The sequence below is a fragment of the Vibrio kanaloae genome (assembly GCF_024347535.1).
Taxonomy (GTDB): domain Bacteria; phylum Pseudomonadota; class Gammaproteobacteria; order Enterobacterales; family Vibrionaceae; genus Vibrio; species Vibrio kanaloae.
This window is the reverse complement of the sequence record NZ_AP025497.1, coordinates 2476176-2706861: the sequence shown is the minus strand read 5'-3', so window position 1 is coordinate 2706861 and position 230686 is coordinate 2476176. Positions and strand designations below refer to the sequence as shown.

Genomic DNA, 230686 nt, shown 5'->3' with positions numbered 1-230686 from the left:
CATAACTTGATCCTTAACTGAATAAGGATTGTTAAGGAGATCGTATGCGTACAATCGAACCTATTGTCCGCTGGGATGTGGCATTTTCTATTTTCTGTTTAAAGAGTCGTTATAGCGGACAACATGCAGCACTCAGTAAAGCAGTGTCTCATACTGGAGATGGACACCTTTACGTTTTCATCGCTCTGATTGCATTACTGGCTGATGGCTATACGGGGCGACAGTTTTTAATGGTTGGCTTGGCGGCCTTTGCTATTGAACTGCCTATCTATTGGTTAGCAAAAAATACTCTGAAACGACGCCGACCAGCGGAATTCTCCTCGTTACTTCATTCTCACATTGTGCCGTCAGACAAGTACAGCCTGCCATCAGGGCATGCCGCAGCTGCTTTTGTGATGGCGACCTTAATTGGGCACTTTTATCCAAGTCTATACTTATTTAGCTTGAGCTGGGCTGTCGTGATTGCTGGTTCTCGAGTCTTACTTGGTGTGCACTTTTTAACGGATATATTAATTGGCGCAGCCTTAGGTATTGCTTGTACCAGTCTCGCCATTAACTTCATTTTGTAAGTATTTCGTTGGTAACAACGATGAGTTTGAGTGACCAAGTTAAAGGAAGATTCATGAAAATCTTATATGGCGTACAAGGCACAGGCAATGGTCATATTGCGCGCGCACGAGCAATGGCAGTGGCTTTTCGTCAACATAATATCGATGTTGATTTTCTCTTTTCAGGGCGTGAAGAGAGTCAGTACTTCTCAATGGAAGCGTTTGGAAACTATCAAACTCGACATGGTTTAACTTTTTACAGTGAGCAGGGGAAGGTTAAATACGGCAAGACATTGATGAAAAATAATATCTGGCGATTTCTCAGTGAGACTAACCAGCTCGATCTGACACCGTATGATTTAGTGCTTAACGATTTTGAGCCTGTGACCGCTTGGGCCGCAAAAAGGCAGCGTGTGCCTTGCATAGGAATAAGTCACCAGAATGCGTTCCGTTATGATGTCCCAAAAGAAGGAGGAAACTGGATAGAACACTCCGTGATCCGACATTTCGCACCAACAGAGCACAGCATTGGGCTGCATTGGTATCACTTTGAACAGCCAATATTACCCCCTATCGTTCACACGTTAGCTCGTCATGAAAAAACGATAGATCGACAACACTTCACTTTGGTCTACTTGCCATTTGAGAATCTGGATGCGATCTCTGAATTACTAATGAAATTCATTTCTCACAATTTTGTCTGTTACCACCCGAGCGTAATTGAGCCTAACCGAATCGAAAATATTGAGTTCAAACCACTCAGTCATACAGGCTTCCAACTCGACCTAAATCGCTGTTCTGGTGTGGTAGCCAATGGTGGGTTTGAATTGCCATCTGAGGCTTTAACGTTAGGCAAGAAATTACTCCTTAAACCGCTCGAAGGGCAGTTCGAACAACAGAGCAATGTGGCGACGCTAGAGGCGCTTGGATTGGCTCAAACAATGAGCTTTTTAGACGCCGCTATCTTACGTGGATGGCTCAGCGAAAAGCAGGCTGAAGTGGTTACTTATCCAGATGTCGCAAATGCGCTCGTTGAATGGATATTGGCGGGAGATTGGTCCCATCAAGATGACTTAAGAAAACAACTTTGGGACAAGGTGGACTTCCCTAGTTATGTCTCGCTCACCTAACTCATAAGTGGTGTTTTTGATTGTACTGGTTAAATAATTCATGACTTCAATGTGTGGTGGAAAATGTAGCCAAACGATAGAACAGCTAAATAAGTAGCAATGATACTCATAAACACAGTATTTTATGTTTTTTTATAATTATTCAATTATTTGATTTTTAAGCACTATTTAATTGTGGAGGTAAAATAAAATTATTCTTTATCAATCTTGTTGTTAGCTCGATATGTATTGGTTAATAGTAGTGGTAATTCGAAAAATATCGATATGATAAATATAAGAACTGGTGGTTATCTATTCCCACACTATTACCAATTTAACGCTGTCGAACTGACCAGAGGCAATTTGAATGTTAGAGAAAAAAGACGCAATGAGTGCAATTGCAAGCTACAGAATGGAAAGCACACTTCGTGGAGTAGATTTAAACCTTTTGACTGTATTTGATGCCGTAATGCAAGAGCAAAACATTACGCGTGCAGCTCATAATCTAGGAATGTCTCAGCCTGCTGTAAGTAATGCGGTTGCTCGCCTAAAAGTGATGTTTAACGACGAACTATTCATGCGCCAAGGTCGTGGTATTCAACCGACTCAACGTGCTCGTCAATTGTTTGGCCCAATCCGTCAAGCGCTGCAGTTAGTGCGCAATGAATTACCAAGCTCGGTATTCACTCCAGAATCGTCTTCTCGTTTGTTTAAACTGGCAATTTGTAGCCCTTGTGATATGCGTTTTGCTCCTAAGATCATGTCGAGAATCCATGGACAAGCGCCTAGCGTTAAATTGCACATGGATGCCGAATTTGATCGTCAGCTCTCTGAGCGTATGCGTTACCAAGAAATCGACTTCGTGATTGATTACGCTCGTTTTGATGAGCAGGGCTTCTCAAGTACTGAAATCTTCCAGGATGAGTTGGTTGTTGTTGCATCTGTTTCTCACCCTCGTATTAAAGGTGAAGTAACAGCGGCTGAGTTACTTAATGAAAAGCACGCTAAACTGTCTCGTATTCATGGTCAACGTAGCTTCTCAGAGCAAGCGTACCGTGACCTAAATTGTATGCCTTTTTACGAAGGTACGAGCTTGAGTAACGTTCTATATGTTGTTGGTCAATCGGAACTTGTCACGATTGCTCCACGCTGGATGGTTGAACATGCAGCGAATAAAGAGCAGCTGCAGATCCTAGACTTCCCATTCAATAATGCAGCGATTTCTGGCTTCCTTAGCTGGCATGAGTCAAGTGAGAAAGACAAAGGACACATTTGGTTACGAGATCAGTTAATGATGATCTGTGGCGAAGTCGTGGCACTTAACTAGCATTAATGCCTATGATTTATCAGCCCTAAGCTAGGAGTCTGGCTTGGGGCTTTTTTGTACCTACTATTTTTTGTTGATAGGGCTTATGTTAACAGTGAGCTTATGTTGATAGAAAACTTAGCGTGAGACGTACTATTACTGATAACTTTGAGCTTCATCAGTTGCCTTTTCCATGATCAGAGGTACACTTGTGCGCTCAAAAAAGCTTACAGGTGTAAGCCAAAGGTAAAGAGATGGCCAATTTAGATTTTCATATCGTAAAAAGACTGCGTGACCAAGTAGCCCAAGGCGGCAACCGTATAGCTTTGAAGCATAAAGTAGACAATGTATGGCAAGGTATTAGCTGGGAACTGTTTGGACAACAAATCGATACGCTTTCATTAGCACTATTGGCTCAAGGACTGAGAGTTCAAGATAAGATCGGTATCTATTCAAACAATATGCCTCAGTGGACAGTGGCAGATTTTGCCTCTTTACAAGCCCGTCTTGTGACCGTTCCGATTTATCCAACCAACACCGCGGCGCAATCTTCTTACATTATCCAAAATGCGGATGTGAAGATCTTATTTGTTGGCGAACAAGTTCAGTTTGATGCGGCAGTGAAGCTCTTTGATGAATGTGAACAACTTGAAGTCGTTGTTGCTATGTCTGACAATATCGACCTTCAAAACCACAGCTTTGCTGTCTCTTGGAAAGAGTTCATGGCTCGCGGTGTTGAATCACAGCAAGCTGAACTTGATACTCGTCTTGCCGATGCAAGCATGGACGACTTACTGACCCTTATTTATACCTCTGGCACCACTGGCCAACCAAAAGGCGTAATGCTTGATTACACCAATATTGGCTACCAACTAGAAGGCCACGATGAGCGTCTTAGTTTAACGAAAGACGATGTCTCATTGTGTTTCTTACCTTTATCACACGTATTTGAGCGCGCTTGGACTTTTTATGTCCTTTATAAAGGCGCAACCAACTGTTACCTGCAAGACACCATGCAAGTTCGTGATGCGTTGAGCGACGTTAAACCAACGGTTATGTCTGCGGTTCCTCGCTTCTACGAGAAGATCTTTTCAGCGATTCACGAGAAGGTATCCAAAGCACCGTTTATCCGTAAAGTGCTCTTTACTTGGGCGGTGAACATGGGGGCTAAACTCTCTGTTTGTCACCAAGAAGGTCGCACGCCATCGTTGCTTCTTAAGAAGAGTCATGCGCTAGCCGATAAGCTTGTACTATCTAAACTACGTGCATTGTTAGGTGGCAACATCAATTTCATGCCATGTGGCGGTGCGAAGCTGGATGAAACCATTGGTCGTTTCTTCCATGCTATCGGTATCAACGTAAAACTTGGCTACGGCATGACAGAAACCACGGCTACAGTATCGTGTTGGGATGATCGTTGCTTTAACCCTGACTCTATTGGTATGTCTATGCCGGGCGCAGAAGTAAAAATTGGTGCTAAGAACGAGATTTTAGTGCGTGGACCAATGGTGATGCGCGGTTACTATAAAATGCCAGAAGAAACGGCAAATACTTTTGACGAGCACGGCTTCCTGAAAACGGGTGATGCGGGCCATTTTGATGAAAACGGTAACCTGTTCATTACCGATCGTATCAAAGAGTTGATGAAGACCTCTGGCGGTAAGTATATTGCCCCACAAGTGGTTGAAGGCGCGATTGGTAAAGATCACTTTATCGAACAGATTGCTGTTATTGCTGATACACGCAAATTTGTTTCTGCATTGATTGTGCCTTGTTATGACTCGCTAGAAGAGTATGCCAAAGAGCTTAATATCAAATATCACGACCGCGTTGAGCTGGTTAAGCATCACCAAATCGTCGAGATGCTAGAGAAGCGTGTGAATGACCTGCAACAAGAACTGGCTAAGTTTGAGCAAGTGAAGAAATTCAAACTACTGCCAAAAGCGTTTTCTATGGATGATGGCGAGCTGACCCCAACTCAGAAATTGCGTCGTAAGGTTATCAATGATAAGTATCAAGACGAAATCGAAGAAATGTACACTGAAAAGCCGAAAGATAAGTAGTTTTCTACTTAGATAAATTTTCAGTTGTTTAAAAATCCCCCTACGAATTTGATTGCATTTTTAGGGGGATTTTTGGATCTATAGACTCTGTATAATGTGCGAAAGCGCACATCAATAAGGCTGTTATTTATCGATAAATAGCGATCTTTTTAAATATTAAGTGCTTTTTTTTTATTACCCATAAGTGTTTTAAACTGGTTGTTGAGCTTGGTTTGGATTTTATTTGTTGTTTTCAGCTAATAGTTGGTTGTTTGGCACAGTTGACGAATAATAGTGGTTAGACCCGATGATAATAAAGCGTTAAAGTTGTTTCGTATTACTGTTTGTTGTTATCACGATAGACAGACATAGCCGAAAAAGTGGAAGTATTTCGAATTAGGCTACGAATAAGCCCTAGACTATGAAAAACCAGACCAACATGTTAACCAAATGTGATTGGAAACTGGTGAGGAGAGCAATATGACAACAAAACCTGAAACAGCCATGTTATCCGGAGCTGAGATGGTGGTGCAGTCTCTAATTGAAGAGGGTGTAGAACAAATCTTTGGTTACCCAGGTGGTTCTGTACTTGATATCTATGATGCCCTGCATGCTAAAACTGCTGAAATTAAACACGTATTAGTACGACACGAACAAGCCGCGACCCATATGGCCGATGGTTATACTCGTTCTACCGGTAAACCCGGTGTAGTACTTGTATGTTCTGGTCCTGGCGCAACCAATACCGTTACTGGTATTGCTACGGCCTACATGGACTCAATCCCAATGATCGTTATTTCTGGTAACGTACCAAATAACCTTATTGGTAACGACGCCTTCCAAGAGTGTGACATCGTGGGTGTATCCCGTCCGATTGTTAAACACAGCTTTTTAGTAAAGAAAGCGGAAGACATTCCAGACGTCGTTAAAAAAGCATTCTATATTTCAACGACAGGACGTCCTGGTCCTGTGGTTATCGATTTGCCAAAAGATATCCTAAATCCACAAATCAAACTTCCTTATGAATACCCAGAAACCATCAAAATGCGTTCGTACAATCCAACGCTTACTGGGCACAAAGGGCAGATCAAGAAGGCATTAAAGGCACTTCTTGAAGCGAAAAAACCGGTACTTTACGTCGGTGGTGGTGCTGTTATTTCTGAGGCAGATAAGCCGCTGTTAAAATTAGCAGAGGCACTGAATTTACCTGTGGTAAGCACCCTAATGGGGCTTGGCGCTTTCCCTGGCACTCATAAGAACTCTTTGGGTATGTTGGGCATGCATGGTTTGTATGAAGCCAATATGGCGATGCACAATGCCGACTTGATCTTTGGTATTGGCGTACGTTTCGATGATCGAACGACCAATAACCTAGATAAGTACTGCCCTGATGCGAAGATCATGCACATTGATATCGACCCATCTTCTATCTCTAAGAACGTAAAAGTGGATCTGCCGATTGTAGGTTCAGCAGAGAAAGTATTAGAGAGCATGGTTAATCTGCTTGTTGAGCAAGGCGGAACCAACGACGCGCAAGCGATGGAAAGCTGGTGGAGCGAAATCAAGCAGTGGCAAGATCGTGATTGCTTAGCGTATAACAAATCTTCTGAGCGCATTAAGCCACAACAAGTTATTGAAACACTGCATAAAGTAACTAATGGCGATGCGTATGTTGCTTCTGATGTAGGCCAACACCAAATGTTTGCTGCATTGTATTATCCATTCAATAAGCCACGCCGTTGGATTAACTCGGGTGGCCTAGGCACGATGGGCTTTGGTCTACCTGCTGGAATGGGTGTTAAGTTTGCGAAGCCAGATGAAGAAGTGGTTGTAGTAACCGGTGACGGTAGTATTCAAATGAACATCCAAGAGCTGTCGACTGCGCTGCAATACAATATCCCGGTTAAGATTATTAATCTTAATAACCGTTTCTTAGGCATGGTAAAACAGTGGCAAGACATTGTTTATCAAGGTCGTCACTCTAACTCATATATGGACTCTGTTCCTGATTTTGCTGCTATCGCTGAGGCTTATGGCCACGTTGGTATGCGCATTTCATCTCCGGATGAACTGGAATCAGGTTTGGAAAAAGCACTGGCGATGAAAGACCGTTTGGTATTTGTCGATATCAGTGTCGATGACACCGAGCACGTATACCCAATGCAGATCAAAGGCGAGGGTATGGATAATATGTGGCTAAGCAAAACGGAGAGAACATAATATGAGACACATCCTTTCACTATTAATGGAAAACCAACCCGGTGCACTTTCTCGTGTGGTTGGCTTGTTTTCTCAGCGTGGCTACAACATCGAGTCTTTGAACGTATCTCCAACCGATGATCCGACGCTGTCTCGTTTGAACGTAACCACTAACTCGAGCGAAATGCAGCTTGAGCAGATTCAGAAACAGCTGCATAAGCTAATCGACGTACTTAAAGTACAAGAAGTGTCTGAACTTGAGCACATTGAACGTGAACTGTTGATGGTAAAAGTACGTGCGAGCGGCTTTGCTCGTGCAGAAGTGAAGCGTACCGCTGATATTTTCCGTGGCCAGATTGTGGATGTGACGGCTTCGCAGTATACGGTGCAAATGGCCGGTACCAGTGAGAAGCTGGATGCTTTCATTCAGGCGTTGTCTGAAGTAACGGAAGTACTTGAAGTGGCTCGCAGTGGGGTTGTTGGCATCGCACGTGGTGAACGAGCGTTAAAAGCATAAACAAGAATTATTTAAGAGATAATGTTAAAGCCGCTTTTTTAAGCGGCTTTTATTTTGTCAACTTTGTCACTTTTCTATCTGAACAAAGCAAGATACTGCTGTTATTCCATGTACCTTGCCCCTTTCTAAGCAGCTCTAAAGTAAGAGCAAGAGCCAGTTGCGCCTCCTAATATTTTATTAGGAAGGGTTTTTATCCATATGCTACGGTTTTTGTAGGATTAGACTAAAGTCTAATGCTGATGATAATTTGAGCTAAACTGAAAAATAAGGAAACGAGCTTGCTTCACATTGCACCGTATTAAATGGTGCAACAAATTAGAGTGTTTATTAGATGTAAGAGGACGACACCGGTAACTTAGTTTAACTAGTTAGCTATATTTATCAACAGCTTGAAAGGTAGCTTTCGAATTAGGTGAGTTGGAGCAAGAGTTTGAGGATCATACTGTCTGGTTAAAAGAGGCGTGGTATGTTTGTCGATTTTTTAGTGAGGTTAACCATAGGCACATTAGTCATTCTTGGCTTTCAACTAAGTGCACTGTACTTTTTACCTATGGTTGTGCTGCTCAATACACATCATAAAGAGTTTTTTGGGTGGTAGTTCAGTCGTCATGCTGGATGCAAAAAAAACGGAGCTATCAGGCTCCGTTTTTATATTTTATGCGAATCGGTTCATTCTTATAGAACGTGAACAGATGCTGTGTTTGTAGTGCCAGAAGCGACTAGAGCACCAGAAACCATCACTACGATGTCGCCTTTGTTACCTAGGCCAGATTGTAGAGCGATTTCTTTACCGTTGATGTAAAACGCGTCTGTGTTCTCGATAGAGTCAACAAGAACTGGCTTAACACCTTTAGTAAGAACTAGCTGTGCAGCTGTCTTTTCGTTAGTTGTTAGAGCAAGGATGTTTGCAGTTGGGAAGTACTTACGTACTGAACGTGCAGACTTACCGCCTTCAGTTGCAACAACGATTAGAGGAGCAGCTAGCTTCTCTGCTGTGTCTACAGCGCCTTTACATACTGCTTCAGTGATGCGTAGACGTGGGCTGTCTAGACGAGAACCTAGCTCAGCTTTAAGAGCTGAATCAGTACGGTTCGCGATTTGAGCCATGATAGTAACAGCTTCAACTGGGTACTTACCTTTAGCAGTTTCACCAGAAAGCATTACTGCATCAGTACCATCCATGATTGCGTTCGCAACGTCACCCGCTTCAGCACGAGTTGGACGTGGGTTGCTGATCATAGAGTCAAGCATTTGAGTTGCAGTGATAACCATCTTACGTGCACGGTTACACTTCTCGATCATCATCTTCTGAGCGAAGATTACTTCTTCAGCTGGGATTTCAACACCTAGGTCACCACGAGCAACCATGATGCCGTCAGAAGCTTCAAGGATTGAATCGAAGTTATCTACACCTTCTTGGTTTTCAATCTTAGAAATGATGTGGATGTTCTCGCCGCCGTTAGCGTTTAGAAGCTCACGGATTTCTTTAACGTCTTCTTCTTTACGGATGAAAGAAGCAGCAACGAAATCTACGCCTTGCTCACAACCAAACTTAAGGTCAGCTTTGTCTTTCTCAGAAAGAGCTGGAAGTTGAACAGAAACGCCAGGAAGGTTAACACCTTTGTTTTCGCCTAGAGCACCGTTGTTAAGAACTTTACACTTAACTTCAGTTTCTGTTGTTGCGATAACTTCCATTTCGATTAGGCCGTCATCAACAAGGATAGTGTTACCCGCTGTTAGGTCCTTAGCGAAACCTAGGTAAGTTACTGCTACTACGTCTTTGTTACCAACAACTGTTGCGTCAGTTGTGAAAGTGAACTCTTGACCAGCTACTAGATCTACGTCGTTACCATCTTCAAGTTTGATAGTACGGATTTCTGGACCTTTAGTATCTAGAAGGATAGCAAGTTGCTCACCTTTGTTTTCCATTACTTTGCGGAAGTTCGCGATACGAGTGCCGTGCTCTGCGAAATCACCGTGAGAGAAGTTAAGACGCATAACGTTCATGCCAGCATCTACTAGTTCAGTTAGCTTCTCTACAGATTCAGTTTTAGGGCCAATCGTACATACGATTTTGGTCTTTTTCATGGAAGGTACTCTCCGGTAAGTATTGTTACAATTTGAAATTTATTTAAGTTCTGAAGATTGGTCCGCTACATCAACATTTTGTGCCTGTTGAGTAAAAGCGCGGGACTTTCAATATGTCCTTCAGAGTTGTAAGTCTTTCATCAATTTTAGTCATTTTATGACCAAAAGATTTTGATTCAACATCGGGTTTCTGTGACTTACGCCAATATATCAGGGGTAAGTTGCAAAAAAATAACGGTCAGTTCTGTAATTTTTTTTCTTTTAGGGTGCGGATTCTACCACCTAATGAGTTCAATATCACTGCTTAACAATTGTCTTAGGACAAGGTTTTATCTCTATTTATTAATTTTTTAGATCAAAATAAATGGACTAAATGGTTTCGTTGTAATTATAATATGTTTCATATCGAAACTTTGTGGCTTTTATTTAATGTCGAAACGAAACACTCAGCTCAGAAGGCATGCGATTTCTAACCTAGTGAATGAAAAAGGGGAGGTTAGTGTTGATGAATTATCCGCTAAGTTTGAAACCTCAGAAGTCACGATTAGAAAGGACCTTGCGTCTTTAGAGAAAAACGGTCAGCTTTTACGCCGTTATGGTGGTGCGATTTCTCTTCCGAAAGAAGTTGTGAACGAAGAGCTAGGTCAACAAGTTTCGACTCGAAAGGTTTTATTAGCAAAAGCCGCTGCAGATTTAATTCGCGACCATAACCGTATTGTTATCGATAGCGGAAGCACTACTGGCGCCCTAATTCAGCAACTCAATAGCAAGCGTGGTTTAGTGGTGATGACCAACTCATTGCACGTTGCTAATGCGCTTAATGAACTTGAAAGTGAACCGACATTATTAATGACGGGTGGTACTTGGGATACCCATTCGGACTCTTTCCAAGGAAAAGTCGCGGAGTCTGTACTTCGAGCTTACGATTTTGACCAGCTGTTTATCGGGGCTGATGGTATCGACCTAGATAGAGGCACAACTACGTTCAATGAATTGGTTGGCCTGAGTAAAGTTATGGCTGAAGTGTCACGAGAAGTTATTGTGATGGTTGAGTCGGAAAAAGTGGGGCGAAAGATCCCTAACTTAGAACTGGCATGGGAACACATCGACATTCTGATTACCGATACAGACTTAGGCGAAGAATCCCAAGCATGTATTGAATCACATGACGTTCGAGTGATCTTAACCGATCCAGCTTAAAAACAAATTTTAAGTATTTACCTTCCTATTATTGATCTTAATAAAGATATGGCCTTTGCTTGCTGCCAATAGGAATAAAACAAAATTGATGGAGTAAAAATATGTGTGGAATTGTTGGTGCAGTAGCACAGCGTGATGTAGCTGAGATTTTAGTAGAAGGCTTACGTCGCCTAGAATACCGAGGTTATGACTCCGCGGGTGTGGCTGTGGTTGATAATGAATCCAACTTAACTCGTGTACGCCGCCTTGGTAAAGTACAAGAGTTAGCCGATGCAGTAGAAGAGCAACACGTGACGGGTGGTACGGGGATCGCTCATACACGTTGGGCGACACATGGTGAACCATCTGAAGCGAATGCTCACCCACATATGTCTGGTGATATTGCTGTTGTGCACAATGGCATTATTGAAAACCATCAAGCACTACGCGCTATGCTACAAGAACGTGGTTACGAATTTACTTCACAAACCGATACTGAAGTTATCGCTCACCTAGTTGAGTGGGAACTTCGTACATCGGCTTCTCTCGTTGAAGCGTTGCAAAAAACAGCAAAGCAGTTAGAGGGGGCATACGGCACGGTAGCGGTTGATCGTAAAGATCCTAGCCGTATCGTTGTTGCTCGTTCTGGTAGCCCTATTGTCATCGGTTTTGGTGTGGGTGAGAACTTCCTAGCATCAGACCAACTTGCACTGCTAAGCGTCACTCGCCGTTTCATGTACCTAGAAGAAGGTGATGTTGCTGAGGTTACTCGTCGTGATGTCACGGTATTTGATGTTGCGGGCGAGCGTGTTGAGCGTGAAATCGTAGAATCAAACGCTGAACATGACGCTGGTGATAAAGGTCAATACCGCCACTTCATGCAAAAAGAGATCTTCGAACAGCCAACCGCGCTGATCAACACAATGGAAGGTCGTATCTCTGAAACTTCGGTTACCACTAACGCAATTGGTGTTAAAGCTGAAGAGATCCTAAGCAAAGTTGAACATGTTCAGATCATCGCATGTGGTACGTCTTATAACTCAGGCATGGCTGCGCGTTACTGGTTTGAATCTCTAGCGGGCGTAAGCTGTGATGTAGAGATTGCTTCTGAATTCCGTTACCGTGATTTCGTTGTTCGTCCGAACAGCCTATTGGTGACTCTGTCTCAGTCTGGTGAAACGGCGGATACGCTTGCTGCACTTCGTCTTGCAAAAGAGAAGGGTTACATGTCAGCAATGACCATCTGTAACGTTGCAGGTTCTTCGCTGGTTCGTGAGTCTGATTTTGCCTTCATGACTCGCGCAGGAACGGAAATCGGTGTTGCTTCTACTAAAGCTTTCACAACTCAACTAGCAGCGATGCTGATGATGGTAACGTCAATTGGTCGTCTACAAGGTCGTATCAATGAAGAGAAAGAAGCGGAAATCGTTCAAGCACTTCACCAACTGCCTGCTGATATCGAGAAAGCATTAGCGTTTGATAAAGAAATTGAAGCGCTAGCCCCTGACTTTGCCGATAAGCACCACACATTGTTCCTAGGTCGTGGCGAGTTCTACCCAATCGCAATGGAAGCGTCTCTTAAGTTGAAAGAGATCTCTTACATTCACGCAGAAGCATACGCTGCTGGTGAGCTTAAGCACGGTCCTTTGGCTCTTATCGATGCAGATATGCCTGTAGTCGTTATTGCACCAAGCAACGACTTGCTAGAGAAGCTGAAATCGAACGTTGAAGAAGTACGTGCTCGTGGCGGTCTACTTTATGTATTCGCAGACCAAGACGCTGGCTTTGAAAGCGATGAGAACATGAAGATCATCAAGATGCCTCACGTAAATGAAGTAACAGCACCTATCTACTACACAGTACCGATGCAGTTGTTGTCTTACCACGTGGCACTAATCAAGGGTACCGACGTTGACCAACCTCGTAACCTTGCGAAAGCGGTAACGGTTGAGTAATCGTTAGCCTATCTAAGAAAATTAGATAATAAGAAGCCCATCCTGTGATGGGCTTTTTTGTGCCTGTTAGCTAACGATCGGCGTTAGATCTAGCTTTAACGGCGTTAAGCATTAAGTGCTTGCTCTAGGTCAGCCAAGATATCGTCAATGTGTTCAATACCTACTGAGAGGCGAATCATCTCTGGTGATACACCAGCTTGCTTTTGTTCCGCTTCGCTTAATTGACGGTGTGTCGTCGAAGCAGGGTGGCAAGCAAGAGACTTGGCATCGCCAATGTTTACTAGGCGCTTGAAGATTTGCAGCGCATCATAGAAGCGAACACCGGCTTCATAACCGTCTTTTAAACCAAAAGATAGAATGGCCGATGGCTTACCTTGCATGTACTTTTCAGCAAGTGGATAGAATTCTGAATCAGGCAGGCCAGCGTAACTTACCCAACTGACTTTCTCGTGTTGCTTGAGATATTCCGCCACTTTCAATGCGTTCTCTGTGTGTCGCTCCATACGTAACGACAACGTTTCCAAGCCTTGCATTAACATGAAAGCATTCATTGGTGACAGTGCTGCACCTGTATTACGCAGGGGAACCGTTCTAGCTCGACCAATAAACGCAGCCTCACCAAACGCCTCAGTATAAACCACACCATGGTAAGAAGGCTCAGGCTGGTTAAACACAGGGAAACGATCTTTGTGATCTGCCCATGGGAATTTGCCTGAGTCGACAATAACACCACCCAACGTTGTGCCATGGCCACCAACGTACTTTGTTAGTGAGTGCACCACGATGTCAGCACCAAAATCGATAGGTTTACACAACACAGGCGTCGCCACCGTATTATCAACAATCACAGGTACACCTTGTGCGTGAGCAAGCTCTGCCACACGTTCTAAGTCGATGATATTACCTGCTGGGTTACCGATACTTTCACAATAAACCGCCTTGGTTTTTTCATCGATTAATGCCGCTAAGCTTTCTGGTTTGTCGTCCTTGGCAAAGCGAACTTCTATCCCTTGGTTTGGCAACATATGAGCAAATAGGGTGTAAGTACCACCGTAAAGCTGAGGCGTTGAAACAATGTTGTCACCGATTTGCGCCAAGGTCTGAATCGCGTAGTTGATCGCCGCGCTGCCTGCACTCACGACTAAGCCTGCAATCCCACCTTCTAAGGCCGCCATGCGTTTTTCCAGCACATCATTGGTCGGGTTCATTATACGAGTGTAGATATTACCTGGCACTGCAAGGTTGAATAGGTCGGCACCGTGTTGTGCATCATCGAACTCATACGCGACGGTTTGATAAATAGGTGTCGCAACTGATTTAGTTGTTGGATCGGTTTCGTAGCCGAAGTGAATCGAGAGTGTTTCGTCTTTCATGAGTCTTCCCTGAACTATTGAACGATTTGTGTACGCTCATATTGCCGATTTTTTTATAAAAGAAAAGTAAGCTTAGTCACAGAGAGACAATTGGAATTGTGTGCGGGACGATTCGTTTGTGGTTAGGAAGTGCAGGGCGCGATTGGTACTGAACCAGAAAAGCAAAAAGCCAGAGCAGTGTGAACTGTTCTGGCTTTTCTAATTTGGTGGCCCCTCCCAGATTTGAACTGGGGACCGAACGATTATGAGTCGTGCGCTCTAACCACTGAGCTAAGGGGCCGTATAGGGCATAGATTATAGGGGAACCGTTCAATGGTGTCTAGACTCTATCGGGGCCAATTCCGCTTACATCTTAGCCACTTAAATCATACAGGCACAAAAAAGGTGAGCCAACGCTCACCTTTTCTATTTTAAGCTTAAAAGCTAACCACATTAAAGCGTGTGATTATTCGTCTAGGAAGCTACGCAGAGTTTCTGAGCGGCTTGGGTGGCGAAGTTTACGTAGTGCTTTTGCTTCGATCTGACGGATACGTTCACGAGTAACATCGAACTGTTTACCCACTTCTTCTAGAGTGTGGTCAGTGTTCATGTCGATACCGAAACGCATACGCAGTACTTTAGCTTCACGAGGTGTTAGGCCCGCAAGAACGTCTTTCGTTGCACCGCGTAGGCTTGTTGCCGTTGCAGAGTCTAAAGGTAGCTCAAGAGTCGTATCCTCGATGAAATCACCTAGGTGCGAATCTTCGTCGTCACCGATTGGTGTCTCCATTGAGATTGGCTCTTTAGCGATTTTCAGTACTTTACGGATCTTATCTTCAGGCATTTGCATGCGCTCAGCCAGTTCTTCCGGTAGTGGTTCACGACCCATCTCTTGTAGCATTTGACGAGAGATACGGTTTAGTTTGTTGATCGTTTCGATCATGTGAACCGGAATACGGATAGTACGAGCTTGGTCAGCAATCGAACGAGTGATTGCTTGACGGATCCACCACGTAGCGTAAGTAGAGAATTTGTAACCACGACGGTATTCAAACTTATCTACGGCTTTCATTAGGCCGATGTTACCTTCTTGGATTAGATCCAAGAATTGTAGGCCACGGTTTGTGTACTTCTTAGCAATCGAGATTACTAGACGTAAGTTCGCTTCAACCATCTCTTTCTTCGCACGACGAGCTTTCGCTTCACCGATAGACATACGACGGCTGATATCTTTAATGCTTTGAACCGTTAGAGACGTTTCACGCTCGATCATATCCAGTTTTTGGATAGAACGACGGATGTCGTGCTCGTTACGTTTGATCTTTTCAGCGTATGGCTTGTCTGAAGCAAGAACTTCATCCAACCATGCTTCGCTAGATTCATTACCAGTAAATAGAGCAATGAAAGATTTCTTCGGCATTTTGCCGTACTCAACGGTTTGACGCATGATTAGGCGTTCTTGAGTACGTACTCGATCCATTGACGTACGAAGCTCATTTACTAGGTAGTCAAACTGTTTTGGCGTCAGACGGAATTCTTTGAATACGTCTTGCATCATTGTTGTTGCAAGTGTTGCTTTCGGGCTCTCGTGGCCGTATTCATTGATTGCTAGCTGACGGTTTTGATAGCTAGTACGAAGTGCTGTAAACTTCTCAAGAGCAAGTTCAGGATCGATACCTGTATCTTCTTCCTCTTCCTCGTCGTCTTCAGCGTCTTCTTTGTCTTCGTCTTCCAGATCTGTTTTAGCTAGCTCTGAACCGATGTGTGTTGCCGTTGGCGCTGCAGTGCCATCGTCATCAGGGTCAACAAAGCCATTGATCAGGTCTGTTAAGCGAATCTCTTCTGCTTGTACGCGGTCAAACTGTTCCAAAATGTATGGAATGGTGCCTGGGTACTCAGCAACAGATAGTTGAACCGTATTGATACCATCTTCAATACGTTTCGCAATGTCGATTTCGCCTTCACGAGTCAGTAGTTCAACGGTACCCATTTCACGCATGTACATACGAACTGGGTCTGTAGTACGGCCAATCTCGCTTTCTACGCTTGAAAGCGCAGCAGCAGCAGCTTCAGCTGCATCTTCATCTATATTGGCATCGTCATCATTCAATGCTAGATCATCAGCATCAGGTGCAGTTTCTACTACCTTAATACCCATGTCGTTAATCATTTGAATGATGTCTTCTACCTGCTCAGAATCCACGATTTCTGCAGGTAGGTGGTCGTTTACTTCGGCGTAGGTCAGATAGCCTTGTTCCTTGCCTTTAATAACAAGTAATTTAAGCTGTGACTGCGGATTTTGATCCATAGATGATATCCAACTTCAGGTCTGGTGAAGGACGTTGCATTCTCAAATGCAAACCAATTATGTTAACAAATTTATTAAATGCTGACTAATCAAACAGGGTTACGCTTTTAGATCTAGCATTAAAGCTAGCAGCTCCCTTTTTTCTTCGGCTGATAAACCGACACTTCTTGCTTTGGCCTGCAGGTTTTCAATTTGTTTTTCAACGCACTGGGCAAGGATGTTGTCCAATGAATCTAAAAATATGTCTTCTTGGTTGTCTTCAACGAGGGGGATTTCCCAACTCGCGAGACGAGACAGAAGAGCCTCATGTTTGCTTTCTCGCCAATTTTCTAATAATTGGCCTGTGCTGATATGGGGGTTCACTTGGCAGATATCAAGTACTTCGACGAATAAACTTAGTCCCGGCAGTTGTAAGCCTTTGACACTTGATAAATCCGGCACCATATCAGCATAGCTCGGATTTTGGATAAGCAAAGCGATAACTTCACGCATCGGAGTGCGCTTGAGCTCTTTATGCGGTTGAGGTGTCGTGTTCTGTGTATGAACACGCGCACGTCTCAATTGGTTATCAAATCCAGTTCGCTCATCGAGCAGTTTTTCGAGCAGTTCTTGGAAGTAACTGTCAGGAATTTTGTTAATCAAGGCGCTGGCGTGTGCACGCAGTGCTGATTTCCCTTCGGTTGTTCCCAAGTTCAACTTGTGTATTTCAATCAGGTTATCGAACAAATAGGCCGAAAGCGGCGTCGCATTGTGGACCAGTTGTTCAAAAGCGGATTTACCATGCTCTCTAATATAGCTGTCTGGGTCTTCACCGTCGGGCAAGAACAGAAACTTAAGCGTGTTGCCGGTTTTTAGGTACTCAAGGGCATTTTCTAGTGCGCGCCATGCCGCTTCTTTGCCTGCTCGGTCACCATCGTAACAACAAACCACAGTACTGGTTTGGCGGAACAACATTTGAACATGGTCACCAGTTGTCGAGGTGCCCAGTGATGCCACTGAGTAATCGACACCATATTGCGCGAGTGCCACGACATCCATGTAACCTTCAACCACAAGTATTTGCGGCGGTTCACGGTAGGCTTGCAGCACTTCGTAAAGGCCGTAAAGCTCTTTACCTTTATGGAAGATCGGCGTTTCTGGTGAGTTTAGGTATTTCGGTGTGCCATCTTCTAAAACACGACCACCAAACCCGATTACTCGGCCGCGACGATCGCGAATCGGGAACATCACGCGTCCACGGAATCGGTCGTATCGGTTGCCTTTATCGTTCTCTATTAACATGCCGCCAGTGACAAGCATGTCTTGGGCTTCTTTTTGCTGCCCAAAATTTTTACGAACCAAGTCCCACTCGTCGGCAACGTAACCAATACCAAACTTCTGGACGATTTCGCCAGACAGACCACGATTTTTTAGGTATTCAATCGCAGGTTTGTTGGCTGATATTTTGAGTTGTGAGCGATAGAACTGGCTGATGCCGCCCATCAAATCATAGAGGTTACGTTTTTGTTCGCTGTTGGCTCTTGGTGTTGTTGATATTTCGCCGCTGCGTTGCTCTCTTGGCACATCTAAGCCTAGAAATGAAGCAAGTTCTTCAATCGCCTCTACAAAGTCGAGGCGTTCGAACTCCATCATGAAGTCGATGGCATTACCATGCACGCCACAACCAAAGCAGTGATAAAACTGTTTTTCTTGGCTTACGCTGAAAGAGGGAGTTTTTTCGTTGTGAAATGGGCAACAAGCACCATAGTTTTTGCCTTTTTTCTTAAGTTTCACGCGTGCGTCCACAATATCGACAATGTCGAGACGCGCTAGGAGATCATCGATGAAACTACGCGGGATGTGTCCTGCCATAAAACCTTAGAAAAATGCACTAACTGAGAGTGTGGATCATAATAGTGTGAATAGGTTATAGATACAAACAAGCCGTGCGTTCCGAAGGATTGCACGGCTTGTTGCAATTTGATTTGGGATTAAGCGAGTTTAGAGCGAACTAAACCACTAACTTTACCCATATCTGCACGCCCTTGAATTTGTGGTTTCAAGATAGCCATTACTTTACCCATGTCTTGCATGCCCGCTGGTTGAGCTTCAGCGATTGCGCTATCAAGTAGTGCAATAACTTCTTCTTCTGTTAACGGTTGAGGCATAAAGCCTTCAAGTACAGCAATTTCTGCTTGTTCCACATCAGCAAGATCTTGACGATTTGCTAATTCATATTGAGCAACAGAATCGCGACGTTGCTTAACCATTTTAACTAATACAGCAAGGATGTCGTCGTCGTTCAGAGTGATCCGTTCGTCAACTTCACGTTGCTTGATTGCTGAAAGAGCTAAGCGGATAGTACCAAGGCGCGGTTTGTCCTTGGCTTTCATCGCTAATTTTTGCTCTTCTTTGAGTTGTTCAATAAGAGCCATAACTCAGTCCTTATGGATTAAGTTATTAGTACAGGCGAACGCGACGTGCGTTTTCGCGAGCTAGCTTCTTAGCGTGACGCTTTTGAGCTGCTGCTTTAGCGCGTTTGCGAACTGTAGTTGGCTTTTCGTAATGCTCGCGACGGCGAACTTCAGAAAGGATACCTGCTTTTTCACAAGAGCGCTTGAAACGACGTAGTGCAACGTCGAACGGTTCGTTTTCACGTACTTTAACTATTGGCATATGCCTTTCACCTCAGGGGTTATTCATTATCGCTGGCCACTCAGTACCAAATCAGAGAAGTTACCCATCGAGCTAACTCTCTATTCGCGTTTGGCCATTAACCAGCTTGATCAAAAATGGTGCGGAATTTTAATCCGATCACAGTGGCTTTGTAAAGCACTTTGTCGATTATAGTCTGTACAATATTTGTTTGAAGCGCTTAGGCAGGGTAATATTGCGCTAATTTCCCATTTTAGACGAAAGCGTGCCGAGAAAATTATGCGCATTATTGGTATTGAAACCTCTTGTGATGAGACAGGAATCGCGATTTATGATGATGAGCAAGGGCTACTTTCTCATCAATTATACAGCCAAGTAAAACTGCACGCCGATTACGGTGGTGTAGTACCTGAGCTTGCTTCACGTGACCACGTGAAGAAAACAATTCCTCTTATTAAAGCGGCATTAGCAGAAGCAAACCTAACGTCGAAAGACATTGACGGTGTGGCTTACACGGCTGGCCCAGGTTTAGTGGGCGCACTGCTTGTAGGTGCAACCATTGGCCGCAGTATTGCTTACGCTTGGGGTGTGCCTGCGGTGCCTGTTCACCACATGGAAGGTCACCTTCTTGCGCCTATGCTAGAAGATAACCCGCCACCATTCCCATTTGTAGCGTTGCTGGTTTCTGGCGGTCATACGATGATGGTTGAAGTGAAAGGTATTGGCGAGTATCGAATTCTTGGTGAATCGATTGATGATGCGGCGGGTGAAGCGTTTGATAAAACGGCGAAGTTGATGGGCTTAGATTACCCAGGTGGTCCGTTGCTATCTCGACTCGCAGAAAAAGGCACACCAGGTCGCTTTAAGTTCCCTCGTCCAATGACAGACCGCCCGGGCCTAGACATGAGTTTTTCTGGTCTGAAAACCTTTGCAGCGAATACGATTCGTGACAACGACAATGATGATCAGACTCGTGCGGATATTGCGTACGCGTTCCAAGAAGCGGTTTGTGCCACCTTGGTCATCAAATGTAAGCGTGCCTTGGTAGAGACGGGCATGAAACGTATAGTGATTGCCGGTGGTGTAAGTGCCAACAAACAACTGCGTGTTGAGCTTGAAGCACTGGCCAAAAAAGTTGGTGGTGAGGTGTACTACCCACGTACAGAGTTCTGCACTGATAACGGCGCCATGATTGCTTACGCAGGTATGCAGCGCCTGAAAAATGGTGAAACAGCCGATTTATCCGTTCACGCTACACCGCGTTGGCCGATTGATCAACTTGAGCCAATTGCTGAATAAAGCAGAGTGTTTAACATGCGGTCGCCTTGTGCGGCCGTTTTTATGTATCGTCGATTTATATACTTGAACGATATGCGTAGTAGAGATTAGGGAAGAAAATGAAACAGTTCATTGTAGACAATCAATCGATGGCGTACCTAGATGAAGGTGAGGGCCCGGTTGTTGTATTGGGTCACAGCTACCTTTGGGATAGCGCGATGTGGAAGCCACAGATTGAGGCGTTGAAAACTCAGTACCGTTGTATTGTGCCAGAGTTTTGGTCTCATGGTGAGTCTCAAGCTGCACCGAACTCGATGCGTAACTTGAAGGACTACGCTCAGCACGTGTTGTCATTGCTGGATCATTTGGACATCGAAGAGTTCTCTGTTGTTGGCTTATCGGTTGGCGGCATGTGGGGAGCCGAGTTAGCGGAGCTAGCACCTGCGCGAATCAAGTCTTTGGTTCTAATGGATACTTTCGTTGGTCTAGAGCCAGAAGTCGCTCACACGAAATATTTCCACATGTTAGATACCATCACCCAAACAAAGATGGTCCCTCAACCGATTGTAGAAGCGGTTGTGCCATTGTTTTTTGCTAACGATGCTCAAACAAACACACCCGATTTGGTTGCAGGCTTTACTCAGCAGCTATCGGCTCTTGAAGGTGAGCAAGCTGAAGAAGTGGCACGAATTGGTCGAATGGTGTTTGGTCGCCGAGATATGATTGAAGCTGTAGAGAATTTTGCTCTGCCGGTTTTGATTGCCGTTGGACAAGAAGATAAACCGCGTCCGGTACTTGAGTCTTACTTAATGCACGATTGCATTACTGGCAGTGAGCTGGTGGTGATTCCTGATGCTGGCCATATTAGCTCGCTAGAGCAACCAGAGTTTGTGAATAAGATGTTGAAAGGCTTTTTAGACAAGCACCTACTTTAATCTATTCAGAGTCGAGTATCATTACTTGGCTGTAACTTTGTTCGACTTACACTTGTTTCTTCTGCTTGCTTCGGCTAGACATATAGAACGGTTTAAGTCGATTTTTTTTGTCCAATTTTTGGTTCACTGCCATCAAGTAGGCGACGGATATTCTGGTGATGACGCAGTACGATCAAGCAACATAGCATGGCAACTGGCAGCGTATATTGAGGTTTGACTAACCAAGCGTAAAATGGGGCAAGTAGCACAGTGACTATTGCTGCTAAAGAAGAATAGCGAAACAAAAACGCCATCACTAACCAAGTCGCCATGATCATTCCCGTTAGATCGAATCCAATTGGGGCGATGGCTCCGAGTGCCGTTGCGACGCCTTTACCACCTTTAAAGTGGAAGAATATTGGGTACATATGACCAAGGCATGCCGCAATAGCCACAACTCCTAAAATGATCGGATCGATCTTGAGATAGTAACCAAGCCAGACGGGGATAGTGCCTTTAAGCATGTCACAGAGTAGTACTGATGCCGCGGCACCTTTGCCTCCTACACGTAACACATTGGTTGCTCCGGGGTTATTCGATCCCACAGTTCTTGGATCTGGGAGCCTTAAGACTCGGCATATCAAGACCGCACTAGAGATTGAGCCTAGCAAATAGGCTGCAATGATCATGATTAGTGCCAATGGGGTCATGTCTTTCCTTAAACGGTTATAAGCTTAACGGTGGGAAAATAATGCTCAATCTAAGAGTAATTGGTATCATATCTGGAATTACGCTAATAATACGTTTTTTTCCCCAATATGGGTATCCGACCTCTAAAAGGACAAGTCATGGCACTGGATAAAGTTTTCATTGAACAGCTAGAAGTAATTACAACGATCGGTGTTTACGATTGGGAGCAAGAGATTAAACAAAAACTTGTGCTCGATATTGAAATGGCTCATGACAACCGCCCAGCTGGCAAGAGTGATGATGTGGTTGATGCTTTGGACTACTCGACAGTGAGCACGGCCGTACTTGAACATATTGCTAATGGCCGATTCCTATTGGTTGAACGTGTAGCAGAAGAAGTCGCTGAATTAATTATGACTCAATTTTCAGTGCCTTGGATTAAGATTCGTTTAGCGAAGCCTGGCGCGGTACCACAAGCAAAAGCCGTTGGCGTGATCATCGAAAGAGGTCAGGCATGACAATAGCCTATGTTGGTGTTGGCACGAACATAGACCGCGACAAGCATGCAAGGGTGGCATGGACAGAGCTTCAATCGTTAGGGACTAACCTTAAATGCTCTAAAATCTATCACTGCGAGCCTGTCGGTTTTAATAGCCACTCGTTTTATAACTTTGTGATAGAACTCGACACATCACTCTCATTGACTGAATTTTCACAGCAACTGCGTAAAATTGAGTTTAAATGGGGTCGTTCTCAAGATGCGCATAAACTTCAAGATCGAAAGCTCGACCTTGATATTGTGCTGTTTGGAGAGGTGGTTTCTGAGAGTGATCCAGAATTACCACGCAGTGATATCTATAAATACCCTTTTGTAACACAACCACTTTATGATCTCTGTCCTGCGAGAGTGATCCCGCAAGACGGAAGAACTGTCCGTGAAATATGGCAGAAGATGCAGCAATTAGACTCGCTCTCTGTCGTAAATATAAAATTATAATTTTAAGGTAAGTAATGAGTTATTTTGAAGCGTTTATGTTGGCGTTGGTACAAGGCTTTACTGAATTTCTACCTATTTCCAGTTCCGCACACTTAATCCTTCCTTCGGCTGTATTAGGCTGGGAAGATCAAGGCTTGGCTTTTGATGTCGCTGTCCATGTCGGTACTTTGGCGGCTGTGGTGATCTATTTCCGCAAAGAAGTTGTGTCTCTTTTGAGTGCTTTCTTTGGCTCGGTATTTAAGGGGGATCGCAGTAAGGAAGCAAAATTGGCGTGGATGATCATTCTCGCGACGATTCCAGCCTGTATCTTTGGCCTGCTGATGAAAGATATTGTCGAGCTTTATTTACGCAGTGCGTGGGTCATTGCCACGACCACAATTGTCTTTGGTCTGTTGCTATGGTGGGTCGATAAAAACTCAAGTCTGCGTGATGACGAATATCAAGCCGGTTGGAAAAAAGCGTTGTTTATTGGCCTCGCTCAGGCAATGGCGATCATTCCGGGGACATCGCGTTCTGGTGCGACAATTACCGCGGCACTTTATCTTGGTTTTACTCGTGAAGCCGCGGCTCGATTCTCATTCTTAATGTCTATTCCAATCATCACTTTGGCTGGTGGTTACTTAGGTCTAAAGCTGGTGACGAGTGGTGATCCAATCCATGTAGGTACTTTGCTTACGGGTATCGCGGTTTCTTTTATTAGTGCTTATATCTGCATTTACTTTTTCTTGAAGCTTATTTCGCGGATGGGCATGACACCGTTTGTTATCTACCGCTTGATTCTCGGTTTTGGTCTGTTTGCTTTCTTAATGATGCAGTAGCACTCGACTTACGTAGGCAAATGTTGCGTCCTAAAGATTGAAACGAAAAAACCCGCTTAGTCGCGGGTTTTTTAATGCATGGTAATCAGCGTTATGAAGTTCAATGATATGCAAGTTCTGATAGGGCGTTTTCAATCGCGGCAGCTCTGCGCTTCTCTTGCTCTTCTCGAATATCTTTACCTTGAAAACCATCGGCAATAATCGCTTTAACTTGGACTTGTAACGCGGCTTGATAAGCTGCCTCAAAACGCGCTTTCTGAGGATAAGGCTGATCTTCTAATCCTTTACGACCAGCATGGTCGGCTTGGCAGCAAAGCAATATGTCGTTGAGCCTCTCAGGCTTGCGCCAAACATCAAACTTGTTGAGAACCTTGAGAAAGGTCGTCGGTTTGAGTTCACCCGCACGGTGAATATTAGAGTGTTGCTCACAGACTAACAGTGCGAGATCTCTAAATTCATTAGGCACTCTTACTCTGTCACATAGCTTCTTAATGATCTTCAAGCCAGTATGACAGTGCATTTTGTGGCTTGGCCACTCGCTTTCTGGCGTAATACCTTTACCTAAATCATGCACTTGAGCGGCAAAACGCACGGGTAACGATGGGCTTAATAGCGCAGCTTGCTGAGCCACCATCAGAGTGTGAATCCCCGTGTCGATTTCTGGGTGCCACTTTTCAGGTTGAGGTACACCAAACAAGGCATCAATTTCTGGAAGAACGACCGCTAATGCACCGCACTCTCTTAAAACCGAGAGGAACACTTCAGGGTGTGGTGTACTGAGTGATTTGTGCCACTCTTGCCAAACTCGCTCTGCGGTAAGGTGTGCCAGTTCACCAGATTGCACGATCTCACTCATCATCACCATGGTTTCAGGTGCGACTGTAAAGTTGAGGTGGTGAAGTTTGGCAGCGAAACGCGCAACACGCAGCACACGAAGCGGGTCTTCAACAAAAGCATCGGAAACATGTCTTAAAATGCGATTTGAGAGATCTTGTTGGCCGTGGTAAGGATCGTAAAGCTGGCCTTTGTCATCTTGAGCGATGGCGTTGATCGTCAGATCTCGACGCATCAGATCTTCTTCTAGGCTTACGTCTGGGGCAAAGTAACATTCGAAGCCGGTGTAACCAGAGCCTGACTTTCTTTCGGTACGAGCCAGTGCGTGTTCTTCTTTAGTTTTTGGATGCAGGAATACGGGGAAGTCTTTACCTACAGCCGAGAAACCAAGGCTTTTCATCTCTTGAGGGGTACTTCCTACCACGACCCAATCTCTATCATAACTGTCAATATTAAGCAGTTTATCGCGCACTGCTCCACCGACAAGATAGCGTTGTAGGCCATTACCTTTTGGTAGGCTATCGTATATTTGCAACTTATCACCTCGAAATGTTTTATCACTGCTGGACTTTACGGCAAGCAATGGTACTTTCCATTAATCGTAATTATAGGGCAGCACATGTATAAGGAATATTTTGGCTTCGTTGAGATGCCATTTTCGATTGTACCAAATTCTCGCTATTTGTTTTTGAGTCAGCGCCACCAAGAGGCGATGCAGAACCTACAAGCCGGTTTAGGCGAGGGGGGGGGCTTTGCAATGCTTACTGGTGAAGTTGGTACTGGTAAAACAACGGTCGCTAAAGCGATGTTGTCTTCACTCGATAATCAGACTCAAGCAGGCCTTATACTCAACCCTACGTTTTCGAATACCGATTTGCTTGAAGCTATCTGTGATGAGTTTGAGGTGGAATACCCTGAACAAGCATCGCTCAAGCAACTGAGTCAGGCGATTCATCATTTTCTGCTTGATAGCCATGCAGACGGTATTCAAACCTTATTGGTCATTGATGAAGCTCAGCACCTCGCTGCCGATGTGTTGGAGCAGTTACGCCTTCTAACCAATTTGGAAACCGACAGTCGCAAGTTGTTAAAAGTGCTGTTGGTTGGCCAACCGGAATTGCAGCAACATCTACAGACCACGCAATTGCGTCAGCTTGCTCAGCGCATTACTGGTCGTTATCACTTACTGCCTCTTAATACTGAAGAAACGGGTAAGTACATCGCGTTTCGTTTGGAAACCGCGGGTGGTGAGCAGATGTTGTTTTCCAACCGTTCTATCAAGCTGATCGCCCAATATACTCATGGTATTCCAAGGTTGATTAACTTGGTGTGTGATAAAGCACTGCAGTTAGCTTTCCATGATGGTGAGCAAACGCCCTCAAATGAGACGGTTAACCGAGCTTGTCAGCAGATTATGGCTTTTCAAGCTGAGGTGTATCATGTTGAAAGCCCTCGAGTCACCCACGTAGCAGCTAAATTATTTCAATACGTAGGAATTGCCACGTTAAGTGTTGGCCTCGCGGTAGCGACGTTTAACTTTGCCCCAGCATACATAGATTCATGGTTACCGCCTAAAAGTTCCAACGAAGCACAACTTCCAGTATCTGTAGAAGCTCAGCGCTCTTTGTTAGCAGAGGCTCCTAAATTAGTCGTTGAGCCTGAACCTTCTAAGTTTGAATTACCCAAACACATTCAGCAGCACTTGATGCTGGGAACTAACCGATCTCTTGCTATTCAGGATCTTTATACCCTGTGGGGGTATCAATCTTCCCTGCGAGATGGTTTGTGCTTAAGTGAGCCACAAAGTGTCTTTGTGTGCGAGCAGCAGCAGGCCAATTTAGATACATTGTTAGAACTTAGTGTACCTGTGGTACTTAATCTCGACATAGACCAAAAGCCAGTGTTTGCTGTGCTGTATGGTGTGTCTGAGGATTCTGTCGAGTTACTGGTGAATGAAAAGCTCTTGGTGATGCCGAAGCAATCCTTAGAGAAAATTTGGCAAGGCGATTATGTCGCGATTTGGAAACAGCCGCTAAGAGAGATGCTTAAACAAGGCCATCGAGGTGAGGCGATTGCGTTGCTTGATCTGTTACTGTCTGAAGTATTGGGTGAAGGTGTCTCTGGCAGTGATGTGTTCGACGATGAGTTAAAAATGAAAGTTGAAGCTTTTCAGACTTGGCAGGGGATATCTGTAGACGGCATCGCTGGAAAACAGACGTTAACAAGATTACAAAGATTAGCTCAACTTGACTCTCCCAAGTTGATGTCACTAGAAGGGGGCGAAAGCTAATGTCACGTATTATGCACGAACTTAAACCGTCGTCTCACAAACAATCTTCTATTAATAAACCCGCCTTCAAAGGCTACCAGAATCATCATGTTCCTAATTCTGCAAAAGGGGTTAGCAACAAACGAGGTTCATCGTTAGCGATGGGGTTGCTCTTAACCTTGGTTCCTTCTTTGTTGGTGGGTGGCGTTCTGGCTTATCAATCGTATAGCCAACAACAGGTGTTGGCCAATCAACCCGTCAGTCTCGTGCAACCAGAGTCAAAGACTCAGCCTGAGCTTGAAACTCAAAGGATTGAAACCAGAACACAGACTGAAGCTACAGCGGTGGAAGCTGATGAAGCGTTGTTTGCTGTTCGTGTAGCGCCGACAAGTAAAACGTTAAAAGTATTACCTCGCCAAGAAGTGTATGCGCAGATTGAGCTTGAAAGTACCAATGTCGCAGCTGACACAGCAGTAGTGATGGCCAATACTAATAGCACAACGCAAACAACAGCCAGTGCTGAGTCAGGTCGTGCTCAACCAACGGTTCAGTCAAGTATGACCGGTGAGAGTAACGAGTTGCAATCGGATAGTGACTTGCTGAAAGGGTTAGACTTCAGTGAGTTACCTCCTGAATTGGCATTGAAGCTTGAATCCATCATGGGCGAGCAACAAAGCGCGCCTGAGCCGATGGATTCTAGACCCGCAGGGAAAACGGGGTCTCAGGTCATTGAGTTGGAAACGCATACCAATAGCTTATCTGGAGTGTTGCCTAAGTTAGACCTACAAACTCATATGTACTCGAGTAGTGAAACCAAACGCTGGGTCAAAGTGAATGGCCAAGAAGTGGCTCAAGGGGAGTGGATAGGACAAGAGATTCAGTTGTTAGAGGTTAAGCCCCAATCGGTGATTATTGAGTTCAACCAGCAGAAGATAGAGATCCCAGCCCTGTACGAATGGCAAGGCTAGTGGAAAAGCGAGATTGTTTGAGTTGATGACCAAAGTTACAGGCAAATAAAAAGGAGCCCCGCGGTGCTCCTTTTTGATATTTGATACTGAGTTCACTGTACTTGACACAAAACGATAAGCTTACGCCCAACCGTTTGGCGACTTTCTGCGACGAGGCATAATGTGTGGCAGGATAAGGCCAAGAAGTAAACCAACACCAGCAACACCACCACCGTACATGAAGTACTTCAACAATAGGTCATCTTTCTGAGTATCTAGTTTAGCACGCAGTTCACGGTTTTCTGTTTGAGAGCTCGTGAGCTGTTGGCTAATCTCGCTGTAGTTTTGCTCAAGTTCAGCAATTTGCTTGTTACGAGACTCTAGAGAGCTGGCTAGACCTGCTTTTTCACTGTCAGCACTTTGGCGTGCATTGGCTAGTTTGCCCTTTACCTCTGTTAACTCTTTCTCTAGTTTCGGCATGCGCAGTGCCATACTTTCTTGAGTGCTTACAAACTTACTCTCAACCCAACCTTTACGGCCACGGTTATCTTGGATCTGAGTGTAACCCGTGCTCTTGTTTGTTTGTAGATATGTAATCTTTTCACCAGCATCAACACTACCGATAATACGGTAAGTATTGTTTGGGCCAGAATGCATATAAGTAAACAGTTTGTCAGCAATATAACGGTCTTGTGCAAAGGCAGCTGGAGCCGCAAGCATTGCGAACAAAACTAAGCTAATCAGTTTTTTCACAGTAAATCCCTTAACGATTCAAATTGGGTAGGCGTATGAGTCTGCCTCAATCAGCAAATGATATTTAGTTTTTTTATGTGGTGCAACAAAGAAGGGAGGCAAAGCCTCCCTTTCTGTGCGTTTGAGTCAATAATGACATGACATTTACATATCATTACTGAAACTTACCGTTTTCTGACGCTAGTGCTTACTAGCGCAAGGGCTATTACATGGTAAACATAGCCTGAATTGCATAAAAGAATACAACAGCAAGTAGAGCACCTGCAGGTAGCGTTACAATCCACGAAGCAACGATGTTACGCACAACGCCTAGGTTGAGTGCTGCGATACCACGAGCAAAACCTACACCTAAAACCGCACCAACCAATGTTTGCGTGGTTGAAATTGGAAGGCCAGTACCAGAAGCCAGTACAACCGTACATGCCGTTGCTAGTTGAGCGGCAAAGCCACGGCTAGGTGTTAGTTCTGTAATACCGGTACCAACCGTTGCCATTACTTTATGACCCATGGTAGCAAGACCAACAACGATACCAATACCACCGAGTGGAAGAATCCACCATGCGATAGTGCTCTTACCTGAGATTTCACCCATGTGCTCAACGGTTGAAACAACCGCAGATAGAGGACCAATCGCGTTAGCTACGTCGTTTGAACCGTGTGCGAATGCCATGGCACAAGCTGTGATAACCATTAGTACGCTGAAGATACCTTCAACGCCAGCAAAGCCATGGTCTTCTTCACGGTTAGCAAATTTCTTTTGAATGTATAAGTAACCGCCAACCATGACGACAGCAGAAACACCTGCCGCCCATAACCATGCTTCAGTACCGCTTAGGTGAAGGCCAACGTGTTTAAGACCTTTCTTGATCGTTACAAGTGCAATAACCATTGTCGTAATGAACATGTACACAGGTACAAAACGTTTAGCGTTAAACAGCGGGTTTTCTGTATCGAATATCAGTCGCTGAGCACTTACAAAAATGAGATAGGCAAAGATACCGGAAATCAACGGTGTGACAATCCAACTCCCCACAATACCTTGAACGCTGTTCCAGTCTACAGCTTCAGTACCTACAGACACACAAGCAAAACCGATGATTGCACCGATGATAGAGTGAGTCGTTGATACTGGCCAGCCCATGTATGATGCTAGAAGCAACCATGTACCAGCAGCCAGTAGCGCAGACATCATACCGTACACAAGTACATCCGGTTGATGAGCGAAGAGAGATGTTTCGATAACACCTTTACGGATAGTGTCAGTTACTTCGCCACCCGCAAGGTAAGCACCTGCGAACTCAAAGATCATTGCGATAATGATCGCTTGTTTTACAGTTAGAGCTTTAGAGCCTACTGAGGTGCCCATTGCGTTCGCAACGTCATTTGCACCAATACCAATAGCCATCAAGAAACCGAAAGCTGCTGCAACAATAATCAGGACAGTGCCGTAGTTAGCAAGGATATCCATCGTAATACCTAGTTGTTTGATAACAAGCGGAGCAAATTTAGACGCAAAAAACCGCTCAGCGAGAGAAATACTCAGCGCATAAGTGGTTTGGTTGAAAAAGTGCTCTTCGTTATATGGTTAACGTATGATTTAAGATCGAGAAAGCATTACTTCAAGACGAGCGCCAACACGCTGTGCTTGATCTGCAATACCACCAACCCATTCAAGAATCTTGTATAAGAACATGATGTCAACTGGATTCAGATCGCCTTCAATCGCCATTAGCTGCTGGCGTAGTTCGATCTGCATCGCGTCGGTATCATCTTCAATAACATCTAATTGATGAATCATTTCAGCAACGAGTGTTACTTCACGGCCTTTAAAGCCAGTTTCAAGTAATTCGTCTAGTTCGTTGATTACTTTTTGTGCTTGGTTCGCTGCGTCTAGGCAACGTTTAACGTAAGCGATGAAGTTCTGTTGCATTGGCGCTGGAATGACAAGTTGGCGACCATATACACGGCCAGCAATGTCTTTCGCTAGGTTTGCAAGTTTGTCTTGTTGAGTTAATAGCTCCAACATATCGGTGCGATCAACTGGCATAAACAAACCGCGAGGAAGTTTCAGGCGAATTTCACGTTTTAGTACGTCAGCTTCTTTCTCAAGGTGAGAAATTTGAGCTCGAATTTCTGATGCTTTTTCCCAATCACCTTTTGAAGATACTTCAAAGAAATTAATCAGGTGAGAACAACATTCGTTCACGCATACCACGTGACGCTGCAAAGGTTTAATTGGGGACTTTGCAAATAACCCCATAATTGTATTTACTGGCATGGTCATCCAACCTAATAAATAATAACCTTAAAACAACATACACCATATTCACGGTGAAATGTTAAGCGATGGCTACAAAGTCGCGCATGTTAACCTAATCAATCTCTCATTAAAACTGTTTTAGATCATCATAAGGGCGATATTTCTGACTTGCCGAGTGTTCAAATTGGCAATATCCTGTCCCTATCTTCACAGAAAGGTATAACTATGGAAACCGAGATAGAACTGAAGTTTTTTGTTTCGCCTGATTTTTCAGAGACTTTACGCAATAAAATTTCTGAAACTAAAGTACTTCAGCACAGTTGTCGTGAGCTAGGTAACATCTACTTTGACACCCCTGACAACTGGTTACGTAAGCACGATATCGGCTTGCGCATTCGACGCTTTGATGACGTATTTGTACAAACCGTAAAGACTGCAGGACGTGTTGTTGCTGGCTTGCATCAAAGGCCTGAATACAATGCCGAACACGACAATAACGAACCTAAGTTATCTTTGCACCCTGAGGACATTTGGCCAGAGGGGAAAGATATCGACGCGCTTCAAGCTGAGCTTACGCCTCTTTTCTCTACTAACTTCACTCGTGAACAATGGTTGATTGGCATGCCTGATGGTAGCCAGGTTGAGGTTGCGTTCGACCAAGGCTTTGTTGAGTCTGGTGAACTGCAAGAGCCTATTTGTGAAGTTGAGTTAGAACTTAAATCAGGCCAAACGGACGCTCTGTTTACTCTATCTCGCCAATTTTCTGAGCATGGTGGCATGCGCCTCGGTAACCTCAGTAAGGCAGCCAAAGGGTATCGTCTTGCCCAAGGTTATCAAGGAGATGAAGTGACTCCTTTAACCTTAGTTGATACCGACAAAAGTGACACCGTTGAATCGTGTTTTATTCAATCGTTAGAGCATGCTCTCGCTCATTGGCATTATCATGAGCAGATTTTCACAGAACGCCAATCAATAGAAGCACTGCATGAGATCAGTCATTCGCTGAGCTTTATTCGTCAAACCTTCACCATTTATGGCGGTATTGTACCAAGACGTGCAAGTGCTATTTTACGCCAAGAGTTGAAGTGGCTTGAGCAAGAACTCGATTGGCTAAAAACCTATGACCACTTTGAAGATTTGCTGGAAGATAAAGGCCATGTCCTGCGTAAGTTAGATGCCCGTAAGTTTTTAGTGACTGAGCTGAAAGAGATGCAAGATCAACTTCCAGACCGCGAAGAGCTTCTTACCTTACTGAGTTCTTCTCGCTACACAGGGCTATTATTAGACCTAAGCCGTTGGATTTTATCTCGTGGTTGGCAGCCGTTTTTAGACGATAAAGCTCGTGAGCAAATGGCTCGTGGTATTGAATGGTTTTCGGTGCAACAGCTTGATCGTACGTGGGCAGATCTCATGGAAGTTTTTCCACCAGAACGAGTGATGACGAGCCAAGCGTATATTGACCAACAATACCGTTTGATGCGCAGTCTATATACCGGCGTCGGTTTTGCGAGTTTATACGACGATGTTGAACGCAACAGTTTCCGCTTACCGTGGGCCGACATGGTACAAGGGATTGATGATTTGCTGATGCTAAGAACGCTAGAGCCGCTGACTGAAAAGTTGGAAGGTGATGAGAAAGTTCAATTGGAACGTTGGTTAGCTCGCCAAGAAGTGTCCATTTTGCATGCAATGGAGCAGACGCGCCAAATCAGTGTAGAAGTTGAGCCGTACTGGCAAGACTAAACCCCACACCAATATGAATGATAAAATAGGGCTTCGGTCCTATTTTTTTGTTTGTTGCTCAAGCCTTTCTAGCCGTTCGAGTATCAATTGTTGCTGCTCTAGAATCTTATCCAGTTTACGTTCTTTATTCTCCAATTGCTGATTTTGTAAATCGGTTGGAGAAGTGATGAGTGAGGTTATCAAACCTGAAATCATACCAAAAACACCTACCCCACAAACGATAACTAGAGAAGCAACCAGTTTTCCTGAATTGGTCACTGGAAAGTGATCACCGTAACCAACGGTACTGATTGTTACGAAAGCCCACCACAAAGCATCATAGCCGGTAGTAATGTTTGCGTTAGGAGCTTTGTGTTCTAACAACAGAATGGTACCGGCGCCGATAGTAAGCAAAATTACCAATAACAGAATGATTGAGGCGAGAGTGGTCTCTCTGCGGTTGCGAAACAGTTCTCTGAAAATGCGCTTGCTGGAGCGTAATACCAAGATGACACGCAATATCTGAAATATACGAGCAAAACGAAGCGGTTCGATCATTGGAATGCTCGCCAAAAAGTCGATCCAATGAACTTTTAAGAATTCGGTTTTGTTTTGTGATCTGAGTAGGTCTATTGTGAGCTGAAAAAGAAAAACACTACAGATTATAAAATCGAGGCCGATAAGGACTTGTTTCGATTCTTTATCAATTGGTGCAAACAATAAGCCTGAGATCACAAATAACGCTAGGAAAGAGAGAATCAGTGATAATAAGCTCATCGGCTTGGCTGTGTCTTTGATACTATTTAACATTCATACGAGGCTCAAAATAAATTGCGAATTTTGACTGACATAGCCATGTCGCGGATATAGAAGCCATCAATATATAAGAGTTAATGGAGAACTGACAATGACTAAAGTGTCATTCAAGCCGTGGGAAAGGGTAATCTCTGACGTTCGTCTCGTTCCGAAAATGATCATGCTGATGGTATTCAGCACGATTTTGATCATTTCAAAGCAGCTATGGGACGCAAGTACGTTTTACGATTCATTGCTTGCAGCAACAAACAATACCCAAGTTGCCCAGCAGCATTATGAAACTTACCTCGTTCAAGTAGCTTGGCAAACCGCCTTGATGATCATTGTATTTGTGGTTCTTCTATTAGCAGCAGCTCGCGTTATGCTCCGTCAAACGCAATACTTGAATGATGCAATCAAAACGATGGCAGACAAGAATCTGTCAGTGCCAATTCATATGGATTGTAAGGATGAATACGGCGATGTGGCACGCGAACTCGAAAAAACGCGAGTTCAATTGAACGACATGATCAAAACTCAGGTAGCCTCTTCAGATGAGTTATTTGCTTTGACAGAAGTGATGACCATCAGCATGTCGGAAACCAAAGATTCGGCTCAAGAAGAGTTCAATGAGATCGATCAGCTTGCGACAGCAATGAGTGAGATGACGTCAACGGTACAAACCGTAGCCGAACATGCACAAAGTGCCTCTTCTCTAACAGAGCAGGCATCAGGCCAAGCATTGACAGGTCAGAAGTTCGTGCAGGGATCGGTTTCTAAGATGAGTGAACTGTCTTCCGACATCGCAGCTTCAGCTGCGGCGGTAAACCAAGTTGAAGAGCGCGTTGATTCAATCGGCAGCGTGGTTGGTACTATCCAAGGTATTTCAGAACAAACCAACTTACTGGCGTTAAACGCAGCGATTGAAGCGGCGCGTGCAGGTGAGGCGGGTCGCGGTTTTGCTGTTGTTGCCGATGAGGTTCGTAATCTTGCACAGCGTACTCAGCAAGCGACAGTAGAAATCCAAGACATGATCAGCCACCTACAAAGCAGTGCTAACTCCGCGGTTGGGCTGATGGAGAAAAGTGTTGTGGAAGCAGCAGAAGGCGTTGATCTGGTGACTAATGCAGGCTCTGAGCTTGATGGTATCGTCAGCCAAGTCAACCAAATCAATGATATGAACTTCCAGATCGCAACCGCTGCGGGCCAACAAAGCAGTGTTGCTGAAGAGATGAGCGTTAACCTGACCAATGTTCGTGAACTTGTTGAAGCATCTGTAGTGGTGGTTGGCGAGCTTCTTGAGACTTCCCAGCTTATGGAAAGCAACGCGCAAGAGCTCGACGGTAAGATTAAGCAGTTTAAGGTTTAGCCTTTAAAGCCTAATCTTTACCTCTAAGAGTTATGTCTTAGAGACAAAGGCTTAACTCGATAAGTTCACCGATAAAACGCCCACATTACTCATGTGGGCGTTTTTTATTGGCGTAACTTTGGTATAACTTATCTTTAGTTATTAATACTCTGCTGTTAATACTATTTATTTAAGAGCAGAACTGACTGTTCAGCGCGCAGCTAATACAAGGAAGAAACATGCTATTGCCTTCTCAACTCGTCACTCATTCGCAGTCTGCTTTTGAGCAATTGTTAGAACATCAAAGTGAAGCCATTAGTCATTGGCCCGAGCCATTGATTGACGACCTTAAGTATGTATTGGGTTTGAGCTGTTTTATTGGTGATAGCTTACAACGTGATACGATTTTATCTAACACCTTACCAGCCATGTTGTCATGTGAAGAGCGAGCTGAAGGCTATCGTGAGCGATTGGCCGAATTGTTGTCTGGTTGCGCAGATGAAATGAGTGGTCAACATGTGTTGCGTCAGTTCCGTAATCGAGAAATGACTTATATCGCCTGGCGTGACTTCATGGGGTCTTGGGAGTTAGAGCAGAGCTTAAATCATTTATCGATGTTGGCTGAGGCGATGATCTTCGAAACCTATCAATGGCAGTACGATATTTGCTGTAAGGAGTGGGGGACGCCTTGCAACGAACAAGGTGAAGCGCAGCCGATGCTGATCATTGGTATGGGCAAGCTAGGTGGCGGTGAGCTCAACTTCTCTTCTGATATCGACCTGATTTTTACTTACCCTGAAAATGGTGAAACGCAAGGCGCAAGACGTAGTATCGCCAATGCGCAGTTTTTTACTCGTTTAGGCCAGCGTATTATCAAGGCGCTTGATCAGCAAACATTTGATGGATTCTGTTATCGAGTTGACATGCGTTTGCGTCCGTTTGGTGAGAGTGGCCCATTGGTGATGAGCTATGCCGCACTTGAGGATTATTATCAGGAACAAGGCCGTGATTGGGAACGTTATGCGATGGTTAAGTCGCGAGTGATGGGTAGTGAAATGTACCCCGAATACCAAGAACTACGCCAGATGATGCGGCCATTTGTGTTCCGTCGTTATATTGACTTTAGTGCGATTCAGTCTCTTCGCCGGATGAAGTCGATGATCAGCAGTGAAGTACGTCGTCGTGGTTTATCAAACAATATTAAACTTGGTTCTGGTGGTATTCGTGAAGTTGAGTTCATTGCTCAGGTCTTTCAGTTAATTCGTGGTGGGCGCGAACCGAGTCTTCGTAGTCGAGGCTTGTTGAAAACGTTAAGTGCTATTGAATCTCTCCAGTTATTAGAGGCCGAAGAGGTTGACCATTTACGCAATGCTTATATGTTCTTGCGTCGACTTGAAAACCTATTACAAGCGATGGCTGACAAGCAAACTCAAACCTTACCAGATAGTGAGCACGAACAACTGCAGCTTGCTGTTGCGATGCAATTTTCTGATTGGGATAGCTTGATTACTGCAACTCGTGCACATATGGCGAATGTACATACCGTATTTGAAGATCTTATTGGGATGGAAGAAGAGGATGCGAATCCCGTCGCGAGTTACTTTAATGAGTTGTGGGATATGGCTCATAAACCCGATGTGATTGAGCATGTCTTAGAACACGACATCGCAGTAGTTAGCCCGCCAGAAGCGGCGAAAACGATCATTCAGTTTAAAGCTGACCTTGCTAAGAAAACTCTTGGTCCACGTGGGAGGGAGGTCTTAAATCGTTTAATGCCTAAAGTCTTTCAAGCTCTGTATACCAATAAGTATGCGGAGTTTGGTTTGTCTCGGGTATTGCATTTATTGCACAAAATAGTCACGCGTACCACCTATCTCGAGCTATTAGATGAACACCCTGCTGCACTGACTCAGTTAGTTCGATTATGTACCGCCAGCCCAATGATCTCTGAGCAGCTTGGACGTTACCCAATCCTGCTTGATGAACTTATCGACCCTCAGCAGCTCTATAACCCAGTGCCGCTTGAGTCTTACAAGACAGAATTACGTGATTATCTTGCTCGTATTCCTGAAGATGATATGGAGCAGCAGATGGAAGGCCTGCGTCAGTTTAAGCAGACCTGTATATTGAGAATTGCAGCCGCGGATATTGCGGGTGCTCTACCTGTCATGAAGGTGAGTGACCACTTGACGTATTTAGCAGAAGCGATTGTCGAAGCGGGTGTTAATCAAGCTTGGTTACAGGTGTCGGCGAAGTTTGGTGAACCAACTCATGTGAAAGACCGCGAAGGTCGTGGGTTTGCAGTTATTGGCTATGGCAAAGTGGGAGGCTGGGAACTTGGCTATAATTCCGATCTCGATATCGTATTCATGCACGACTGTCCTGTTGATATCTATACTGATGGTAAGAAAGAGATCGATGGACGTCAGTTTTACCTTAGGTTGGCACAGCGTATTATTCATATTTTCTCAACCAGAACCGCTTCTGGAATTTTATACGAAGTGGATACTCGCCTGCGTCCTTCGGGTGCCTCTGGTCTAATGGTTAGCCCAACAGATGCCTTTGATGAGTACCAACACAAGGACGCTTGGACCTGGGAGCATCAAGCTTTGACTCGCGCCCGTATGATTTTCGGAGATGAACGGTTGGCTACAGCGTTCAATAAAACGCGTCATGAGGTGTTGTGTCTTCCACGTGACGAAGCCACTTTAAAAAAGTCGGTTGTTGATATGCGTGAAAAAATGCGTGGTCATCTAGGTGGTAAAAAATCCGGTCGTTTCATGCTTAAGCAAGATGCGGGTGGGATTACTGATGTTGAGTTTTTAGCGCAATACTTAGTGCTGCGATACAGTAATGAAAAGCCGAAACTCACTCGCTGGTGCGACAATGTGAGAATCTTTGAAAGTTTGCTGTCGCAAGGGATTATGGACGAGCAACAAGGTATGGCACTGATCAATGCCTATACAACGTTGCGTGATGAAATTCACCATCGAAACTTACTTAACCTGGATGCAGACGTAGCGATTGATAAGTTCGAAATGGAAAGAGAACATGTGGTTCAAGCTTGGAAGCAATGGATGGAAGTATAAGTTGTCTTTTGCTTATCTTTCGCAGTGCCTATAGAGATAGGCTTTACTCATTTTTATATGTTTTAGCCACTGTAATCGGTGTGCTAGACTCTAGCCAGATTCGATTTTTGGAGTTCAACAATGAAACCAATTCTACCTGACTACAGCCAATCAGGTGTTCTTATTGTCGGTGACGTAATGCTTGATCGTTACTGGTATGGCCCAACTGGCCGTATTTCACCAGAAGCACCTGTCCCTGTTGTAAAAGTAGAAAATAACGAAGAGCGTCCAGGTGGTGCTGCCAACGTTGCAATGAATATTGCTTCTCTTGGTGGCCATGCTCATGTTGTTGGCTTAACTGGTAAAGATGAACCAGCCGAGGTGTTAAAAGATACCTTGGCTGCTTTAAAGGTTAAGTGTGATTTTGTTGAGTTGAAAGATTACCCAACGATTACCAAACTGCGCGTGATGAGCCGTGGTCAGCAGTTGATTCGTCTTGATTTTGAAGAGAAATTTGAGAACACGGATCCTGAACTTATTTTGTCTCGCATGGAACAAGCACTTCCTAATGTACGTTCGGTAATCCTATCTGACTACGCAAAAGGCGCTTTGGAGCATGTGCAGAGCTTTATTCAAAAAGCACGTGCTGCGAACGTTCCGGTTTTTATCGATCCCAAAGGTGCCGATTTAGAACGCTACCGTGGTGCGACTCTGCTTACGCCAAATATGTCGGAATTCGAGCTGGTGGCAGGAAAGGTTAAGTCAGAAGAAGATCTCATCGAGAAGGGTATAGCCTTGATTGAGAAGTATGACTTTGAAGCCTTGTTGGTGACTCGTAGTGAGCATGGTATGACACTGCTGCGTAAAGGTCAGGCACCATTCCACTTGCCGACTCAAGCGAAAGAAGTGTATGACGTGACGGGTGCTGGTGATACCGTTATCTCGGTATTGGCGGCTTCAGTTGCTGCGGGCAAACCACTGGATGAGGCGTGTGCGTTAGCAAATGCGGCAGCTGGAGTGGTAGTCGGTAAGTTAGGTACATCGACGCTGTCGACGATTGAGTTAGCGGAAGCGATTCACGGTAGCCAAGATACAGACTACGGCGTGATCTCTGAAGCTGCATTGGTTGAAGCGGTGAAACGTGCTCGTGCGAAAGGCGAGAAAGTGGTTATGACCAATGGTTGCTTTGATATTCTGCATGCCGGCCATGTTTCTTACATGAACCATGCTGCTGAATTGGGTGATCGTTTGATCGTTGCAGTAAATACTGATGAGTCAGTGAAACGCTTAAAAGGGCCAGGTCGCCCTGTCAATCCAACTGATCGTCGTATGGCGGTATTGGCTGGCTTAGGCGCGGTTGATTGGGTGGTTCCGTTTTCTGAAGATACACCGCAACGTTTGATCTCTGAGGTACTACCAAGCATTCTAGTGAAAGGTGGCGATTACAAACCTGAAGAGATCGCGGGTGGTGCGGAAGTGATTGCGGCTGGTGGTGAAGTGAAAGTGCTTAACTTTGAAGATGGTTGCTCTACGACTGAAATCATCAAAGCGATCAAAGGTGGTCGAGGCTAACGTTCTGTCTTTTAGCTTCTAAGCTATAGCTTTTTATCAATAAAAAAAATGCCGCTCAATGAGCGGCATTTTTGTAACTGTAATCTAATCACTTTATTAAAGACTCTCATTAGAGTCTTTAATTAGGGTTTTATAATTACTTGCTTGCTACTTTTAGACCTGCATTTACATCAACAATGTCTTGTTCGCTTAGCGTACCAACCGCTTGGCGAAGCTGAAGTACACTTAGGATGTAGTTGTAACGAGCATCTGAAAGGTTTTTGTTCGCATCGTATAGACGACGAGTCGAATCCAGTACGTCAACGATAGTACGAGTACCAACATCAAAACCGGCTTCTGTTGCTTCTAGAGCAGATTGAGCTGAAACCACAGATTGTTCGTAAGCGCGCAGAGCACCAATTGAAGCACTGATGTTGTTGTTGAATGCACGTACGTCTTTTACAACGCTACGGTAAGTTGCTTCTAGATCTTCACTTGCTGCAACGTAGTTGTATTCAGCCTGTTTAGTCAAAGAAGTTGTGTTACCACCCGTGTATAGAGGCACAACTAAGTTTAAGCCTAGATTTAGGTTGTCTTGATCATAATTTTGAGAGCTGTTTGATTGATCTGACAGGGAGTAGCTACCATCTAACGTTAAGCTTGGTAAGTGACCTGAGCTTGCTAGAGAAATGTTATCTTTTGCTACGTCTTGAGATATACGTGCAGCGAGTAGGCTAAGGTTCTTTTGTTCAGCTTGTTCTACAAGTGCCACTGCAGAGTCAGAAGATTTGCTTGCTGAGAAGCGATCCGTATCTAGGATGCTTAGGTTAGCGTGTTCCTGACCTGTAATCTCACGTAGACCTTCGTAACTATTCGTTAAGTCGTTTTCTGCAAGAACTTCATCAGCTAAAACGCCATCGTATTGAGCTTGCGCATCATGTACATCGGTAATTGCTGAAAGACCCACTTCAAAACGCTGCTTAGTTTGTTCTAGTTGACGAGCAACTGCTGCTTTTTCTGCACGAACAAACTCTAGGTTATCTTGAGCTCGAAGTACTTCGAAGTATGCTGTCGAAACACGAAGGATCAAAGCTTGTTGTTCGGCCGCGTAAGCTGAATCAAATTGACGAGCCGTTTTTTCTGCTGTATCTAGCGTGATCCATGAAGAGCGTTGATAAAGCTCTTGAGTGAAGCCGATCGCTGCTCCCCAAGTGTTGTTATCAATACTTGAGCTACCTGTACCAGAGGTATCTCTATCACCACGGTTAATGTCGTAGTTCGCTGTTAGATTAATTTGTGGTAACAAATCACTACGGCTTGACGTTACTGCTTCAAAAGCGGCATCGCGCTGCGCTGCTGAACGAAGAAGTTGTGGATCGTTCTGTTTTGCTTGGTCGTAAACTTCAGCTAGCGTATCAGCGAAAGCTGACGAACTCAGGCTGCCAATTGCTGCACTGATAAATAGTGGAAGCAGTTTTTTCATTTTCCCATTCCTGCCTTTCATAGAATTTTCTTTAAAAGAGTTTAACCCAGTTTGGTGGTGATTTACTCGAAACTTTGCACATTTTTACAATTAACTGTCCACTTGTGCAATATTTATTTTTTTAAACTTAACTTTAATTATAAATTTTATACAAAAAGTTGAACCTTATCCTTGGTAGTTAACTCGGACAATGAGTAAACTGTAAAGATCACTTAGCGAGGTACCAAATGCAACAGTATGACAAGCAACGACATGAGTTTACTCCGCAAGATGTGGAAATAGTCTCAAAAGAGACGCTGTTTCGTGGTTTTTTCAAAATGGTTAAATATACATTTAGACATAGACTGTTTGAGGGAGGCTGGAGCCAACCAATAGAACGTGAGATGTTTGAGCGTGGTCATGCTGCCGCTTTGCTACCTTACGATCCTGTGCGCGATGAAGTCGTGATCGTTGAACAGATTCGCGTTGGTGCTTTAGAGCATGAGACCCCATGGCAATACGAAATCGTTGCTGGAATTATTGATACGGATGAGCCTCCGCAAGACGTTGCTCGTCGAGAAGCGATGGAAGAGGCGGGAGTCGAAGTCGGATCTGTACTACCTATTACTTCGTATTACCCTTCATCTGGTGGCTGCTCAGAAAAGCTCGATGTTTTTGTTGGCTGTGTTGATGCAACCACAGCCAAAGGGGTACACGGGTTGGATTACGAAGGTGAAGACATTCGTGTACAAGTGATGAGTCGCGAAGCCGCTTATCAGTTAGTAAAAGACGGTGTGTTTGAAAATGGAGCCACGATCATTGCGCTACAGTGGCTGCAATTGAACTACCAAGAATTACAGTCAGAGTGGGTAGATTAACGTCATGCCAAATATAGCGGTCAAAAAGCCGTATCATGTTGATCTTGCTGAGTTGATGCGAGTTTATGAGACGAACTACGCCAAGCTCAATGCTCTGTTACCGGTTGGGCATGAGGTTGGTGACGTTCGCTGCTATCAAGCCGTTAATATGGTTTATCAGTTGACAGTGAATGAGGTCACAAAATACACCACATTAATAGACATATGTCAGAGTGACGCGATGCCAGTGTTTCCTTTGCCAAAAATGTCTGTCAGGCTATATCACGACGCTCGAGTTGCAGAAGTGTGCGCTAGTGGAGACTTTTCACGAGTCAAAGCGAAGTATGACTACCCCAACGCTAAGCTTCTGCAAAAGGATGAGAAGTTCCAATTGAATAAATTTCTTGGGGAATGGTTAACGTTTTGTTTAAAAACCGGTATCAGTCGAGCCCCAATTACTTTTTAATTGAGCCTATTTAAAGCACACTTTAAAGTCTAAACAGTAACGTATCTGGATTTGTTATTTTGGAATTATCACACACTTCAAAATTTGATGAGAGCAGTATTAAGCTTGTTCAGCTAACGGACACGCATTTGTTTGCGCCGAGCAACGGCAGCTTATTAAGCATCAACACTCAAGATAGCTTTCGTGCTGTAGTCGATGGCATTGTTAGTCAAGGCTTTGACTATCAAGCGATTCTGGCAACCGGTGATATCTCTCAAGATCACAGTGCTGAATCGTACCAGAAATTTGAGTCAGGAATTCAGCCTTTGGAAAAGCCATGTTACTGGCTGCCAGGAAACCATGACTTCAAGCCTAATATGGGCAGTGTTTTACCATCACCACAAATACAGTGTGTTGAGCACGTCTTGCTAGGCGATAACTGGCAGATGGTGATGCTAGACTCACAAGTGGTTGGTGTACCGCACGGGCGCCTCAGTGATCAGCAACTTGATCTGCTAGAGCAAAAATTGTCGGAATTCCCTGAACGTAATACCTTGGTTCTTTTACACCACCATCCGCTATTGGTTGGCAGTGCATGGCTGGATCAACATAACCTGAAAGATGCAGAGCAATTTTGGGATGTGGTCCAACAGCATACCAATGTGAAAGCCGTACTTTGTGGACACGTTCATCAGGACATGAATCGAGATCATCACGGTGTACAAGTTATGGCAACCCCGTCGACTTGTGTGCAATTCAAACCCAACTCGAATGACTTTGCGGTGGATACTTTGTCTCCAGGCTGGAGAGAGATTGAATTACATCAAGACGGCACGGTAAGCACGCAAGTTCGTCGCCTGCCTCATGGACAATTTTTACCTGATTTCGATGCGGCTGGTTATTGATGCCAGTGACTAACGATGTAGGAGGCTATTAATGTCTGATTCTAATCAGCAAACTGCTAAGCCACCGCTGCTTCTCTATATTCACGGATTTAACAGCTCATCACGTTCTCACAAGGCGACAGTGATGGCTGACTACTGTGCAAAGCATCGTGCTGATATTAAGGTGATTGCACCTCAGCTGCCGAGTTTCCCTCAGCAAGCAGCACTTCATTTGCAGCAGTTGGTGGAACAGTATAAAGATCAATACCAGATAGCATTAGTCGGCAGTTCGTTGGGGGGCTACCTTTCAACATGGCTTAATAGTCACTATGGTTTTAAAGCGGTGGTTGTTAACCCTGCGGTGAGACCTTATGAGCTTCTTGCTGATTATTTGGGTGAGCAAGTAAATCCTTACACAGATGAACGATATGTACTGGAAGCAAAACATATCGAGGAATTGAAGGCGTTAGAGGTTCCGGCTCTCGAAAAACCGAGAGACTTCTGGTTACTTCAACAAACGGAAGACGAAGTTCTGGATTACCGACAAGCGATAGAGAAGTACCAAGGTGCAACACAAACAGTAGAAAAGGGTGGGGATCATAGCTTTGTTGATTTTGAGCGCTACCCACAACAAATCATCACCTTTCTAAAGCTATAATCTGCTTCACTGGCTGATCGATTTTCTCTTGTTTGCCTGTTATTTCATCTATCAATGGTGAAATATCATAGTTTGATGTCTTAGTTTTTGAACTAGCTTGACATCATTACTCAGCTTCCAGACTATATTCCCCAATACTTCGCTCGTTCGCTCTACTATGACGGTTCATAGTAATGATTCTGCTTTAGTGAAACTAGAGCCAGTGAACTGACGCAAACTTTTTGAGTAAACTCCGTATTATGACTGAACAATATAATGCAAAAGACCTCGAGGTACTTGAAGGTCTCGATCCTGTGCGACACCGCCCGGGAATGTATACCGAGACAGAAAGACCGAACCACCTTGCCCAAGAAGTCATTGATAACTCGGTCGATGAAGCATTAGCAGGACACGCTAAGAAAATTAAAGTTGTGCTTCATGCAGACCAATCGCTAGAAGTTACTGATGATGGCCGTGGTATGCCCGTTGATATTCACCCTGAAAAAGGGATTTCTGGTGTTGAGTTGATCCTAACTAAGCTCCACTCCGGCGGTAAATTCTCAAACAATAACTACAAGTTTTCTGGTGGTTTACACGGTGTTGGTATCTCGGTTGTAAACGCACTTTCAAAACGCGTTGAAGTGACTGTGCGCCGAGAAGGCCAGGTTCACGAGATCGCACTTGAAGGTGGTCATGCCGTAACAGAACTGACCGTAACAGGTACTTGCGGCAATCGTAACAGTGGTACATCCGTACATTTCTGGCCTGATCCTAAGTACTTTGATAGTCCTAAATTTTCGACACTTCGCCTTATCAACAACCTACGAGCGAAAGCAGTACTTTGCCCTGGTTTAGAAATCACCTTTGTCGACAAAGTGGGTGGTGAAGAACACAAATGGTTCTATGAAGATGGTTTAAAAGATTATCTTGCAGAGGGAGTGAAAGGTTACACCTTACTGCCTGAAGACCCGTATGTCGGTGAGTTTGTTGCTGAAACGGAAATGGCGAATTGGGCGATCATCTGGCAGCCAGAAGGCGGTGAAATGATCACCGAGAGTTACGTGAACTTAGTACCGACCAAACAAGGTGGTACACACGTAAACGGTCTCCGCCAAGGCCTGCTTGATGCAATGCGTGAGTTCTGTGAATTCCGCAACCTTCTGCCTCGTGGCGTGAAGTTAACCGGTGACGATATCTTCGACCGTTGTTCGTACGTACTATCGGTGAAGATGCAAGATCCGCAGTTTGCTGGTCAAACAAAAGAGCGTCTATCTTCTCGTCAAACTGCAGCTTTTGTTTCTGGTGTCGTAAAAGACGCGTTTAGCCTCTGGTTGAATGAAAAGCCACAATTAGCAGAACAACTAGCTGAAGCTTGCATTGCGAATGCGCACCGCCGTATGCGCGCGAGCAAAAAGGTTGTGCGTAAGAAGATCGCGTCAGGCCCAGCACTGCCGGGTAAGCTTACCGACTGTTCGGTTCAGGATTTAAGCCGCACTGAGATCTTCTTCGTGGAAGGGGACTCTGCGGGTGGCTCTGCGAAACAAGCGCGTGACCGTGAGTTCCAAGCAGTGATGCCACTTCGCGGTAAGATCTTAAATACATGGGAAGTATCTGCTGACCAAGTATTGGCTTCACAAGAAGTACACGACATCTCGGTTGCTTTGGGTATTGATCCTGACAATGATGATTTGTCAGGCCTGCGTTACGGTAAAATCTGTATCCTTGCCGATGCAGACTCGGATGGTCTTCATATCGCGACACTGCTCTGTGCACTGTTTACTCGCCATTTCCCTGCTTTGGTTGCAGAAGGGCACATCTATGTGGCAATGCCTCCTCTGTATCGTATCGATTGCGGTAAAGAAGTGTTCTACGCACTCGATGATGCAGAGAAAGATGGTGTGCTTGAGCGACTATCGCAGAAGAAAGCCAAAATTAACGTGCAACGATTCAAAGGTCTGGGTGAAATGAATCCACTTCAATTGCGCGAAACCACCATGGATCCAAATACTCGTCGCCTTGTTCAATTAACGATTGATGACAGCGAAGCGACCAATGAGATGATGGACATGCTGCTTGGTAAGAAACGTGCAGATGATCGCCGTACATGGCTACAGACTAACGGTGATATGGCCGAGGTATAATGGATGTCTAACGAAATTACATTTGATGGCGTTGAACAATTGCCTATGCGCAAGTTCACCGAAGACGCTTACTTAAACTACTCAATGTACGTGATCATGGATCGTGCATTGCCTTATATCGGCGATGGCTTGAAGCCCGTTCAGCGCCGTATTATCTACGCGATGTCTGAGCTTGGTCTATCGGCCGCATCGAAATATAAGAAATCGGCACGTACCGTTGGTGATGTACTAGGTAAGTATCACCCACACGGTGACTCTGCTTGTTACGAAGCGATGGTATTGATGGCACAGCCGTTCTCTTACCGCTACCCATTGGTAGACGGTCAAGGTAACTGGGGTGCTCCGGATGATCCGAAATCATTTGCCGCAATGCGTTATACCGAAGCGAAACTGTCTAAGTTTGCTGAAGTTTTGCTGAGTGAGTTAGGCCAAGGTACGGTTGAATGGCAACCTAACTTTGATGGCACGATGAAAGAGCCACAAATGCTGCCAGCTCGTCTGCCTCATATCTTACTAAACGGTATCACGGGTATCGCGGTAGGTATGGCAACCGACATTCCACCACACAATGTGCGTGAGATTGCCGAGGCAACCATTAAGTTGATCGATAGCCCTAAATCTGAGCTATTGGACATCATGGAAAGCGTGCAGGGTCCTGACTATCCAACGGAAGCAGAGATCATCTCGCCGAAATCGGATATTGAAAAGATCTACCGTACTGGCCGAGGCAGCATCAAGATGCGCGCTGTTTGGCACAAAGAAGGCTCTGATATTGTTATCACCGCTCTGCCTCATCAAGTGTCAGGCGCTAAGCTACTTGAGCAAATCGCTAACCAGATGCGCGCTAAAAAGCTACCAATGGTTGACGATCTGCGTGATGAGTCGGATCACGAGAACCCAACGCGTATCGTCGTGGTTCCTCGTTCGAACCGTATCGACTGTGATCAACTGATGAGTCACTTGTTCGCTTCGACGGATCTAGAGAAGAACTTCCGCGTTAACTTGAACATGATTGGTTTAGACAGTCGCCCTCAAGTTAAAGGTCTGGTTCAAATCCTAAAAGAGTGGATTGAATTCCGTCGTACAACGGTTCGCCGTCGTTTGCAATACAGACTCGATAAGGTACTCGCTCGCCTGCACATCTTAGAAGGCTTGCTGGTGGCTTACCTGAATATTGATGAAGTGATTGAGATCATTCGTACAGAAGACGAACCATGTCCTGTATTGATGAGCCGCTTCAATATTACGGAAACACAAGCGAATGCTATCCTAGATATAAAACTTCGTAACTTAGCCAAATTAGAAGAGTTTAAGATTCGTGCCGAGCAAGAAGAGCTAGAAGCAGAGCGTGATAAGCTTGAAAAGCTATTGGGTTCTGAGCGTCGTTTAAACACGCTGATCAAGAAAGAAATTCAAGCGGATGCTGAAAAGTATGGCGATGACCGTCGCTCACCATTGATTGAGCGTGCAGAAGCCAAAGCACTAACAGAGCGTGATTTAGTTCCGAGTGAACCGATCACAGTTGTGCTTTCTGAGAAAGGCTGGATTCGTCATGCTAAAGGGCATGAGGTTGATGCTGAAGGCTTAAACTATAAGTCTGGTGACAAATTCTTAGCAAGTGCTAAGGGTAAGAGTAACCAACAAGCGGTGTTCTTGGGTAGTGACGGCCGAAGTTACTCCCTTGAGTCACACTCATTACCGTCGGCACGAAGCCAAGGTGAGCCTATTACTGGTCGCTTGAACGTTAGCCCTGGTACCTCTATCCGTCAAGTGGTGATGGGTGAGGATGAGCAGCTCTGGTTAGTCGGTTCCGATGCCGGATACGGTTTTGTTTGTAAGGGGGGCGATCTGCTTTCTAAGAACAAGAGCGGTAAAGCGTTGGTGAACTTGCCACAAGCTTCTGAAGTGATGATGCCAAGTCCGATTGCTGACTTGGACAGTAACCAGATCTTAGCGATTACGAACCAAGGGCGTATGTTGTTGTTCCCGATTAAAGACTTACCTCAACTAACTAAAGGTAAGGGTAATAAGATCATCAATATTCCTTCTGCGAAAGCAAAAGAGCGCGAAGAGTTTGTATCGCATTTGATGGCTATCCCAGAGAATGCAACGCTGACAATCTACGCGGGTAAACGTAAGCTTGGCTTAAAACCTGCGGATCTTGAAAACTTCCGAGGTGAGCGTGGTCGTCGTGGCGGCTTATTGCCGAGAGGATTGCAGAGAGTGACTCGCATCGATATCGATGACCCAAGCGAGTCATAAAAAAAATGGCCGTGTGATGTCATGATTGATAAAAGAAAACCCAGCTTGAAAGCTGGGTTTTTTGTCTATGTGTTCTAGCTCATTAAGCTGTGTAGATAAAACAAACTGTATAGATAAGACAAACCGTGTAGATAGCGGCTAAGTGTGATACTTGATTTACAGGCGCGTGTCTTCGGCTATGGTGACCTTAAGTGTCTTGCTTTCACCTTGTCGTAATACGCCGACATCGATGACTGTGCCCGGTCGCAGATCAGTCACGATGTCCATAACACTCTGACGGCCATTAACTTGAGTATTGTTGATACTGACAATAATATCTTGTGCTTCAAACCCAGCATCGGCCGCTGGGCCGTTCGGATCTATGCCTAATACAACAATCCCGCCAATGTTCTTAGTTCCAAGCAAACGTGATGTGACTGAATTGATGTCTTGCCCATCGATGCCGATATAGCCACGAATGACACGACCATCAGCGATGATCTTCTCCATGATTTTATTAGCAAGTGGATAGGGGATCGCAAAAGAGATTCCGTAGGTTTCCATATCGGTGGCTTGTTGGAAGGAAGCTGTATTAATGCCGACTAGTTCACCTTGTGAGTTCACCAATGCCCCACCTGAGTTACCTTCGTTAATTGCCGCATCGGTTTGAATAAAGGCTTGGTGACCGTCTGCACTGATTGACGATCGGCCTGTTGCCGAGATGATACCAAAGGTTGTCGTTTGACCTAGGTTGTACGGATTGCCGATAGCCAGTACCACATCCCCGACATTCGCGTTGTAATTGGGGTTAAGTGGAATCACCGGTAGGTTATCACCGCTGACTCTAAGTATCGCGATATCGGTACGTTTGTCTGAACCGACAAGTTGCGCGGCGGCTACGCGTCCATCTTGAAGTGCTACTACAATTTGGTCAGCCTGAGCAACAACGTGGAAGTTGGTAATGATGTAACCTTTTTCGCTGACAATAACTCCAGAACCTAAACCTTGAGTGAGCAGCTTACTGCGATCGCTTTCTGCATACTTACGGCTATAAATATTTACTACCGCAGGTGCTGCGCGGCGTACAGCTTGGTTAAACGAAATCTGAAGCGAGGTAATATTATCGACTTTAGGGCTTGTAACATCAGAAACAATCGCTGGCCTTAAGCTTGGAAATACGAGAAGAATAAGCACCGCTGAAACGAGTCCAAGGGAAATAGAACGAAATAGAAAGGACAGCATGTTTCCCTCTTCGACAAGTAAGGTATGAAGCATCCGTAGATGGATGACTGACTTGATTACTAGGGCGTGTCGGTCTTTCGCTGTCAAAATCAGCTAGAAAGATCACACATCCTAATCAAGCATAGCATTTTGATTCATCTAAAGAAAAGGGAGACTGAGTAAGTTTAAAGCAAACTTACTGAGCCTCCCTGTTATTACGCTGACGTATAACTATCGAATAACGAGGTAAATAGTCCTATCGCCTCGCTGGATATTAAGCGCCAATATGCCTGGTTGTTTCTCAAGGAGCTCTCTAAATTCAGCAAGATTCTTAATTGGTTGACGGTTTACGCCAATGATGATGTCGCCTTTGAGCAGTTGGTACGCTTCTGCTGGTGAGCCCTGAGCTACACTCGATATTTTAACGCCCGTTGCTGAGTCACTTTCTGTTGTGTTAGTAAGCTCTGCACCGGCAAGTCCTTCATGGAGCTTTTCTGCTTGTGTTTTACTATTGCTCGATTCACCAAGGGTTACATCAAAGCTCTTACGCTTTCCGTCACGAACTACACCAAGTTCAATCTGCTTGCCTGCACCTAAGGTTGCCACTTTAGCTCTTAACTCACTAAAGGTATCAATACGCTTGCCATTGATAGAAACAATAATATCGCCCGCTTTGAGACCTGCTTTGTCTGCGGCGCTGTCGGGGATAATTTGGCTGACAAAGGCACCTTTACTGGATTCATACCCTAGCGCTTCTGCTAACTCAGAGGTGATTTCTCCGCCTTGAACACCAAGCATGCCGCGTTTTACTTCACCGAAATTGAGGATCTGTTCTGTTAGATTTTTCATCATATTGGATGGAATAGCAAAACCGATACCGACATTACCTCCATTCGGACCAAGGATGGCGGTGTTAATACCAATCAGTTCACCGTTAAGATTCACCAGTGCACCACCAGAATTACCACTGTTTATCGCGGCATCCGTTTGGATGAAGTTTTCAAAGTTTTCTAGGTTTAGACCGCTACGACCTAGTGCAGAAACAATACCTGATGTCACCGTTTGCCCAAGTCCAAATGGGTTACCGATCGCCACACTAAAGTCACCGACTCTCAACTTGTCTGAGTCTGCGACTGTTATTTGGGTGAGATTCTTGGCTTTTTCCAATTTGAGTAATGCTATATCAGACATTTGGTCGCCACCGATGAGCTCGGCATCGTACTCTCGGCCATCATGAAGTTTTACTTTGATATCGTCGGCACCATTAATTACATGGTAATTGGTCACGATATGGCCTTTCTTAGCATCAATGATGACACCAGAACCTAACCCACGGAACGGCCGCTCTCGTGTTTGTTCTGGACCAAAAAAGAATTGAAATTGTTCAGGGATTCGCTGACGTTGTACCTGTTTGCCTTTGACGGCAATACTCACTACAGCGGGGGTAACTTGCTCAAGCATAGGGGCCAAACTCGGTAACTGTTCATTACCGACATTTAGGGGAAGTGCAGCTGTCGCTTGAATTGGGGTGATGATTGAACTTAAGCTTAAGGTCAGTACTGATAAAGCAAGCAAAGGTTTTTTCATCATAAACTCCTCTCTAGTTAAGGTCTTACATCTCTCATATTTGGTATAAGTATGAGAAGTTTCAAGTGACCTGAGTGAAAGTTATGACTCAAAAACCTTTGTAAAGTTCACTGAAGTGTTAAATGTTTACGATGCTTTTGCAGTAACAACATCTGGAGTATCAATGATCTCTTTCTTTTGTTCTTTAAATAAACCCGTTGCACCATTGGCGTAATCTTTAGGTTGTTCCTCAAGTGTCGCTTCCTTAATTGAAGGCTTATCTTGTGGTTTATCCGAATGAGCTGCGGCTGTTTTTACAAATGGGTTGTCTTGTTCGGGCATGTTTGGGATTAGCTCTGAGCTTGTTTTCTCCATGTGTTGATACAGTTTCGTGTAGTCCTTACCTAAGGTATCTAACATTTCTGCTGATTTCGCAAAGTGATCAGCAAGCTCTTGTCGTTGCTGTTCAAGGGCAAACTTTGCGCTATCTAATTCTTTCTGTACGTTCTTTTGCTTTTTGTATTCCGGTGTCATAAAACGAGAAATAGCGACTCCTAAAATAACTCCTACTAGTAAACCGGCAACGGCATACATCCAAGACATAACAGCTCCTTATTATTGTTTTTTAACATGTTTATTACTGCTTGGTTACACGTGATACTGCTCCATGGTACTATGAGAAAGCCGCAGTATAAAGAGAAATGCGTGTGCGCTACCTAGCAGTTTGATGCTGATTTATTCGCCGCATATCATGGTCTCTCATACTGTTTAGGTGCATTTTTCTTCGCTGTCTGATGTCGCTTTCATTGTGGAAATATCGTCATGAATCCCGTTAAAAAATACGAACAAGATATAAAAGAACATGGATTTCAAAGAGATCCAGCACAAGAGCAAGCTGTTAAATCTTTAGATGAACTTTTTCATCAATTCCAAAATTACATGAATACGCCCATTCCTCAACTGACTCGATTTCAAAAATTACTGGGCAAAAAAACAGAATTACCACAGCCACCTAAAGGTCTCTATTTTTGGGGCGGTGTCGGGCGTGGGAAAACTTATCTAATGGATACGTTTTACGACGCACTACCAACCACTAAAAAAATGCGAATTCACTTCCACCGTTTTATGTATCGCGTACATGACGAGTTAAAAGCGCTCGGGAATGTCAGTGATCCATTGCCTTTAGTTGCGGATAAGTTTAAGCAAGAAGCGGATATTGTCTGTTTCGATGAATTCTTCGTTTCAGATATTACGGATGCCATGATCCTAGGCACCTTGTTCCAAGAGTTATTTGCTCGAAATGTTATTTTGGTTGCTACCTCAAACATTCCGCCTGCGGATTTGTATCGTAATGGCTTGCAGCGAGCACGTTTCCTACCTGCTATCAAACTTATTCAAGATAACTGCCACATTCTTAATGTTGATAGCGGCATTGATTATCGTCTACGTACTTTAGAGCAGGCTGAAATTTATCATTACCCGCTGGATAGCCAAGCGAATATCAATCTCGAAAAATATTACGCCCAGTTAGTTGGCGACGATAAAGAAAAGTTCACACAGATTGAGGTCAATCACCGTCAACTGGATGTCATTAAAGTGAGTGATGGCGTTTTACACGGCACTTTCGCTCAGCTTTGTCAGTCGGCTCGTAGCCAAAATGACTATATAGAACTATCTCGGGTTTATCACACCGTTCTGTTGGCGGATGTTGTGCAAATGGGCGCGACTTCAGATGATGCAGCAAGACGCTTTATTGCGTTAGTGGATGAGTTCTATGAGCGCAACGTGAAATTGATTATTTCAGCGGAAGTGGAGCTAGAAAAATTGTATACCCATGGCCAGCTAGAGTTTGAATTTAAACGTTGTCAGTCGCGTTTAATCGAAATGCAGAGCCATGAATATTTGGCAAAAGAACACTTAAGTTAGCTCTGATTATCTCGAATAAGAAATAGAATTAAAAAAATCGTGATTTTGTTCAAAAAGAGGTGATTTTTTCTTCGCTCTTCTCTATAATCCTGCGACCTACCGTTACTGCGGGCCTCTAGCGATGAGTAAAATCACGTTATGCCAAGAGTTTTCCAACACTCGAAGGGGTGATGAATGGTAACTCTTAGACAGTGGGAATACGCGAGTATTCCTTAAGTGTAAATTTTTTAAATAGGTAATTATTAGCATGAAAACTTTCGTTGCTAAACCAGAAACTGTAAAACGCGACTGGTATGTTGTAGACGCTGAAGGCAAAACTCTTGGCCGTCTAGCAAGTGAAATCGCTTCTCGCCTTCGTGGTAAGCATAAAGCAGAATACACTCCTCACGTAGACACTGGTGATTACATCATCGTTGTTAACGCTGAGAAAGTTGCTGTAACTGGTAACAAAGCTAAGGGTAAGGTTTACTACCGTCACTCTGAGTTCCCAGGTGGTCTTAAGTCTATCACTTTTGAAAAGCTGATCGACAAGAAGCCAGAGATGGTTATCGAACTAGCTGTTAAAGGTATGTTACCACGTGGTCCTCTAGGCCGCGCAATGTACCGTAAGCTAAAAGTATACGCTGGTGCTGAGCACAACCATGTTGCTCAACAGCCACAAGTACTAGACATCTAAGGGGATTAAGACAATGGCAGAGAATCAATACTACGGCACTGGTCGTCGCAAAAGCTCAGCAGCTCGTGTTTTCATCAAACCAGGCTCTGGTGAGATCGTAATCAACAAGCGTAGCCTTGATGTTTACTTCGGTCGTCCAACTTCTCGTATGGTTGTTAAACAACCTCTTGAGCTAGTTAAACTAACTGAGAAACTTGACCTTTACATCACCGTTTCTGGTGGTGGTATTTCTGGTCAAGCTGGCGCAATCCGCCACGGTATCACTCGCGCTCTTATGGAGTACGATGAAACTCTACGTCCTGCTCTACGTGCAGCTGGCTATGTTACGCGTGACGCTCGTTGCGTTGAACGTAAGAAAGTTGGTCTACGTAAAGCACGTCGTAAACCTCAATTCTCTAAGCGTTAATTTTTCTTTACGAAAAAGCACACGCTCTCAGTTTTATTACTGGAATTGTGGTTCAAAGCTCGGCTATATGCCGGGCTTTTTGTTTTTATACCCCCCTCTAAATGCTTTCCATCCCTCGTTTTATTTCCAAATTCTTATATTTTGAAAGCTTTTGTAACCCAATGTGCGCTTTGCCTCATGATTGTTACAAAAAGGTAGCTTTATCTTGTCAAAAAGTAGGGTTTTATTTATCATTTGCCGTCAATAAATAGAACTAAATACATATTTTGTTAGCCATGCTCTTTAATCGGAATGATTTCAATCCATAAAGAGCAAATGGGAGAATGTTTGGATGAGCAACGCGCCTTTAAATAACGGTCGCAGGCGTTTCTTAACCGCAACAACAGCCGTTGTTGGTGGTTTAGGAGCAGCTGCTGTAGCCGTGCCTTTTATAAAATCATGGAACCCGAGTGCCAAGGCGAAAGCTGCAGGTGCACCGGTGGAAGTGGAAGTCAGTAAGTTAGAACCGGGACAAATGGTTCGTGTCGAGTGGCAAGGTAAGCCTGTATGGGTTGTACGCCGAGCTGAATCGGTACTTGAGAACCTAAAGTCGATCGGTGGTCAACTTCGTGATCCTCAATCTGAAACTGAACAACAACCAGAATACGCACAGAACGAGTTCCGTTCGATTAAGCCGGAATTCTTCGTTGCTGTTGGTTTCTGTACACACTTAGGTTGTTCTCCTACTTATTTGCCTGATTCTTTCGCAGAGCAAGTTCAGGGTGTTAAGTCTGGTTTCTTTTGTCCTTGTCATGGTTCAAAGTTTGATATGGCAGGCCGAGTATTCCAAGGTGTACCGGCACCGTTGAACCTTGTGGTGCCAAAGCATATGTATTTGAGTGACACTAAGATCATGATCGGTGTGGACGAGGGAGACGCATAATGCAAGGACTTCTTGATTGGGTAGAGAAACGTCTACCCGCGATGAATGCTTATAAAAAGCACTTATCTGAATACCCAATGCCTAAGAACTTTAACTTTTGGTACCTTTTTGGTTCTTTAGCAATGTTGGTACTGGTTAACCAAATCCTTACCGGTATTTGGCTAACAATGAACTACGTACCATCTGGCGATGGCGCATTTGCATCTGTTGAATACATCATGCGTGATGTGGAATACGGTTGGTTACTGCGTTACATGCACTCGACGGGCGCTTCGGCATTCTTCGTCGTTATCTACCTGCATATGTTCCGTGGTCTAATCTACGGTTCTTATCAAAAACCTCGTGAGTTACTTTGGATCTTCGGTATGTTGATCTTCTTAGTACTTATGGCTGAAGCTTTCATGGGTTACTTACTACCATGGGGTCAAATGTCTTACTGGGGTGCTCAGGTAATCATATCTCTATTTGGTGCAATCCCTGTTATTGGTGATGACCTAACGCTGTGGATCCGTGGTGACTACATCATCTCTGGTGCAACGCTGAACCGTTTCTTCGCACTGCACGTTATCGCTCTACCAATCGTACTATTGCTGCTTATCGTACTTCACGTACTAGCGCTGCACGAAGTTGGTTCGAATAACCCTGACGGTATCGAAACTAAGCTTCCTAAAGGTACAATGGGCGACGACTATAAAACTCAGTTCCCATTCCACAAGGATTACACGAAGAAATACGACATCATCGACTCTATCCCTTTCCACCCATACGGGACTGTGAAAGATATGGTTGGTGTTGCCGGCTTCCTATTCTTGTTCTGTTATGTACTGTTCTTTAACCCAGAGATGGGTGGGTACTTCCTTGAGCCGCCTAACTTTGAAGCTGCAAACCCACTGAAAACACCAGAGCATATTGCTCCAGTTTGGTACTTCACACCGTTCTATGCTGTACTTCGTGCTGTTCCTGATAAGCTGATAGGTGTCTTAGCAATGGGGGCATCTATTGTGGTGCTATTCCTACTGCCATGGTTCGACCGTTGTAAAGTGCGTTCTTACCGTTACCGTAGCAAACTGCATTTGATTAATATCATCCAATTCACAATAAGCTTTATTGCCCTTGGTATACTTGGTGCGCTTCCAGCAACGCCAACGTATACGCTACTGGCTCAAATATTTAGCTTAGGTTACTTCATGTTCTTCGTTCTACTGTGGTTCTACAGTAAAAATGAAGTGACGAAACCATTACCAGAAAGGGTGACATTCAAATGAAAAAGTGGATTGTAATTTTATTTGCTATGTTGCCGTCACTGGCGATGGCAGCGGGTGCAAACGTACCATTAGACAAAGCGAACAATGATTTAACTGACAAAGCTTCATTGCAAAACGGCGCTAAGCTGTTCATGAATTACTGTTTCGCTTGTCACTCAACGCAGTACCAACGCTATGAGCGTGTTGCGAATGATTTAGAGATCCCTGTCGATCTAATGAAGGAAAACCTGATTTTCGATCCGGAAGCGAAAGTCGGTAGCTTAATGATTAACGCTATGCCATCAGAACAAGCGGCAAGTTGGTTTGGTGCTCCGCCACCTGACCTAACCTTAGTGGCTCGTGTGCGTGGTGCTGACTGGCTATACACATACCTTCGCACTTTCTATGAAGATCCGTCTCGTCCATTTGGTGTGAACAACATTGTTTTCCCAAGTGTTGGTATGCCGCATGTTCTTGAAGAGCTGCAAGGTATTCCAACGCCAATCTACGATACTCATATGGTAGATGGCGAAGAGGTAACAGTGGTTGTTGGTACTGAAACTGACGGCTCTGGCGAACTCAGTACTGGTGAATACGACGAAGCAGTTCGTGACCTTGTTAACTTCTTGGTTTACTCAGGTGACCCTGTTCAACTTGAGCGTCACGCTATGGGTTGGTGGGTAATGGCCTTCTTAGTAATCTTCACTATCATCGTGATTTTGCTGAAGAAAGAGTATTGGCGTGATGTGCACTAATTGTGCTATAATGCCTCGCTAATTTCCAAATTATGTTAATGTTCAATGGAGGCTTTAGGCCTCCATTGTTTTTATTTAAAGTGTACTGGAGGGCTCCATGGCTGTAGCTGCCAATAAACGTTCTGTGATGACTCTTTTCTCAAGTGCCTCTGATATGTATAGCCATCAGGTGCGCATTGTTCTTGCTGAAAAAGGCGTAAGTGTTGAAGTTGAGTTGGTTGATGAGAAAAATCTCCCAGCAGAGCTTGTTGAATTGAACCCGTACAAATCAGTACCTACTCTTATTGATCGTGAGCTTGCTCTATATGACTCAAAGATCATTATGGAATATCTTGATGAGCGTTTTCCTCATCCACCATTGATGCCTGTATACCCGGTTGCTCGTGGTAATAGCCGTCTAATGATGTACCGAATTGAGCGTAACTGGTATTCAGTTGCAGAGAAGGTAGTTAAAGGCAATGCTGAAGAATCTGAAGCAGCTCGCGTTAAACTGCGCAACGACCTACTGACTCTTGCTCCTATCTTTGCTGAATATGAGTATTTCATGAGCGAAGAGTTTAGCTTAATTGATTGTTACCTAGCTCCGCTACTATGGCGTTTACCCGAGCTTGGTATCGAACTGATTGGCCCAGGTTCTAAAGAGCTTAAAGTGTACATGAACCGCGTCTTTGAACGTGATTCATTCCTAGCTTCTTTAACTGAAGCTGAGCGTGAGATGCGACTGGTTCGCTAAGCGTTATGGATATTTCAAATATGACACCACGCCGACCATATATGCTTCGTGCATTTTACGACTGGCTGGTTGATAACGAACTGACTCCACACCTTGTTGTTGAAGCAACCTTGCCGGGTGTACGAGTTCCAGAAGAGTTTGTTCAAGATGGTCAGATCATTCTGAACATTGCGCCTCGTGCGGTTGGACAACTCGAACTGGGTAACGAAGCTGTGACATTTAGTGCTCGCTTTAGCGGTCGTCCACACTCTGTGATTGTGCCACTTTACGCAGTACAAGCAATTTATGCTCGCGAGAATGGTGCTGGTACCATGTTTGAACCTGAAGAGGCCTACATGGAAACGTTTGAAGAAGGGATTGAAGAAGCTCCTTTTGAAGATGCAGAAAAAGGACCATCTTTGAGCGTAGCGACGGCAGACGTCGATGCTGAAGAGCTTGACTCAGATTCTGAGCCACCTCGCCCAGCAAAAGGCCGTCCAAGCCTTCGTGTTATCAAATAGCGTTAGTTAAATAGCGACCAAATAAAAAAGCAGCGACTCGTCGCTGCTTTTTCTTTTCTGCTATATAGCATTCAATTGACTGGCTTAAGGCTAGTTAACGGCCGTCTCTTCGTCACCATATTCAAAGGCGCGTATTACCTGTTTTACCCCTGAGATATTGCGTGCGACTTCTGTCGCGATATCTGCATGTTCTCGGGAAACCAATCCAAGCAGAAATACTTCTGAATCTTCAGTAATTACCTTCACTTTTATACCGTTTAGCTCTGATTTAGCCAACAATGCTGATTTCACCTTAGTGGTAATCCAGCTGTCGTTACTGATGGCACTGATAGACAATGGCTGCTTAACGCGAACCTGATTATGGATGCTCTCTACACCAGACACATCTTTAGCTTGGTTTTCAAAAGCACGACGCTCAGCGTCTGTGGTCGCTTGTCCCATTAATACCACTGAACCTCGGTAAGAGCTAGCGGTGATGCGAACATTGCCACGGTAGGGTTGTTTGTTGGTAATAGCTGCTACTTCAAATTCGATATTGTTGTCGTTCCAAATCTCTTTGGTTGTTCGAGTGTCAGTGACTAAGTTCGCAGTGGTTGCTGCACCAGCAATGAAAAGGCCAGCACAACCAGATAGGGATAGTGTAAGTAGCGAAACACTAATCAGCTTAAATAGCTTCATAGAGGTTAATGATTTCATTGTGATGCTCCGTATATCACTCTTCGTGGGCTGGGAAGAGTACTTGATCGATTAGGTCACATAGGCAGTGTAGTGTCACCATGTGTACTTCATGAATGCGCGCGGTACGGTGTGAAGGGATACGAATCTCGACATCGTGCTCACCAAGTAGACCAGCCATCTCGCCACCATCTTTACCCGTAAAGGCGATGATTGTCATGTCACGAGTAACCGCCGCTTCCATTGCCTTAATGATGTTCTTGCTGTTACCGCTGGTCGAGATAGCCAGTAAAATATCCCCGGTTTGACCAAACGCTCGTACCTGCTTAGAGAAGATCTCTTCATAGTGGTAGTCGTTGGCCACTGCTGTTAGCGTAGTGTTGTCTGCCATTAGTGCCATAGCTGGAAGGCTAGGGCGCTCGGTTTCAAAGCGATTGAGTAGGCACGATACAAATTGCTGAGCATTCGACGCCGAACCACCATTACCACAACAAAGAATTTTGTTCCCGTTCAGCAAGGTCGCAACCATGGCTTGAGCGGCATGCGTGATTGCGTCTGGCAATGCTTCTGCAGCCGCAATTTGGATTTGAATACTTTCTGTAAAACTTTCTTTAATGCTGTCTAGCATGTTTATCCTTGGGTAATCGCGTTTTGAATCCAGTTGATATTGTCATTCGGCCCTTCAATGGCAACGATATCAAACCTGAAATCTGTAGAGTGCACCGACAGGCCTTGCTTCATCAGCCAGATATTAGCTGTTTTGAGCAGCTTCTGTGACTTTTTGGCTGTCACCATTTCAGCGGCATGTCCGTAGCGGGTCTGCTTGCGGTATTTTACCTCAGCAAACACAACCGTGTTGTTATGGCGCATTATAAGATCAATCTCACCACATTTTGCTATGAAGTTTTCTTGAACTAACGATAAACCGTGGTTTATCAGATAAGATTTTGCCATAGCCTCGTATTTATCACCCACTTGTTTGTGGGTGATTGTTGGTTTAGTTAAACATTTTCGGCTAAAAAGCCCCATGTTCTGCCCAACTGATTTCACGTTGTACAACGCAGTTGTTATCGATGGTCAACACACCGGTTTCACCTGGAATACTGTGCCCCTGAACAGCTTTCATCAATGGCAGAGCACCCATCAGGTAGTAAGCATCCATCCCTAGCGCTTGTAGACGCTTTTGGCCGTTTGAGTTGGTTGGCCATAGGTCATTTAGCTCTTTGTTCAGTTCGTTTTTGTTGTCAACTAACAGAGGAATGTCGCTGTAAAAAACACCTGTTAGATCTTCATACTGCCTATCACCGCTATTACTACGTGAGTTTGAGAACAATGCGGGTTGGTCTGCATCAGGATTAATTGCAACCTCGATGAAAGGTTTGATCAGCGTGAGTTCTGAGTTTTTAGCCACAATGTAGACTGAATCTATATCGCGACGACTGCGAGGCTCGGTTTCTAGGTCTAGGTTCAGTAGCCCATCCATTTGGGCGATACGCTGCTGGCTTTCTTGTAATCCGAATACCTGATTCACATTGCGTTGTAATTGGCGTTTGTCAGAGAAAAAGCTCATGGCGACATCGTTGTTGCTGTATTTTTTCCACTCTTTCTTAAACGCTTGTTCAACTCTGTTACCTAGGCGCCCTTTCGGAGCTAGGATTAGCGGATACTTATAGCCTCGAGAAAAAAGGTGTTTCGCGGCTTGAGCGACTTCTTGCTCTGGCGACAAGGCGAGATAGCAAATATTGCTATTCGGTTCTAGTTGAGTTGGGATGTTTAGCGCAAGTGCTGGAATTGCCTTTTCATGATCTTGTTGTGCTTCTTGAAGCTTGACTATGTTGTTCTTAATTAGCGGGCCAACAATAAAATCCACGTTGTTTTCTTCCAACGTTGCTTTTATTTCAACGATGCTTTGGATGTTGGTGTCCAACACAGTCAGCGTTGCGTCTTCTTCACGTTCTTTGTCATTCATCATAGCGAAAATGAAGCCATCACGGACGAGTTGTGCTTGCTTACCGTACTTGCCAGTTAATGGTAGTAACAGAGCTGTGCTGGTTGGTTTACTGATCTCTAAAGCTACAATGTCATTGATTGCTTGGGGTGTGTAGGTCGCGGCAGGATGACGCGGGTTCTCTGCCAACCAATCAGACAGTGTTTTCTGTAGTTCAGGAAGGTTAGCATTCAGTGTTTTAGTATAAATAGACAGTTGCAACCAACCTGCAAGAACGTCTTCTGTAGGCGACGTTTTGAGTTCAAGAATCTCGTATTGAGAGTAGCTATTCAGGTTTTGCCAAATACGGTCGGCGGTTTGTTGTTGGCTTTCGTCGTCGCTGTCAGCGTATTCAGAGTAAAGGACTAGCTCACGAGCCGCTTCGAAATATTCGCTTTTCATCTCTAAAAGATCCGCGCGTAGCTCGTGATAATCTTTCCATTGCTCGTTGGGAAGCTTCCACCAAGGCTGAAAGTTCAATTGTTTATAGGCTTGACCTGGTTGCGAGTTATTAACCAACAGCTGCGCTCGAGCTAGCTGCCATTCGGCTTGCTGGATTTCACTCAGCTCTTGTCTCGCTAAGCGTTTGATAAGTAGAGTCGCTTGATCGGTTTTTCCTGCTTGCACAGAAGCTTTAAGCGCCATGATTAACCAGTCGTTTTGTAGACTACCTTTGCTACTATCTGCCTGGATCATGTAACTTTCAGTTGATTGCGCTGGATCGAGTGTGATATCAACACGCGTTGGTGCTTGAGGACCTGAAGAACAAGCCGCCAATGTAATTGCTAATGCAATTGGAGTGAGTAAGCGTGGTACACTGAGTCTCTTATGGTTCATCGTTGCCATGAGTTCTTTAAATTCCGTATAAATTTGTATCTATATTAATCGTTGAAGTGATGGTAAACAAATGACAGATAACAAAACCTTGCTCACAGAGAGCCCAACTCTCTATATTGTGCCAACCCCCATCGGAAATTTGGGAGATATCACTCAAAGAGCAATTGAAATTTTATCAAGTGTCGATGTTATTGCAGCCGAAGATACACGTCACACGGGTAAGCTTCTCGCTCACTTCAATATACCGACCAGAACGTTTGCTCTACATGATCATAATGAACAAACCAAAGCGCAAGTTCTAGTTGAAAAGTTATTAGAAGGTCAGTCTATCGCATTAGTCTCTGATGCGGGAACCCCTTTAATCAGTGACCCAGGTTACCATCTTGTATCGCAATGTCGTCAAGCGGGTGTGAGAGTTGTGCCACTTCCTGGTGCTTGTGCTGTGATTACGGCGCTCAGTGCTTCTGGTTTGCCATCTGATCGTTTCAGCTTTGAAGGCTTCTTACCGCCAAAGAGCAAGGGTCGTAAAGACAAGTTCTTAGAGATTTCAAAGGCCGAGCGCACGTGTATCTTCTATGAATCACCGCATCGTATTTCCGACTCTCTGCAAGACATGCTAGAGATTTTAGGCCCCGACCGTGAGGTTGTGTTGGCGCGTGAGTTGACTAAGACCTTTGAAACGATTCAAGGTCTGCCATTAGGTGAGTTGATTGAGTGGATTGAAGAAGATTCGAACCGTAAGCGCGGTGAAATGGTGCTACTGATTCATGGTCACCGTGAAGCAGCAACCACAGAGCTGCCTGATGAAGCGACTCGCACATTGGGCATTCTAACCAAAGAACTGCCCCTTAAAAAAGCAGCGGCGATGACGGCCGAGATCTATAACCTGAAAAAGAACGCTTTATACAAATGGGGCTTAGAGCATCTAGACAACTAGAGTGCGCTTTATATTTTATAGAGTAGCTAACTTGTATTGAAAAGGTTCTAAGGAGTGAAGGTGATACCGTCGCTCCTTTTTTTGTGCCTAAATTGTGTGAAATTCGTGCACTTGCTTAACGGTTTGCAGCATATTTGTGATCTCGCTAGACACTGCACATTAATCTCTATACAATCCGCCCTCGGAGTTGAACGGGTAATCGCTGCTTTATTGATGTCCTTCGGGAGACTGACATTGAGGTCCTTCGGGAAACTGATGTTGAAGTCCTTCGGGAGACTGGTAAAGGGGAGGAACGTCCGGGCTCCATAGAGCAGGGTGCCAGATAACGTCTGGGGGGCGCGAGCCCACGACAAGTGCAGCAGAGAGAAGACCGCCGATGGCCTCATTTCTTCGGAAGAGGCACAGGTAAGGCTGAAAGGGTGCGGTAAGAGCGCACCGTGCGACTGGCAACAGTTCGTAGCAAGGTAAACTCCACCCGGAGCAAGATCAAATAGGCCCTCACATAGCATTGCTCGTGTTTGGGGGCGGGTAGATTGCTTGAGCCTGTGAGCGATTGCAGGCCTAGACGAATGGTTACCACCGCGCAAGCGGAACAGAACCCGGCGTATGTGTCAACTCCACCTATATAAAGAACCCATCATTACTTAACGGTAGTGATGGGTTTTTTGCTTTATATTGACGTAAATGATTTAGATTTCCTTAAAATCTTTCATCCTGATATAAATTTGGGGCAAAAATTCCAAAGCCTGTACACAATATGGTGGAGATACAGTGTGAAATCAGTACACTAAAACGTTAATAGAACCAATTATTGCCGAACTAATGGCTCAATCCACTCACTGAGAAGACTATGACAGAAGCATTCAAACATATTTCAGTATTGCTTAACGAATCTATTGACGGACTTGCGATAAAACCTGACGGTACCTACATTGATGGTACTTTTGGACGCGGTGGTCATAGCCGTACAATCCTGTCTAAACTGGGCGAGAATGGGCGACTCTTTAGTATCGACCGCGATCCACAAGCGATTGCAGAAGCACAAAAAATTGATGACCCTCGTTTTACGATTATTCATGGCCCATTTTCAGGTATTGCTGAATACGCAGAGCGTTATGATTTAGTCGGTCAAGTGGATGGTGTTTTATTGGATTTGGGTGTCTCTTCACCGCAGTTGGATGATGCTGAGCGTGGGTTTAGTTTTATGAAAGACGGCCCATTGGATATGCGTATGGATCCAACTACGGGTATTCCGGTATCGCAATGGTTAGTTGAAGCGGATCTTGATGACATCACATGGGTTATCCGTGAATTCGGTGAAGATAAACACGCTCGTCGTATCGCGAAAGGCATCATTGCTTATCAAGAGAACGAAGAGAACGAACCGTTAACGCGTACTGGCCAATTGGCTAAGCTTATCTCTGATGTAGCGCCAAAAAACTTCAAAGAGAAAAAGCATCCAGCCACCCGTGCTTTCCAAGCATTCCGTATCTACATCAACAGTGAGCTTGAAGAAATTGATACGGCACTAAAAGGTGCGGCAAGCATCCTTGCTCCAGAAGGTCGATTGTCGGTGATCAGCTTCCACTCACTTGAAGACCGCATGGTGAAACGCTTTATTCGCAAAGAGAGCCAAGGCCCTCAAGTACCTCATGGCCTGCCACTAACAGAAGAGCAGATCAAAGCGCTAGGTAGTGCTGACCTTAAGCCTGTTGGTAAAGCGATTAAACCATCGAAAGATGAAGTGGATGAGAATACTCGTTCACGTAGTTCAGTGCTACGAATTGCAGAAAAACTTTAGCCAATGAAGACCTCTAAGCCTAATTTAGCCAAGATAATATTTTTTGATTTGATCTCTGTGGGCAAGGTCCCATTGGTGCTTCTTATCTGTATCTTTGCGAGTGCGATGGGGGTCGTTCTCACAACACATATGTCACGTCAGGCGATCACGCAAAAAGACACGGCATTGGTAGAGCGAGAGCAACTTGATGATGAGTGGCGTAATTTAATGCTTGAAGAGACAGCACTGGCAGAACATAGTCGTGTTCAAGCATCGGCAAAAAGAGAGCTAGACATGAAACGTCCAGACTCTGACAAAGAAGTTGTGATCACACTAAAATGACCGCTAAAAAGGAAAAAGCACGCACGAGAGCTGTTAATAAATCAACGAAAGAGCGCGTGAAGAGCGAAAAGGATTCTAATCCAACTCTAATAAAATGGCGTTTTAACGTCGTTATTGCTTTCGTGTTCCTTGCCTTTGCGACATTGGTTGCCCGTGTGGCCTATATCCAAATCATTGAACCAGATAACTTGATTCGCCAGGGCGACCTTCGTTCTGTACGTGTGAAGGCAATTCCTTCTGCTCGCGGTATTATCTCAGACCGCAATGGCGAACCGCTTGCGGTTAGTGTTCCGGTTGAAGCGGTATGGGCTGACCCAAAAACTATTTTCGATAAAAATGGCATGGCCCAAATCGATCGTTGGTATGCGTTAGCGGATGTACTTGGTTTAGAACGACAATCGATGATCGATAAAATCTCTAGTAACAAGTCCCGTCGATTTATTTATCTGCAAAGGCAAGTTAGCCCAGCAATGGCTAAGTATATCCGTGATCTAAAGCTGGTCGGCGTTGGCCTTAAAGCTGAATCTCGTCGTTATTACCCTGCGGGGGAGATCAGTGCACACTTGATTGGTGTGACGGGTATCGATGGTCATGGGCTTGAAGGCGTAGAGCGCAGCTATGATCAATGGCTCACTGGTGAAGCGGGTAAGCGAACAATACGTAAAGACCGTTATGGCCGTGTGGTAGAGAATATTGCATTAGAGGAGCGCGAACAAGGTAAGCAATTAGAGCTCACCATTGATCAGCGTTTACAAGCAATAGCCTATCGAGAAATTAAGCAGGCAGTCGCTGATCATAAAGCGACTTCGGGTTCTGCAATTTTATTGGATGTAAAAACTGGCGCTGTTTTGGCGATGGTTAATGCTCCTTCGTATAACCCGAATAACCGTGCTGACCTGCAAAGTTTTAAGATGCGTAACCGTGTCTTAACCGATGCGATGGAACCGGGTTCGACAGTGAAACCTTTCGTGCTTTTAGCCGCACTAGAAAATGGCACAGCTAACCCTGATACGGTTATCAATACTGGTAATGGCATCATGCGTATTGGTGGTAGCCGTGTTCGTGATACATCGAAAGTTGGCAAAGCTGATTTAGCAACGATTTTAAAGAAGTCGAGTAACATCGGTGTCGCAAAATTGGCGCTTGATATGCCACTAGAAGCTTTGCTTGGGATGTATAGTTCTGTCGGACTGGGTGAAATGTCTGGTCTAAACCTAGTAGGGGAAACTAGTGGTATCTTCCCGAATCGACGCCGTTGGTCTAAGTTTGAAATTGCCACCTTATCATTTGGTTACGGCCTATCTGTGACGCCGCTCCAGCTAGCGCATGCTTATGCGACACTGGCGAATAAAGGAATGTATGAGCCGATTCATATTATTAAGAGTAACGATCGAAGTTTCTCTAAGCAGATCATCAAGCGCGAAAATGCTGAACTGGTCCTGCAAATGCTAGAAGGGGTAACCCAAAAAGGCGGTACGGCAACAAGAGCCGCAGTGCCTGGTTACCGAGTGGCAGCCAAGACGGGTACATCTCGTAAAGCCGAAGCTGGTGGTTATAGTGATGAGTATATCGCTGTTACATCAGGTTTTGCCCCGGTTAGCGACCCAAGAGTTGCACTGGTTGTGGTGGTCAATGAGCCTCAAGGCGATCTTTACTACGGTGGTTCGGTAGCCGCTCCCGTTTTTTCTGAAATCATGAAGGGTGCACTGCAAATACTGAATGTCCCTGCTGATGAAAACAAATTTCAAGAATAGAGCCAATCAGGATTCAATATGAGTAATAGCCTCACGCTGTCATCTTTACTTTCTCCTTGGGGGGATTTTAGTTCACCTGAACTGGATGCGATTACGGTTGAGCAGTTGGAGTTGGATAGCCGTGTAATCAAAGACGGTGATATTTTTGTTGCCATCGTTGGACATGCCGTTGATGGTCGTCGCTTTATTGACAAAGCCGTCGCGCAAGGTGCGAAAGCCGTCATTGCACAGGCTGGTGATGGCAAAGCTCATGGCTTGATTGAGTGGTTAAATGCAGTTCCTGTTGTTTATGTAGCAGAGCTAAATTCAATTCTCTCTGAACTGGCTGGCCGAGTTTATTCTTCTCAAGCGACTAAGCTGATTGGCGTTACAGGTACTAATGGTAAAACCACCATCACTCAATTACTTGCTCAGTGGCTTGATCTTGTTGGTCAACGTTCTGCGGTAATGGGTACCACAGGTAATGGCTTTTTAGACAATCTAAAAATCGCGGCGAATACCACCGGCAGTGCTATTGAAATACAACGCACACTGAGTGAGTTAGCGGAAGAAAACGCAGCTTACACAGCAATGGAAATATCTTCTCATGGTTTGGTGCAAGGTCGCGTTAAAGCCTTGGACTTCGAAGTTGGTGTATTCACTAATTTGAGTCGTGATCATCTTGATTATCACGGCACGATGGAAGAGTACGCATTGGCTAAGAAGAGCCTGTTTACTCGCCACAAATGTAAGCATGCAGTCATTAATGTGGATGACGACGTGGGTAAAGCTTGGGTGTCAGATTTATCTAATGCCATAGCCGTTTCATTGTCACCGCTAGCGGGCTATCAACAATCGGTATGGGCATTTGATGTCGCTTATGCAGAAACCGGTATTCAACTGTCTTTCGATGGTAGTTGGGGACAAGGGAAGCTTTCTGTTCCACTGATTGGTCAGTTCAACGCATCAAATGTACTGGTTGCTTTTGCGACTTTGCTTTCGTTAGGTATCGACAAGCGAACCTTGGTCGACACTGCGCCTCAGCTTCAACCTGTCATTGGCCGTATGGAGCTTTTCCAAACTCCGAATAAGGCAAAAGTGGTTGTCGATTACGCTCATACACCAGATGCACTAGAAAAAGCGTTGGCGGCACTGCGCGTGCATTGCTCTGGGCAACTGTGGGCAGTCTTCGGTTGTGGTGGTGATCGCGACACCGGTAAGCGTCCAATGATGGCGGTAACGGCAGAGCAGTTCGCCGACAAAATTATTATTTCAGATGACAACCCTCGCAGCGAAGATCCAGCCCTTATTGTCAAAGACATGCTTGCTGGTTTAAATGAACCAGAATCGGCGTTCGTCGAGCATGATCGCTATCAAGCGGTTAAGTTTGCTTTAGAGCAAGCGTGTAGCAATGACATTATTCTTTTGGCTGGCAAAGGCCATGAGGATTACCAAGTATTGAAAGACGAAACGATCCATTACTCAGACAGAGAGTCTGCGCTTCAACTTTTAGGTATTTCATAATGATTGATGTATCACTCGAGCAAATTTGTTCTGCTGTCTGCGGTGAGCTAATTGAGGCTGGTAAGTCAAACAATAGCGTAATTAATGCCGTTTCTACTGATACTCGCACCGTCGAAGAAGGCGCACTGTTTGTCGCTATCGTTGGTGAACGTTTTGATGCGCATGATTTTTGCCATCAAGCGGTGGAGGCAAATGCGAGCGCGTTGTTAGTTGAACGAAAACTTGACCTAAATATTACTCAAGTCGTTGTCGAAGACACTAAACTGGCTTTAGGTCAGCTAAGTGCTTGGATTCATGAACAATGTAATGTCCCAACTATGGCGATTACAGGTAGCTGCGGTAAGACGACCGTTAAAGAGATGGTCGCAAGTATTCTACAACAACGTGGCAAGGTGCTATTTACGGCGGGTAACTTCAATAATGATATTGGAGTCCCACTAACCTTGCTGCGCAGTGAACCAAATGATGACTATGCTGTGATAGAGCTGGGCGCGAACCACATTGGTGAAATCGCCTATACTACGCAGCTTGTGAAACCACAGGTGGCGTTGGTTAATAACGTTGCTGCCGCGCATTTAGAAGGCTTTGGCTCAATTAATGGTGTTAAACAAGCGAAAGGTGAAATCTTTCAGGGGCTTGCTACCGGTGATACTGCTATTGTTAATTTAGAGAGTAACGGTGGCGACTTTTGGAGTGAAGTACTTGCAGATAAAATGGTACTGACATTTTCAGAAAACGACAACACGGCGGATTACTTTGCTAAGAATATTCGCATTAATGATCTGGGCGAAGCTTGCTTTGAGATGCAAACACCGCAAGGCGCTATGCCGATTGAGCTTGGCATTATTGGTCAGCATAACGTAGCGAATGCGTTAGCTGCTTCAGCGTTGAGTATTCAATTTGGTGCCACGCTGGATGAAGTGAAAAATGGTTTAGCGAATCTTATCTCGGTTAAAGGACGAGTTGAGGTTCAACAATTAAGTCAGAATATCAAGCTGATAGATGACAGTTATAACGCCAGCGTGCCAGCAATGAAGGCGGCAGCTAAATTGCTGTCAAGCTTCAAAGGTCAACGTTGGCTAATTTTAGGCAATATGGCTGAATTAGGTGATGAAAGCCTTGCACTTCACCGTCAAGTCGGTGAATATGCTGCCCCATTCGCTTTTGAGCATGTACTCACTTACGGTAATGATACCAAAGTGATTAGTGAGATCTGTCATGGTACTCACTTTGACACGCATCAAGCGATGATCGCGCACATAGAGCAGCACTTATGCTTGCCAGAAAACGCGTCACATACCTTGTTGGTAAAAGGCGCAAATAGTGCAGGAATGAGTAAAATAGCCGCTGCTTTAAAGGAGAACTTTTCATGATAATTTGGCTTGCAGAGCTACTACAGCCACACTTTTCTTTTTTCCGTTTGTTCGAATACTTATCGTTTCGTGCAATCGCGAGTATTTTGACTGCTTTGTGTCTGTCGTTGTGGATGGGACCTCGTTTAATTGAGCGTCTGCAAATGCTACAAATTGGTCAAGTTGTTCGTAATGATGGACCTGAATCCCACTTTAGCAAACGTGGTACACCGACCATGGGTGGTGTGATGATCTTAGCTGCGATCATTATTACGGTATTGATGTGGACTGATCTTTCAAACCCTTACGTTTGGGCGGTATTAGTTGTACTTGGTGGTTACGGTGCGGTCGGTTTTGTTGATGACTATCGTAAGGTTGTTCGCAAGAATACCGATGGCCTGATTGCTCGTTGGAAGTATTTTTGGCAGTCGGCTATTGCATTGGTTGTGGCGTTTGCTCTGTATGCTCACGGGCAAGATACCGCGGCAACACAACTGGTTGTTCCTTTCTTCAAAGAAGTGATGCCACAGTTAGGCTTGTTATACATAGTACTGACGTACTTTGTTATTGTTGGTACCAGTAATGCGGTAAACCTAACAGACGGTCTAGATGGCTTAGCTATTATGCCAACGGTTATGGTTGCGGCTGGTTTTGCTGTGATTGCTTGGGCTACGGGTAACGTTAACTTCGCGGCATACCTACACATTCCATACATCCCATACACATCTGAACTGGTTGTGGTTTGTACGGCAATTGTGGGTGCTGGGCTTGGTTTCTTATGGTTCAACACATACCCTGCTCAAGTATTTATGGGCGATGTTGGCTCTCTAGCGCTGGGTGGTGCATTGGGTGTCATTGCTGTGTTAGTCCGCCAAGAGTTGGTACTGGTTATTATGGGTGGTGTTTTTGTTATGGAAACCTTGTCCGTTATTCTGCAAGTGGGTTCTTACAAACTGCGTGGTCAGCGTATTTTCCGAATGGCACCGATTCACCACCATTATGAACTTAAAGGTTGGCCGGAGCCGCGCGTAATCGTACGTTTTTGGATCATCTCAATGGTATTAGTACTGATTGGTCTAGCGACATTGAAAGTCCGTTAACCCTAAGCGAGCCTCTCAACTCGTAGAGGCTCTTTCAAACTATTAAGAGCGTCTTGTTTAAAATGGAACGTTGGCAGAATATTCAAAATGTAGTGGTTGTAGGGCTCGGTATTACCGGGCTCTCTGTCGTTAAACATCTCGTAAAATATCAGTCTCATACTCATGTTAAGGTGATTGATACTCGTGAGCTACCACCGGGCAGAGAATCATTACCTGAATCGGTGAAACTGCATTCTGGAAGTTGGAACAGCCAATGGTTAGCGGAAGCTGACTTGGTAGTTGCTAACCCAGGTATCGCCTTAGCGACGCCAGAAATACAAGATGTTATTCAAGCGGGCACGCTTGTTGTTGGTGACATCGAGTTGTTTGGCTGGGCGGTGAATAAACCTGTTGTGGCAATTACAGGTTCAAATGGCAAGAGTACGGTGACCGATCTAACAGGTGTGCTTGCTAAAGCCGCTGGTCTTAACGTTGGTGTCGGTGGCAACATTGGCATCCCAGCTTTAGACCTTCTTGAGCTCGATGCCGATTTGTATGTCCTTGAGCTATCAAGCTTTCAATTAGAGACAACATCGAATCTAAAGCTAGTGGCGGCAGCGTTTTTGAACCTGTCAGAAGATCATATGGATCGCTATCAAGGTGTGGACGATTATCGTGATGCCAAGTTAAGAATTTTTAATCATGCTCAGTGTGCGATTGTAAACCGCGAAGACAAAGAGACTTATCCAGAGCATACGATGCCGTTGGTGACATTTGGTCTCGATGACCAAGAGTTTGGTGTTGCAACGAGTAGTGGCATCGAATGGCTAGTGGATAACAATGAACTGATAATTCCTACCCAAGATTTAACATTGGTTGGACGTCATAATGTGGCGAATGCGTTAGTCTCTTTAGCACTATTGAAGCAAGTTGGTATTGATTACAGAAAGAGCCTTGAAGCTCTGAAAGTCTACAATGGTCTAACTCATCGTTGCCAAGTGGTGGCTGATAAACGCGCGATCAAGTGGGTCAATGATTCAAAAGCGACCAATGTGGCCAGCACATTAGCGGCTCTTACTGGTTTAGAGTGTCAAGGTACTTTGTATCTCTTGGTAGGCGGCGTAGGGAAAGGAGCCGATTTTAGTGAGCTTAAACCTGTGTTATCAGAACTAGAGCGTGTTCAGCTATGTTGCTTCGGTGAAGATGCGATGCAGTTTATGCCTCTGCATCCATCGGCTAAGACGTTTGAAACTATGCACGATATTATTGAGAGTATTTCTAAACAGCTCGCTCCGGGGGATATGGTGATGCTGTCTCCTGCTTGTGCAAGCTTCGATCAGTTTAATAATTTCATGGCGAGAGGTGATGCGTTCACTGAACTTGCTCATGAGTATGCTTAACGTGTTGAAGGACTAACATTTAGTGCTAAGAGTGAAAGAGATTAACCAATTCATTTGGCAGTGGCTGAACCGCGCCACACCAGAGGCACTTTACGATCGTCAATTGGTATGGATTGCTCTTGGGTTAATGTTAACGGGGTTGGTGATGGTAACGTCGGCTTCGTTTCCTATCAGCGCTCGCTTAACCGATCAGCCATTTCATTTTATGTTTCGCCACGCCATCTTCCTTGTTTTGGCGTTAGGCGTATCCAGCGTGATCCTACAGATACCGATGAAGCGCTGGTTTCAATACAGCACGTATCTACTGGGTTTATCATTCTTTCTACTGATCGTGGTATTGGCCGTAGGTAAATCGGTTAACGGTGCATCGCGTTGGATTCCACTTGGGCTGTTTAACTTACAACCTGCCGAAGTCGCTAAACTATCGCTGTTTATCTTTATGGCTGGCTACTTGGTTCGAAAACAAGATGAGGTGAGAAAAACCTTCTTTGGTGGCTTTGCTAAGCCCATCATGGTGTTCGGTGCCTTTGCAGTGTTGCTACTGGGTCAACCTGATTTGGGAACGGTCGTCGTAATGTTGGTGACCTTGTTTGGTATGTTATTCATAGCGGGGGCTAAGCTCTCACAGTTTATCGCACTGATGGTTGCTGGTATTGCAGCTGTGGTAGGTTTGATTGTGGTTGAACCTTACCGTGTTCGACGTGTGACCTCTTTTTGGGAACCTTGGAATGACCCGTTTGGCAGTGGTTACCAGTTAACTCAATCACTCATGGCGTTTGGCCGTGGTGACTGGATGGGGCAAGGTCTCGGCAACTCAGTTCAAAAGTTAGAGTATCTTCCAGAAGCACATACCGATTTTGTATTTGCTGTATTGGCTGAAGAGTTGGGTTTTGTTGGTGTTACTTTAGTGCTAATTCTTATTTTTAGTTTGGTATTTAAAGCGATCCTAATTGGGAAAAAAGCCTTCGAAAGCGACCAATTGTTCAACGGCTATCTTGCCTTTGGCATTGGTATTTGGTTTGCCTTTCAGACACTTGTTAACGTCGGCGCTGCTTCAGGTATCGTTCCAACGAAAGGTCTAACATTACCGTTGATCAGTTATGGTGGTTCAAGTCTCATTGTGATGTCAGTTGCTGTTTCCATGTTGTTACGTATCGATCACGAATGTCGATGGGAAGAAAAAGAACAAACAGATAATCAAAACGAATCAATAGAGTAAGAATCTAACGTGATGAAACAAAATAAAAAACTCTTAGTGATGGCTGGTGGTACTGGCGGTCACGTTTTCCCAGGGTTAGCCGTAGCTAAAAAGCTTCAGCAACAAGGCTGGGAAATTCGCTGGTTAGGTACGGCGGACAGAATGGAGGCTGATTTAGTGCCAAAGCATGGTATTGAGATCGACTTCATCAAAGTTAAAGGCCTTCGAGGTCAAGGCATTAGCAAATTAATTAAAGCACCATTTCAGATTATTAATGCCATACTTCAAGCAAGACAGCACATTAAAGCGTGGCAGCCAGATGTGGTGCTTGGTATGGGCGGGTACGTCAGTGGGCCTGGCGGTATTGCAGCTTGGTTGTCTGGTATTCCGGTGGTTTTGCATGAACAAAATGCGGTAGCAGGTTTAACCAACCAATGGCTTTCTAAAATCGCGAAAAAAGTCTTTCAAGCTTTCCCTGGCGCTTTCCCTACAGCAGAAGTAGTGGGTAACCCAGTACGTGAAGATGTTGTGAGTCTTCCTGATCCAGAGCAACGCATGGCAGATCGTGATGGCGATATTCGCATCCTCGTGATGGGCGGTAGCCAAGGGGCTAAAATACTTAACGATACTCTGCCAATGACCTTGGCTCAGTTGGGTTCTGGTTTTACTGTGATGCACCAAGCCGGAAAAAATAATCAACAGCAAGTTATTGAGCAATACAAATCACATTCTGTTGATAATGTTCAAGTGACTGAATTTATTGATGATGTGGCGCAAGCTTATGAGTGGGCAGATCTATTAGTGTGTCGCTCAGGTGCATTAACCGTATCAGAAGTGTCTGCGGCAGGTGTCGGATCTATCTTCGTTCCGTTTATGCACAAAGACAGACAACAAGCGTTGAATGCCGACCATTTAGTTGAATGTGGCGCCGCGTTAATGATTGAACAGCCTCAACTAACGGCTGATAAGCTAGCGAACACTATCGCGCAGCTTGATAGAAATGAATTAAAAATGATGGCAACAAAAGCTCGTCAAGCCGCCAAGCTTGATGCTGATGTGACCGTCGCTGAAGCGATTAAAGCTTTAGCAAAATAATGAGATTGAATTGATGACGATTGAACATACCCAAGACTTAGCGCAAATCCGTGCAATGGTGCCAGAGATGCGCCGTGTTAAATCTATCCACTTCATTGGTATTGGTGGTGCCGGAATGAGCGGGATTGCTGAAGTCTTGCTCAATGAAGGTTACCAAATTACCGGGTCTGATATTGCTCAAAATCTAGTGACTGAGCGTTTGATTAGCAAGGGCGCGACCATTTATATCGGTCACCAAGCAAGCAATGTTGCTGATGCAAGTGTGGTGGTGGTTTCAACCGCTATTAACGAAGAGAACCCAGAAATTATTGCCGCTCGTGAAGCGCGTACACCGATCGTTCGTCGAGCAGAAATGCTGGCTGAGCTGATGCGTTTTCGTCATGGTATTGCTGTGGCAGGTACGCACGGTAAAACAACGACTACAGCGCTAGTGACACAGATTTACTCGGAAGCGGGTTTAGATCCAACCTTCGTCAACGGTGGTTTGGTGAAAAGTGCGGGTACTAATGCTCGCCTAGGTTCAAGCCGTATACTTATCGCTGAAGCTGATGAAAGTGATGCGTCATTCTTACATCTGCAACCAATGGTCAGTATCGTAACGAATATTGAAGCTGATCACATGGACACCTACGGCGGCGATTTTGAAACGCTAAAGCAGACGTTTATTGATTTCTTACACAACCTACCATTCTACGGTCAGGCTGTGATGTGTGTTGATGATCCAGTAGTGCGTGAGCTTATTCCTCAGGTAAGTCGCCAGGTGATTACTTACGGCTTCTCAGAAGATGCGGATATTCGTATTGAGAACTACGTACAAGAAGGTCAACAAGGTAAGTTCACGGTAGCACGCGAAGGTAAAGCTAACCTTGATATCACGTTAAACATTCCTGGTCGTCACAATGCACTCAATGCATCAGCGGCGATTGCTGTAGCAACAGAAGATGACATCAGCGATGAAGCGATTCTCAAAGCGATGGCGGGAACGGAAGGTACTGGCCGTCGTTTTGATCACCTTGGTGAATACGAAACAGGGAACGGCGTGGCAATGTTGGTCGATGATTATGGGCATCACCCGACTGAAGTGAATGTAACCATTCAAGCGGCTCGCAGTGGCTGGACTGATAAACGTCTTGTGATGATTTTTCAACCTCATCGCTACAGCCGAACGCGAGATCTGTACGATGACTTTGCAAACGTTCTTGATCAAGTTGATGTATTAATCTTATTAGATGTTTATTCAGCAGGTGAGAAACCTATTGCTGGTGCTGACGGGCGTTCATTGAGCCGAACTATTCGCGGACGTGGTAAGATTGACCCAATTTTCGTGGCTGATATCAATACTCTGCCATCGGTTTTAGCAAACGTAATTCAAGGTGGAGACCTTGTTTTGACGCAGGGTGCTGGTGATGTTGGTCGTGTAGCCAAGCAGCTTGAATCGTTACAATTAGATATAAATAAGATGTTGAACGCGTAACAAAATACTGTTTACAGACTGTGGTTGATCGCTCACTTCTTGCGATTGACCTAAAATTGACCAAAAATCTTCTTATCAACGTTTGATAGTTTGATTTTGCTCAGTATAATTCATAGGTTAAAGTAAGTACTTTTACCTCTATTATGAAGATAGGGAATAGAATTGCGAACCAACTACAGGGAATGCGGGCTTTGGTAGAAAGTACTTTTAGCGAAAACCGCCACCTATTCAGTTTACCATCGCTCAAGAAACATGCCCTAGAAGGGTCTTTTTTTGTAATGGTATTGCTATTCATTGGGTTTCTTTTCTATACCACACTGACTTGGATGTGGGACGATCAACGATTGCCTCTCTCCAAAATAGTACTTCAAGGCGACTTAACTTACGTAACCGCAGGTGATGTTCAACGTGCATTTAGCGAGATTGAGCATATCGGTACATTCATGTCACAAGATATCGGTGTATTGCAAGAAAGTTTGGAAGCGTTGCCTTGGGTATCAGTTGTCTCTATTCGTAAACAGTGGCCAGACACAATAAAAGTATTTTTGACGGAATATCAAGCTGCAGCAATCTGGAATGGCAACATGCTGCTGAATGAAAATGGTCAGGTATTTAATGGTGATATCGGCCTTTTGAAGGGCGATAGAGTTAAGCTTTATGGCCCTGACGGCACCAGCCAAGTAGTAATAGAAAAATGGCGACAGATAACCCCTTTGATTAATAGTTTAGGGTTGACGGTTACCTCGCTCGTTCTCAATGAGCGTCGTGCTTGGCAAATAATCCTAGATAACGGTATCCGTTTAGAGCTAGGTAAAGATTCTTTAGATGAGCGTGTTGAACGCTTCATTTCGCTTTATAACGAATTAGGAAGTAAAGCGAATCAAGTGAGCTACATTGACCTCAGGTATGATACGGGAGCCGCTGTAGGCTGGTTTCCAGAGCAAGGGTTAGAAGAGAGCACAGATGACTAAGACCGCAGATGACAACATAATCGTTGGTCTTGATATAGGCACTGCGACCATATCAGCTCTGGTTGGTGAAATACTGCCTGATGGTCAAATCAATATCATTGGTTCAGGGCAAAGCCCATCCAGAGGTATGGATAAAGGTGGTGTAAACGACCTAGAGTCGGTAGTGAAGTCGGTTCAGCGAGCTATTGATCAAGCAGAGTTGATGGCTGAATGCCAAATCAGCAATGTATTTATCTCGCTATCGGGCAAGCATATCGCAAGCCGAATTGAAAAAGGCATGGGCACTATCTCTGATGAAGAGGTGTCTCAAGACGATATGGATCGAGCGATCCATACCGCGAAATCAATTAAAATAGGTGATGAGCAGAGAATTCTGCACGTAATTCCACAAGAATTTACCATTGATTATCAAGAAGGAATTAAGAACCCTCTTGGTTTATCTGGTGTTCGAATGGAAGTCAGTGTTCACCTAATTTCTTGTCATAGCGATATGGCAAGAAATATTATTAAAGCTGTCGAACGATGTGGTCTCACTGTAGAGCACATCGTGTTTTCAGGACTTGCCTCAAGTAATGCGGTAATTACTGAAGACGAGAGAGAGCTTGGAGTGTGTGTGGTTGATATCGGTGCTGGTACGATGGATATTTCCATTTGGACTGGCGGCGCACTGCGACACACAGAAGTATTTTCCTACGCAGGAAATGCAGTAACCAGTGATATTGCCTTCGCCTTCGGCACACCAGTAAGTGATGCTGAAGAGATAAAAGTGAATCATGGTTGCGCTCTAAGTGAACTTGTAAGCAAGGATGACTCTGTTAACGTCCCAAGTGTTGGTGGTCGTCCATCGAGAAGTTTGCAACGACAAACTTTGTCGGAAGTGATTGAACCACGTTACACTGAACTTATGGGGCTTGTTAACCAAACTATTGATACGGTTCAATTGCAGCTACGAGATGAAGGTATTAAACACCACCTTGCAGCTGGCGTCGTTCTCACTGGTGGAGCAGCACAAATTGACGGGTTGGTAGAGTGTGCGGAACGTGTTTTCCGCAATCAAGTTCGAGTTGGTAAGCCATTAGAAGTTAGTGGCTTAACTGACTATGTTAAAGAGCCGTATCATTCTACGGCGGTTGGTTTACTTCATTACGCAAGAGATTGTCAGATCAGTGATGAAGGTGATTACAGCGAACCTAAGCGTTCTGCACCTTCAATGTCTGGTCTATTTGGCAAATTGCGTAATTGGATACAAAAAGAGTTTTAACCTGAGTTGCAGGAAAAAACGGAGATAACACATGTTTGAACCGATGATGGAAATGTCTGACGATGCAGTAATTAAAGTCGTTGGAGTTGGTGGCGGTGGCGGTAACGCTGTTGAGCACATGGTACGTGAATCAATCGAAGGCGTAGAATTCATCAGTGTTAACACTGATGCACAAGCACTTCGTAAAACAAGCGTGAGCAGCGTGATCCAAATTGGTGGTGATATCACTAAAGGTTTGGGCGCTGGTGCAAACCCACAAGTAGGCCGTGATGCAGCTCTCGAAGATAGAGAAAGAATTAAAGAAGTTCTAACTGGCGCCGATATGGTATTTATCGCAGCTGGTATGGGCGGTGGTACAGGTACAGGTGCTGCTCCAGTGATTGCTGAAGTTGCGAAAGAGCTTGGTGTACTAACGGTTGCTGTTGTAACTAAACCGTTTAGCTTTGAAGGCAAAAAGCGTTTAGCGTTTGCTGAGCAAGGTATCGAAGAGCTTTCTAAACATGTGGATTCTTTAATTACGATTCCAAATGAAAAGCTACTTAAAGTACTTGGCCGCGGCGTAACACTGCTAGAAGCTTTCGCAAGTGCAAATGATGTACTTAAAAACGCTGTACAAGGTATTGCTGAGCTAATTACTCGCCCTGGTATGATTAACGTCGATTTCGCGGATGTTCGCACCGTAATGTCGGAAATGGGTCATGCAATGATGGGTAGCGGTATCGCTAAAGGTGATGACCGTGCTGAAGAGGCCGCTGAAACGGCAATTTCTAGCCCATTACTAGAAGATATCGATCTAGCTGGTGCGCGTGGCGTTCTTGTGAACATCACAGCAGGCCTAGATATGCGTCTAGATGAGTTCGAAACTGTGGGTAATACAGTTAAGGCATTCGCATCTGATAATGCAACAGTAGTGATAGGTACTTCTCTAGACCCTGATATGACGGATGAAATCCGTGTAACTGTTGTAGCAACAGGTATCGGCACTGAGAGAAAACCAGACATTACTTTGGTTGCTGGCGGTAATACTAAAGTTGCGTCAACCCCTCAACCACAGGTAGCTGCTCAAACAGCAGCAAAAGTGGAAGAGAAAGTGGCACAGCCATTGCAGGAAAAAACTGAGGTAAAATCTCAAGTTAAGCAACAGCCAACAACGTCGTCACCGGCTTCTTCAGGTTCAGGCGCTAGCCAAAATGCAGCACCTAAAGCTGAGAAAGAAAGTGGGTATTTAGATATACCAGCATTTTTACGACGTCAGGCTGACTAGCAAACACCCAAAATTTGACTATAGTCGAATTAATGGTAAAATCCGCGGTCGGTAAATACTGGCCGTGATTTGTAGCACTGATAAGAGGCAAGCAGATGATCAGACAACGTACTCTGAAAGAAATTGTGAAAACAACTGGTGTGGGTCTCCACTCTGGTCGTAAAGTCACACTTACTCTTCGCCCGGCAGCTGCAAATACAGGCATTGTTTACCGTCGTACTGATGTAAATCCACCTGTAGATTTCCCAGCTGATCCAGCATCAGTTCGTGACACTATGTTATGTACTGCTCTTGTTAATGATGAAGGTGTACGTATTTCTACAGTGGAACACCTTAACGCCGCTCTAGCGGGGATGGGCATCGACAACATTATTGTTGAAGTGGATGCACCAGAGATTCCAATTATGGATGGTAGCGCAAGCCCATTCGTATACTTGCTACAGCAAGCGGGTGTAGAAACACTGAATACAGCGAAGCGTTTTATTCGAATCAAAAAGCCTGTTCGTTTTGAAGATGGCGATAAGTGGGCAGAATTTGTTCCATTTAACGGCTTCCGTATGGACTTTGAGATCGACTTTAACCATCCTGCCATTGAGTCTGACGAGCAACGTTTATTATTTGATTTCTCTTCACAAGGTTTTGTGAAAGAAATTTCTCGTGCTCGTACGTTCGGCTTTATGCGTGATATTGAATATCTACAATCTCAAAACCTAGTACTTGGCGGTAGCTTCGATAATGCTATCGTACTGGACGAATACCGAATTCTTAATGAAGAAGGCCTTCGTTTTGAGAATGAGTTTGTAACACATAAAGTGTTGGATGCGATTGGTGACCTTTACATGTGTGGACATGCTATTATTGGTGAGTTCCGAGCATACAAATCAGGTCATGGCCTAAACAACCAACTATTACGTGCAGTACTTGCTGACGCAGAAGCTTGGGAGTGGGCAACATTTGAAGAAGAAGCTGGCTCTCCTGTTGCATTTGCTGAACCAGGAATGGTTCTAGCGTAATTATTGTTTACAATAATATAAGATTTCGAAAACCAGGTCATTGACCTGGTTTTTTTGTATCTAGAAAATAGATACAGTGTCGTTAACCTACGGAAATTGCTGGACAATGGGTCGTAGTTTGCTTAATCCATCAGCAATTAGAAAGAAAAGTTCCAAGCACATCAAACAAATGGTGTTCTAAATGGTCGTTAGTGTGAAAATTACTTACACTAAGGGGCATTAATTTTAACTCAAGCCTTGAAAACTCTACTCTCAAGTACAATATCAAAGATACTAGATTTATCTCAGTATCCTTGGTTAGTAACTGAAGACTAGTTCATAGCTAGTAGAGACTGACGGCATTTAAAATAGATCGCGGACGATCTGAGAACGAAGAGATTCCAAGCACATGATTACTAAGCTGCTGACAAAGGTAATTGGCAGTCGCAATGACAGAACACTGCGCCGCCTTAGAAAAATTGTAAAAGAAATTAATAACTACGAACCAACGTTTGAAGCACTTTCTGATGAAGAGCTAAAAGCAAAAACGGTTGAGTTTCGTGAGCGCTTAGATAAAGGTGAATCGTTAGATCAACTTCTACCTGAAGCTTTCGCTACGGTACGTGAAGCGTCTAAGCGTGTTTACGGCATGCGTCATTTTGACGTGCAATTGATTGGTGGCATGGTTCTAAATGCCGGCCAAATTGCAGAGATGCGAACTGGTGAAGGTAAAACCCTTACTGCCACCCTGCCTGCTTATCTAAACGCACTTCCAAGTAAAGGTGTTCACGTAGTAACGGTGAACGACTACCTAGCGAAGCGTGATGCGGAAACAAACCGCCCATTATTTGAATTCCTTGGTATGACGGTTGGTGTGAATGTACCAAACATGGCTCCACCAGAGAAAAAAGAAGCCTACCAAGCTGATATACTATACGGAACAAACAACGAGTTTGGCTTTGACTACCTACGTGACAACATGGCTTTCCGTGCTGAAGATCGTGTTCAACGTGAACGTTTCTTCGCTGTTGTCGATGAAGTTGACTCCATCTTAATCGATGAAGCTCGAACTCCGCTAATCATCTCTGGTCCAGCTGAAGATAGTTCAGAGCTTTACACGCGCATTAACACTCTGATTCCTAGCCTTGAGCGCCAGGATAAAGAAGATTCAGAAGAGTACCGTGGTGAAGGTCACTACACCATGGACGAAAAATCGAAGCAGGTTCACCTGACTGAAAATGGTCAAGAGTTTGTTGAAGAGTTAATGGTGAAAAATGAGCTAATGGAAGAGGGGGATACACTTTACTCTCCAACCAATATCAGCCTGCTTCACCACGTAAACGCGGCTCTTCGTGCGCATGTATTGTTTGAGAAGAACGTAGACTACATTGTTACTGATGAAGGCGAAGTGGTTATCGTTGATGAACATACTGGTCGTACAATGCCAGGTCGTCGTTGGTCTGAAGGTTTACACCAAGCGGTTGAAGCTAAAGAAGGTGTGAAGATTCAGAATGAAAACCAAACACTAGCATCGATTACCTTCCAGAATTTCTTCCGTTTGTACGAAAAACTGTCAGGTATGACAGGTACAGCCGATACAGAAGCTTTCGAATTCCAGTCTATTTACGGCCTAGAAACGGTGGTTATACCAACCAACAAACCTATGGTTCGTAACGATATGCCTGACGTGGTTTATCGTACTGAAGAAGACAAGTTCAATGCGATCATTGAAGACATTAAAGACCGTGTAGCGGCTGGTCAGCCATCACTGGTTGGTACAGTTTCTATCGAGAAATCTGAGCTACTGTCTAACGCACTGAAAAAAGCAAAAATTAAGCACAACGTTCTAAACGCTAAGTTCCACGAGATGGAAGCCGAGATCGTTGCACAAGCAGGTACGCCAAGTGCGGTAACTATCGCAACTAACATGGCCGGTCGTGGTACCGATATCGTGTTAGGTGGCAGCTGGCAGGCACAAGTTGATAAGCTAGATAACCCAACTCAAGAGCAGATCGATAAGATCAAAGCTGACTGGAGAGTCATCCACGATAAAGTACTTGAGTCAGGTGGTCTGCACATTATTGGTACTGAGCGTCATGAATCTCGCCGTATCGATAACCAGCTACGTGGTCGTTCTGGTCGTCAAGGTGATGCAGGTTCTTCTCGTTTCTACTTATCAATGGAAGACTCTCTGTTACGTATCTTTACATCAGATCGTATGGCTGGTCTTATTCAAAGTGGTATGGACGAAGGCGAAGCGATTGAATCTAAGATGCTTTCTCGCTCAATTGAAAAAGCTCAACGTAAAGTAGAAGGTCGTAACTTCGATATTCGTAAGCAACTTCTTGAGTACGATGATGTAGCCAATGACCAACGTAAAGTGGTTTATGAGCTTCGTGATGAACTGATGAGTTCTGACGACATCAGCGAAATGATCGAACACAACCGTGAAGACGTGTTTACTTCGGTTATCGATGAGTACATTCCTCCTCAATCTCTTGAAGACATGTGGGATATCGCTGGTCTGCAAGATCGTCTGAAGAATGACTTCGATCTAGACTTTGATATTCAAGGTTGGCTAGACGAAGACGATAAGCTTTATGAAGAAGCATTGCGTGAACGTATTCTTGGTATGGCGGTTGATTCCTACAAACAGAAAGAAGAAGTGGTTGGTGCTCAAGTACTGCGTAACTTCGAGAAGTCTGTGATGCTACAAACGCTAGACGGTCTTTGGAAAGAGCACTTGGCTGCGATGGATCACCTTCGTCAAGGCATCCACTTACGTGGTTATGCTCAGAAGAACCCGAAGCAAGAGTACAAGCGCGAGTCGTTTGAACTGTTTGAAGGCCTACTAGATGTACTAAAAACCGACGTTGTTACTATCCTTTCTAAAGTTCGCGTTCAGCAACAAGAAGAAGTAGAAAAGATGGAAGCTCAACGTCAAGCTCAAGCTGAAGAGGCGGCGCGTCGTGCACAAGCACAACATGCAACCGCTGAAAATCAGTTAGGTGACGATGAAGCTGAACCAGCATCTCCACAAACGGTAGTACGTGATGAACGTAAAGTGGGTCGTAACGAGCCATGTCCATGTGGAAGTGGTAAAAAGTACAAGCAGTGTCACGGTCAGATTAACTAAGTTTCTATGAATCGTCGCCGTAGTGCTTAATAGCTGCGTTGGTGGTACTCACTTACTACCGTAAGCTCCGTGCCACCGCCTTGCTCTCAAGCACTACAGCTTAGCTTCAGAAAAACTGACAATGAAAATATAAAGAGTCGCTTAGGCGGCTCTTTTTTTAAGCTAATTTTGAGGAAAGCTTAATGAAAAGAATCCATATTGTTGCAGGCATTGTCTTTAACCAAGATAAGTCGCAGGTATTTATCACTAAACGACCTGATGACAAGCACAAAGGCGGCTTCTGGGAATTTCCTGGCGGCAAGGTTGAAGCTGGCGAAACCATTGAACAAGCCATGACGCGTGAACTTGATGAAGAGATTGGCATCAAGGTCACTGAACAGTCTCTGTTTGAACACCTTGAATTTGATTACACCGATAAGTCGCTTAAGTTCGATTTCATCCTTGTGACCGATTTTGAAGAGCAGCCTTATGGCAAAGAAGGTCAACAAGGTGAATGGGTAAGCCTAGAATCATTAAATCAATACGCCTTCCCAGAGGCAAATGTGCCAATTTTAGAGCGAGTGATAAAAGAGTTTTCGTAATTGCTAGCCTGAGTTTGAGATTGTTGTTAGTTTAAAGATATTAACCGAATGAACGTTGCTGCAGAGGTAAGCGGTAACGGTAACCAAAACAATGGAGATATTCGCAGTGGTAAGAATTGCAATTGCAGGAGCAGCGGGCCGCATGGGTCGCAACTTGGTGAAAGCCGCTCATCATAATTCAGAAGCAAGTGTTGGTGCTGGTTCAGAGCGACCAGAATCATCTTTGGTCGGCGTTGATATCGGCGAGTTATGCGGTGAAGGTCGTTTTGATGTGGCTCTAGTCGATGATCTTTCGAAAGCGATTGAAGAATTTGATGTTATCGTCGACTTTACTGCGCCTGTTAGCACATTAGCGAATATTGAACTTTGTAAACGTCATGGTAAGAAGCTGATCATAGGAACAACAGGTTTCTCTGAAGAAGAGAAGCGAGTGATTGATGTGGCTTCAAAAGAGATCGCTATCGTAATGGCACCTAACTACAGTGTGGGTGTGAACCTGGTATTTAAGCTGCTAGAAAAGGCCGCTAAAGTCATGGGTGATTACTGTGATGTTGAGATCGTTGAGGCTCACCACCGTCATAAAGTTGATGCGCCTTCTGGTACTGCTATTGGTATGGGCGAAGCGATCGCGAGTGCGATGGGCAACGAGTTAAATGATGTCGCCGTATGGTCACGCGAAGGTATTACTGGCGAGCGTACTAAAGATGAGATTGGTTTTGCGACGATTCGTGCTGGTGACATCATTGGTGAGCACACTGCTATGTTTGCTGATATCGGGGAGAGAGTTGAAATTACTCATAAAGCCACAGATCGAATGACCTTTGCTAATGGCGCAATCAAGGCCGCAGTTTGGTTAAATGGTAAGTCAGCAGGCTTTTATACCATGACAGATGTCCTTGGGTTGAATGATCTATAAATAGATATTTATGCGCTGGCAATTGCCGGCGCTTTCTTTGTTTGGTACCTTTCCCTTCGCTATTTCTCCTTTTACAAGTTCCTCTCTACTTTCTTATTATCGTCGTTTTTCTATGACTTAACTGTAACTTTTGACTGGTATTGTTTGTTTTCTGTTTTAGGTGTCTAAATTATAGGTTTTTCTCTTTGTGTTTATCGATTGCTTTTTGTCGGTGATATTTTTGTCACTATATGGTTGGTGAAAATGAAGGGTGAAAATTAGAAAATCTTAATATTCGGATTAAATGAGCATTAAAGTTGAACTTTTGAAGCTTTGGTGGCAAAAGTTGAATTAGCCTATATAAATGTTTAATTTCTTTTGCGTTAAATGTTGACACGTATCACGTGCATCACTAGAATACCGCCAATTTGTCTAATTTCCATAAACACGCAGTTTCTGGTGTTGCAGGAAGGTACATTTGCAAATTAAGTCAATTTAAATGCATTTTTATTTCTGGAGGTTGTCTTGAAGAAGTCAGCACTACTCGTCCTAGAAGATGGGACAGTATTTCACGGTGAAGCCATTGGCGCTGTAGGTTCTGCAGTTGGTGAAGTCGTTTTTAATACCTCGATGACGGGGTACCAAGAAATCCTCACTGATCCTTCCTATTCTCAACAAATCGTTACCCTTACTTACCCTCACATTGGCAATACCGGAACCAATTCCGAAGACGAAGAATCTTCTTCAATCCATGCTCAAGGCCTTGTGATTCGCGATCTCCCTCTAATCGCTTCTAACTTCCGTAATGAACAATCCCTTTCTGATTACCTTAAGTCGCAAAACGTTGTGGGTATCGCTGATATCGATACTCGTAAGCTGACGCGTATTCTTCGTGAAAAAGGTGCTCAAAACGGTTGTATCGTAGCAGGCTCTTCAGTAAACGATGGGAACCTAGACGAAGCTTTAGCTCTAGCTAAAGCAAAAGAATTCCCTGGCCTGAAAGGTATGGATCTTGCGAAAGAAGTTACAACAAAAGAAGCGTACCAATGGAAACAAGGTTCGTGGACGCTTACGGGTGGACTTCCTGAAGCGAAAGCCGACTCTGAATTGCCATACCACGTTGTTGCTTATGACTTCGGCGCAAAACGAAACATCCTACGAATGCTTGTTGACCGCGGTTGCCGCCTAACGGTTGTTCCTGCTGAAACTTCTGCTGAAGAAGTACTCGCGCTGAACCCAGACGGTGTTTTCCTTTCAAATGGCCCTGGTGATCCAGAACCATGTACTTACGCAATTGAAGCGACAAAAGTGTTCCTAGAAAAAGGTTTACCGATCTTCGGCATCTGTCTAGGTCACCAAATTCTTGCTCTAGCGTCAGGTGCTAAGACTGTGAAGATGAAGTTTGGTCACCACGGTGCGAACCACCCAGTTAAAGATTTAGATCGTGATGTTGTGATGATTACTTCGCAAAACCACGGCTTTGCTGCTGACGAAGAAACCCTTCCAGAGACATTGCGTGCAACGCACAAATCACTGTTTGATGGTTCTCTACAAGGTATTCACCGTACAGACAAACCCGCGTTTAGCTTCCAGGGTCACCCTGAAGCAAGCCCAGGTCCAGAAGACGCAGCGCCGTTATTCGACCACTTCATTGAATTAATTAAACAGCACACAGCTTAATCCGGAGTAGTAGACAATGCCAAAACGTACTGACATTAAAAGTATTCTTATTCTAGGTGCTGGCCCGATCGTTATCGGCCAAGCATGTGAGTTCGATTACTCTGGTGCTCAAGCTTGTAAAGCGCTTCGCGAAGAAGGTTACCGAGTTATTCTTGTAAACTCGAACCCAGCGACAATCATGACCGACCCAGAGATGGCAGATGCAACTTACATCGAACCTATTCAATGGGAAGTGGTGCGTAACATCATCGCTAAAGAGAAGCCTGATGCCGTTCTACCTACTATGGGTGGCCAAACGGCATTGAACTGTGCTCTAGACCTAGAAAAGCACGGCGTTCTTGAAGAGTTCGGTGTTGAAATGATTGGTGCAACGGCTGACGCTATTGATAAAGCAGAAGACCGTTCACGCTTCGATAAAGCAATGAAAGCAATTGGCCTTGAGTGTCCAACTGCTGATACAGCGAAATCGATGGAAGAAGCTTACAAAGTTTTAGACATGGTTGGCTTCCCTTGTATCATTCGTCCATCGTTCACGATGGGTGGTACTGGTGGCGGTATCGCTTACAACAAAGAAGAATTTGAAGAAATCTGTCGTCGTGGTTTGGATTTATCTCCAACTAACGAACTTCTTATCGATGAATCACTTATCGGTTGGAAAGAGTACGAGATGGAAGTGGTTCGTGACAAAAACGACAACTGCATCATCGTATGTGCGATTGAAAACTTCGACCCAATGGGTATTCACACAGGTGACTCAATCACTGTGGCTCCAGCTCAAACGCTGACAGACAAAGAATACCAACTAATGCGTAACGCATCTCTAGCTGTACTGCGTGAGATTGGTGTTGAAACAGGTGGTTCAAACGTACAGTTTGGTATCAACCCGAAAGATGGCCGTATGGTTATCATCGAGATGAACCCACGTGTATCTCGCTCTTCTGCGCTAGCATCTAAAGCAACGGGTTTCCCAATCGCTAAGATTGCCGCGAAACTGGCTGTTGGCTTCACGCTAGACGAGCTAATGAATGACATCACTGGCGGCGCAACACCAGCATCATTCGAACCAACAATCGACTACGTAGTCACTAAGATTCCTCGTTTTAACTTCGAGAAATTTGCAGGCGCTAACGACCGTCTAACGACGCAAATGAAGTCGGTTGGTGAAGTGATGGCTATCGGCCGTAACCAACAAGAATCTCTACAAAAAGCACTTCGCGGCCTAGAAGTTGGCGCGACTGGTTTTGACGAAATGGTAGACCTAGACGCACCAGATGCGCTAACGACTATCCGTCATGAACTTAAAGAAGCTGGCGCAGAGCGTATTTGGTACATCGCTGACGCATTCCGTGCTGGTATGTCGGTCGATGGTGTATTCAACCTAACGCAAATCGACCGTTGGTTCCTAGTTCAAATTGAAGATATCGTAAATCTTGAGCAAGAACTGAAAGCGAAAGGTTTTGCTGGTCTAAATAAAGACGAGCTAATCAAGCTTAAACGTAAAGGTTTTGCAGATGCGCGACTATCTAAGATTCTAGGAGTCGCAGAAAGCGAAATCCGTCGTATGCGTGACCAATACGATATTCACCCAGTTTACAAGCGTGTAGATACGTGTGCGGCTGAGTTCTCTTCAGATACGGCTTACATGTACTCATCTTACGATGAGGAGTGTGAAGCGAACCCAACAGACAAAGACAAGATCATGATTCTAGGCGGCGGTCCAAACCGTATCGGCCAAGGTATTGAATTTGACTACTGTTGTGTACACGCCTCACTAGCACTACGTGAAGATGGCTACGAAACTATCATGGTTAACTGTAACCCTGAGACCGTTTCTACAGACTACGATACCTCTGACCGTCTGTACTTCGAACCAGTCACCCTGGAAGACGTACTAGCCATCGCTCGCGTTGAGAAGCCAAAAGGCGTTATCGTTCAGTACGGTGGTCAAACGCCACTTAAACTGGCTCGTGCTCTTGAAGCGGCTGGCGTGCCTATCATCGGTACTAGCCCAGACGCAATCGACCGTGCAGAAGACCGTGAGCGTTTCCAAGTTGCTGTAGACCGTCTAGGCCTGCTTCAACCAGAAAACGCGACAGTAACAACAATGGAGCAAGCGGTTGAGAAATCTCGCGAAATCGGCTTCCCATTAGTTGTACGTCCTTCTTACGTACTTGGTGGTCGTGCGATGGAAATCGTATACGACGAGCAAGATTTACGTCGCTACTTTAACGAAGCAGTAAGCGTATCAAACGAGTCTCCAGTACTACTGGATAGCTTCCTAGACGACGCTGTTGAAGTAGACGTCGATGCGATTTGTGACGGTGAGCGCGTTGTTATCGGCGGTATCATGGAGCATATCGAGCAAGCGGGTGTTCACTCAGGCGACTCAGCATGTTCTCTTCCTGCCTACACGCTAAGCCAAGAAATCCAAGACGTAATGCGCGAGCAAGTTGAAAAGCTAGCGTTCGAATTGGGTGTTCGTGGTCTGATGAACACGCAGTTTGCGGTTAAGAACAATGAAGTATACCTAATCGAAGTTAACCCTCGTGCAGCACGTACGGTTCCATTTGTGTCTAAAGCAACGGGCGCGCCAATCGCTAAGATTGCCGCTCGTGTAATGGCGGGTCAATCGCTAGAGTCTCAAGGTTTTACCAAAGAAATCATCCCACCTTACTACTCAGTGAAAGAAGTTGTACTTCCATTCAACAAGTTCCCTGGTGTTGACCCACTGTTAGGCCCAGAAATGCGCTCTACTGGTGAAGTTATGGGTGTTGGCGCGACATTCGCAGAAGCATACTCTAAAGCTGAATTGGGTTGTGGCAACATCTACCCAGAAGGCGGCCGTGCACTTCTTTCGGTTCGTGAAGGCGATAAAGAGCGTGTTGTTGACCTAGCATCTAAGCTATCTAAGCTTGGTTATCAGCTAGACGCAACACATGGTACTGCGGTTATCCTTGGCGAAGCCGGTATCAACCCACGTCTAGTAAACAAGGTACACGAAGGTCGTCCTCACATTCTTGACCGTATCAAGAACAACGAGTATACGTACATCGTGAACACTGCGGCTGGTCGTCAAGCGATTGAAGATTCTAAAGTACTTCGTCGTGGCGCATTGGCTGAAAAAGTTAACTACACGACTACGCTAAACGCTGCATTCGCGACTTGCATGGCGCACACTGCAGATGCGAAGACGTCAGTCATTTCAGTTCAAGAGCTACATGCTCAAGTAAAAGCGAACGAAGCTTAATCGACTAGATTAAACGAAAGTAGAGGCCCGCTCTGAAGAGCGGGCTTTTTTATGCTTGCCATCCTGTTTATACCTCTCGTAGTAAACAACTGTTCTCCCTAGTTTGTTAAAAGTCTCGATAATTTCCTTTTTATTCTCAAGTCTGTTCCCACTCGATTTATGAACACTCACTTATTGTGATTAGCATTAGACTAAATGATGAAAATTTGGAATAGGTTAAAATCTTGTGTTTCGTTATTGATCGCTTTCTTAGGGTGGTAAGTTGTCGTTATACGGAATTTTAAGGCACTGAGTATATGGAAATCACTCTAGAAATATTGGCTATTTTGTTTGTTGTCGCAACGGTGGCTGGCTTTATTGATGCGATGGCTGGCGGCGGTGGCTTATTAACTTTACCTGCATTACTCGCGGCGGGTGTCCCACCGACACAGGCCCTTGCTACTAATAAACTTCAAAGCTCTTTTGGTAGCTTCTCGGCGACTTGGTATTTCGTGCGCAATGGTATCGTCAGTATTAAAGAGATGCGTTTTGCGATCATCTGCACTTTTATTGGTTCGGCTATTGGGGCTGAATTAGTCCAATATATAGATGCAAGCTTACTGACGAGTGTTATCCCACTGTTGCTTATTGCTATCTCTCTCTATTTTCTGCTTGCACCTCCAACAACGGTTTCTAAAGGCAAGCAAAAGATCTCTGAGGCAATGTTTGCGCTGTGTATTGGCGGTGGTGTGGGTTTCTACGATGGGTTCTTTGGTCCAGGTACGGGGTCTATTTTTACGGTTTGCTTTGTCGTCATTGGGCATTTCTCTTTGGTTGATGCTACAGCTCGCACCAAGGTACTTAATTTCACCTCGAACATTGCTGCATTGATCTTCTTTATCTTGGCTGGCTTGCCTATTTGGGAGTTAGGATTAGTGATGGCGGTCGGTGGCTTTATGGGCGCTCAGTTCGGCGCTAAAGTGGTAGTGACAAAAGGGCAGAAGTGGATTCGCCCCCTTGTGATCGTAATGTCGATGCTAATGGCGTCTAAACTGCTTTGGGAACAGCATCAACAATCGATTCTATCACTGTTTTAACCCTTGGAGAGTGATAGCTATTTGGCCTCACACAGATATGAATTGGTCGAATTAAGCCTGCTAATTCTGGGAAACTATACAGGTATTGAGACTCAATATTGAGTGTTTTTACGATAGAGAGCGGGATTAAAGCCGGCCCCGCTCCACCTAATGCAAGTTGCGCTGCTGCGGTGTAGGCATCCATCTCCATTAAGGGCTTGATATCGAATTTTGCAAGCACAGATAACTGATAAGAGTTGGCAGGGTTCGTCATATCGTTGGTAATGACCAATGGAGGAAGTGCCGTGAGCGACTGCTTACTTACAATGTAAAACGGCTCATCAAACAGGTGGAAGGTCATCAATCCATGATGCGGCGGCAGTAAACCAGCACACAACCCCAAGGTTGCCTTGCCAGATTGTACTCGCTCTATGATTCTTGGGGTATGGTTGGTGGTGATGGTTATGTGTTTATCTTGTTTGATAAATTGCCCCATCATCTCACCTAGATAGCCCGCTATCAGAGACTTAGAGCTATCTAAAGTGATGAGAGTGGTATCTTCCAACTCTTGCTGTTCATAAATAAGGCCACGAAGCTCGTTGAATGCAGGGCCGATACTCTCGACTAGTGCAATTGCATCCGGCGTCAGTTTGATCTGTCGGCCACTCGGTTCAATGAGCTTTTTACCTAGCTTCCTTTCTAAATTCGCAATCCGTTTGCTGACCGCTGATTGGCTGATATAAAGCAAACTGCCTGTACGGCTCATGGTCTTTGCTTTACTCAATACCAGTAGAGTTTCGATTCCTTCGAGTAGCATTGGTTATATTCATGAAAGTTGGGAATGATTGTTTCAACTTACCTCAAACAGCATTCATTCTCTAGTCTTGAGACTTGGAGAGGTTAGCTTAAATAAGATAACGATATAAGGATTTGCGAGGCAGAAATAAAAAAAGCTCCCAGTGGATCTCTTTTCTATTGGGTAACGATAGCTTATTTGATGGCGAAGGTCGGCAATGATAAATGCCAACGAATGGCGCCAAGCCTGATCAATAACGTTGAGAACACGCCGGCCAGAAATGCAGTTTCTGAATCGTGCCCCATGCTGATCGCCATGGTATGGAAAGCGCCACCAATGATACAAGCGGTCGCGTAGACTTCACTTCTTAGAATCATTGGCACTTCACGGGCAAGCACGTCACGGATAATACCGCCACCGCAGCCGGTGATGACACCCATGATGATGGCCACTAGTGCTGAATCTTGATAGATAAGCGCTTTTTCTACACCAATGCCAACAAACACCGCTAAACCAATCGCATCACATACCGGCAATATCCACCAAGCCAGACGTTTTGGACGTCTTACAATAATCATGGTCAGCAAGCAGGTAGTGATGATGACCCAAAGGTATGTGGTATCAGTGATCCAAAAAACGGGAGTCGCACCCAATGCCATGTCACGAATAGTGCCGCCGCCAATTGCGGTCACGCTGCCTAGAACGGCGACGCCAAAGGGATCCATCTTAAGACGGCCTGCGACAAAAACGCCAGAAATAGCAAAGATGGCAGTGCCAAATAAATCGATAATATAAAGCAGCATGGAGTCCATGATACTGGTGCTCTTATTGGTTGAAATTATAGGTATTGACGTTGGTGGCGAATTGTACGAAAAAATGCAGCAAATAGTTAGCGATTTTGCCTAGCTCTATCGAAGAAATCGCACACTTGTTGAATCGCTTTTGAAGTTCTGGTTGTCGGGCGATTGATCCAGTCAGAATTGAGTGACCAAATCTGATCTTGAGCGACCGCCGGAATCTCCTCTTCCCAAGTTTGCCACATGGTTCCATTCTCGATGGCGTGCTGAGAGGTGAAGATCACCTCAGGTTTCTTTAGTACAACTTGTTCAATACCAACTTGCGGATAAGGAGAGGCGCTGTTTTCAAAAATATTGTGGCCACCACAAAACTCAAACACCTCACTTGGCCAATGCCCTTGAGCAACAGTGATGATCGGCTTTTCACTAAGCTGATAAAAGTAGTTTACAGGCTCGGCATCTTTATATTTTAGTTTCAACGCGTTGAGCTGCTCTCTGTACTGCTTAGCATTGTTCTCTCCAATACTCGGATCACTGGAGTATTGGCTTAGTTGTTCAATATTGGTCGCAATGCTGTCTAGGCTTTTGGTTTTAGAGTAGTAAATATTAAATCCAAACTGCTCTAGCTTTGCGAGTTCTCTGGGCGGGTTGCCAGAAGGCCACGCAAGAATCAGATCTGGCTGCAGTGCGATGATTTTCTCAACCTTAATACCTTGGTAGTTCGCCACTTTCTCAAGCTTGTCTGCTTGTGGTGGGTAATCACTTCGCTCACTTACCGCAACAAGCTTATTACCTAAACCTGCACTGTACGCGAGTTCAGTGGCGTGAGGAGCAAGGCTGACCACGCGTTGAGCTGGTTGTACTTTTTCTGGAGTCAGTGATGCTTCTTTTGCAAATGATAAAGGCAGCCATAAGCTGGAAGACAAAATAGTAAGGCTTGTAACAAGTGCTGAAGATTTCACTCTAAATCCCTTGGTGAATAAATAATAAGGCTAGGCTTTGTAAAAGTATCCAGATAGTGATACGACTAAATAGCAGTTTCTGAACCTGAGATAGATGCAGAGTTGACGGTGCGATTCTGCCGCCTAATTTTGCGCGAATGGCTTTGGTGTTGTTGTAAATCGCAGGACCACCCAATGATAGTTCAAGCTTGTTGCCAACGGCCGTGATTAACCAGGCAGGGCCGGGCAGTGGCCAAGAGCGACTTTGGACTAGCATCATCTTAAATGTGTGCGTTGCTTTATCACCACATACGATCATCAAAGCAAACAAACGCATCGGTATGAATTCGAGAATAGCGACTATCTTGATCGCCGTTGAGCCGAATGGAGAAAATTGCTTGCGACTTGGCGACCAAGCTCGAGCTAACTCGACCACAAGGCGATACATTAACGCAGCGATTCCACCACCAATGGCGTACCAGAACAACACACAAACTACGTTACGAGCGTAACCCATGATGATGGTTTCTGTGGCGGCTTTGCCGAGGCCAAGTGACGAAAGTGATTCGGTTTGACGATTGACAATCGAAGCCAGTAACTGACGAGCGGCCGCTTTATCTTCTCGGCCAAGTGCTTTGATCAGTTGGTTAGCCAGCTTTTCATTATTGCGCCAATCAATCGCGAGTAATAACAGTGCCAATTCAAACAGTTGAGCTTGCCAAACCAATGGTTGCAGTGCCAAGAGAATAACCAGAGTCGGCAGTACCATTAACCCCCAGGCTAATGTGCCTGAGATTAAGCTTTGGGAATAGTTGTGGTTGTTATTAACCTTGCTTGCTAAAAGCTCAGCAAACTTATGCCATAAGGTCGTGGGGTGTGCGGCATGGGGGATAGGTAAAATTAAATGAAAAAGCAGTGCTCCCCACATCACAAGGAGCACGCCATTTGCAAATACCTGATCAAACAGTGTTTGCATATCTAGTCGCTTACTTTAGTAGGGCAACCATCTTGATAACCATTTCAGAAGAGCTTTGCGCTGCTAGTGGTAGGAACTCTTCGAAGCTCATTGGTGATTCTTTGTCTGCAACGTCAGAGATTGCACGGACAACCACAAATGGTACTTGGAATTGGTGACAAGCTTGAGCGATAGCCGATGCTTCCATCTCTACAGCAACAACTGACGGGAAGTGCTTGCGAATGAACTCTTGGCGTTCTGCCGTGCAAACAAATGCGTCACCAGTACAAATAAGACCGCGAACGGCATGCTTATCTTCCATTTGTGCTAGTGCTTGTTCAGCAACAGCCATAAGTTTATCATCTGCTTTGAACGCAGCAGGTTGACCTGCCATTTGGCCGATTTCATAACCGAAAGCGGTTACGTCTGCATCGTGATGACGAACTTCAGTTGAGATAACGACATCGCCAAGGTTAAGTGTTGAGTCAAAACCGCCAGCTGAGCCTGTGTTTAGAACGACATCTGGTTGGTATTCGCTTAGAAGGATTGAAGTACCAACAGCTGCTGCTACTTTACCAATCCCTGATTGAAGCAAAACAACGTCAACACCATTTAGCTGACCAGAGAAAAAGGTACAACCGCCTTTATTCACTTCAGTGATATCTGAAATTGCTGCTTTTAGGATCGCAATTTCTTGCTCCATTGCGCCAATGATGCCGATTTTCATGTGTAGTCTCTTAATAAAAATATGTAAACAGTAGAACGAAATTGTAGCATGGAAGAGAAGCGTCGAGCGACTGCCCAGAAGCACTTCTCATCCTAATACCGACGATTTATCCACGTATTCTTTTATCTATTTGATTAGGCCTTCACTTTTTAGGCTTGTGCGAAGTTGTTCAGCACGTTTTCGGTTCACCCCAAAATCAGAGTAGCCAGTACGAGACTCGGAACGTACGATCAGCTTGCCACCAGTAACTCTGAGTTCTAAGTCATCGACAAAGCGCATGATGCGAGAAGTACATTCAATACGTAGGTAATTTTCGGTTCTGTTGGCTGTTTTCGAGCCCGGTAAGGTCAGCGCAACCTGTTCAATAGCATCGAGGTTTGCTGAATCTGATAATTCAAATGCGGCCAATGCATGCTGCTCACGATCATCTTGGGTCGATACACAGTTTGGTTTGTCGCCACAAGGTGATGAAGTTCTGTCTTCCATGTCAGTGATACCTTGGCTGCAAGCGGTTAAAGTCAAAAAAGAGAGAAAAAGGAGAGCTGTTTTTTCCATAGTGTTTCCTATGCGTTGTTTTAATTCTAATTCTAATTCTAATTCTAATTCTAATTCTAATTGTCGTTTTCGGTATTGGCCATTTAGTGATTGTTTTACTCTTTATCGTTACCTTTTAATAAAGCGTATTTAATTCAAAAAAGGATCCATCATTGGATCCTTTTTTTATAGTAACGAACTGAGTAATAAAGGAAACCTTAGATTAGTCACACTTCTAGGTAATCTAATATCCCTTCCGCGGCTTTACGGCCTTCATCGATAGCGGTCACCACCAAGTCTGAGCCTCGAACCGCATCACCACCTGCAAAAATCTTGCTGTTGGTGGTTTGGTATTGAAACTCTTGTTGTCCAGGAGCTTTGATGCGTCCCCATTGATCCAAATCAACACCGAAAGGTTCTAGCCATTCCATCGCATGAGGTTGGAAACCAAATGCCATGATAACGGCGTCTGCTTCAAGAATATGCTCACTGCCTTCAACGGGTTGAGGACGACGACGGCCAGCGTCATCAGGATCACCCAAAGCGGTTTTCACGACTTTGACGCCAACGACATGACCAGAGTTGTTAAGCTCTAAGCCAATAGGCTGAAGGTTGAACATGAACTTCACGCCTTCTTCTTTGGCATTCTTCACTTCGCGACGAGATCCTGGCATGTTGGCTTCATCTCGGCGATAAGCACAAACGACGTTAGCTGCGTGTTGACGAATCGAAGTTCGGACACAGTCCATCGCGGTATCCCCCCCACCAAGCACGACCACTTTTTTGCCTTTCATGTCGATGAATGGCGTTGGGTTATCCAGTTCCATGACCTTGTAGGTATTGGAAACAAGGAAGGGTAGAGCATCATAAACGCCCGGTGCTTCTTCGTTGTCTAACCCTGCTCGCATGTTTTTATAGGTACCGACCCCTAAGAAAACGGCATCATAGTCATCGACCAGTTGTTGTAGTTGAACGTCTTTACCGACTTCGGTATTCATCTTAAATTCGACACCCATTCCGCTAAAGATACGGCGACGGTTTTCCATGATGCCTTTCTCTAGTTTGAACGATGGGATACCAAACGTGAGCAGGCCACCGATCTCTGGGTAGCGGTCAAATACCACGGCTTTTACACCATTTCGAACTAAGATGTCAGCTGCTGCAAGACCAGCGGGGCCTGCGCCGATGATCGCGACTTTTTTGTCGGTCCATTCAACGTGGGACATGTCTGGTTTCCAGCCCATCTCAAACGCTTTGTCGGTAATGTATTTTTCAATATTACCTATTGTTACTGCGCCAAAATCATCATTGAGGGTACAAGAACCCTCGCACAGTCGGTCCTGAGGACAAACGCGTCCACACACCTCTGGCAAGCTGTTGGTTTGGTGAGCCAGTTCGGCTGCTTCGATAATGCGCCCTTCATTGGCGAGCTTAAGCCATTGAGGGATATAGTTATGGACAGGGCACTTCCATTCACAATATGGGTTACCACAGTCTAAACAGCGGTCAGCTTGCGCTTTAGCTTGTTGTTTCGTGAAAGGTTCGTAGATCTCTACAAACTCAATCTTACGTATTTTGATTGGCTTCTTCGCTGGGTCTACGCGATTCACATCAATAAATTGGTATACATTCTGGCTCATTATTGGCTCCTTCCAATTATTGCGCTTGAACACGAAGTTCAGCAGAGCTACGGCTTTGGTGACCGAGCAAGGTGTTAAGATCTGCCGTCTTCGGCTTCACTAAGTAGAACTTCGGAATCCATTCATCAAAGTTCGCCAGAATCGCTTCAGCGTGCACTGAGCCTGTCTCTTCTAAGTGCTCAGCAATCAAGCCGCGCAGATGTTCTTGGTGGATAAATAGGTCCGACAAAGAAAGTGCTTCTACCGATTCGTTGTTCACTCGGCCTTGGAAGTCTTCATTCTTATCCATCACATAAGCAAAACCGCCTGTCATACCGGCGCCGAAGTTCACTCCGGTTGCGCCAAGAATGGCCACAATACCGCCCGTCATGTATTCACAGGCATTGTCACCTGCGCCTTCAATCACAGCGACGGTACCTGAATTACGTACCCCAAATCGTTCACCTGCAGTGCCTGCAGCAAATAGTTTTCCTCCGGTTGCACCATACAAACAGGTGTTACCGATGATGGTCGCTTCGTTACAAACGAATGCAGTGCCTTGGTGAGGCTTGATAACCACCTTACCGCCCGCCATGCCTTTGCCGACATAGTCATTGGCGTCACCCGTCAGGTACAGCTCGACGCCACCGGCGTTCCAAACTGCAAATGATTGGCCTGCTGTACCATCGAGGTACAATTTAATCGGTGCCCCCGCCATACCTTGGTTGCCGTAGCGTTTCGCTATTTCACCTGAGATACGAGCGCCAATCGAACGGTCGGTGTTGATCACGTTGTAGTAGAGGCTGGTGGACTGTCGCTTCTCAATTGCATCGAGTGCATCATCAAGGATCTGCTGGTTGAGCTGAGCTTTATCAAACGGCGCGTTTGGCTCGGTCCAAAATAGCGGGTGACCTTCTGCAGATATCGGAGCTTCGAGTATTGAAGAAAGATCGAGCTTGCTCTGTTTCGCTGTGAGGCCTTGGACTGCTTCAAGTAAATCCGTGCGACCAATTAGGTCTGTTAGTTTTTCTACCCCAAGCTCTGCAAGGTATTGGCGTACTTCATCGGCTAGACCCGTAAAGTAGTTCATCACCATTTCAGGTAAGCCTTTGAAGTATTCACGGCGTAGTGTTTCATCCTGAGTTGCCACACCAGTAGCACAATTGTTGAGGTGACAAATTCGTAAGAACTTACAACCCATTGCGACCATTGGCGCTGTTCCAAAACCAAAGCTTTCCGCACCGAGAATTGCGCCTTTGATAACATCGAGGCCGGTTTTTAAACCACCATCGACTTGCAGACGGATCTTATGACGTAAGCCATTGGCAACCAGTGCTTGCTGAGTTTCCGCTAAGCCAAGCTCCCAAGGGCAACCAGCGTATTTAACCGAGGTTAACGGGCTTGCAGCTGTACCGCCATCGTAGCCAGAAATGGTAATTAGATCGGCATACGCTTTTGCTACGCCTGTTGCAATCGTGCCCACGCCCGGTTCCGATACTAATTTTACTGACACCAAAGCTTTAGGGTTAACTTGCTTAAGATCGAAAATCAGCTGAGCCAAATCTTCGATTGAGTAGATATCGTGGTGCGGAGGAGGGGATATCAGAGTGACACCCTGAACAGAATATCTCAGTTTGGCGATTTCTGCCGTGACTTTATGGCCTGGCAGCTGGCCGCCTTCTCCTGGCTTTGCCCCTTGTGCGACTTTAATTTGTAGAACATCCGCATTGGTTAAGTAATGTGGCGTTACACCAAAACGACCAGAAGCTATCTGTTTAATGCGCGAGTTACGATCAGTCCCAAAGCGTCGTGGATCTTCACCGCCCTCACCAGAGTTGGAGTAGCCTCCTAATCGGTTCATCGCCATGGCCAGCGCTTCATGAGCTTCGGGGCTCAAGGCACCAATCGACATTGCCGCAGAGTCGAAGCGTTTAAATAGATCGCTATTAGGCTCGACTTGCTCTAGTGGCAGAGGCTGGTCGGCTTTTTTGAGGCTCATCAAGTCACGTAGCATCGCCACAGGACGAGCATTAACTTGCTTCGCAAAAGATTGATAATCTGATGTTTCGCCTGTCTTTACGGCTGTTTGTAAAGTACTGACTACGTCTGGGTTGTAGGCGTGATATTCGCCGCCATGTACATACTTGAGTAACCCACCATGCTCGATTGGTTTGCGTTTCGTCCACGCTTTACGAGAGAGGTTATAAAGATCTTGTTGGAAATCGCTAAAGCTTGCACCTTGGATTCGTGTGGCTACGCCACGGAAGCAGAGCTCAACGACGTCAGTATGTAAGCCAACGGCTTCGAATAGTTGTGAACAACGATAAGATGCAATGGTTGATATACCCATTTTCGACATGATCTTATATAGACCTTTGTTTATGCCGTTCTGGTAGTTTTGCATCGCGGTGCGGTAGTCTTTATCTAAAGAGCCGTCATCGAGCATTTTTCCTAGCGTTTCATAAGCAAGGTATGGGTAAACGGCGGTCACACCGAAGCCAAGCAGTACTGCAAACTGGTGTGGGTCACGTGCTGTTGCCGTTTCAACCACGATGTTGGCATCACATCGTAGGTCCGTGTCCGCAAGTCTCGTTTGTACCGCACCAACAACCATAGCGGCTGGGATGGGCAGTTTGCCTTTCTCTAAACCTTTATCCGATAGAATAATTAAAACTGCACCTTTACGGACTTCTTGCTCTGCACTATCACATACCGTCTTGATCGCTTGTTCAAGGTCTTGATGACTAGGAGCGTAGTGCATGCTGAGAATGACATGGCGGTAATGTTTTTGGCTTAATTGCAGAAGCTGCTGCATGTCTGAGTAAAGTAATACGGGAGAATCGAAAGTGACACGATAGGCATGACCGTCGGTCTCACAGAACACATTCATCTCTTTACCAATACTAGTAGCTAGAGACATCACGTGTTTCTCACGCAGTGGGTCGATTGGTGGGTTGGTCACCTGAGCAAATTTTTGACGGAAATAATCGGTGATGAGACGCTCTTTAGAAGACAGCACGGCCATCGGTGTATCATCGCCCATCGAGCCGACCGCTTCTTGCCCCATATCACCGAGCACGCGCAGTACTTGGTCTGATTCCTCGTTACTCATCGCAAACTGTTTTTGGTAAGTCTTTAGAGTGTCATCGTCAAAGCTACGCTTACCGACTTGATCATCTGACAATTTGGAAAACGGTGTGAGTTTGTGAACGTTCTTTTCCATCCACTCTTTATAGGGGTGGCGGCCTTTGAGGTCATTGTCGATCTCGTTGGATTGCCACAGCTTGCCACGACGAGTATCAATTACCAGTAATTCACCAGGCCCAACTCGACCTTTTTTTGCAACTTCATCCGGAGCGTAATTCCAGATACCAACCTCAGATGCCAGAGTGATCAGGTTGTCTTTAGTTATGACATAACGCGCAGGGCGTAATCCGTTTCTATCTAGATTACACGCAGCGTAACGACCATCAGAAAGGACGATACCAGCTGGGCCATCCCACGGTTCCATGTGCTTGGAGTTGAAGTCGTAGAATGCACGCAGATCGGGATCCATATCAGGGTGATTTTGCCAAGCGGGCGGTACAAGCATACGCATCGCTCGGAACACATCCATACCACCGGCAAGGAACAGGTCAAGCATGTTATCTAAGCTTGATGAATCTGAGCCTGTCTCATTCACAAAGGGTGCTGCGGTTTGTAAGTCTGGCAGCAAAGGCGAAGAGAACTTATAGGCACGAGCCTTAGCCCACTGACGGTTACCTTCGATGGTATTGATCTCACCATTATGTGCCAAATAGCGGAATGGTTGAGCCAGTGGCCAGCGTGGCTGAGTATTAGTTGAAAAGCGCTGGTGGAACAGACATATCGCCGATTCCATGCGTAAGTCTGCAAGATCGAGGTAAAATCGCGGAAGATCGGCCGGCATACACAGACCTTTGTAAACCATGACTTGTGTTGAAAGGCTACAAATATAGAAATCTTTGTCTTCGGTGATCTGTTTTTCAATTCTACGACGCGCGATATAAAGGCGTCGTTCAATATCGCGTTCACGCCAGCCAGCAGGAGCTGAGATAAACACTTGCTGAATATTGGGAACAGAATCTTTGGCAATCGGACCTAATACGTCAGTGTTGGTCGGCACTACGCGCCAACCTGCAACAGTTAAGGTTTCTTGAGCGAGCTCTTTATTGACGATGTCTTGCGCGGATTGCGCTTTGATTGGATCTTGGCTGAAGAAAATCATGCCGACAGCGTATTGCTTGCCGAGCTTGAAGTTATTCTCTTCTGCAATAATTCTGAGATAAGAGTCTGGCTTCTGAAGCAATAAGCCACAGCCATCTCCTGTTTTACCATCCGCAGCAATACCACCACGGTGTGTCATGCGATCGAGGGCTGAAATAGCAGTTCGTACCAACTTATGACTCGGTTGGCCTTCCATTTGCGCTATTAAACCAAATCCACAGTTGTCTTTTTCAAGACTAGGATCATATAGAGCCATTGCAATTCTCCCTTTTGCTTCTCTGTCATCCAGACAGTAAATGACTAACTATTCATGTACTTGTTATTTTTTATAAACTTATTATTTTTTAGCTAGTTAAAACGTATTGGTTGTATGAACAATACCGTTCGGTTTTGTTTTCACCAGATTTACAACGTATAGCTAATTGTGTTTAAGGTCAAGTTCATGGTTAATTATCATGCATAAACGCGATTAGCCACTTAATAATCTAAAATAGTCGATGGATATCAATGAGATATAAGAGGCTGGGTATTAACGATATTTAACGTATGCAACAAGGTGAAATGGAAAGCTACGGGCGGATAGAAAAAAGGCTAGCATCAAGTGCTAGCCAAACATAAAAGTTAGGAAGGGTGTTGCCTTTCCTCTAAGCTAGCGTCATCAACGCTAGCCCGAGAAATATTATGCGGAAAGCATGAGTGAATCCGCTTTCGCTTCTAAGTTTGAGTTACCCATTAAGAAATCATCAATGGCAATGGCACATTCACGACCTTCATTAATACAACGTACAACCAGAGATTGACCAGTACGCATATCACCAGCAGCGAAAACGCCTTTCTGGTTCGTCGCAAAACCTTCAGAAGCGACGTTACCGCGCTCGTCCAGTTTAATGTCTAGTTGAGCAAGTACGCCTGTTGGCTCTGGGTGTAAGAAGCCCATTGCTAGAAATGCCATGTCACAAGGAATAACACGTTCAGAGTTCGCTACTTCGTCAAAACCTGGACGTTCACCTGGTTTTGCATCTTGCCAAACGATGTCAGCAATACGTAGACCCGTCACTTGACCTTGTTCGTTACCGATGAACTCTTTGGTTAAGATGTTCCAGTGACGTTCACAACCTTCTTCGTGAGAAGTGGTGGTTTTCATGATCATTGGGTATTGAGGCCAAGGCATGTTTGCAGGGCGCTTCTCTGGTGGGATCGGCATGATCTCAACCTGAGTAATGCTTGCTGCCTTATGACGGTTTGATGTGCCCACACAGTCAGAACCTGTATCACCACCACCGATAACCACAATGTGCTTATCTTTAGCGTGAATCTCTTCTGTCTTAAGATCTAATTCGTTAGCACGGCGGTTGTTTTGACCAAGGAATTCCATGGCAAAGTGAACGCCTTCCAGCTCACGACCTGGGATTGGTAAGTCGCGTGGCACCGTAGAACCACCCGTTAGCAATACTACATCAAACTCCTGGCGTAACTGTTGAGCATTAACATCAACACCGATGTGTTGGTTAACTTTAAATTCAACGCCAGCTTCAGCCATTAGGTTGATCTTACGATCAATCACGTCCATACCCAGTTTGAAATCTGGGATACCGAAGCGAAGTAGACCACCGACTTTCTCGTCACGTTCAAATACCGTCACCGAGTGACCAGCGCTGTTTAGCTGCTCAGCGGCGGCTAAACCAGCAGGGCCAGAACCGATAACTGCGACAGTTTTACCTGTGCGAGAGCGTGGTGTTTTAGGTTTTGCGTACCCTTCACGGTACGCAGTTTCTACAATCGTTTTCTCGATATTACATATAGTGATTGGGTCTTGGTTGATACCAAGAACACAGGCACTTTCACAAGGAGCAGGGCAAACACGACCTGTAAACTCAGGGAAGTTGTTGGTAGAGCTTAGGATATTCCAAGCCTCTTCCCAGCTGTCACGGTAAACCGCATCATTGAATTCTGGGATGATGTTACCAATCGGACAGCCGTTGTGACAGAAAGGTACGCCACAGTCCATACAGCGAGAGGCTTGAGTATTGATCTTGTTACCAAACTCTTCGTTGAGTACGAACTCTTTGTTGTCTTCAATTCGAACTGACGGGTCGAGCTTCTTTGGAAGCTCACGACCGTGTTCTAAAAATCCAGTAGGCTTACCCATTATACTGCCTCCACTTCTTCCGTTTGTGCTTGTTGTGCTTCAGCTTTACGCTTTTCAAGAACCGCTTTGTAGTCGCGTGGCATTACTTTAACTAGCGATGCAACACTTGCTTCAAAGTTGTCTAGGAAAGACTGAGCAACTTCACTTCCTGTGAATTCAACATGCTTAGTTAGCATATCCAGTAGAAGATCTTTATCTTCTTGTTCAATTGGATCTAGGTCTACCAGTTCAGGGTTAAGCTTGGTTTCGAAGTCACCCGCTTTATCCCAAACATAAGCCACACCGCCACTCATACCAGCAGCAAAGTTACGACCTGTTGAGCCGAGGATAATTGCAACACCGCCAGTCATGTATTCACAACCGTGGTCACCAACGCCTTCAACAACAACCTTCGCACCAGAGTTACGAACACAGAAACGTTCGCCAGCCATACCGCGAATGAAAGATTCACCTGAAGTCGCACCGTAGAAACATACGTTACCTACAACGATGTTGTCTTCAGCAACGATCGTAGATTTCGCATCTGGGTACAGTACCAACGTACCGCCAGATAGACCTTTACCCCAGTAATCGTTCGCGTCGCCTTCTACTTCGAACTTAACGCCTTTCGCCAGGAATGCACCGAAAGATTGGCCCGCGCTACCGTGGAACTTAACGTTCATTGGTTGTGGTAAACCTTGGTCTTTGTAAACCTTCGAGATTTCGTTCGACAGCATGGTACCCGTAGAGCGGTCTGTGTTGATGATAGGGAAGCTCGCATTCACGGCTTCGCCTTTCTCAAGCGCTGGAATCGCAGCTTGAATCAACTTACGGTCTAGAACGTTCTCTAGGTTGTGATTTTGTTGTGTCTGGTTGTAGATACCATCTTCTGCACGAGCATGCTCAATATGCAGAACTGGTGTTAGGTCTAGGTTCTTGTACTTCCAGTGACCGATGTCATCACGAACTTTCAGTTTGTGAGATTGCCCAACCATTTCATCGATAGAACGGAAGCCAAGTTCCGCCATGACTTCACGTAGACCTTCAGCCATGTATTGGAAGAAAGTGACTACGTCTTCTACGCGGCCGTCGAAACGTTCACGTAGAGTCTTGTTCTGTGTTGCGATACCAACAGGACATGTATTCTTGTGACACTTACGCATCATGATACAGCCTTCAACAACAAGTGCTGCTGTTGCTACGCCCCATTCTTCAGCGCCAAGTAACGTTGCTACTGCAAGGTCACGTGGTGTTTTCATCTGACCATCAGACTGAACAACGATACGGTTACGTAGGCCGTTTTTCAGTAGTGTTTGGTGCGTTTCCGCTAGACCCAGCTCCCAAGGCAGACCAGTGTGACGGATTGAAGACATCGGAGATGCACCCGTACCACCATCAAAACCTGCGATAAGTACTACGTCAGCTTTCGCCTTCGCTACACCCGATGCAATCGTACCAACGCCTGCTTCCGATACTAGCTTCACGTTGACACGGCCGTTACGGTTCGCATTTTTCAGATCGTAGATCAGCTGAGCCAAATCTTCGATTGAGTAGATATCGTGGTGTGGCGGTGGAGAAATAAGACCTACGCCCGGAGTCGAGTGACGCGTTGCGCCGATCCAGTCATCAACCTTATCACCAGGTAGTTGACCACCTTCGCCCGGTTTCGCACCTTGAGCCATCTTGATTTGTAGCTCATCAGCGTTAGATAGGTAGTAAGACGTTACACCAAAGCGACCAGAAGCCACCTGTTTGATTGCTGAACGTTCCCAGTCACCGTTTTCTTTGCGTTCGAAACGTACGGGATCTTCACCACCTTCACCTGAATTTGATTTAGCGCCAATGCGGTTCATTGCCACTGCCAGTGTTGAGTGAGCCTCATGCGAGATTGAACCAAAGCTCATTGCGCCTGTTGCGAAGCGCTTAAGGATGTTCTCGATGGGTTCTACTTCTGCAAGAGGAATAGAGCCAGCAGGGTTCTTGATGAAGTCCAGTTGGCTACGTAGCGTGGCTGCGTTGTCGCCTTGGTCATCAACGGCTTTTGCGTACTTCTTGAACTGACCGTAATCTTTATTACGCGTTGATTCTTGTAGTAGAGAAATCGTTTCTGGGTTGAATAAGTGTTTCTCACCACGCTGCTTCCACTGGTAAACACCGCCAACATCAAGAATTTGAGCTGGGATTTCACGAGCTGGGTAACCAACACGGTGGCGAACCAGAACTTCACGTGCGATATCGTCGATCGTTAGACCTTGGATACGAGACACAGTACCGGTGAAGTACTTTTCAACGACTGATTTACTAACACCAAGTGCTTCAAATATTTGTGCACCGTGGTAAGACTGCAGCGTAGAGATCCCCATCTTAGAGAAGATCTTCAGTAGACCGCCGTTAACGCCTTTACGGTAGTTCGCGAATAACTCACGTGGGTGTACGTTTGGATCGAGCTTCTTAGTACGTTGCAGATCAATAATCGTTTCGATAACTAGGTATGGGTTTACGGCGTTTGCACCGTACCCGATAAGCGTTGCAAAGTGGTGTGTCTCACGAGCATCGCCCGTTTCAACCACGATGTCACACTTAGCACGTAAACCTTTGCGGATTAGGTGGTGGTGAACCGCGCCAACTGCCAGCATCGCTGGGATAGCGGCGTGGTTTGAGTTAACCGCACGGTCTGTCAGTAGGATGATAGAGTAACCATCAATCACGGCATCTTCAGCATATTGGCAGATGCGTTTTAACGCACGTTCCAATTTCCCTTCACCACCGTTTGCCTGGAATACGATATCAAGTGTCTTTGATTGCAGGTGATCGTTATCGATTGCACGCAGTTTTTCTAACTCAGAGTTAGATAGAACTGGCGATTCAAGTTCTACTTTTTGACAGTGTTCTGGTGTTTCTGCAAGTAGGTTCTGATCTTTACCTAGGTAGGTGTTCAGAGACATAACCATACGCTCACGAATCGGGTCGATTGGCGGGTTAGTTACTTGAGCAAACAACTGTTTGAAGTAGTTTGAAAGGTGCTGCGATTGGTGAGAAAGAATCGCTAGCGGCCAGTCGGCACCCATTGCAGAAAGTGGCTCGTAGCCCGTTTTCGCAAGCGGTAGAATGATTTCGTTTACTTCTTCAGAGCTCACGCCAAACGATTGTTGTTTGTGCAGAAGTTTCTCTGGAGAAGGTTGGTTAGATTCGTTACTCGCATCTGGCAGCTTTTTCAAGCTCAGAAGGTTCTCTTCAACCCATTTCTCGTAAGGTTGCGCTTTCGCGATACCATCTTTTACTTCTTCATCAGAAATAATGCGGCCTTGCTCAAGGTCAGCAACAAAAATACGACCTGGTTGTAGACGACCGCGGTATTCAACGTTTTCTGGTGCGATTTCAACTACGCCAGATTCAGACGCCATTACTAGGAAGTCGTCTTTAGTTACTGTGTAGCGAGAAGGACGCAGACCATTACGGTCAAGCGTTGCACCAACTTGAACACCATCGGTGAAACATACTGATGCCGGGCCATCCCATGGTTCCATTACGTTCGCGTGGTACTGGTAGAACGCACGACGAGTTGGATCCATGTTTTTGTTTTCTTGCCATGCTTCAGGGATCATCATCATTAATGCATGCGGCAGAGTACGACCTGAAAGAACAAGTAGCTCAAGTGCCATATCGAAGTTTGACGAATCCGAGCTACCTTCCTGACAGATAGGCAGTAGCATGTCGATTTCAGCTTGTGTAAACAGATCCGATTCGAGGATTGCTTCACGTGCTTTCATCCAGTTTAGGTTGCCGCGTACCGTATTGATTTCGCCATTATGCGCGATATAACGGAAAGGTTGAGCCAGACGCCAACGTGGGAATGTATTGGTAGAGAAGCGAGAGTGTACTAGTGCTAGAGCTGTCACCATGGTTGGGTTTTGCAGATCTAGGAAGTACTGAGGAACTTGTTCTGTTGTTAGCTGACCTTTGTACACCAATGTTTTGTAAGACATTGAGTTGATGTAGAAGTCATCACCAATGTTTGACACGCTTTCTAGGCATACACGAACCGTGTAGTTACGTAGAACATACAGTTTGCGTTCAAGCTCTTCTGGTGTAGTACCAGGGCCGCCAGAGATAAATACGTGTTCAAATTGAGGTTCAGTGCTTAATGGGTCAGCACCAATCATTGAATTGTCCGTTGGAAGTTCACGGTAACCGATAACTTCTAACTCTAGGCGCTGTGCATTGCGTTCTAGAATGTCACGACACTGTGCACGTTTGTGTTCATCTTTCGGGAAAAGTACAACACCAACGCCATATTTTTCAAAAGATGGCAGTTTAATTCCAAGTTTTACGGCTTCTTCTAGTAAGAATTCGTGTGGCTTCTGTAGCAGGATACCTGCACCATCACCAGAACACGGATCACAGCCTTGGCCGCCACGGTGTTCCATACGTGCAAGCATATCGAGTGCTTGAGTTACTACATCATGAGATTTGCGATTCTTTAGATGCGCAACAAAACCGATACCACAAGCGTCATGCTCCAGTTCAGGAGTATACAGACCCTGTGAGTTCTGCTCTTGATCTACCATAGATACATCCTTCCAGTTAAATCTAGGCGCAACTTATTTGTATAAAGTCAGCCTTGTCCTTTTATATTTATGGGTCTAAACCTGCCTATGCTGGCGGTTTGAATCCTTTCCGTATCTCGCAGGAAAAGTATTGCGAGAAAAACAATCCTTAGTGATATCCGTTTATTTTTAGCCACAAACTAGTGGTTTATATAGGTGGGATATGGATATCACCGACTTATTAACAAGTTTTCGTTGTAAGTAAATACACAAAAATAGCCAATATGTGTAAGTATCCTACAATTTTGTCTAGGCGAATTGCAATGAAAGTTGACCCATGTAGACCATTTTTTTCGTTTTATTTTGAATTTAATGTCTAACAAATGTGCAACATTAGGCAAATAGAGCCGAATTTTTGCATGTTTATTGATATTTGATAGGTTGCTCGCAAAAGGCCTTGAGTAAACTAATTGGTTGAATTTTGCAGGGATGTAATTTTTTTTCAGAAATAGACTGATATTCATTCTTATTTACTTGAGCACTTTCAAAATATGCAATTACACGAGTTGGTTAACACTATCGGCCAAGACCTTCAGCGCCGTTATGGCGAAAAGGTTCACAAACTGACACTGCACGGTGGCTTTAGCTGCCCAAACCGCGACGGAACAATCGGCCGTGGTGGGTGTACTTTCTGTAATGTCGCTTCATTTGCCGACGAACAAACTCAAATTCAAAGTATTGCTGATCAGTTAAAAGATCGTGCGGGTGAAATTGCCCGAGCTAAGAAGTACCTTGCCTATTTTCAGGCTTACACCAGTACTTATGCTGAAGTACAAGTGCTCAAGAATATGTATGAGGAAGCCCTTAGAGCTCCGGGTGCTGACATTGTTGGTTTGTGTGTAGGAACAAGACCTGATTGTGTTCCAGATTCGGTGTTGGAACTGCTGGCGGATTATGTGGAGCAAGGCTATGAAATATGGCTTGAGCTAGGCTTACAAACCGCAAATGATAAAACATTGAAGCGGATTAATCGTGGTCATGATTTTGCGGTGTATGAAACGATCACCCAGCGTGCACGTGCTTTAGGGATCAAGGTGTGTACTCATCTGATTGTTGGTCTACCAAAAGAGACTAAAGCGGATAATCTTGAAACCTTGGATAAGGTATTGGCGGTGGGCACCGATGGTATCAAATTGCATGGCCTGCATATTGTCGAGGGCAGTACCATGGCTAAGGCGTGGAAAGCTGGCAAGCTCGAGGCGCCAACCTTGGAGGAGTACATTGATATTGCCTGCACAATTATCCAACGCACACCTGCTCATGTGGTCTATCATCGAGTTTCTTCTGCCGCACGACGTCCAACTTTGCTTTCTCCTTTATGGTGTGAAAACCGATGGCTAGCGATGACTGAAATTGGCCGCTCGTTAGACAAGACGGGTGCCCAAGGTATTGAGACGGGCGCTGCATTTGAATACAGATTACCGGTATTAAACAGCGGGAATTGATAGATTTGAACAGAAAGTAGGTAACAGCAGATAATCCCTATAATTAGTGGTAACATTTCCCCCTTACAGAATTGATGGTATAGATTGAGAGTAAATGGAACTGGTTATGACTTGGTTGTGGGATAGAGCATATGGCTACGGCATCTATATCGTTATCGTATTGCTGACTATCCTCATCTGCTGGCACCTTTATTCACGTTATCAGTTACATATAGAAAAACTTCTAGTTGCTACTCCATCACCCCTCTATTTTGTTGATGTTCGAAGTGGTGAGATTTTATATGCCAATCGCCAAGCCATGCAGTTGCTTGGCATCCGCCAGCTTGGCGTTAACTTTCGTTTCCCTACCGTAGAAAGTGAAAACAGCTTCCGTCATCACCTAGCCAATCACATAAACTCTCAATCATTTGAACAACTCTCAATTTGGACACTTTCTGAATTTGAGCATTTTAAGATCAACTTGGTTGGTCGCAGGATCCTTTTTAGAGGCAAAAGGGCTTGGATGATTCATGCCTCGCCTTATAACAATACCAATGAAGAACTATCCCAAGAGGTTCGTGAGCTTAATGTCGCACGCACTGCTTTGGACTCTTTATCTGAGTTGATCTATGTGAAAAATCAGAAGGGTGAGTTGGTCGCTAGTAATCGTTCGTTTAAAAAATTTTGGTATGGTCGCCCTGAAGAGGGCACTTTGAGTGTTTCCAATGATGCACTAAAAGGCCGAGTGAGTGAGCGAGCATGGACCACAGACCAAGATGGAAAGGGCTGTTTGCTGGAAACCTATCAAAGCGTTTTACTTTCTCAAGATGGGGAAGCGATTGGTACGCTTTCCATCAGTCATGATGTGACCGATTGGCATGATATGCAGCAAAAACTGCGTGGCGAAATGGAAAAGCGAAAAGACACTGAGGTTGCGCTTGCTCAACGTGACACCATTTTACAAAATATCTTAGAAGCAAGCCCTGACTCTATCGGTATCTTTAACGAAAATATGGTTTACCAAGCGTGTAACAAGCCGTTTGTTACAGCTCTTGGTATCTCTGAAGTGAGTGACTTAGTTGGTAAGCGCTTGCAAGATGTAGTGCCAAACAATATTTATATGCGCCTTTCTAATACTGATCACCAAGTGCTTCATCAAGGCAAATCATTACGCTATATCGATAAGGTTGTTTCTAGTGATGGTGAGTGCACTTGGTATGATGTGGTGAAATCACCGTTTAAGGATCCGGCATCGAGTACAAATGGTGTGTTGATTATGGCGCGTGATATTACCGAGCGCTATCTAGCAGAGCAAAAACTTGAAGAAGCCAACCTTGAGCTAGAACGTCTCAGTTTCATGGATAGCTTAACTTCGGTTTCGAACCGACGCCGTTTTGATGAGCAGCTGTCGGCATTGTGGTATTACCATGCTCGAGAAAAGTTGCCATTGACCATTATGCTGTGTGATATCGACTTTTTTAAGGGGTATAACGATTTTTACGGACATCAACAAGGTGATAATGCGTTGATTAAAGTTTCTCAGGCATTTAAGCAGGTACTCAATCGCTCTTCTGATTGCGTGGCTCGTTATGGTGGTGAAGAGTTCGGCTTTATTCTGCCAAACACGACAACCGAAGGTGCTCAGCTGGTGGCACAGCGTATCCATGATGAAGTCCTTAAATTGGAATTGGATCATGAGAAGTCGACAGTCTCTGAATTCATCACTGTCAGCATCGGTATCATCTCTTATATACCGATGCCCGGTGACGAAATGGAGTCGGCGGTTGCCTTAGCAGATAGTGCGCTTTACCAAGCTAAGTCTGAGGGTCGAAATCGTTCGATTGTGCACCCTTCTTCAACTCATTAACCCTATAAACTCTGTGATTTTGTTAACAGGTGCATTTGGGCTTAGTTAATATTTATATTGATTCATTAACCATGATATTGCGTTGGATCTCTTGCTGCATGTGATGTAGCTAGCTTACCTCCTACCTTCAAACAAGGTAGAATACTGCTAGTCTTATCGCATGGAGCGCTAAATGAAACCCATGAAAAATCTTGCTCAATATTACGTGGATCTACTCGTAAAATTGGGAATTGTCCGCTTTTCTATCTTGCTTGCCTTAGCGCTTGTTGCCCTCGCCGTAGTTGTGCAGGTCGGCATAACCCTCGCACTCAAAGGTAATGTTGATGATATCGACATTATTCGTTCTGCTTTCTTCGGTTTAGTCATTACACCATGGGCGGTTTATTTTCTTTCAGTGGTTGTTGATCAACTGGAAGAGTCTCGTCAAAGATTGGCGAAGCTGGTTTCTAAGCTTGGCGATATGCGTGAGCGAGACCAAGAGCTAAATAGCCAGTTACAACTTAATATCGAGAAGCTTAATCAAGAAATTGAAGAGCGAGAAAAAGCGGAAGAAGCACGTGCTGAAGCGATGCAGGATTTAGAAAATGAGGTGTTTCAGCGTGAACGAACTCAGCTTGAATTAGCAGAACGTACCGCACTCCTGCGCTCGTTTATCGACGCTTCACCCGACCTTATCTACTATCGTAATGAAGATGGTGTGTTTTCAGGTTGTAACCGCGCGGTTGAAGAACTCACTGGAAAAACAGAAAAAGATCTGGTTGGTTTGACACCTTGGGATGTATACAGCAAAGAGATCGCTCAACAAGTTGTTGAAACTGATAAGAAAGTGTTTGCTGATAATCAGGCCCTGACCTATGACCAATGGCTAGAATACCCTGATGGGCGAAAAAGCTATTTCGAGCTGCGTAAGGTGCCTTTTTACAGCAAAGATGGGCGTCACTTGGGCTTAGTGGGCTATGGCCGTGATATTACTGAACGTAGAGAGCATCAAAAGTCGCTAGAGAAAGCCAGTCGGGACAAGACCACGTTCATTTCAACCATTAGTCACGAGTTAAGAACGCCGCTCAACGGTATTATTGGCTTGAGCCGCATGCTATTAGATAGCCAGCTGACTACCGAGCAGCGCAAGCACATGCAAACCATCAAGGTGAGTGCGGTGACTCTGGGTAATATTTTTAACGACATTATTGATATGGACAAATTCGATCGTCGTAAGCTTGAGTTATTCCCAACGCCGATCAACTTTGAAGACTTTGTTGTCGAGATCGAAAGTATTTCTGCATTGATGGCGGAGCAAAAAGGGTTGAGGTTTGATTTAGAAAGATTATCCGACCTTCCTGCTGCGGTTGAAGTGGATGGTACTCGCCTGAGACAAGTGCTGTGGAATCTCGTCAGCAACGCGATGAAATTCACCAAAGATGGTGGTGTGGTAATGACAGTTAGCGCCGATATTGATGGCGACTTTGCTAACATTACTATGGAAGTGGAAGACACCGGCATTGGTATACCTGAAAGTGAAATCGAGAAGATCTTCGCGATGTATTATCAGGTGAAATCTGGAACGGATAATCTGCATGCGGTGGGTACAGGTATTGGCCTCGCGGTATCTCAGCAGCTGATCAACATGATGGATGGTCACATCGAAGTAACCAGTGAAGAAGGCTTTGGCAGTACCTTTACCGTTTCGATTCGAGTTCCTGTCAATTACGACACTCAAGCACTCATTAAAGCACCACGAAAGCAATCGCATCTTAAGATCTTCATGGTCGAAGATATTGAACTTAATATCACGGTGGCTCGCTCTCTACTTGAAAGCCTAGGTCACGAAGTGACAGTGGTGATGACAGGTAAAGAGGCTCAAATCGTATTCAACCCACAAGACTACGATCTGGTGTTGTTAGATATTCAATTACCTGACATGACAGGCTTTGATATCGCCCAGTATTACCGAGAGAAATACAGTCAGTTACCTCCTTTGGTCGCATTAACCGCGAATGTTTTAAATAACAAGCAAGAATACCTACAAAAAGGCATGGATGAAGCGATCAGTAAACCACTGTCTGTTCGTGCTATTCAAGATGTGATCAGCAAATTGATCGAAGGTGTTCCCGAGGTTATCGAGAAAGTAGCAGAGGATACGCCTACTATTTCATTGGTTGACACCGCTTTGCTTGATATTGATATGCTAGAGTCTTACGTTGATATTGTTGGGCCGAAACCGGTTTTAGATAGCATAGCGATGTTTGAAGATATGATGCCGGAGTATATGGAAATATTGAACTCCAACATGGTCGCGAAAGATCAAGCCAGCATCGTTTCTGAAGCGCATAAGATTAAAGGTGCGGCAGGTTCAATTGGCCTGAAACGCATACAGCAAGTCGCTCAGAAAGCGCAATCTCCCGATCTGCCTGCGTGGTGGGAGAATATTTCAGATTGGGTGGATGAAATTAATAATGAATATCAGAATGACATTGAAGTCCTAAAAAGTTGGTTAAACCAAAGGTAGAAGAATAATGAAAAAATTAGCATTTTCCGCATGTGTGTTGGCATTAGCGGGTTGTTCTACGCCACAAGTAGAATGGCAAAAAGGTACTCAGGTTGAAGTCTCAACCGCGATAGTCACAATGAAAAGCAACCTTTGGCTAAATAAAATGCCGATGATTGGAGAGGATCAAGATGAGACTTTGCATGGTGTTATTTATCTAGAGTCAACCTCTCAATTACCAGCAACGCTTGCTGTCGAGAGTGTTACAGTTAAGCAGGGGGCGGATACCTTACTGGTAACTGCCGACGATCTTGATTTGAGAATTCAAAGTGAAACTCAGTGGGAAGTCGCTTTTGTATGGCAGCTAGATATCGAAAGTGAGAAAGCTGTTGATGTTGCAGTACAACTTAGAGATGGCGAAATCGTAAAGTGGTTAGTGGAGAAAGATGTGAAGGTTGATACTGTCTACTAGACCTTTCGGATTCATGATCAATAAAAAAGGGAGGATGCGTTGGCATCTCCCTTTTTAATAACGATTGATTGTGCTTCTGATGTTAGAAGTGCTAACCGGTTAGAAGGACTAAACGGGCAGAAGCGTAATCAAATTAGTCTTCTAGGTCACCACAAAAGCGGTAGCCTTCACCGTGAATCGTTGCGATGATTTCTGGCGTACCAGAAATGGATTCAAAGTGCTTACGAATACGACGAATTGTCACGTCTACAGTACGATCGTGTGGCTTAAGCTCACGGCCAGTCATCTTCTTAAGAAGGTCTGCTCGTGTTTGGATCTTACCTGGGTTCTCACAGAAGTGAAGTAGAGCACGGAACTCTGAACGAGGTAGCTTGTAGCCTTCGCCATCTGGACTAACTAGAGAACGGCTATTGATATCTAGTACCCAACCGTTGAACTCGTACTTTTCAACGCTACGCTTTTCTTCTTGAATAGAGCTAGTGCTCATTGAACGGTTAAGAAGATTACGTGCACGAATAGTCAGTTCACGAGGGTTGAAAGGCTTAGTGATGTAATCATCTGCCCCTATCTCTAGGCCAAGAATTTTATCAACTTCGTTATCACGACCCGTTAAGAACATAAGTGCTACATTTGCTTGCTCACGTAGTTCACGCGCAAGTAGTAAGCCATTCTTACCTGGAAGGTTGATGTCCATAATTACAAGGTTAACTTGGTTGTCAGATAGCACTTGGTGCATCTCTTCACCGTCGCTAGCCTCAAAAACAGCATATCCCTCTGCTTCAAAAATACTCTTTAGAGTGTTACGAGTTACTTGCTCATCTTCAACGATCAGAATCTGCGGGGTTTGCATTTGGCGGTACCTAAATTTGTGACGAAACTGTGCTAATAGAATAAATTCTAGGCAAAAACATAACATACAGGTAATGTAATTTTGATGATAACTTAAAGTTTTCAAAAAAACACTTACTTCCAGTTATCTGCCTTCCTTGAAGTATTGCCCAATAACGTAGATCCAGTACGCCTTTTAATCATTCTCTTAGTGATTGTAGAGGATTCTATAATGTTAACAGCATGCTAACAACGTGAGAATGTTAATTCCATTCACTTTGTTGATTTACATCAATTGCCGAATCGCAACAAACTTTAATAGTATGGCTACAACTTAACCGATATTATGGTTAATTATTTAATAGCAAACCAGAATGGTTATTCGTGATTGTTCTCATATCTGACTTGTTTAAGACATGATAATGAACCAAGGAAGCCAAGCTGTTCTGATAGTCTAGTAGATAAATATGCTTAATCAAATTTTTATTCATTATTGAATTGAGCATAATATGATGAAAACAAAGGATTAAGTTCAATTACATATAAAAGCATAGAGGTTTACCTTGTTTTATAGGTAGTGCCTTACTCACGGAGGATATATGCACGATATAACACCAGACTTATGTGATGAGTTTGAAAGCAAAGTTACCCAACTGAACCTGCCGCTACAGAACTTTGGTCAACGTGGTGCGTTCTGGGGAAAAATTGTAACAGTTCGTTGTTATCACGATAATTCTAAGGTTCGTGAGGTTTTAGAAACCGACGGCAGCGGTAAAGTGCTGGTTGTTGACGGAAATGGCTCGTGCCAGAAAGCGCTGCTTGGTGACCAACTTGCTATTCTCGCGATAGAAAATGGCTGGGAAGGCGTGATTGTGAATGGTGCTGTGCGTGATGTTGGTATGATGTCGCAAATGGATTTGGGCGTTCAAGCTCTAGGTGCATCACCATTCAAAACTGAGAAGCGTGGTGTTGGCCAAGTGAACGTGACGCTGACAGTACATAACCAGTTGGTGCAGCCTGGTGATTACATTTATGCAGATTGGAATGGCGTGTTAATTTCGTCGGAGCTGTTGCTTGAATCATAACGGCGATTTGATTCGCAATTGTTAATGGGTAACAAGCTTATTGAATTAGAAGCGAAACCCTAATCCGACTTCAACACCTTGCTGCCACTCTTCATAATCAAGGGTGGCATGCAGATCTAAATTATCAGTCAGTTGTACTCGGCTTGAAATTTCTGCTGCTACCGAATTTTCGCTGTCCTCTTCTTCATCTTTATAGGTATGCAACGAACTGTTGAAAGAGACCTTTTCTGAGAATTGATAACTGACACCACTCAAGAATCCGCTTTCATATTTCAGTGAAGCACTGTTAATACGTGTACCGACATAAAGATCGACATCAGCAAACAAGCTATAAGAGTAGCCACTGTCGATCTTCCAAGTGTCAAAGCTTTCACTCGAGGCATTTTGAGTTGAAATAAAGAATTTATGAGAAGAGCGATCAACTTGAGCGGGTAGTAGAGGCAGATTGCTCAACAGAGGCAAGCTATTTGCTGAACAAACAACAGGCGCAGCAAAGGTTAAAAGAATAAGCAATCTCTTCACTTCCCCACTCCTGATATCATTATTGTTGTTTTAAAAACGTTATCGGTTAATTAAAGCACAAAACCTGTATGTTCGCTGCCCAAGTGATATGTAAATTTGTCATGACTTTATATGAGCCTAGTTACCTTTCTTGTTCTGAAGGGGAAACCCAGTATCTGAATTGAAGGTGTAAACGGGATGTTTTATCCCTTAAATGGCGGTTTGCTCTGAAAAGCGGTGTGAATGTAAAAAAAACGCAACTTTTCATTGACGTCTAGTGGTAAAAATTGATACACGTAGAGTAAAGCACAAGCAGAGAATTTGATATGCAGCACGTACGCCACCTAGTAATGACCACAACCATTATTATTACCGACATTAACATTGTTGGGGCAGGCTGCTAAGTAACGGATTTTAAAAAAAAGGCCTGTATCCAACAAGATACAGGCCTTTTTTTGTACCATTTTTATGACTTATGGAGAAAGGGATGCGCGTTTTAAAGTTTGGAGGTTCATCACTAGCTGATGCAGATCGTTTTTTACGAGCGGCTGATATCATCGCTAATAATGCCCAGCAAGAAGAGCTAGCTGTTGTACTGTCGGCTCCAGGAAAAACAACCAATAAGTTGGTCGCTGTTATTGAAGCAGCATTGAAACATGGTGAAGCCGATACGCAAATTGCAGAGATCGAATCATCATTTGTTGCACTGTTTGAAGAGATCAAAACCGCCGTTCCTTCTATCGATGGTTCGGCATTCCAAGAGCAGGTCGATACCTCTCTTGCTCAGTTAAAGCAGTTCGTGAACGGCATTAACCTACTGGGTATGTGTCCGAACCACGTCAATGCTCGCATCATCAGTAAAGGTGAGCGAATCTCAATCCAGTTGATGAAAGCGGTACTTGAAGCGAAAGGCCAACCAGCAAGCCTGATTGACCCAGTTCAATACCTATACGCTAAAGGTGATCACCTTGAAGCTATGGTGGATGTGGATGTGTCAACTCAGAACTTCCGTCAATCGCCACTTCCACAAGGTCACGTTAACATCATGCCGGGCTTCACTGCTGGTAATGATAAAGGCGAGTTAGTCACGCTTGGCCGTAATGGCTCTGACTATTCTGCAGCGGTATTGGCGGCGTGTCTTCGTGCCGATTACTGTGAGATTTGGACAGACGTAGACGGTGTTTACAATTGCGACCCGCGTTTAGTACACGATGCTCGTCTTCTTAAGTCATTAAGCTACCAAGAAGCGATGGAGCTTTCTTACTTTGGCGCTTCGGTTCTTCACCCGAAGACTATCGCGCCTATCGCACAGTTCCACATTCCTTGTCTGATCAAAAACAGCTTTAATCCTCAGGGTGCAGGTACTTTGATTGGCCAAGACACTGGCGAAGATAACTTAGCAATCAAAGGTATTACTACGCTAAGTGACCTAACGATGGTTAACGTATCAGGCCCTGGCATGAAGGGCATGGTAGGCATGGCGAGCCGTGTATTCGGCGCGATGTCTTCTGCTGGCGTTTCTATTGTCCTTATTACTCAATCTTCTTCTGAATACAGCATCAGCTTCTGTATTGAGTCAGCAGACAAAGTAAAAGCGAAGCAAGTACTGTCTGACGCATTTGAACTTGAACTCAAAGATGGCTTGTTAGAGCCGGTTGAATTCATGGACGACGTAGCGATTGTGACACTGGTGGGTGACGGTATGCGCACTTCACGCGGTGTTGCTTCTCAGTTTTTCTCTTCTTTAGCCGAAGTGAACGTTAACATTGTTGCTATTGCTCAAGGCTCTTCAGAGCGCGCTATCTCTGCGGTTATCCCTGAAGATAAAATCTCAGAAGCGATCAAAGCGTGTCACGAAAACCTATTTAACTCTAAGCACTTTCTTGACGTATTCGTTGTGGGTGTTGGCGGTGTTGGTGGCGAGCTGGTTGACCAAATCCAACGTCAACAAGGCAAACTGGCTGAAAAAGGCATCGTGATCCGCGTATGTGGCTTGGCAAATAGCAAAGGTTTGTTGCTAGACAGCGATGGCCTACCGCTAGAACAGTGGCGTGACCGCATGTCGAGCGCGACAGAAGAATTCAGCCTAGCGCGCTTAGCGGCTCTGGTTCAACGTAACCACATCATCAACCCTGTATTGGTTGACTGTACGTCTAGCGAAGGTATTGCTGCGCAATATGCAGACTTCCTAGCGGCTGGTTTCCACGTGGTAACACCAAATAAGAAAGCGAACACTGCAAGCATGGCTTACTACCATCAGCTTCGTGAAGTGGCACGTAACTCACGTCGTAAGCTGATGTACGAGACAACAGTAGGAGCAGGTCTGCCGGTAATCGAAAACCTACAGAACCTAATTTCTGCAGGTGATGAACTTGAGAAGTTCAACGGTATCCTTTCTGGTTCACTGTCTTACATCTTCGGTAAGCTTGATGAAGGCATGACGTTAAGCCAAGCAACCAACATTGCTAAAGATAACGGCTTTACTGAGCCGGATCCTCGTGATGATCTGTCTGGTATGGATGTCGCGCGTAAGCTGCTGATTCTTGCTCGTGAAGCTGGCATGGCACTTGAACTTGAAGACGTTGAAGTTGACCAAGCATTGCCACCAGGTTTCGATGATTCAGGTACGGTTGACGAGTTTATGGCTCGCTTGCCAGAAGCGGATGCTTATTTCAAAGAGCAGTCAGCTATCGCCGCAGAAGAAGGCAAAGTACTTCGTTATGTTGGTGAGATCACCGACGGTAAATGTAAGGTTCGTATCGCAGCTGTTGATGGCGACGACCCGATGTTCAAGATTAAAGATGGCGAGAACGCTCTGGCATTCTACAGCCGTTACTACCAGCCAATCCCACTCGTTCTACGTGGCTACGGTGCAGGTACTGAAGTTACAGCAGCAGGCGTATTCTCTGATGTGATGCGTACTCTTGGTTGGAAATTAGGAGTTTAGGAATGAGTTCAAGTGATATGGATGTTGTCGTTTATGCTCCGGCATCAATCGGTAATGTCAGTGTAGGGTTTGATGTGCTGGGGGCCGCTGTGTCTCCAGTGGATGGCACATTGCTTGGTGACCGAGTAATGGTTAAAGCTGGCGATCAACCATTCTCACTAAAAACAGCAGGCAGCTTTGTTTCTAAGCTGCCAACTGAAGCAAAAGAAAACATCGTCTACGACTGCTGGGTGGTGTTCTCTAGAGAGCTAGATAAAAAAGGTGTTACGCTTAAGCCTTTGGAAATGACACTCGAAAAGAACATGCCTATTGGTTCTGGTTTAGGTTCAAGTGCATGTTCAATCGTAGCGGCGCTTGATGCGCTAAACCGTTTTCACGGTCAGCCTCTGAATGAAACTGAACTGCTTGATCTGATGGGCGAAATGGAAGGTAAAATTTCAGGCGGTATTCACTACGATAATGTTGCGCCATGTTACCTTGGTGGTGTGCAGCTTATGCTTGAAGAGCTAGGCATTATTAGCCAAGAAGTCCCATGTTTTGATGACTGGTACTGGGTGATGGCTTATCCGGGCATTAAAGTATCTACGGCGGAAGCGAGAGAGATCCTACCATCTCAATATCGTCGTCAGGATATCATTGCTCATGGTCGCCACTTAGCGGGCTTTATCCACGCGTGTCACTCAGGTCAACCTGAACTGGCGGCGAAGATGATCAAAGACGTGATCGCTGAACCATATCGTGAGAGACTACTTCCAGGGTTTGCTGATGCTCGTAAATACGCGTTGTCGGCAGGTGCATTGGCTACTGGTATTTCCGGTAGTGGCCCAACTCTGTTTAGCATTTGCAAAGAACAAGATGTCGCCGAGCGTGTTGCACGTTGGTTAGAACAAAATTACGTACAAAATGAAGAAGGATTCGTCCACGTTTGTCGCTTAGATAAGCAGGGTTCGATCGTTACAGGAAGTGAGTTATGAAGCTGTACAACATCAAAGAAAACGATGAGCAAGTCTCTTTTGGCCAAGCCGTTCGTCAAGGTTTAGGTCGTAATCAAGGTCTATTTTTCCCATCAGAGCTGCCTAAGTTCGATGACATCGATGCACTACTTGCAGAGGACTTTGTCCCTCGTAGCTCAAAGATTTTGTCAGCGCTTATCGGTGATGAATTACCGAAAGAGACGATTGATCAACTAGTGGATGCGGCGTTCCAATTCCCAGCTCCGATCAACCAAGTGAAAGACGGTGTTTATGCACTTGAACTGTTTCACGGTCCAACGTTAGCATTTAAAGATTTCGGTGGCCGTTTTATGGCTCAATCTTTGGCAGCGGTTTCTGATGGCGGTCAAATCACTATCTTGACGGCAACATCAGGTGATACTGGTGCGGCGGTTGCACATGCTTTCTATGGCATGGAAGACATCAACGTTGTGATCCTTTACCCGAAAGGCAAGATCAGCCCACTGCAAGAAAAGCTGTTCTGTACACTAGGTAAGAATATCCACACTGTCGCGATTGATGGCGACTTTGATGCGTGTCAGGCATTGGTTAAAGACGCATTTGATGACGCTGAATTGCGTAAAGAGATTGGCTTAAACTCAGCAAACTCAATCAACATCAGCCGTTTAATGGCTCAAATCTGTTACTACTTTGAAGCGGCTTCTCAGCTGACTAAAGAGCAACGTGAAAATCTTGTTATCTCTGTGCCAAGTGGTAACTTTGGTAACCTAACGGCTGGTCTGTTAGCGAAAGCGCTTGGTCTACCAGTTAAGCGTTTCATTGCAGCAACCAACGAAAATGACACGGTTCCTCGTTACCTAGAAACAGGTCAATGGGATCCAAAACCGACCGTTGCAACAACATCGAACGCGATGGACGTAAGCCAACCGAACAACTGGCCTCGTATCGAAGAGCTTTGCCAACTGAAAGGTTGGGGCTTAGATACATTAGGCAAGGGTAAAGTATCTGACGAGCAGAGCGCTGAATCAGTACGCGACCTAAAAGCACAAGGTTACCTATGTGAACCACATGGTGCGATTGCGTACCGTCTATTGGAAGAGCAACTGCAAGAGAACGAAACTGGCTTGTTCCTATGTACAGCGCACCCAGCGAAGTTCAAAGAAGTGGTTGATGATATTTTAGGTACAGATATTGAACTGCCAGGCCCGCTAGCAAAACACGCGGCGATGGAGCTGTTGTCTGAAGATCTTGATAATGATTTTGAAGCGCTAAAAGCAGTACTTCGTCGAGTTCAACCGTAACGTTCATCGGAATTGTCGAACAAATGAAAACGGCGCTCAATGAGCGCCGTTTTTGTATTTTAATTCAAGCTCTAAAAAATTATAGAGACTCAGTGAACGTACGTGCGATAACGTCACGTTGCTGTTCAGTTGTTAGAGAGTTGAAACGTACAGCGTAACCCGATACACGGATTGTTAGCTGTGGGTAGTTCTCTGGGTGAGCAACTGCATCTTCTAGCGTTTCACGCTTAAGAACGTTAACGTTTAGGTGTTGACCACCTTCGATGCGTGGTGCTGCTTCGATTGCAACTTCACGGCTTTCGTACTCGCCTAGGTCTGCCGCTGAGATAACTTGGTCAGCTTCGAAACCTGCAGTAGCAACAACGCAACGAGCTTCATTCTTCTCACTATCTAGTAGCCAGATTGAGTTTAATAGGTCATCGTTTGCTGCTTTCGTAATTTGAATACCTTGGATCATAACTATCTCCTAGTCCACTAAATGTGGTTTGATTATGGTGTTAACTTTCGATTTTTGTTGAGTTGGCTAATATATACCTAATATTTGTAAGGTGTATATTGATTTAAGTCAAAAAACAACCAAAAACCACTCTTTTATGGTGGGTATTATATTGAGGTAAATCAATAAAACCTTTGAAAACAAAGTGATTACAAAATATTTTAAAGTATAAAAAATATTTAACAGCTCTACTTGGTGTAAATTTACTACATATATTGTGTTTTTATTGAACTACAACCGATATGAGCCCTGATTTATGATGCATTCTGAAAGTGTAAAGTGATTTAATGACAAACAAAAATTCATCCTCCAAAACTAAAACTGAAACCAATATTAAGTTTATTGGTGCTCATGTGTCGGCTGCGGGCGGTGTTGATCTAGCCCCAATGCGTGCGCAAGAGATCGGTGCTAATGCGTTTGCACTGTTTACTAAAAACCAGAGACAGTGGGCCGCGAAGCCACTAGAAGCCAAAACTATTAGTGCCTTCAAAGCCAATTGCAAAATGTTGGGCTTTGCTGCTGAACATATTCTTCCTCATGACTCCTATCTGATTAACCTAGGGGCGCCTGAAGAAGAGAAACTCGAGAAGTCACGTGCTGCTTTTATTGATGAAATGGAGCGTTGTAATCAACTTGGACTAACGCTACTGAATTTTCACCCGGGTAGTCATTTAAAGAAAATCTCAGAAAGCGAATGTTTGGCTAAGATCGCCGAATCGATCAACTTAGCTCATCAAGCTGTGCCAGATGTGGTCGCAGTGATCGAGAATACGTCTGGACAGGGCAGTAATCTTGGTTGGAAATTTGAGCACCTAGCGGAGATCATAGATCAAGTAGAAGATAAGTCGCGTGTTGGTGTGTGTTTAGACACTTGCCATACCTTTACTGCTGGTTATGACCTACGAACAAAAGCTGCGTGTGACCATACTTTTGCAGAGTTCGACCGCATTGTGGGCATGCACTATCTAAGAGCAATGCACATCAATGATTCAAAAGCTGAGTTCGCGAGCCGAGTCGATAGACACCATTCTTTAGGAAAAGGCAAAATTGGCTGGGATTGTTTTGAGTATATTGCCTCTGATTCTCGCTTTAATGGTATCCCTCTTATCTTGGAAACCATTGATTCGACGATCTGGAAAGAGGAAATTCAACAACTTAGAATGTTTCATCGCTCAGCAACGCTAGCGATCGAAGAAGCGTAATAATAGAGGGGTAAATTTATTTCCGTCTATTTCTAAAAATTGGCACCTTTTTTTCATAGTCTTAAAGTGAATATGTAGTTCACGAAGTCTTAGAGGAGGTGCCTTTATGTATTCAATCACCCAAACTTCAATTTTTGCTGTCGCAAGTCGTTTACCAACACCAAACCGTCACGTGCATAACCACGGCCACCACCGTACGCAGCAGAAAAGTGGTTAATCGAGTAAACACAACTTGAACTGATTATTATGATTCATCAACAAGTGAACCCTACACATCATGTTTATTGATAGCTGTATGAGGTATAACTAGAGCCTTATTTAGGACAGTTAGCCGATACAGCTATTTTTTTGTCTGGCGAAAGCCCCTAGAAACCTTGATGATTGGGAAGTAAACGATGAGCGCACCAAAGACTTGGGAATCCATTATTAATGATGAACGTGACAAAGAGTACTTTCAGAGTGTCCTCGCGTTTGTTGAGCAGCAACGTAATAGTGGGAAAACCATCTACCCGCCACAAGAGCAGGTATTCAATGCTTTTGATATGACGCCTTTCGAGTCCGTGCGAGTGGTTATTTTAGGTCAAGACCCTTACCACGGTGCCAACCAAGCTCATGGCTTAGCATTCTCAGTGCTTCCTGGTGTGAAAATTCCTCCTTCTCTGCGCAATATTTACAAAGAGCTTGCACAAGATATAGAGGGATTTGAGATCCCTAATCATGGTTATCTCGATTCTTGGGCATCGCAAGGGGTGTTGATGCTGAACACAGTCCTTACCGTAGAAGAGGCAAAAGCACACTCACATGCTAAGTGCGGTTGGGAAACGTTTACCGGTGCCATCATTACTGAGCTGAACCAGCGTTCTGAGCCAATCATCTTCTTACTGTGGGGCGCGCATGCCCAGAAGAAAGGCCAAGCTATTGATTCGGAAAGGCATCATGTATTGACAGCTCCGCATCCATCCCCATTATCAGCACGCCGCGGCTTCTTTGGCTGTAAGCATTTTTCAATGACTAATAAGATACTTTGCTCGATTGATCAAAACCCTATCGATTGGCGATTACCTACTGAAGTATAGATTGATTATTTTTCGAGCAGAGTCAAACCATAAATTGGCATCTTCGTATACACTGAGAAATAGTAGGTGTAATGGAGTCGATATTATGATGATTGAAAGGATAAGACGGGAGCATGGCTATATGGCTCGCTTGCTCGCGATTCTCAAAAATAAACTTGAGTTACTCAAGCAAGAGCGTGAAATCAACTACAGCCTTATCGCTGAAGTGGTTCATTATTTGATGAATCATTCTGATAAGGTGCATCACCCTAAAGAAGATATCATCTATCGTTATTACCTCAATAAGTATGGTAATGATCAAGCCATTGAAGATCTTGAACTAGAACATCAATTGCTTGCCGAGAAAACCGCTGACTTTTTAGGTGTGGTGGATATGATTCTTCAAGATGCCGTCGTACCTCAAGAAGTCTTTATTGAACAGCTTGAGGAGTTTGTTCATACCCAACGTAAGCATATGGAGTATGAAGAGAAATACGTTTTGCCCATGATCATCACACTATTTACGGTGAAAGACTGGCAAGAGGTGGAATCACAATGGTCTCAACCTGAAAATGACCCTGTATTCGGTGATACGATTGCAGATCAATATCGCCAGTTAGCTGACCGAGTTCGTCAAAATGAGCAAGAGTGCTTATAGCGCAAGCGAGCCCTAATATTTGATTGCTGAGTTTGCTATAAAAAAGCAGCGCTATTAAAAAAGGCGCTGCTCTAAACAATAAAAAGGCACCGTTAAGATGCCTATTGTGCTATCCACTTGTACTGCTCAAAGCTTTTTGTACTGGCTAAAGCTTTATATCGTCAAGGCTAAAATCGAGTCCTAAATTCATATCCATTAGTTCTTTTTGGAGTCGACGTCTGTCATTTATTTCTTCAATTTCGCGCCATTTACGCTTGAGCGGTTTAGAGCGTGTTTTTTGAGTTGCTCGACGCATTTCTAGTTCTGATACATCATCGAAGTGAAAGCTATCCATAAGTCATATCTCCTTCCGTGGGACTGGTTCCTACGAACCATTGAATATCATATTTAGGCTTACAATAACCTTGATTTATTTCTCATTTGTTTCAAGTATATGAAGATTTTGTTTTGATTTTTTATGTATGCTCACACATTGTGGTGACTTTTTTGTACAAAAAACAAGCAAACAAACTTAGGTAAACGATTAAATTAAGGGGGGAGGAATGTTAATTCATTGTGCGAAAGGAATAACACTCTAACCACAATGCATTCAGCTGCGTACAGTATTGTGTAGGATGGGTATCTCGTTGCCCGAGAAAAAAACGCAGATCTTCACTATACCTTGTAAAACCTAGGCTCGCGCATTTTTATAGGATGCTGTTCTCGTTTTGATTGAGCTGTGGTTTTTGTTGATATTATGTCCCGATAATGTGACTTTTGTTTGGCGAAATTGTTGAGGTTTGTGTTAACGAAAGGTGTATTATTAGTGAAATGTCATTCTTGTATGGGTTTAATTTCATATTGATTTTTAGCCCGTCTCGCTGCATTATCCGCCCGTCAAAAAATACACTGATACGTAAAATGGATGCATGAAGCGACATTTACAATCTAGATCGCAGCAAATAAATCAAAAACTAATGCCGACACAACTATTGACACTGGCATAGGTGATCTAGAGGAAGGCTCGGAAGCAAGATCAGTGCTTAAACTCAATTACGAGGTTCACGTGACAGACTTAATCAATTTGATGAACGATCTCCTTTGGGGATCTATCTTAGTTTACTTACTGGTTGGTGTGGGGATCTACTTCACGATACGACTAGGCTTCATTCAATTCCGCCATTTCGGCCACATGTTCTCTGTACTAAGAAACAGCCGTAAAGCAGACAGTGCTGGTATCTCTTCTTTCCAAGCTCTTTGTACTAGTCTCGCTGCTCGTGTTGGTACGGGTAATATGGCGGGTGTTGCTGTAGCGCTCACCGCTGGTGGCCCTGGTGCTATCTTCTGGATGTGGCTAATCGCAATGCTAGGTATGGCAACATCGTTTGCGGAAAGTACACTTGCACAGCTATACAAAACGCGTGATAACGACGGTAACTACCGCGGCGGACCTGCATACTACATGGAGAAAGGCCTAGGCATGCGTTGGATGGGGGTTCTATTCTCTATCTTCCTAATCATTGCATTTGGTCTTGTATTCAACGCGGTTCAAGCAAACGCGATTGCAAGCGCAATGAACACGGCATTCGACCTTGAGCGTAGTTACGTTGGTGTTGGTATCGTAATTATCTCGGCATTCGTTATCTTCGGTGGTATCCGTAAGATTGCGCGTACTGCAGAAATCATTGTTCCAATCATGGCATTGGCTTACCTATTGATCGCAATGTACGTGATGTTCGCGAACATCGAGAAACTGCCTGAAGTACTGGCTCTTATCTTCAAGAGTGCATTCGGTCTGCAAGAAGCTGCGGCGGGTGGCCTAGGTTACGCAATCGCACAAGCAATGATTAACGGCATCAAACGTGGTTTGTTTTCGAACGAAGCCGGTATGGGTTCTGCGCCAAACGCAGCAGCTTCTGCTACGCCTTACCCACCGCACCCTGCATCACAAGGTTATGTGCAAATGCTAGGTGTGTTTATGGATACTATTGTTATTTGTTCCGCAACCGTATCAATTATCTTAATGTCTGGTGAGTATGTACCACACGGTGAAGTTACGGGTATCGAGCTAACGCAACGTGCACTAACGGCGCAAGTTGGCGAATGGGGCGGTGTCTTTGTGGCGGTAGCGATTTTCTTCTTCGCTTTCACTTCAATCATTGCAAACTACTCGTACGCTGAAACGAACCTTATCTTCCTAGAGCACAACAACAAGAAAGGCCTAGTGCTGTTCCGTATTGTTGTATTAGGTATGGTTATGTTCGGTTCTCTCGCGACACTGCCAACGGTATGGGCACTGGCTGACGTATCGATGGGCCTAATGGCGATTGTTAACTTGGTGGCGATTATCCTGTTGTCAGGCATCGTGATTAAGCTAGCGAAAGACTACAACCGCCAACTCGACGCGGGTAAAGTACCGACATTCGATTCGAATGATTTCCCTGAGCTTAAATCTCAACTGGAAGACGGTATTTGGGATAACAACAAGAAATAATATTGTTGGGGCACTAAACCGCTCACCCTAAAATGATTAGAAAGGCTAAGGTTTCGACCTTAGCCTTTTTCTTTATCTGCCATTTGTCTCATTTTGTCTATCAAAGCTAATTCTCTCTATCGAAGTAATAGGAAGAGTCATAAAGACAAGTTGATGTTTTTTCTATACTCTAGCAGCATCCAGTTAGATAACCGATTAGGGTAAAGTTATGTTAGTTGTCGTTTCTCCAGCCAAAACACTTGATTACGAATCACCATTAGCGACGGAGCGCTTCAGCCAGCCAGAGTTTGTTGAACACTCTGCCGAGTTGATTGAAGAGTGCCGTAAGCTGACGCCAGCAGATATTTCAGCATTGATGAAAGTCAGCGATAAAATCGCAGGGTTGAACGTAGCGCGTTTTGAGCAGTGGAGTGAGACCTTTACCCAAGATAACGCACGCCAAGCAATCCTAGCCTTTAAGGGTGATGTATACACTGGCCTAGACGCTGAAACGCTATCGGATGAAGATTTTGACTACGCACAAAACCACCTGCGCATGCTTTCTGGGTTATATGGCTTGCTTAAGCCGCTCGATTTGATGCAGCCATACCGCCTAGAGATGGGGACACGCTTAGCGAATGCTCGTGGTACTAACTTGTACCAGTTCTGGGGAAATATCATCACAGACAAGCTGAATGAGGCGCTGAATGCTCAAGGCGACAATGTGTTGATCAACCTAGCGTCGAATGAATACTTTAAAGCCGTGAAGCCGAAGAACCTAGATGGCCAAGTGATTACACCGGTATTCAAAGACTGCAAGAACGGCCAATACAAGGTCATCAGTTTTTACGCAAAGAAAGCACGTGGCATGATGGCTCGCTACATTATCGAAAACAAAGTGGACTCAGTCGAAGCGCTGACCAAGTTCGATACCGCGGGTTACTATTTCGTTGAAGAAGAGTCGAACGCGAAAGAGCTTGTATTTAAGCGTGAAGAGCAAAACTAGACGTTATTGATTAAAGGCAGTCACGCTGTACGGCGAGATACCATCCAGATAGAGAAAAGCCCCATGCAGCGAACTGCATAGGGCTTTTTGTTGAATCATTTAGAAGTTAACAAATGCTCAGATTACTTGTTTTTTACCGCTTTCTTTTTCTTAGCGATTTTCTTCTTCTTCGCGATCTTCTGTTTCTCTACCGCTTTCTTATCTTCTTTCTTTGGTTTCTTTTTCTTCGTTACGGCTGCTTTCTTATGTGTTGGACGCATGCCTTCAACAAAGCGTTCCTTGATTGCTTCGTCAGTGTAACGAGCCACACGTTCAATCATCAGTTGATCGTGCGCTTCGATGATAGAAACCGCGTTGCCTTTCTTACCAGCACGAGCGGTACGGCCAATACGGTGAAGGTAGACGTCAGCCGTGCGAGGCATATCGTAATTGATTACGTGGCTTACGTCGGGAAGGTCGATACCACGAGCAGCAACGTCAGTCGCTAGCAGTACGTTGACAGAACCGTCACGGAAACGAGCAATCGCATTGTTACGACGGTCTTGAGGCATTTCGCCTTGGATCCATGCACATGGGATTTGCGCACTTTCAAGTTGAGCTCGTAGATCACCTAGGCGATCACGCGTCTTCAAGAACACGATGCTGCGTTCAGCTTCCTTGGTAATGATGTGTTTTAGCAATTCAAGTTTGTGTTCTGCTGTGTCAGCACGGTGATACCACTGAGTGATCTTCTTGCGCTCACGAAGTGATGATTTCGCATCGATCTCCGCTGGGTTCTTCAGTAGATCTTCAGTGAAGCCTTCAACACCTTTACCTTCTAGTGTTGCTGAGAAAAGTAAAGTTTGTTTACGCCAGCGACACTCTGCAGACAGACGGTCAACAACAGGACCAAAGCCCATATCTAACATGCGATCGGCTTCATCTAAGATTAGCCATTCGATAGCACGACAGTCAAAGCGCTCTGCTTCGATGTATTCCATCAGGCGACCTGGAGTTGCAACTACGATGTCTTGCGTTGTGCCAAGGATATCAGCGTGCTCTTGGTACATTACACCACCGGTGATGGTGAAGATGTTTAGTGCCGTATACTTTGCTAGCTCACGAGCTTGCTCAGTGATTTGCATTGCCAGTTCACGAGTTGGTGTCAGGATAAGCATACGGGCAGGACCCGCTTTTTTACGAGGGAAATCCTGTAAGTACTGTAGCGCAGGCAGAACAAATGATGCTGTTTTACCAGTGCCTGTTGGCGCAGAAGCCAAAACGTCTTTTCCATCTAACGCTTGTGGGATCGCTTCAGCTTGTATCTGTGTTGGGCGTTCGTAGCCCATTTCGTCAATTGCTTTTAGCAGCTCTTGGTTTAGATCGAGTTCTGCAAAGGTTCTGATCACTGTTGTTTCTCCACAAGCAATAAATGTTTCTGCCTCAAAAAGCAGACGATAAAAAAGAGTAGTCGGACATTATAGAAGCATTAGTGATTAGGATCACATGGTATTTGCTACATCTTGAGATAAAAATCTTTAGTAAGTGCAATAAATGCGGCGCTATAACCACCTTGATGATGAATTGTCAGCGATTCACGCTGCAAATCTTGCTCGCAAACAGGATCTTTAGATAACTCAAACAAGATTCGGCTCGCAGTTTTTTTGTCTGTTGTTTTCACATCAAGACGTTTTGCTAAGTGCCAGCCACATTGTTGGGCAAGTTTGATGAAGCCTTCCCCTTCTGGTGTTGGCAGGATAAAGCTGGCGGTTGCTGACTCTGTCGTTATATCGAAACAACGATTGGCCAGTTGAAGATGATCCAAGCTGTCACTGTGTCTAGCCGTGGCCCTTTGGCTTTGTTGTGCCTGTGCTCCAGAGTTGAAGTAGGGTGGGTTACATATGATGGCATCGAACTGTTGCGGAAAATCTGTCGTTAAAATACTGCCGTGATGAAGGCAAATACGATCTTGCCAAGGCGACTGTTCAATATTGATGGCCGCGGCATGGATCGCGTGCTGATCAATATCAATGGCTGAGATTGAGGCCTCTGGGAAACGTTGTGCAACCATTAAAGCCAATAACCCTGTCCCTGTCCCTATATCGAGTACGGATGTTTTTTTCGCAAGGTTAACCCATGCTCCGAGTAATACGCCATCGGTGCTGACAGGCATACCGCTTTGTCCACCGTAAATAGAGAATTGTTTAAAATTGAAGCTTTTGGTTTCTACTATTTTATCTTTCATGAATGTTCTGGCTATCGATATATTTTAAGTGATTGGCTCTGATGTTAGTCAATTGTATAAGTAAATGTTCTGTATGATTGAATGTTGTTAAAATTTATGGTTAGTTTATAATTATGTCTATTTTTCTATATCCAGTGGAATCCACTGCTTTTTGTTTGAATATGCAAATTTATATGGTGTTTTTTTATGGTGACTTGCAGCTAGCCAAGTGTTTCGTCATTATGCGCGACTATTTTATAGATTGATTGACAGCCTCAGGCTGTAACATTCATGTAAGCACAACACAAATTCATAAATATAATTAAGGATTATCTGTGAAACAGAGTCTTAAACTAACAGATGTATTAGCATTGGGCTTTATGCTTTTTGCGTTTTTCTTGGGTGCGGGTAACATCATCTTCCCACCTCTAGCTGGCCAATTAGCCGGTGATCACTTCCTTCCAGCGATGTCTGGTTTTCTGCTGACTGCCGTTGGTCTGCCGTTAATCACTATCGTTGCTGTTGCAGTGGCGGGTGGTTCTTGGGGGCACTTAACAAAAGATCTTCCTAAGCAAGCTGCGACTATCATGGCTGTGCTGATCTTTATTATTATTGGCCCAGCATTTGCTGCACCTCGTACCGGCCTTGTTGCCTATGAGATGGCGGTGAAACCGTTCTTCATCGATGCATCTCAAGCTCACCTTACTCTCTTTTCTATTGCATTTTTTGTCGTTACGATCTTCTTCTCATGGTCGCAAGGGAAGCTAATTGACGTGATTGGCAAGGTACTAACACCAGCGTTATTCGTTGGTTTGGTTATACTAGCCGTTGCTGTGTTTGTTAACCCTCAGGGTGATATTCTTGCTGCTCATGGTGAGTACATTACGCAGCCACTAACCAAAGGGTTCCTTGAAGGCTACAACACCATGGATACTTTTGCTTCTTTGATGTTTGGTATGTTGATTGTTGAGGCTATTCGTAGCAAAGGTATTACTGATCGTACGGCAACAACTAAGTATTTAATTAGCGCAGGTTGCATCGCGGCTGCTGGCCTAGCCTTTGTTTATATCTCTTTGTTTTTCTTGGGTGCCACAAGTGCAACAGTCGCTGCGGGTGTAGACAATGGCGGCGCTATCTTAAGCCTTTATGTTCAATCGTTGTTTGGTCCTTCTGGTCAGCTAGTGCTTTCTGTGATCGTACTATTGGCGTGTCTAACAACAGCGATTGGTCTTGTATCAGCATGTTCTGATTACTTCAGCTCGCTAACGCCTCTGCCTTATAAGACTTGGGTGATCATTAATGGTGTGGCTTGTGCAACGGTAGCGAATGTGGGTCTTTCTCAACTGATTTCCCTATCGGTACCTGTGCTATTTGCACTTTACCCAGTAGCCATTGCCTTGGTAGCGCTGACGTTCCTGCGTAGTCGCTTCCCTAACCCAAAAGTGGCTTACCGCGTAGTGGTATTAGTGTCACTGCTGTTCGCTCTTATCGATGGTGCTAAGGTTGCGGGTATCGATGTATCAGCACTAGACATAATGCCATTGTTCGATATCGGTATGGGTTGGTTGCTACCAACGACAGCGGCAATCATCTGTATGTTCTTCGTTGGCAAGTCAACAGAACAAGAAATGGCAGAAGAAACGGTTTAATCTTTCCGTTGAGATTATCGACATGACATAGAAAAGGCCTCATTACTTCGCAGTAATGAGGCCTTTTTGTATTCTGCTTCATCTTACATGAGCAGGTGTTTGAGAGCGTATGTGTGCTTATAGCTTTTCGCTGTACTCAACCAGAACTTGTTCTACCCAAGTTGCGATACGTTCGTCGCTCAGTTCGTACTGTGAATCTTCATCGAGAGCTAAGCCTACGAATTGTGATTGGTCTTCCGTTAACGCTTTAGACGCTTCGAATTCGTAGCTGTTATCGTTTGGCCAGAAGCCAACAAACTCTGCACCGGCGGTTTTCAGTTCGTCATGCAAGAGCCCCATCGCATCTAAGAACCATTCGCCGTAACCTTCTTGGTCACCCAAACCAAACAGTGCCACAACTTTGCCTTTAACTGGCGTTGTTGCTATGTCGTCCCACAGTTCATTCCAATCTTCTTGAATTTCACCGAAGTCCCACGTTGAAATACCGAGCAGCAGAAGGTCGTAGTCAGCCATCAATGAAAGTGGGCTTTCTTTCACGTTATGGATATCAACTAGGTCTTCACCAATAATGCCGCGAATCTTTTCTGCTGCCATTTCTGTGTAGCAGGTGGTTGAGCCGTAAAATAATCCAATTTTCATAGCAAACGTTCGATTTTAATTTCAGATGGCGAATTCTAACCATAAATCGACTTCGATTGCAGCGATTATCCGCCCAAGTCGTAATTTTTATGGCATTCATATTTGCTCTGGCATACTCTCAAAACAGTTTCCAACATTGTGAGTAACACTATGCAGTCGCCTCAAGGGCAGAGCGCAGACCACGGTCTCGTTGAGCAGTTTTTAGATGCTATGTGGATGGAGCGAGGGTTATCTGAGAATACGCTTGTTTCATATCGTACTGATTTGTCCAAACTACTGACCTGGATGGAAAAGAACAACTACCGCCTCGATTTTATTAGCCTTTCAGGGTTGCAGGATTATCAAGGCTGGTTAGCCGACGCTGATTTTAAGCAGACTTCTCGTGCACGTATGTTGTCGGCAATTCGTCGCCTGTTTCAATACTTACACCGCGAGAAAATCAGAGCGGATGACCCAAGCGCCTTGTTGATCAGTCCTAAGCTGCCACAGCGCTTACCAAAAGATTTGAGCGAAGAACAAGTGGATGCCTTACTCGATGCGCCGGATCCGAACGATCCTATCGAGCTTCGCGATAAAGCCATGCTTGAGTTACTCTATGCCACTGGTTTACGTGTGACGGAACTTGTTAGCTTGACGATGGAAAACATCAGCCTAAGACAAGGCGTGGTACGTGTTATTGGTAAGGGCGGTAAAGAGCGCTTGGTGCCAATGGGCGAAAATGCAGTGGATTGGATCGAGACGTTTATTGAACAAGGTCGCTCTCAGCTGCTTGGTGAAAAGAGCTCCGACGTCGTTTTTCCGAGTAAGCGTGCTAAGCAAATGACCCGACAAACGTTCTGGTATCGTATTAAGCATTATTCGGTTATCGCTGGTATCGATACTGACTTGTTGTCACCGCACGTGTTAAGACACGCTTTTGCGACGCATTTACTGAACTATGGTGCCGATCTCAGGGTCGTACAGATGTTGCTTGGGCATAGTGACTTATCGACAACCCAAATTTATACTCACGTGGCGACCGAAAGGCTGAAGCAAATTCACGCTCAGCATCATCCACGTGCTTAAATCCATTTATTTTTAAGGTGAACTTAATGAGCGTATTACGCCGTCTTCCTCTATTAGCGCTTCCTCTTATGATTACTGCATGTAATGCATCAGAAGCGAAAGTAGAACCAACATCAACAGTCGTAGAAGCTGCTTCAGCTCAAGCTATTGATACTGCTGCGTTAACGAAGCGCTTTGAAAAAATCGGTATTAAGGTCGATAAGATTGTTCCTTCGGATATCGATGGCCTGTTAGAAGTTCAAACCAATAGCGGCGTTATCTTCTCTTCTCCAGAGGGCGATCACTTTCTAGCCGGCACACTTTACTCTTTGGATGACAACGGTAAGTTCAGCGATGTTTTGGCTGAGCGTCAAGCGCCGCTGAATGCTGAAAAAGTCGCGGCGATGTCGGATACGGTTATCGAATATAAAGCGGATAACGAAAAGCACGTTGTGACTGTGTTTACTGATATTACGTGTGGCTACTGTGTTCGTCTACACAGCCAAATTCAGGGCTACAACGATCTGGGTATCACTGTTCGTTACATGGCTTACCCACGCCAAGGTGCGACAGGACAAGTTGCCGATCAAATGGCAGCAATTTGGGCTTCAGATGATCCAAAAACAGCGATGCATGACGCTAAAGTAAACCGTCAAATGCCTGCATCTGGTAAAGATCTAGCAGAGCAAAAGCAGATCATCGTGAAACAATACCAACTAGGCCGTGAGCTTGGTATCAATGGTACGCCAGCTATCGTATTAGAAAGCGGTGAGTTGGTGAGTGGTTACTTACCGCCAGCACAACTTCTTCAGCGTTTAGAGCAATAATCTCGTTTTTTGTATCGCCAATTTATCTTCCATGTTTTTGATTTAAGGAGTGGCCTGATTGATATCGGGCCCATTTTTATATGATAGAGATCCAACGCCGCCCTGAGGTCGACATTTCAGTCTTACCTGCTCACTTACCTGACTTGTTAAAGCGCATTTATGTGAGTCGCGGAATCGACAGTGCCGACCAACTAGAGACAGCAGCGAAAGGCTTGCACTCTTATCAAAAACTGGGCGGCATTGATGCTGCGGTTGAGCTGTTGTTCAACGCTATTCAGCAGCAAAAACGCATCATCATTGTCGGTGACTTTGATGCCGATGGCGCGACGAGTTCTGCGTTATCAGTGCTTGCTCTTCGTATGTTGGGCAGCTCTAACGTCGATTATCTGGTACCAAACCGTTTTGAAGATGGTTATGGCTTGAGCCCTGAGGTTGTCGAACAGGCAATCGAGCTTGGCGCTGAAGTGATCATGACGGTCGATAACGGTGTCTCTTCGATTGAAGGTGTGCGTTTTGCCAAAGAGAAAGGACTAGAAGTTCTGGTTACCGATCACCACTTGCCGGGCAATGAACTGCCAATGGTCGATGCGATGGTTAACCCAAACCTTGAGAGTTGTGCTTTTCCTTCGAAAGCCCTAGCGGGTGTTGGCGTCGCTTTTTACCTGATGATGGCACTGTGTGTTCACATGCGTAAGCTGAATTGGTTTGCAGAGCGTGGCATGACCGAGCCTAAGCTGATGGAGTTGATTGACCTTGTGGCGCTAGGCACCGTAGCCGACGTGGTGCCACTCGATGAGAACAACCGAATCTTGGTCCATCAAGGTTTGCAACGTATTCGTGCGGGTAAAGCTCGTCCGGGCATTCAAGCCTTGATCGAAATTGCCAAGCGAGACGCTAAGCGATTAGTCGCCTCTGATTTTGGTTTTGCACTCGGCCCTCGTATTAACGCAGCTGGCCGGTTGGATGATATGTCTTTTGGTGTTGAGCTGCTAATGAGCAACAACATCCATGCGGCGCGCCGAATGGCGAGTGAGTTAGATGGCTTGAACCAAACCCGTAAAGAGATCGAAGAGGGTATGAAGCAAGAAGCGATGGCTTTTTGTGAGCGCCTTGAATTTGGTAAAGACGACCTGCCTTCTGGTTTAGCCCTGTTCCAACGTGATTGGCACCAAGGTGTGATTGGTATCTTGGCTTCGCGTATCAAAGACAAATACCACCGCCCTGTGATTGCGTTTGCAGATGGCGGCGAAGGGAGTATTAAAGGCTCTTGTCGTTCAATTCCGGGATTGCACATGCGTGATGCTTTGGACCGTATCGACACTCAAAACCCAGGCTTGATTCTTAAGTTTGGTGGCCACGCAATGGCGGCTGGCTTAACCATCATGGAAAAGGACTTTGAACGCTTCAGTCAGCTGTTTAACGATGTCGTGAAGAATGAGCTTGGAGAAACAGCCCTTAAAGGTATTATCTTGTCTGATGGTGAGTTGTTACCTGAAGAGTTTTCTATGCACACCGCTGAAACACTGCGTGCTGGTGGCCCGTGGGGACAAGCGTTCCCTGAGCCAATCTTTGATGGCGAGTTTAAAGTGCTGCACCAAAAGCTGGTGGGTGAGAAGCACCTTAAATTGATGTTAGAACCGTTGTACAAAGGCCACCCAACCAACGTAATGATCGATGGTATTGCTTTCAATGTTGATTTACGTCGCTGGCCCGATGCTTCGGTGAAAACCGTTCACCTTGCATTTAAGCTCGATATTAACGAATTTCGTGGCAACCAATCGTTGCAGCTGATGATTGATCATATCGAAGCCAAATAGTTCTTTTTAGGCTCAACAATTCTCATCATATAGCGCCAAATTCAACAAGCTCTATTCAAAAACAGGGCTTGTTCTCTTTCCTTCCCTTACAAATTTTACGTGTTTTTTCTGCCTGTCAATTTTATATCCCATTAAGTTATTGAATCTTGGTTCACCGCTCTAAAAAATTCTGTATCTCCGTCACACTTTTGAGTACAATTCTTCGGTTAAATTCTACTCATAAATGATGAGCTAAAATGTTTGAAATCAATCCTATAAAAAACCGTCTGCAGGATGTGTCTGAGCGCACAAATATCCTGAGGGGGTATCTTTGACTATGACGCTAAGAAAGAGCGTCTAGAAGAAGTAAACGCAGAATTAGAACAACCGGATGTATGGAACGAACCTGAGCGTGCTCAAGCGCTAGGTAAAGAACGTTCTGCATTGGAAGCGGTAGTAGAAACGATCGACCAACTTGACCAAGGTGTTGAGGATGTTGATGGCCTATTAGAGCTTGCGGTTGAAGAAGAAGATCAAGAAACGTTCGATGAGATTGAACCAGAACTGGCCGAGCTAGAAGCTAAGCTAGAGAAGCTGGAATTCCGTCGTATGTTCTCTGGTGATCACGATGCATCAGATTGCTACATCGATCTGCAGTCAGGCTCGGGCGGTACAGAAGCTCAAGACTGGACTTCAATGATGTTGCGTATGTACTTACGTTGGGCAGATTCGAAAGGCTTCAAGACTGAAGTTATCGAAGTGTCGGATGGTGATGTTGCTGGCCTTAAAGGCGCAACGGTACGTATTTCTGGTGAGTATGCTTACGGTTGGTTACGCACAGAGACTGGTGTTCACCGTCTAGTTCGTAAGTCACCATTTGATTCAAGTGGTCGTCGTCATACTTCATTTGCCTCTGCGTTTATCTATCCTGAGATTGATGACAACATTACGATCGACATTAATCCTTCTGACCTACGTATTGACGTATACCGTGCCTCTGGCGCTGGTGGTCAGCACGTAAACACCACGGAATCGGCGGTACGTATTACTCACGTTCCGACCAACACAGTGGTTCAGTGTCAGAATGACCGTTCGCAGCATAAGAACAAAGATCAAGCGATGAAGCAGCTACGTGCTAAGCTTTTTGAGCTTGAGATTCAAAAACAAAATGCTGAAAAACAAGCGAGCGAAGAGACGAAATCAGACATCGGTTGGGGCAGTCAGATCCGCTCTTACGTACTGGATGATTCTCGTATCAAAGATTTACGCACCGGCATCGAAAACCGTAATACTCAAGCGGTTCTTGACGGTGACTTAGACAAATTTATTGAAGCTAGCCTGAAATCAGGCCTGTAAACTTACCAAGTATATTTGTAAAAATGCCTATATTTGCAAAAGATATAGCGGTCCAAATTTTAAAAGCAAGGTACATCTCTAATGACTGATGCTGTTCAAAACGAAAACGTACAAGAAGCTTCTTCACCTGAAGAAAATAAACTCATTGCTGAGCGCCGTAGCAAGCTGGATCATATCCGCCAAAACTGCAAAGCAAATGGTCACCCAAATGATTTCCGTCGTGAGCACCTAGCTGGCGATCTTCAAGTGGAATTCGGTGAGAAGACTAAGGAAGAGCTAGAAGAGCTTAACCACATCGTTGCGATCGCTGGTCGTGTTATGGCGAAGCGTGGTCCATTCCTTGCGATTCAAGAAACTTCTGGTCGTATCCAAGCATACGCAGCGAAAGACGTACAAAAAGTACTGAAAGAGAAGTACCAAGGCCTAGATATCGGTGACATCATCGGTGTTAAAGGGGCGCTTCACAAATCGGGTAAAGGCGACCTTTACGTAAACATGGAAGAGTTTGAGCTGCTGACTAAAGCACTTCGCCCTCTACCAGAGAAGTTCCACGGTCTAACTGACCAAGAGATGCGTTACCGTCAGCGTTACGTTGACCTAATCGTGAACGAAGATTCTCGCAATGCATTCATCGTGCGTTCTAAGCTTGTATCTTCAATCCGTAACTTCATGAGTGCTAAAGGCTACCTAGAAGTTGAAACGCCAATGATGCATGTGATCCCGGGTGGCGCAACTGCACGTCCATTTATTACTCACCACAATGCACTAGACATCGACATGTACCTACGTGTTGCACCAGAGCTTTACCTTAAGCGTCTAGTCGTTGGTGGTTTTGACCGCGTATTCGAGATCAACCGCAACTTCCGTAACGAAGGTCTGTCTCCACGTCACAACCCAGAATTCACAATGATGGAATTCTACCAAGCTTACTCTGACTACAAAGATCTAATGGATCTAACTGAAGAGATGTTAAGCACGGCAGCAATGGATGTTCTTGGTTCTACTTCTATGCCTTACGGTGACGAAACGGTTGAGTTCGGTGGCACTTACGCTCGCATGAGCATGTTCGATGCAATCAAACACTACAACCCTGAGCACGCTGAGATTCAAGCGCTAACAGAAGCAGATCTACAAGACCGTGAGAAGATGGTCGCTATCGCTAAATCTGTACACGTAGACGTAGAAACGTTCTGGACATGTGGTCAGCTTCTTGAAGAAATCTTTGGTGAAACGGCTGAGCCTCAGTTAATTCAACCAACGTTCATCACTGGCTACCCAGCGGACATCTCTCCTCTAGCACGTCGTAGCGATGACAACCCATTCTTCACAGACCGCTTTGAGTTCTTCATCGGTGGCCGTGAAGTAGCGAACGGTTTCTCTGAACTTAACGATGCACAAGATCAAGACGAACGTTTCAAAGCGCAAGTTAACGCGAAAGACGCGGGTGATGACGAAGCTATGTACTACGATGCAGACTACATTACTGCACTAGAGCACGGTCTACCGCCAACAGCGGGTCAAGGTATCGGTATCGACCGTCTAGCAATGCTATTTACAAACACGCACACAATCCGTGACGTGATCTTGTTCCCGGCAATGCGTCCACAAGCGTAATTTTTGCTTACTGGCCGTAGCAGCCCATCCCATTAAAAAGCCACCTTCGGGTGGCTTTTTCTGTTTTTGGGCTTCAAAACCTAGCCTGTACCGCACTCTTGATTCGAATAATCATTATTTCTTGCGTAGTCTTACTATTGAGACGAAAAATCTAAGATAGTTCTCACTACTATACATATCGGCGCTGAATATGATCTCGTGGCACTTCGTAGAATTAAGAATCATGGAACTCGTATTAGCCAAACTTAAATAAAATAGAATAAGGAAGAAGGATGGGAACTCAATTTAAGATGGATTCCTTACCAGGTTCTCTTATCGTTGTTGGTGGTGCATACGAACCTTGGTTATCTGTATTAGAACAAGTGGGTTGGCAATGCACTCAGTGTGCGGATTTACGAAAAGCCGATGCCTTGATTGCTGACATTGGCCCATGCATTGGTATTGTGGATCTTAGCCACGATGAGTTCAGTCTTAACGGTATTGCTAACCTTGTGAGTAATAACAAACAGGTGAGGTGGCTCGCTTTTATTCGTGAATCACAATTAAGCTCTGATACGATCTGCCAATTTATCGTTAACTTCTGTATCGACTTTTTCACGGCGCCAATCCCTGATGCTCAGCTATTGAGTACCATTGGCCACCAATTAGGAATGCTCAAACTTGAGCAGAAAGTATGGCCAAACTACGGTATTAACAACAATATGGGCTTGCTAGGCGACTCTGTGGCGGTGAAGCGATTGAGAGACCAAGTAAAGCGCATTGGGCCGACTGATGTCAGTATCTTAATTTATGGCGAGAGTGGGGCTGGTAAAGAGACGATTGCTCGTTCTATTCACCAAAACTCGTCGCGCGCGCAGAAACCATTTTTAGCGGTTAACTGTCGTGCCTTGTCTGAAATGAGAATAGAAGCCGAGGTGTTTGGTATTTCAACACAGCCAGCGACAACGCCATGCATGCTAGAAGAAGCCGATGGCGGAACCATCTTACTTAATGATGTTATAGCGATGCCACGCAATCAACAATTGAACCTGCTGCGCTTTCTACAAGAAGGTAAGATAGAAACCGCGAACGGACCAAAATCTGTCGATGTACGCATTCTTGCTGCGAACTCTTCTGATATCGAAAAAGCGTTAATTGAAGGGGACTTTAATGAAGAACTCTATCATTACATTAATGTTCTGCGGATCCATGTTCCGAGCCTGAAAGAGCGTATGAGTGATATTGCTGTACTGGCGAATCATTTCTTACGTGAGTACTCGAAAGAATTTAATGCTCAGGCGAAGAGCTTTTCTGAGGATGCGGTGCGCTCCATGAGTCGCTACCACTGGCCTGGTAACGTTCGCGAATTGATGAATCAGATAAAGCGTGTTGTTCTGATGTCAGATGCGGTGATCATTGAAGATCACCATCTTGATTTACCTAAACAAAATGATGAACGCCGCAGCTTGAAAAGCATTCGTGAGCGTTCAGAGCGTGATGCATTGCTGATTGTATTGGAGTCTTATGGTGGACAAGTTTCGTTGGCGGCTAAGGAGCTTGGAGTATCACGAGCGACGATGTACCGCTTGCTGAACAAACACAGCCTAATTTCTGAAGGGGTTGCTTAGACTCTGTTCTAAATGATTTTATTCAGTCAACGTAAATTAAAGGCCACGTATCTACGTGGCTTTTTTGTTTCTGAAGAATAGTCCGTTGTTTTCTAGTTCGACCCTAAGAGAGATATGCTGTGATTTTATATAATCATAGTGAATATGTTATATGTAAATAAATATGCAACTGATATTTCAGGCGAATACATTGTTTTAAAAATGTTAACCAATTAGCGGTTGAATAATATACTCACTTGGTTAGACTTTAACCGTCAAAGCAACGATTTAACAAAGACTTGTCTGCTTTTACTATCCCATTTCTTTTTGGATTTTTTAGTTAGTTTGGAGGCGCAAATGAAACATTTCGATTTTATACAGCATATTTGCGCATCGTTTGATCCGTGTACTGACATGGTGACTGATATGTCACACACATCAGCCATGGCCGATCGAAACACCCAAGATAAACCTAACTAATAGATCCGTACCCTTATTTGGCTGCGGAAAAATAGCAGCTAAGTGAGAAGCCCTCATACGATCTAACACGCTATTTTTCCTCAGTTGATCCAACAACTGGAGAGTTATTATGCGTCACTCAGTATATTTAAAATTAGCAACAATCCTTATCCGTGCCGATCTTCGTCGTGAAGAACGCGAATGGCAACGAAAAGTTCGCCGTAGTTCATATGAGCTACCTTGGAACAATACTCATTTATTAAGAGATATTGGTCTTGAAGCTGACGGTCGACCGATTGGTTTTTCTGAACCAGAAGTTGTCACTATTGAACGTCGAGTACGTCACCTTCGTCGTGTCCTAAGTGCGCGAATACCGACGTAATCTTAGGGGTTGATAGCACCGTTCAACCCCTAAGATAACTTACAGTGATAGTTATGGCGTCGAAAATGCAAACTTTTGAACTAGAACTGGACAAAAAAGAGAAGCACTTGCTTCTCTTTTTTGCTTTTTTAAGCCGTTATCTAGTAAAGGAAAAGAGTTCAACTACGCTTTATAGAGCAGGGGGAGAACGTTTATGCAAAAGCATCAATTAGACATGTGGTTACATGGAGAGCACAAAGACTCTTATCAAACACCCAAAGTGTACGTTATTGGCTGTTCTGATATCTCAGAATATCTATTAGCGGTGGAGTACAAACATAAGCTGGAACCGGTAAAACAAGACGGTGTGCCACTTCATTTTGGATCTTTAGATCAAGTAAAAGAGGAGTTACTTCGGCTTGGTTTTGAAAAGGCCTATCTTCGTTTACACAATGCGTATGATGAATTTGGTAATGAGCCAAGTCACAGCTACTGTGATATTGAACTGGCACTCAAACCTCATTAGAGGGCGTATATAAGGTATTTATAAACAGAGCTTGTTATTACGATCATGCGTAGTGTGTTGTCAGCAATTTATGTGTGAATTGAGTTCGCAGGTAGAAACCACGTGGTTTGGTCTTGATGGGTTTGCCACTTGCACCGTAAGCTTCAGTTAACACTCGACTGTTAGCGGCTTTTGGTCGAAGATGCAATGCTTCACCGTGCCTTGCTGTTATCTGTCCAACATTACCTAACACGATCAATTCCATCAGTTCTTCCCAGTCCCTTTTTAGAAGCTCATCTTCAGCTTCGTTTGGTGTCCAGAGTAAGGGAGAGCCAACATGCCTTTCTGCCAATGGAATTTCCCTTTCACCTTCTACAGGGATCCACAATACTTTAGATAGTTTGTTTCGGACGTGGCTGGTTTCCCATGTTAATCCCTGCACCCCCATCAGTGGGGCGACACAAACAAAGGTAGTTTCGAGTGGCTTTCCAGAATAGCCAATTGGAATGCTTTTAAGCTCGATACCTAATTTAGCAAAATCTTGTTCTGGCTTACTGCCTGCTGGCGCGCCTAAGTGCCATTCCAGTAATTGTCCAACCCAGCCTTTATCACGCTTAAGGTCGTTTGGCATCACCATCTCGGCTTCATCCGCGAGCTCTTTAAAAGTCATTCCGGCAATCGCATACGCTCTGTCTAATAACTCTTGTTGTGTTTGTGGTTCTGGTTTCATAATAAAAGGTATGATCAAAAAAACGATTTTATCAGAAGTTATCACTAAATGCCGAGTGGTTAATAAATGATCTCCTTGTTATAAAAGAGATCAAACTCATGGTTATCCACAGGACATAAACGTAATTAATTGAAATATTAATTTAGTGGATAAATAAACAGGGTTTAGTGGGGGATAAAATGCTTGCTAAATGATGTTTAAAATGAATCTTTCACTTACTAGTGTGGATAAACTGCTGGGTGATTGATCTTTAACCATATTGAATTTTTGAAAGATCTTCTGCTGTTTTTTAATTCTAAAATACACAGCATTATGCTTTATGTTACTGATATTTAATGTTTTTATTTTTAATTTTGGATTTTGTTATTTATGGTTCTGATGAGTTTATGGATTAAAAAAAACGATTTCTGGTAATTCTTCACATAGTTATTCACAGAAAAGGTGAATAAATGTGGTCTATGTCTCACTCTTGTGTGGGTAACTAAGATTTGAGCAAAACTTATCCATATTCTTAGTTAATATTCATAAATATAGCGCTTGTCACGTCACTAAGTTTGCTCCAATTGGGGATATGTGGAAAAATCAGTGTAATTAAAAATTTAGATAGAGGTTGGCCAGTGATAGATGGCGATGGTTACCGATTAAATGTTGGTATTGTAATCTGTAACAACCATGGTCAGGTCTTCTGGGCTAAACGATACGGACAACATTCATGGCAATTTCCTCAAGGGGGAATAGATGAAGGTGAAACTCCGGAACAGGCAATGTACCGCGAGTTGTATGAAGAGGTTGGCCTTACAAAAAAGGATGTAAAAATCGTCGCGACAAGTCGTCATTGGTTACGCTATAAGCTACCCAAACGACTGGTTCGGTGGGATTCGAAACCTGTCTGTATTGGACAAAAACAGAAGTGGTTCCTTTTACGCTTAGATTGCGATGAATCGTGTATCAATATGCAGCGTGGAAGTACACCTGAGTTTGATGGTTGGCGTTGGGTGAGTTACTGGTACCCAGTTCGACAAGTTGTTTCTTTTAAGCGAGATGTTTATCGTCGAGCGATGAAAGAATTCGCATCTTTGGCAATGCCGTTTAAAGAGCGAAAAACAAAAGGAAAACGCAAATTGCGTAGAGGTTAAGCATGCTCAGTCAACTAAGGGAAATAGTTGAACACGTATCAAGAGTTGAAGATGTGTCGACGGCTCTGGATATTTTAGTTAAAGAGACATGCAGTGCGATGCAGACTGAATGCTGCACCGTTTATTTAGCAAATAATGATATGCAGCGCCTTGAGTTGATGGCAACTCAAGGCCTGATCTTCAAAGGCAATAGTATTCACATTGGTTTTGACGAAGGCCTGGTTGGCCTTGTCAAAAGAAGTGCAGAGCCAATCAACCTCGCACAAGCCTCTGCTCACCCCGATTATAAGTTTTTTCCAGAGCTGGGAGAGAAGGTTTATCACTCTTTTCTTGGCACTCCCATCATCTATCGCAAGCAAGTGCTTGGCGTTTTGGTTATTCAACAGAAGTCCCCCCGTTTATTCAGTGAAATGGAAGAGTCTTTTCTTGTCACGCTCTCAGCACAACTTGCCGTTATTGTTGCGCATGCTCAAACCCAAGGTCATTGGTTATTAGAGCAGCAAAAGTTGCCTGCGACTAAAGGTGTCGCTGCGTCATCGGGTGTGGCGATTGGTGATTTGTGGTGGGATAACACGCAGCCTGAATTAACCGATGTTTACCCTGCGTCGACGCTTAATGTCGAAAGGGAGCATGAGTTGTTGGCGGTTGCGGTTGAAAATGCCCTCAATGATTTTAAGCGTATGCGCAAGCGCTTGGATAGTGATATTAATAAAGATGCGCTGGCGATCTTTGACCTGTTTACGCACTTACTGAATGATCCTATGTTACGTAAGGATCTGAAAAACCAAATTCAGAAAGGCGATAAGGCCGATTGGGCATTAAGACAAGTTGTTGAGAGTTACTCTAACCGTTTTGCTCGTATGTCTGATGTTTACCTTCGAGAAAGGGCACAAGATATTCGTGAGCTTGGTCAAAGGTTACTCTATTTTCTCCATAATTCAGAACAAGAGTTACGTACGTTCGATAAGCCGATTATTTTGGTTGTGCGTGAGTTGACGGCATCAGTATTAGCTTCAATACCGAAAGAGAAGCTGTTGGCTGTTATTTCTTTAGAAGGGGCGGCAAACTCGCATGCGGCGATTTTATCTCGTGCGCTTGGCATTCCTTCGGTAATGGGCATTAATCTCAACCTAGCTCAAGTGAATGGCAAACAAGCCATTGTTGATGGGTACAGCGGTGAGATATTTATTGAGCCGACTCAGAGTCTACTGATTGAATACCAAGGGTTTATTTTAGAGGAGAGTGAGCTCTCTTCTATGGTTAGCCGAGAGCTCTATTTACCTGCGAAGACACAAGATAACAAGCAAATTGAAATCCTACTTAATGCGGGATTAAGTGCTGATACCAACATAGCTATCAACCAAGGTGTTGATGGGGTTGGTCTGTATCGAACCGAAATTTCTTTCTTGCTTCAGCAAAGGTTCCCGTCAGAAGACGAACAGTTCAAGCAGTATCGCTCTGTCCTCGCGAGTTACCCTGAAAAGCAAGTTGTGATGCGAACTTTGGATATTGGTGGCGATAAGGCATTACCTTACTTCCCAATAGAAGAAGATAACCCATTTCTTGGCTGGCGTGGTATTCGCTTTACGCTCGATCACCCCGATATATTTATTATCCAGTTGCGTGCGATGTTACGTGCGAGTTGTGATAGCCAGAATTTGAGTATCTTGTTGCCAATGATCTCTAGCACTCAAGAACTGGATGATACTGTTCAACTCATCGAGCAAGCCTACGATGAAGTACATGAGCTCGACAGTCGAGTTCGGATGCCACGTATCGGTATCATGATTGAAGTGCCATCAATGCTTTACCTTCTTCCGCTTATTGCGGATAAAGTTGATTTCGTTTCGGTGGGCACCAATGACTTAACCCAATATTTATTGGCGGTTGATCGGAACAATTCCCGCGTCTCTGATGTCTATGAATCCATGCACCCTGCAGTGATCATGGCATTGAAACACATTCATGATACTTGTAAGCAATATCAATTGCCTGTGTGTATATGTGGAGAGTTGGCGGGTGATCCAATGGGCGCTTTGCTCTTGATTGGATTAGGATATGAGACGTTAAGTATGAATACCTCAAATGTCGCAAGGACTAAATATTTAATTCGTCAATCTAAGCTTAGTGAACTGCAAGATCTGGCAAATAAGGCACTTTCAAAACCGTATGGTTGTGACATCTATAGTATGATGCTCAACTATTTCGAAGAGCGTGAATTTACAGGCTTCATTCGAGCAGGTAAAAAATAGGATTTAACGTGTCATATGAACTAATAGGCTTGTTAGCAGGCCTTGGGGCTGTTGTTGGTGTTTTAGCGGGGTTGCTAGGCATTGGCGGTGGCTTGCTGGTGGTTCCTGCCTTACTGTTTTTGCTTCCTAAAGCGGGTATCCCTCAAGAGTTTGCAATGCAAATGGCATTGGCGACCTCATTATCGACCATTATTGTTACGTCAGGATCGTCTGCGATTAACCACTTAAAATTGGGTAATGTAGAGATGTTTGTCGTTAAATGGTTGATGCCAGGTGTGGTAGTGGGTGGTTTTCTAGGTTCTTTTGTAGCCGACGTAATTCCAGCTCAATACCTACCGAAAGTCTTTGGTGTGATTGTATTGGTATTAGCATTACAAATGCTGTTATCGATTCGTTCTACGAGTCAGAAAGCGATGCCAGGTTCTGCAAAAACTATATTATGCGGTGGTGGTATTGGCTTAGTCTCAAGCTTAGCGGGCATTGGTGGTGGATCTTTATCTGTGCCTTTTCTTAACCATCATGGTGTAGAAATGCGCAAGGCGGTAGGGTCATCTTCGGTGTGCGGCTTTGTTATCGCTATCTCAGGAATGCTCGGGTTTATTTGGCATGGCTCGTCTGTCGATGATCTTCCAGCGTTTAGTCTGGGCTATGTTTACCTGCCTGCTTTGGTCGCAATTTCTTGTACTTCAGTGCTGACTACGCGAGTTGGTGCGAAACTGGCCACTCAATTGCCAACCCCTGTGCTAAAGAAATTCTTTGCGGTATTTTTAATGTTTATAGCAGCCACAATGCTGCTGTAGTGTCTTTTCTGTTAGCTGCTGAGCTGACCGTTATTCAATTTAGATAGAGAGCCAAATATGTCTCAGGGTTTTATCGAATTCCCAAATATCGATCCTGTTCTTATTGAACTAGGACCAATTTCAGTTCGCTGGTATGGCTTAATGTACCTAGTCGGTTTTATGTTTGCTCTTTGGCTAGCAAATCGACGAGCTGATCAACCTGATAGTGGATGGACTCGAGAGCAAGTATCAGATTTACTGTTTGCAGGATTTCTAGGTGTAGTGCTTGGTGGTCGTATTGGCTACGTACTTTTCTATAACTTTGACCTTTTCCTTGCAGACCCTCTTTACTTATTCAAGGTATGGACCGGTGGTATGTCTTTCCACGGTGGTTTGCTTGGTGTTATCACAGCCATGTTTTGGTATGCCAAAAAGAACGGTCGCACCTTCTTTGGTGTAGCTGACATGATTGCACCATTGGTTCCGTTTGGTTTAGGTATGGGTCGTTTAGGCAACTTCATGAACAGCGAGCTTTGGGGCCGTGTGACTGATGTGCCATGGGCGATTGTGTTCCCTAACGGTGGTCCACTTCCTCGTCACCCATCTCAACTTTACGAGATGGCGCTTGAAGGTATTTTGCTGTTCTTCATCTTGAACTGGTTTATCAAAAAACCGCGCCCTCTTGGGTCGGTATCAGGGTTATTCCTAGCTGGATATGGTACATTCCGCTTCTTAGTAGAATACGTACGTGAACCTGATGCTCACCTAGGTTTGTTCGGTGGATTTATCTCTATGGGACAAATTTTGTCACTGCCAATGGTTGTCATCGGTGTGCTGATGATGGTGTGGGCATACAAGCGTGGTCACTACAAAGATGAATTACCACAACAAACGAAGTAAGGAATTGGTGTGAAACAGTATTTAGATCTCTGTCAGCGTATCGTTGATGACGGTACTTGGATTGAAAATGAACGCACGGGCAAGCGCTGCCTAACTGTGATCAATGCTGACCTTGAATATGATGTTGGTAATAACCAATTCCCACTGGTAACAACGCGTAAGAGCTTTTGGAAAGCGGCAGTTGCTGAACTGCTTGGCTATATCCGTGGTTACGATAATGCTGAAGACTTCCGCAAGCTAGGGACTAAAACCTGGGATGCAAACTCGAACCTGAACGAAGCATGGCTGAATAACCCTTACCGCAAGGGGGAAGATGACATGGGCCGTGTTTATGGCGTTCAAGGACGTGCATGGGCAAAACCTGACGGCGGTCATATCGACCAACTGAAGAAGATTGTTGATGATCTAACAAACGGTATTGATGACCGTGGCGAGATCTTAAACTTCTATAACCCAGGTGAGTTCCACATGGGTTGTTTGCGTCCGTGTATGTACAGCCATCACTTCTCTCTACTTGGTGATACTCTGTACCTAAACAGCACTCAGCGCTCTTGTGATGTACCGCTAGGCCTGAACTTCAACATGGTTCAAGTGTATGTCTTCCTAGCTATCATGGCGCAAATCACGGGTAAGAAAGCTGGCGTGGCTTACCATAAGCTTGTGAATGCTCATATTTACGAAGATCAACTCGCACCAATGCGTGATATCCAGTTAAAGCGTGAGCCGTTAGCTGGCCCAACATTCCATATCAACCCTGAGATTAAGTCTTTAGAAGATTTGGAAACGTGGGTAACGATGGATGACTTCTGGGTTGAAGGTTACGAATGCCACGAAGCGATTAAGTACCCATTCTCGGTTTAATATCATCCGCTTTGTTTGATTGAAAGGCTGCCTCTGTGCAGCCTTTTTTGTATCTATGGTTCGGTAACGATATACGATATATGGATAGTTTATTCATGTAGGAGTGGTGCTTTTCCTATCTAAAGAGATGTCTTTCGTTACTCCGGCTTCTAAAAAGAAAAACCCCGCAACCTAGTAGGTGGCGGGGTTTACTGTAAGCGATGGAATGGTGTTTAAGCAGTAAGAGCTAACACGGTACCAGGCAGTACAAGAAATACTGCAACAAGGTAACCCGCGACTACAGCTTTGTTCTTCACAGCCATGTCTGAAATTATGTCTGCTGCTTTAACGGGTATTTCACGTAGGAACGGAATGCCGAAGATGAATACCGTTGCCATGATGTTGAATACCAAGTGTACTAGAGCAATCTGCAGTGCAAATACAGCGAACTCACCAGATACTGCTGTTGCTGCAAGTAGAGCGGTAATACAGGTACCGATATTTGCGCCCAGAGTGAATGGGTAAACGTCACGCACTTTAAGAACACCTGAGCCTACGAGCGGAACCATCAAGCTTGTCGTCGTTGAAGAAGACTGAACAAGGATAGTAACGATAGAGCCAGAAGCGATACCGTGAAGTGGACCACGACCGATTGCGTTCTTTAGAATCTCACGAGCTCGGCCAACCATTAGGCTCTTCATTAGCTTACCCATTACTGTGATCGCTACGAAGATAGTCGCGATACCAAGAACGATAAGCATGATGCCGCCAATGGTGTCGCCAAATGTTGATAGTGGCTCTTTAATCGCGCTTACTACAGGTTTAGTGATTGGCTTTATGAAGTTAAGACCCTTCATGCTCATATCACCTGTTGCTAGCATTGGAGATACTAACCAGTGAGAAATTTTCTCTAGAATACCAAATGCCATCTCTAGTGGTAGGAAGATAGCAACGGCTAATAGGTTAAAGAAGTCGTGAATGGTCGCGCTTGCGAATGCTCTTTTGAACTCATCTTTACAACGAACATGACCAAGGCTCACTAGCGTATTGGTTACCGTAGTACCAATGTTTGCACCCATGATCATCGGGATGGCTAGCTCAACAGGCAAACCACCTGCTACAAGGCCAACAATAATTGAAGTAACGGTACTTGATGACTGAATAAGTGCTGTTGCCACTAAACCAATCATTAAGCCTGCAACTGGGTGTGAAGCAAATTCAAAAAGAACCTTTGCTTGCTCGCCTGTTGCCCATTTGAAGCCTGTACCAACCATTGAAACTGAAAGTAATAGTAGGTAAAGCATGAATGCCAAGTTAGCCCAGCGTAGCCAACGAGTGGTACTCGAAATAGGCGCTGCTGCAGTAGTAGCTTGGTTCATAATGTTTTCTCCATTGGACCGTTTAAGTCTGAGTGTGGTCTGTTTGTTTAATCTGAGCGAGATGTTAGAGATTAAATATGTCAGTAATATTACATTTTGATTTCGGTGAGGCTTTTTTGCGTCAATTTACTATTTAAATATTTTTCCTATAAAAAACGTTTATTTAAGTCTTTGTTTATTAGTTTTTTTTTGAGTTTGTGATGATGGGGGATATGGTTTTTGATTGGTAAGGAAAATGGAAAATAATCATTTTCATATTACATTGTTCAATCTTACTCTTCGGAAAAACAAATATTTACTGGTGTTTCTTTAGGTTTTTCCGAGTTTGTTGAGTGGGAAGGGGATATTTGATATAACAAGGTATCTACTCTCTATTACGGCACATTTATGTCGCACCTCAACTATAACCATGTCTACTATTTCTGGATGGTCTGCAAGCAAGGCTCTGTTACTAAAGCGGCGGAAGCTCTATTTTTAACGCCACAAACAGTAACTGGTCAAATTAAAGCGTTAGAAGAACGTATGGATGGCAAGCTGACTAAGCGTAATGGGCGCAGCGTTGAGCCTACTGAGCTTGGTCAACTGGTCTTTAAATATGCCGATCGTATGTTTGGTCTGAGTTATGAAATGCTCGATATTGTGAATTACAGCCAGCACTCAAATATTTTGTTTGATGTAGGTGTCGCGGATGCGCTATCTAAAAGATTAGTCAGCAAGATATTGATGTCGACAATTCCGTCAGACAACAGTATTCACTTACGTTGCTTTGAATCTACCCACGAAATGCTGCTTGAACAGCTCTCTCAGCATAAGCTGGATATGATCTTGTCTGATTGTCCGGTTGACTCTAGCCAAAGCCCTGGCTTGTTCAGCAAGAAGTTGGGCGAAAGCAGTCTGAGTTTTTTCTGTTCAGGTAATGTTAAAGAGGTAAGTTTCCCCGCTGTATTAGAGCAAAGAAAATTGTTGATCCCAGGTAGCCGTACCTCAATGGGTCGTAAAGTGCTGCAATGGTTCGATAGGCAAGGACTTAAACCTGATATCTTGGGGGAGTTTGATGATGCAGCATTGATGAAAGCTTTTGCTCGTTATCACCATGATGCTATTTTCTTAGCTCCCACACTCTATATGTCTGAGGTTGAGCAAGACACATCGCTGCAGTTGCTGGGTGACATTGAAGAGTTAAAAGAGGAGTACTATGTCATATTCGCTGAGAGGATGATCCAACATCCAGCAGTAAAAAACGTATGTGACGCAGATTTTAGCAAATTGTTCGAGTGAGGTAGTTTGTTAATGAATTGATATCGATTATTATGATCACTCAATGTACCGGAAATACTGATAGCCCGTAGTTGGCGTAGAGGTGGTAGGGAGCCAAACTATGAACTTAAAAGAGATGGAGAAGAACTCAGCAAAAGCTGTGATTCTACTCAAAGCCATGGCCAACGAACGTCGTTTACAGATCTTGTGCCTATTGCATGGTACTGAGCTGTCGGTTGGAGAGTTGTGTGGTAAGTTGGAACTGAGCCAATCGGCTTTATCTCAACATCTTGCTTGGTTGAGAAGAGATGGTTTAGTCGAAACTCGCAAAGAAGCTCAAACCGTGTATTACACATTGAGCAGTGAAGAAATTAAAGCAATGATTAACCTACTGCATGGCCTATATTGCAAGTAGCTTATTGTTGGTGAGGAAGGTGATTTCTTATCAGGAATAAGGTCGACACAAGGAAGTGTCAGTATTTCACGTCGAACGTTTATGCCTATCTGTGATCTTTTATAAATCCACTCTCTTTTATTGATCTGTTAGCCGTTTATCTATTTGCTTATTTGTCTATCGGGAAACGAAATAATTTTTAGTAAACAAACTATTTTTCAATAAGCCCATAGCTGTCAATAAGAAAAAATAACGTTCAGCAAGAAACTAAATCAAAGCGTTACTCAAAATTTAGATATAAAAAAACCGGCCTAGGCCGGTTTTTTTCGTTTTGCGTTGTAATCAAATTTCTATTAAAGAGCTTTGATTGCAGCCGCGAAACGAGACTTATGACGTGCAGCTTTATTCTTATGAATAAGGCCTTTAGTCGCCATACGGTCAAGAAGTGGTGTAACTTCTACAAGAGCAGCAGTTGCAGCTTCTTTATCACCAGCTGTGATAGCTGAGATAGTCTTTTTCATGTAAGTGCGCATCATAGAACGACGGCTAGCATTGTGCTGGCGACGTTTCTCAGCTTGGATAGCGCGCTTCTTAGCAGATTTACTGTTTGCCAAGGGTCTAACTCCCAAAAACTTAGTTCGGTGACAATTTAAGGGCGAGGACTATCCCTCATTAGCGCTTAATTGTCAAATGATTTGTGCAAAAACCAGTCGTAGCCAAACAAACTTTGGTATAGAAAGGTCATCGCGGTTAAGATGGCGGGGATTCTAACAGCATTTTTATACCAATGCTAATAATTATGCTTCTTAGGACTGGATAGTATTTATCCCCCCGCTTAAAAGTAATCAACTAGTGTCAGAGGTTTCTGTGAGTAAACGACTATTAAAGTCAGGCCTGATTGTCAGTGCAATGACTTTTGTTTCCCGTGTGTTGGGGCTAGTACGTGATGTAGTAGTAGCAAATTTGATGGGGGCAGGAGCAAGTGCCGATGTATTTTTCTTCGCTAATAAAATTCCTAATTTCTTACGTCGACTTTTTGCAGAAGGTGCATTTTCTCAAGCGTTTGTTCCTGTATTAACGGAATATCACGCTGCTGGTGATAAAGATAAAACTCGAGATTTAATCGCTAAAGTTTCGGGTACGCTCGGAGTATTAGTCTCGATCGTAACGATTGCCGGGGTTCTGGGGTCTGGAGTCATCACCGCGATGTTTGGCGCAGGTTGGTTTATCGACTGGCTTAACGACGGCCCTGCGGCACCAAAATTTGAGTTGGCGAGCTTTATACTAAAAATTACCTTTCCTTATTTATGGTTTATCACCTTTGTGGCTTTGTCTGGTGCGATCCTCAATACCTTAGGTAAGTTTGCTGTCTCTTCTTTTACGCCTGTGTTCTTGAACGTAATGATCATTGGTGCTGCATGGTTTATTTCCCCTAACCTAGAGCAACCTGAAATTGGCTTGGCAATTGGTGTGTTTCTTGGAGGTCTCGTTCAGTTCCTTTTCCAAATGCCATTCTTAATCAAAGCGGGTGTGTTGGTTAAGCCTAAGTGGGGATGGAGAGATCCGGGGGTGGTTAAGATCCGCACATTAATGATCCCTGCGTTGTTTGGCGTGTCTGTTAGCCAAATTAACTTACTGTTTGATACCTTCATTGCAAGTTTCCTTGCGACGGGCTCTATCAGTTGGTTGTACTACTCAGACCGACTACTTGAATTTCCACTAGGTTTATTCGGTATCGCGATTGCGACTGTGATTCTGCCCGCTTTATCCCGTAAACATGTAGACGCTCAAGGTGAAGGATTCGCACATACGATGGACTGGGGCGTACGCATGGTTTTGCTTCTCGGCATTCCGGCGATGTTAGGCCTGATTGTTTTGGCTAAACCTATGCTGATGGTGCTCTTCATGCGTGGTGAGTTTTCTCCACACGATGTGCAGCAGGCGTCGATGTCATTGGTCGCTTACGCGTCAGGTTTGCTTAACTTCATGTTGATTAAAGTGTTAGCCCCTGGCTATTACTCTCGCCAAGATACCAAAACGCCGGTTAAGTACGGCATTATCGCTATGGTGACCAACATGGTGTTTAACGCGATCTTTGCTTATTTCTATGGTTATGTTGGTTTAGCGATTGCGACAGCCTTATCTGCTTTTGTGAATATGGCCTTGTTATATCGTGGATTACATCTTGCGGGTGTATATCAATTAACGAAGACAACCTTATTGTTCAGTGCCAAATTGATTATCTCTGGTGTGGTGATGGTAGCGGCTATTTTGTGGCAGTTGGATAGTATGCAAAAGTGGCTTGAATGGGGATTCAGTCAGAGAGCGATGGCATTAACAGGCTTGATTGGACTTGGTGGCTTTGTTTATATTGTTTCTGTATTGATTTTAGGTGTCCGAGTAAAACATTTAAAAGCAGCGACAGATTAATACTGATTAGTATATAATCCGTCGGTTTCACACAATAAATGATGCAAATAGCAGGTTTTAGTTGATCATAATGGAACTGATCCGAGGTATACACAATATAAAAGCGCAGCATCGTGGCTGTGTATTAACCATAGGTAACTTCGATGGTGTTCATTTAGGACATCAAGAGGTTCTAAGTCAGGTTTCTAAACAAGCGGCAGTATTAGGGCTCCCTTCTGTTGTCATGACGTTTGAACCACAGCCTATGGAGCTGTTTGCCCGAGATAGAGCGCCAGCACGTTTAACTCGCTTGCGAGATAAATACGTGCAACTGAGTAAGCTAGATATCAGTCGTTTACTGTGTGTTAATTTTAACCAGTATTTTGCAAGTTTATCTGCGGAAGCATTCATTAAAGATCTTCTGGTTGATAAGCTTGGTGTTAAGTTTTTGGTGGTTGGTGACGATTTTTGTTTTGGCAAAGGCCGTACGGGTAATTTCGCTATGCTTAAAGAAGCTGGCGAAAAATATGGTTTTGAGGTGGTAAGCACACAGAGCTATTGCTTAAACCAATTACGAGTAAGCAGCACCGAGATACGAAATGCATTAGCGGCTGATGACTTGACTGCAAGTGCAACCATGTTAGGGCGTGATTACAGTATTAGTGGTCGTGTTTCTCATGGTCGAAAATTAGGGAGAACCATAGGTTTCCCTACCGCTAACATTCCATTAAAGCGTTGCGTTTCTCCTGTTTCGGGAGTCTATGTTGTTGAAGCTTTGGATATTGACGGTGTTCCTGTCGGTGGCGTGGCTAACATTGGACAACGACCAACGGTTAATGGCGTAAGGCAGCAATTAGAAGTGCACTTTTTTGACTTTAAAGCCAATTTATATGGTAAACAGTTAGAAGTACGACTTTTACACAAACTGCGCGACGAGATAAAATTTGAATCGTTCGACGCATTAAAGAATCAAATAGAATTGGATGCTGAAGCCGCAAGGGTGTGGCTGCTTCAGCTAAAGAATTAATCGGATGATTCCACCGGTTAACATAATGTCTAACTTCGCCCAATATAACGGAATTAAGAATCGATGAGTGATTATAAAACTACCCTGAACTTACCAGAAACAGGGTTCCCAATGCGTGGCAATCTGGCAAATCGTGAGCCAGAAATGCTTAAGCGTTGGTATAAAGAAGATCTTTACGGCGAAATCCGTAAGGCAAAGAAAGGTAAAAAATCTTTCGTATTGCATGATGGCCCTCCATACGCGAACGGCGACATTCACATTGGTCACGCGCTGAATAAGATTCTTAAAGACATTATTATTAAATCTAAGACCCTTTCTGGTTTTGATGCACCGTACATCCCAGGTTGGGACTGTCACGGTCTTCCAATCGAGCTAATGGTTGAGAAGAAGAAAGGTAAGCCTGGTCAGAAGATTTCGGCTGCTGAATTCCGCGAAGAGTGCCGTAAGTACGCGGCGGGCCAAGTTGAAGGTCAGAAAGAGAGCTTCAAACGTCTTGGTATCATGGGCGAGTGGGACAAACCTTACCGCACTATGGATTTCGGCACAGAAGCGAACATCATTCGTTCTCTAGGCAAAATCGCAGATAAAGGTCACCTTCTTAAAGGTTTCAAACCAGTCCACTGGTGTACTGACTGTGGTTCTGCTCTGGCTGAAGCTGAAGTTGAATACAAAGATAAAGTTTCTCCATCTATCGATGTGAAATTTACAGCAGCTGACGAAGCGGCGCTTCTAGAGAAATTTACTCTAGCGGAAGGTCATGCGGGTCAAGGCGAAATTTCTATCGTTATCTGGACGACAACACCTTGGACTCTGCCGGCTAACCGCGCAGTATGTCTACGTGATGATCTTGAATACGTGCTTATCCAAGTTGAAGCGAATGGTGAACAGCCAGCTCAACGTATCGTTGTTGCTTCTGAACTAGCAAAAGACGTAATGGATCGTGCTGGTATCGAGCACTTCCATAACCTTGGTTTTGCGACTGGCGCTGATCTTGAGCTTTCTCTGTTCAACCACCCGTTCTATGACTTTACGGTTCCTGCTGTTCTTGGCGACCACGTGACAACGGATTCAGGTACTGGTGTGGTTCACACTGCGCCTGGTCACGGTCAAGAGGATTTCGTGGTTGGTAAGAAATACGACCTAGAAATCGCTAACCCAGTCGGTTCAAACGGCGTTTACCTGCCAGATACTGAGCTATTCGCTGGTCAGCACGTATTCAAAGCGAACGACTCTGTTTTAGACGTTCTAAAAGAGAAAGGTGCACTTCTGCATCACCACGCTTACGAGCACAGCTACCCACATTGTTGGAGACACAAAACTCCAATCATCTTCCGTGCAACACCACAATGGTTCATCTCTATGGATCAAGCTGGCCTACGTGCTAGAGCACTAGAGTCAATCAAGAGTGTTGAGTGGTTGCCTGAATGGGGTCAAAGCCGTATCGAAGGCATGGTTGAAGGTCGCCCTGAGTGGTGTATCTCTCGTCAACGTACTTGGGGTGTGCCAATTGCTCTGTTCGTTCATAAAGAAACAGCAGAACTTCACCCAGAAAGCCCAGCACTTATTGAAAAAGTAGCGAAGCTCGTTGAAGAGAAAGGCATTCAAGCTTGGTGGGATGTAGACGCTGCTGAACTTATGGGCGCAGAAGACGCTGATAAGTACGAAAAAGTAATGGATACGCTAGACGTATGGTTCGACTCAGGTGTGACGCACTTCTCTGTGGTTGATTCTCGTGAAGAGTACAACTTCCCGAACGAAGAGCGTACTCATAGTGCTGATCTTTACCTTGAAGGTTCAGACCAACACCGCGGCTGGTTCCAGTCTTCTCTAATTTCATCTATCGCGATGAAAGACGAAGCACCATACAAGCAAGTACTAACACACGGTTTCGTGGTTGATGGTAAAGGCCGTAAGATGTCTAAATCTATCGGCAACGTTGTTGCTCCTAAAGATGTAACCAACAAGCTAGGTGCTGATATCCTGCGTCTATGGGTTGCTTCCACAGACTATACCGGTGAAGTGGCGGTTTCTGATGAAATCCTGAAGCGTTCAGCTGATGCTTACCGTCGTATTCGTAACACGGCTCGTTTCTTCTTAGCGAACTTGAACGGTTTCAACCCTGAAACGGACCTAGTACCTGCTGAAGAGATGGTTGCACTTGATCGCTGGGCTGTTGGCCGTGCTCAAGCTGCACAAGAAGAGATTGTTAAAGCATACGGCGAGTACAACACTCATGGTGTGACTCAACGTTTAATGCAGTTCTGTTCTATCGAAATGGGTTCTTTCTACCTAGATGTAATTAAAGATCGTCAGTACACAGCGAAGCAGGGCAGCCATGCTCAACGTAGCTGCCAAACGGCGCTTTACTACATCGTAGAAGCTCTAGTTCGTTGGATGGCACCTATCATGTCGTTCACTGCAGATGAGATCTGGAACGAAATGCCTGCTTCTCTTCCAACAGGTGAAAAACGTGACAAGTTCGTATTCACAGGCGAGTGGTTCGAAGGTCTATTTGGTCTTGCTGAAGGCGAAGAGCTAAGCAACGAATTCTGGACTGAAATCCAGTCTGTTCGTGGTGCAGTGAACAAGCTTCTTGAAGATGCTCGTAAAGATAAAACGATCGGTGGAGCACTGCAAGCTGAAGTAACTCTATACGCTGACGACGCACTCGCGGCTAAGATCAACAAGTTAGAAGATGAGCTACGTTTCGTACTTATCACTTCTGCAGCTGTTGTTAAGCCACTGAGCGAGAAGTCTGATGCAGCTCAAGCGACAGACGTTGAAGGTCTATTCGTTGAAGTAGCGGCGACTGAAGCTGAGAAGTGTGACCGTTGTTGGCACCACACTCCAGATGTAGGCACTATCGAAGGTCACGAGAAAGTTTGTGGTCGTTGTGTGTCGAACATTGACGGTGAAGGCGAAGTGCGTAAGTTCGCATAACCGCTCAGAGAAAGACTGAACTTTTTGTAAAAATCATAGCCCCAGTATCAACTGGGGTTATTTTTAGTTATAGGAAATGTGTTTAACCAAGTCGAGTGCTTGTTACCTTTAAACGGGGTGACGAAATGGGTGCTGGTTTAGTAAATACTAGGAATAGAAATGAGTGAAGTTTCGTTAAAACAATCTGGTGTGCGTTGGTTATGGTTGGCTCTGCTGGTTTTCGCTGCAGATATCGGCATCAAACTTTTCGTCATGGACAACATGGGTTATGGCTGGGCAAATCGTATTGAGGTGCTGCCGTTCTTTAACTTTTTGTATGTTCATAACTACGGTGCAGCATTTAGCTTCTTGAGCGACCAAAGTGGTTGGCAACGTTGGTTATTTACTGGTATCGCATTTGCAGTAACAGGCATGCTGACGTACTGGATGAGCAAACTACCAGCGACAGAAAAGTGGAACAACATTGCTTACGCCATCATCATTGGTGGTGCAGTTGGTAACGTATTTGACCGAGTAGTACACGGCTTTGTTGTCGATTACTTAGACTTTTACTGGGGCACTTACCATTGGCCTGCCTTCAACTTAGCGGATATGGGAATCTGTATCGGTGCTGCGATGATCATCCTCGATGGCTTCCGCAAGAAAGATGAGAGCAAATAGGCGAATAAGCCTTAGGTAAAAGAGCCTTGAAATAGATTGCCCTAAAGTCAGTCTATGACTCACAGAATAGAATAGCCCTAAGCGCTGTCGGTTGATTCCGGTGGCGCTTTTTTTTATGCTTCAGTCAACAAGGAAGCAAAGCACCATGCGTCCTCCAAATAATAAAGAAGTCTAAGGAAAGTAACGTGGCAGCAATTAAAAATGATTCAGCAGTAACTCTACATTTTACGATTAAAATGAAGGATGGTTCAGTTGCCGATAGTACGGAGAACATGGGCAAACCAGCGAAGTTCGTCATGGGTGATGGCAGCCTAAGTGAGAACTTTGAAGCGTGCTTACTTGGACTTGAAGCCGGCACTGAAAAGTCTATCGAATTGAAAGCGGAAGACGCGTTTGGTATGCCAAACCCAGATCATATTCACTATATGGATCGTGCTAAGTTTGTTGGCGACTCTGAAGTTGAAGTGGGCACTATCATGGCATTCTCAGGTCCTGACGGTATGGAAATTCCAGGTATTATTACTGAGATCGCAGGTGATTCAGTGACGGTTGATTTTAATCACCCACTCGCTGGTCAAGATGTTACCTTTGACGTCAATATCTTAACGGTAGAATAACTCTCTTAACGTTAGAATAGCACTGCCTTACAGCTGTGACACACAACCCAGAGCTTCACTGTCTAGGCGCTTCACTGTAGAATGCGAACCTCGCTGACGGCGAACTCTAGAGAAACAACCTTAGTACCGCGGTAAATGATGAGCAATGAAATGAAAATAATGTTAGCTAACCCTCGTGGCTTCTGTGCCGGTGTTGATCGTGCGATCAGCATCGTAGAGCGCGCACTTGAAATGTATCAGCCACCGATCTATGTTCGCCATGAAGTGGTGCATAACCGCTTTGTTGTTGAAGGGCTTAAGCAACGTGGTGCTATTTTTGTCGAAGAGCTGAGTGAAGTGCCAGACGATAACATCGTGATCTTTTCTGCTCACGGTGTATCTCAAGCTGTTCGTAAAGAAGCGAAAGAGCGCGATCTCACCGTATTTGATGCGACGTGTCCATTGGTCACTAAAGTACATATGGAAGTTGCTCGTGCGAGTCGCAAACATATGGAAGTGGTACTGATTGGTCACGCAGGTCACCCTGAAGTGGAAGGGACTATGGGTCAGTACGCTAGCAAAACCGGTGGAATGTATTTGGTTGAAAGACCAGAGGACGTACAAAACCTAGTAGTGAACGACCCAACTAACTTACATTACGTTAGCCAAACAACCTTGTCAGTTGATGAGACGGCGGATGTAATTGAAGAGCTACGTCGCGTGTTCCCACAGATCCAAGGCCCTCGTAAAGACGACATCTGTTACGCGACTCAAAACCGTCAAGACGCAGTACGTGATATGGCAAATGATGTAGACGTAGTGATTGTGGTTGGTTCTAAGAACTCATCGAACTCAACACGTTTGAAAGAGCTGGCTGAGAAGCTAGGCACACCCGGTTACCTTACGGATTGCCCTGAAGACATTCAAACAGAATGGGTTGAAGGCAAGAAGAAAATTGGTGTAACGGCGGGGGCTTCGGCTCCAGAAGAGCTAGTAAACCAAATCTTGGACCGCATTCGTGAGTTGGGTGCGACTGACGTTGAAGAGATTCAAGGTCGTGAAGAGAACATGTTCTTCGAAGTGCCAAAAGAGCTGCAGATCAAGCAAGTCGACTAATCTCTATTGATTCGTGACACTAGCGACTAGTAAACAGCCAACGTTGATGCGTTGGCTTTTTTGATCATGCTATGTCTTGACCTGAAGTATGTTTACTGAAGGCCGAGTTGCTCTTTTAACGTCTTGAGGTAGCGACGGCTGACTGGCACTTCAAAGCCCGTCAGTGTGACTATCTCGGCTAATCCATTTTCTAATAGCTTGATCTCTTGGATCGATTTTATGTTGATCAAATATTGGCGATGACAGCGGATCAAATCGGTCTTTTCTTCTAAGGTCTTCAAGGTTAATTGTGAAGTTGCTGTTTGCGATGAACTACGAACATGTACCCCACTAATGTCTGAATAGGCGCACTCGACCGTTTGGCTTGCCATGATCACTATACGGTTATGGCCAATACACGGAATCTGCTCTAAATGAGAGGGGGCGATGACTGATATGTCTTGTTCTGGCGCTTTGTGGTTCTGTTTGATGATCTTATTCAGGCGACAAACGCTCTTGTTTAATCGACAAGGCTCGACTGGCTTAAGTAGGTAGTCAAAGGCATTGTCTTCAAAGGCTTGAATCGCATATTGATCGTAGGCGGTCACAAATACCACGTAGGGCATAGTGTCTGGGTCAAGCATGCTCAGCAGTTCAATCCCGGTAACTTGCGGCATTTGAATATCTAAATACACTACATCAGGCTTGAGCTGGTTGATCTGCTTCAGGCCTTCGATCGCGTTGCTTGCTTGACCGATGACTTCCACTTCTCCAGTTTCAGTCAGTAGTTCAATCAGTTCTTCACGAGCAAAAAGCTCATCATCGACAACTAATGCTTTTAACATCCTACAATCTTCATCTTGATTCTATCCCTGTTTGATTCACGCTTGGCTTCTAAATAATACGGTTACCGAGAGGCTATCATCTACGAAAGCACCGTTATTTTAGTATAGGTATGATAAAGCTCATTCGAGTAAATTGCTGTGGTTGAGATTCTATTTTTAGTGCTGAGTCTTGTCCAAAGAAATTCGCGAGTCGTTTATCAACAATTTCCATTCCTAAACCCACATGGTCTTGAGACGGCTTCTGATAGTTGCCTGCATTGTCTTCCACGGTCAGCTTGAATCCACCCTTGAAAGCCTCACTATAAATCTTCACTTTGCCGCCTTCTAGCATGTTTGAAATACCATGCTTTATGGCATTTTCAACCAGTGGCTGCAGGGTAAAGCTCGGCAGTTGAGAGTTATACAGTAGCGGGTCGATATCCAATTCCACTTCTAAGCGGTCGGTAAAGCGTGCCTTCTCTATGGTCAGGTAAGCATTGACGTGTGCCAGTTCGTCTTTGAGTTTCACAGTGTTGATGTTCTGCTTAAGGTTGCTTCTAAAGAAGTGAGATAGGTGCTGAATAAGCTCTCGTGCTTTATCTGGGTCACGACGTGTAACGGCACTGATGGTATTCAGCGCATTAAACAAGAAGTGCGGGTTAACCTGAGCGTGCAACAGTTTGATTTCAGCTTGGGTGAGCAGGGTCTGCTGCTGCTGATAGTTGCTGAATAGGATCTGGCTTGAAAGCAGTTGAGCGATACCTTCTGCCATCGACATGTTAATGGTCGAGAATAGCTTCAGCTTAGGCTCATACAGTTTGATGGTACCGACGACTTCGTTACCGGCACGCAGTGGGATAATAAGCGCAGAACCTAACTTGCAATCTTGAGATAGAGAACATTGGTATGGGTTCTCTTTACCATCAAGGTAGATGATGTCGTTTTGTTCCATCGAGGTGAGGGTGCTCTGCGATGAAATAGGGGTGTTCGGAATATGGTGTTCATCGCCAATGCCGACGAACGCGAGGATTTTTTCTCGGTCGGTAATCGCCACCGCACCGACGTTGGTTTCTTCGTAAACGATACGCACGATTTTTTGTGCGTTATCGGAATTGAAGCCACCATGCAGAATACCCACAGAACGCTCGGCGATGGTTAATGCGCGGCGCGAGAAAGTAGCCGAGTACTTTTCGAAGATGGTTTTCCTGTCTTGGATGATGCTCATGAACAGCGCCGCACCCACTGAGTTTGCAATGATCATTGGCGCAGCAATATCAGAAACCAGAGCGTAGGATTGCTCAAACGGTTTGGCGACCGCCAGTAGAATCAGCATTTGAATGATCTCTGCAAACAGGGTGACAGAGAACACTACCAGCGGATTAAACAGCTGGCTGGCTTTATTCTTTCTGACTAAGTAAACGTGCAATAGGCCACCAATCAAACCTTCTGCTGTGGTGGAAATGGCACAAGCTAAGTCCGTAAAACCACCTAATGAGTAACGATGAATACCGCCAGTAAAGCCGACCGCAAAGCCAACGACAGGGCCACCAAACAGACCGCCCATTACTGCGCCCATCGCTCGAGTGTTGGCTATCGCGTCATTAATCTGCAGTCCAAAATAGGTGCCCATAATACAGAACAGAGAAAACAGAACATAACAGCTGACTTTATGACTTAAGCGTGAAGAGATGCTCAACAAAGGGAGAATCAATGGAGTTTTACTTAACATGTAAGCAATCACTAAGTAGACACAGGTTTGTTGCAGCAGAGAGAGAATGAGTTCCATATTTTCACCTATTGAGACGCTTGTTAAGTGTAAAGCTCATTGCGTGGTAACGGTAGCTTTGCTTGTGTTTTCGTTGGTTATATCCAGTGACGATTGCTTCTCAATGCTGAGATACAGTAAAGCCCATCACAGAGGACGGGCTTTAGTCTTAATTTCCACGAATCACTGGGTGATTACCGGAGCAAGTGAAGTGTGTTTGGCTGTTCTTTTGTCTCTCTATGAAGACGTGTCTCTTTTATCAAGAGTCTGAAAGAACTAGGCAGTTTTGGTTACGCCTTTTGCTTCTTTCTCTTGTTCTTCATCAGCTAGGTCGATATCGCCTTTGCCTTTTGAAATCTTGATCACGTAAGCCGTAATCAGTAGAGATGACACCACGCCTACGATTGTTGATATTTGCATAGGTAGCCCAAAACCCAGTTGGCTATTGTTTAAGATGAATGTGATACACACAGACGTCATGAAGATAGCTGGAACTGTTGTTACCCAGTGCAGTTTGTTGTGACGAAGTAGGTAAGCTGAAGCTGTCCACAGCATCATTACTGCTGTTGATTGGTTAGCAAAACCGAAGTAACGCCAGATGATACCGAAATCAACTTGAGTCAGGATGCCGCCGATAACGAACAGTGGTAAAGCCATCAGTAGGCGGTTACGCAGTGTTTTCTGTTCCATGTTGAAGTATTCAGCAAGGATAAGACGGCTTGAACGGAATGCAGTGTCACCAGAAGTGATTGGTAGGATAACCACGCCAAGGAAAGCAAGGATACCGCCAAATACACCCAGTAGGCCAAATGAAGCGCTGTATACCACGTTACCAGGGCCGCCGTTTGCAATCGCGTCAGACAAAGACTCAACTGAACCAAAGAAAGACAGAGCAAGGGCACACCAGATTAGAGCGATAATGCCTTCACCAATCATTGCGCCGTAGAATACAAAGCGACCGTTCTTCTCATTTTCCATACAACGCGCCATCAAAGGAGACTGAGTTGCGTGGAAGCCAGAGATAGCGCCACATGCGATGGTGATGAATAGAGCAGGCCAAAGTGGTAGGTCATTCGGGTTCATGTTGGTGAACATGTCGCTCATCTCAAAGCCACCCATAATTTGGTGTTCGTCAGATAGACCAATCGCCGTGATTAAGCCAACAGACATAAAGATAAGCAGTGCACCGAACAGTGGGTAGAAGCGACCAATGATTTTATCGACAGGGACAATCGTTGCGATGATGTAGTAAGCAAAGATGATAACAACCATCGTTGTTGCAGACATCGCGAAATCAGTTTGGTCGTTCACTAGGTTAGTGATCATGCCTGCGGGAGCAGATACGAATACCACACCAACAAGAAGCAGTAGAACAATGGCAAAGATGTTCATAAAGTGTTTTGCGCCATTGCCTAGGTAACGTCCAGTGATGGTTGGAACCGAAGCGCCGCCATTACGGATAGATAACATACCTGAGAAGTAGTCGTGTACTGCACCTGCGAAGATACAACCTAGCACGATCCAAAGCATTGCTGCTGGGCCGTAAAGGGCACCCATGATAGGGCCGAAGATTGGACCTACACCTGCAATGTTAAGCAGCTGAACTAGGTAAACCTTTGGTGTTGACATTGGAACGTAGTCCACGCCATCTTGCTTGGTATGAGCGGGTGTTTGGCGCTTTTCATTGATACCGAAAATCTTCTCGATAAAGGTACCGTAAATAAAGTAGCCACCAATGAGTGCTGCAACACAGGTAAGAAACCACATCATAATTTGTTATCCCTGAATGTATTAATTAAGTCAGGGTGTATATTAAAGGAGTCGATGAAAAGAAACTTCCGCTACGGGAGTGAGTGGTCGAATAGTCAATTTAACGGTGCTATGAATGATTGAGTGGTTTGCTACGTTTGTAGAGCGGTTGGTTATTCGTGTTGAGAAGTGTCTTGCTTCTGGCAAGTGGCGGCTTATCAGCTTTAAGCGGTAGCCAATAGATATCAGTGGCAGATAACAGACATAAGTGGACATCAGCCAGTGTTCAGCGGAGAATCACCACAAAGGCAACGCTTGGTCAGGAAGTGGCTAGGTAAATATAAAGGACTGAAATGAAAAAAATAATCGCATTATTCGCCGTGGCATTTAGCCTTACAGGATGCAGCGCCAATATTCAAGATTTAGCGGCAGAAGGTAACTGGCAAGAGATTGGTTACCGTGACGGTATTAAAGGCCACACTCAGCGTTCGTATTCGGAGATGAGTGAGCTTGGCGCAGTCGATCAAGCGAGTTACACAGAAGGTTATCACCTAGGTGTGACTGAATATTGTAATCCGAACCATGCTTATCAGATTGGTTTATCTGGTCAGGTGTATGAAGGCGTGTGTTCTGGTACGGAAGACGCTCAACGTTTCCGCATGGAATGGCAACGTGGCTGGGATGAGTTCTCAAATGACTATTAAGCCCAAGCTAGCGATAAAAAATTAAAACTAAAAAAGACCAGTACCGCGTGTGTACTGGTCTTTTTGTATGTCGCGAGCGTGACGCTCACAACAGTATAATACCAATCGTAGTAAATAACTGTTCATCCTAGCTGGTTAAAACACTCGATAACATCGTTAGAAATTTTGATTGTAGAATAACTACTTATCGAAAATTTCTGCCTTGTTCTCAAGCATTTTTCCTGCGCTATTTATGATCACTTACTTACTGTGATTGGTATCAGCAGATTACTGATTATTCTCGACTGCTTTTCTCAAGAAGCCATTTTGCTTATCAAGTTGTGCTTTGGCTAACTCTAAATCTAGCCCTGTTAGAATCATCAAAATAGATAACTTCACATCGTAATCAGTCGTTTTAAGTGTCGACACTGCCAGTGCTTTGTCACACTCCGTCGCTTGGATAACGATACGAGCAGCGCGGGCAACCAACTTTTCATTGGTCGCTTTTACGTCGACCATCAGATTTTGGTAGATCTTACCGATACGAATCATGCTCGCAGTCGTCAGCATATTAAGTACCAGCTTTTGTGCTGTACCTGATTTGAGTCGTGTTGAACCAGTCAATGCTTCTGGGCCAACGACTGGGCTAATTGCGATCTGTGCGATCTCGGCAATTGGAGAGCTAGGGTTACAAGACAATGCAACCGTCACCGCACCGATTTGATTGGCATAATTAAGGGCACCAATCACGTAAGGTGTACGGCCACTGGCTGCGATACCGACCACAACATCGTTTTCTGAAAATTGAATCGCTTTCAGATCTTCAATACCAAGAGTCAGCGAGTCTTCCGCGCCTTCTTTGGCTTTTAAAATGGCTTCTGGGCCGCCAGCGATTAGGCCGATAACCATTTTGTCTGAAACACCAAAAGTAGGCGGGCACTCTGACGCATCTAACACACCCAATCGACCACTGGTGCCTGCGCCCATATAAATCAGTCGACCACCGTTTTGAAAGGCATGAGCAATTTTATCGACCGCTTTCGCGATCTGTGGCAGTTCTGCTTCAATCGCCAGTGGGACTTGTTTGTCTTGTTGGTTAATCTTTTCAACCACTTCGAGAGAGGTGAGCAGATCAATATCCATAGTATCAGGGTTTCTCCCCTCCGAAACGAGGTGCGAGAGCGCTGATATGAGAGCGTTGTTACTCATAATGATCCTTAAATGGTGATTCCAAAATGATGGTTCTAAAGTTGTTTAGCCAGCACGATAAAGAACGCCTAGAGAGGCCGCCCTGCTTGCGCCAGTCACTTCTGGTAAGTTGCTTGGCAGTTGATGAACATGACGCTGAGCAAGCCACGCAAAGGCCATGGCTTCCATATAATCGGCATCAACACCTTTACTGGTGGTCGACGCTACTTCCCAGCTAGGAAGCAGTTCAGCCAACCTTTTCATTAACAATGGATTTCGTGTACCACCGCCACACACATAGAGTGCAGGCTGCTCACCCAAGCGATAAGTCTCCACTTCATTGGCTATCGTCAATGCGGTGTACTCACAAAGCGTGTGCTGAACATCTTCTGCTGCAAGGTCTTTAAATTCTATTAATTGTTGCTCTAGCCAAGGCAGGTTGAACAGCTCTCTGCCAGTGCTTTTCGGTGGTATCTGAGATAGATAAGACTCATTTAACAGCTGTTCGAGCAAGGCTTGATTGAGTTGGCCTTTAAGCGCAAACTGCGCATCGCGGTCAAACTTCTCTCCTGTGTGCTTATCTACCCAAGCGTCCATCAACATATTGCCAGGGCCTGTATCATAACCGAGTGTTGGCTGATTTGGTCGCAGCACCGAAATATTCGAGATACCACCAATATTCAACACCACAACTGAGCTTTCTTGCGGGTGAAAAATAGTATGGTGGAAGGCGGGGACTAATGGCGCACCTTGCCCACCGAGTGCCATGTCTTTGCGTCTGAAATCGGCGACCGTTTGTATCTCTGTTTTAGCAGCAATGATATTGGCATCACCCAACTGCATGGTAAATGGCGATTCGCCGCTTGGCTGGTGGAATACCGTTTGACCATGATTACCAATGGCCGTCACTGAAGATGCTGGAGTTCCTGATTTTTCGAGAAGTTGCAGAACCGCGTTAGCAAATAGATGGCCAAGCTGGTGGTCAAGTTCACCAATGGCAATCAAATCCGTTCTCTGGCCAAGACAGACTTCAAGCAGACGGGCTTTGATATCTTCAGGCATAGGGAATTCATCATGATCAAGCAATGTGATACGAGTGCCTTCTATTGACACTAAAGCCGTATCAACGCCGTCCATACTCGTGCCTGACATCACGCCAATATATAACTCTGACTTCATTGTTCATTTCCTAAGTTGAGCATGTGGATCTTCTGGTGAGCGATAACTTCGGCACCATCCTGAGCGTTACCTTGAATGTCTAAAGCGCGAGCTTGAAGCCCTTGAGAGAGCTTAGAACGATAGAATTGTCCTAAGCTTCCTAAAAACATAATTGGTAAGCTGTTGTTTTCTGAGCATGTTCGTGTGAGCTTCTCTATTTCTTCAATACCTTGTTTTAATATGGTACTTGCCGTTGAGCAGCGCTGTTCTATATCAACGAGCTCTCGTGCAAATTGCGCATAATCGGTCGCATTGGCCGTGTTGAGCCACTTTAGAATGTCACTACGTTCGCTGCCTATTTTATTCATGACAAGCAGGCTTGTTAAAGAGGAACGTTTGTCATCAAATTCGGCTAGAGTTTGCTGCACCGCTCGAAATCCAAGCCAAGCGCCACCCCCTTGATCGCCAATCGGGAAACCCCACCCGCCAAACTGATGAGTCACATGTTGGTTGTCTAACTGAATGGCAACTGAACCGGTCCCAATCGCAATGCAGTTAACGCCTTGCCCTGCGTTAGCACCAAACACTGACGCTTCAGCATCGGTTGTCACATATAGGTGTGGGCAGTGGGCTAACGCCGATTTTAGCTTGGCTTTTAAATGACTATTTCCAGCACCAGCAACGCCAACCACAATATAGCACTGTTTGGCTTTAATCTGATTAACACTCAACATTTCCTCAATATAATGAGTCAGTTGAATGATTGCCGCCTCACCATACAAGGTCAATGACGTTGCCGCTAAAGTACGTTCTTGAATGACACTTGGTGTAGTTGATATTTGCTTCAGTCTCATGGCGGTTTTGGTTCCACCGCCATCGACTGCCAAAGTATGGGTAATCATTGGCTAAACCGTTTGTAGTTTATTAACTTCTTGAGTCTGCTTCTTACCTAGAAGGCACACGATTAATGATACAAACGTGCCCACGCAGAGTTGATACGGAAAGGCTAATCGAACACCCACCCAATCCGCGTTAACCGCGCCCATCACACTGTCCCACACATAAGCTTGCATCAGTAATGTCGTTAAGAAGCCTGCCATTAGAGCTAAAGCGACTGAAGTTTCGTTGCCGCGTTCAGTGAAAATCGCCGTGAAGTAGACGCCCAGTAATCCGGTGTAAGCAAACACCATCACACTTAAAGCGAACGATAACAGTGACATGTCTGTGTACTGTTGCCAGTAGTAACAAAGGATACCCATGCTACCTAAGGCTACGGCCGCTGCAGCCATTCCAAATCGGCCAGCTTTCACGTAATGGAAGTCATCTTGTTCTCCTTTACGAGCTTCTAACCAAGGTTTGTAAATATCTTGTACCGCAACCGAAGACATCGAGTTTAAGCCAGAGTTTAGTGTTGATAGTGCCGCGGCAACCACACCAACCGTTACTAAGCCACGAAGACCTGCAGGCATTTCATTTAATACGTAGTACATGAAGATCGTGACGTTTTCGCCATTAAAATTTTGCACGACGTCTTTGCCTTCAACACCCATCAGTTCAGGTCTTTGGTAGAAGACATACAAGAGTAAGCCAATCGACATAAATACCAACACGACAGGAATCGAGAAGATGATTGAGTTGATCATCGCCTTTGAACCTTGCTTGGCATCCTTACAAGTCAAAACGCGTTGAGTCATGTCTTGATCAAGACCAAATGCACCGATGTTTAACAAGACAAAACCAGTGATACATGCCCAAAAACTGAAGGTGCCAGCAGGGCTAAAGTCGAGCGTGAAATCGAGTAGAGTCAGCTTCGAAGGTTGTCCTTCACCCGGGTTAGTAAGTACCTGAGCAATTTGGCTAAAGTCGGCAGGGATCTGACCCAGTAGGTAGATAATTACCGCAATAGCTGCACCGACATAAACAACGAGTTGGATTAAGTCACTCCAGATCACGGAACGAATGCCGCCCATATAGGTATAAGCGAGGCCAACGGCAACAAGAATCACAACAGAAGTGACTACGCTGCTTGGGTCTATGTTGGTAAATAGAATCATGGATACTGCGATAGCTGCCATGTATAGGCGCGCACCAGAAGCAAACACACGCCCGACTAAATACATGACACCTGCACGCTGTTTGGTCTTCTCACCAAAGCGTACCTTTAGTAGTTCATAAACGGTAGAGACTTTGTTGTGGTAGAAACGAGGAATTAGAACGAGCGCGACAAAAATTGCACCAAGAATACCGCCAATGTTGGTCGCTAGGTAGGTAAGATCACCACGGTAGCTAGACTCTGGTCCACCTAAAAACGTCGCTGCAGATTGCGAGGTTGCCAGTACCGAGATAGCAACAACCCACATCGGCATTGAGTTACCACCTAAGAAATAGTCTTTGGTACTTGTGATTTTTGTTCGGCTAAAGTGCCAACCTGTAAAAGCGATAATGGCGAAATATATCGCGAATACCGCCCAGTCCAGTGAGGTAAATAGTGAATTCATAGCAGCTCCGTAGCATGAATAGGGTAGAGGGTGTTTATTGTTATTTTTTCAGAATGTCAGTTTGAATAATGAGTTTCAAAATCTATTCCTTGGTGGAATAGTGACCAATGGTTTTCTTTGACAGCGATCCCAGAAGGTTGTGTTAGCTATTCCAAACGGCAGAATGTGAAGGAATAATTATTCCAATCAAAATACAAAACTCGTTATGATAACGAGATGCGGTCAGAGGGAAGGGGAAGAGCGTTTAATGAAAGGCATTGCGAAAGTTAAAGCGTTATTACCAAAACTCTCGCCATCAGATTCGCTGGTGGCTCGTTACGTATTGGATCATCCACAACAAGTTAAGCAGCTCTCGTCTCCTGAGTTGGCTAAAGCGGTAGGCGTGAGCCAGTCGACGATCGTAAAGTTTAGTCAGAAACTCGGTTACAAAGGTTTTTCTGAGATGAAGATGAAGCTCTATCAGAGTGATATGACTTATCAACCTGTATCCCAGCGCGGGATACATGGCACTATCACCAGAAAAGATCCGCCTGATACCGTGATGGACAAACTTCTTGCAAGTAAAACACAATCGCTTGAGCGTACCGTGTTATTAAATGAAGGCGAACAGCTGAGCAATGCCGCTGATTTACTGCACCTTGCTAATAAGGTACAAATCTCAGGAGTGGGCGCATCGTCTCTAGTCGCCAAAGACTTCGCTTACAAACTGATGAAAATAGGCCATGCTGCAAATGCAGAGCAAGATGCCCATATTCAGATTGCTAATGCTGCTTCTCTCTCTGAAAATGATGTCTTGGTTGCGATTTCCTACTCGGGAGAAACCAGAGAAGTGGTGAAGGTTGCGCAGCTGGCGAGGTCGAAAAAGGCCAAGGTGATTGTGATTAGTCAATTATCTCCTTCTGCTTTAGACAAATATGCGGACATCAAACTTATCTCGGCAGCTGACGAAAATCATATTCGCAGTTCATCGATTACTGCTCGTGATAGCCAGCTTTTTATTACTGACTTGTTGTTCATAGCGTTAACTCAGCAAGAAGAGCAAGCCGACCAATTAATTGAACAAAGTAAATCTGCAGTAGCGGAATTTAAGCAATAGAAGGAAATTTTATGGGACCGTTGTGGGTTGATGTTGCAGGCTACGAACTGACCGCTGAAGACAGAGAAATTTTAGAGCATCCAACCGTTGGTGGTCTCATCTTATTTACTCGAAATTATCACGATAGCAAACAGTTATCGGCGTTAAACAAAGAGATCCGTAAAGTTGCCAAGCGTCCTATTTTGATTGGTGTTGACCAAGAGGGAGGACGAGTACAACGCTTCCGCGACGGCTTTTCAATTATCCCTGCCGCGCAAGAATTTGCGGCCAAGAATAATGGTGAGCAGTTGGCAGAACAGGCCGGTTGGTTGATGGCTGCGGAATTGATTGCCCATGATATCGATCTGAGCTTTGCGCCAGTCTTAGATAAAGGTCACGACTGTAAGGCGATTGGTAGCCGAGCATTTGGTGAAGATATCGATACCATTGTTCGTCATAGCAGCGCTTTCATCAAGGGCATGAAGTCGGTTGGCATGGCGACAACAGGAAAGCACTTCCCTGGACACGGTGGTGTGATTGCTGACTCTCACTTAGAAACGCCATATGACCCTAGAGACGACATCTTTGAAACAGACATGGCAATCTTCAAGGCGCAAATTGAAGCCGGAATATTGGATGCCATGATGCCAGCTCACGTGGTTTTCTCTCACTATGATGATCAACCAGCGAGTGGTTCACAGTATTGGCTGCAGAAAGTATTGAAGCAGCAGCTTGGGTTCAAAGGCTTGGTGTTCTCTGACGATTTAACGATGGAAGGCGCTGCCATAATGGGCGGACCAGCCGATAGAGCGAAAGCTGCCTTGAATGCAGGTTGTGACATGGTGTTGATGTGTAATAAACGAGATGCACAAATTGCAGCTCTCGATCACTTAGCGATTCAAGAGGTGCCTTTAGCCAACTCATTGCTTAAAAAACACAGCTTTGATTTGTCGATGCTTCACTCGGATGCTAGGTGGAAAGAGACCTCAGAGACGATCAAGCGAATGCTCGGCAGTGAGTGATAAATAAACACATAATAAATTTAGATAGGGCGATATGAGAAATATCGCCTTTTTTGTATGTGCGGGGCGTGGTTTAGGCCTTTTTATTTCTCTGAACAAGTTAAAGTAAATGTGTAAATTAATATTTACATCAAATGTTTTTTTTAATGTACACTTGAAATCGTTTTTTTAGCTGTTATTGTGTTTTTAAAGATTGTTAGCCCAAATGGAAATGTTGGGTGTAAAAATAAATATACAGGTTGAGTTATGCAGAAAAGTGAATTAAGCAATGTCAATATCATCGACGAACAGGTACTGATTACTCCTGAAGAGTTAAAAGCAAAACTGCCTTTGAGTGATAATGCTCGTCGTTTCATTCAAGAGTCTCGTCAAACTATCGCAAACATCATTCATAAGAAAGATCATCGCATGCTTGTTGTATGTGGCCCATGTTCTATCCATGACATTGAAGCGGCGAAAGAGTACGCGAAACGCCTAAAAGCCTTATCTGAGCAACTTAGCGATCAACTGTATATTGTTATGCGTGTTTACTTTGAGAAACCTCGTACCACTGTGGGTTGGAAAGGTTTGATCAATGACCCGCATCTAGACGGCACTTTCGATATTGAGCATGGCCTGCATGTTGGCCGTGAGCTACTTGTTGAACTCGCTGAGATGGAAATCCCACTAGCGACTGAAGCATTAGATCCAATCAGCCCGCAATACCTAGCAGATACCTTCAGCTGGGCGGCAATTGGCGCACGTACTACTGAATCTCAAACTCACCGTGAGATGGCAAGTGGTCTTTCAATGCCAATCGGTTTTAAAAACGGTACCGATGGCAACCTAGGCACTGCAATCAATGCAATGCAGGCGGCTTCTTCTAGCCACCGTTTCATGGGTATCAGCCGCGAAGGTCAAGTTGCACTACTAACAACGCAAGGTAACCCAAATGGTCACGTGATTTTACGTGGCGGTAAGCAGACGAACTACGATTCAGTATCGGTACACGAATGTGAGCAAGAGCTGGGTAAATCTGGTTTAGAGGCAGCGCTAATGGTCGACTGTAGCCACGCGAACTCTCGCAAAGATTTCCGTCGCCAACCCCTAGTTGCTGAAGATGTTATTCACCAAATTCGTGAAGGCAACAAGTCGATTATCGGTCTTATGATTGAAAGCCATATTAACGAAGGAAACCAATCTTCGGATATACCTCTCAATGAGATGAAATACGGCGTTTCTATTACCGACGCGTGTATCAATTGGGATTCAACTGAGGCACTATTGAAACATGCACATACGGAATTAGTCCCGTTCTTAGAGAACCGCTTGAAAGGTTAGTCAGAGTTTTAAATTTAAGTGCCTCATCTAATGGGGCATTTTAAGATCTGTTGCTAGCGAACCTACGTGATTGTGGGCTTATAGATTGGCACGGGGTTATAGATTAGTAAGGAATAAAATGGCCGTTGAACTGAACGAATTACGCGACCAAATCGATGCTGTCGATAAACAAATGTTGGATTTACTGGCTCAACGCCTTGCTCTGGTAGAGAAAGTGGGCGAAGTAAAAAGTGAACATGGTTTACCTATTTATGTACCAGAACGTGAAGCTGCGATGCTGGCATCTCGTCGTCAAGAAGCCGAGAAAATAGGGGTTCCACCACAGTTAATCGAAGATATTTTGCGTCGTACTATGCGTGAGTCTTATGCCAGTGAGAAAGATTCTGGCTTTAAGTGTCTTAACCCAGAGTTACGTTCAGTGGTTATCGTTGGTGGTAATGGTCAACTTGGTGGCTTGTTTGGTCGTATGTTCAAACTTTCTGGCTATGAAGTGAAAATCCTTGGCAGCCGAGATTGGGACAGAGCAGATGAGATCTTAGATAATGCGGGTCTTGTGGTTGTTACGGTTCCAATTCACCTAACGGAAGGTGTGATCACTAAACTAGGTAATCTACCAAGCGATTGTATTCTATGTGATTTGACGTCAATTAAATCTAAACCTCTGCAAGCAATGATGAACATCCACCAAGGCCCAGTGGTTGGATTGCACCCAATGTTTGGCCCTGATGTTCCTAGCCTTGCTAAGCAAGTGATTGTTTACAGTGATGGGCGGGGTTCTGAAAGCTACCAATGGCTACTGAATCAATTTGGTATTTGGGGCGCGAGCCTTTGCCAGATGGATGCCGCTGAGCACGATCACGGCATGACCTTGATTCAAGCACTACGCCACTTCACCTCTTTTGCTTACGGCTTACACCTGAGTAAAGAGAACCCGAACATTGATCAGCTTCTGAAGCTAAGCTCGCCAATCTACCGACTTGAGATTGCGATGGTTGGTCGTCTGTTTGCTCAAGACCCGAACTTGTACGGTGATATCATTCTTTCTTCGGATGAGAACATTGAGATGATTCGACGCTTCCATAGCTGTTTCGGAGAAGCGTTAGAAATCCTAGATGGCAAAGATAAGGCTAAGTTTGTTGAGATCTTCAACCAAGTGAGTGATTGGTTTGGTGATTACTCACAACAATTCTTGCAAGAAAGCCAAAGTCTTCTAAAACAAGCACATGACTCGATTCATCGTGGTTAATACCGATTTGAAATCATAAAAAAGAGCGACCATCTGGTCGCTCTTTTTTGTTTGTGCTGAACGCCATGAAAGCATTTGGCCTACTGTAGGCTAAAAGCAATTCGATCATCATAGGCCAAATCAACAGGTTCTAGTTAGCCGTGTCTAGTTAGTCGTAATGGGTTTCTTACTATCTTCACTCGATACGGTGTCGATGGTCGAACTGATGTAAGGCACGTTTGTCAGGTTGATTTGTAAGCGAACCACATTATCAATCAACTGAACCAGCGGGCCCCACTTCACTTTATTTTCTTTTTCAAAAACGTAATTGAAGTTTTCAGGCGTCCAATCCATCAGATATTGAGGATTCAGTGAACGACCAAGGAAGCGTACTTCATAATGTAAATGTGGACCGGTTGAGCTACCGGAGTTACCACAGCTTGCAATGACATCGCCTTTGCTCACAAATTGCCCGCTACGTACTTTGAATTTCTGCAGATGAGCATAAGAACTCATGAAACCAAATGAGTGGCGCATGGTTATGAAGTTACCGAAGCCTTTGTTACTTGGGCGAACCGTTTCAATGACACCATCTGCGGGGGCTAAGATGTCTTCACCACGCTTACACGTCAGGTCGATGCCTGTATGAACGTGGCGTTTACCTGTAATAGGGTTAGTGCGGCGACCATAAGAAGAAGAGATACGTTGATAAGCCATAGGGCTGTCGTTTGGAATCAAACGGAACATGGTTGCTCTTACCGCTGAATCGATGGCTGCGGCATCAATTCTGTCTTCTAAAGAGACATCATCGGTCAGTAGTTCTTCGTCAGCAAGGCCAAGTACCGACTCAACGTCAAATACACGCTTACCAAGCAGTTGAATCGTGCCTTCTTTCTCTGTCAATGTTTGCGATAGAGAATGATTGGTATCAACTTGTTCAGCATAAAGAAACTCGGTTTGTTCTTTTTCAACAATCAGCGTCTCAATTAATTGTTGGGCATCGTTCGCTTGCATCGCGAGCTCTTGTTGGGTTTCAAAGTGCATGTATGCAGCGCCGCCAATTAATAGCGGTACTGAAAAAATCGTAGTGGTGCACATGAGCACGGCTTTTCGGCCGAAGTAAAACGTCTGTTCCCCCTGACTAGAGGGAATAGTAATGGAAACTTTTTTAGACATGGTTCTGTACTAATTAGATGCTTTTAATAGAAAAAAGGTAACTGAGATCTTATTCACAACCTAAGTCGGTAAGGTGCTTAATCTCTCTATAAAGCAATTCATCGTCGCCAACATTAAGTTCCACAAGGCGCTTAAGGTGACTGATACTATCAATATCTAAATGCTCTATGCGTAAACGCATTGAGGTATTGATGGTAGAGACTATCGTTGCTTCTAACTGAATATTGATATTACTGTTTGTCAGCGTAAAGCTGACCTGAACAGGAACATTGCCGCTGAGTTGTTGTAATTCATTACATTGAATGAGTAGGCCATGAAGAGATAAGTCTTGTATCGATCCAGATATGTTTCCTTGTCCTTGTGACAATTCTACTGGGACTTGATAAACAACTCGTGAAAACTGACGTCTTTCTATCATAACGAATATCTCTATATCAATGTTTAATACGTAATTCAGATATATCAAAGGCCGCTATTATCGCGGCCTTTGTTCAGAATACAAGCTAATTTACTTAGCTATACGCTTGTACTTGATGCGGTGTGGTTCCGCCGCTTGAGCGCCCAGAGTCTGTTTTAGCCACTCCGTGTACTCAGTGTAGTTACCTTCGTAGAAGTTAACTTGACCTTCATCACGGTAGTCTAAGATATGGGTTGCAATACGGTCAAGGAACCAACGGTCATGCGAGATAACCATTGCACAGCCAGGGAATTCAAGCAGTGCTTCTTCAAGAGCACGTAGCGTTTCAACGTCAAGGTCGTTGGTAGGCTCATCGAGTAGCAGTACGTTACCGCCCGCTTTTAGCAGTTTCGCTAAGTGAACACGGTTACGCTCACCACCAGAAAGCTCACCGATGATCTTCTGTTGGTCGTTGCCTTTAAAGTTGAAACGAGAACAGTAAGCACGCGCAGGGATTTCGAAGTTGTTGATCTTAATGATATCAGCGCCTTCAGAGATCTCTTGGAATACTGTCTTAGTGTCGTCCATGCTGTCACGGAACTGATCAACAGAAGCAAGTTTAACGGTTTCGCCTAGTTCAACTGTACCTGAATCTGGCTGTTCTGCACCGCTTAGCATCTTGAATAGTGTTGATTTACCTGCACCGTTGGCACCGACGATACCGACGATAGCGCCTTTAGGCATGCTGAACGATAGGTCGTCGATAAGAACGCGATCACCAAACGATTTAGTCAGGTTGTTCACTTCAAGAACTTTGTCACCTAGACGCTCACCTGGCGGGATGAACAGTTCGTTGGTTTCGTTACGCTTCTGGTATTGACCTGTCGTCAGTTCTTCAAAACGAGCCATACGAGCTTTAGATTTAGCTTGACGGCCTTTAGGGTTTTGACGAACCCATTCAAGTTCTTTCTCGATTGTCTTTTGACGTGCGCTTTCGCCCGCTTTTTCTTGCTTTAGACGCTCGTCTTTTTGCTCTAGCCAAGACGTGTAGTTACCTTCCCATGGGATACCTTCACCACGATCAAGTTCTAGAATCCAGCCAGCAGCGTTGTCTAGGAAGTAACGGTCGTGGGTAATCGCCACAACAGTACCGCTGTAATCGACGAGGAAGTGCTCAAGCCATGCTACTGATTCAGCATCCAAGTGGTTGGTTGGTTCATCAAGCAGCAGCATGTCTGGCTTTTCAAGAAGTAGGCGACAGATAGCAACACGACGACGCTCACCACCGGATAGGAATTCAATTTTCGCATCCCACTCAGGAAGACGAAGTGCATCAGCAGCACGCTCTAGAGCTGTCTCTAGGTTGTGACCGTCTTTTGCTTGAATCAGTGCTTCTAGTTCGCCTTGCTCTTTAGCAAGTGCATCGAAATCTGCATCTGGTTCTGCGTAAGCTGCGTAAACCGCATCAATACGCTTAAGTGCGTCAGCAACGTCAGAAACCGCTTCTTCTACGATTTCACGAACGGTTTTTGATTCGTCTAGTACAGGTTCTTGCGGTAGGTAACCTACTTTAAGACCTTGTTGTGCACGTGCTTCACCATCAATATCAGTATCAATACCAGCCATGATACGTAGTAGGGTAGATTTACCTGAACCATTTAAACCCAAAACACCGATTTTAGCGCCAGGAAAAAAGCTAAGAGAAATGTCTTTAAGAATTTGACGCTTAGGTGGAACAGTTTTGCTCACCCGAGACATGGTATATACGTATTCAGCCATTGCCGATCGATCCTAATTATTGTTCAAAATTGTCTGCTATTTTATACCAATATCCTCAAAGATGTTACTCCTAGGACAGAAAAGCCACTCTTGAACGAATCCTTACCTATTATTGTCACATTGGTCATTAAAACTATATTTAATAGGCTTCTGAGGCGAAGTGTTAAATATTAATAATATTTACACTCAAATCCTTTACATTTGATGTGAGGTCGGGCGTAAATAGATTTCACGTATTCATACACGCACTAAGGAAAGAGCGAATGTTTTTCCGAATTGGTAATACGAAAATTGCTGTGGCTGCATCGGCAATTTTGTCTTCATTTTCACTGGCTCCGATGGCTTTAGCGAGCAATGCATCTGAGCTTGAAATGCAGCGTGATGTTTATGATAGAGCGCAAGAGGTTTTAGACAACCATGATCTAAAAGCCTACTCCGCGCTACGTAACAAGATTCAAACATATCCTTTAACACCTTATACCGATTATCGAGCTTTTCTTATTGGCTTAGGAGAGCGTACACCTGCTGAGGTGGATGCTTTTATTGAACAGAATAAAGCACTGCCATTTTCTAATCGCATGCGCGCACCTTATTTGGATTCATTGGCTTTTCAAAAGCAGTGGAAGACCATCCTTGAGTTTCAAACTAAAGAACCTGTTGGTGAAAAATACCAATGTATCTATTACCGAGCGCATTACGAACAAGGCAATAAAGAGCTTGCTTTTAAAGGGGCTAGGCAACTTTGGTTAAGTGGTCGTGGTGTTGATGACGCCTGTGATCCTCTGTTTGAGAGCTGGGATCAAGCGGGTTTAAGAACGGATGAGCTGATACTAGAAAGGATGCTGTTAGCGTTCGAAGGTCGTAGCGGTAAATTGATGACTTATCTAATTAAGCAATTGGATAGTGATGAGTCAATTGCCCAAGCGAAACAAATGAAGGCGTTGTACAACAAACCTGAGGATGTTCTCGCGTTCGCTAAGAAGCACCCTGAGAATGAATTTTACCAAGCTCAAACCGAGTTTGGTTTCGAGAAATTGGCAAGGAAGTCAGCAAGCAGTGCTCAGGAGGTGTTTGATGAGGTCATCAAGGCTCAGAAGTTCTCGAAAGAGAAATCTCAAGAGCTTGCCGATTACCTAGCATTTCGTTTGATTAATACGGATTCTGAAGAGTTGATGGAGTGGCGAGACAAAATACTCGTGAGTTCATCAAAGCAAGTGTTGCTTGAACGACGTGCTCGTTTAGCTATTCAGCATGCAGATTGGACTGGCTTACAAGAGTGGATAGCGCGCTTGGATGATAAACATCAAGCTTCGCTGCGTTGGCAATATTGGCAGGGCAGAGCTGAGATTGCGTTGGGTGATACTGCCAAAGGCAACAAGCGACTAGCCGATATTTTAGGTAGGCGTAATTTTTACAGTGTCGCGGCGGCTAAACAGTTAGGTAAGCCCGTTCAATATCCTACATCAGTACTCAAATACAATGCTGAGATGATGAAGCCGTTCGACACATCTTTGGTTCGTATTGGTGAATTGATTGACCGAGATAAAATTGCGGCAGCGAAGAGTGAGTGGCGCTGGTTATTAACCAATGTAGACAAAGATCATAAGGCGATGTTTGCTGCCCATGCCGCGACACAGCGTTGGAATCACTTAACAGTAACGGCGAGTATTGCTGCGAAGATGTGGGATAACCTCATTCTGCGTTTCCCTGTTGCGCATAAATGGTGGTTTAATTTCTACGCTGAAAAGCACGGTATTGATCCCATCACTTTAATGGCTTTATCGAGGCAAGAGAGCGCTCTGGATTCAGAGGCACGCTCTCCTGTTGGGGCTCGTGGTATCATGCAAATCATGCCGAAAACGGCTCAATACACGGCTAACAAACATCAAATTAAGTATCAGGGCAGCGATGATCTTTATGATGTCGGTAAGAACATTGAGATTGGTAGTCACTATCTAGATGGTTTACTTTCTCAATATGACAATAACCGTATTTTTGCTTTGGCTGCTTACAATGCCGGGCCGAGCCGAGTGAGGCAGTGGCGTTCACGCAGTGACGAAAAGCTCGATGCGTATGCCTTTATTGAAATGATCCCTTTTAAAGAGACCCGTGGTTACGTCCAAAACATCTTGATGTTTGAAGCTTATTACCGAGATATCTTAGGAGTGAAGGGGACATTCTTAGCTCCTCATGAGGTAAAAACGAAATACTAATACTCGGTGCTTTGTCCTAAATTGAGTTGTATCGAAAGCAGTGAGTGCGAACCATTTGCACTTACTGCTTTTTTACATTGGATTACATCAAGTGTTTAGGTATAAAGTGTTGAACGCTTTTAATCATTAAGCGAATACTTAAAGTCATAATTTTAAAGTAAGTGTAGAGATATGGCATCAAAACCTGAATATGATAATTGGCAACAACTAATGGACTTGGTAAAAATAGCGGCTGAAAAAGATCAGCATGAGTTGTTGTTGACCATGATGATGACCTCTGACGAACGCGATGCTTTGGTTGCTCGAGTAAACATCCTTTGTGAACTTATGAAAGGGGAGATGTCTCAGCGTCAAGTGAGCCAAATGCTTGGAGTCGGTGTGGCGACGATCACAAGAGGCTCGAATGAGTTAAAAGCCAAATCTGAACAAGAGAAAGCCGCTATTGCCGAACTATTGCTGAAGTAAATATTGAATAATGTCAGTTCGAATTTAACAACAAACGCTAACGAAATGTTAGCGTTTGTTGCTTCTATATAGCACTGTTTGACTTCTTGAGGTTGTAATGAGGGGTATTCGTATGATTAGTTATCGGAGAAATGTTCAGGGTTTACAAATGGGATCAATGCTAAGATCAAAGCCTGATGATATACCGAGCTGCGCGAGAGTTGGTTGTGTGTCAGCAGACCAATCGCCCCACCTTTTTGCTTGATGTTGTCTGTACCGAAGACTTCATCCATTACATCACCTAACTCGTTTGCATGTTCTAGCTTCTCAAGTACCGCAGGTGGCAGCATCAGACTTGCCGAGCGTGACTCTCCACGCTGACCATTCGCTTCAATCACCATCCATGCAAAGGTAACACTGCCTTCTATTCCAGCTTCTAGACCGACATAGAAATCCGCATCCGACTGCGCTTGAATAGCGTTGTGCACGCGGTTCACTGCACCTTGATAGGTTTCATCATTGCTCATGGGTTGTTCAGCAACCCCGCTGGGTACGCTAACACCGATAAATTCGAATTCAGTATTAGGAAAAGCAGACAAGAACGCGCTTTTAACAGCGTTAACTTTAGCTGGGTTCAGTGATGCAATAACGACGGATTTCATGTGTTGGATTCTTACTGTTATGGATTAGACTGAGTTGATGCTGTCGGTACCACTCATGCAGTTCTTCTAGTGGCATGGGTTTACCAAAGTAATAGCCTTGCAGCATATCGCATTGTGCTTCTTGCAACCACTGATGCATATCTTTTGTTTCTATACCTTCGGCTGTTACCTTTTTGCCTTGAGCATGGCACAGCCCAATAATCGGTTTCACGATGTTTTGATTATCGGTCTTAATCAAGGTATCCAAAAATGCTTTATCGAGCTTAATTTTTTGAGTTGGATACTGCACCAGCTGAGTGATAGAGGTGTAACCAGAGCCAAAGTCATCAATCGCTAATCGGTAGCCCATCCTAGACAGCTCGTTGAGCAGTGGGAAGCCTTGAGAATTTGAATAAAAGGTTTCCGTGATTTCAAAATCAATCAAGCTTGGCGGAATAGTATTCATTTTAGCCTGTTCATCAATGAATTCAGCAAGGTGTGTGGTTTCAATCCCGGCTGAAGATAAGTTAATCGACAGTTGAATTGAATGGGTAAATTGAGCCTGAAGTCGATGAAAAGAAGCAAAGGCATTCTGTATCACCCAGCAATCAACTATCTCAAATAACCCTGTTTGCTCGGCAATAGGAATGAATTCATCGGGCGGAACTAAACCAAGCTGCTTTGAATGCCAACGTAGTAAGGCTTCAACGCCAATAATATGGCTTCCGGTTGAATCCATATAGGGCATATAAACGAGTTTAAATTCATCATCAAAGTTTTTGTCTCTGAGTGCGCGTTCAATATTTGCTTGGCGTTGAATCGCTTTGTCTAAATCTCGTGAATAGTCAGCAAATTGGTTTTTACCTGCACGCTTGGCTTGATACATGGCGGTATCAGCATTAGAGAGTAACTTTTCAATCGAGTAACCATCGTTAGGATACGTTGCAATGCCGATACTGACCGTAATCGGAAAACTCCCAGACTGAGTAACAAAGCCTTTTTGCAACGGAATGAGTAAGTCATCAGAAAACCTATGGGCGATGTTTCCTTTGTCAGTTGGAGCGTTAATGTACACTACAAATTCATCTCCAGAGAGTCGTGCGGGCATACAATGAGCATCGAACTCTGTTTTATAATGGGTACAAATAGCGGAGATACGCTTGGCAAAACAGACCAGTATCGAGTCACCGATTTGATGTCCGTATGTGTCGTTTACAAACTTGAAGTTATCCAAGTCGAAATAGAGTACCCAAGTTTCGGTATTCGAGCCGGGTTTCGGGAGAGATTGCTGAACAAAGGTTTGAAACTGATGCCTGTTCGCTATATGGGTTAATTGATCATTTTCTGCTAAGAGCTTGGTTTGTTGGTAGGTGTTATCTAGCTCTTGGTACATGTCATAAAAACGCTGTGATAGGCGACCAAGCTCATCGCGAGTGCCTAAGCGTTCAATGTTCTTGCGCTGTTTTTTTTCTACTTGTTGTAACTGTCGATCTAACCGTGTTATCGGAGTAATAACATTGCGAGATAATAGTATCAGCAGTAAAACGACAGTGATAAATGCAGATAGTGCAAATGACAAACTTAGCTTGTTCCAAATGGAGTCAAGCTTGTTCTCTAATAGAAACTGCGCAGGATCTACTGTGGCATATAGTTCAGGCGCAAGTTTTATGGAATGGGTAACCCCATTTTCTAGAGAAACCGCAATTGGTGTAAAAAACAGGCTTGTTTGATAGTCGAACTCTATCTGTTTTCTCAACGCAGTAAACTTGTCGAGTGAGACGGATGCGACAACAAAAAACACATCGTTGAATTGGTTACTTATGGTTGGGGAGGCCATTTCATTATCTAACATCTCATAGTGGACCAACATTCCCTCCCCTTGAGAGTTTTGTATATAGTTGGTACTCGATGTCTCTAAGGTATCTTGATAATGTTGATCAACGAACTCCAATATATTTTCATCAATCTGAGCTAAAGAGTCGTCACTATTGTCAGCGTAATAACTGAGTTTACGATCGCTATCGAGTATCGCTAATCCAGTATAACTTTCATCGCCATCTTGTAAGAAATATATGGCCTCCCTAAGGTTATTGACCAGTTCAAGATCGCGAGATAAATTTTGTTCAGTGAGAAAGTAACGTTTCACCATGTCACTTTGGGTCAAGGTATAAGCGTAACTATGTAGAAATGACCGAGATTGTCGAAAATGCCCGGCTAACTTCTCCATGTTGAGCTGTAGAACGTTGTTTTCACGTTTAATGAAGCTGTTTTTCTGAGTTGAATAAATAATATAGCTAGAAGCAGCGGCACTGATCAGGATCACAGGGGCTATCAGTAGTAATATTTTAGTACTTAGCTTCATAGTTAATGACAACACTATTTATAATTTAGCGCTTGAGTTTATGTTACTTAATGTTCACTCGCTATTAATTAAACGTAGTTCGATGCATTCCTGTGAAGGGAATTAGATTTTTGTTCTATTGTTAGTAATATCATGAATGAAAGACGTAATTGGATAGCAAGATTTGCGAGGTGAGGGGTACCTTCAGGCCTGAGAACAGCCTGCTAACGAATAACTAATTGAGATATAAGCAAAATATCACTTCTGTCTTTCGCCCAATATGTTCAGTTATTGCGTTAGCAGCGATCTTATTTTATTTATTGACCTACAGTAGGCGAAATACTCCGTCTATTACTAGTAGATGAATGCTTACGATAACTTAACCTGAGTCGCTTTGATGTTTTCACTTGGGTAACAACCCAACACTTTCAAGTGACGAGTAATGGCTGTCAGTTCGGTTATTGCTTGTTGCATCTTATCTGAATCCAGGTGTGCTTCTAAATCTACATAGAACATCTCTTCCCACGGGTTACCCATGATAGGACGAGACTCCAGTTTAGTCATATTGATACCTAAGCGCTGTAAAATCAGTAGAGTTTCGACTAAAGAACCTGCCTCTTGAGAGGTCGACATGATCAGTGTCGTTTTTGCAGGGATTTGAGTCGACACTTCAACAGGTTTACGAGCTACCACGATGAAACGAGTATGGTTTTCAGTTTGGTTTGCAATATTGCCTTGGATTGCTTGTAGGCCGTAAAGCTTACCGCTAGATGCATTACCAATAGCAGCAACATCATCGTCATCTAGCTCTTTCACTTTTTTCATTGCATCTGCGGTGCTTGCGCATGACTCGAGGTTCACTCCTTTAAGACGACTTAAAAATTCGCTGCATTGCTGATGGGGCTGTGGGTGCGAATAGAGTGTTTTGATGTCTTCTAAACGGATATCACTTTTCGCAACAAGGCAGTGCTCAATAGGCTGAGAAAGCTCACCAACGATGTAAAGCGTCGTGTGTTGTAGTAGGTCGTAGACTTCGTTGATTGACCCTGAGCTGGTGTTCTCAATCGGTAGGACACCGTAGTCTGCATGACCAGACTCAACTGTTGATGCGACTTCTTTGAAGTGATTACAGTTCAGCTCAATCAATTCCATATTCTTGCGACTGAAGTATTCGCGACTCGCAAGGTGCGAATATGATCCCTTAGAACCTAAAAATGCAACGCGAGCCAATGGTTTACGGCTTTGCGGGTTCGCTAGGTTTTGTAAGTATGACTGCTGTAGTAAAACGGAATCTTCGATGATGGTGTGAAACAGCTTGGTAATGTACTGCGCATCAAGTTCGTATTTATCTTTGCCGTTGTTGATCAGCTTAACTAATAGTTGCTGCTCTCGTACTGCATCACGAACTGGTTTTGATGTCTCTACCTTGCTTTTAGCGACTTCGATACTTAGCTTGCGACGCTCCGAAAGTAGCTTCAGGAGTTCGTCGTCTAAATCATTAAGACGAAGGCGGATATCATCCAGTGAAATTGAGCGGTCAGTCATAAATGTGTCCTTATAAAAAAGCCTCCCTAGTGTGGGAGGCTTCTTGTTCGTTTTTGACTTGTTTTTCTAAAACGACTTAGCCTCCGATTTACGGAAGAAAAAAGAAGTCAAAAATAAACAAAGATTGAGTATGCATAAAAAGTGATTGTTTTATGAATGTTTAAACACAATAAGCAAGCGAGCAACAAGCGTCAAGCAAAAAAATAGCGCCCTGAGGCGCTATTGTTTAATCTGTTATCTTTCCTTATTCTACTTCAGCTTCTAGCTCTTCGATTTCAGGCTTGTCAGCGCGGCGCGCTTCTGGTTTATGGCGTAGCTTGTTGAGTTGACGCTCTAGTTTTTGTTCCACTTCGTTGATCGCTACGTAGAGGTCGTCATGAATTGATGAGGCAACAAGTTGGCCTTTTGGTACGGTTAGTACCGCTTCAAATTTCTTCTTCTTGTTTGGTTCTTCGCTAAAGCTCGCTTGGCAGCCAATGATGTCTACTTGCCATTTATCCAGCTTCTTAAATTTGCTTTCTATGTGATCACGGATTGCAGAGGTAATGTCGATGTTTTTACCAGTGATGTTCATTTTCATAGAAGTTTTCCTCTGTTGTATCCCTCATGGGTTAACTTCAGATTACGACTTTCAGGAATAAAGAATGTGATCTAGATCTTATTTTGGCTGGGTGGGATAAGCATTAAAATCAAATGTGATCTTACGCAAGTCTTGATATGTTTTTGGCGAAAAATGCTTGTTATCCTTATGAAAAACGATAACTTAGAGGCAAGGCTTCGCTAAAAATTAAACCAGTTTTTAGAGGCGTTTTACAGCCTATAGAAAGTGCTTGATTGAAATTTACTCAATAGTGTTTTGTGATATAGGTCTCGTGATATAGATCGCTACGTAAGCTTCTTCAGAATTAGATAAACAAAAGCCGCATAAGTTGTCTTATGCGGCTTTTGTGTTTTTAGCCTTATCTAAAACCTTTGTTCCCCAAGTGCTAGGATTGAAGGGAAATTTAATCATTAGTGTTCAGTAATCTCGCTGTACCGTCCTCTCGGATGGCATTGATAGCTTGTAATTGTTTATAGATTACGAAGTAACGATTGATGTTGGCAACATAGGTTACGGGTTCTTTACTCACGTATTTGCGAGTGATGATTTCTACGTTTTTAAACCAAATGTTTGGGTTGTAGCCTTTTTGCTTAGCAAGGTGCCTCATCTTTCTGATTTTCGCGGGGCCCGCGTTGTAAGAAGCCAAAGTGAAGTAGATTTGGTTGTCCGATGATATTGCTGGGTCGTCAAAGTATCGGTCTTTGATAAAGCGCATGTATTTCACACCCGCATGGATGTTGTTATCTACCTTGTGGATGTTCTTGATGTTGACGTTTTTATCTTTTGCGGTACTCGGTAATACTTGCATCACACCAATAGCTCCACGATGAGAAACTCTGCTTTGATCAAGCCCTGACTCTTGGAAACCTTGTGCAGATATCATCAAAGGGTCGAATTCGTATTTATTCGAATACTTTTCAAAGACATCTGACAGCTTAGCTACTCGGTCTATTTTATTTGGGTTGAGTGCTCTACCTAACCAGCGAGTGTTGTCGATGTATTTCTGATAAATAACATTCCCAAGTAGGGTGCCTGTTCGTGCGGTCTTAACGTATTTGTTGATCTCTTTCTTTAACAAAGGGCTGTTTTTTCTCAATGCCCATGCTATTTGGCCATTTTCACGTAAGGGCAAGTCATGATGAACTTGAATGTTTTCCATTACGTCAGTCCAAAGCTTGGCTTTATGGCTGTCCAGAATTGTGCCTTGTATATAACCTTGGTTGACTAGCTCTATCAGCTCGTAGTCTTGCAGTGACTCTTCAATGAAGTGGACATGCAGTGGAGGTAAATCCAGTTCATTAAGGTCTTTATTTAACTTTTGCACGCTCTCGAAGTAACTCGAGCTTGCTCGGATCCATACTTCTTTACCGCTCAATTGTTTGATTTTGGTGATAGGTTCGGTCTTTTTCCCTGTGATAATGAGTTCTTTACCATCTTTAATCATTGGATCTGAAAAATCGATGGTTCGTAGTCGTTTGTCGGTGATCGTTAGGTTAGCGACAGCGACATCACCATAGCCAGATTCTAAAGAGGGAAGTAGATCATCTCGTTGTACGGGGATTATTTGAACATTGAGGTAGGGGTGTTTCTTACGAAGGCTTTTCTCAAAGTGGTAGAGCATTTCTGCCACGATGCCTTTTGGCTTGCCATCCTCGATGTAATAAAAACCAAGATCGGCAGATACGAGCACTCTCACCATTCCTTTGGTTTTAAGTACATCTAAGTCTCCCATGTAAGGCTTATTGCTTAATGGGGACAACTCCAATGAGTGGGAATATTGGCTAAATAGCATGATCCCAATAAATAATAACAACCTACTCACATCCACACTCCATGTTGATGATTTGTTAAAAGTTATTTATTGAAGATATCGTGTATTATGCGATTCATCAAGTTTGCGAAATGTGGTTTAAAAAAGCGCGCTAATAAATTAGCGCGCTTTTTTAGATTGATATGTAAGCAAGTTGATTAAGGTAGTGGGTTTAGCTCAATTAACTTCTCTGTTCTTAAAACTGCATCTTCTAAACCAATTTTTTTATAAGCTTTTAACTGTATTTTTAAAGATTTACGAGCTGCAATGGTATCTGGGTAAGTCTTTTGCAGCTCTTGTGTGCGGTTTACTGCCGCAATCCACGCTTCACGCCTTAGGTAGAAATCAGCCGTTGCTAGATCATATTCCGCTAGGCGGTTTTTAAGTGCAAACATGCGTTTTTGTGAGTCTTCAGCATAAGGGCTGCTAGGGAAGCGTTCGAGGAGTCGCTTGAAATCAGCAAAGGCAAGCTTCACTGGTTCTGGATCTCGGTCACTTCGATCGATATTAAAAATATCGTGCATGAAATTTCGATCTTGCGCCATGTGCGTTAAGCCGCGCATGTAAAGAACCCAATCTTGTTTTTCATGAGTTGGGTTTAAGCGTAGGAATCGTGAAATGGTGGCAAGTCCGAGTGCCAAGTCATCATTTTTGTAGTACGCGTAAATCAGATCGAGCTGTACTTGCTCGGAATAGGCGCCGAAGGGATAGCGAGAGTCTAAGGCTTCTAGCTTTTCGATTGCAGAAAGCCAGCTACCGCTCTGCAGTGACTCTTGAGCGTCAGAGTAGAGAACCGATGGTGGTACATCTGGCACTATCTCTTCACTACTTGAACAACCAACCAAGAGTGATACGGCTAATAGACCCGATAAAGTAAGGTGTTTCATGTCAGGCGTCGATTCCTTGAATTAAATATTTCGTAAGCTTCCGTTACTTTCTAACCAGTAACAGATACAATGATGCAATTATTCTATTTTATCCATACTAATGGGTATTAGTCTCACGGTTTTTAAAAAAGTTCGATATGGCTCAGCAGATCACATTAACAGACACAGTAAAAAGCAGCCAGTTAGGTCAACGTTTAGACCAAGCTGTCGCTGAACTATTTACCGATTTTTCTCGCTCTCGTATTAAAGAGTGGCTTCTTGATGGCAAAATCCAAGTGGATGGTGAAGTTATCACTAAGCCACGTGTTAAGGTTTTAGGTGGTGAGGAGATCATCTTGCAAGCTGAACTTGCAGATGAAGAGCGCTGGGAAGCACAAGATATTCCTTTAGACATTGTCTATGAAGATGATGACTTATTGGTGATCAATAAACCTCGCGATCTGGTTGTACACCCAGGAGCAGGCACACCGGATGGAACCATACTAAACGCATTGCTTTTCCATTATCCTCAGATCGCAGAAGTACCTCGTGCGGGTATTGTGCACCGTCTTGATAAAGACACCACTGGCCTTATGGTTGTGGCTAAAACGGTTCCAGCTCAAACTCGTTTAGTGCGTGCTCTTGCTAAGCGTCGTATCACTCGTGAATATGAAGCAATTGCAATTGGTAAAATGACCGCTGGTGGTGTTGTAGAGAAGGGCATTAGCCGTCATGCAACTAAGCGTACATTAATGGACGTGAACGAATTAGGAAAGCCAGCGGTAACTCACTATCGTGTTGCAGAACACTTCCGTGAGCATACTCGTATTCGCTTACGCCTAGAAACGGGTCGTACTCACCAAATCCGTGTTCATATGTCATACCTTCAGCACCCGCTGCTAGGTGATGTTGCATACGGTGGCCGTGCTCGTATTCCAAAAGGTGCATCTGAAGAACTAACGACGATGATTCGTTCTTTTGATCGCCAAGCACTACACGCAGTTATGCTTAAATTTGTTCACCCTATTACAGGTGAAGAAGTTGAATTTCACGCTCCTGTGCCAAATGACATGGTCGTGATGGCTGAAGCGTTACGTGTTGATGCTCGCGAAAACTTAGAAGACGACATTTAATCATGTCGATGATCATCCCTAATTGGAATGCCCCCCAAAACGTCAAAGCGTTTGCTTCGACGCGTGTTGGTGGTTTTTCTAGCGATGCGTACCAAGGTTTAAACTTAGGTACACATGTTGGGGATGATGCTTCATTTGTTGAAAATAATAGAGCATGGCTCAAGCAACAAGCGAACATGCCTGCTTCACCGATATGGTTAAATCAAACTCACTCAACAGATGTCGTTACGGTTTTAGAACCGACGACAGATATTATTGATGCTGATGGTGCATTTACCACTGCAAAAGGTGTCGTATGCTCTGCGATGACGGCAGATTGTTTACCGGTTATCCTCACTAATACTAACGGTACACAAGTTGCGGCGGTTCATGCAGGTTGGCGTGGTCTTGCTGGTGGTATTCTTGAAAATGCAGTCGCAAAGTTCTCAAATATTGATGAAGCTAACCAGGTTATCGCTTGGCTTGGTCCTGCTATTGGTGAGGATGTGTTTGAGGTAGGTTATGATGTATTGGACGCTTTTGTTAGTTTTGATCCTCAAGCGAAATTAGCATTTAAAGCCAAATCTGAACCTGGCAAGTGGTTAGCAAACATGTCTCAACTCGCGACTCAACGATTGCATAAAGCTGGCGTGACTTCAGTGACAGGTTCGAATCTGTGTACATACGCTGATTCAGATACTTTCTATTCTTATCGTCGAGATGGTGTTACTGGGCGTCAGGCTACTTTTATTTGGTTAGAGTAACCTCTAGCGACCGCAAATGGCCATCCTGCTCATTTATATTTTCATATAAGCTCTATTCTTCATTCTTACCCCTTGAAAACCCACGCTCTCGTATCCATCTTTTAGTCATAAGATCAATATCTCTAAGAGTAAGAAGGTTGATATGCGTCTCGATCGATTCACTAGTAAATTTCAAATTGCGATATCTGATGCTCAGTCACTCGCATTAGGTCGTGATCATCAATATATAGAACCCGTACACCTAATGGTGTCATTGCTAAATCAAGATAGTAGTGCGATTCGTCCACTTTTAACTATGTTGAATGTTGATGTTGTTCAGTTACGTTCGAAATTGAGCGAAATGTTAGATCGTGTGCCGAAAGTAAGTGGTATCGGCGGGGATGTTCAGCTCTCAAATTCAATGGGAACGCTATTCAACCTATGTGACAAGGTCGCGCAAAAGCGTCAAGACAGCTACATCTCTTCGGAAGTTTTCTTACTTGCAGCCATTGAAGACAAAGGCCCTTTAGGTAACTTACTTAAAGAGCTAGGTCTTACTGAACAAAAGTTATCTCAAGCTATCGAGCAAGTTCGAGGCGGTCAAAAAGTTGATGACCCAAATGCGGAAGATAGACGCCAAGCACTAGAGAAGTTCACCATTGATCTGACTGAAAGAGCAGAGCAAGGCAAACTGGATCCTGTGATCGGTCGAGATGATGAGATTCGCCGTACTATTCAAGTTCTGCAACGTCGTACTAAAAATAATCCAGTTATTATCGGTGAGCCTGGTGTGGGTAAAACCGCGATCGTAGAAGGTTTAGCGCAGCGTATTATCAATAATGAGGTGCCTGAAGGGTTAAGAGGTCGACGGGTACTTTCATTAGATATGGGATCTTTGGTTGCCGGCGCTAAATATCGTGGTGAGTTCGAAGAGCGCTTGAAATCGGTTCTTAATGAGTTATCCAAAGAAGAGGGAAATATCATTCTCTTCATTGACGAAATTCATACTATGGTGGGGGCGGGTAAAGGCGAAGGCTCTATGGATGCCGGTAATATGCTAAAACCAGCATTAGCTCGTGGTGAACTGCATTGTGTCGGCGCAACAACGCTTGATGAATATCGCAAGTATATTGAGAAAGACCCGGCACTAGAGCGTCGATTCCAAAAAATACTAGTTGATGAACCAACGGTCGAGGATACCGTAGCTATCCTAAGAGGCTTAAAAGAGCGTTATGAGCTTCATCACCATGTAGAGATTACTGATCCTGCTATTGTTGCTGCGGCGACTCTATCTCATAGGTACGTCTCGGATCGTCAGTTACCAGATAAAGCTATTGATTTGATTGATGAAGCGGCTTCGAGTATTCGCATGCAGATCGATTCAAAACCTGAGTCATTGGATAAATTAGAGCGGAAAATCATTCAACTGAAGATCGAACAACAAGCTTTAACCAACGAAAACGATGAAGCTAGTGAAAAGCGGCTCCGTACATTACAAGCTGAGTTGACCGATAAAGAGCGAGACTTCGCAGAGCTTGAAGAAGTATGGAATGCGGATAAAGCGGCCCTATCGGGTACGCAACATATTAAGTCAGAGCTAGAACAAGCTCGTATGGATATGGACTTTGCAAGGCGAGCTGGTGACCTTAATCGTATGTCAGAGCTTCAATATGGTCGTATTCCTGAATTAGAGAAACAACTGGATCTAGCGACTCAAGCTGAAATGCAAGAAATGACATTGCTTCGTAATAAGGTCACTGATGCAGAAATCGCAGTAGTGCTATCGAAGCAAACGGGTATCCCGGTATCCAAAATGCTAGAAGCTGAGAAAGACAAGCTTCTTAAAATGGAAAGTGCTTTGCATAAGCGAGTTATAGGTCAAGCCGAAGCTGTCGAAGTGGTGTCGAACGCCATTCGTCGTAGCCGTGCGGGTTTGTCTGATCCGAACAAGCCCATTGGTTCTTTCTTATTTCTCGGTCCTACAGGGGTAGGTAAAACAGAACTGTGTAAAACATTAGCGAACTTCATGTTTGATAGTGAAGATGCCATGGTACGTATCGATATGTCTGAGTTCATGGAGAAGCACTCAGTTGCTCGTTTAGTCGGTGCGCCTCCGGGTTATGTTGGGTATGAAGAGGGTGGGTATCTAACAGAAGCAGTACGTCGTAAGCCGTACTCGGTAATTTTGTTGGATGAAGTAGAGAAAGCTCACCCAGATGTTTTCAACATTCTATTACAGGTTCTTGATGATGGGCGCTTAACCGATGGTCAAGGTCGTACTGTGGACTTTAGGAACACGGTAGTCATCATGACATCTAATCTAGGTTCTGCTCGTATTCAGGAGAATTTCAATACACTGGATTACCAAGGAATCAAAAATGAAGTGATGGAAGTAGTAGGGAAACATTTCCGACCTGAGTTTTTAAACCGTGTTGATGAAAGTGTTGTATTCCATCCATTAGCTCAAGAACACATTCAATCAATTGCCTCTATTCAGCTTGAACATTTAAGTAAGCGTATGGAAGGCAGTGGATATGAACTTGAAGTTTCAGACAAAGCGTTGAAGTTTATTGCTCAAACTGGCTTCGATCCTGTTTATGGTGCAAGGCCTTTGAAACGAGCAATCCAACAAAGTGTTGAGAACCCGTTAGCGAAAGCGATACTTGCTGGCAAAATAAACCCAGATAAGAAAGTACAGCTATTAGTAAACAACGATAGAATTATCGTGCACCAATAATTTAACCACTAACAATAGGTACGATTGTCGAAACGATGCCGTAATCGTACCTATTTTGGATGATTTGCTTGAATAATGTTCGAACGGTCACCTGTGGCGGTTTTTTTTCGTTTTTGGCCTTGTGCAAAGGATTATTATCCCTATAATGCGCCCCCGTTACCAAGGGAAACCAAGCGGTTTTAATTGACTAACAAGATGGTAATAAGCATTTAAGGTGCTTTGAAAAACTAGCTGAAAAAAGTGTTTGACACTGAAATCCAATTCGCTAGAATGACCGTCCACTTAGAGAGGCTCCTTACTTAAAGGAACGCTCAATAAGTAAAGCTCTTTAACAATTTAAACCTATCAATCTGTGTGGGCACTCGTTGATGAATATCAAAACGTTATTGGTTCTTTTTCGAAAGAGCGTAATAGCAGTTACTTCGGTAACACAATGATTTCAATGAACTGAGTGACCAATACGAATAATTACTTTCTTTATAGAGAGGGGTTATTTGGCACAGTCAATTCATTACCATTCTGTTGGAATGGTAATAGCTTTAGAATTACATGTTCATTTTCGAATGAATATTAGTTTTGAAGTCAGTATTCGTTGAGTCACAAAATCTTAAATTGAAGAGTTTGATCATGGCTCAGATTGAACGCTGGCGGCAGGCCTAACACATGCAAGTCGAGCGGAAACGACACTAACAATCCTTCGGGTGCGTTAATGGGCGTCGAGCGGCGGACGGGTGAGTAATGCCTAGGAAATTGCCTTGATGTGGGGGATAACCATTGGAAACGATGGCTAATACCGCATGATGCCTACGGGCCAAAGAGGGGGACCTTCGGGCCTCTCGCGTCAAGATATGCCTAGGTGGGATTAGCTAGTTGGTGAGGTAATGGCTCACCAAGGCGACGATCCCTAGCTGGTCTGAGAGGATGATCAGCCACACTGGAACTGAGACACGGTCCAGACTCCTACGGGAGGCAGCAGTGGGGAATATTGCACAATGGGCGCAAGCCTGATGCAGCCATGCCGCGTGTATGAAGAAGGCCTTCGGGTTGTAAAGTACTTTCAGTTGTGAGGAAGGGGGTGTTGTTAATAGCAACATCTCTTGACGTTAGCAACAGAAGAAGCACCGGCTAACTCCGTGCCAGCAGCCGCGGTAATACGGAGGGTGCGAGCGTTAATCGGAATTACTGGGCGTAAAGCGCATGCAGGTGGTTCATTAAGTCAGATGTGAAAGCCCGGGGCTCAACCTCGGAACTGCATTTGAAACTGGTGAACTAGAGTACTGTAGAGGGGGGTAGAATTTCAGGTGTAGCGGTGAAATGCGTAGAGATCTGAAGGAATACCAGTGGCGAAGGCGGCCCCCTGGACAGATACTGACACTCAGATGCGAAAGCGTGGGGAGCAAACAGGATTAGATACCCTGGTAGTCCACGCCGTAAACGATGTCTACTTGGAGGTTGTGGCCTTGAGCCGTGGCTTTCGGAGCTAACGCGTTAAGTAGACCGCCTGGGGAGTACGGTCGCAAGATTAAAACTCAAATGAATTGACGGGGGCCCGCACAAGCGGTGGAGCATGTGGTTTAATTCGATGCAACGCGAAGAACCTTACCTACTCTTGACATCCAGAGAATCCAGCGGAGACGCAGGAGTGCCTTCGGGAGCTCTGAGACAGGTGCTGCATGGCTGTCGTCAGCTCGTGTTGTGAAATGTTGGGTTAAGTCCCGCAACGAGCGCAACCCTTATCCTTGTTTGCCAGCGAGTCATGTCGGGAACTCCAGGGAGACTGCCGGTGATAAACCGGAGGAAGGTGGGGACGACGTCAAGTCATCATGGCCCTTACGAGTAGGGCTACACACGTGCTACAATGGCGCATACAGAGGGCAGCGAGCCAGCGATGGTAAGCGAATCCCAAAAAGTGCGTCGTAGTCCGGATTGGAGTCTGCAACTCGACTCCATGAAGTCGGAATCGCTAGTAATCGTGAATCAGAATGTCACGGTGAATACGTTCCCGGGCCTTGTACACACCGCCCGTCACACCATGGGAGTGGGCTGCAAAAGAAGTAGGTAGTCTAACCTTCGGGAGGACGCTTACCACTTTGTGGTTCATGACTGGGGTGAAGTCGTAACAAGGTAGCCCTAGGGGAACCTGGGGCTGGATCACCTCCTTATACGAAGATATTGACGATGAGTGTCCACACAGATTGATTAGGTTTAGAAAAGTTAAGAGACGATATTGGGTCTGTAGCTCAGCTGGTTAGAGCGCTCGCCTGATAAGCGGGAGGTCGGTGGTTCAAGTCCACTCAGACCCACCAATATCGACCTAGATGGGGCTATAGCTCAGCTGGGAGAGCGCCTGCCTTGCACGCAGGAGGTCTGCGGTTCGATCCCGCATAGCTCCACCATCTTTAAGTATTCTCTTAAGAGAGTCTTTAAAAATGGTTTAATTTATTGAATCAAGCTCTTTAACAATTTGGAAAGCTGACTGATTGATTACTTACGAGTAATTCAATCAAATTTAAAAGTTCTCAATGTTTATCTTTCATTAGATAAACACAACAAACACATTCAAGTGTCTTGTATTCGATTCAAACTTAGTTTGAATCACAATTGAGTCCGGCAAACAGTCATTGAGAATTAACCCTTCTTGATGACAACCAAAAACCTTGGTTAGTTGCCATACGCTTATTTGTCTTCACTTTTTAAAGTGAAAGCAAATACAAACCCTTTCGGGTTGTATGGTTAAGTGACTAAGCGTACACGGTGGATGCCTTGGCAGTCAGAGGCGATGAAAGACGTAATAACTTGCGATAAGCCCAGATTAGGTAGTAATAACCTTTTGAGTCTGGGATTTCTGAATGGGGAAACCCACGTGCATAAGCACGTATCCTGTTGTGAATACATAGCAGCAGGAGGCAAACCGGGGGAACTGAAACATCTAAGTACCCCGAGGAAGAGAAATCAACCGAGATTCCGAAAGTAGCGGCGAGCGAAATTGGATTAGCCCTTAAGCTTTTAATGATGCAGGTGAAGCCTCTGGAAAGTGGCGCAGTAAAGGGTGATAGCCCCGTAACCGACACATCATCATCAGTGAAATCGAGTAAGGCGGGACACGTGATATCCTGTCTGAATATGGGGGGACCATCCTCCAAGGCTAAATACTACTGACTGACCGATAGTGAACCAGTACCGTGAGGGAAAGGCGAAAAGAACCCCTGTGAGGGGAGTGAAATAGAACCTGAAACCGTGTACGTACAAGCAGTAGGAGCACCTTCGTGGTGTGACTGCGTACCTTTTGTATAATGGGTCAGCGACTTAATTTTAGTAGCAAGGTTAACCGTTTAGGGGAGCCGTAGGGAAACCGAGTCTTAACTGGGCGTACAGTTGCTAGGATTAGACCCGAAACCAGGTGATCTAGCCATGGGCAGGTTGAAGGTTGAGTAACATCAACTGGAGGACCGAACCGACTAATGTTGAAAAATTAGCGGATGACTTGTGGCTAGGGGTGAAAGGCCAATCAAACCTGGAGATAGCTGGTTCTCCCCGAAAGCTATTTAGGTAGCGCCTCGGACGAATACTACTGGGGGTAGAGCACTGTTAAGGCTAGGGGGTCATCCCGACTTACCAACCCTTTGCAAACTCCGAATACCAGTAAGTACTATCCGGGAGACACACGGCGGGTGCTAACGTCCGTCGTGGAGAGGGAAACAACCCAGACCGCCAGCTAAGGTCCCAAAGTATAGCTAAGTGGGAAACGATGTGGGAAGGCTCAGACAGCCAGGATGTTGGCTTAGAAGCAGCCATCATTTAAAGAAAGCGTAATAGCTCACTGGTCGAGTCGGCCTGCGCGGAAGATGTAACGGGGCTAAGCTATACACCGAAGCTGCGGCTACGTACCTTAGGGTATGTGGGGTAGGGGAGCGTTCTGTAAGCCGTTGAAGGTGGTCTGTAAGGGCTGCTGGAGGTATCAGAAGTGCGAATGCTGACATGAGTAACGATAAAGGGAGTGAAAAACTCCCTCGCCGGAAGACCAAGGGTTCCTGTCCAACGTTAATCGGGGCAGGGTAAGTCGACTCCTAAGGCGAGGCCGAAAGGCGTAGTCGATGGGAAACGGGTTAATATTCCCGTACTTCTTACAATTGCGATGGGGGGACGGAGAAGGCTAGGTGGGCCTGGCGACGGTTGTCCAGGTTCAAGTATGTAGGCGGAAAGTTTAGGTAAATCCGGACTTTCTTAACGCTGAGATACGATGTCGAGCACCTACGGGTGTGAAGTCATTGATGCCATGCTTCCAGGAAAAGCCTCTAAGCTTCAGATTGTAAGGAATCGTACCCCAAACCGACACAGGTGGTCGGGTAGAGAATACCAAGGCGCTTGAGAGAACTCGGGTGAAGGAACTAGGCAAAATGGTACCGTAACTTCGGGAGAAGGTACGCTCTTATCAGTGAAGTCCCTTGCGGATGGAGCAGACGAGAGTCGCAGATACCAGGTGGCTGCAACTGTTTATTAAAAACACAGCACTGTGCAAAATCGTAAGATGACGTATACGGTGTGACGCCTGCCCGGTGCCGGAAGGTTAATTGATGGGGTTAGACTTCGGTCGAAGCTCTTGATCGAAGCCCCGGTAAACGGCGGCCGTAACTATAACGGTCCTAAGGTAGCGAAATTCCTTGTCGGGTAAGTTCCGACCTGCACGAATGGCGTAATGATGGCCACGCTGTCTCCACCCGAGACTCAGTGAAATTGAAATCGCTGTGAAGATGCAGTGTACCCGCGGCTAGACGGAAAGACCCCGTGAACCTTTACTACAGCTTGGCACTGAACATTGAACCTACATGTGTAGGATAGGTGGGAGACTATGAAATTGCGTCGCTAGATGTGATGGAGTCGTCCTTGAAATACCACCCTTGTAGTTTTGATGTTCTAACGTTGGTCCCTGAATCGGGATTACGGACAGTGCCTGGTGGGTAGTTTGACTGGGGCGGTCTCCTCCCAAAGAGTAACGGAGGAGCACGAAGGTGGGCTAAACACGGTTGGACATCGTGTGGTTAGTGCAATGGCATAAGCCCGCTTGACTGCGAGAATGACAATTCGAGCAGGTGCGAAAGCAGGTCATAGTGATCCGGTGGTTCTGAATGGAAGGGCCATCGCTCAACGGATAAAAGGTACTCCGGGGATAACAGGCTGATACCGCCCAAGAGTTCATATCGACGGCGGTGTTTGGCACCTCGATGTCGGCTCATCACATCCTGGGGCTGAAGTCGGTCCCAAGGGTATGGCTGTTCGCCATTTAAAGTGGTACGCGAGCTGGGTTTAGAACGTCGTGAGACAGTTCGGTCCCTATCTGCCGTGGGCGTTGGAAAATTGAAAGGGGCTGCTCCTAGTACGAGAGGACCGGAGTGGACGAACCTCTGGTGTTCGGGTTGTCATGCCAATGGCATTGCCCGGTAGCTACGTTCGGAATCGATAAGCGCTGAAAGCATCTAAGCGCGAAGCGAGCCTTGAGATGAGTTTTCCCTGGCACTATAAGTGTCCTAAAGGGTTGTCGTAGACTACGACGTTGATAGGCAGGGTGTGTAAGTGCTGCGAGGCATTGAGCTAACCTGTACTAATTGCCCGTGAGGCTTAACCATACAACACCCAAGGGGTTTTGTGGACTCAAAGAGACAGACCTTGAATGCGTTTGAAGAGACTTTTATTGCTCTATTGAATAGAGAAACAGCTTTCCGAATTATTAATTGTCGCAGAGGCGTCAATTAAACAGAATTTGCTTGGCGACCATAGCATTGTGGACCCACCTGATTCCATGCCGAACTCAGTAGTGAAACACAATAGCGCCGATGGTAGTGTGGGGCTTCCCCATGTGAGAGTAGGACATCGCCAGGCTTTAAATTAAATCTTTAGGTTGACCGACCTGGAGATATGGACGCTCACTTGGTGAGTTGACCACTGCGGAGTGGTAGTTCAGTTGGTTAGAATACCGGCCTGTCACGCCGGGGGTCGCGGGTTCGAGTCCCGTCCACTCCGCCACTTATTCAGAGTTTCAGCTCTTTAAAACTGAAATAGGGGTGTAGCTCCAATTGGCAGAGCAGCGGATTCCAAATCCGCGTGTTGGGAGTTCGAATCTCTCCACCCCTGCCATATTTAAGGCTCTAGTCGAAAGACTGGAGCCTTTTTACTTTTTGGTGTTGAAACATGTCATTAGCAGAGCCGCAGATTCCCCGACTTACCAAAACAGCGCGTGTTGGGAGTTCGAATCTCTCCACTCCTGCCATATTTAAAGCTCTAGCAGAAATGCTGGAGCCTTTTTACTTTTTGGTGTTGAACATGTTATTAGCAGAGCCGCGGATTCCCCGACTTACCAAAACAGCGCGTGTTGGGAGTTCGAATCTCTCCACCCCTGCCATATTTAAGGCTCTAGTCGAAAGACTGGAGCCTTTTTACTTTTTGGTGTTGAACATGTCATTATCAGAGTCGCGGATTCCCCGACTTACCAAAACAGCGCGTGTTGGGAGTTCGAATTTCTCCACCCCTGCCATATTTAAGGCTCTAGTCGAAAGACTGGAGCCTTTTTTCTTTCCATTGTTTCAAAACTCGTTTCCTTCCATTTTCTCATTATAAAATGCCTTTTTTTCGCCAAAAATTACATTCAATACGTATATGTTTTCTGATGACGACTAGTATGAAAAGTAGAATTCATTCATTTGGAATAGTTATGAGGTTACTTTATACATCGGCTCTTATTTTTTATTCGCTTGCCGTATCGGCAACTCCGTGGGAAAAAGAAAAAAGCCCGACAAGAAACTCAACCTCATCAATAGGAAGTTATGCCAATGGTTGCCTCGATGGCGCACAGGCCCTGCCGATTAACGGGGAGGGTTATCAAATTATTCGCCCTCAGCGAGAGCGCTACTATGGCCATACTGAAGCCATTCAGTTTATTGAAAGGCTAGGTATAATTACAAGCGAGCAACTCAACACCAACTTGTTAGTTGGCGATATTTCACTACCTCGAGGGGGCCGCTTCTCATCTGGTCATTCAAGTCACCAGACTGGGTTGGATATTGATATATGGTTGAGGTTAACCAGTAAGAGGCTTACTGAGAATGAACTTACTGTCCCTAAACCTGTGAGTGTTGTGGATCTTACTAACTACAAACTGCGTAAATCTAATTGGACCGATGATCACTTTCAAGTTATTCGCTATGCAGCGAAAGATAAAAAAGTGGTGCGTATCTTTGTTCACCCTGTCATTAAACAGGCCCTTTGTGATCAAGATAGCTCTGATGTTAATGATAGATCTTGGTTAGGTAAAATAAGACCTTGGTGGGGGCATCATTCTCACTTCCATGTTCGTTTAAAGTGCCCGGAAGGCAGTTCAAACTGTATAGCTCAAGCAAGCCCTCCTAAAGGTGATGGTTGTGGGTATGAATTAGCAAGCTGGGCTCCGAAAACTGTGCCAGAGCCACACCAAAAAGTAGTGAAAAAGAAGAAAAAAAAGAAAGTTAAAGTGATGCCTAGTCAGTGTTTGGCTTTAATATCAAATCAGTAATCTGAGTTTGGTCGATCATCTAAGCGTTAATGACCCACTCGTATTTTCGTCTAAGATGTAGGGGAAATGTCACTCGATTATTTAGAGTTTATAAATACAGAATAGAACTTGTTACGTATATGAGTCGAGAGTATTTTATTTGATGTCTCTATCTCAGATGAAAATTGACGAGAATAGCTTGAGTATCAGTATGAGAAAGAGGGGGAAAGTATCTCTGAAAAGTGCTGGGTAAGAAAAGGTTCAACTCAATGATTCAGTTGAACCTTTTATCTGTCAGGTTAAGCCTTGAATGATGACAAACTTTTCAAGTAACTCGTCATCAGTTTCAATATGATTTGGGTCAGTGATAATGCATTTGGTAATGGGGCACACTGATTGACATGTTGGCTTTTCATAGTGACCTTTACACTCAGTACATAAATCAGGATCGATCTCAAAGATTCTGTCGCCCATAGTGATTGCACCATTTGGGCATTCTGGGTCACACATATCGCAGTTGATGCACTTGTCAGTTATTAGTAGAGCCATCTATCTTTCCAAAATAAACGTTATTTACCTGATGCGTTACGCGTATCTTGGCCTTTGTTCAAGTTGCGCATTAACAAACCGTACTGTAGGTCTAAATCTGTTGGTACAGGAATAAATACAAAGTGACCGTTGCCTTTCGCATCGTCTACAGCTTCAGATTTACGATTTTCCATGACTTCTAATTTGAAGACAACGTTACCTTTCGGTGTCATCATCTCTAAGCTATCGCCTAATAGGAACTTGTTCTTCACTTCTACTTCAGCTAGGTCACCACGGCGCTTGCCCGTGAACTCACCAACAAACTGTTGAGTATCAGAGATAGAGTAACCGTACTCGTAGTTTTGGTATGTGTCGTGTGTATGACGGCGTAGGAATCCCTCAGTGTAGCCACGGTGAGCTAGGCTCTCTAGCGTACCCATTAGGCTTTCATCAAATGGTTTGCCTGCTACAGCATCGTCGATAGCTTTACGGTAAACCTGTGCTGTACGTGCACAGTAGTAGAAAGACTTAGTACGACCTTCGATTTTAAGAGAGTGAACACCCATCTTCGTTAGTCGCTCAACGTGTTGGATTGCACGAAGGTCTTTTGAGTTCATGATGTAAGTACCATGCTCATCTTCAAACGCTGCCATTTTTTCTTCTGGCTTGTGTGATTCAGAAAGCAGAACCACTTCGTCTGTTGGTTTACCAAGACCTAGTGTGTTGTCTGGACGCTCATCTTGAACTTCAATGTCTTGCGTTTCTACTTCTTGAATAGCAACACCAGTAGGGTTTGCTTCAACGATCTGACCGTTTTCGTCTTCTTTCGCTGCTTCAGTTTTATATTCCCAACGACAAGCGTTAGTGCAAGTACCTTGGTTTGGATCGCGTTTGTTCATGTAACCAGAAAGTAGACAACGGCCTGAGTAAGCCATGCAAAGTGCACCGTGAACAAAGATCTCTAGTTCTGTTTCTGGGCAGTGTTCGCGAATCTCTTCGATCTCTTCAAGCGATAGCTCACGAGATAGGATTACACGCTCAACGCCTTGAGTTGACCAGAACTTAACGGTCGCCCAGTTTACTGCGTTTGCTTGAACAGAAAGATGGATTGGCATTTCAGGGAATGCTTCACGAACCATCATGATAAGACCAGGATCTGACATGATAAGCGCGTCAGGGCCCATATCTACAACTGGTTTAAGGTCGCGAATGAATGTTTTTAACTTAGAGTTGTGCGGCTGAATGTTACATACAACATATAACTTTTTGCCTTGAGCATGAGCTTCATCGATACCGATTTGTAGGTTTTCGTGATTGAACTCGTTGTTACGAACGCGAAGGCTGTAACGTGGCTGGCCTGCGTATACAGCATCTGCGCCGTAAGCGAATGCGTAACGCATGTTTTTGAGGCTTCCTGCCGGTGATAATAGTTCCGGTACAAATGGTTTTTGTGTCGTCATTGCTTCGTTCTCTAGTCTGATCTCAAGTCAGGTTGATACCACCAAGTGATATCAAAGGGGCGCAAATTTTACGCTAAAATGAGTTGGGTTGATAGCCCTAAAGATAACAATGGTATTAAGAAGAGCGCGGAGCTGGAGGAAATGCTGCAAGGTAGCTGGGAATTAAGCTCAGGTGCTGTTGACACCTGGGCTTCAAATTACATCAGTTAAGCGTTAGGTTGAGTTAACCCGCCTAATGATTCAAATAGGTTTGGTAGGAAAACACTGAATTCACCACATAGCAGTGAGAAGTCTGCATCAAAGCGCGCTGCTTGATCTTCGCGAGGAATATCGTCGTTCTCATCTTTTAGTTCGTCACTGAATTTCAGGCGCTTGATGCTGCCATCTTCAGCAAGAATGAACTCAATGCGATCTTGCCAGTTGATCAGAAGCTTAGTTACCACTTTATTGGCTTCGATGTGGTTTTTAATCTCATCAGCTTCTAGTTCTTGTTTCTTAACTCGAACGATACCGCCGTCTTCTTGGATTGATTTAAGCTCTGCTTCATCGAGCATAGTGATACCTTGAGGCGTATCACCAGATTTCACCCACTCTGTCAGAGTCGTTTCAATCGCTTGCTCTGGAATAGCAGGCACTACTGGCAAGCTACCCATTGTTTTACGTAGTAATGCTAGTACGTCTTCTGCTTTTTTGTAGCTGCTTGCATCAACCACAATGAAACCTTCTTTTGGCATGATCAGCGCGTATGTAAAATTACTGCGGCTGAATGCACGAGGAAGCAGATCAATGATGATGTCTTCTTTTAGGCTGTCTTTCTCTTTCTTTTTAAGAGGTGTTCCCGATTCTGCCTCAAGTGTTTCTACTTTTGCGTTCAGTGACTCTTTGATCACAGAAGCAGGTAGCATTTTCTCTTCTTTCTTTGCACAGATTAGAATGCGGTTTTCTGAGACGTGCGTCATCATATCGCCATGTTTGCCCATTGCGTGTACCCAACCAAATTTCTGTTTGTCTTGGCTACCACAAGGAGTAAAGCGGAATTCTTCAAGTTGTTTCTCTAGCTGATCTGCGTTGAAATCAATATCACGGTTGAAGCGATAGACTAGGCAATTTTTAAACCACATAAATATTTCTCATACCTTTTTAGAAGTGCCTCATGATATGAGATCTAATTCGATTTGTCCTTAGCTCTGTATCAAAACTTACAAAGTGAAATGTTTGAGACAGTTATATGAAAATTTGTTTTCAAAGGTCACAAAAGTGTCATAATTAACTCAGATAATGCAATGCGTTGATTACTTATAAAGGCTATTCAATTATGTCGAGAAGGATTCTGGTCGTTGAAGATGAAGCACCAATTCGTGAGATGTTGTGTTTCGTGCTTGAACAAAAAGGCTACCAAGCAGTAGAGGCTGAAGATTACGATACAGCGGTAAACAAGCTATGTGAACCTTTCCCAGATCTAGTGTTACTAGATTGGATGCTACCTGGTGGTAGCGGGATAAACTTTATCAAGCATATGAAGCGTGAAGAGTTAACTCGCAACATCCCTGTGGTGATGCTGACAGCTCGTGGTGAAGAAGAAGATAAAGTTCGTGGCTTAGAAGTTGGCGCTGACGATTACATTACCAAACCATTTTCACCAAAAGAGTTAGTCGCTCGCCTGAAAGCGGTTATTCGCCGTGTAACACCTACCGCATTGGAAGATGTGATTGATGTACAAGGTCTTAAACTAGACCCAGTCTCGCATCGCGTTACAGCAAGCGAAGGTCCCGTAGATATGGGACCGACAGAATTTAAAATGTTGCACTTCTTTATGACGCACCAAGAGCGTGTATACAGCCGAGAGCAGCTACTTAACAACGTTTGGGGTACGAATGTTTACGTTGAAGACCGCACCGTTGATGTGCATATTCGACGCCTACGTAAAGCGCTTGAATCGGCAGGTCACGATAAGCTAATTCAAACGGTTCGCGGCGCGGGTTACCGTTTTTCTACAAAAGCTTAATGTTGCTTCGCTGCAGTCTACGGAGTCCTGAATGGTTGAAAAGTTAACCTGGAAAAAGATGGTTTGGGAGCTGGTTTTTTTTTACGCACCATGGGTTTTTGTCGGATGGATATTCGGTTATTTACCTTGGTTACTGCTGGCTGCTACGGTATTGCAGCTCGGCTGGCATCTACACAATCAAATGCGTTTGTCTGCATGGTTGTGGGATGAGAAGCGTCTAACACCACCTTCAGGCTCAGGAAACTGGGAATCTCTGTTTAACGGTATTTACCGTATGCAACAGAGACAGCGTCGTAAAAGAAAAGAGTTGACCAACCTGATCCGCCGTTTTAGAAACGGTGCTGAATCTTTACCCGATGCCGTTGTGGTGTTTCGCGGTGAAGGGAATATTGTTTGGTGTAACAAGCTCGCTCAATATTTGTTGGGCTTTCGTTGGCCGGACGATTCTGGGCAACCGATCTCGAATCTGATTCGTACGCCAGACTTTATTAAATATCTGAACAAGCAAGATTTCTCTGAGCCATTAGAGATGCCTTCACCTCTGAACGTGGAGCGTATGCTTGAGTTACGTATTGTGCCTTATACCGAGGGTGAACACCTGATGGTAGTGCGTGATGTGACTCAACTAAAACAGCTAGAAGGCATGCGTCGTAACTTCTTTGCTAACGTTTCTCACGAATTGCGCACTCCAATGACCGTACTTCAAGGCTATCTTGAAATGACGGAAGATCCAGACATGATCGTCGGCCCGATGTGGACCAAGGCGCATGGTGTGATGACTGAGCAATTGAATCGCATGAACAGTTTGGTGAACCAACTACTGACTCTTTCAAAAATAGAAGCGGCGCCAATGCACGAGCTAGACGAAGTAGTCAATGTACCGGCGATGCTCGAAGTTCTTGAAAAAGAAGCCGCGAGCTTAAGTGGTGACTGTGGGCACAAACTTGAGTTTGATATCGATACGAGTTTACGAGTATTAGCCGATGAAGACCAGTTGAGAAGTGCGATATCGAATCTGGTTTATAACGCGGTGAAATACACACCACCAGGTGCTACGGTTAGGGTTCGTTGGTATCAAACAAGCCAAGGCGCGTGTTTGGATGTGTCAGACACTGGAGATGGTATTGAACCTCAGCACTTACATAGACTGACAGAACGCTTTTATCGGGTCGATAAGGCGCGCTCACGTGATACTGGCGGCAGTGGTTTAGGGCTCGCTATCGTTAAGCATGCGCTGAGTCATCATGATTCCCATTTAGAAATTCAAAGTGAAGTGGGGGTTGGTAGTCGCTTCCATTTCACGTTGCCAAATAGATTAACCGTGTCATGAGTTGTTTAATACGCAGGGTGCGTTTCTCAGTTAGTTTGTTGTTAGCATTTGCTTTGGTTCACACTGTTTATGCGGAACAGAGCGTCAAACCTCTTCCCGATTATTCCAAGGTGCCAGGTATTTCGGGGAGTTTGCTGTCGGTAGGTTCAGATACCTTAGCGGGAATGACAACGTTGTGGGTTGAAGAGTTCAAATCTTACTACCCGAACGTGAATGCTCAGGTCCAAGCTTCTGGCTCGGCGACGGCCCCTCCAGCTTTAACAGAGGGTACAGCTCACCTTGGACCAATGAGTCGTCCGATGCGCTTACGAGAAATTGAAGCGTTTGAAAGAGAGCATGGCTATAAGCCTACCGCGCTCAGAGTCGCTATCGATGCTATTGGCGTGTTCGTACACAAAGATAACCCGATCAAAGGGCTCAACTTCCGTCAGATAGATGGCATTTTCTCGGAGACTTTACGCTGCGGTGGTGTTAGGAATATCGAAAATTGGCGAGAGTTAGGTATTAAACAACCTTGGGCAAAGCATCGCTTCCAACTGTTTGGGCGAAACTCGGTGTCTGGTACTTATGGTTACTTTAAGCAGAATGCTTTGTGCGGTGGTGATTTCAAGAATCGAGTCAATGAGCAGCCGGGTTCAGCTTCTGTTGTTCAATCTGTTGCTTTGTCGATCAGCGGCATTGGATACACAGGCATTGGCTATCGTGTTGCGGGGGTGAGACAGATTCCTGTGGTTAAGACGGGTGATCAATATGTACACGCAACAAGAGAAAACATCCTAAGTGGCGCTTATCCGCTTTCGCGCTTCTTGTATGTTTATGTGAATAAACACCCAAACAAGCCGCTTTCTCCGGTCGAGCAAGAGTTCTTAACCTTTATCTTTTCTAAACAAGGTCAAGAGTTGGTGGAAAAAGACGGCTACGTTTCTATTCCTCACGAATACGCCAAACAAGAACTCGCAAAAGTAGGGCTTTAATACCCTTATTGGCAATTAGGCATTTTGGTTTTCATCAAAGCTTAGTTGCCATTCAGCATTACTCCAAAGTTCCTGTTCTGCGAGTAAGTCCGCCGCCAATAGTTTATTTTCCTCAAGCCAATCACCATCGGCACCACATATCTTCCAATGATCTTTCTCGATGACCTCAATGCGTGTTTTTAGGCGTGGAGAGTCGTTACGTTGACCATTGAGAATGATGGATAGACGTAATATGCGAATTAAGCTGATCAAGTGCTTACCCTTAAACAAATTCAGTTCAGGCATGTCTTGAAGCTTAAGGGCTTTGCGCTGGAAGCGAGCTAATATCGACATGACCATTTGTTGCTCGCTGTTAAAGCCTGGCATATTGGTATGCTCAAGAAGATACGCAGAGTGCTTATGGAAGCCTGAGAAGCTGATACTCAGTCCGACCTCGTGTAATAGAGCACTCCATTCGAGGAGTTCAAAAAGCTGACTTTTTTTCTTAATGCACAGTTCATCGCAGAGCTGATGTAAGAACTCGCTGGCTTGCTCTTTTACGCGAGTCGCGTGGTCGAAATCAACGGAGTGTTTGGTCGCGAGGTTCTCAGTGGTTCGCATGCGAATGTCCGAACGCTGAAAACGATCTTCCATCTCATACAGCAAGCCTTCACGAAGCGCACCGTCTGAAAAGTGCATCTCTTTGACTGAAAGAGCCATGAATATCGCAGTGAGAATAGCTACTCCGCCAGCAAAGACGGGTTGGCGCTCTTCAGCCAATCCTTTGAGTTTTATCTCTTCAATACTGTCGTTTTCACACAACACATCAATTAAATGGCCTAATCGTTTTTCAGTGATAATGGCATCTTCATAGCCCATTCCAACTAAGGCTTCTTTGATTGCTTTGATGGTGCCTGAAGAGCCAAGAGCCGCATCCCAGCCTTTCTTTTTATATTTAGCGGCAAGAGGTTCTAGGCGTTGTTGGGCTGCAATAATAGCCTTGGAGAAGTTCTTACGAGAGAGTTTTCCATTCGAAAAGTATCGTTGAGTGAAGCTCACGCAGCCCATCTGTTTGCTGTTGACGAGCTTCGCTTCAAACCCTTGACCGATAATCAACTCAGTACTGCCGCCGCCAATATCAATGACTAACTTGGAGTCTGACTCTGGTTGTGTGTGGGCTACGCCTAAATAGATTAGTCGTGCCTCTTCTTCCCCGGGAATCACCTCGATAGGAAATGGGAGTACCTCTCGCGCACGTTGGATAAATATATGGGCGTTGTTTGCTTGGCGAAGCGTGTGAGTAGCCGCAATGCGCACATTCTCGATTTCAAAGCCTTGTAGACGCTCGGCAAACATAGCAAGACACTCTAAACCACGTTCGATGGTTGCATTGCTTAGGTTTGATTGGTCATCGAGGCCAGAACCAAGCCGGACTCTTTGCTTATGTCGGCTGACTAGTTGTAACTCTTGTCCAATAACTTTCGCTACAACCATGTGGAAGCTATTTGAGCCTAAATCGATGGCAGCGACATGTTTGGTTGTTGATGCCACGGCCTCAAGTGGGGTGGTATTTTTAGAGTCTTCAGGCGTATTGGCCTTGATGTTTTTAGCTTGGCTCATCGTGAGATTGTTGTTCCCTAGCTTTTCGAGTCTGTTTCTCTACCTGCTTGAGGTAATCATAGATGGCGACTTGTGAGCGGCGTTTTTTACGGTTACCACGAGGGACGTAAGCGTTGCTCATCTCTTTGTCTATCCACCTTGCTTTAACTGTATCGGTAAAATGAATATTTACAATGTCGATGATGCGTTGTTTCAAACGTTCATCACGGATTGGCGCTGCGACTTCAATGCGGTGGTCGATGTTTCGTGTCATCCAATCCGCCGATGAGATGAACACCTTAGGGTCGCCATCGTTATGTGTAATCAAAACGCGTGGGTGCTCTAGGAATCGGTCGATGATACTGATGATTTCAATGTTTTCGCTGATGCCTTCTACTCCCGGAACAAGTGAGCACATACCTCGTATGATCATACGAATTTTGACTCCGGCATTGCTTGCACCATAAAGTTTGTTGATCAGCCCTTTGTCGACTAAGTTGTTCACCTTCAATGTTATTTCTGCTTTCTTGCCGGACTTGGCATTAGCAGTTTCTGTATCGATAAGACGGTAAAGATTTTTACGTGAATTACGTGGCGACACAATTAAGTGGTCAAATCTTACAGGGCGGTAAGGGTTCTCTATATACCCAAAGACATTACGCACCTCGTTAGTTAGCTCTTGATCGGCGGTGAGCAGCGAGAAGTCTGTGTAAATTCTTGCTGTCTTTTCGTGGAAGTTACCCGTACCGATATGCGCGTAATAAGTGATTTCTTCACCTTCTCGGCGGCTTATAAGAAGTAACTTAGAGTGGATCTTCAAACCTGTAGCACCAAAGATTACGTGAACGCCAGCGTCGGTTAGAATTTTTGACCATTCGATATTGGCTTCCTCATCGAATCGAGCTTGAAGTTCAACCACCACAGTTACGTTTTTCCCATTGTGAACCGCATCAATCAACGAGTTCATTAACTGAGAGTTTTTCGCTACACGATAGATATTGATCTTGATGCCGATGACTTTTGGATCAAATGAAGCCTGACGAACCAACTCTGCTATGTGATCAAAGGTATGGTATGGATAGTTTAACAAGATATCTTGATTCTTGATGGCATCAAAACTGTTATCAAACCCATCAAAGTCGGCGCATGACATAGGGGGTAACGGCTTGTTTTCTAAGTATTCACGACCTACATTCGGGAAACCAATGAAATCTTTAAAATTATGGTAACGACCACCAGGAATCAGGTTGTCGTAGTTAGAGATCCCTAATTTACCACACAAGAAATCCAGCATATTTTTCGGCATTGTGTGTTCGTAAACAAAACGCACAGGCATTGCACTGAGCCTTTGAGCGACACCTTCCGACATCTGTTCTAGCAAACTATGTTCGACTTCATGACTAAGATCGTATTCGGCATCACGTGTCATTTTCATCGCGTGACAGTTGAGTTGGTCGTATTCAAAAAAGCCTTTAAATAGGTCATCAATGCAGTATCGGATGATGTTATCAAGTAAGATGATCGTCTTGCGGCGCTTTCCTTTCTGCTCTGGAACCATGACAAAGCGCGGAAGGTGATCGGTCGGTATCTCTATGACGGCGTATTTGGATTGCTGCTCTTTTTGAAGTTCGACGGTCAGGTAGGCATATTCATCTTTTAAGAATTGAAGCACATTAATCTCTTCGGTCATCAAAAGGGGAGTGATGTGTGGAAGTACTTCTTTCTTAAAGTATTTTCTTATCCATTTCTTTTGAGGATCATTCAATTGCGTCTCGTTGACCAAGAAAATCCGTCGCCTTGCCATCTCTAGAATAAGCTCATTGTAGAGTTCATCAAAACGTTGGTTCAGCTTAAACGCTTTGGTTTGCATCTTAGTAAGCAAATGCTTTGAGTTATCGTGGATCCCACGTTCTTGGTTGATCAAAATACGACGTTTAACGTCAGAGAATCGAACTTTGTAAAACTCGTCTAGATTATTAGAAAAGATCCCAAGAAATCGCACTCTTTCGATAAGAGGCACCGTTTTGTCCGCTGATTCTTGTAAAACTCTCTCGTTAAAGGAGAGCCAACTGAGTTCTTTTTCTATATAGAGCTTTTCAGCGTTCATAATCCATCCTAGACATCTTAAAGAGTGTGAGATTACTCAAATTGTAAAAATGAGCAGAGTATGCTGTTTTTGTTACGGTATTATTTCACTCTACAGTTTCAGCAAAACTTACTATTATTTTCAGTTGTTTAATGTGAGTTGTAATATAATTGTCATGTAAACGAAATATTATGATATTAGCTCAAAAAAGGTAGATAGACAGATGACCGCAGCCGAAATTTCATTGAAAAAACGAGATAAAAAAAGATGGTTGAAAGACCGTCTTATGCGTTTTGCAGTGACGTTAGGTGGTGTGAGCGTATTGGCGGCACTGGTTCTTATCTTTATTTACCTAGCGATGGTTATTCTTCCTATCTTTGCTGACTCAAGTTTAGAGACAGATCAAAAAGTCCAACCTGTGATAGTACAAGATCCGATTGCAATGACGATCGATGAATACGGTCAACATGCTTTAGTGATCGATCGCGATGGTTCGGTAGATTATTGGACTCTTGATAATACTCAATCGACTCCATACTTCTCAGCGTCAATTATTGAAGACTCGGTTGCGTTTGCTCGAAGCGCGCCCTCAGACAATTGGTTCGCCTTTGCTAACCGCCAAGGCCAAGTGCAGTTGTTTCAGCCTAAGTTCTTAAAGCCTCTTGCCGTAAGAAAAGGTCAAGCCGATAGCCCTCGTATCAACTACCTTCAACTCAAAGGTAAACCGTTTGAATTTTTAGATGACATCGCTTTGAGTAGTGGCTTGAGCGTTGAAAAGCTAACATTTGCGACCGACAATAGTCTTTTGACGCTGGTGGCTCAGTTATCCAATAACCGCATTCTAATAAAATGGTACCAAGCGTCATTGACTGGTGAGTATTCAGAGGTTAACTCCCAATGGTTATCTAAAGAGTTTGGTCAGCAAGACCAGCTTTTAATGACGCCTAACGGGCACACTCTATATCTTCGCAACGCCTCTGATCTTACGATTCTAACCACTGAAGCGAACGAGTTCTCGGTTAGGGAAGTGATCGACTTAAGTTTAGGTGATGAGCTGCATTCCGTTAAGAGTATTGACTTGTTGTCCGGTGCTTACTCTCTGCTCGTGAGTCATTTTGATGGGCGAGTCTCTCAATGGTTTGATGTATTAAGCAATGAGAAACGTAGCTTGACTCATATTCGAGACTTTAAGTTACCTTCAGAGGTACAGTTCTTATTACCTGATACTTATCGCAAAGGCTTTTACAGTTTCTATCAGAATGGCACGATTCAAAGCCACTATACGACAAGTGAAAAGTTATCTCTGTTTGAGAAAGCTTATAAGAAGTCGCCACAACTCGCGGCCATGTCTGCAAATGAAATTCACCTCGCGACACTGAGTGATGGTGTTATTAGTCTTGCTTTAGTCGATAACCCATACCCAGAGATATCTTTTTCATCGTTATGGCAAAAGGTTTGGTACGAGAGCTACCCAGAGCCTCAATACGTGTGGCAATCCACTTCGGCAAATGATGATTTTGAAGGGAAATTCAGCTTAGTTCCTCTGACTTTTGGCACACTTAAGGCCGCACTGTTTGCGATGATGTTCGCGGTGCCCATTGCGGTACTTGGCGCTATCTACACCGCTTACTTTATGACTCCAAAGATGCGTCGAGTGGTAAAACCTTCGATTGAATTAATGGAAGCGCTACCGACGGTCATTATCGGGTTTGTAGCGGGTTTGTGGTTTGCTCCTATCGTGGAAACGCATTTAACTGCTATTGTCTCACTGTTGTTGGTGTTACCTCTTAGCACGTTGGTTGTTGGTTTAATTTGGTACTGCTTACCACACGACTGGGTGAGCCGTTTTCCTAATGGCTGGCATGCACTGATACTGGTTCCTGTGTTGATTATGACCACTGTGATCGTGCTTAACTTGGGTGGGAAAATTGAATCGTTGTTGTTTGCTGGTGATATCAAGCTCTTTTTAAACCACCATGGGATCGATTTTGACCAACGTAACGCTCTTGTGATTGGATTCGCGATGGGCTTCGCTGTTATCCCAACCATTTTTACTATCGCAGAAGACGCTATTTTCTCGGTGCCTAAGCACTTGTCGGATGGTTCTTTGGCGCTAGGCGCAACACCTTGGCAAACCCTTATTTATGTTGTGCTGCTTACTGCGAGTCCTGGTATTTTCTCTGCAATCATGATGGGGTTGGGTAGAGCTGTTGGTGAGACCATGATCGTGCTGATGGCGACCGGTAATACACCTATCATGGATTGGAATATTCTTGAGGGGATGCGAACGCTATCTGCGACAATTGCTGTTGAGCTTCCTGAATCAGAGGTTGGTAGTCCTCACTTTAGATTGTTGTTCCTAGCTGCGTTACTTCTATTCGTATTTACCTTCGCCGTGAACTCGATTGCGGAATGGGTAAGACAAAGGCTGCGAGATAAATACCGTGCTTTATAATTTTTATCAGAATCGTCAATCGCAACCAGTAAGAGAGCTTCTTCATGTTTAAGTGGATTAAATCGGGATCTCCTTGGATATGGTTAACTGGTGGTGCCGTTAGTATTAGTATGCTTTCGGTACTTGGCCTGATCTTATTTATTGGCTGGAAAGGGTTAACCTATTTCTGGCCTGCGCCCCTGTACCAATGGCAAGTGAATGAAACAGAAAGCCTTGCAAATGTGCCATTTCAGCATCAAGAGATGACAAAGAACCGTTTAATCGGTCAACTCTATGATCGTAAATACATTCCGGTTGAACAACTGTCGAATGTGCAAGATAAGAAGTTGCCGCAAGAGATTATTGATAAAGGGGTCGTTCGACGTCTTAGTATCAAAATTGCTAACCGCGAACTGTACCCTGCGGATTTCGTATCTATTCTTGAGGTGAACCTTAAAGAACCAACCACACCAGAAGAGTGGGCTGTGATCGAGCGTAGCCGCGGTGGGTACTTCTTCGGAAAGCCGGTTGGCTTTAGGAGTGCTGACGGTGTTCTAACCGATGATATCGAGAAAGAACTGGATGAAGGCTTAACTCACGCCGACACGTTGCGTGATGAAATTAAAAAGATCGTTAACCAAACGGTCCGCACAACAAGTTGGGCGTTAGAGCAATTACGTTTAGAAAAGCGTAAAAGAGAGCTCAATGACAACCTGTCAGATACAGAGCGACAAGAGCTGGAGTCTAAACGTTTGGCTTTAAGGAGTGAACTCGCCTCGGGAGAATATCAACTCGACTCTTTAAGACAGCAGCTCAACCTTGATACTCTGATTGTTGAAGATATGACGGGCAAAGTCGTTGAGATTCCGCTGAGTGAGATCTTAGACTTTTGGTTCCCAAATCAGATGACCTACCCAGAGAAAGTGCTGCATTGGTGTGAGCAGGTCTGGAAATTCTTATCTGAAAAACCTAGAGAGTCCAACTCTGAAGGGGGGGTGTTCCCTGCGATTTTCGGTACGGTACTTTTAGTGCTGATCATGTCGATTGTCGTTATGCCACTTGGTGTCATTGCCGCGATTTATCTAAATGAATACGCAAAAAACAATGCGCTAACTCGTTTGATTCGTATTGCGGTTATTAACTTAGCGGGTGTGCCATCCATCGTTTATGGTGTATTTGGTTTAGGCTTTTTTGTTTACACCATTGGTGGTTCTATAGATTCGTTGTTCTACGCGGAGCGTTTACCTGCGCCGACATTTGGTACGCCAGGCTTGTTGTGGTCGGCATTGACTCTGGCTGTGTTAACATTGCCTGTCGTGATTGTGACCGCCGAGGAAGGGTTAACGCGAATCCCGAGTTCTGTGAGGCATGGTTCTTTAGCTTTGGGGGCAACCCCATCTGAAACCTTGTGGCGTATCGTTTTACCGATGGCGAGCCCTGCGATTATTACCGGGCTTATTCTGGCTGTAGCACGTGCTGCGGGAGAAGTAGCGCCATTAATGCTAGTGGGAGTAGTGAAATTAGCGTCGAGTTTACCTGTCGATGCGCAGTTCCCGTATGTTCACCTCGACAGAAAATTTATGCATTTGGGCTTTCACATTTATGATGTGGGTTTTCAAACCTCAAACATAGAAGCGGCAAGACCACTGGTTTATGCGACATCATTTTTGTTGGTTACTGTGATTGTTGGGTTGAACCTGACCGCGATTAATATTCGAAATAACTTGCGTGAAAAGTACCGAACCTTAGGACAAGATTAAGATGTTCTCAATTAATGAAACCTTGGGCTATCAAGCGCCTTTAGATGTGCACAACCTAACTGAAGAGCAAACAGCCATCTCGATTGAAGGGCTGAACCTATACTATAAAGAAGCACAGGCACTTGATGATATCTCGATGACAATACCTAAAGGGCAGGTGACGGCGTTTATTGGTCCTTCGGGTTGTGGAAAGTCGACACTGCTTCGCTGTATTAACCGAATGAACGATCTTGTTGAAGGCTGTAAAGTCTCCGGCAAAGTGAAGTTGTACGGAAACAATGTTTATCATCCTAAGGTTGATGTAGCAACCTTAAGGCGTCGTGTTGGCATGGTATTTCAACGCCCGAATCCTTTCCCTAAATCCATCTATGAGAATGTGGTTTATGGGTTGAGGCTGCAAGGTCTGAGTAATAGTCGTGATCTTGATGATGCGGTTGAGCGTTCATTGCGTGCAGCGGCATTATGGGATGAAGTAAAAGATCGTTTGCATGAGAATGCCTTCGGTTTGTCTGGTGGCCAACAGCAACGCTTGGTTATTGCTCGAGCGGTTGCGATAGAACCGGAAGTACTTTTGTTAGATGAGCCAACATCGGCCTTGGACCCAATTTCTACTTTGACTATTGAAGAGTTAATCAACGAGCTAAAAACACAATATACCGTGGTAATTGTGACTCATAATATGCAACAGGCCGCTCGTGTTAGCGACCATACTGCCTTTATTCATATGGGGAAATTGATCGAGTACTCAGATACGGACTCAATATTTACGTCACCATTGAAAAATCAAACAGAAGACTACATTACAGGTAGGTACGGCTAACTGTTGAGTCGATGCTACCTAGAGCTAAACCACTCTATATAAACGGTTTGATTTATTTCTTTGTAAGGAGCTGATATGCATTTCGGTCGCCACATTTCAGGGCAATTTAACGTCGAATTAGAGTCGATCCGTACTCACGTACTCACCATGGGTGGGCTAGTGGAGCAGCAACTTTCATTTGCAATGCAAGCGCTTCACAGAGATGACGTTGAACTGGCTAAGAAAGTGATTCGTGACGATCATAAAGTGAATGCGATGGAAGTGTCTATCGATGAGGCATGCACGCGTATTATTGCCAAGCGCCAGCCCACCGCAAAAGACCTTCGTTTGATTATGGCGATCATCAAAACGATTACTGATTTGGAAAGAATTGGTGATGTAGCTTCTAAAATAGCGCAAGGTGCGATAGAGGCCCCCTCGGCCAAAGACCAGAAGTTTCATGTATCTTTAGAGCCTCTTTGTCGTCAAGCGATAACTATGCTCCATCAGGTATTGGATGCATTTGCACGTATGGATGTTGATGCCGCGGCTGAAGTACATAAGCTTGATGATAAGCTAGACGCTGAATACGAAGCTGTAATTCGTCAGCTAATGACTTACATGATGGAAGAGCCGCAGAATATACCTATTATCTTACAGGTTATGTGGTCAGCTCGTGCTATTGAACGAGTGGGCGACCGTTGCCAAAATATTTGCGAATATATTATCTATTTTGTTAAGGGCAAAGATGTTCGCCATCTAGGTGAACAGAGCCTAGATGACGTACTAAAATAAATTGAACTCATCTCTTTGAAAGGTGATTGCCAAACGACTTAAACCAACAGTTGGCAGTGACCGTAATGAACCTAATATATGTCATGAGTGAGACTCGGTAATTTGGTACTCTTCGGTTTATGTTAATGGTTATTACTCTTTAATAGTTAAAGCGAACCTCACATCAAATACCTTACTGGCATCAGTGACAGGAATCTGGTAATCATCAATATCATCACTCCCCATTTGAGCGGACGATCCGTTTTCCATTAGGCTAGCTCTTGTGGATTTCCCTGAAAGGTGAAGAGCAGGTACTTGGGTGGCGCATTGAATCATTTTAGCATTCGCAGCGTTAACGCCAGCCCCTGCCATGATATCAATTCGTCCGTCGGCTTGTTTGACCATTGCTGCCAATACATCGATGCCTTGCTCGGCATTAACAGCAAGTCCTGATGTCAGGACTCTTTCGCATCCAAGTGAAATGATCTGCTCTAATGCTGCTTGGAAATCAGAGCTTTGATCGATGGCTCTATGGAAGGTTATCCCAAGCTTTAACGAGTGCGCTTTTTCAGCCAGTTGTTGCATTTTTGGCATATCAATACTTCCGTTCGGCGCTAACACACCAAGTACGACCCCATCCAACCCTGCACTTGCACAAGCTTCAATATCTTCAAGCATACAGTTCATATCGTCGTTATCGAAAATAAAGTCGCCTTGTCTAGGTCTTATCATAGCGTAGACCGGAACGGACGAAATTATTGCCGCTTGCTTCATCATTCCGAAGCTTGGAGTTAATCCGCCAAGAGCCAATGAAGAGCAAAGCTCAATACGATTAGCTCCGCCTGCTAGGGCATTGTATAGGGACTCTAAGTTATCGATACAGACTTCAATTTCGGTGTTCATTACATTTTACTCGTTCAAATTGAGACTGAGGAAATCATAGCAATCTAGAGGTGATTCTGAATAGGTAGAGATAGAGGAAAATAGAGGTAAAGTTTGGCTTTGCGGTTACCCCTATTCATAGTGGATATGAGCAAGGAATAAATCATTATGGAAGCGATAGATGCAAAAAGCCCGAAGCGTTAACTTCGGGCTTTGAATAGGACTTTACTTCTTAACTGATTGGCGGTGCGCTTTGCGCTGTAGCTTATGCTTTATTTCTCTTTATAGAGAGTCATCCAACCATTCACCCGTGTTGAGTCGGGCTTAAGAATGTAATTACTTGCTTAGGTCGTCAGCGTGCTCAGATAGGAATGCTGCAACACCCTTTGGAGATGCGTCCATACCTGATTTACCTTCTTCCCATTGTGCAGGACAAACTTCACCGTTCTTCTCGTGGAAGTTTAGTGCGTCTACCATGCGTAGCATTTCGTCGATGTTACGACCTAGCGGAAGATCGTTAACTACTTGGTGACGTACAAGACCGTCACCATCGATTAGGAAAGAACCACGGAAAGCAACACCGGCTTCTGGGTGCTCAACATCGTATGCTTTGCAGATTTCGTGCTTAACGTCAGCAACTAGAGGGTATTTAACTTGACCGATACCGCCGTCAGCGATAGCAGTGTTACGCCATGCGTTGTGAGAGAATTGTGAATCGATAGAAACACCGATTACTTCAACGCCTTTAGCTTGGAAATCTTCTAGACGGTTGTCGAAAGCGATTAGCTCTGAAGGACAAACGAAAGTGAAGTCTAGTGGGTAGAAGAAAACTACCGCTTTCTTACCTTTAGTGAATTCTGCGAAGTTGAAGTTATCAACGATCTCACCGTTACCTAGAACAGCTGCTGCAGTAAAGTCAGGGGCTTGACGACCTACTAGTACCATTTGGAATCTCCTAAAAAATTAGTTGGCCCAACACATCTTTGTTTGGGCTCCGTTTCTACGGGACAAACTATAGTACAATATGTACTATAGAAAAAAGCGAATTAAATAGATTAAGTTAATCGAAAAAAACGATGAGCTTATTCTTTGCCCAGTCCTTAGGTCTGATGACCTTTATCTAATTTATCCTACTCATATTACAAAGTAATTTCATGAATAAATGGCCAAGTCTTAAGCAACTTCACTATCTGGTTACGCTTCACGAAACTCGTCACTTTAGCGACGCAGCGGATCTCTGTTTCGTTAGTCAATCTACATTAAGTAAAGGCATTCAAAATTTAGAGGAGCTGATTGGTTGCCCTCTCTATGAGAAGAAAGATAAAAAGAGCCCATTAGTTTTTACTCAAGCGGGTGAGCTGGCGGTGAAGCATGGTCGAGAGCTATTGGCGAAAGGGCAAGACTTAGTCGAGCTTGGTAGTTTGTGCAATGGCGATACGATGCAAGGTCAGCTGCGGCTGGGGTGTATCCCTACTATTGCCCCGTTCCTATTATGCGATTTGGTACAAGAAGCTAATCAACGCTTCCCACAGTTGAACTTGCTGTTACGTGAAGACACGACGACTAACTTATTGGCGGCACTGCGTCATGGTGAGTTAGATGTGTTGATTCTGGCTCTGCCTGTCGATATCGACAACATGGAGAGCAAAGTGGTTGGGCAAGATCCTTTTAGAATGGTGATCAGTCGTAATCAAGCTGATGGGATTCGTGTTCCTATTAAATATGATGATCTGCCAGACGAATCTGTTTTCTTGTTGGAGAATGAACACTGTTTAACAGAGCATGCAGTGTCGGCCTGTAAGTTAACAGACAAAGAGAAGATAAACCCGTTCACCGCGACAAGCCTACATACATTGGTTCAAATGGTGGCCAATGGTTTAGGAACCACCTTTATTCCGCAGATGGCCATCGATCATGGTTTATTGGAAAACCAAAATCTAGTGGTTATTGATCCCCCTGGTCAGCAGGCCTATCGCGATATTGGCCTAGTTTGGCGACCAAGCTCGTCTCGTCGTGAAACATTCCATCAGTTAGCGGATGTGGTTTCTGAGTTGTTGTAAGAGTGGCTATCTATAAATATTCATTTTTTTATTAATTATTATTTTTAAATTGTTTTTATTTTGTACATTCCTTTGTAAATGAAAATCTTTCTAGTAACGGCATTGAGCGCCCTATTTTAAGTTCTGTACCGCAATAGTATTCACTATGTTGAGCTTTCAAAGTGTCAAGATCAGAGTAATACACAAAACTAGGATAAATGGGGGCGAGAATCGCTAGCACTAAGATAAAAATGGATACTTCACGTGAGAGGTCTTTGTTTACATGCCCCGTCAGAAAATTGTAATTGAAGTAGATAAAGTAGGGTGAAAGGAATACAAAAAAAAAGGTTGTAATTGAGAATGAAGCTGTTGAAAAAAAATACACTTCTCCTTTACCTATCATGACTTTAGGCCAAAAAAAAATTGAATAACAAAGGAGTAGAGTAAAAAATAAAAACCAAGTATTCGTTTTAATTGTATCTTCTTTATTCATCCTATCCCTCAATTATATTTATATTAAAAACAACATAGCCCTGTTCAGCAGGGCTATGTTTTGATTTTAAGTGTGCCTATTTTGCCATTTTAGTCTAGCTTAGTGTTTGATGACTGTTCAGCTCCACTATTTGCCCCACCGGTACTTTCTCCATCGTTATCTGGACGATCACTACTTCGATGATTGGTCCCACCATCACTTCCGTTTTTCTTACCGTCAGTAGATTGATTGATTTTTGAGTTATTATTATCAAGCTTTGCAGCTTGTTGCGATCCCCATGATGAAACACTGAAAGTATTGCTTACGACATCTGTAGTCCAATGACCAAACTCTGTTAATTCTCCAGAATTTTTAACTGCATGAGTAGTAGCGGTCGCTCCTACACCCAGAAGATTATTCGTAGCATCAACGGCGTCAAACTCGTCGCCATCAATGGCGTCTATATAAGTTTCAACAGCTCCTGAAGAGGCTGCTATGACCTCAGCTGTAACTGTCACAACAGCCACAACTTCAAGTACCGGGGCTGAGCTTATAATGACTGGTGCAGCAATTCCGACAATTACAACAGTAGCAGCTACCTCATTTATGGTGTTACTAGCACTCCTCATGTCACTCAATGTATCAGCGTGAGCTTGATCCGCAATACTTTCCATGTTTGATATCGCTTCATGGTAACCCACAGTACCTAAATCGTATCGCCCATTCATAACGTCACCGATGAACTCCCCCGTAGGATCGCTATACCTCAGCGGGTTACCTCGCCCATAGGCATAAGGTGACCAGCGTTGCGGATCCGTGAATCGGGGCTCTCTTGCAAACACAGGATCGGGGGTGATGAATTGCCCGTAGCTATGGTTCATATAGCGTTGCGAGAAATAACCAAGTCCAGATTCTTTGTCTTGCTCTTTATCGGTAAAACGATAAACCGTTTTATCCGATTGACCAAACTGAGCTTCCACATCACCAAATGGTTCGTAATTGAACGCATTAATGACTTGAGCAGAATTGTCCATGGTCAGTTCTGTTGAGCCAAGGTGTTGTTTAATATAATAAACCTCTGGAGTAAAGGTGTCATCACCTTTGCTTGTCTTGGCCATACGGTGGCAACAACTACATGCGCAGCCGTACACCGGGCTCGTTAACCGATGGTGAGACGGGCATTAAAGATGAACTGGTGTCGTACTCAACGCGTTTCTGGGATGTGTCGAATGGTAACTTCTTCGCAAAAGATAGCTATCGTCAGCAAATGAAGGCCAACATCATGACAGACGAAGAGAGTCAATCGGCGTTTTTGAACCCGACGTATGCCTTTAAAGAGAGAAGCGTCGCGGCTTCTGGTTGGAGGTTGTCCGTGAAGTTGGGTGACCGATACGGTGAGATAGTGGACCTTGAAGGTTTGGATGATATCGAGCTAATAATTAAACACCGATACTACTCACGCAATGCAGAGACGTGTGGTGGGGGAGGCACTGGCCCGCTTATCCTTTTAAGGTAACCTAATATTGAGCCTCATAGCTTTATGAGGCTCTTCTTATTGTTATATTACTCTACATCCGCTTCTTCTGGCTCCGCATCTTCTTGTAGTTCTAGTAGGTTGATCGCTATCGTGACGAAGTCGCTGTCTGTAATAATACCCACTAATTCATAATTTTCTACGACAGGCAAGCAGCCCACTTTGTGTTTCTGCATATAGATAGCTGACTCTTTTAAACCCGCACGCGGCTCTACCGACATAACACTTTTGTGCATGATGTCGTTGAGGGGAGTGGCAAGAGTAAAGGATTGAGCTTGTGGGATGTTTTGTAGGCTGGATTCTTGAGCGGCTAGAACGTCTCGCTGTGTGACGACGCCAAGTAGTTGCCTGTCGGAATCAACGACCGGAATATGGCGAATATCAAGCGCTTCCATCATGTGCTTAGCATCGGCCAGTGAGTGTGAGCGCAATAGGGTATGAGGGTTGCGAGTCATCATATCTTCAACCTTGATCATACGAACCTCCTTCTTTTTTATTTGTTGCTATTACTATAGTTTTTTATCCAAAAAATAACTGAGATCTGACGCATTCTTGGGTGAGTTTTATGCAACTAATTCTTTAGTTTGAGGTGGTGAATCAGTAGCATTATTTTACGCCTCTTTACAATAATCCAGTGCTGTAAACCTTGCTATTGCGGCTCGTGTGCCTATACTAGCCCACTGCGAAATTTTTAGTCGTGTTTGTGATGTGTTTCTGGTAACGATTGACTTACCGTAACGATTGATCTGCAACCATGACTTATTATTCGTCAACAGCACAAATCTCATCAACTAAGACAAGACTACAAACATGCAAGTTTCAGATTTTCACTTTGACCTACCAGATGAACTCATTGCTCGCTACCCTCAAGAGGAGCGCACAGCAAGCCGCCTGCTTAAATTAGATGGCAACAGCGGTAACCTAGCTGATGGTTCGTTTAAAGACGTTTTAGACTTGGTTGAGCCAGGCGATCTTGTTGTTTTTAATAACACTCGCGTGATTCCTGCTCGTGTATTCGGTCGCAAGGCCTCAGGCGGTAAGCTTGAAGTGCTAGTGGAGCGTATGCTCGATGAGAAAAGCATTCTTGCGCATGTTCGTTGCTCTAAATCACCGAAGCCGGGCACTAAGTTGTTCCTTGGTGAGAACGATGAGTATGAAGCTGAAATGGTAGCGCGTCATGATGCGTTGTTTGAAATCCATTTCACATCCGATCAAAGCGTTCTAGAGATTCTTAACAATGTTGGTCACATGCCACTGCCTCCTTACATCGATCGTCCTGATGAAGATGCAGATAAAGAGCGCTACCAGACTGTCTATAATGAAAAGCCGGGTGCGGTTGCAGCGCCAACAGCAGGTCTTCACTTTGATGATAAGCTAATGGCTGGCATGAAAGAAAAGGGTGTTGAGTTTGCTTACGTGACGCTTCACGTTGGAGCTGGCACATTCCAGCCCGTAAAAGTGGACAACATCAATGATCACCACATGCATGCTGAGTACGTTGAAGTGCCGCAAGAAGTGGTGGATGCCGTAGCTGCTGCAAAAGCGCGTGGCGGGCGTATTATTGCGGTTGGCACAACATCGGTTCGTTCACTAGAAAGTGCAGCGCAAGATGCACGTAATAAAGGCACAGAGTTAGTTCCTTTCTTTGGTGACACAGAAATCTTTATCTTCCCAGGTTACGAATACCAGTTGGTGGATTGCTTGATTACTAATTTCCACCTACCAGAATCAACACTGATTATGTTGGTGAGTGCGTTTGCTGGTTACGACAATGTGATGGGCGCATACGACCACGCCGTGAAGAGCGAATATCGTTTCTTCAGCTACGGCGATGCGATGTTCATCAATAAGAAAACGAGCTAATTTAAGCTGGTTTAAGCGATACAAAAATTTACGGGTGCTAGCAGTAAGCTAGGAGTCGGGCAGGGTGTCTGTCTAATCTCTCGCAAGGAATACGCGACCGCTCCTCATAGAACCCACTGGACTGAACTTTTGTTTGGCTTAAGGTTCTGAATTAACAGTCAGATTGTTTCTCTGGCATATTGGAGGCTTCGTGAAATTAAAATACGAACTTAAAAAAACTAATAGCGGCGCGCGTCGTGGTCAACTTCAGTTTGAACGCGGTACCGTTGAAACCCCAGCATTCATGCCTGTAGGTACTTACGGTACTGTTAAAGGTATGACACCTGAAGAAGTAAAAGACACAGGTGCTGAAATCCTATTAGGTAACACATTCCACCTATGGCTACGTCCTGGCCAAGAAATCATGAAAATGCACGGTGACCTGCACGATTTCATGAACTGGCACGGTCCTATCCTGACTGATTCAGGCGGCTTCCAAGTATTCAGCCTAGGTGCAATGCGTAAAATCACTGAAGAGGGTGTTCATTTCCGTAACCCTGTCAACGGTGACAAGATCTTCATGGACGCTGAGAAGTCGATGGAAATCCAAAAAGATTTAGGTTCAGATATCGTCATGATCTTTGACGAGTGTACGCCTTACCCAGCGACACACAAAGAAGCAAAAGACTCAATGGAGATGTCTCTTCGTTGGGCTGAGCGTTCACGCAACCACTTCGACAAGCTTGAAAACCCGAACTCACTATTCGGCATCGTTCAAGGTGGTGTGTACGAAGACCTTCGTGATGTATCTGTTAAAGGCCTAACTGAAATTGGTTTTGACGGTTACGCAGTTGGTGGCCTAGCAGTAGGCGAACCAAAAGAAGATATGCACCGCATTCTTGAGCACACATGTCCTCAACTGCCGGAAGATAAGCCACGTTACCTAATGGGCGTAGGCAAACCTGAAGACTTGGTTGAAGGTGTTCGTCGTGGTATCGACATGTTTGACTGCGTAATGCCAACGCGAAATGCACGTAACGGCCACCTATTTGTGACTGAAGGTGTGATCAAGATCCGTAATGCGAAGCATAAAACCGATACAACACCACTAGATTCAGAGTGTGACTGTTACACTTGTAAGAACTACAGCAAGTCGTACTTACACCATTTGGATCGTTGTAACGAAATCCTAGGTGCTCGACTGAACACGATTCATAACCTGCGTTTCTACCAACGAGTAATGTCAGACATTCGTCAGTCTATCGATGAAGACCGCTTTGAAGAGTTCGTTGCAGAGTTCTACGCAAGAATGGGGCGTGAAGTGCCACCACTAGGCAAAGAATCTTAGTATTTCTTTTTTTGCGAGCCCTATCTCTCTTCCAAGAGGTGGGGCTTGAAAATAAAGGGATATAACCCAATTAGACAAACAATTACCAAAATATAATAGAGGATGTTTTTAATGTTTATTTCTCAAGCTCACGCAGCAGCAGAAGGTGCACCAGCAGGCGGCGGTTTCGAAATGCTTATCATGCTAGGTATGTTCGCTGTGATCTTCTACTTCATGATCTACCGTCCACAAGCGAAGCGTGTTAAAGAGCACAAGAACCTTATGTCTTCTATGGGCAAAGGCGACGAAGTTCTTACAAGCGGCGGCTTAATTGGCAAGATCACTAAGATTGCTGAAGACAGCGACTACGTTGCTATCGAACTGAATGCAAACAACGAAGTCGTTATCAAAAAAGACTTCGTTACAGCAGTGCTACCAAAAGGTACTCTGAAATCTCTATAAACAGCTAGAGGATCCTCGCTGTGCTAAACCGTTATCCGTTATGGAAGTATTTGATGGTGGTGTTTGCCATTGCTATCACTGCGCTATACGCACTTCCAAATATATACGGTGAAGATCCGGCAGTTCAAGTTACAGGGGCGCGTGGCGCCTCTGTAGATCTGTCTACGCTGGATGTTGTCACCAATGCTCTTGAAGCAGAGAGCCTTTCTACTAAATCCGTTGCTTTAGAAAACGGTTCCATTCTTGTTCGCTTTAACGATACAGATACGCAAATTAGCGCCCGTGATATCATCACAGAGGCACTAGGCGATGACGTTATCGTTGCTTTAAACTTAGCAGCTTCAACTCCTGATTGGCTTGAATCTATTGGTGCTGCACCAATGAAACTGGGTCTTGACCTACGTGGTGGTGTTCACTTCTTAATGGAAGTGGATATGGACGCTGCAATGGAAAAGCTCGTTGGCCAACAAGAAGAAGCGTTCCGCAGCGAACTTCGTGAAGAAAAAATTCGTTACCGTGCAATTCGCCCATCGGGTAAAGATGCCGTTGAAGTGCTTCTGCGTAACGAAGAGCAGCTTGCTGAAGCGAAATCGTTACTGCAATCTCAACACCAAGATATGACGTTCGTAGATTCTGCATCTAACGGTCGTTTCTCTTTGGTGGCTAACTTCACTGAAACTCGCCTTCAAGAAATCCGCAACTACGCGGTAGAGCAAAACATTACCATTCTACGTAACCGTGTTAACGAACTTGGTGTAGCTGAGCCTTTGGTTCAACGTCAAGGTGCTAGCCGTATCGTAGTGGAATTGCCAGGTGTTCAAGACACGGCTCGCGCTAAAGAAATTTTAGGCGCAACCGCGACTCTTGAATTCCGTGAAGTCGATAGCAGTGCAGATTTAGCTGCAGCCGCTTCTGGTCGTGCTCCTGCGGGTAGTGAAATCAAGCAAGATCGTGATGGTCGTCCTGTGGTACTTGAGAAGCGCGTTATCTTAGGCGGTTCAAGTATTACTGATGCAAGCTCTAGTGTTGATGAGTATGGTCGTCCACAAGTTAACATCTCGTTAGACAGCGAAGGTGGTAGCAAGATGTCGGCTTTCTCTAAAAAGAACATCGGCAAGCTAATGGCTACCGTGTTTGCTGAGTACAAAGACAGTGGTCGTAAAACACCTGAAGGTCGAGTTATCTTAAGTAAGCACGAAGAGGTGATTAACCAAGCGACAATTCAATCAGCGCTTGGTCGTAACTTCCGTATTACTGGTATCGACTCAACGGCTGAAGCTCATAACTTGGCACTTCTATTGCGTGCGGGTGCTCTGATTGCGCCTATCTCGATTGTAGAAGAACGTACGATTGGTCCATCTATGGGTCAACAAAACATCGATATGGGTATCATGGCGATGGTTTGGGGTATGGCTGCAGTTATGCTATTTACGCTGCTTTACTACCGTAGTTTTGGTCTGATTGCGAACATTGCGCTAATGGCTAACTTGGTGTTGATTATCGGTGTAATGTCGATGATTCCGGGGGCGACTATGACCCTGCCAGGTATTGCTGGTATCGTATTGACGGTCGGTATGGCGGTTGATGCCAACGTTCTGATCTTTGAGCGTATACGTGAAGAGCTTCGAGATGGACGCAGTCCACAACAAGCGATTCACCAAGGTTACGCGAACGCATTTAGCACTATCGCCGATGCCAATATCACGACACTACTAACAGCAATCATTCTATTTGCTGTCGGTACCGGTGCGATTAAAGGTTTCGCGGTAACGTTATCAATTGGTATCTTGACTTCAATGTTTACAGCTATTGTCGGAACACGTTGCATCGTGAACCTGATGTATGGCGGTAAACGCGTTAAGAAACTGTCGATCTAAGGCTAGGAATTAATATGTTTCAGATTCTAAAAGCAGAAAAAATGATCGACTTTATGCGTTGGTCAAAATTTGCCTTTGTATTTTCTATCTTGATGATTGGTACTGCCATCTTTACCTTAACAACGAAATCGTTGAACTGGGGATTAGATTTTACAGGCGGTACTCTGATTGAAGTCGGTTTTGAGCAACCTGCAAACCTACCCGATATCCGTAGCTCACTAGAGGCTGAAGGCTTCGGAGATGCAACGGTACAGAACTTTGGGTCGGCACGTGAGGTTATGGTTCGCTTACGCCCGCGTGACGGTGTTGCAGGCGAAACGCTTGGTAACCAGATTCTGGCTGCAATTAAAGACGGTACTGGTGAGCAAGTTGAAATGCGCCGTATCGAGTTCGTAGGCCCTAACGTGGGTGATGAACTAACAGAAGCTGGTGGCCTTGCTATCATCGTTTCTCTTATCTGTATATTGATCTACGTATCAGTGCGATTTGAATGGCGTTTGGCAGCGGGTGCGGTATTAGCACTTGCGCACGATGTTATCATCACACTTGGTGTGTTCTCTCTAATGCAAATTGAGGTGGATCTAACCATCGTAGCAGCCTTGCTAACGGTAGTCGGTTACTCCCTCAACGATACCATCGTTGTATTCGACCGTATTCGTGAGAACTTCCGTAAGATGCGTAAAGGTGAAGCGCCTGAAGTACTGAACAACTCAATCACACAAACATTGAGCCGTACATTGATCACTTCTGGTACAACGCTATTCGTAGTTATCGCACTGTTTGTACAGGGCGGTGCTATGATTCACGGCTTCGCAACCGCACTTCTGTTAGGTATTACGGTTGGTACTTACTCTTCTATCTACGTTGCATCAGCACTGGCTATGAAGTTGGGTATTACACGTGAGCACCTAATGCCACCACAAGTGGAAAAAGAAGGTGAAGAGTTTGAAGAAATGCCTTAGGCCTTGGCTTAACAAGTTTCGGTAAACCAAAAAAACCGCTAGGCAACTAGCGGTTTTTTTTACGTCTGCATTTTGTGGGGAAGATCAATGCAATTTATCGGCGAAGTGAGTTGTACTTAATGTAACTAAGAGCCATCCTGCTCATATCTCATATCTCATATCTCATATCTCATATCTCATATCTCATATCTCATATCTCATATCTCATATCTCGTATCTTTGAATCGCAGGTACAAAAAAGCCTCGCAGTAGCGAGGCTTTGGAATTTCTATGTGTCCTTGAAACAGGGAGCGTTAACGTAAGGTCTGAATTACTTCAGCATACCTTCGTTAGCGTTCTCACGAACGTGCTTAAGAATAGACTTAACACCACGTGCGCTTGAAGCAACAACGTTACCAGAAGTCATGTAATCAGTACCGCCAGCAAAGTCAGTCATGATAGCACCAGCTTCACGAGCGATTAGATCGCCAGCAGCTAGATCCCATGGCTTAAGGCCTAGTTCTAGGTAACCATCAACACGGCCAGCTGCTAGGTAACATAGGTCAAGAGCAGGAGAACCTGTACGACGGAAATCAGCACAGTCGATGAATAGACCAGAGATGATCTTCATGAAAGATTCAGAGTGTTGTTTTTGCTTGAATGGGAAACCAGTCGCTAGAACAGTACCTTGAAGGTCTTTTAGTTGAGTAACACGCATACGAGCGTTGTTAAGCTGTGCGCCAGCGCCACGTTGAGCGGTGAATAGCTCATTTAGCATTGGGTCATAAACACAAGCAACTTCTGTACGGCCGTTCATGCGAACTGCGATAGATACAGAGAAATGAGGGAAACCTTTTACAAAGTTGTTGGTGCCATCTAGTGGGTCAACGATCCATTGTACGTCCGAGTCTTTACCTTCAGTTAGGCCTTTCTCTTCAGAAATAATGCTGTGCTCTGGGTAAGATGCTTTGATTGTCTCAATGATCATGTACTCAGCTTCTTCAGCAATGTTAGTAACGTAATCGTTGTTACCTTTCAAAGACGTTTCGATCTTATCTGTTGTTTCTAGAGATTTTGCAATATGGTTGCCAGCTTTACGCGCAGCGCGTATCGCAATGTTTAGCATTGGATGCATATGGTTTTTCCCACAAGATGTTAAAGAACAATTTAAAGCGGCGGCGAGTATACCAAAGTTTCCGTAAAAAGGAAGTGGTTGTTTTTTGAACTCTTGAATTCACATTCCGCGAAGGGCCTGATCATTTTACTTTGCTATGTGTTAATATCTCGCGATTAATTTTAAAGTGGTGTCATATAGCATGTTAGACAATGTAAAAGTCGTTCTGGTCGGTACGTCTCATTCGGGAAATATCGGCTCAGCAGCTCGCGCAATGAAAGTGATGGGGTTGAGTCAATTAGTTCTTGTAGACCCTCAATGTGAAGTTGACGAGCAGACCTTAGCACTGGCTGCTGGTGCTGGTGACATCGCAGAAAACGCGGCCATTGTTTCTACTCTAGAAGAAGCAGTAAAAGACTGTGGTTTGGTTGTAGGCTCAAGTGCTCGTTCTCGTACGCTTGAGTGGCCAATGCTTGAGCCTCGCGAGTGTGGCGAAAAGTTTGCAGTTGAAGGTCAAAAACATCCAGTCGCATTAGTGTTCGGTCGTGAACGTACAGGCTTAACGAATGATGAATTGCAGAAATGTCACTATCACGTATGTATCCCTGCTAACCCAGAGTACAGCTCATTAAACCTAGCGATGGCGGTACAGACTCTGAGCTACGAAGTTCGTGTTGCACACCTTGATATGGTGGCTAGCCAATATCAGCCACAACAACAAGATGAATACCCTCGTCACGAAGAGCTAGAAATGTTCTACGAGCACCTTGAAAAAGTGATCATTGAGACCCAATTTATCTCTAAGGATAAGCCTGGTCAGGTGATGAATAAGCTACGTCGTATGTTCAGCCGAGCACGACCAGAATTGCAAGAAATCAACACTCTACGTGGTATTTTGACTTCAATAGAGAAGAGTAAAAGCGACAAA

Annotated in this window: 182 protein-coding genes, 5 tRNA genes, 3 rRNA genes, 1 other RNA gene and 2 other annotated features (1 of these 193 running past the window's edge); of the genes, 124 read left to right on the top strand and 67 right to left on the bottom strand. The window is 44.5% G+C overall.

From position 1 onward, the window contains the following. Positions 1–44: 44 nt before the first annotated feature. The 6 genes from OCV24_RS12190 to ilvN all read left to right on the top strand — a co-directional run bounded on the left by OCV24_RS12190 (position 45) and on the right by ilvN (position 7721). Positions 45–569 (top strand): phosphatase PAP2 family protein, encoded by a 525-nt coding sequence (locus tag OCV24_RS12190; RefSeq protein ID WP_150878664.1) that lies wholly within the window; start codon positions 45–47, stop codon positions 567–569. 53 nt (positions 570–622) lie between these two features. Further along, complete coding sequence (locus tag OCV24_RS12185) at positions 623–1678, top strand: MJ1255/VC2487 family glycosyltransferase (RefSeq protein WP_046224529.1); 1056 nt, start codon at positions 623–625, stop codon at positions 1676–1678. A gap of 346 nt (positions 1679–2024) precedes the next feature. Beyond that, entirely contained in the window at positions 2025–2984 is a 960-nt protein-coding gene (leuO, locus tag OCV24_RS12180; RefSeq protein ID WP_017055989.1) for a transcriptional regulator LeuO, read from the top strand. A 233-nt stretch (positions 2985–3217) separates the two neighbouring features. Beyond that, complete coding sequence (locus OCV24_RS12175) at positions 3218–5026, top strand: AMP-dependent synthetase/ligase (RefSeq protein ID WP_017055990.1); 1809 nt, start codon at positions 3218–3220, stop codon at positions 5024–5026. Between the two features lie 459 nt (positions 5027–5485). Further along, positions 5486–7225 (top strand): acetolactate synthase 3 large subunit, encoded by a 1740-nt coding sequence (locus tag OCV24_RS12170; protein WP_077679934.1) that lies wholly within the window; start codon positions 5486–5488, stop codon positions 7223–7225. A 1-nt stretch (position 7226) separates the two neighbouring features. Beyond that, positions 7227–7721 carry an acetolactate synthase small subunit gene (gene ilvN, locus OCV24_RS12165; RefSeq protein ID WP_004735875.1) on the top strand — a complete coding sequence of 165 codons (495 nt, stop codon included), beginning with the start codon at positions 7227–7229 and terminating at the stop codon, positions 7719–7721. Positions 7722–8396: 675 nt separating this feature from the next. On the opposite strand, the gene pykF is transcribed toward ilvN, so the two are convergent. Then, entirely contained in the window at positions 8397–9809 is a 1413-nt protein-coding gene (gene pykF, locus OCV24_RS12160) for a pyruvate kinase PykF (protein ID WP_017061403.1), read from the bottom strand. Between the two features lie 429 nt (positions 9810–10238). On the opposite strand from pykF, the gene OCV24_RS12155 reads away from it, so the two are divergent. Both OCV24_RS12155 and glmS read left to right on the top strand, forming a co-directional pair. Next, a complete protein-coding gene (locus OCV24_RS12155; RefSeq protein WP_029626931.1) occupies positions 10239–11009 on the top strand; it encodes a DeoR/GlpR family DNA-binding transcription regulator in 771 nt (256 codons plus the stop codon). A 101-nt stretch (positions 11010–11110) separates the two neighbouring features. Then, on the top strand, positions 11111–12943 hold the full coding sequence (glmS, locus tag OCV24_RS12150) for a glutamine--fructose-6-phosphate transaminase (isomerizing) (protein ID WP_017055996.1): 1833 nt from the start codon (positions 11111–11113) through the stop codon (positions 12941–12943). 104 nt (positions 12944–13047) lie between these two features. Here glmS and OCV24_RS12145 read toward each other — a convergent pair whose 3' ends face one another. The 6 genes from OCV24_RS12145 to rpsU form a co-directional block, all read right to left on the bottom strand. Beyond that, positions 13048–14316: an O-acetylhomoserine aminocarboxypropyltransferase/cysteine synthase family protein gene (locus tag OCV24_RS12145; protein WP_150878662.1), complete on the bottom strand. Its 1269-nt coding sequence runs from the start codon at positions 14314–14316 to the stop codon at positions 13048–13050. 204 nt (positions 14317–14520) lie between these two features. After that, a tRNA-Ile gene (locus OCV24_RS12140) sits at positions 14521–14596 on the bottom strand. Between the two features lie 165 nt (positions 14597–14761). After that, positions 14762–16603: an RNA polymerase sigma factor RpoD gene (rpoD, locus tag OCV24_RS12135; protein ID WP_017055998.1), complete on the bottom strand. Its 1842-nt coding sequence runs from the start codon at positions 16601–16603 to the stop codon at positions 14762–14764. Positions 16604–16702: 99 nt separating this feature from the next. After that, on the bottom strand, positions 16703–18454 hold the full coding sequence (dnaG, locus tag OCV24_RS12130) for a DNA primase (protein WP_150878660.1): 1752 nt from the start codon (positions 18452–18454) through the stop codon (positions 16703–16705). A gap of 119 nt (positions 18455–18573) precedes the next feature. Next, positions 18574–19017 (bottom strand): GatB/YqeY domain-containing protein, encoded by a 444-nt coding sequence (locus OCV24_RS12125; protein WP_017056000.1) that lies wholly within the window; start codon positions 19015–19017, stop codon positions 18574–18576. Positions 19018–19042: 25 nt separating this feature from the next. Beyond that, positions 19043–19258 carry a 30S ribosomal protein S21 gene (gene rpsU / locus OCV24_RS12120; RefSeq protein WP_004396009.1) on the bottom strand — a complete coding sequence of 72 codons (216 nt, stop codon included), beginning with the start codon at positions 19256–19258 and terminating at the stop codon, positions 19043–19045. Between the two features lie 258 nt (positions 19259–19516). On the opposite strand from rpsU, the gene tsaD reads away from it, so the two are divergent. Continuing rightward, entirely contained in the window at positions 19517–20536 is a 1020-nt protein-coding gene (tsaD, locus tag OCV24_RS12115; RefSeq protein WP_046223858.1) for a tRNA (adenosine(37)-N6)-threonylcarbamoyltransferase complex transferase subunit TsaD, read from the top strand. Between the two features lie 98 nt (positions 20537–20634). Beyond that, on the top strand, positions 20635–21450 hold the full coding sequence (locus OCV24_RS12110) for an alpha/beta fold hydrolase (protein WP_150878658.1): 816 nt from the start codon (positions 20635–20637) through the stop codon (positions 21448–21450). A 92-nt stretch (positions 21451–21542) separates the two neighbouring features. Here OCV24_RS12110 and plsY read toward each other — a convergent pair whose 3' ends face one another. Beyond that, positions 21543–22139, bottom strand: a complete 597-nt coding sequence (plsY, locus tag OCV24_RS12105) for a glycerol-3-phosphate 1-O-acyltransferase PlsY (protein WP_017056003.1) — start codon at positions 22137–22139, stop codon at positions 21543–21545. A 138-nt stretch (positions 22140–22277) separates the two neighbouring features. On the opposite strand from plsY, the gene folB reads away from it, so the two are divergent. From folB to OCV24_RS12090, 3 genes are read left to right on the top strand one after another with little or no spacing between them, the layout of a single operon-like run. Continuing rightward, positions 22278–22637, top strand: coding sequence for a dihydroneopterin aldolase (gene folB / locus OCV24_RS12100; protein WP_017080233.1), 360 nt, complete (start codon positions 22278–22280; stop codon positions 22635–22637). Continuing rightward, positions 22634–23116, top strand: a complete 483-nt coding sequence (folK, locus tag OCV24_RS12095) for a 2-amino-4-hydroxy-6-hydroxymethyldihydropteridine diphosphokinase (protein ID WP_017056005.1) — start codon at positions 22634–22636, stop codon at positions 23114–23116. The genes folB and folK overlap by 4 nt, the downstream gene beginning before the upstream one ends. A 14-nt stretch (positions 23117–23130) precedes the next feature. After that, a complete protein-coding gene (locus OCV24_RS12090; RefSeq protein ID WP_017056006.1) occupies positions 23131–23934 on the top strand; it encodes an undecaprenyl-diphosphate phosphatase in 804 nt (267 codons plus the stop codon). 100 nt (positions 23935–24034) lie between these two features. On the opposite strand, the gene OCV24_RS12085 is transcribed toward OCV24_RS12090, so the two are convergent. After that, positions 24035–25351, bottom strand: coding sequence for a multifunctional CCA addition/repair protein (locus OCV24_RS12085; protein ID WP_150878656.1), 1317 nt, complete (start codon positions 25349–25351; stop codon positions 24035–24037). Positions 25352–25387: 36 nt separating this feature from the next. On the opposite strand from OCV24_RS12085, the gene OCV24_RS12080 reads away from it, so the two are divergent. Together OCV24_RS12080 and OCV24_RS12075 are read left to right on the top strand one after the other, a co-directional pair. After that, positions 25388–27058, top strand: a complete 1671-nt coding sequence (locus OCV24_RS12080) for an ExeA family protein (RefSeq protein ID WP_208806550.1) — start codon at positions 25388–25390, stop codon at positions 27056–27058. After that, positions 27058–28005 (top strand): general secretion pathway protein GspB, encoded by a 948-nt coding sequence (locus tag OCV24_RS12075; RefSeq protein WP_150878654.1) that lies wholly within the window; start codon positions 27058–27060, stop codon positions 28003–28005. The genes OCV24_RS12080 and OCV24_RS12075 overlap by 1 nt, the downstream gene beginning before the upstream one ends. 120 nt (positions 28006–28125) lie before the next feature. On the opposite strand, the gene OCV24_RS12070 is transcribed toward OCV24_RS12075, so the two are convergent. The 3 genes from OCV24_RS12070 to OCV24_RS12060 form a co-directional block, all read right to left on the bottom strand. Continuing rightward, positions 28126–28737 (bottom strand): TIGR04211 family SH3 domain-containing protein, encoded by a 612-nt coding sequence (locus OCV24_RS12070; RefSeq protein ID WP_017056010.1) that lies wholly within the window; start codon positions 28735–28737, stop codon positions 28126–28128. Positions 28738–28942: 205 nt separating this feature from the next. Continuing rightward, positions 28943–30205: an inorganic phosphate transporter gene (locus OCV24_RS12065; RefSeq protein ID WP_017056011.1), complete on the bottom strand. Its 1263-nt coding sequence runs from the start codon at positions 30203–30205 to the stop codon at positions 28943–28945. A 129-nt stretch (positions 30206–30334) separates the two neighbouring features. Further along, entirely contained in the window at positions 30335–31015 is a 681-nt protein-coding gene (locus tag OCV24_RS12060; RefSeq protein ID WP_017056012.1) for a TIGR00153 family protein, read from the bottom strand. Positions 31016–31222: 207 nt separating this feature from the next. Here OCV24_RS12060 and OCV24_RS12055 point away from each other — a divergent pair, with 207 nt between their 5' ends. After that, positions 31223–32740, top strand: coding sequence for a CYTH and CHAD domain-containing protein (locus OCV24_RS12055; protein ID WP_017056013.1), 1518 nt, complete (start codon positions 31223–31225; stop codon positions 32738–32740). A 39-nt stretch (positions 32741–32779) separates the two neighbouring features. On the opposite strand, the gene OCV24_RS12050 is transcribed toward OCV24_RS12055, so the two are convergent. Beyond that, complete coding sequence (locus tag OCV24_RS12050) at positions 32780–33529, bottom strand: potassium channel family protein (protein ID WP_046223865.1); 750 nt, start codon at positions 33527–33529, stop codon at positions 32780–32782. Between the two features lie 97 nt (positions 33530–33626). On the opposite strand from OCV24_RS12050, the gene OCV24_RS12045 reads away from it, so the two are divergent. From OCV24_RS12045 to hldE, 3 genes are all read left to right on the top strand, one after another. Further along, a complete protein-coding gene (locus OCV24_RS12045) occupies positions 33627–34883 on the top strand; it encodes a methyl-accepting chemotaxis protein (RefSeq protein ID WP_017056015.1) in 1257 nt (418 codons plus the stop codon). Between the two features lie 218 nt (positions 34884–35101). Then, positions 35102–37951 (top strand): bifunctional [glutamate--ammonia ligase]-adenylyl-L-tyrosine phosphorylase/[glutamate--ammonia-ligase] adenylyltransferase, encoded by a 2850-nt coding sequence (gene glnE, locus OCV24_RS12040; protein ID WP_150878652.1) that lies wholly within the window; start codon positions 35102–35104, stop codon positions 37949–37951. Between the two features lie 120 nt (positions 37952–38071). After that, positions 38072–39502, top strand: a complete 1431-nt coding sequence (hldE, locus tag OCV24_RS12035; protein WP_017056017.1) for a bifunctional D-glycero-beta-D-manno-heptose-7-phosphate kinase/D-glycero-beta-D-manno-heptose 1-phosphate adenylyltransferase HldE — start codon at positions 38072–38074, stop codon at positions 39500–39502. A 136-nt stretch (positions 39503–39638) separates the two neighbouring features. On the opposite strand, the gene tolC is transcribed toward hldE, so the two are convergent. Then, on the bottom strand, positions 39639–40964 hold the full coding sequence (gene tolC / locus OCV24_RS12030) for an outer membrane channel protein TolC (RefSeq protein WP_017056018.1): 1326 nt from the start codon (positions 40962–40964) through the stop codon (positions 39639–39641). A 227-nt stretch (positions 40965–41191) separates the two neighbouring features. Here tolC and nudF point away from each other — a divergent pair, with 227 nt between their 5' ends. The 6 genes from nudF (at position 41192) to parC (ending at position 48169) form a co-directional block, all read left to right on the top strand. Next, positions 41192–41821, top strand: a complete 630-nt coding sequence (nudF, locus tag OCV24_RS12025; protein ID WP_017056019.1) for an ADP-ribose diphosphatase — start codon at positions 41192–41194, stop codon at positions 41819–41821. A 4-nt stretch (positions 41822–41825) separates the two neighbouring features. Further along, positions 41826–42266, top strand: coding sequence for a DUF1249 family protein (locus tag OCV24_RS12020; protein WP_017056020.1), 441 nt, complete (start codon positions 41826–41828; stop codon positions 42264–42266). A gap of 59 nt (positions 42267–42325) precedes the next feature. Beyond that, positions 42326–43150 (top strand): 3',5'-cyclic-AMP phosphodiesterase, encoded by an 825-nt coding sequence (gene cpdA, locus OCV24_RS12015; protein ID WP_046223868.1) that lies wholly within the window; start codon positions 42326–42328, stop codon positions 43148–43150. A 31-nt stretch (positions 43151–43181) separates the two neighbouring features. Next, positions 43182–43787: an esterase YqiA gene (gene yqiA / locus OCV24_RS12010; protein ID WP_102507074.1), complete on the top strand. Its 606-nt coding sequence runs from the start codon at positions 43182–43184 to the stop codon at positions 43785–43787. A gap of 239 nt (positions 43788–44026) precedes the next feature. Further along, entirely contained in the window at positions 44027–45907 is a 1881-nt protein-coding gene (gene parE / locus OCV24_RS12005; protein WP_046223870.1) for a DNA topoisomerase IV subunit B, read from the top strand. Between the two features lie 3 nt (positions 45908–45910). Continuing rightward, a complete protein-coding gene (gene parC / locus OCV24_RS12000; RefSeq protein ID WP_150878650.1) occupies positions 45911–48169 on the top strand; it encodes a DNA topoisomerase IV subunit A in 2259 nt (752 codons plus the stop codon). Positions 48170–48325: 156 nt separating this feature from the next. Here the strand turns inward: parC and degS are convergent, their stop codons facing one another. The 3 genes from degS to zapG all read right to left on the bottom strand — a co-directional run bounded on the left by degS (position 48326) and on the right by zapG (position 51538). After that, positions 48326–49390, bottom strand: coding sequence for an outer membrane-stress sensor serine endopeptidase DegS (gene degS / locus OCV24_RS11995; protein ID WP_017056025.1), 1065 nt, complete (start codon positions 49388–49390; stop codon positions 48326–48328). A 210-nt stretch (positions 49391–49600) separates the two neighbouring features. Then, positions 49601–50956 (bottom strand): DegQ family serine endoprotease, encoded by a 1356-nt coding sequence (locus OCV24_RS11990; protein WP_102507072.1) that lies wholly within the window; start codon positions 50954–50956, stop codon positions 49601–49603. A gap of 126 nt (positions 50957–51082) precedes the next feature. Beyond that, the gene (zapG, locus tag OCV24_RS11985) at positions 51083–51538 is read right to left on the bottom strand and encodes a Z-ring associated protein ZapG (RefSeq protein WP_077679961.1); all 456 of its coding nucleotides are present in this window, start codon (positions 51536–51538) and stop codon (positions 51083–51085) included. Positions 51539–51757: 219 nt separating this feature from the next. On the opposite strand from zapG, the gene zapE reads away from it, so the two are divergent. From zapE to sspB, 8 genes are all read left to right on the top strand, one after another. Further along, positions 51758–52861 carry a cell division protein ZapE gene (zapE, locus tag OCV24_RS11980; RefSeq protein WP_150878648.1) on the top strand — a complete coding sequence of 368 codons (1104 nt, stop codon included), beginning with the start codon at positions 51758–51760 and terminating at the stop codon, positions 52859–52861. Positions 52862–53108: 247 nt separating this feature from the next. Continuing rightward, a complete protein-coding gene (gene rplM / locus OCV24_RS11975; RefSeq protein WP_017056029.1) occupies positions 53109–53537 on the top strand; it encodes a 50S ribosomal protein L13 in 429 nt (142 codons plus the stop codon). Between the two features lie 13 nt (positions 53538–53550). Next, positions 53551–53943 (top strand): 30S ribosomal protein S9, encoded by a 393-nt coding sequence (gene rpsI, locus OCV24_RS11970; RefSeq protein ID WP_150878646.1) that lies wholly within the window; start codon positions 53551–53553, stop codon positions 53941–53943. 331 nt (positions 53944–54274) lie between these two features. After that, on the top strand, positions 54275–54865 hold the full coding sequence (gene petA / locus OCV24_RS11965; RefSeq protein WP_017056030.1) for a ubiquinol-cytochrome c reductase iron-sulfur subunit: 591 nt from the start codon (positions 54275–54277) through the stop codon (positions 54863–54865). Next, a complete protein-coding gene (locus tag OCV24_RS11960) occupies positions 54865–56130 on the top strand; it encodes a cytochrome b (protein WP_017056031.1) in 1266 nt (421 codons plus the stop codon). The genes petA and OCV24_RS11960 overlap by 1 nt, the downstream gene beginning before the upstream one ends. Next, positions 56127–56864 (top strand): cytochrome c1, encoded by a 738-nt coding sequence (locus OCV24_RS11955; protein ID WP_017056032.1) that lies wholly within the window; start codon positions 56127–56129, stop codon positions 56862–56864. The genes OCV24_RS11960 and OCV24_RS11955 overlap by 4 nt, the downstream gene beginning before the upstream one ends. Positions 56865–56961: 97 nt before the next feature. After that, entirely contained in the window at positions 56962–57597 is a 636-nt protein-coding gene (gene sspA / locus OCV24_RS11950) for a stringent starvation protein SspA (RefSeq protein WP_017056033.1), read from the top strand. A 20-nt stretch (positions 57598–57617) separates the two neighbouring features. Then, positions 57618–58097, top strand: a complete 480-nt coding sequence (sspB, locus tag OCV24_RS11945; protein ID WP_150878644.1) for a ClpXP protease specificity-enhancing factor — start codon at positions 57618–57620, stop codon at positions 58095–58097. A gap of 90 nt (positions 58098–58187) precedes the next feature. Here the strand turns inward: sspB and OCV24_RS11940 are convergent, their stop codons facing one another. The 4 genes from OCV24_RS11940 to OCV24_RS11925 are packed head-to-tail and all read right to left on the bottom strand — an operon-like array spanning position 58188 to position 61605. Next, complete coding sequence (locus OCV24_RS11940; RefSeq protein WP_137033261.1) at positions 58188–58793, bottom strand: BON domain-containing protein; 606 nt, start codon at positions 58791–58793, stop codon at positions 58188–58190. 16 nt (positions 58794–58809) lie between these two features. Further along, the gene (locus OCV24_RS11935; RefSeq protein WP_010434705.1) at positions 58810–59400 is read right to left on the bottom strand and encodes a phosphoheptose isomerase; all 591 of its coding nucleotides are present in this window, start codon (positions 59398–59400) and stop codon (positions 58810–58812) included. A 2-nt stretch (positions 59401–59402) separates the two neighbouring features. Continuing rightward, on the bottom strand, positions 59403–59801 hold the full coding sequence (locus tag OCV24_RS11930; protein WP_017056036.1) for a YraN family protein: 399 nt from the start codon (positions 59799–59801) through the stop codon (positions 59403–59405). After that, on the bottom strand, positions 59788–61605 hold the full coding sequence (locus OCV24_RS11925; RefSeq protein WP_146449631.1) for a penicillin-binding protein activator: 1818 nt from the start codon (positions 61603–61605) through the stop codon (positions 59788–59790). Before OCV24_RS11925 ends, OCV24_RS11930 begins: the two co-directional genes overlap by 14 nt. A gap of 61 nt (positions 61606–61666) precedes the next feature. Between OCV24_RS11925 and rsmI the strand changes: the two genes are divergently transcribed. The 22 genes from rsmI to OCV24_RS11815 all read left to right on the top strand — a co-directional run bounded on the left by rsmI (position 61667) and on the right by OCV24_RS11815 (position 90613). Beyond that, a complete protein-coding gene (gene rsmI, locus OCV24_RS11920; protein ID WP_017056038.1) occupies positions 61667–62533 on the top strand; it encodes a 16S rRNA (cytidine(1402)-2'-O)-methyltransferase in 867 nt (288 codons plus the stop codon). 183 nt (positions 62534–62716) lie between these two features. After that, an RNA gene (rnpB, locus tag OCV24_RS11915) (RNase P RNA component class A) lies at positions 62717–63156 on the top strand. A gap of 227 nt (positions 63157–63383) precedes the next feature. Then, positions 63384–64334, top strand: a complete 951-nt coding sequence (rsmH, locus tag OCV24_RS11910) for a 16S rRNA (cytosine(1402)-N(4))-methyltransferase RsmH (protein ID WP_137033271.1) — start codon at positions 63384–63386, stop codon at positions 64332–64334. A gap of 3 nt (positions 64335–64337) precedes the next feature. Beyond that, a complete protein-coding gene (gene ftsL / locus OCV24_RS11905; protein ID WP_017056040.1) occupies positions 64338–64655 on the top strand; it encodes a cell division protein FtsL in 318 nt (105 codons plus the stop codon). Then, on the top strand, positions 64652–66409 hold the full coding sequence (locus OCV24_RS11900) for a peptidoglycan glycosyltransferase FtsI (protein WP_017056041.1): 1758 nt from the start codon (positions 64652–64654) through the stop codon (positions 66407–66409). The genes ftsL and OCV24_RS11900 overlap by 4 nt, the downstream gene beginning before the upstream one ends. A gap of 18 nt (positions 66410–66427) precedes the next feature. Beyond that, entirely contained in the window at positions 66428–67912 is a 1485-nt protein-coding gene (gene murE, locus OCV24_RS11895; RefSeq protein ID WP_077679966.1) for a UDP-N-acetylmuramoyl-L-alanyl-D-glutamate--2,6-diaminopimelate ligase, read from the top strand. Then, positions 67912–69285 carry a UDP-N-acetylmuramoyl-tripeptide--D-alanyl-D-alanine ligase gene (locus OCV24_RS11890; RefSeq protein WP_017056043.1) on the top strand — a complete coding sequence of 458 codons (1374 nt, stop codon included), beginning with the start codon at positions 67912–67914 and terminating at the stop codon, positions 69283–69285. Before murE ends, OCV24_RS11890 begins: the two co-directional genes overlap by 1 nt. Further along, positions 69282–70364, top strand: a complete 1083-nt coding sequence (gene mraY, locus OCV24_RS11885; RefSeq protein ID WP_017056044.1) for a phospho-N-acetylmuramoyl-pentapeptide-transferase — start codon at positions 69282–69284, stop codon at positions 70362–70364. The genes OCV24_RS11890 and mraY overlap by 4 nt, the downstream gene beginning before the upstream one ends. A 62-nt stretch (positions 70365–70426) precedes the next feature. Then, on the top strand, positions 70427–71743 hold the full coding sequence (gene murD / locus OCV24_RS11880) for a UDP-N-acetylmuramoyl-L-alanine--D-glutamate ligase (RefSeq protein ID WP_150878716.1): 1317 nt from the start codon (positions 70427–70429) through the stop codon (positions 71741–71743). 22 nt (positions 71744–71765) lie between these two features. Continuing rightward, positions 71766–72962, top strand: coding sequence for a cell division protein FtsW (gene ftsW, locus OCV24_RS11875; RefSeq protein WP_017056046.1), 1197 nt, complete (start codon positions 71766–71768; stop codon positions 72960–72962). A gap of 12 nt (positions 72963–72974) precedes the next feature. Continuing rightward, entirely contained in the window at positions 72975–74036 is a 1062-nt protein-coding gene (gene murG / locus OCV24_RS11870; protein WP_077679969.1) for an undecaprenyldiphospho-muramoylpentapeptide beta-N-acetylglucosaminyltransferase, read from the top strand. 13 nt (positions 74037–74049) lie between these two features. Further along, positions 74050–75510, top strand: coding sequence for a UDP-N-acetylmuramate--L-alanine ligase (gene murC, locus OCV24_RS11865; protein WP_077679970.1), 1461 nt, complete (start codon positions 74050–74052; stop codon positions 75508–75510). 191 nt (positions 75511–75701) lie between these two features. Further along, positions 75702–76481 (top strand): cell division protein FtsQ/DivIB, encoded by a 780-nt coding sequence (locus OCV24_RS11860; protein WP_077679971.1) that lies wholly within the window; start codon positions 75702–75704, stop codon positions 76479–76481. Further along, complete coding sequence (gene ftsA, locus OCV24_RS11855; protein ID WP_017056050.1) at positions 76474–77742, top strand: cell division protein FtsA; 1269 nt, start codon at positions 76474–76476, stop codon at positions 77740–77742. Before OCV24_RS11860 ends, ftsA begins: the two co-directional genes overlap by 8 nt. Positions 77743–77773: 31 nt before the next feature. Next, entirely contained in the window at positions 77774–79006 is a 1233-nt protein-coding gene (gene ftsZ / locus OCV24_RS11850; RefSeq protein ID WP_046223883.1) for a cell division protein FtsZ, read from the top strand. A gap of 95 nt (positions 79007–79101) precedes the next feature. Further along, positions 79102–80019, top strand: a complete 918-nt coding sequence (gene lpxC / locus OCV24_RS11845; RefSeq protein WP_017056052.1) for a UDP-3-O-acyl-N-acetylglucosamine deacetylase — start codon at positions 79102–79104, stop codon at positions 80017–80019. Positions 80020–80407: 388 nt separating this feature from the next. Further along, positions 80408–83134 carry a preprotein translocase subunit SecA gene (secA, locus tag OCV24_RS11840; protein ID WP_017056053.1) on the top strand — a complete coding sequence of 909 codons (2727 nt, stop codon included), beginning with the start codon at positions 80408–80410 and terminating at the stop codon, positions 83132–83134. 182 nt (positions 83135–83316) lie between these two features. After that, positions 83317–83715 carry an 8-oxo-dGTP diphosphatase MutT gene (gene mutT, locus OCV24_RS11835; RefSeq protein ID WP_137033279.1) on the top strand — a complete coding sequence of 133 codons (399 nt, stop codon included), beginning with the start codon at positions 83317–83319 and terminating at the stop codon, positions 83713–83715. 91 nt (positions 83716–83806) lie between these two features. After that, positions 83807–84631: a 4-hydroxy-tetrahydrodipicolinate reductase gene (gene dapB, locus OCV24_RS11830; protein WP_170960268.1), complete on the top strand. Its 825-nt coding sequence runs from the start codon at positions 83807–83809 to the stop codon at positions 84629–84631. A gap of 504 nt (positions 84632–85135) precedes the next feature. Continuing rightward, entirely contained in the window at positions 85136–86290 is a 1155-nt protein-coding gene (gene carA, locus OCV24_RS11825) for a glutamine-hydrolyzing carbamoyl-phosphate synthase small subunit (protein ID WP_010434758.1), read from the top strand. Between the two features lie 16 nt (positions 86291–86306). Continuing rightward, complete coding sequence (gene carB / locus OCV24_RS11820) at positions 86307–89537, top strand: carbamoyl-phosphate synthase large subunit (RefSeq protein ID WP_017056057.1); 3231 nt, start codon at positions 86307–86309, stop codon at positions 89535–89537. Positions 89538–89833: 296 nt separating this feature from the next. Then, entirely contained in the window at positions 89834–90613 is a 780-nt protein-coding gene (locus OCV24_RS11815; protein WP_150878642.1) for a TSUP family transporter, read from the top strand. Here OCV24_RS11815 and OCV24_RS11810 read toward each other — a convergent pair. The 10 genes from OCV24_RS11810 to gltB (OCV24_RS11765) form a co-directional block, all read right to left on the bottom strand. Beyond that, positions 90564–91409 carry a LysR family transcriptional regulator gene (locus tag OCV24_RS11810; RefSeq protein ID WP_017056059.1) on the bottom strand — a complete coding sequence of 282 codons (846 nt, stop codon included), beginning with the start codon at positions 91407–91409 and terminating at the stop codon, positions 90564–90566. The two genes, OCV24_RS11815 and OCV24_RS11810, sit on opposite strands and share 50 nt — an antisense overlap. A gap of 173 nt (positions 91410–91582) precedes the next feature. Further along, positions 91583–92200, bottom strand: a complete 618-nt coding sequence (locus OCV24_RS11805) for a TRIC cation channel family protein (protein ID WP_017056062.1) — start codon at positions 92198–92200, stop codon at positions 91583–91585. A gap of 77 nt (positions 92201–92277) precedes the next feature. Further along, positions 92278–93147, bottom strand: coding sequence for a vitamin B12 ABC transporter substrate-binding protein BtuF (gene btuF / locus OCV24_RS11800; RefSeq protein ID WP_102507061.1), 870 nt, complete (start codon positions 93145–93147; stop codon positions 92278–92280). Between the two features lies 1 nt (position 93148). After that, positions 93149–94102, bottom strand: coding sequence for a cobalamin biosynthesis family protein (locus OCV24_RS11795; RefSeq protein WP_150878641.1), 954 nt, complete (start codon positions 94100–94102; stop codon positions 93149–93151). A 10-nt stretch (positions 94103–94112) separates the two neighbouring features. Beyond that, positions 94113–94808, bottom strand: a complete 696-nt coding sequence (gene mtnN, locus OCV24_RS11790) for a 5'-methylthioadenosine/S-adenosylhomocysteine nucleosidase (protein WP_017056066.1) — start codon at positions 94806–94808, stop codon at positions 94113–94115. A gap of 126 nt (positions 94809–94934) precedes the next feature. Then, positions 94935–95363 (bottom strand): DUF1499 domain-containing protein, encoded by a 429-nt coding sequence (locus OCV24_RS11785; protein WP_150878639.1) that lies wholly within the window; start codon positions 95361–95363, stop codon positions 94935–94937. Between the two features lie 206 nt (positions 95364–95569). Then, on the bottom strand, positions 95570–96982 hold the full coding sequence (locus tag OCV24_RS11780) for an FAD-dependent oxidoreductase (RefSeq protein ID WP_146441191.1): 1413 nt from the start codon (positions 96980–96982) through the stop codon (positions 95570–95572). 16 nt (positions 96983–96998) lie between these two features. Further along, the gene (gene gltB / locus OCV24_RS11775; RefSeq protein WP_017056069.1) at positions 96999–101462 is read right to left on the bottom strand and encodes a glutamate synthase large subunit; all 4464 of its coding nucleotides are present in this window, start codon (positions 101460–101462) and stop codon (positions 96999–97001) included. Positions 101463–101885: 423 nt separating this feature from the next. Next, positions 101886–103355: a glutamate synthase subunit beta gene (locus OCV24_RS11770; RefSeq protein ID WP_150878637.1), complete on the bottom strand. Its 1470-nt coding sequence runs from the start codon at positions 103353–103355 to the stop codon at positions 101886–101888. Then, a complete protein-coding gene (gene gltB, locus OCV24_RS11765) occupies positions 103355–107902 on the bottom strand; it encodes a glutamate synthase large subunit (protein WP_150878635.1) in 4548 nt (1515 codons plus the stop codon). The genes OCV24_RS11770 and gltB (OCV24_RS11765) overlap by 1 nt, the downstream gene beginning before the upstream one ends. 530 nt (positions 107903–108432) lie before the next feature. Here gltB (OCV24_RS11765) and OCV24_RS11760 point away from each other — a divergent pair. The 4 genes from OCV24_RS11760 to OCV24_RS11745 all read left to right on the top strand — a co-directional run bounded on the left by OCV24_RS11760 (position 108433) and on the right by OCV24_RS11745 (position 114189). After that, positions 108433–109386, top strand: a complete 954-nt coding sequence (locus OCV24_RS11760; protein ID WP_136997184.1) for a TIGR01212 family radical SAM protein — start codon at positions 108433–108435, stop codon at positions 109384–109386. 94 nt (positions 109387–109480) lie between these two features. Then, complete coding sequence (locus OCV24_RS11755) at positions 109481–111232, top strand: GGDEF domain-containing protein (protein WP_150878633.1); 1752 nt, start codon at positions 109481–109483, stop codon at positions 111230–111232. A gap of 172 nt (positions 111233–111404) precedes the next feature. Next, positions 111405–113738, top strand: a complete 2334-nt coding sequence (arcB, locus tag OCV24_RS11750; protein ID WP_150878631.1) for an aerobic respiration two-component sensor histidine kinase ArcB — start codon at positions 111405–111407, stop codon at positions 113736–113738. A gap of 7 nt (positions 113739–113745) precedes the next feature. After that, a complete protein-coding gene (locus OCV24_RS11745; RefSeq protein WP_017056075.1) occupies positions 113746–114189 on the top strand; it encodes a hypothetical protein in 444 nt (147 codons plus the stop codon). A 133-nt stretch (positions 114190–114322) separates the two neighbouring features. Here OCV24_RS11745 and arcA read toward each other — a convergent pair whose 3' ends face one another. Continuing rightward, positions 114323–115039, bottom strand: a complete 717-nt coding sequence (arcA, locus tag OCV24_RS11740; RefSeq protein ID WP_017056076.1) for a two-component system response regulator ArcA — start codon at positions 115037–115039, stop codon at positions 114323–114325. Between the two features lie 577 nt (positions 115040–115616). Here arcA and OCV24_RS11735 point away from each other — a divergent pair. Then, positions 115617–116102: a putative 4-hydroxy-4-methyl-2-oxoglutarate aldolase gene (locus tag OCV24_RS11735; RefSeq protein ID WP_017056077.1), complete on the top strand. Its 486-nt coding sequence runs from the start codon at positions 115617–115619 to the stop codon at positions 116100–116102. 45 nt (positions 116103–116147) lie between these two features. Here the strand turns inward: OCV24_RS11735 and OCV24_RS11730 are convergent, their stop codons facing one another. Beyond that, positions 116148–116624 carry a ribonuclease regulator gene (locus tag OCV24_RS11730; RefSeq protein WP_077679984.1) on the bottom strand — a complete coding sequence of 159 codons (477 nt, stop codon included), beginning with the start codon at positions 116622–116624 and terminating at the stop codon, positions 116148–116150. Between the two features lie 318 nt (positions 116625–116942). Continuing rightward, positions 116943–117061 (top strand) — a sequence feature (Thr leader region). Between the two features lie 29 nt (positions 117062–117090). Here OCV24_RS11730 and thrA point away from each other — a divergent pair. The 3 genes from thrA to thrC are packed head-to-tail and all read left to right on the top strand — an operon-like array spanning position 117091 to position 121804. Beyond that, complete coding sequence (thrA, locus tag OCV24_RS11725; RefSeq protein ID WP_136979055.1) at positions 117091–119550, top strand: bifunctional aspartate kinase/homoserine dehydrogenase I; 2460 nt, start codon at positions 117091–117093, stop codon at positions 119548–119550. 17 nt (positions 119551–119567) lie between these two features. Continuing rightward, positions 119568–120524 carry a homoserine kinase gene (gene thrB / locus OCV24_RS11720; RefSeq protein ID WP_150878714.1) on the top strand — a complete coding sequence of 319 codons (957 nt, stop codon included), beginning with the start codon at positions 119568–119570 and terminating at the stop codon, positions 120522–120524. After that, a complete protein-coding gene (gene thrC / locus OCV24_RS11715) occupies positions 120521–121804 on the top strand; it encodes a threonine synthase (protein WP_150878629.1) in 1284 nt (427 codons plus the stop codon). The genes thrB and thrC overlap by 4 nt, the downstream gene beginning before the upstream one ends. Positions 121805–121883: 79 nt before the next feature. Here thrC and grcA read toward each other — a convergent pair whose 3' ends face one another. Further along, complete coding sequence (grcA, locus tag OCV24_RS11710; protein ID WP_017059315.1) at positions 121884–122261, bottom strand: autonomous glycyl radical cofactor GrcA; 378 nt, start codon at positions 122259–122261, stop codon at positions 121884–121886. Between the two features lie 326 nt (positions 122262–122587). Here grcA and nfo point away from each other — a divergent pair, with 326 nt between their 5' ends. The 3 genes from nfo (at position 122588) to OCV24_RS11695 (ending at position 125215) form a co-directional block, all read left to right on the top strand. After that, positions 122588–123502, top strand: coding sequence for a deoxyribonuclease IV (nfo, locus tag OCV24_RS11705; protein WP_017056100.1), 915 nt, complete (start codon positions 122588–122590; stop codon positions 123500–123502). 395 nt (positions 123503–123897) lie between these two features. Continuing rightward, positions 123898–124578 (top strand): uracil-DNA glycosylase, encoded by a 681-nt coding sequence (gene ung, locus OCV24_RS11700; RefSeq protein WP_017056101.1) that lies wholly within the window; start codon positions 123898–123900, stop codon positions 124576–124578. An 85-nt stretch (positions 124579–124663) separates the two neighbouring features. Continuing rightward, the gene (locus OCV24_RS11695; RefSeq protein ID WP_029626949.1) at positions 124664–125215 is read left to right on the top strand and encodes a hemerythrin domain-containing protein; all 552 of its coding nucleotides are present in this window, start codon (positions 124664–124666) and stop codon (positions 125213–125215) included. A gap of 145 nt (positions 125216–125360) precedes the next feature. Here the strand turns inward: OCV24_RS11695 and OCV24_RS11690 are convergent, their stop codons facing one another. Next, complete coding sequence (locus OCV24_RS11690) at positions 125361–125549, bottom strand: DUF3545 family protein (protein ID WP_017056103.1); 189 nt, start codon at positions 125547–125549, stop codon at positions 125361–125363. A gap of 711 nt (positions 125550–126260) precedes the next feature. Here OCV24_RS11690 and OCV24_RS11685 point away from each other — a divergent pair. Both OCV24_RS11685 and yaaA read left to right on the top strand, forming a co-directional pair. Next, complete coding sequence (locus OCV24_RS11685) at positions 126261–127688, top strand: alanine/glycine:cation symporter family protein (RefSeq protein ID WP_032547896.1); 1428 nt, start codon at positions 126261–126263, stop codon at positions 127686–127688. 208 nt (positions 127689–127896) lie between these two features. Continuing rightward, positions 127897–128673 carry a peroxide stress protein YaaA gene (gene yaaA, locus OCV24_RS11680; protein WP_102507244.1) on the top strand — a complete coding sequence of 259 codons (777 nt, stop codon included), beginning with the start codon at positions 127897–127899 and terminating at the stop codon, positions 128671–128673. A gap of 122 nt (positions 128674–128795) precedes the next feature. Here the strand turns inward: yaaA and srmB are convergent, their stop codons facing one another. After that, complete coding sequence (gene srmB, locus OCV24_RS11675) at positions 128796–130061, bottom strand: ATP-dependent RNA helicase SrmB (RefSeq protein WP_017056106.1); 1266 nt, start codon at positions 130059–130061, stop codon at positions 128796–128798. Between the two features lie 107 nt (positions 130062–130168). Beyond that, a complete protein-coding gene (locus OCV24_RS11670; protein WP_046223902.1) occupies positions 130169–130897 on the bottom strand; it encodes a tRNA1(Val) (adenine(37)-N6)-methyltransferase in 729 nt (242 codons plus the stop codon). A gap of 314 nt (positions 130898–131211) precedes the next feature. On the opposite strand from OCV24_RS11670, the gene brnQ reads away from it, so the two are divergent. Continuing rightward, positions 131212–132525 carry a branched-chain amino acid transport system II carrier protein gene (brnQ, locus tag OCV24_RS11665; RefSeq protein WP_017056108.1) on the top strand — a complete coding sequence of 438 codons (1314 nt, stop codon included), beginning with the start codon at positions 131212–131214 and terminating at the stop codon, positions 132523–132525. Between the two features lie 117 nt (positions 132526–132642). Here the strand turns inward: brnQ and fldB are convergent, their stop codons facing one another. Continuing rightward, entirely contained in the window at positions 132643–133164 is a 522-nt protein-coding gene (fldB, locus tag OCV24_RS11660; protein WP_046223903.1) for a flavodoxin FldB, read from the bottom strand. 150 nt (positions 133165–133314) lie between these two features. Here fldB and xerD point away from each other — a divergent pair, with 150 nt between their 5' ends. The 9 genes from xerD (at position 133315) to OCV24_RS11615 (ending at position 142733) form a co-directional block, all read left to right on the top strand. After that, complete coding sequence (xerD, locus tag OCV24_RS11655; RefSeq protein ID WP_150878627.1) at positions 133315–134229, top strand: site-specific tyrosine recombinase XerD; 915 nt, start codon at positions 133315–133317, stop codon at positions 134227–134229. 26 nt (positions 134230–134255) lie between these two features. Further along, a complete protein-coding gene (locus OCV24_RS11650; RefSeq protein WP_150878625.1) occupies positions 134256–135035 on the top strand; it encodes a thioredoxin fold domain-containing protein in 780 nt (259 codons plus the stop codon). An 80-nt stretch (positions 135036–135115) separates the two neighbouring features. Continuing rightward, positions 135116–136852, top strand: coding sequence for a single-stranded-DNA-specific exonuclease RecJ (gene recJ, locus OCV24_RS11645; protein ID WP_046223906.1), 1737 nt, complete (start codon positions 135116–135118; stop codon positions 136850–136852). A gap of 236 nt (positions 136853–137088) precedes the next feature. Next, positions 137089–138187, top strand: a protein-coding gene (gene prfB / locus OCV24_RS11640; RefSeq protein ID WP_100208942.1) for a peptide chain release factor 2 whose coding sequence is annotated in 2 segments (ribosomal slippage) — positions 137089–137163 and positions 137165–138187 — 1098 coding nt in all. Because the reading frame shifts where the segments join, the coding sequence is not laid out codon by codon here. A gap of 81 nt (positions 138188–138268) precedes the next feature. Continuing rightward, positions 138269–139801, top strand: a complete 1533-nt coding sequence (gene lysS / locus OCV24_RS11635) for a lysine--tRNA ligase (RefSeq protein WP_017056113.1) — start codon at positions 138269–138271, stop codon at positions 139799–139801. 272 nt (positions 139802–140073) lie between these two features. After that, entirely contained in the window at positions 140074–141408 is a 1335-nt protein-coding gene (vpsR, locus tag OCV24_RS11630; protein WP_146441185.1) for a cyclic-di-GMP-binding transcriptional regulator VpsR, read from the top strand. Between the two features lie 336 nt (positions 141409–141744). Continuing rightward, positions 141745–141867 (top strand): hypothetical protein, encoded by a 123-nt coding sequence (locus OCV24_RS11625; RefSeq protein ID WP_258954150.1) that lies wholly within the window; start codon positions 141745–141747, stop codon positions 141865–141867. Between the two features lie 109 nt (positions 141868–141976). Then, positions 141977–142228 (top strand): hypothetical protein, encoded by a 252-nt coding sequence (locus OCV24_RS11620; protein ID WP_017056115.1) that lies wholly within the window; start codon positions 141977–141979, stop codon positions 142226–142228. A gap of 193 nt (positions 142229–142421) precedes the next feature. Next, positions 142422–142733 (top strand): DUF6482 family protein, encoded by a 312-nt coding sequence (locus OCV24_RS11615; protein ID WP_017056116.1) that lies wholly within the window; start codon positions 142422–142424, stop codon positions 142731–142733. 43 nt (positions 142734–142776) lie between these two features. Here the strand turns inward: OCV24_RS11615 and mutH are convergent, their stop codons facing one another. Next, positions 142777–143442: a DNA mismatch repair endonuclease MutH gene (gene mutH, locus OCV24_RS11610; protein ID WP_046223927.1), complete on the bottom strand. Its 666-nt coding sequence runs from the start codon at positions 143440–143442 to the stop codon at positions 142777–142779. Between the two features lie 617 nt (positions 143443–144059). Here mutH and rppH point away from each other — a divergent pair. Genes rppH through OCV24_RS11585 form a run of 5 tightly spaced genes read left to right on the top strand, consistent with a single transcriptional unit; the run spans position 144060 to position 149370 of the window. Beyond that, complete coding sequence (gene rppH / locus OCV24_RS11605; protein WP_017056118.1) at positions 144060–144578, top strand: RNA pyrophosphohydrolase; 519 nt, start codon at positions 144060–144062, stop codon at positions 144576–144578. 2 nt (positions 144579–144580) lie between these two features. Further along, positions 144581–146830 (top strand): phosphoenolpyruvate--protein phosphotransferase, encoded by a 2250-nt coding sequence (gene ptsP / locus OCV24_RS11600; RefSeq protein WP_046223911.1) that lies wholly within the window; start codon positions 144581–144583, stop codon positions 146828–146830. 8 nt (positions 146831–146838) lie between these two features. Beyond that, positions 146839–147630 (top strand): sulfite exporter TauE/SafE family protein, encoded by a 792-nt coding sequence (locus tag OCV24_RS11595; RefSeq protein ID WP_017056120.1) that lies wholly within the window; start codon positions 146839–146841, stop codon positions 147628–147630. Positions 147631–147687: 57 nt separating this feature from the next. Next, complete coding sequence (lgt, locus tag OCV24_RS11590) at positions 147688–148509, top strand: prolipoprotein diacylglyceryl transferase (protein ID WP_136997200.1); 822 nt, start codon at positions 147688–147690, stop codon at positions 148507–148509. Between the two features lie 9 nt (positions 148510–148518). Next, positions 148519–149370, top strand: coding sequence for a thymidylate synthase (locus tag OCV24_RS11585; protein WP_017056122.1), 852 nt, complete (start codon positions 148519–148521; stop codon positions 149368–149370). A gap of 212 nt (positions 149371–149582) precedes the next feature. Here OCV24_RS11585 and OCV24_RS11580 read toward each other — a convergent pair whose 3' ends face one another. After that, on the bottom strand, positions 149583–150728 hold the full coding sequence (locus tag OCV24_RS11580) for a Na/Pi symporter (RefSeq protein WP_136997202.1): 1146 nt from the start codon (positions 150726–150728) through the stop codon (positions 149583–149585). Between the two features lie 387 nt (positions 150729–151115). On the opposite strand from OCV24_RS11580, the gene nhaR reads away from it, so the two are divergent. Both nhaR and OCV24_RS11570 read left to right on the top strand, forming a co-directional pair. Next, positions 151116–152006, top strand: coding sequence for a transcriptional activator NhaR (gene nhaR / locus OCV24_RS11575; protein ID WP_017056124.1), 891 nt, complete (start codon positions 151116–151118; stop codon positions 152004–152006). 100 nt (positions 152007–152106) lie between these two features. After that, positions 152107–152400: an ArsR/SmtB family transcription factor gene (locus OCV24_RS11570; RefSeq protein ID WP_017056125.1), complete on the top strand. Its 294-nt coding sequence runs from the start codon at positions 152107–152109 to the stop codon at positions 152398–152400. A gap of 332 nt (positions 152401–152732) precedes the next feature. Here the strand turns inward: OCV24_RS11570 and rpsT are convergent, their stop codons facing one another. Further along, positions 152733–152993: a 30S ribosomal protein S20 gene (gene rpsT, locus OCV24_RS11565; protein ID WP_150878623.1), complete on the bottom strand. Its 261-nt coding sequence runs from the start codon at positions 152991–152993 to the stop codon at positions 152733–152735. Between the two features lie 253 nt (positions 152994–153246). Between rpsT and murJ the strand changes: the two genes are divergently transcribed. The 6 genes from murJ (at position 153247) to ispH (ending at position 161127) form a co-directional block, all read left to right on the top strand. Then, positions 153247–154809 carry a murein biosynthesis integral membrane protein MurJ gene (gene murJ / locus OCV24_RS11560; protein WP_032547897.1) on the top strand — a complete coding sequence of 521 codons (1563 nt, stop codon included), beginning with the start codon at positions 153247–153249 and terminating at the stop codon, positions 154807–154809. Between the two features lie 70 nt (positions 154810–154879). Next, on the top strand, positions 154880–155815 hold the full coding sequence (gene ribF, locus OCV24_RS11555) for a bifunctional riboflavin kinase/FAD synthetase (RefSeq protein WP_136997205.1): 936 nt from the start codon (positions 154880–154882) through the stop codon (positions 155813–155815). 63 nt (positions 155816–155878) lie between these two features. Further along, the gene (gene ileS / locus OCV24_RS11550) at positions 155879–158755 is read left to right on the top strand and encodes an isoleucine--tRNA ligase (RefSeq protein ID WP_150878621.1); all 2877 of its coding nucleotides are present in this window, start codon (positions 155879–155881) and stop codon (positions 158753–158755) included. A 159-nt stretch (positions 158756–158914) separates the two neighbouring features. After that, a complete protein-coding gene (lspA, locus tag OCV24_RS11545; RefSeq protein WP_017056130.1) occupies positions 158915–159415 on the top strand; it encodes a signal peptidase II in 501 nt (166 codons plus the stop codon). Positions 159416–159600: 185 nt separating this feature from the next. Continuing rightward, positions 159601–160032 carry an FKBP-type peptidyl-prolyl cis-trans isomerase gene (gene fkpB / locus OCV24_RS11540; RefSeq protein WP_017062866.1) on the top strand — a complete coding sequence of 144 codons (432 nt, stop codon included), beginning with the start codon at positions 159601–159603 and terminating at the stop codon, positions 160030–160032. A 138-nt stretch (positions 160033–160170) separates the two neighbouring features. Next, positions 160171–161127: a 4-hydroxy-3-methylbut-2-enyl diphosphate reductase gene (gene ispH / locus OCV24_RS11535; protein WP_029626952.1), complete on the top strand. Its 957-nt coding sequence runs from the start codon at positions 160171–160173 to the stop codon at positions 161125–161127. A 92-nt stretch (positions 161128–161219) separates the two neighbouring features. Here ispH and btsR read toward each other — a convergent pair whose 3' ends face one another. From btsR to OCV24_RS11520, 3 genes are all read right to left on the bottom strand, one after another. Next, positions 161220–161951, bottom strand: a complete 732-nt coding sequence (gene btsR / locus OCV24_RS11530; protein WP_017056133.1) for a two-component system response regulator BtsR — start codon at positions 161949–161951, stop codon at positions 161220–161222. A 94-nt stretch (positions 161952–162045) separates the two neighbouring features. After that, complete coding sequence (locus tag OCV24_RS11525) at positions 162046–163716, bottom strand: sensor histidine kinase (RefSeq protein ID WP_137032165.1); 1671 nt, start codon at positions 163714–163716, stop codon at positions 162046–162048. Positions 163717–163971: 255 nt separating this feature from the next. After that, positions 163972–165465 (bottom strand): carbon starvation CstA family protein, encoded by a 1494-nt coding sequence (locus OCV24_RS11520; RefSeq protein WP_102507232.1) that lies wholly within the window; start codon positions 165463–165465, stop codon positions 163972–163974. A 332-nt stretch (positions 165466–165797) separates the two neighbouring features. Between OCV24_RS11520 and OCV24_RS11515 the strand changes: the two genes are divergently transcribed. Then, complete coding sequence (locus OCV24_RS11515) at positions 165798–166148, top strand: DUF2799 domain-containing protein (protein ID WP_150878619.1); 351 nt, start codon at positions 165798–165800, stop codon at positions 166146–166148. Between the two features lie 267 nt (positions 166149–166415). Here the strand turns inward: OCV24_RS11515 and murQ are convergent, their stop codons facing one another. The 4 genes from murQ to OCV24_RS11495 are packed head-to-tail and all read right to left on the bottom strand — an operon-like array spanning position 166416 to position 170971. Beyond that, positions 166416–167336, bottom strand: coding sequence for an N-acetylmuramic acid 6-phosphate etherase (gene murQ, locus OCV24_RS11510; RefSeq protein WP_032547889.1), 921 nt, complete (start codon positions 167334–167336; stop codon positions 166416–166418). A gap of 45 nt (positions 167337–167381) precedes the next feature. Continuing rightward, complete coding sequence (locus OCV24_RS11505) at positions 167382–168494, bottom strand: anhydro-N-acetylmuramic acid kinase (protein WP_017056138.1); 1113 nt, start codon at positions 168492–168494, stop codon at positions 167382–167384. Continuing rightward, on the bottom strand, positions 168491–169375 hold the full coding sequence (locus OCV24_RS11500; protein ID WP_046223919.1) for a BadF/BadG/BcrA/BcrD ATPase family protein: 885 nt from the start codon (positions 169373–169375) through the stop codon (positions 168491–168493). Before OCV24_RS11500 ends, OCV24_RS11505 begins: the two co-directional genes overlap by 4 nt. Before the next feature lie 3 nt (positions 169376–169378). Beyond that, positions 169379–170971: a sodium:solute symporter gene (locus tag OCV24_RS11495; RefSeq protein WP_150878617.1), complete on the bottom strand. Its 1593-nt coding sequence runs from the start codon at positions 170969–170971 to the stop codon at positions 169379–169381. A gap of 247 nt (positions 170972–171218) precedes the next feature. Between OCV24_RS11495 and OCV24_RS11490 the strand changes: the two genes are divergently transcribed. From OCV24_RS11490 to tyrA, 4 genes are all read left to right on the top strand, one after another. Continuing rightward, on the top strand, positions 171219–172067 hold the full coding sequence (locus OCV24_RS11490) for a MurR/RpiR family transcriptional regulator (protein ID WP_017056141.1): 849 nt from the start codon (positions 171219–171221) through the stop codon (positions 172065–172067). Positions 172068–172078: 11 nt separating this feature from the next. Next, entirely contained in the window at positions 172079–173068 is a 990-nt protein-coding gene (gene nagZ / locus OCV24_RS11485) for a beta-N-acetylhexosaminidase (protein ID WP_150878615.1), read from the top strand. Between the two features lie 246 nt (positions 173069–173314). Beyond that, a complete protein-coding gene (locus OCV24_RS11480) occupies positions 173315–174388 on the top strand; it encodes a 3-deoxy-7-phosphoheptulonate synthase (RefSeq protein ID WP_017059354.1) in 1074 nt (357 codons plus the stop codon). A gap of 118 nt (positions 174389–174506) precedes the next feature. Next, positions 174507–175634 carry a bifunctional chorismate mutase/prephenate dehydrogenase gene (gene tyrA / locus OCV24_RS11475; protein ID WP_150878613.1) on the top strand — a complete coding sequence of 376 codons (1128 nt, stop codon included), beginning with the start codon at positions 174507–174509 and terminating at the stop codon, positions 175632–175634. Between the two features lie 144 nt (positions 175635–175778). Here the strand turns inward: tyrA and OCV24_RS11470 are convergent, their stop codons facing one another. The 3 genes from OCV24_RS11470 to ettA all read right to left on the bottom strand — a co-directional run bounded on the left by OCV24_RS11470 (position 175779) and on the right by ettA (position 178965). Continuing rightward, complete coding sequence (locus tag OCV24_RS11470; RefSeq protein WP_136979769.1) at positions 175779–176789, bottom strand: M23 family metallopeptidase; 1011 nt, start codon at positions 176787–176789, stop codon at positions 175779–175781. A 49-nt stretch (positions 176790–176838) separates the two neighbouring features. Further along, positions 176839–177207 carry a PilZ domain-containing protein gene (locus OCV24_RS11465; protein WP_136979767.1) on the bottom strand — a complete coding sequence of 123 codons (369 nt, stop codon included), beginning with the start codon at positions 177205–177207 and terminating at the stop codon, positions 176839–176841. A 90-nt stretch (positions 177208–177297) separates the two neighbouring features. After that, entirely contained in the window at positions 177298–178965 is a 1668-nt protein-coding gene (gene ettA / locus OCV24_RS11460) for an energy-dependent translational throttle protein EttA (RefSeq protein WP_017056147.1), read from the bottom strand. Positions 178966–179228: 263 nt separating this feature from the next. Between ettA and OCV24_RS11455 the strand changes: the two genes are divergently transcribed. Both OCV24_RS11455 and trpR read left to right on the top strand, forming a co-directional pair. Further along, the gene (locus OCV24_RS11455) at positions 179229–181178 is read left to right on the top strand and encodes a transglycosylase SLT domain-containing protein (protein WP_150878611.1); all 1950 of its coding nucleotides are present in this window, start codon (positions 179229–179231) and stop codon (positions 181176–181178) included. Between the two features lie 171 nt (positions 181179–181349). After that, positions 181350–181643, top strand: coding sequence for a trp operon repressor (trpR, locus tag OCV24_RS11450; RefSeq protein ID WP_017056149.1), 294 nt, complete (start codon positions 181350–181352; stop codon positions 181641–181643). A gap of 116 nt (positions 181644–181759) precedes the next feature. Here trpR and yjjX read toward each other — a convergent pair whose 3' ends face one another. From yjjX to bamD, 6 genes are all read right to left on the bottom strand, one after another. Next, a complete protein-coding gene (yjjX, locus tag OCV24_RS11445; protein WP_017056150.1) occupies positions 181760–182284 on the bottom strand; it encodes an inosine/xanthosine triphosphatase in 525 nt (174 codons plus the stop codon). Then, on the bottom strand, positions 182247–184625 hold the full coding sequence (locus tag OCV24_RS11440) for a bifunctional diguanylate cyclase/phosphodiesterase (protein ID WP_017056151.1): 2379 nt from the start codon (positions 184623–184625) through the stop codon (positions 182247–182249). Before OCV24_RS11440 ends, yjjX begins: the two co-directional genes overlap by 38 nt. Positions 184626–184973: 348 nt before the next feature. Beyond that, positions 184974–186149 carry a prephenate dehydratase gene (gene pheA / locus OCV24_RS11435; RefSeq protein ID WP_017056152.1) on the bottom strand — a complete coding sequence of 392 codons (1176 nt, stop codon included), beginning with the start codon at positions 186147–186149 and terminating at the stop codon, positions 184974–184976. A gap of 12 nt (positions 186150–186161) precedes the next feature. Continuing rightward, positions 186162–186283, bottom strand: a sequence feature (Phe leader region). Between the two features lie 110 nt (positions 186284–186393). Then, complete coding sequence (hpf, locus tag OCV24_RS11430; protein ID WP_017056153.1) at positions 186394–186729, bottom strand: ribosome hibernation-promoting factor, HPF/YfiA family; 336 nt, start codon at positions 186727–186729, stop codon at positions 186394–186396. A 424-nt stretch (positions 186730–187153) separates the two neighbouring features. After that, the gene (locus OCV24_RS11425) at positions 187154–188578 is read right to left on the bottom strand and encodes an MltF family protein (RefSeq protein WP_315897555.1); all 1425 of its coding nucleotides are present in this window, start codon (positions 188576–188578) and stop codon (positions 187154–187156) included. 140 nt (positions 188579–188718) lie between these two features. Continuing rightward, entirely contained in the window at positions 188719–189447 is a 729-nt protein-coding gene (gene bamD / locus OCV24_RS11420; RefSeq protein ID WP_017056155.1) for an outer membrane protein assembly factor BamD, read from the bottom strand. A gap of 137 nt (positions 189448–189584) precedes the next feature. On the opposite strand from bamD, the gene rluD reads away from it, so the two are divergent. The 11 genes from rluD (at position 189585) to mepA (ending at position 201561) form a co-directional block, all read left to right on the top strand. Continuing rightward, a complete protein-coding gene (rluD, locus tag OCV24_RS11415; RefSeq protein WP_017056156.1) occupies positions 189585–190559 on the top strand; it encodes a 23S rRNA pseudouridine(1911/1915/1917) synthase RluD in 975 nt (324 codons plus the stop codon). 2 nt (positions 190560–190561) lie between these two features. Further along, a complete protein-coding gene (gene pgeF / locus OCV24_RS11410; protein ID WP_017056157.1) occupies positions 190562–191302 on the top strand; it encodes a peptidoglycan editing factor PgeF in 741 nt (246 codons plus the stop codon). Positions 191303–191444: 142 nt separating this feature from the next. After that, on the top strand, positions 191445–194018 hold the full coding sequence (gene clpB / locus OCV24_RS11405; protein WP_017056158.1) for an ATP-dependent chaperone ClpB: 2574 nt from the start codon (positions 191445–191447) through the stop codon (positions 194016–194018). A 609-nt stretch (positions 194019–194627) separates the two neighbouring features. Further along, positions 194628–196180: ribosomal RNA gene (locus tag OCV24_RS11400) — 16S ribosomal RNA — on the top strand. A gap of 67 nt (positions 196181–196247) precedes the next feature. After that, positions 196248–196324, top strand: a tRNA-Ile gene (locus tag OCV24_RS11395). Between the two features lie 14 nt (positions 196325–196338). Next, a tRNA-Ala gene (locus tag OCV24_RS11390) sits at positions 196339–196414 on the top strand. A 335-nt stretch (positions 196415–196749) separates the two neighbouring features. Beyond that, positions 196750–199642, top strand: a 23S ribosomal RNA gene (locus OCV24_RS11385). A gap of 137 nt (positions 199643–199779) precedes the next feature. Continuing rightward, a 5S ribosomal RNA gene (rrf, locus tag OCV24_RS11380) occupies positions 199780–199895 on the top strand. The 16S, 23S and 5S rRNA genes sit together here with 4 tRNA genes alongside, the layout of an rRNA operon. Positions 199896–199962: 67 nt before the next feature. Continuing rightward, positions 199963–200039, top strand: a tRNA-Asp gene (locus tag OCV24_RS11375). Positions 200040–200073: 34 nt separating this feature from the next. Continuing rightward, positions 200074–200150: transfer RNA gene (locus OCV24_RS11370), tRNA-Trp, on the top strand. A gap of 574 nt (positions 200151–200724) precedes the next feature. Beyond that, a complete protein-coding gene (gene mepA, locus OCV24_RS11365; protein WP_150879204.1) occupies positions 200725–201561 on the top strand; it encodes a penicillin-insensitive murein endopeptidase in 837 nt (278 codons plus the stop codon). A gap of 273 nt (positions 201562–201834) precedes the next feature. On the opposite strand, the gene OCV24_RS11360 is transcribed toward mepA, so the two are convergent. The 3 genes from OCV24_RS11360 to rdgC form a co-directional block, all read right to left on the bottom strand. After that, on the bottom strand, positions 201835–202089 hold the full coding sequence (locus OCV24_RS11360) for a YfhL family 4Fe-4S dicluster ferredoxin (RefSeq protein WP_017056160.1): 255 nt from the start codon (positions 202087–202089) through the stop codon (positions 201835–201837). A gap of 20 nt (positions 202090–202109) precedes the next feature. Continuing rightward, positions 202110–203528 carry a prephenate-dependent tRNA uridine(34) hydroxylase TrhP gene (trhP, locus tag OCV24_RS11355; protein ID WP_017056161.1) on the bottom strand — a complete coding sequence of 473 codons (1419 nt, stop codon included), beginning with the start codon at positions 203526–203528 and terminating at the stop codon, positions 202110–202112. A gap of 206 nt (positions 203529–203734) precedes the next feature. Further along, a complete protein-coding gene (gene rdgC, locus OCV24_RS11350) occupies positions 203735–204649 on the bottom strand; it encodes a recombination-associated protein RdgC (protein WP_086716151.1) in 915 nt (304 codons plus the stop codon). Positions 204650–204843: 194 nt separating this feature from the next. On the opposite strand from rdgC, the gene phoB reads away from it, so the two are divergent. Genes phoB through OCV24_RS11335 form a run of 3 tightly spaced genes read left to right on the top strand, consistent with a single transcriptional unit; the run spans position 204844 to position 207837 of the window. Then, entirely contained in the window at positions 204844–205533 is a 690-nt protein-coding gene (gene phoB / locus OCV24_RS11345; RefSeq protein WP_004735064.1) for a phosphate regulon transcriptional regulator PhoB, read from the top strand. 31 nt (positions 205534–205564) lie between these two features. After that, positions 205565–206863: a phosphate regulon sensor histidine kinase PhoR gene (phoR, locus tag OCV24_RS11340; protein WP_137007470.1), complete on the top strand. Its 1299-nt coding sequence runs from the start codon at positions 205565–205567 to the stop codon at positions 206861–206863. Then, positions 206860–207837 carry a PstS family phosphate ABC transporter substrate-binding protein gene (locus OCV24_RS11335; protein ID WP_146449472.1) on the top strand — a complete coding sequence of 326 codons (978 nt, stop codon included), beginning with the start codon at positions 206860–206862 and terminating at the stop codon, positions 207835–207837. Before phoR ends, OCV24_RS11335 begins: the two co-directional genes overlap by 4 nt. A 15-nt stretch (positions 207838–207852) precedes the next feature. Here the strand turns inward: OCV24_RS11335 and OCV24_RS11330 are convergent, their stop codons facing one another. Beyond that, positions 207853–209310, bottom strand: coding sequence for a Ppx/GppA phosphatase family protein (locus OCV24_RS11330; protein ID WP_244291742.1), 1458 nt, complete (start codon positions 209308–209310; stop codon positions 207853–207855). 112 nt (positions 209311–209422) lie between these two features. Then, positions 209423–211522: a polyphosphate kinase 1 gene (gene ppk1 / locus OCV24_RS11325; RefSeq protein WP_150879202.1), complete on the bottom strand. Its 2100-nt coding sequence runs from the start codon at positions 211520–211522 to the stop codon at positions 209423–209425. 202 nt (positions 211523–211724) lie between these two features. On the opposite strand from ppk1, the gene OCV24_RS11320 reads away from it, so the two are divergent. The 4 genes from OCV24_RS11320 to phoU all read left to right on the top strand — a co-directional run bounded on the left by OCV24_RS11320 (position 211725) and on the right by phoU (position 217289). After that, on the top strand, positions 211725–213956 hold the full coding sequence (locus OCV24_RS11320) for an ABC transporter permease subunit (protein WP_150879201.1): 2232 nt from the start codon (positions 211725–211727) through the stop codon (positions 213954–213956). A gap of 44 nt (positions 213957–214000) precedes the next feature. Beyond that, positions 214001–215695, top strand: a complete 1695-nt coding sequence (gene pstA, locus OCV24_RS11315) for a phosphate ABC transporter permease PstA (RefSeq protein WP_017056169.1) — start codon at positions 214001–214003, stop codon at positions 215693–215695. Between the two features lies 1 nt (position 215696). Next, positions 215697–216515, top strand: coding sequence for a phosphate ABC transporter ATP-binding protein PstB (pstB, locus tag OCV24_RS11310; RefSeq protein WP_017056170.1), 819 nt, complete (start codon positions 215697–215699; stop codon positions 216513–216515). A gap of 75 nt (positions 216516–216590) precedes the next feature. Beyond that, entirely contained in the window at positions 216591–217289 is a 699-nt protein-coding gene (gene phoU / locus OCV24_RS11305; protein ID WP_017056171.1) for a phosphate signaling complex protein PhoU, read from the top strand. A gap of 132 nt (positions 217290–217421) precedes the next feature. On the opposite strand, the gene OCV24_RS11300 is transcribed toward phoU, so the two are convergent. Together OCV24_RS11300 and OCV24_RS11295 are read right to left on the bottom strand one after the other, a co-directional pair. Next, positions 217422–218171: a copper homeostasis protein CutC gene (locus OCV24_RS11300; protein WP_102507763.1), complete on the bottom strand. Its 750-nt coding sequence runs from the start codon at positions 218169–218171 to the stop codon at positions 217422–217424. Between the two features lie 315 nt (positions 218172–218486). After that, on the bottom strand, positions 218487–219095 hold the full coding sequence (locus OCV24_RS11295; RefSeq protein ID WP_136997959.1) for a peroxiredoxin C: 609 nt from the start codon (positions 219093–219095) through the stop codon (positions 218487–218489). A 209-nt stretch (positions 219096–219304) separates the two neighbouring features. Between OCV24_RS11295 and OCV24_RS11290 the strand changes: the two genes are divergently transcribed. Beyond that, complete coding sequence (locus OCV24_RS11290) at positions 219305–220210, top strand: hydrogen peroxide-inducible genes activator (protein WP_150879200.1); 906 nt, start codon at positions 219305–219307, stop codon at positions 220208–220210. A 561-nt stretch (positions 220211–220771) separates the two neighbouring features. Here OCV24_RS11290 and OCV24_RS11285 read toward each other — a convergent pair. Beyond that, complete coding sequence (locus tag OCV24_RS11285) at positions 220772–221779, bottom strand: RHS repeat-associated core domain-containing protein (protein WP_244291741.1); 1008 nt, start codon at positions 221777–221779, stop codon at positions 220772–220774. Between OCV24_RS11285 and OCV24_RS11280 the strand changes: the two genes are divergently transcribed. Then, positions 221767–222177, top strand: a complete 411-nt coding sequence (locus OCV24_RS11280) for a hypothetical protein (RefSeq protein WP_244291740.1) — start codon at positions 221767–221769, stop codon at positions 222175–222177. The genes OCV24_RS11285 and OCV24_RS11280 overlap by 13 nt on opposite strands. Positions 222178–222224: 47 nt before the next feature. Here OCV24_RS11280 and OCV24_RS11275 read toward each other — a convergent pair whose 3' ends face one another. After that, the gene (locus OCV24_RS11275; RefSeq protein WP_150879199.1) at positions 222225–222671 is read right to left on the bottom strand and encodes a CBS domain-containing protein; all 447 of its coding nucleotides are present in this window, start codon (positions 222669–222671) and stop codon (positions 222225–222227) included. Between the two features lie 334 nt (positions 222672–223005). Between OCV24_RS11275 and queA the strand changes: the two genes are divergently transcribed. The 5 genes from queA to secF all read left to right on the top strand — a co-directional run bounded on the left by queA (position 223006) and on the right by secF (position 228665). Beyond that, positions 223006–224058, top strand: coding sequence for a tRNA preQ1(34) S-adenosylmethionine ribosyltransferase-isomerase QueA (queA, locus tag OCV24_RS11270; RefSeq protein ID WP_017056176.1), 1053 nt, complete (start codon positions 223006–223008; stop codon positions 224056–224058). 190 nt (positions 224059–224248) lie between these two features. Continuing rightward, positions 224249–225385, top strand: a complete 1137-nt coding sequence (gene tgt, locus OCV24_RS11265) for a tRNA guanosine(34) transglycosylase Tgt (protein WP_017056177.1) — start codon at positions 224249–224251, stop codon at positions 225383–225385. A gap of 111 nt (positions 225386–225496) precedes the next feature. Further along, a complete protein-coding gene (gene yajC / locus OCV24_RS11260) occupies positions 225497–225826 on the top strand; it encodes a preprotein translocase subunit YajC (RefSeq protein WP_010440492.1) in 330 nt (109 codons plus the stop codon). A gap of 20 nt (positions 225827–225846) precedes the next feature. Further along, the gene (gene secD, locus OCV24_RS11255; protein ID WP_077680742.1) at positions 225847–227703 is read left to right on the top strand and encodes a protein translocase subunit SecD; all 1857 of its coding nucleotides are present in this window, start codon (positions 225847–225849) and stop codon (positions 227701–227703) included. A gap of 14 nt (positions 227704–227717) precedes the next feature. Beyond that, complete coding sequence (gene secF, locus OCV24_RS11250; protein ID WP_017056180.1) at positions 227718–228665, top strand: protein translocase subunit SecF; 948 nt, start codon at positions 227718–227720, stop codon at positions 228663–228665. A gap of 310 nt (positions 228666–228975) precedes the next feature. Here the strand turns inward: secF and suhB are convergent, their stop codons facing one another. Continuing rightward, entirely contained in the window at positions 228976–229779 is an 804-nt protein-coding gene (gene suhB / locus OCV24_RS11245) for an inositol-1-monophosphatase (protein WP_017056181.1), read from the bottom strand. Between the two features lie 181 nt (positions 229780–229960). On the opposite strand from suhB, the gene trmJ reads away from it, so the two are divergent. Next, positions 229961–230686, top strand: the 5' portion of a protein-coding gene (trmJ, locus tag OCV24_RS11240; RefSeq protein ID WP_046223646.1) for a tRNA (cytosine(32)/uridine(32)-2'-O)-methyltransferase TrmJ. Its footprint extends 3 nt past the window's final position; only the first 726 of its 729 coding nucleotides appear in the window; its start codon is at positions 229961–229963; its stop codon lies off the right edge, out of view.

Bases quoted from the DNA above. Each gene is read 5' to 3' on its own strand.
- OCV24_RS12190 (WP_150878664.1), top strand. From the start codon at position 45: ATGCGTACAATCGAACCTATTGTCCGCTGGGATGTGGCATTTTCTATT.
- OCV24_RS12185 (WP_046224529.1), top strand. From the start codon at position 623: ATGAAAATCTTATATGGCGTACAAGGCACAGGCAATGGTCATATTGCG.
- leuO (WP_017055989.1), top strand. From the start codon at position 2,025: ATGTTAGAGAAAAAAGACGCAATGAGTGCAATTGCAAGCTACAGAATG.
- OCV24_RS12175 (WP_017055990.1), top strand. From the start codon at position 3,218: ATGGCCAATTTAGATTTTCATATCGTAAAAAGACTGCGTGACCAAGTA.
- OCV24_RS12170 (WP_077679934.1), top strand. From the start codon at position 5,486: ATGACAACAAAACCTGAAACAGCCATGTTATCCGGAGCTGAGATGGTG.
- ilvN (WP_004735875.1), top strand. From the start codon at position 7,227: ATGAGACACATCCTTTCACTATTAATGGAAAACCAACCCGGTGCACTT.
- pykF (WP_017061403.1), bottom strand. From the start codon at position 9,809: ATGAAAAAGACCAAAATCGTATGTACGATTGGCCCTAAAACTGAATCT.
- OCV24_RS12155 (WP_029626931.1), top strand. From the start codon at position 10,239: ATGTCGAAACGAAACACTCAGCTCAGAAGGCATGCGATTTCTAACCTA.
- glmS (WP_017055996.1), top strand. From the start codon at position 11,111: ATGTGTGGAATTGTTGGTGCAGTAGCACAGCGTGATGTAGCTGAGATT.
- OCV24_RS12145 (WP_150878662.1), bottom strand. From the start codon at position 14,316: ATGAAAGACGAAACACTCTCGATTCACTTCGGCTACGAAACCGATCCA.
- rpoD (WP_017055998.1), bottom strand. From the start codon at position 16,603: ATGGATCAAAATCCGCAGTCACAGCTTAAATTACTTGTTATTAAAGGC.
- dnaG (WP_150878660.1), bottom strand. From the start codon at position 18,454: ATGGCAGGACACATCCCGCGTAGTTTCATCGATGATCTCCTAGCGCGT.
- OCV24_RS12125 (WP_017056000.1), bottom strand. From the start codon at position 19,017: ATGGCTCTTATTGAACAACTCAAAGAAGAGCAAAAATTAGCGATGAAA.
- rpsU (WP_004396009.1), bottom strand. From the start codon at position 19,258: ATGCCAATAGTTAAAGTACGTGAAAACGAACCGTTCGACGTTGCACTA.
- tsaD (WP_046223858.1), top strand. From the start codon at position 19,517: ATGCGCATTATTGGTATTGAAACCTCTTGTGATGAGACAGGAATCGCG.
- OCV24_RS12110 (WP_150878658.1), top strand. From the start codon at position 20,635: ATGAAACAGTTCATTGTAGACAATCAATCGATGGCGTACCTAGATGAA.
- plsY (WP_017056003.1), bottom strand. From the start codon at position 22,139: ATGACCCCATTGGCACTAATCATGATCATTGCAGCCTATTTGCTAGGC.
- folB (WP_017080233.1), top strand. From the start codon at position 22,278: ATGGCACTGGATAAAGTTTTCATTGAACAGCTAGAAGTAATTACAACG.
- folK (WP_017056005.1), top strand. From the start codon at position 22,634: ATGACAATAGCCTATGTTGGTGTTGGCACGAACATAGACCGCGACAAG.
- OCV24_RS12090 (WP_017056006.1), top strand. From the start codon at position 23,131: ATGAGTTATTTTGAAGCGTTTATGTTGGCGTTGGTACAAGGCTTTACT.
- OCV24_RS12080 (WP_208806550.1), top strand. From the start codon at position 25,388: ATGTATAAGGAATATTTTGGCTTCGTTGAGATGCCATTTTCGATTGTA.
- OCV24_RS12075 (WP_150878654.1), top strand. From the start codon at position 27,058: ATGTCACGTATTATGCACGAACTTAAACCGTCGTCTCACAAACAATCT.
- OCV24_RS12065 (WP_017056011.1), bottom strand. From the start codon at position 30,205: ATGGATATCCTTGCTAACTACGGCACTGTCCTGATTATTGTTGCAGCA.
- OCV24_RS12060 (WP_017056012.1), bottom strand. From the start codon at position 31,015: ATGCCAGTAAATACAATTATGGGGTTATTTGCAAAGTCCCCAATTAAA.
- OCV24_RS12055 (WP_017056013.1), top strand. From the start codon at position 31,223: ATGGAAACCGAGATAGAACTGAAGTTTTTTGTTTCGCCTGATTTTTCA.
- OCV24_RS12050 (WP_046223865.1), bottom strand. From the start codon at position 33,529: ATGTTAAATAGTATCAAAGACACAGCCAAGCCGATGAGCTTATTATCA.
- OCV24_RS12045 (WP_017056015.1), top strand. From the start codon at position 33,627: ATGACTAAAGTGTCATTCAAGCCGTGGGAAAGGGTAATCTCTGACGTT.
- glnE (WP_150878652.1), top strand. From the start codon at position 35,102: ATGCTATTGCCTTCTCAACTCGTCACTCATTCGCAGTCTGCTTTTGAG.
- hldE (WP_017056017.1), top strand. From the start codon at position 38,072: ATGAAACCAATTCTACCTGACTACAGCCAATCAGGTGTTCTTATTGTC.
- tolC (WP_017056018.1), bottom strand. From the start codon at position 40,964: ATGAAAAAACTGCTTCCACTATTTATCAGTGCAGCAATTGGCAGCCTG.
- nudF (WP_017056019.1), top strand. From the start codon at position 41,192: ATGCAACAGTATGACAAGCAACGACATGAGTTTACTCCGCAAGATGTG.
- OCV24_RS12020 (WP_017056020.1), top strand. From the start codon at position 41,826: ATGCCAAATATAGCGGTCAAAAAGCCGTATCATGTTGATCTTGCTGAG.
- yqiA (WP_102507074.1), top strand. From the start codon at position 43,182: ATGTCTGATTCTAATCAGCAAACTGCTAAGCCACCGCTGCTTCTCTAT.
- parE (WP_046223870.1), top strand. From the start codon at position 44,027: ATGACTGAACAATATAATGCAAAAGACCTCGAGGTACTTGAAGGTCTC.
- parC (WP_150878650.1), top strand. From the start codon at position 45,911: ATGTCTAACGAAATTACATTTGATGGCGTTGAACAATTGCCTATGCGC.
- degS (WP_017056025.1), bottom strand. From the start codon at position 49,390: ATGCTGTCCTTTCTATTTCGTTCTATTTCCCTTGGACTCGTTTCAGCG.
- OCV24_RS11990 (WP_102507072.1), bottom strand. From the start codon at position 50,956: ATGAAAAAACCTTTGCTTGCTTTATCAGTACTGACCTTAAGCTTAAGT.
- zapG (WP_077679961.1), bottom strand. From the start codon at position 51,538: ATGTCTTGGATGTATGCCGTTGCCGGTTTACTAGTAGGAGTTATTTTA.
- zapE (WP_150878648.1), top strand. From the start codon at position 51,758: ATGAATCCCGTTAAAAAATACGAACAAGATATAAAAGAACATGGATTT.
- rplM (WP_017056029.1), top strand. From the start codon at position 53,109: ATGAAAACTTTCGTTGCTAAACCAGAAACTGTAAAACGCGACTGGTAT.
- rpsI (WP_150878646.1), top strand. From the start codon at position 53,551: ATGGCAGAGAATCAATACTACGGCACTGGTCGTCGCAAAAGCTCAGCA.
- petA (WP_017056030.1), top strand. From the start codon at position 54,275: ATGAGCAACGCGCCTTTAAATAACGGTCGCAGGCGTTTCTTAACCGCA.
- OCV24_RS11960 (WP_017056031.1), top strand. From the start codon at position 54,865: ATGCAAGGACTTCTTGATTGGGTAGAGAAACGTCTACCCGCGATGAAT.
- OCV24_RS11955 (WP_017056032.1), top strand. From the start codon at position 56,127: ATGAAAAAGTGGATTGTAATTTTATTTGCTATGTTGCCGTCACTGGCG.
- sspA (WP_017056033.1), top strand. From the start codon at position 56,962: ATGGCTGTAGCTGCCAATAAACGTTCTGTGATGACTCTTTTCTCAAGT.
- sspB (WP_150878644.1), top strand. From the start codon at position 57,618: ATGACACCACGCCGACCATATATGCTTCGTGCATTTTACGACTGGCTG.
- OCV24_RS11940 (WP_137033261.1), bottom strand. From the start codon at position 58,793: ATGAAATCATTAACCTCTATGAAGCTATTTAAGCTGATTAGTGTTTCG.
- OCV24_RS11935 (WP_010434705.1), bottom strand. From the start codon at position 59,400: ATGCTAGACAGCATTAAAGAAAGTTTTACAGAAAGTATTCAAATCCAA.
- OCV24_RS11930 (WP_017056036.1), bottom strand. From the start codon at position 59,801: ATGGGGCTTTTTAGCCGAAAATGTTTAACTAAACCAACAATCACCCAC.
- OCV24_RS11925 (WP_146449631.1), bottom strand. From the start codon at position 61,605: ATGGCAACGATGAACCATAAGAGACTCAGTGTACCACGCTTACTCACT.
- rsmI (WP_017056038.1), top strand. From the start codon at position 61,667: ATGACAGATAACAAAACCTTGCTCACAGAGAGCCCAACTCTCTATATT.
- rsmH (WP_137033271.1), top strand. From the start codon at position 63,384: ATGACAGAAGCATTCAAACATATTTCAGTATTGCTTAACGAATCTATT.
- ftsL (WP_017056040.1), top strand. From the start codon at position 64,338: ATGAAGACCTCTAAGCCTAATTTAGCCAAGATAATATTTTTTGATTTG.
- OCV24_RS11900 (WP_017056041.1), top strand. From the start codon at position 64,652: ATGACCGCTAAAAAGGAAAAAGCACGCACGAGAGCTGTTAATAAATCA.
- murE (WP_077679966.1), top strand. From the start codon at position 66,428: ATGAGTAATAGCCTCACGCTGTCATCTTTACTTTCTCCTTGGGGGGAT.
- OCV24_RS11890 (WP_017056043.1), top strand. From the start codon at position 67,912: ATGATTGATGTATCACTCGAGCAAATTTGTTCTGCTGTCTGCGGTGAG.
- mraY (WP_017056044.1), top strand. From the start codon at position 69,282: ATGATAATTTGGCTTGCAGAGCTACTACAGCCACACTTTTCTTTTTTC.
- murD (WP_150878716.1), top strand. From the start codon at position 70,427: ATGGAACGTTGGCAGAATATTCAAAATGTAGTGGTTGTAGGGCTCGGT.
- murG (WP_077679969.1), top strand. From the start codon at position 72,975: ATGAAACAAAATAAAAAACTCTTAGTGATGGCTGGTGGTACTGGCGGT.
- murC (WP_077679970.1), top strand. From the start codon at position 74,050: ATGACGATTGAACATACCCAAGACTTAGCGCAAATCCGTGCAATGGTG.
- ftsA (WP_017056050.1), top strand. From the start codon at position 76,474: ATGACTAAGACCGCAGATGACAACATAATCGTTGGTCTTGATATAGGC.
- ftsZ (WP_046223883.1), top strand. From the start codon at position 77,774: ATGTTTGAACCGATGATGGAAATGTCTGACGATGCAGTAATTAAAGTC.
- lpxC (WP_017056052.1), top strand. From the start codon at position 79,102: ATGATCAGACAACGTACTCTGAAAGAAATTGTGAAAACAACTGGTGTG.
- secA (WP_017056053.1), top strand. From the start codon at position 80,408: ATGATTACTAAGCTGCTGACAAAGGTAATTGGCAGTCGCAATGACAGA.
- mutT (WP_137033279.1), top strand. From the start codon at position 83,317: ATGAAAAGAATCCATATTGTTGCAGGCATTGTCTTTAACCAAGATAAG.
- dapB (WP_170960268.1), top strand. From the start codon at position 83,807: ATGGAGATATTCGCAGTGGTAAGAATTGCAATTGCAGGAGCAGCGGGC.
- carB (WP_017056057.1), top strand. From the start codon at position 86,307: ATGCCAAAACGTACTGACATTAAAAGTATTCTTATTCTAGGTGCTGGC.
- OCV24_RS11815 (WP_150878642.1), top strand. From the start codon at position 89,834: ATGGAAATCACTCTAGAAATATTGGCTATTTTGTTTGTTGTCGCAACG.
- OCV24_RS11810 (WP_017056059.1), bottom strand. From the start codon at position 91,409: ATGCTACTCGAAGGAATCGAAACTCTACTGGTATTGAGTAAAGCAAAG.
- OCV24_RS11805 (WP_017056062.1), bottom strand. From the start codon at position 92,200: ATGGACTCCATGCTGCTTTATATTATCGATTTATTTGGCACTGCCATC.
- OCV24_RS11795 (WP_150878641.1), bottom strand. From the start codon at position 94,102: ATGCAAACACTGTTTGATCAGGTATTTGCAAATGGCGTGCTCCTTGTG.
- mtnN (WP_017056066.1), bottom strand. From the start codon at position 94,808: ATGAAAATCGGCATCATTGGCGCAATGGAGCAAGAAATTGCGATCCTA.
- OCV24_RS11785 (WP_150878639.1), bottom strand. From the start codon at position 95,363: ATGGAAAAAACAGCTCTCCTTTTTCTCTCTTTTTTGACTTTAACCGCT.
- OCV24_RS11780 (WP_146441191.1), bottom strand. From the start codon at position 96,982: ATGAGCCAGAATGTATACCAATTTATTGATGTGAATCGCGTAGACCCA.
- gltB (WP_017056069.1), bottom strand. From the start codon at position 101,462: ATGGCTCTATATGATCCTAGTCTTGAAAAAGACAACTGTGGATTTGGT.
- OCV24_RS11770 (WP_150878637.1), bottom strand. From the start codon at position 103,355: ATGGGTAAGCCTACTGGATTTTTAGAACACGGTCGTGAGCTTCCAAAG.
- gltB (WP_150878635.1), bottom strand. From the start codon at position 107,902: ATGGTAGATCAAGAGCAGAACTCACAGGGTCTGTATACTCCTGAACTG.
- OCV24_RS11760 (WP_136997184.1), top strand. From the start codon at position 108,433: ATGCAATTACACGAGTTGGTTAACACTATCGGCCAAGACCTTCAGCGC.
- OCV24_RS11755 (WP_150878633.1), top strand. From the start codon at position 109,481: ATGGAACTGGTTATGACTTGGTTGTGGGATAGAGCATATGGCTACGGC.
- arcB (WP_150878631.1), top strand. From the start codon at position 111,405: ATGAAACCCATGAAAAATCTTGCTCAATATTACGTGGATCTACTCGTA.
- OCV24_RS11745 (WP_017056075.1), top strand. From the start codon at position 113,746: ATGAAAAAATTAGCATTTTCCGCATGTGTGTTGGCATTAGCGGGTTGT.
- arcA (WP_017056076.1), bottom strand. From the start codon at position 115,039: ATGCAAACCCCGCAGATTCTGATCGTTGAAGATGAGCAAGTAACTCGT.
- OCV24_RS11735 (WP_017056077.1), top strand. From the start codon at position 115,617: ATGCACGATATAACACCAGACTTATGTGATGAGTTTGAAAGCAAAGTT.
- thrA (WP_136979055.1), top strand. From the start codon at position 117,091: ATGCGCGTTTTAAAGTTTGGAGGTTCATCACTAGCTGATGCAGATCGT.
- thrB (WP_150878714.1), top strand. From the start codon at position 119,568: ATGGATGTTGTCGTTTATGCTCCGGCATCAATCGGTAATGTCAGTGTA.
- thrC (WP_150878629.1), top strand. From the start codon at position 120,521: ATGAAGCTGTACAACATCAAAGAAAACGATGAGCAAGTCTCTTTTGGC.
- grcA (WP_017059315.1), bottom strand. From the start codon at position 122,261: ATGATCCAAGGTATTCAAATTACGAAAGCAGCAAACGATGACCTATTA.
- nfo (WP_017056100.1), top strand. From the start codon at position 122,588: ATGACAAACAAAAATTCATCCTCCAAAACTAAAACTGAAACCAATATT.
- ung (WP_017056101.1), top strand. From the start codon at position 123,898: ATGAGCGCACCAAAGACTTGGGAATCCATTATTAATGATGAACGTGAC.
- OCV24_RS11695 (WP_029626949.1), top strand. From the start codon at position 124,664: ATGATGATTGAAAGGATAAGACGGGAGCATGGCTATATGGCTCGCTTG.
- OCV24_RS11690 (WP_017056103.1), bottom strand. From the start codon at position 125,549: ATGGATAGCTTTCACTTCGATGATGTATCAGAACTAGAAATGCGTCGA.
- yaaA (WP_102507244.1), top strand. From the start codon at position 127,897: ATGTTAGTTGTCGTTTCTCCAGCCAAAACACTTGATTACGAATCACCA.
- OCV24_RS11670 (WP_046223902.1), bottom strand. From the start codon at position 130,897: ATGAAAGATAAAATAGTAGAAACCAAAAGCTTCAATTTTAAACAATTC.
- fldB (WP_046223903.1), bottom strand. From the start codon at position 133,164: ATGAAAATTGGATTATTTTACGGCTCAACCACCTGCTACACAGAAATG.
- xerD (WP_150878627.1), top strand. From the start codon at position 133,315: ATGCAGTCGCCTCAAGGGCAGAGCGCAGACCACGGTCTCGTTGAGCAG.
- OCV24_RS11650 (WP_150878625.1), top strand. From the start codon at position 134,256: ATGAGCGTATTACGCCGTCTTCCTCTATTAGCGCTTCCTCTTATGATT.
- recJ (WP_046223906.1), top strand. From the start codon at position 135,116: ATGATAGAGATCCAACGCCGCCCTGAGGTCGACATTTCAGTCTTACCT.
- lysS (WP_017056113.1), top strand. From the start codon at position 138,269: ATGACTGATGCTGTTCAAAACGAAAACGTACAAGAAGCTTCTTCACCT.
- vpsR (WP_146441185.1), top strand. From the start codon at position 140,074: ATGGGAACTCAATTTAAGATGGATTCCTTACCAGGTTCTCTTATCGTT.
- OCV24_RS11625 (WP_258954150.1), top strand. From the start codon at position 141,745: ATGAAACATTTCGATTTTATACAGCATATTTGCGCATCGTTTGATCCG.
- OCV24_RS11620 (WP_017056115.1), top strand. From the start codon at position 141,977: ATGCGTCACTCAGTATATTTAAAATTAGCAACAATCCTTATCCGTGCC.
- OCV24_RS11615 (WP_017056116.1), top strand. From the start codon at position 142,422: ATGCAAAAGCATCAATTAGACATGTGGTTACATGGAGAGCACAAAGAC.
- mutH (WP_046223927.1), bottom strand. From the start codon at position 143,442: ATGAAACCAGAACCACAAACACAACAAGAGTTATTAGACAGAGCGTAT.
- ptsP (WP_046223911.1), top strand. From the start codon at position 144,581: ATGCTCAGTCAACTAAGGGAAATAGTTGAACACGTATCAAGAGTTGAA.
- lgt (WP_136997200.1), top strand. From the start codon at position 147,688: ATGTCTCAGGGTTTTATCGAATTCCCAAATATCGATCCTGTTCTTATT.
- OCV24_RS11580 (WP_136997202.1), bottom strand. From the start codon at position 150,728: ATGAACCAAGCTACTACTGCAGCAGCGCCTATTTCGAGTACCACTCGT.
- nhaR (WP_017056124.1), top strand. From the start codon at position 151,116: ATGTCGCACCTCAACTATAACCATGTCTACTATTTCTGGATGGTCTGC.
- OCV24_RS11570 (WP_017056125.1), top strand. From the start codon at position 152,107: ATGAACTTAAAAGAGATGGAGAAGAACTCAGCAAAAGCTGTGATTCTA.
- ribF (WP_136997205.1), top strand. From the start codon at position 154,880: ATGGAACTGATCCGAGGTATACACAATATAAAAGCGCAGCATCGTGGC.
- ileS (WP_150878621.1), top strand. From the start codon at position 155,879: ATGAGTGATTATAAAACTACCCTGAACTTACCAGAAACAGGGTTCCCA.
- lspA (WP_017056130.1), top strand. From the start codon at position 158,915: ATGAGTGAAGTTTCGTTAAAACAATCTGGTGTGCGTTGGTTATGGTTG.
- ispH (WP_029626952.1), top strand. From the start codon at position 160,171: ATGAGCAATGAAATGAAAATAATGTTAGCTAACCCTCGTGGCTTCTGT.
- btsR (WP_017056133.1), bottom strand. From the start codon at position 161,951: ATGTTAAAAGCATTAGTTGTCGATGATGAGCTTTTTGCTCGTGAAGAA.
- OCV24_RS11525 (WP_137032165.1), bottom strand. From the start codon at position 163,716: ATGGAACTCATTCTCTCTCTGCTGCAACAAACCTGTGTCTACTTAGTG.
- OCV24_RS11520 (WP_102507232.1), bottom strand. From the start codon at position 165,465: ATGATGTGGTTTCTTACCTGTGTTGCAGCACTCATTGGTGGCTACTTT.
- OCV24_RS11515 (WP_150878619.1), top strand. From the start codon at position 165,798: ATGAAAAAAATAATCGCATTATTCGCCGTGGCATTTAGCCTTACAGGA.
- murQ (WP_032547889.1), bottom strand. From the start codon at position 167,336: ATGAGTAACAACGCTCTCATATCAGCGCTCTCGCACCTCGTTTCGGAG.
- OCV24_RS11505 (WP_017056138.1), bottom strand. From the start codon at position 168,494: ATGAAGTCAGAGTTATATATTGGCGTGATGTCAGGCACGAGTATGGAC.
- OCV24_RS11500 (WP_046223919.1), bottom strand. From the start codon at position 169,375: ATGATTACCCATACTTTGGCAGTCGATGGCGGTGGAACCAAAACCGCC.
- OCV24_RS11495 (WP_150878617.1), bottom strand. From the start codon at position 170,971: ATGAATTCACTATTTACCTCACTGGACTGGGCGGTATTCGCGATATAT.
- OCV24_RS11490 (WP_017056141.1), top strand. From the start codon at position 171,219: ATGAAAGGCATTGCGAAAGTTAAAGCGTTATTACCAAAACTCTCGCCA.
- nagZ (WP_150878615.1), top strand. From the start codon at position 172,079: ATGGGACCGTTGTGGGTTGATGTTGCAGGCTACGAACTGACCGCTGAA.
- OCV24_RS11480 (WP_017059354.1), top strand. From the start codon at position 173,315: ATGCAGAAAAGTGAATTAAGCAATGTCAATATCATCGACGAACAGGTA.
- tyrA (WP_150878613.1), top strand. From the start codon at position 174,507: ATGGCCGTTGAACTGAACGAATTACGCGACCAAATCGATGCTGTCGAT.
- OCV24_RS11470 (WP_136979769.1), bottom strand. From the start codon at position 176,789: ATGTCTAAAAAAGTTTCCATTACTATTCCCTCTAGTCAGGGGGAACAG.
- OCV24_RS11465 (WP_136979767.1), bottom strand. From the start codon at position 177,207: ATGATAGAAAGACGTCAGTTTTCACGAGTTGTTTATCAAGTCCCAGTA.
- ettA (WP_017056147.1), bottom strand. From the start codon at position 178,965: ATGGCTGAATACGTATATACCATGTCTCGGGTGAGCAAAACTGTTCCA.
- OCV24_RS11455 (WP_150878611.1), top strand. From the start codon at position 179,229: ATGTTTTTCCGAATTGGTAATACGAAAATTGCTGTGGCTGCATCGGCA.
- trpR (WP_017056149.1), top strand. From the start codon at position 181,350: ATGGCATCAAAACCTGAATATGATAATTGGCAACAACTAATGGACTTG.
- yjjX (WP_017056150.1), bottom strand. From the start codon at position 182,284: ATGAAATCCGTCGTTATTGCATCACTGAACCCAGCTAAAGTTAACGCT.
- OCV24_RS11440 (WP_017056151.1), bottom strand. From the start codon at position 184,625: ATGAAGCTAAGTACTAAAATATTACTACTGATAGCCCCTGTGATCCTG.
- pheA (WP_017056152.1), bottom strand. From the start codon at position 186,149: ATGACTGACCGCTCAATTTCACTGGATGATATCCGCCTTCGTCTTAAT.
- hpf (WP_017056153.1), bottom strand. From the start codon at position 186,729: ATGAAAATGAACATCACTGGTAAAAACATCGACATTACCTCTGCAATC.
- bamD (WP_017056155.1), bottom strand. From the start codon at position 189,447: ATGAAACACCTTACTTTATCGGGTCTATTAGCCGTATCACTCTTGGTT.
- rluD (WP_017056156.1), top strand. From the start codon at position 189,585: ATGGCTCAGCAGATCACATTAACAGACACAGTAAAAAGCAGCCAGTTA.
- pgeF (WP_017056157.1), top strand. From the start codon at position 190,562: ATGTCGATGATCATCCCTAATTGGAATGCCCCCCAAAACGTCAAAGCG.
- clpB (WP_017056158.1), top strand. From the start codon at position 191,445: ATGCGTCTCGATCGATTCACTAGTAAATTTCAAATTGCGATATCTGAT.
- mepA (WP_150879204.1), top strand. From the start codon at position 200,725: ATGAGGTTACTTTATACATCGGCTCTTATTTTTTATTCGCTTGCCGTA.
- OCV24_RS11360 (WP_017056160.1), bottom strand. From the start codon at position 202,089: ATGGCTCTACTAATAACTGACAAGTGCATCAACTGCGATATGTGTGAC.
- trhP (WP_017056161.1), bottom strand. From the start codon at position 203,528: ATGACGACACAAAAACCATTTGTACCGGAACTATTATCACCGGCAGGA.
- rdgC (WP_086716151.1), bottom strand. From the start codon at position 204,649: ATGTGGTTTAAAAATTGCCTAGTCTATCGCTTCAACCGTGATATTGAT.
- phoB (WP_004735064.1), top strand. From the start codon at position 204,844: ATGTCGAGAAGGATTCTGGTCGTTGAAGATGAAGCACCAATTCGTGAG.
- phoR (WP_137007470.1), top strand. From the start codon at position 205,565: ATGGTTGAAAAGTTAACCTGGAAAAAGATGGTTTGGGAGCTGGTTTTT.
- OCV24_RS11335 (WP_146449472.1), top strand. From the start codon at position 206,860: ATGAGTTGTTTAATACGCAGGGTGCGTTTCTCAGTTAGTTTGTTGTTA.
- OCV24_RS11330 (WP_244291742.1), bottom strand. From the start codon at position 209,310: ATGGTTGTAGCGAAAGTTATTGGACAAGAGTTACAACTAGTCAGCCGA.
- ppk1 (WP_150879202.1), bottom strand. From the start codon at position 211,522: ATGAACGCTGAAAAGCTCTATATAGAAAAAGAACTCAGTTGGCTCTCC.
- OCV24_RS11320 (WP_150879201.1), top strand. From the start codon at position 211,725: ATGACCGCAGCCGAAATTTCATTGAAAAAACGAGATAAAAAAAGATGG.
- pstA (WP_017056169.1), top strand. From the start codon at position 214,001: ATGTTTAAGTGGATTAAATCGGGATCTCCTTGGATATGGTTAACTGGT.
- pstB (WP_017056170.1), top strand. From the start codon at position 215,697: ATGTTCTCAATTAATGAAACCTTGGGCTATCAAGCGCCTTTAGATGTG.
- phoU (WP_017056171.1), top strand. From the start codon at position 216,591: ATGCATTTCGGTCGCCACATTTCAGGGCAATTTAACGTCGAATTAGAG.
- OCV24_RS11300 (WP_102507763.1), bottom strand. From the start codon at position 218,171: ATGAACACCGAAATTGAAGTCTGTATCGATAACTTAGAGTCCCTATAC.
- OCV24_RS11295 (WP_136997959.1), bottom strand. From the start codon at position 219,095: ATGGTACTAGTAGGTCGTCAAGCCCCTGACTTTACTGCAGCAGCTGTT.
- OCV24_RS11290 (WP_150879200.1), top strand. From the start codon at position 219,305: ATGAATAAATGGCCAAGTCTTAAGCAACTTCACTATCTGGTTACGCTT.
- OCV24_RS11285 (WP_244291741.1), bottom strand. From the start codon at position 221,779: ATGGCCAAGACAAGCAAAGGTGATGACACCTTTACTCCAGAGGTTTAT.
- OCV24_RS11275 (WP_150879199.1), bottom strand. From the start codon at position 222,671: ATGATCAAGGTTGAAGATATGATGACTCGCAACCCTCATACCCTATTG.
- queA (WP_017056176.1), top strand. From the start codon at position 223,006: ATGCAAGTTTCAGATTTTCACTTTGACCTACCAGATGAACTCATTGCT.
- yajC (WP_010440492.1), top strand. From the start codon at position 225,497: ATGTTTATTTCTCAAGCTCACGCAGCAGCAGAAGGTGCACCAGCAGGC.
- secF (WP_017056180.1), top strand. From the start codon at position 227,718: ATGTTTCAGATTCTAAAAGCAGAAAAAATGATCGACTTTATGCGTTGG.
- suhB (WP_017056181.1), bottom strand. From the start codon at position 229,779: ATGCATCCAATGCTAAACATTGCGATACGCGCTGCGCGTAAAGCTGGC.